The sequence below is a fragment of the Vibrio syngnathi genome (assembly GCF_002119525.1).
Classification (GTDB): domain Bacteria; phylum Pseudomonadota; class Gammaproteobacteria; order Enterobacterales; family Vibrionaceae; genus Vibrio; species Vibrio syngnathi.
In genome coordinates, this window is record NZ_CP017916.1 from 2,364,534 (window position 1) to 2,595,219 (window position 230,686).

A 230,686-nucleotide genomic window follows, 5' to 3' on the forward strand; every position below is an offset into this window, starting at 1 on the left:
CATTACATTCTATCTCTTGATGAACTGAGCGACCTCAATGACTTCGATGTTGTGGTTAACCTTGCAGGCGAGCCTATTGCCGACAAGCGCTGGAGCGCAGAGCAAAAGGAAAGGATATGTAATAGCCGTTGGCACATCACCGAAAAACTGGTCGAGTTAGTTCATGCCAGTAGCAACCCGCCAAAAGCTTTTATTAGCGGTTCAGCCGTGGGTTACTATGGCGATCAACAGCAACACCCGTTTGACGAATCACTACAAGTAGAAGATGAAAGCTTTCCTCACAAAGTTTGCGCTCATTGGGAAGAGATAGCCAAGAGAGCACAATCCAGCAATACACGAGTGATACTACTACGAACAGGGATTGTACTCGGCGAAAATGGCGGTGCGCTAAAGAAGATGCTAATGCCCTACAAGCTAGGAGTAGGCGGACCACTAGGCTCAGGCGAGCAATACATGCCTTGGATTCACATGCTGGATATGGTGAGAGCCATCAACCACTTATTGTCGATGCCTCACGCTCAAGGGGAATTCAACATGTGTGCTCCGCATCCTGTCACCAACAAACTATTCAGCAGCACGTTAGCTAAACAATTAGGCCGACCGCATTTCTTATTCACGCCGAAATGGGCAATGTCTCTTCTGATGGGTGAATCATCTTGTTTGCTATTTGACAGCATTCGCTCCAAGCCGAAGAAACTCACTGAGATGGGCTTCAACTTTAGTTATTCAAGAATCGAGCCGGCACTAAAAAATTTGTTACAACATCAAGACTAATTCTTTACCCTAGAGCGATAGAAACTCTATTAAAGGATTAAGCGTGAACAAGTCGATTCTAATTACTGGTTGCTCAACGGGTATTGGCTATACATGTGCTCATGCACTTCAAAAGCGCGGCTTTCATGTCATTGCATCTTGCCGTGATCCACAAGATGTTCAACGCCTTCAAGATGAAGGGCTCACCAGTATTCAATTAGATCTTTCCAACCAAGAAAGCATCGAGAATGCTGCCAAGCTTGCGATTGAACTCTCACCTAACGGGTTATATGGACTGTTTAACAACGGTGCTTACGGTCAAGCAGGTGCGCTGGAAGACTTACCGACTCAAGGGCTCAGAGAGCAATTCGAAACCAACTTCTTTGGTTGGCACCACCTTGTTTGTCAGATCCTTCCGCACATGCGTGAACGCGGTGAAGGCCGAATAGTACAAAACAGTTCCGTATTAGGTTTTGCCGCAATGAAATATCGTGGCGCTTATAATGCGTCAAAGTTCGCGATTGAAGGCTGGACGGATACCTTGCGTTTAGAGCTGCATGGCAGCGGTATACACATCTCGTTACTGCAACCTGGGCCAATTGAGACTCAATTTAGAACCAATGCCCTGAAAGCATTCAATAAATGGATTGTCATCTCTGGTAGCGCTCATAAAACAGCTTATCAACAACAAAAAGACCGACTTGAAAAGGAGTCATCGAACAACGCTTTTGTTCTTCCGCCTGAAAGTTGTGTTGAGCCGGTATTCCATGCTCTCACAGCCGACAAACCCAAACTAAGATACCGTGTGACTACCCCAACTAAAGTGTTCGCGGTATTGAAAAGGATTCTACCAAGTCGCTTGCTAGACCCTATTTTGAGAAAAGCGGCATAAATTACTAACTTTGAATGCAGAGTCGCAAACTTTAATGTAACGATGTAATTTTTCCGTAACAATAAGATGTCATGATTATCCTATCTCATCAATTATTTCCAATTGATGAATTTAATCTGGATATTTCATGACTTTAAACCGCCTTAATTGGGTAGGTGTGAGTTTGGCTATTACGTTGTTTATTCTGTTTTGAATATCTTAAGTAATACCTCACAGACCACCTCAATGAGAACGCTGTGTCTTCCGTGTTGAGATAACAACTCTATCAACATCGAAGCATGGCGTTTTTCTATTTTTGGCGCTTTTTATCTGAGATAACCGAGTTAGATCTTGAAGTTACCGACTTCTCACCCCATATTTGCAACGTATCCACAAAACAAACCTCAAGGAACGTAAATGCAATCTCCGCATATTGTTGAACTTAATGAGCAGAACTTTCGTCAAGTATTAGAAGGTTCGATGCAGACCCCTGTACTCATCCATTTTTGGGCACCAATGAGCCAAGAGAGCGCCCAAGTCATTCCAGAACTCCAAACATTAACTCAGCAATACAACGGCGCCTTCACGTTAGCTCTGTTAAATTGCGAGCAAGAACAAGCTATTGCTAGTCAGTTTGGTGTTCAAGCATTACCGACTATTGCATTGTTTGTTAACGGTCAACCTGTCGACGGCCTAGGCGGCCCTCAAAGCTTAGAAGCGATTATAGAGATGCTAAGCAAACACCTTCCAAGTCAAGATGAGCTCGCATTGCGTCAAGCGCTTGAACAAATGCAGGCTGGCGATCACACCCAAGCCTTAGCTGCAATGCAGCAACTTCCAGTAGAGCTCACGAGCAAAGGTGAAGTAAAACTGGCGATCGCAGAGTGTTTGTTAGAAACGCAACAATTTGATCTTGCAGAAGAACAGTTAAAAACGATCCCTCTTGAATACCAAGACAACTACTACAAAGGCTTAGTCGCGAAACTTGAACTTCACAAACAAGCAGCGGATAGCCCTGAAATACAGGCATTAGAAACCGCTCTGCAGCAAGACCCGAATGATGCTAAGACTGCCTCTGAGTTAGCATTACAATATCACCAAGTGAACCGCAACGAAGAAGCGATGGAGCTGTTGTGGTCTTTCCTAGCAAAAGATCTAAATGCTTGCGATGGCGATATGAAAAAAGAGTTCATGGACATCTTAAGTGCGCTTGGGCAAGGAAACCCAGTTGCCAGTAAGTACCGTCGACAACTGTACTCTCTGCTTTACTAACAAAACCCTTAAATCGTTAGATTAAACATCGAAAACTGACAATTCAATCAATTAGTTTATCGAATGAAACAATATAAAATGGGCCATAAAATCAATATTTTATGGCCCATTTCTCGTTTATAAATTTGCTCAGAATTTAAATATGAGCCAGTATCAATAGTGAACTATCAAAAACTTAAACTTACAAAGGATTTTGTATGGCTATTGATACATTGATTACTATTGGCGTCTTTACTGTCGTCGCACTACTGTTCATTTTCGCTGGTGTCAAAACCGTTCCACAGGGCAATAACTGGACCGTAGAACGTTTTGGCCGCTATACACAGACACTCAAACCAGGCCTAAACCTGATCATTCCATTTATCGATAAAGTCGGACAACGCATCAGTATGATGGAACGAGTTCTCGATATCCCAGCTCAAGAAGTCATCTCCAAAGATAATGCTAATGTCATGATTGATGCTGTCTGCTTCGTACAAGTTATCGATGCACCGAAAGCGGCTTATGAAGTAAATGACCTTGAACATGCAATTCGTAATTTAACCCTCACCAATATTCGTACCGTACTTGGGTCTATGGAGTTGGATGAAATGCTTAGTCAGCGTGACATGATTAACACTAAATTATTGAATATCGTTGATGAGGCCACAAATCCTTGGGGTGTAAAAGTTACTCGTATCGAAGCATCATCAGTATGAGATAAGATTGACACCCCTCAATTGACAGCTAAAAACCAGCAAAATCAAAGACTCCAGCCTGATCTTCTCCCTTAAACCAAGCCAGACCGATTGACAAAGCAAAGTGTCTCTAAAATTGACAAAAATCGGGGGTAAATGTGTCAATAATTGCCCATTTACAAGCTGTAAATGTCCGTGGACAATAAAAGTTTGATCATATTTGAGGCATATTGCTATCAACAAAAAGGTAAAAATGACAATCAAGATTGATCACACAAAAAATTGATCAATTTCAAAAACATTTTGGGGCAAAATTTCTCAATGCCTTTGCTAATTTAGCAAGCTATGAATAATCACAGGTATTGCAAAGTGAGTTTGAAGATCTGATGCGATCAGTAAAATCGCACTAACAAAAAGGAATTATTTAGGTGCGTACTAAGTGCGGTTACGTTAAATTTAGCGCCAACAAACACTATTAACCAAAATACCAATTATCATAAAAAGCCCCATCTTTGTTCCCTTGTTGTAAAAAATGGATCCCTTTGAGAGCCTTTCTTGTGTCTAAGTCGGAGTTTACACTAGGTACAGCTACGTGAGTCTTGGTGTGCACCGCTGTGCAGCAGTACACGCCGCCCAGAAGAATTTAATAGAGATTTTATGCGCGGTAAAAATCAGACTATAGATCGGTCATGAAACTTACATCGATGTAAAAAGTGGAGTCAAAGCCAAACAAAACGAGTGATACTCATCCTCCTATAGATCGGCCATGGGGTTTACTGCGATATCAATTCACCGCGAACCCTTGCGTAACAAAGGCTCTAAGCATCAGCCCATAGATTGGCTTTGAATTTACATCGATGTAAAAAGCGGAGTCAAAGCCAAACAAAACGAGTGATACTCATCCTCCTATAGATCGGCCATGGGGTTTACTGCGATATCAATTCACCGCGAACCCTTGCGTAACAAAGGCTCTAAGCATCAGCCCATAGATTGGCTTTGAATTTACATCGATGTAAAAAGCGGAGTCAAAGCCAAACAAAACGAGTGATACTCATCCTCCTATAGATCGGCCATGGGGTTTACTGCGATATCAATTCACCGAGAACCCTTACGTGACAAGGGCTCTAATCATCAGCCCATAGATTGGCTTTGAATTTACATCGATGTAAAAAGTGGAGCCAAAGCCAAACAAAACGAGTGATACTCATCCTCCTATAGATCGGCCATGGGGTTTACTGCGATATCAACTCACCGAGAACCCTTACGTGACAAGGGCTATAAGCATCAGCCCATAGATCGGCCATGAAACTTACATCGCAGAAATAATGCTCGTTGAGTATTGGTGTGCATCGGTGTGCAGCAGTGCACACCACCTTCGAAGAACTGAACATCAGATTCAATGTTTACAAACGATAACGAGAATCCGACTAACGCACACATTATTAGGAAATTAAAATTTTTTTTGATGGATCAAAGCTCGAAACTTCTTCATAACCAACGTATCCACGCTGGTTTGTATGAAATTTAATATTGAAATCAGAGAATTCCATACAATCATGGTTGTGTCCGTAGAACCAGACTGCAATTTTGTCAGCAAGATTTGAAAATTCATCACATTGGGATGCAAATGCAGGACCAAGTGGGCTACCCAAGTATTCAAGTTGTATTCCTTCTCTAGATGGAAGGTGATGGGTAACGACAACATTGATATCCTCTTTGGCTTTACTTATTGATTCATAGAGGAAGCGTCTAGATATCTGGTGAATTTCTCTCGCATCCAATGGTGAAAATGGCTTTCCATGATATTGAATTTTTCGATAGTCATTCAAGCCTGAACGAGCTAATTTCATCGACTTTTTAGGGGTCTCATAAAGTTCGAAATCGCTCCACAAAGTACAGCCATGGAATCTCACACCATTGATTACAACGCTATCATTTTCAAGAAAATATACGTTGGAATAACGTTCAGCTCTGCTCCTACATTCTTCTATCAATAGCTCTAGCGATGGAGCACCATAGGCCTCATGATTACCTAGAACATACACAACAGGCACATTAAATTGTGCAGCCCAATCAATTCCTTTGGTACCGAGGTGGATGTCTCCACTAAGTACGACGACATCTGCGTCAGTTTGCGGGCACTCCATTGGACCAAATTCCAAATGAAGGTCAGAGAGATGGCAGATTTCCATAAATATCTACTTTGATAATACTTGATGACCCCAGTGTAGCTCAGTGCTACAAATTCCTACAACCCGCAAATTGATACTTTTCAGGAGATGCCATAGCCTCACTAACTTCTGCGATAAGCTAACCCAATTCGTCACACGCTTCTTGGGCAACACAACTATAAAGGGGTTGTAATTACGTAACTTTAGTATGACTTTATGGACAGTTAACTCCTGAATGCGATTGGTATTATCTATTTGTGAAGAAACCTGACAGATTTTCCTGATTGAAAAAATCAATCTCCGCCACTAAATCATAACTTTACCATTCTTGCTCCTGCTGGACCGTCACTATTGTTATTACTTTTCAGCTCTGGTTTTAATAGTGTTTCTACAATTTCAATAGCCCTCTTAAGCTGAATTCTGTCTAGTTTGCATCCCAATAAGTGCTAGCACTGTAGAGGCGTAACACGTCTTTGGACACTTCCATTTTAGCGCGATAGCTAATTTAGCAAAGCATAAATTACTCAAGGTATGGCAAAAGTCGTATATGCTTGTGTCTAATATGACTGGAGCAGATCAAATCGCCGAGCGTTACGAATCTGCTTGAGTTGTTTGTTAGCTTAAATTTTTGATTTGCCTCCACGTTTCACAACCAATTTCATTCATAGCGTTAAAAATTTTGTTTTTTATCTTACCGTACCTAGCATCATCAAAGCTCTGAGCTTCCAAAGTAGCTGTATTCACACACTCTAGAATAAAGTTTTGGACATCTTGTATGGAGTTAAAAACCTCACCTTGCACTGGGTCATTCTTGTTCAACATTAATATAATTTCGTTGGATTGCTTCATTATTTTGGTAGAGATTTCATCCAACTTACTCTGAAACTGATCTCTAGGAACGTCGATTTCTCGCTTAAGCAGATTGTATTGAAGATCAATATATACGTAATTAGTGCCTACTAAATCACGCAGCTCTTTCAACCATCTCACTCTTTCACGAGTGATTACGTCGGCTATTAATTTTTGATGTTCTAAATCATTGTTCTTTAATTGTATATAAACGGTTGAACCTACTGTAATAAGCGCTGTTAAAATAGCGGTGCCACCTGTTATTGCTGCAACCCATACTGGATCGATAGTAGAAGCAGTGTTCTCTGCTATTCTCTCTAGAACTTCCATTACTTTAGACATACTTTCCTCTTCAAGCTAATGTTCAATTAAGGTGTGAGGCACGCAAGACCGTTACTTCTGCATACCACCTTAAACACTAAAAACAACGCATAGTAAAAATGCCACGCGTTGTGAATTGCCCTAGTCGTTTGCTAGGCAATTTCGTGCGTGACATCAAAACCGATCTCACTAAGACTATAAAAGCGAAGTGACACATTCTGTTCACTAGCTGTGGCTTGAAGGCGATCTATTTGAACTTCACTTAAGCTCGTTTTCGTATTTGTAACAAGCAATAAATACACTTCTGGGTCTTTACCTGTTATTTCCTTGTGACGCTCACGTATTTCAGCGGCTCGACGGATACTGTGGTGCATAAAAGGAAAGGACATGTTATTTCGAGTCCACTTCACCTCGAATATTTGGTTTATTTCACCAGTAGTTTTGAGACCATCGTACTCTGCTGATTTGCCTTTGGTTCGTAATCTAACCCCTCTTTCAATGGAGCCAAATTCACTGGATGCATAAGATAGTGCTTTATCCTCAACATCGAAAGATAGCCTCATTGAGTCAGGTCTGGACAAGTCTTGAATTTGCGATAAATCGATTTTATATTTGTTATCTTCATTAGTGTCAGGGACAGAGTCTAATTCTTGCTCTATCTCTTCTTGGAGCTTCCTTTTAATTGCATCTTCTCGCGAAAGTGCTTCTTTGCGATAGTTGAAGTAATTCTCATCTTTACGAATTATCGCAGCTAAATTTTGCAAAAATTCTAACTCAGTAACCGCAGTTGCAACGATAAATATCGCCGCAAAGTAGGTGCCCCAGTGTGATGAGAACAGAGCTATAGCCGCTACCAACATGATGGCAAACAATTTAGTTACATGCGTTTTGTCACTCTTGAACAACGATAAGAGTAAACATAGTATCGAGATAGTTAACACGAGCGTCCCTATCTGACTCGAATATGTATCCGGACCTAAAAATTCCAACGTATTCTCCTTATTTGCCTGACGCTTGTTAGATAGCATTTTTCCGTGTTTGCATTCCATCTATGTTGCTGTGATTCAATATAAAACTCAAATATTATCAATCTGTTGTGTGAATCTAAAGAGGGTTTCGGGGGGAGAGTTACGGAAAATTTCCGTATAAGTGCCCAAAGTAAGGATTAGATTAATTTGGTCTATTGCTGTACTGGCTAGGTGGTGAGCTCGTTGGATCTGAGAAGCTTTGGGGTGCTTCACTTTCGATGTTGCTGCCATCAATCGCATCAGCAGGAAACAAATCAATCGCTTTCGTGAGATACAAATGGTCGTTTCGGATGTTACCTGCCGTTAACTCAATTACTCAATACTTCATTTTTACCTCGTTTACTACTAACATTTTATTAGCTGCGGACTCAATCAAGTGCTTCTAGGTTAGAGTAATGAGAGACTTTAACAACAGAACCCAAAAATGAACTCAGCGCTTTATTCTTTCTTGTCAATTGATTGAAATATTCACACACTCGTTTGTCAACGGTAAACACACCTGTAAACAAAGCAAAGACACACATATGTTTATCTTGCATATTACTGCCGTGGGCAAACTTTTCAAATTTCATTGCCGTTTCAAAATGGCCCCATATTTCCCACGTAATTTGGGAGCTATAGGGTAGTTGTTTTTCTAGATATTCTGGTAATCCAAGAGAGTTTAAAACAATTTTTAATTGCTGATTATATACCGCTATGCTCCCCAACTGACCAATAGTTGTATTACTAGAGACTTGTTCAAGCTTCACTCCTGATGAGCGCACATATGCCTCATATACCGAGATATCATTACTAAACATACCAGCAGAGCTTTGCAGTAAATCCCTAGTAAAGTTGGCTGCTACTTCGCTAGGATTTGATAACTTCTGATCGCCACTAGTCTGTAGGTGTTTACAAAGGTTATTTTCAAAAGCTTTAAGGCTTTCCATCAAATCAGTTGGATTCCGCAGCTGATAGTCAAACAAACTAGACAACTTAATTTTGTCAATTGCCTTATCCTGAACGTGACAAATCGATTCAATCTCCTTATCTCGTTGACTATAAGGAATGCCTAAGTCACGAATAGACATATACAAGCTTTGAAAAATCTCTACAAACTCAGTTCCTTTTGAATAGTTAACCAACGACTCTTCAACCGTCTGAATGAGTAAATCTGTATTTTTGCCAAGCCCATCTAGCGTCAACAAAGCTTCTATTTTATGAATATCAAGAATAGAACCTAGTCCTGCATTAGGGTCATGGCTGCTAAGCCATGCGACATAAGGAAATTGTTGAAACAAAGACCACCTATTTAAAACAGTACCTGTGTCCTCATGCTGAAGTATTTCTAAGATATGATGATAGGTCACGAATGGTATGTACCCATTCACAACTAAATGATCCACGGTCTTTTTTGCCTTACTACGAAGTACTTCATTGTCAGAAAAATAGTCTTTTGCTATGTCTCCAAAAATTGAAGTATCAATAGAAATCAACTTTGATTTACTCATAAGTCCCTTCTTACACTTGAGCAGCTAACGATTTTAATATCGTGCCAGCACGAATTTATGTATTCAGCATATCTCAAAAAAACCTGCCTAACCAACTGAAAATTAAGTATATAATTAGTTTAACCCTGATTTCTAGTTGAAAACCGTGCAAGCACATATTGCTTCCAATTCAAGGCATGTTATCAATCAAAAACTTCCTTTTAGTTCTCAATTATTCAATAGCTTAGAAATAGTTGAACAACATGTTCGTGAGTGTAATTGAAGGTGAGTCTGTTGTGGATTAGAACATTTAGCTACATTGCTGGAGCTCTAGGCATGAGGAAAAGTAAGGCAAGTTGCAGGGGTTCAAACTGAGTTCAATCCCTCTCTGGCTCACTTTGGGGTAGATATGAGCTAGCTGGCACTTTTTAGAAAAGTGCCATGAGTAAAACTTCAGGTCTATGAAGCCTCTGGACATTTTTGAGTTGCCGATTTTACCAATTACTGATTAGCCGAATTATGGGAATAACGCCTCAGACACCAGTTCAGCTTTGCTGCGTCCGAGTGCTTTGATTTGTTATTTTCTATTTTTCCACGATTTACCAAATGCCAACTTATCTGAACCAAGAGCTAAGAACTCATTGTTTTTTATCAACTTTTTGGTTTTATCTTTAAATCGATTGATCTTGTCTATCGAAATAAACACCTGTTTTTCAGTAGAAGAATATTCCTCAAAAATATCCTCAATTGCATGATCTTCTATATTTGAGAACACTATCAAATCGTGAATCAAAGCTGGTAGATACGTTTTCTCCAAAATACTCATATCCAAGGAAACCATATTTGCATACGCCTTACCTGTTCCTGAATCTTCGTTATGATCAAACTCATATCTGGTATCAAAAAATTTAATCTTAGGCGAAACCGGATCTCCCTTATAAAATTTCTTGATATATTTTGACATGGTATTATTCAAATCACTTTCAATAAAAGAAAGCGACTTGGTATAACTTTCAATAATCTGTCCGGCAATCTCACCAACTTTACCATCAATTGTTGATTTTATTTCACGAAACCTAAGCTGATCGCGAATATCTTTTTCTTCAGATGATAGTTCAAGCATTTTATCAACTAAACCAGAAGGCTTTCCTACAACCCTTGCAGACTCAAGTAATTTAGCTTCAACCGATTTTATTTCAAGCTCTAGAGATTTAATCTGTTCTTCCAACAAAGACTTTTCTTCTCTTAACTCAGCTTTTAGAATTTTGGTAATTCCTGAGTGGAATTGTTCAACTTTAGCTAACTTATCGATATCAACTTCAGGAAAGTATTCCTTAAGCTTTTCAAAATTCCTTTTATTAGCAGTGTTTCCGTAAGTTAGGTTGTCATCTGTTCTTTTAAGCCTATTTTTTAGAAAAAAAACACTGTTAACAAGCTCATCCTTCTCAGACTTAATTTTTAGATTCTCTTCATTAATAATCTGGCTTGCATTTATAGAATAATTTTCTAGGCTTTCTTTTATTTTCGTAATTTCAGATTCAAGTTCATTTAACCTTGATTCACTTTTTGCCTTTTGTGGTTTAGTGAGCGACTTTATATAACCTTCATTGAAAGCGCCTTTAAGAACGCTTTTCTTCTTTTCTGTTGCAGATTTTTCTTTCTCTAGCTCTCTTAAAGAACCATACAGGGAATACAGTTTAAGTAAGCTAGGCTTTATACTTGAATAAGGTTCGTTAGGGAAAGAATTCAACGGTTTGTTTGGGTTATAATTGTCTTTCCCCCAAATTCTAAAAAATGGATTAACAGCGCCCCTAAAACTCGAACCGTAATCTGGAAAACGAAAGATTTCTTTAAGGAAAGATCTGTATTCATCTATCGATTTTTCAGGCCTGTCTTTCTCACTTAAAAATATAACAACCTTTGGGTCATTAGTGCTTCTCGAAAAGCTATACTTGACATCATCAAAAGAAAAGTCCATCTCAACGGTTACAATGCCCACATTATCAATAACATCAGAGCATAGTTTTAAAAAATCGTCGCCTGCAAATGCAAAGTCCAAAAGCATTAAAACAGATGATTTACCTATAGAGTTTGCACCATCCTCAGGGCCTGTTAGTACATTCAATCCTGAGTTGAATTCCAGCTTTTCCTCAATTAACTGTGAGCATCGAATCTCTTTTAACATTTTCTTATTTTCCCTAACTCAAGATCTACGTCAATTTCCCCAAGAATATATAGTGCATCTATTGCAAAAATAAATTCATCCATTCCTAGAAATTTTCGCTTAGTGTTTTTATATAACTCCACAAGAAGTATCTCATCAAACTGCTCATCTAAAATGTACAACATCTTGAAAGTTATAGAGTTCTTAAATGATATTGTTTTGCTAGGGGTAATCATGAATAAACCTCACAATTTTGAACAAAGAAGGATACGATTATTTCTGATACCTCAGTACTCTCACAGTCAGTAACATTTTTAATCCAATCGGTTAAGGCTGAAAATATCTGAGTCTGATCTAGGTTTTTTTTCTTAAGTTTTAAATAATAGGTTTTAACTTGGCTATAGATAGTGTCTGATGTATATGGCTCTCCTTTGTCTAACTCAGAGAACTTTGATTTTATATCAGTGTAAAAATACCTAACATTACTCTTTATCTTTAGTTTCACTAACGCGTTTAATGTTTCATCAGACTTTGAATCGACAGTAATAGCATCTAATGATAATTCTTCTAATGCATCACCTGAAAATAAAACCAATGACGCAATAACCTTATTAATCTCATCATCAATAGAATTATCGAACCAACTTTTTCGTAAATTAGATAAACGTTGAAGTTCTTTCTTTATACGCACTATATCTCGGTAACCCTCGATAGTACGTGGGTTATCAAAGACCTTATGGCAGTCTCGACAAAGAGCAATCAAGTTTGATTCATCATCAACGTCTTCGCTTAGCCTTTCTTCGTCTTTTAGGAGATCAAGTTCATGAGGTCTCGGGCTGTTAGGATATATATGAGCAATTTCATAAAGCTTGGTCATTTGACCTTTGTTTTTTTTCATGAGTGGCTTGGTGCATTTAGGGCATATGCCGCCAACTTCATCAAAAAGAACAAGTCCCATGTTTTCTGTAGGCTTTTTTCTTTTAGAGTCTGATTTAGCCACTTAATTTCCTTATATCATTAAAATTGCACGCGTTTACGAATCAGCCTTGAAGGCTTTGTTAACTAGCTTGTCGTTGTAACCTGAAGATGGGAAAAACAAAATATCCTCTTCACGCGACTTAAGCCTATATTGTTCAGCTATGTATGGAATATCTGTGTCTTCTGGCAAATACTTTGATTCAATTGAAGAAGCGAATAAACCTACATCCTTTTCACTGAGGTTACCGCAAATATTCCTAACTGATGCCTTAATCTTATGCAATTCTTTATTCATTTCTTTGTCTGTAAGGTTCAACTTGGACTCTAGTCGCTCGATTGCTAATAATACTCGACGTATTTTGTCTGGATCACAGTGCTCTTTAGTTTTAGAAATAATGTCATGTTCTGATACGCCATTTTTTACCAATTGGCTTACTACTAACTCTTTAAATGTCTTCGCATCTTTTATCAGATAATCACAACCGGATCGAAATGAACCATATTGTCCAATTGCAAGGTAAATTGAACCAATTACGGCAAGATATACCTTAATGCTACCTTCATGTACTCTTACTATTATTTCGAGATCTTCTCCGTAGAGTAAGCTAGCGTATTTTTTACCAATATCTTTAACATATTGCTCTGCTTCACGCTCTTCGATCTCGTAAAATGGGATATCTAAGTGTAAATACAATCCTGCTAGTCGTGCCATAATTTTCCTTGCTAGTTAATGCTTTATAGACGGATTGTTTCGTATTTGCATTCCACCTATCTTGCAGTCATATGCTATGAGTCTCAAGGCGTATCAAACCATTGTGTGAAACGGGAGGGGATTTCGGGGTAAAATGCGGAAGAATCCCGCATAAGTCTCTGCCACTTCATCGATTAAGTTTATTTGGTCTAATACAGTGCACTTTAGGCGACTAGTTCGTAGGGGCTAAGACGGTTTGGGGCAGATCTGAGCTAGCTGGCACTTTTTAGAAAAGTGCCATAAGTAAAACTTCAGGTCTATGAAGCCTTTGGACAAAACCTTGTTACTATTTTCCTTGCCTGTGAATATTCGGATAAGTTCAGGTAGGGGAAGAGCCTCGAATGCCTTGAGCAAATCGTCCAGACGACAGCCTGTTGGGTATCATCGCACAATCTCCATAAATAAGTGGCTTCGGGTTTGTTCAATACTTGGTTAATACGCAGGCCGCGCAGCGTTTTAACCTTATTTGTTATACATTTATTAGCGACGGATTTGACTTATAAAGAATGGCATTAATTTTTCTTGTAAAAGACCAAGAAACTTATTGTGCTGTTCATCGGTTAACTCGTCACCATATTCAGCGCCACAATTTTGAAAAGCGTATTGAACAGCTACATTTATGGCTCGATCTTTTTCTTTTTCGAAGTTGTTTCGTATTGCTGTAGGCATTATTTCATTCAATGCATTCTCAATACTTCCATTAGGTATAAGCTTGTAGTCATAGCAATCTCTAACATCTTGCCTAGAAACTTGAAGGTCAATAGTTAGTTCAATCTCTTTACCGTCTATAGGATTTAATGCGTAGATGTTTTCAAAAGAACTACCAGTGTAGCTATCCGATAAACATACCAGCATTCGTTTATGTCCATAAAACTCAACGTAACCTAAGAGCATGTTGGTCTCAGGAACACCTTTAACATATATGCAGTGGAGTGGGATTCCCTTAGGCCTATTAACAATGGGATCAGATGAATAAAAGTAACCAAAACAGGGTTCAGCATCATCGTTTAGCAGGTAATCGCGAGCAGCGGCACAATCGTTAAAATCAACACCAGCTTCCACAGCAAGAGCTAAGGTACTTTTGACTAAAGCTCTCCCTGCTTCCAGTCCCCCAAAAGACAAAGAAAAATTTATTGGCTCGGCTAAATACTCGGTGCTTTCTTGTATTTCAGGTTCAACTGTTAGATGGGAGTATTTCCTTTTGACTCCATTAAACATCCCCTCAGCTTCTTTCATGTTACGAGCACGAATTTGAATCCTAACCCCAGAATCAGTCACATCTTCTTTAAACTCAGGCTTTGGTAGAGATTTAGTGCCATCATGATTTAGGATAATTTTGCTGCCGGATGTCGTTTCAAACGCTTCACTTGGAACCACTCCTCTTTCTCTACTGATACCAAACAATAAACCCAACGGGTTTAACTGGTTCGCAAGTTCTACATCCCAGTTTGAGCCAGACTCACGATTGCACTGGTTACATATAAAATTAGTAATTTTCTTTCTGCCACCAAGAGCATTAGGAATTACGTGCTCTTTAGTATTGTTAGCCTCTGTAATGTCACAAGTACATAGAGCACATTTTATAGTCAATTCATCTCTCCTGAGCGTTGGAAACGTATAACATTTTATTACTGTGAGCACCGTTTAATGCAGACATACCTGTCGAGCCTGAACATTCAGCGTCACTTGTCCTATTAACTCGCCACCATGCAGTGTAACCACCTGTTATAAAAAGAGTTATCATATGAAAAACCCAAAAGGCAGGTGCTAGTCACAAGTAATTTCAGTCACTGATACGGGAGTCAGATCTTTCTTTTTGCATACACATTATTTTTATCATGCACCTATGACGTGAGGAGAATTTGGTCACTACCCGCACTAGCTAGCTTTGGGGCACTTCTAAGTTATGAAGTGCCATTTATGACGGTTCTGGACATGAACGCGTTAGCGGCGCACAAAACGTGTCAAAAAAAGTAGATAGACATCTTTAGAAGATTCGAACTCTCGAGCACAAGCTGCCAAATTTAAATTTATTTAATATCAATAACTTAATTCCATTATAATAATTAGCTTTGTACCAACTTTTTGAACAAGAAGAGCATCACTAGCCATCACAAACCGTTAGTGCATTCCACAGTTCTTCATTAATAATTTCAATCTTGCGTCCTTCTTCGCGATAGGTTAAGACTGATTCAATTTTTCGACCATAACTCGTGAACCGCCAATCTCGACTCGCAACTGCACCAAGTACAAGTATATCAAGTCCCTTCACAACGTTGCCTTTTACTTGGGCGCCTAAAGACAAAGCTTTTTGCTCTTGAATCTTTCTTGAACCACTTAAAAACTTACCCGTAAAACAAACTTGTTTCCCCTTGAGACAAATTCGTCCTTCTTGAGTTGTCGAAAAATCAGCTGACATACCATAAGCAAGGCCTGTTTCCAGCAGAGATTGACCAGAAATAGCCTTGATAAGACTTAATAAGTCACATCTTTCACTATCATCAACAATCCCATCTTCCAGTATCATATCAAGACGCTTTTTTATTGCGTTTGCAGGCCACTTACTAACAAGGTGTTTATCTTTACTAAGTAGCTTTGCTAGTTTTTCTATCTCTGCATCACATAAAGTGTCGTCAGCGCTTATACCACTTAGAAAACCAAGAAGATGATTGACTGTGCCTTCATAGCCACCATCTTCAAGGTCACCATAATTAAGTATGTCTTGCAGCATTTGCTGCATATCAATAAGTTCAGATGTTGTTATCACACCGTCTTCTAAGATATCTTCTACTTGTTCATGAATATCAATGAAATCTCCATCTGTTAAGTTGAATACATCGTTATCCTTCCATGCACGAAGATAAACTTCCTCGAGTTCACTCAAATGCTTATCAGCATGAATACCATCCAGAATTCCTTTGAGTGTTAATATTGCTTTAGCTTTGTTTCGTTTGTAATTAAACGTCAAAGTCTGAGGTTGTCCGTGGTGATCCAATACTGCTGTTGATTTAGCTGTCATATTATGCAACCTAATTAATTTAAACTAATAGCATACGGATAAATATCTCAACGTGATGAAATCATCAAGAGCAGATGTAACAATTGCCACGAAAAGTACTCGCAAAATATCGATTATGTTTACTACGTCAACTCTCAGCACCTTAACGAGATTTAACTAATTTCAAACGAGTACAGATGTATGGTTGTTTAACGCATATCTATAGTCATTTGGTATAACCAATCGACTGCACTCAAACTCAGGCCAAACAGTACCCGAAAAAGTTAGGTTCGCATTTCAGGTACACCACAATGAGTAGCACGTAAGAATTAAATTATTGTAATTCAGTTCCATATACATTTTGGGGCAGATCTGAGCTAGCTGGCACTTTTTGAGAAAAGTACCACGAGTAAAACTTCACTAGTCAGCCGAGATCCATTGACTCGTTGCTGGACAAAAATCGTTTAGCGGTATTGCTTTAAACCTTAATCTCTTGTTAGCAAGCCGCTATTTCATTTTTATTAATTGATGATAAATATGACAATTGAGTTGAACCAGTAGCATTACGATGCTCTATCGTTTTTTCTGCCGTTAACTTAATGCTAGATACTAGACCGCCTACGACGTAGGCTCCTAACTGCGCAATCGGCTGCTCAAACATCAAAGCTGGACCAATACCGCCAAAAAATGAAGATTGACTAATCTCCAACGAGACTTTTCTATTTGCCAAGTCACAAATACCGAATTTTTCTTTACTAACTTTATTCAAGTCTGATATCGCAGAAGACAACTGATTTACATAATAATCTTGAGCGGTAATTACATCTTGTGAATTGGTAATTTTCAGATACAGCCCTGTCAAAGTCGTATGTAATGCTGTCAATTCATCTGCGCGATTCATCTTAAAATCCAGAACCTTATCTAAAGGAATATCAGCTTTGGGGATTGGTAAACAATTTTTAAGCTCCATACGAGCAGTCATTTGCTCAACTTTGTGGTTGTCTGGTAAAAGTAATTTGTTACCATTTTGATGAATTGTCCACTGATTTGGTTCTTCTTTTAGCAAGGCCCCCATTTCTTGACTTGCAAGCTGAAAATGACGATTCATTACATATCGGGTTAATTCTTTAGATACTTCTTCTTGTGGTAAATTTCTTGCAACCCAATCTGGGTTATGAGCTGTTCGCACTGACAAAATACCAGCATCACTCAATATCTGCTTCTCGTGATTAAAAACACAGCATATTGGTGGTGCATCAATTAGCATAATGCGATCCCAATATAAACAGAAATAACGTAAATATTCAGGAGCGATATCAGCAGAAACATTTATTCTAGATTCTGTAATTTTGACGTCATAAGCAGACATCACAATACCATTATTATTCAAATTATTTCCTCCATGGTTCCATAAGCTTGCTACCACCTAACCTAAATTATTGCGCCATAAACACGAAACCCAACGATGAAATGGAAAATGCCATGCGTTGGAGCTCACTCTTAAATACTTGTAAAATGGAGTATTACATCTCCCAAAATACTGGCATTGCGTTAGATGTCTCAATAACTGTCCCACTTTTTTTGCTGTTGCACGATTGGCAAAGAATTTGGAGGTTTGTCGGATCATTTACACCATTTTGAGCAATCGGAACGATATGATCGATAGCTACCTTACCATGTGTATGATAAACCGAAGATAAGTCCGTTTTGCAAAGAGCACAAAGCCCCTTTTCTCGACAAAACAGCGCCCTCTCAAGCCACTTGGGCCAGTAAGTATTTCTCTTACTTCGCTCGCCCATAGACTCTGCGACATTTATATTAAAGACCTTCATAGCTTCACGATCAGCGAAGAGTAACGAAAAGACTTCAGTAACCAAGACGGGTACAAACTTATCTTGTACCAAAGGCTCAATATAGTCCCATGCATATTGGTACTTATATTCATCAATATGCTCTTCAGTTACTTCGACCGCCTCCTCGCTTTCTTCGTCTCGTAGTAACTCTTCAATGTAGCGATCTAATTCTTGATATTCTATTTGGTGAGACTCAAGCATTGAAAGTATTGGTAACACATCCTCAAACTCCCAACCGCCACCTTTAAAGTAGAAATTAAGATGGTCAACCACAACATACTCTATGTAATCATGGAGTAGAGTTCTTTTTTGTGGCTTAGTCACCTGTAACTCAACATCTTCTGCTACTTCTAACGGATCAATTGCATAATCGCGTTCAAAAATAGCTTTTCTAACTTTATCTGCAAAACCGTATGACTCGCTAAATTTGAACGTATGACACTTTTCCAGAATACTGCTCATTAGCTCCTCCATTTTACACTTTCTATACGGCGCTAAGCCGCTCTTTACATAGATATAATGCGGTCTTTCGTTTAAGGCTTCAACATAAAATCAATAGGTTAGTGAGCGAGTTAAAAAGTTAGAAGACACTGTGAGGCATAATTTCTGAATGTGCTGAGTTTGGATAACTTTTTGTAGGGCAAACGCTCATTAACAGAATGTTTATGAGCTTCTGCTCTAAACCATAAAGGGGCAGCAGCGTGTTAGCTAATCCGCCAGACCTGACATTACTCAAAACAGATCAATCTTTTTTGTAAATGAACGAGCTTCATTGCCCGCCGATAGTAGGCCTGCACATGCAAAATTGCAGCAGGTATGATGCCGGATACTCATCATCGCAGAGTTAAATACCAGTCGGGCTTGAGGGGACGTAAACAAGGAGTCTATAGGGTGCGAGAAGGCTTGGCTTATACGTCACTATGGGTTTACGTGGATTAACTCGGGGTGTGAAATAGAGGGCGTGATTGGGTCTAAATAGGGCATTGTCCCCCTTTATTGGCTGGCCGCCGTTGAAGAGGTGGCTTTGACATATCAAATTTCGCTTTTTATGGCTTTGCCTGTCAGCTCCGCCAGTTGAGCCTCTAACTTACGGGCATAATCGATAAGTCTTACTTCGCGCTCCAGCGCTGCGTCAAGCTTGGCTTTGCAGTCAGCATACGAGCCTTCGGATTCGATAGCCTTTTTCTTCATGCTGTCGAACTTGCGTTTGGCGACGGTGTTATGCCCGGCATCTTGTTCGCGTCGTGCCTGCTGGATCTTCTCAACCAACTCAGGGTGACGCTTCGGTTTGATATAGCCAGAATCAAATCCAGCTTCCTGCGACACAATCGAATTGGTGATCGGGACACCGAGAAACTTCTGGTTATTTGGCTGCCCTTTAGTCAGGCGCTCTAACGCTTCTTCACAACGATCTAAGCCTTTACCCGCCATTGAAGGTCTCCTTACGGTTAATTTTGTACTCACGATAATCCTCCAGCGCTCTCAGCTCCGCTGCCAGACTCTTGTATTCGCCACTGTTTTTTTCAAACTTTTTCATATCTTGTTTGATTTCCACAATCAGCGCTTCCACCTTTGACATTTTCGTGCTGGAGTCAGGGCAGGTTAAGCAGTGCCCAGCACTAACGTCTCCCAATACATAATCGTCACAGGGGGTCAGCCCGACGCAGCCACCCACTAAGTTCTCCCGGTACGTCATTTCACCCGCCGCTACTTTTCTCTCGGTTTCGGCTCTGACTTCGATGATAAATACCTCGTCATCCGGCGTGTCAGCACGCAAGCGCTCAATATAACCTCCGCGCTTACCAAATAAACTTTCATCGCCAAGGATTAATTCGTTCATTAATTGACCCGCCTTAGCCACATGAATACCGGTTTGCACTTCGTGAATAATGTGGTGCTCCGGAAGCACATACTCTCCAGTATCTTCATCATATACCCCGAACACCTGAGTTATTTTGTCAAAGCCGTTCGTGTAGTAGCGCGACATCCCTGCACACACATGATGATACTGTCGCCGCAGGGTGGGTAATTTAACCAACCCAGAGTTTGAGCCGTACATTGCAAGTGAACGTCGGCCTTGGTGGGAAGTCAATGGCCATATCTCTCCCACGCCAAACACAGGATTATCCATCCAGTCGCGAGAACCATCAATAGCCGAGAGAAGAGACAGGTCCTTGTCGGTAATAGTGATGTCGGATATCCAGTGACTTATATGACGCTTTCTAAGGTTAGGGTATGCCACCTGCCCACGCTGTGCCGAGTGGGTAATTACTGTCGGGCTGATGAAGATTTTCTGCTCTGAATAATTCACGCCACAAACAGCAGATAACCCACGGGCTATTCCCTTAACTATTGTAACTGCCCTTAGCGCCTCTTCAGGCAATAGCCAGCGAGAAACCTTTCGATAGCCAGTGAATTTGGTCGTGGTACTGATCACGTCAATCATTCGCGCCTCAACGACTACGCCGTCATCACCCTTTCTTTCGGACGTGATCTCCTCTTGCTCAACACAATTATACTCGATGCGCAGAGCCTCCTTGTCGCGCATACCAGTGTAGATGTGAATAGTCATTTTTAACAGCGCCTGAACCTTGTGTAACCACATAGTTAAATCCCTGACACTATTGATGTCGAATGTTTTGGCGAAACCAACTAAGCGGTATTTACTGAGAGCCTCTGGGAATGTCGGGCGGTAATGAAAATCTAATATGTCTCGCGAATGCCTTTCCTGAGTTTCCTCTGTACGCCCATAAAACGGATCAGAAAAGCGAGCTATAAACTTTTCAAGCTTCTTTATATGAGGCTCAATCAAGTCCATAGAGTCATCGAAGCGATTCAATAGAGCGACATATATATCCGGCGGTATCGGGGGGTGCTGGTTTACGGTTTTTTCTTCACTGTCAACCTCAATATCTTCACGAACGCCCTTGGGGATCCCAATGCCGGTCTTATTTTCACCGATTGTTTCAAGGTGGGACAACAAGCCTCGAAGTAATCTGATACGCCATTCAGGTATATCTGGTTGCATGAGATATTTGGCGATCCACATCTTTGAGCTGAACACATCTCTTAGTGAAAGTGACGTCACGAATGGATTGTCGGAGATCATTTTCAGACAGAAGCAGCTCATGTGAGACAACAAGCGATAATACAAGTAGAGGGTGCCTATGGTCATGCGCCCTGTGTGCCCAGTTTGACGATAGTACATCAACAGGAATAATATATACTTCGTCTCAGCAATCCAGACCTCTAGCGCTTGTTTCTGCTCCTCATCAAGAGCTTTGCGCCCCACCAACATGTCGAAGTTAATCACAGGCTTATTTACCGGATCATACGGAATAAAGCTCCACTTTACCTGATGGTAAACGGCATGAGGCTCGCCCTCAGCGTCCCGACACAATACCAAGTCATTTAGGTTGTCTATACCGTCGCTACTCGAATACTCGTCAGGCATTAAAGCCGATGGTATGCCTTCCAAGGATAGTTTGAATTTCAGTATTTCATCCGTGCTCATTGCAACCCCATTACCCTTTCTAGTCGGCGAACCTTTAACTCCCAATACGTTGACAGTTCCCCGTATTCGAAGATCTCTTCCTCTATCCTGTCAATCATATCGTTGATTTCGCAGGATAATCTTCGTAACCTTACAATCACCCCCTTGATGCGCAGTTCTAGCGCCTGATACACCTCATCCGCCCGCTTATAATCGGGTAGGTACTCGCGCATCATCTGTGCAACAAACAGCAGGCTTAATAGCTTGCGCACGTCTGTTTCGTCGGCATGGCAGGCATAATTAGCACAAAACAGGCACCCCTGACCCCGATTGCAATCTGGCTGAATCGGAGGGGTTTCGTCGCCTGCAACAGGGTGGTTATATTCTACACAGTGACCGGCTGCAATCTCGACGTCCTTATATGCTGATTGCAGATCTTTTACTTTAATACGCACACTTTTTACCGACGCCCAGTATTTACCTAACTCACTCTCTTGGTCTTCCGCTGTACCCTTGCTATAGATTTTATTTGACGTTCCCTCTCCGTGCTGCAAGCTATCTGCCACTACAACATCATCTTCGTCCGCCTTTTTCATATCATTAGTTTTCCACAGGCGCATTTCGCCCGTAGTCAGGGTCTTGAAGTCCCCCGGCAATATGGAGCCTCGAAATTTTTCCCAGTGCACTGAGTAGAACCTTTCGGTTAATTGCTTTGGTTGACTGTGAGGATAACGCTTGCTGAAAAACAGCCACTCGCACTCCTGACCGTCCAATATATGATCCCGTAGTTTCAGAAACTTTTTGAACAGGGTAATGCCCCTTCGACCTAATGGGTAGATTACCAGCTTACCTTTTGCGCGAAGCTTCACGCTTCCAAAGTTATTATTAAATTTCTCCTTGCGCAGCTGATAATGGGAATCCCAAGGAATAGTCAGGAGAGTTGACGTATTTGCAGCGACTGAGAAGTTGAATAGCTGTATGTAGCAGCGCATTGCAAGCGTCGCCATCGACCAGCGCGCAGCATGGTACTTATCGCTGTTTGCTTGCGCAAGGTTATCCATGACTACCCTGTACTCTCTTGGTGGATAATACCTAGGCAGACTCTCCTTAATCGTCTTGTAATCGAATATCTTACCCGTCTCGTAATCAAAGGGATATGGTATTGAACCTCGATTACCATTATTTTCGTCGGATTGATAAGGCGTCAGAAACGGACGAACCTTAATCGGAAATGCATACGCCGTGAAAGCCTTATATGTGATTTCCCACGGGTACGGTTTGTGGTTAATGATGCAGTCGGCGATAGTCTCAAAGGTGGTCAGAAACACATCCCTAGCATCTTCAACCTTCTTGGTTCTTGGGGCCTCTGTGCCTGATGGTGGTTTCTTTACCCTAGAGATGGAAGCATTAATGAAGCGGTAATCCTCGGGGAAGGCGTATTTAAATAGTATTCGGGCAGCCTGCTGGTCTCGAAACGCAGCGTGTGCTGTTACCAACTTATTAAGTAACCCGTCCCTGAGATGTTCAGTATACGCCCAGTATGCCGCAGTCGCAGCTTTGACAGAGCTGAGCACTTCTTCATGGCCATTCTCGTCAAACCAGCGCAGAGCCCGGTTAAACTCATAATGCAACCCACGGATAGTGTTGTCGGTGTCCTTGGTCGAGTGGATATAATCGAGGAAGTTAAGAATAAAGGGACGACGAGACACTATCAGGCTGCCTTTATCAACCTTAAGTCCCTTAGACCATGTTTCTTTGTCGCGTGTCCCAAGCTCGCGCCTTGAATATGCGAGAGAGCCGATATCTCGTGGATTTTCAATGGTAGCCAGCTTCACCATTACATTCTCTGGATGAATGCGTTCCAAGCCGACAAGCTCTGGATCTTGTGGTTCGATGGAGACATTACGCAAAGCAAGGGGCATTACGCGACCTCCTCGTTAATGTGCACACTGTTAAATAAGCGCTCTTCGTAACGCTCCTGTGCTTCGAGGCGAAGGTTGGTCATCTTAAACAACTGAAGGTAGTGCTCGGTGGTCTCGCGCAGCTTATGTCCGAGGCGTCTCTGGATCAGAACTATAGCATCACTCACACCCAGTTGCCCACTGTCCACCAGAGGCGTAAGAAATTTGTAAAAGCGATAAGCGTATGTTGCCCGAGTCCAATGGAAGGTGTAATCCGAAGGAAAGTGTTTAGGCTCTGCCGCCTTTATTTTCCGGGTAACGGTCTGGAGGTAGTTACCCTCCGGCGGTGTCTTCAACTTCCGGTATAGCGGATCATCTTTTGCCATATATAACGGGTTGCCTTGATTCGACAGAAAAACGTAAATATCATCGTCCGGCATTTCATTGTTTTCTTCTTGAAGGTCTTCAGGCCTCGGCTTTCTCGCTGCCTTGAATTTTGCAACCTTTTTTATATAATCCGCGCTATTGACGTAAATGTGGAGCCGCTCGATAAGCTCACGAGGAAAATGAATAGCGAGGACTCGGCCACCCTTGGTGTCGATACCGATAGCAGATGAGCAATTCAATCGCACTGTGCCGTACTCATCCGGCTTCCCCTGCATTAACTTGTCTACATGCTTCTTGCGCAAGGTCAGCACAGTCTGTTTACGCGCTCCCGTATCCAGCGCTACTTGGTATATCATTCGCTCAGTCGCGGTAAACTGCGTTGTCCCCAGTATAGCGCACAGCAAGTCAAACTCATCATCATACAGGGGCCTTAGATCCTCCCCCTCATCCCTGACGAAGCCCTGACGGACACTTGATGCTTGTGGCGTAACAACCATCTGGGAGCGTACCTTGACCTCTTTCGACATTACCTTGCCCCAGTTGGTCTCGAATTTGATAAATGCCCTATGGGTTTTGTCTACACGAGTTAAATCAAGCTCAATATGCGGTTGCTCGTTCAGCCACTCATAAAATTGGTAAACGGTGGCAGTGTGCTGGTTCAGGTTGCCTGCGCTGATCCCTCTTTTCAGAAGGTGATAAAAGTAGGCATAGGAAACGCGGTGGGCTGGACGCAGTGATTTAAAGTCGAGCAGGTCATACCCATAATTAGCTTCAGTAAATAGCTTGTACTCCATCAGCTGCTTGGCTTTATGATTTAGCTGCTTAAAGGTGGCGTCGGTTTTGTTAAACAGTAACGACCATAGAAATTGATTACCATCATGCCAAGGAGTAATACCATCATCTTCCCACAGCACCGGGAAGTTATATACGGTATCATCGAAGCGAGTGACCTTAGGGCGCTTGGATTCGGAGTGAATGTAGTAAGACTCGCGTCTGTCAACGGGGCATTCGATGACGGTTTGGTTGCGACCAACGAAGTCTGGCTTTTCGGTTATAATTGAGCCGGAAGCAAAAGGAATTCGGTCTATGTATGTGATGCGGCCTGCGGCTGTCATGGCTAAGTATCCCTGTCAATCAAGGACTGTCAAACTACTATAACTCACAGTGATGCGTCAATCCTAATAACTCACCCCGAATCGAGATTAAAGACGTACAGCCACCAGCTGATCTAACCGCGGCAATGAATGCTCAGATGAAAGCCGAACGTAACAAGCGTGCAGATATTCTAGAAGCTGAAGGGGTCAGACAAGCTGAGATCCTGAAAGCTGAAGGTCATAAGCAATCAGAAATCTTAAAAGCAGAAGGCCAAAAGCAAGCTGCAATTCTGCAAGCCGAAGCCCGTGAGCGAGCAGCAGAAGCAGAAGCGAAAGCAACTGAGATGGTATCAACAGCCATCGCACAAGGTGACATGCAAGCGGTTAATTACTTTATTGCACAAGGTTACACCGACGCACTGAAGTCGATTGGCCAAGCTGAAAACGGCAAGATAATCATGCTACCACTCGAAGCAACTGGCCTAATGGGTTCTGTTGCAGGTATCGCAGAGATGTTTGCACATAAGAATGATAAGGATAGTAAGGACTAACTTATGGTCGAATTACTAGAACAAGTAAACCACTGGCATTGGTTAGCGTTTGGTCTAGCGCTGCTAGCACTTGAGCTGATTGGAACCGCTGGTTACTTTTTATGGATAGGCATATCTGCCATGCTCGTCGGTGCGCTATTAGGCGTACTACCGATCGGTTGGCAGATGCAATGGTTGTCCTTTGCTAGCTTCTCTCTTATCACCACTTGGTTATGGTGGAGAAGGCAGCTATCTAGTGACAAGCAGTCTGACTCTACCCGAGATCTTAATCAGCGAGAAAAACAACTGATTGGACGAAAGACTCGCCTCTTAGAGCCGGTACAAAAAGGTAACTGCAGGATAAAGCTAGGGGATAGCTCATGGTCTGCGATCAGTACACATGATATTGATGCGGGAGAGGAAGTTGAGATAACGGCTGTCGATGGCATTGTCCTAACGATAAGCCCGACTAAACAATAATCAAGCAAGCCTTCCTTCAAAGCCATAAGTAACCAACTTATGGCTTTTTGTCTACAAGTGAATCGATAATTGGGCAATGGCTATTTGAGTCACCAGGGCATTGTTCAACCCACTCTTTCAATGTCTTCTGAATAACCAATAAGTCTTCAATTTTTTTATTCACTTCTTCCAGTTTACTCTGCGCTTTTGCTTTAACATCGGCACTTTCGCGACATGGATTATCGGCTAATTCAACAAGCGCACGGCACTCATCAAGCGAAAAACCAGCGCTTCTCGCTTTCGCTACGATTCCGAGCTCCTTGATCTGCTTCTCACCATAAGACCGATAACCATTTTCAGAACGTAACGGTGCAGATATCACCCCTTTGTCTTCATACAAACGAATAGACTTAGGTGATAACTGCGTGAGGCTTGCAACTTCGCTTATGTTCATAATATTACTCAAGTAAATATCGCTTAAAAACTATTTAGAAACCTAAGACTATTATTCAAACATCTAGGAATGCTAGCTACCAAAACAAAACATTGAAGCAATATAATGTTCGAAAATAAAGTCTGCTGTTTATGGCTATTTTACATCAAATGATGCAAGTAGCTTAGATTTTCCAACAAACCCAAACACCAACTATCAACAAGTTACTGATTGAAATAGCAAAATAGGCATTGGTTATTTTTCATAGGAAATTTTTTGATCTTTTGATCTTTGATAAATACCTCACGTACTGATGAAAGTCTCTTGATTGAAGAGATTTTTAGTGAGGTGTGATTATGAAATGTTATCTAGCGTTAATTTTTAGCTTAGTTTTAAGCTTCTCTGTATCCGCCCAAAATGTAGGAAGCTCTGCATCTGGGCCGATCATAAAATGTGACTTGGGAAGTAGTGTTGTAGAATATATGCCTATCGTTATATGCAAGCATAGTAATGGTAAGGTTCTACACTAAAAAAAAGGAGCCTAGGCTCCTTTCCTTTTAAAACTCGATTAATTGTTTAATTATCGCTTTACGTTCTTCTTTGGAAGCTTTGTTAAACCAATATTCGAACATTTCAATCTCTTTTACATTATCACCTAAAGAATCAACAACACCATTTCGATTTGCTACAGACCAGTTAATCACAGAGTCTCTTTGTTCCGTTGGAATTTGTTCAAACCAATATTTTGACATCTCTTGAGCTTGGCTTTGAAGCGCGGGAGCTGCAGCTACAGGTGCCGCTACGGCTACAGGTGCTGCTACCATCACTGGTTTAGCTGTTACGTTTTTATCACCCGTATTTACGATTGCTTCGATGTAGCCAGCAGGAATAGAAAACGAAATGCTGTTCGCATTTGAAACTTGGACATCAAAAATTAGATCTTTAAAAGGTGCTTCGTTGAAGATTTCATTAGATACAGGAAATTTCACATACTGTGTTTGAGTACATATATCGCTGCATGTTTCAGCTGACGCAGCATAAGGTTTTAATGGCACTTTACCTTCAGAACCTTGAACTAAGACAGAGCGATACTCGTTGTAATTTTTAAAGTACTGAAGCTCCATCGTTATGTATGAATCAGGTACCGCTACAGTACTGTTCGGAGTAACGTAATTTAGCTCTAAAGACGAGTTAACTAGCTGACCTTGTCTAACTTCAAGCACATCAGGAGACAACGACTCGCCAACGACGATTTGGTAATTTTGCTTACTCTCTATTCTTTTAACGGAATCTGTAAAATCACTATCAGAATCTAATGTTGTACATCCAATTAAGAACAAAGGAATCGATGCTAAAACTATTTTTTTCATATTAACTACCTCGAGGGTTTCCCCATAATATTATTCGATGCCTTTTCTTTCTTAGGCTGGACCAGAAATGAATATGCGCCGACTAACAAGTCAGCGCATCTCTTTACTTAAAGCATGGTTTCAATTAGAAACCGTACTCTAGACCAATACGTGTAACGAACGTATCTGTGTTAGCGATAGAACCTTTATCGTCAGCTTTAATATCACGCTGTGCAATACGGATGTAAGGAACAAAGCCGTTATGAACGTACATTAGCTGACCTGAGATCACGCTATCTTCATCATTGTTTTTAACACCAGCAGTTTCAGACTCTAGGTTAGCCGCGTAACCTAGTTTGAAGCCCCAAGGGCCGTTCCAGTACTGACCAATTACAGAGTATGAAGCCTGTTCAGACTTAGCGCCGCCTTGAACATCTGACTCACCCGCTTTGTAAGCTGCAGAAATACCGAAGCCTGCAGGAAGTGATGCTTCAAAACCGATTAGGTAACCGAATGTATCAGCCATTTCAGCTGAAGTTGCAGCAACCGCTGCAGTCGCATCACCAAAGTTAATACCTGTACCACACCCAGAACTTACTAAACATGTACCAGCAGCTTTTGCATCCGTACCAGCTTTAAGTTGACGATCTGATTCAGATTCAACAGCAGCGTGGAAAGTAACTGTATCAGCTAAACGGTAGTGAGCAGCCGCGCCGTAGAAGTAGTTATCTTTAACGCTTGAGTCACCACGACCTGTTGCTAGGTTGAATGTGAAACCATTCAAGTCAGCAGAATCGTATCGAGCCATATCACCATGACGGTCACGGTTATATTTAACATCGCCGCCCCAGTCCCATACTGCGCCCAAACCTGGGTTAGCATAAGGCCAGTCAATTACTTCATACATTGGCGTCAACATACGACCAAAACGTACTTTACCCCAGTCACCTTGCAAGCCTAAGAACGTATCACGGTTACCTAGTGTCGCACCGTCACCGTTTTCACCAACGTAGCCAGATTCGATCTGCATGAATACGTTCACGTTCTCGAACATGTCTTTACTTGCACGGAAACCAATTCGAGATTCATTCTCGTAATCGTAACCCGTACCTGTATCAGTTTTTACGCCGTTTTTGGTTTTTTCTGAATCATAGTTAACAACGGAGATTGCTGCTACACCGTAAGCCTGAACGTTAAAATCTGAGATAACACCAACTTGAGAAGATTCAGATGCGAATGCTCCTGTTGAAATCATCGCAACTGCAGCACCAAGTAAAGTACGTTTGAAAATTTTGTTTTCCATGGAATAAAACTCCTAAAAATGGATATAGCTGTTTGAATATTTCCCGCCTAAAGTTGGCCGCCGTAGAGAGAAATACCTTTTCTTGTTTGAGAACCCTTAAAAACCGAATTCTCGATTTCCTTTCTGGTTATACACATCGTGTGCATCCATGGCATTAAGACTAACTTCGCCCTCAAAAAGATCAATGAGAACTTAATTTTCATCTAAAAAAATATGAGTTGGTGCAAATTTATCATGTACTTAGTGATCCAGATCTACTAATTGAAAAATCCGAGAGAACCGACAGCAAAACCCCTAAAAAACAACAACTTAATATAAACACAACCTCTAGAAAATTGATGTCACTCGCATTTAATAAACAACCAGAACAACATTTCATTAATGTTGAGCACCATCACTGTCCTGATTTCATAGTTCGTATAGGAACAAATTTATCAACAATTAAAAAGTCATAATTTTTATATCAGAAACAAAAAGGCACTCCTTTTAAAGAAGTGCCTTTGAGCTTTTTTTACCTGTATTTACTTACGAAATAAGGGCTATTAGATCTCCTTCTGTTCTTATTTCGATACCTAAATCTTGTGCTTTGGCCAGTTTAGAACCTGCCGCTTCACCAGCAGAATCAGGACATGAGTCGACGTGCTACGGCTGAAACACTAGATATTGACAGCCATCTTATTTTTTGGCTAAGTTTCATTATTCCTCTGTAAACTCTTTATAATCTAATTACTTATCAAAATATGGATGATGAAATGACAGTCTTTGATCTTTTAGGTATCAAACCAGGAGATGCGATTAAAGTTGATAACCCTTGGTCCGATAGTGGACCTCGAGACGTTGTCCCTTTGGCACTGTCACGAAATGGCATATCTATTCGAGCAATTGATACTCGTTATGGCGATATTCGCTATGTAGGTTCAGAGTGGACTATCTTCATGCACGATGAAAACGTACTGCAACTACAAGATTTTCCATACATAAAGCTAAAGTTAGACGAATGGAACTCTCGCAGATTGAAACAAGAAGAAGCTCGTGAGTGTGCAAAGGAAATTTGTCTAGAGGAAGTGGAGCGTGAATTCGCAACGTTAGATGAGGTTCTAAGTACCATTGATATAGAAAATATGAAGGTTGCTATTACAGGCACACTTCCTATTTCTCGCGCTAACGCAAAATCTTTGCTAGAGGGTAAAGGTGCCATTGTCATGGGAACTGTTGGTAAGCAAACATCATTTTTGTTTATGGGAAATACAGGACGATATGAAATTACTTCTAAAATGAAAAAGGCACATGATTTGGGCGTAAAAATAATCACGCTATAGATTGATAAGTATGACAATGGCTCTATAGATAGATCATACTTCAATAGATATAGAATCTGCTTTTTGTAGATTCTAGCCTTTTGTTATTTCTCATTTATAACTGCCGATCTCAAGTCTATAAAAACTTAGCGATTGGCAGCTAACTACATTTGCTACTATCCTTAACTTATCAAATCAAGATATTCTTGTTCCGAAATAACCTCGACACCTTTATCTCTAGCGCCATTTATCTTCGTTTCACCGACTTTTTCCCCAGCGACTAGATAAGTTGTTTTACTTGTAACTGATTTGCCAACTTTCGCCCCTAGTGATTTAGCATGTTTTTCCATGTCACCGCGCTTCCCTTGTAGCATTGTGCCAGTAAAAACAATAATCTTCCCTGCTATTGGTGAAGATGAACCCTCTTGTTCTGAATGCTTAGTCGTAATACTTAAGTTAAACCCAAGACCATAAACTTTTAGAAACTCTTCTTTAATGTTAGCTAAACCTTCAACAATCGCTTCTGCGCTAACTGTCGCAAACCCATCTAACTTAGCAATGCTTTCTGCGGTAGCGTCAAGCAACTCTAGCAATGAGTAATGTTGAAGAAGCTTCTCGCAATTGCCTCCCCCCAAACGACTTACTCCAAATGCTGAAAGAAAACGCCAGTCTTCAATTTCAATATCTTTACTTGCCTGTAGTTGATCAGATAGGTTTTTAGATGTCTTATCACCAAACCCATACATTGCAAAATGATGCGGTTTCAAGTCATATATTTTATGAATATGATTAACTCCGAGATTGACTAGTTTCTCGATGTTTTTAGGGCCAAATCCGTCATTATTGCCCAAGGTTTTGAAAAAATGCACCAACGTATTTTCTGTTTGTGCAGGACAGTCACTTTTATTTGGACATACCAAGTGATCGGATTCCCAAAGAAGATGAGACTGACAGCTAGGGCATGACTCTGGTATTTGAGGCGGTGCTGGTTTTATCACTTTTTCTATTTTCGGGATCACCAAGCCGCTTCTAACAATTTGAAGTATTGCGCCTGGGCCTACGCCATTGGTTTTAACCATGTTGTAATGGTGAACCGTTACCCTACTAATAGTCGCACCACTAATTCGAGTCGGAACTAACTCAGCTACAGGAGTAACTCGACCTGTTCTGGATGTTTGAGGTGTAACACTAATAACTTCTACTTCTTCTGATTCATCGTTAATTTTGAAGGCTATTTGCCACCGATGAAACTTTCTCGTTGCCCCCATGTGTTCCTTTATAAGGGGATCAGTAGCTTCCAAAATAACGCCATCGACATCATAACCGACCACATTCCAGATCTTATCAATGGTCTTTTCAAAATCAACGATCAAGTCCTCATGACTGCCAATCCAGTCATCAATTAGGCTAAATGGGTAAAATACGCAGGCGCCGTCCTTAATTGCCTCTAGAACTCTTTCATCAACGTTTTTTTCTGCAATTATAGCCGCTTGTATGTTTCGTGAATTTTCAAAATATTGACTTAACTTTTCTTCAAAATAAGCTTTGTCGATAACGATCTCACCAGCGCCTAAGCCTCTATCTCCATTTTTAGCCACTTTTAGGCCGCGTTCAAAAGCTCTCGATACGTCCTGACCTTTTACGCCGTCACCACGTGTGTAAAGCTTTTCTCCGTCATCAAAAGCAGCATAACCGTCAAGTTTTGGAGTCACTCTAATTTCTATAGCTTTAGTATCAAGGCCTATCTCTACAGCAGCTTTGACGATTCTATCTAACCATTTCTTAATTTCTTCTTTTGAATATGCCTTATCTGTAGACAACATCTTCTGCGGTAAAGTCACTGTTTTACCAAGGTTCATTACCTCGGACTCTACAGAAGTAATATATGGATGATTTGGATTATTTTGAGCAAATGCCTCTCTAAAGGCGTCGTAAAGAGCATCTTCAATTGCAGGAAAACCTGAACGATACAAAGCATTCGCAACCTTCAGTAAACCTAGAAGTTCATCTTCACTCAGCTTATCAATACTTCCATTGCTAATTGCAACTTCTAACGTATTTAAATCAACATCTACTTCCAGATCTCGAATTGTGGAGAGTTGATTATTGTTAAACTTAAATTCTGTCATTATCTACTACCAATCGGTTCTTTGTTCTGTTGTAGAAATTAGCCCAACATCACATGCTAATTTCTAGGGATGGATCAACTTAGTAAGTAAAGCATTCTCTGTCGTGATTGAAATATCAAAAAGGGCTCCCTTAGGAGCCCTTTTCTATAAATATAGATTATTTACAAGGCTAAACAATACGGCTAGGCGTTAGCTGACGTCATAAAGTCTCGGATTTGCTTACGGTAGTCAGACAAACGGTTTGGCGTCATTAAATTACGTGACTCATCCAATACGTTTCCGCCCATATCATCGGCAATTTTCTGTGCAGCACTCAACATCACATTGAAGTTTTGATCAGCTTGACCATAACAAGGCAACGTCATGAAGAACGAAATACCTTTGGTGGTAAAGTCAGCAGGATCGTCATGTTCTAGTGTTCCTGGCTGCATCATATTTGCCACGCTGAAAATAACTTTTGGCTCATCGCTCGCTTGTGCAAAGCAGTGGTAAATAGACATTTCACCATAAGCTAAGCCGTTGTTCTCCATGCTACGGAAAAGTTCAGTACCCACAAATGGGATCTCACCAGCACAGTGAACATTAAGAACAATGACATCAAGGCCAAGATCTTCATCTGAGCTGTTTTTGTCATCTAGCTTCGCAGCTTCATCCAACTTAGTTCCGCCAGCTAAATTTGCTTCTTCTGCCAAATTAGCAGCTTTATCTAACTTAGTTTCTTCAACCGAAATGCCACTTTGTGCAGCAACCACTTCTTTCCCAATAAATGGCTCGCTTGGCGTTAAGCCTTCGCTAGAAAGCAGTGGGTCAGTGACCGCATCAGAGGCTTCTTCAAACGAACCGTACTGCTCTTTGAAGCCTGCGTGATTTTCTTTTTGCTCATCAGTCAACTCAAAGCTAGGAACTTCAGGTTCAACAACCTTCTCTTCTTTAAGCACCTCAAGTTCGTCTTCAACTTTGATCGGGTCTTCAACACTGAAAGAAGGAAGATCATTCAATTCTATTTCGTCTTCGTGAGCTTCTTTTACTTGTGGCGCTGTTAATGGATCTGAGTCAATCAGCGGATCAGTTGCAGACGGTGAGACAGCAAAATCCGGTTCTTTGCGCTCTTTTCGGATTATCTCAAAATCATCCTCTGGAGCGAATGAACGGTTTGGCAGCGTTTCAGCTTCATCTAAGCTGTCGTTATCAAGCTTACCAAGCGGTTTATCTCCAAACTTTGCTTTCCCTTCTTTCTTACTCGTCCATAGACCATGGAACAATAATGCGGCGATAGCTAATGCGCCAACAATAATGAGTACAAATCGCAATTCCTGCATTTTTCGCTCTCAGCTTTCTTAGTCAACTAGCTATAAACACGCTGTCACTAAGTTAGGTTAATTTGGCTAATCTCACTACTCTATCAAAAGTAGCCACTGTTTTAGAACCACTTAATACAATTAGTTGATTACTTGGTGTGATTTTCACCACGCTTTTTTTCTTAATTTCGGTCGAGTACACTAGAGATGTTTGCTATTTAACCAAATTCACATGTGACCCAATTTAAATATGACTATTGAATCTGTTCCTCGCTCTGGCTTTGGCTATTTTATTTTCGGAATAAAAATTGCCTTATCGCCGAGTATCCGTAAGTTTGTACTGCTTCCTCTTATCGCAAATGTGTTACTCGTTGGTGGTGCTTTGTTTTATATCTTCTCCAACTTAAATACTTGGATTGAAGGCTGGATTGGTGCATTACCAAGTTTCTTGTCGTGGTTGTCATACATTTTATGGCCACTACTTGTGTTAACCGTTTTGGCCACGTTTTCGTATTTCTTCAGTACACTCGCTAACTTTATTGCCGCACCTTTCAACGGATTACTCGCGGAAAAAGTCGAAGAACTGCTGAGTGGTAAAAAAGTCAATGATGATGGTTTACTGGATGTACTTAAAGACACCCCTCGTATTTTAGCAAGAGAATGGCGCAAGCTTGTCTATATCCTGCCAAAAGCGATCGGTTTGTTCCTACTTTTGTTAATTCCAGCGCTAGGCCAAACTGTTGCACCGTTTTTATGGTTCATTTTCACTGCATGGATGTTAGCGATTCAGTACGCTGACTACCCATTCGATAACCATAAAATCAAATTTGATGACGTGAGAAATAATTTGAAACAAAAACAAAGCAAGAGCTACAGCTTTGGCGCACTTGTCTCTGTATTCACCACAATTCCGATTTTAAACCTAATCGTAATGCCAATTGCCGTCTGCGGCGCTACTGCGATGTGGGTTGCAGAGTTTAAAGACCAAGCCCTACGTTCTCGTCTATAGCTATAGACGATAGCTCTACAGCTTGCTCTAACAACGCCTATCTTTTTGAAGTTCTGATTTCAATAAAGATAGGCGTGAATCCTGCGACATCTCTATATGATATAACTTTTTAATCCTTTTACCTTTTTTTCAACTTGTTTAATCTAAATTCAAGCTAAACAAACATCGAAAGACACTAGACGGTAAATTGGTAGATATACTACGTTTAGTTCTGTCATTAAATGAAGGAATATCGCATGAGCAAGATCTACGAAGACAACACCCTAACGATTGGTAATACACCTCTAGTCCGCCTAAACAAAGTAAGCAAAGGTAACGTCCTAGCTAAGATCGAAGCTCGTAACCCAAGCTTCAGCGTTAAGTGTCGTATCGGTTCAAACATGATCTGGGAAGCAGAAAAAGCAGGTACGCTTAAGCCAGGTATCGAGCTTGTTGAGCCTACCAGTGGTAATACCGGTGTTGCTCTTGCATTCGTAGCTGCAGCGCGCGGTTACAAGCTAACACTAACAATGCCTGAATCAATGAGCTTGGAGCGTCGTAAGCTACTTAAAGCACTAGGCGCAAACCTAGTACTCACTGAAGCACCAAAAGGCATGAACGGCGCAATTGCTAAAGCCGAAGAGATTGTGGCTTCAGACCCAGAAAAATACCTACTACTACAGCAGTTCAACAACCCAGCAAACCCACAGATTCACGAACAGACAACTGGTCCTGAAATTTGGGAAGCAACAGATGGCGAGATCGATGTGTTTGTAGCTGGTGTAGGTACGGGTGGCACCATCACTGGAACAAGTCGTTACATTAAAGGTGAAAAAGGCAAAGCCATCACTTCTGTAGCCGTTGAACCAGCAGAATCTCCAGTGATTGCGCAGGCACTTGCCGGTGAAGAAATCAAACCAGCACCACACAAAATCCAAGGTATTGGCGCAGGTTTCATTCCTGGCAACCTAGATTTAGACATTATTGACCGCGTAGAGTCAGTAACTTCTGAAGAAGCAATTGAGATGGCTCAACGCCTAATGAAAGAAGAAGGTATCCTAGCGGGCATCTCATCTGGCGCAGCAGTAGTAGCAGCAAACAGAATTTCGGAACTGCCTGAATTTGCAGGAAAAACTATCGTTACTGTACTGCCAAGCTCGGGCGAACGTTACCTTAGTACTGCCCTATTTGCTGGTATCTTTACGGAAAAAGAGAACCAACAATAATATGTGGTCAAATCAATTTTTCGTCCAAAAAAGCCCCATTTAGGGGCTTTTTTGTTGATCCCTGCCTCACCTTTGGTAATATCGGGTCTGTTTTATTTTTCGCTTCAAAATAAAAGAAGCAATAAACAAATTCTGAAAGTCATGAGTACTCAACAAAAGACGACCATGGCTGGATAAAAATTTATAACCAGTCTAAGTTCTAACACGAACATGGCGTACTAGCCTCTAGCGCATTTGAGCTAAAGCAGTTAAGCTAAATCTGGTTACAAACTTACAAAAAATAAATTAATTGGGGTATATAAAATGTACGAGAAGCAAGTAGAAATCACAGCAGAAAACGGTCTTCACACTCGTCCAGCTGCACAGTTTGTTAAAGAAGCAAAATCTTTCGACGCTGACATCACAGTGACTTCTAACGGCAAAAGCGCTAGCGCGAAAAGCCTGTTCAAACTACAAACTTTAGGCCTAGTAAAAGGTACTAAGGTTACTATTTCAGCTGAAGGCCCTCAAGCTCAGCAAGCTGTAGACCACTTAGTTGCTCTTATGGATCAACTACACTAATACGGTCTCCTTCTTTCAAAGCCATTTTGCATAGCAAAGTGGCTTTGTTCGAAATAGATAGCAATTCGAAATAGATAGCAATAAGCGCGACATTAGTCGACGACTTAAAGTCACACATTCTCCCGTTTACAGTTGAACAACTAAGGTAAGGCTATGATTTCAGGCATCCTAGCATCTCCTGGTATTGCTTTCGGTAAAGCACTACTACTTCAAGAAGATGAAATTGTCCTAAACACTCAATCTATCTCAGACGATCAAGTTGAAGCAGAAGTTCAGCGTTTTTTTGACGCTCGTAACAAATCTTCTCAACAACTTGAAGTTGTAAAGCAAAAAGCACTTGAAACTTTTGGCGAAGAAAAAGAAGCAATCTTTGAAGGCCACATCATGCTGCTTGAAGATGAAGAGCTAGAAGAAGAGATTTTAGCACTCATCAAGAAAGACAAAATGCACGCAGACAACGCGATCTACACAGTGATCGAAGAGCAAGCTGTTGCACTTGAGTCACTTGATGATGAGTACCTAAAAGAACGTGCGACTGATATCCGTGATATCGGTACTCGCTTCGTTAAAAACGCACTAGGCATCAACATTGTATCTCTAGCAGATATCAATGAAGAAGTTATCCTAGTTGCTTACGATTTAACGCCATCTGAAACGGCACAAATCAACCTAGACTACGTTCTTGGTTTTGCTTGTGACATCGGCGGTCGTACATCTCATACTTCAATCATGGCACGTTCACTTGAGCTTCCAGCTATCGTTGGTACTAACGATATCACTAAGCAAGTTAAGAACGGCGACATGCTTGTGCTAGACGCGATGAACAACAAGATCATCATCAACCCTTCTGACGCTGAATTAGCAGAAGCTAAGAAAATCAAATCTGATTTCGAAGCAGAAGCGGCTGAACTAGCAAAACTTAAAGACCTACCAGCTATCACACTTGATAACCATCAAGTAGAAGTTTGCGGCAACATCGGTACAGTTAAAGACTGTGACGGTATCCTGCGTAACGGCGGTGAAGGCGTTGGTCTGTACCGTACTGAATTCCTATTCATGGACCGTACTGCACTTCCTACTGAAGAAGAGCAATACGTTGCTTACAAAGAAGTAGCCGAAGCAATGCACGGTGAGTCAGTGATTATCCGTACAATGGATATCGGTGGCGATAAAGATCTTCCATACATGGACCTTCCACAAGAGATGAACCCGTTCCTAGGCTGGCGTGCAGTACGTATCAGCTTGGATCGTCGTGAAATCCTACGTGACCAACTACGCGGCATTCTTCGTGCATCTGCACACGGTAAGCTACGTATCATGTTCCCAATGATCATTTCTGTTGAAGAGATCCGTGAACTGAAAAAAGCAATCGAAGAGTACAAAGTTGAACTTCGCGCTGAAGGCCTAGCTTTCGATGAAGAAATCGAAATCGGCGTAATGGTTGAGACTCCAGCAGCTGCTGCAATCGCACACCACCTAGCGAAAGAAGTATCTTTCTTCTCTATCGGTACTAACGACCTAACGCAATATACTCTTGCGGTAGACCGTGGTAACGAAATGATTTCTCACCTATACAACCCACTATCTCCAGCGGTTCTTCTTGTTATCAAGCAAGTAATCGATGCTTCTCACAAAGAAGGTAAATGGACAGGTATGTGTGGCGAACTAGCAGGTGATGAGCGTGCAACTCTACTTCTTCTTGGTATGGGTCTAGATGAGTTCTCTATGAGCGGTATCTCTATCCCTAAAGTTAAGAAAGTAATCCGTAACTCTAACTTCGCTGAAGTTAAAGCTATGGCTGACGAAGCACTATCTCTACCTACAGCTGCAGAAATTGAAGCTTGTGTAGAAAAGTTCATCGCTGAGAAAACTCAGTAATCACCAAGAGCTTAATGAAGTTAGACGGCTAAAAATAGTCGTCTAATTTGTTAGATTGGTATAGTATATTCTACAGAATAAAACTAAACGTTAGGAGCATGACACAATGGGTCTGTTTGACAAACTGAAAAAGCTTGTATCTGATGACAGCGCTAATGCTGGTGCAATCGAAATCATCGCACCTCTTTCTGGTGAAATCGTAAATATCGAAGACGTGCCAGATGTAGTTTTCGCTGAAAAAATCGTTGGTGATGGCATCGCTATCAAACCAGCTGGCGATAAAATGGTAGCTCCAGTTAACGGTACTATCGGTAAGATCTTCGAAACTAACCACGCATTCTCTATTGAGTCTGACGACGGTATTGAGCTTTTCGTTCACTTCGGTATCGATACTGTTGAACTTAAAGGCGAAGGCTTCACTCGTGTAGCTGAAGAAGGTCAATCTGTTAAAGCTGGTGACACTATCATCACTTTTGATCTAGCGCTTCTAGAAGAGAAAGCGAAGTCTACGCTTACTCCAGTTGTTATCTCTAACATGGACGAAATCAAGGAGCTGAACAAGCTTTCTGGTTCTGTAACTGTTGGCGAAACTCCAGTTCTTAAAGTAACTAAGTAATCCCGATTACTTATCTGCTTTAATTAAAACGCTACCTAAGGGTGGCGTTTTTTGTGCCTACTATATTTATCGAGTTCCTTGAACAACGGTTCTTGTTACCGCTCCTCACCTTGTTGTAAATAATCCCTCAACGAACCACAGCATTACCAATCCTTGATTGCCAACCAACCACTCTGCTTTGTTATTAAACCGTGTTAAACGCTATTCTAGGCGCTGTTCCCACATGTTAAATCACGAGAGATGACTTTCGACCACAACAAAAGCCCTGACATCTAATTCGAATCAAGTAGCCACCAAAAGAGATCCCTGATATCTCGTTCTACTCGATTCTGGGATGACGGCATGTGGACTTGTCGACTTATAGTTAACCCGTCATTCCCTACAGTGAGGGACGAGCATGATAGGGAATCGCGCTTTTGCTACTTTCAGCATTACGGCACTTTTCCAAATTCACCTTCGCTAAATAACAGGCAATAAAAAACCCAGCCGAAGCTGGGTCTGTTTAGCGCTCATCTCTCACCACGAGCTAATTTGTGGAAGCCTAACGTTGACGCTTGTGATCAACAACGCTTAAAGTCAACGTGGCCTTTCAACCGATTAACCTAGTAGGCTAAGTGCTGAGTTTGGAGCTTGCTTCGCTTGCGCAAGAATTGAACTTGAAGCCTGTGAAAGAATCTGAGACTTAGTCATATTAGTCGTTTCTTTCGCGAAATCGGTATCTTTGATACGGCTCTTAGATGCATTAACGTTTTCGTTGATGTTATCTAAGTTGTTAATTGCGTGGTCGAAACGGTTTTGGAAAGCACCAAGCTCAGAACGGTGGCTATCTACATATTTAAGTGCCGCATCGATAACAGCTACAGATTCTTGAGCACCACCAACAGAGGTTACGTCGATAGTATCAACCGTAACTTGCTTAGCCTCTAGCGTTTTTGGGTCTTCAGGTTTAGCACCTGCTGTCATGCCTAGTTCATCTGATAAAGCACCAGAAAATGCAATTTCCCCATCAACTTTATTGTTACCAGCGAAGATTTGCAGTTTACCTTCTTCATCAATTGACGCTTTCACAAGGTCTTGTTGACCGTTAATGTAAGTCGCTAGCTCTTCAATATCATCGCCTGCTTTAGCAGAGATGTTGATTTCTCGTTGGTCACCGAAGCTATCTTTTAATGACATGGTTAAGTCATTAGCACCAGCTGTTACACCCCAATCTTTACCTTTAGCTTCTGTAAATTGGTAGCTGTTGCCGCCCATTTGGTCGTTATCAGAACGCATGTCTTTCAGCTGAAGCATTACTGCCTCACCATTATCCGCACCAATTTGGAATGATTTAGTACCGTGAGTACCGTTAAGCAGCTTGTTACCACCAAAAGATGTAGTTTCAGCGATACGATTTAGTTCATCGTTAAGCGCCGTTACTTCTTCTTGAATTGCTACACGATCAGATTTGGTATTTGAACCGTTTGTTGATTGCAGAGACAAGTCACGCATACGTTGTAGAATGTTTGATGTTTCATTCATCGCACCTTCTGCCGTTTGAGCGATAGAGATACCATCGTTCGCGTTACGTACAGCAACATCAAGACCGCGACTCTGAACATTCAAACGGTTCGAGATTTGTAGACCAGCAGCGTCATCTTTTGCACTGTTGATTTTAGAGCCTGAAGATAGGCGTTCCATTGATGTTTGTTGAGCGCTGTTTGCACTGTTTAGGTAACGTTGTGCTGTCATTGCTGAAACGTTGGTATTTACATTCACTGCCATGGTGATTTCTCCAATTGATTTTCCGGTATAGCGGCTTCCGACGTCTCGGAAAACCAAGTAGTTATCTCTAAGTTACTTTTAATAACGGCGTGAATGCTGAAACCTTTAGAAAAAAAACAACAAAATTAAAGAAATAGCGAGAAAGCATAAGAAAGCGTGACTGGCAGTGAAGTTATCAAAAAAAGATGAGAAAAACGCTAAAGTTGTCGAAAAGTCAGCCGGGGTAAATGTTGTGTTTTAATTAACCAAAGGGCTTTAGTTAACCGAGAATACCTTTATAAGATTAGGCCTGATTTATTAGCCTAACAGCGTTAAGGCTAGGTTTGGTGCTTGCTTAGCTTGAGCTAAAATAGTGGTACTGACTTGCTGTAGTATTTGTTGCTTGAGCATTTGAGTGGTTTCTTTGGCGTAGTCTGTATCTTTGATTCGACTGTTTGATGCCCCTAGGTTCTCATGAACATTTTCCAGATTATTAATGGCATGGTCAAAGCGATTTTGCATTGCCCCTAATTCAGAACGGTGACTATCCACATATTTCATCGCCGTATCCAAAATAGAGACGGCTCGCTGTGCTCCCCCAACATCAGTGACATTAATATCATCGACTGACTCGTAATAACCCGCCGACATCGAAAGCTCACTGGCTAATGAGCCTGAGAAAGAGATCGTGCCTGCCGTGTCTTCGCCTGACATGTAGATCTGAAGCTGCCCCTCATCATTCACTGAAGCGGACACGAGATCCGTTTGACCATTAATGTAAGTCGCCAACTCTTCGATATCATCGCCCGTTTTCGCGTTAATCGTGATCTCTTGTGGCTGACCAAAACGATCGGTAAACGCCATCGTCATATCTGCCTGGTTGGATTTAACTTCCCACGTGTCATTTGCCATGCCATTGGCGACATAGCTAAAGCCGCCCATGTTGATATCATCGGTGCGCATGTTTTTCAAACCTACCTGCACCGCTTCGCCAGAACTGCCACCAATTTGAAATGACGAACTACCAAAACTACCGTTAAGGAGTTTTTTACCGCCAAACGAAGTCGTTTCAGCAATTCGATTCAACTCATCATTTAAGGCGGTGACTTCTTCTTGAATAGCTGCCCTTTCCGATTGGCTATTCGAACCATTAGTCGCTTGCAGTGACAGATCTCGCATACGTTGCATGATATTGGTGGTTTCGTTCATCGCCCCTTCTGCAGTCTGCATAATGGAAATACCGTCGTTAGCATTTCGAACGGCAACATCAATACCACTCATCTGAGTTTCTAATCGATTCGAAATTTGTAAACCAGCCGCGTCATCTTTAGCACTATTAATACGACTCCCTGAAGCTAAGCGCTCCAAAGATTGGTTCAGCATGTTATTAGCATTAGAGATATTCCTCTGAGCCACTAACGCCGAGACATTCGTATTAACTGTTATAGCCATAGACCTTCACTTGCAAAAAAATGAATAAAACTCACGATTACTCTTGTATCGACCAATTCATATAGAGCTTTAATAGAAAAAGGAGCCTCTAGGCTCCCTTTCTTTATTGCTGATGAGGCGATTTACTTAATCGTTAATGCACTCAACATATCAGCCGAAGGCGCAAAGTAGTAAGCGCCTGTCACTGCTCTAGTAAAGCGAAGCAGTTGGTCTGTTTTACCATCGGTTGCGCCGTACATGCTCTCTAACATCGCATCGAAGTTATGGCGAACATTACAGTAAGCGATGAACAGTAAGCCGTGATCGCCTGTTGCTGTGCCGTAAGGTAAGCTGTGACGAACAATTTTAAGGCCCTTGCCTTCTTCTTTGATATCGACACGGCCAACGTGAGACGCTGCTGGCACATCATCTAGCTCGATAGAATCAGGTTTAGTACGACCAACCACTTTCTCTTGTGCTGACACATTCAATCGATTCCAAGCTGGTAGGTTGTGCACAAAACGCTGCACCATAACATAACTACCACCAGCAAATTCACCTTCAGGAACAATCGCGACTTCAGCGCGCTGTGCGTCTTTCGGGTTTTCAGTGCCATCAACGAAATCGGTCATGTCACGAGAATCTAAGAAGCGGTAACCGTAAGTTTCATCAACCACTTCAACGTCTGCTGCGACTTCAGCTAGCAATTTGCGTAGGATGAAGAAGTGCAGGTCATGTCGGTTTGAATGACAGTGAATCAGAACATCAGACAGTGTGCTCGGTGCCGTGATATCACCTTCACCAAGCGCAGGAAAATCAATTAAGTCAGAGGGAGCAGCTTGCTCGAACTTATCCCAAAAAGCCTTTGAGAACGCAACCGACGCCGTTAAGTTCGCATCTGGTTGAGTTTGGTTAAGCTCGTCGATTAGAGTCGGAAGCTTTTGAATTTCCGCTAATACGTTAGCAGCGTTAGCGTTCACTTTAAGTTGAACGTAAAGAGCGAAAGGCCCAGCTTCAGGCAAAATAGCACTTTGAACGTTAGGCTGCTCATTTGAAACATTAAGCATAGATTATTCCTTCCAGTTTTAGCTTCTAAGTATAATTGTGAATGGTACAAATGTTTTGATGAGAATCAGTCTTCGAGCTCAACCACTTTAAAGCAATCCCTAGCGGCATGACTATTGGTTAAATAAAGCGCTAACCAGAGGAGCAATAATAGAGTGATAGCATTTGACCAACGGAACCATCCGTTATCCAAATAGATTAAATAAATTGTGTGGGAGCCCTGTGCCAAGATAGCCATCATGGTAACCCAACGTCCCCATGAAACCACTTTATTAAGGCGCTTTCTATCTGGTGATCTGAGTCCAAACAACCACATGAGTAACAAGCTCGGAATACTCAATGCAATCCCAACATAAAACATTTGATGATCTGGATAGATGATTTCGAGGATATCAGTGCCCGACTCTCGGCTTGCACCTGCAACAATGAAAACGACCAAAGCTTTCGCCAAAAATAGCCAACCTAACCATAATAGGATTGGGGCTTTTAAAAAGCCGTGCTTGTCGTATTGTTCTATGGAGTACCGCACAACTCTCACTTTCACTTATTTTCAAACCAACACTTTAACGCAAATCATTCATACTTAACTAGGTTTGCGTTATCTTATTGGTTAATCCGTTTTAATTATCGAACTCAGTATGAAAAAGAAAACTAATACACCATCTGTTGAATCTCAACAAGAAGCACTGAAGATAGCCAAAGCGACGCAAAAGCCAGCTCAAACCAAAGAACAAACCAAGTTGATAGCTCAAGGTATCGAGAAAGGCATCGCACTCTATAAAAAGCAGCAGAAAGAACGTGGCCGCCAAGCCGATAAAGCTAAAAAGCGCGTACAAAAAGAGAAGCAGACTCTACAAGCGAACCAAGACCAAGAACAGAATGTCGACTCGAATAATGAAACAACATCAAATCACGCCAGTAAATTGCCGTGGTTATTATTGTTCGCAAGCTGGATAGGTTTCGCGATTTATTTGATGAAATAACAGGATAAGCGTATGAAAAAGGAATTAATCGCTTTAGCTATGAGTAGCGTGTTACTCGGTTGCACGACACCGACATCAACGCCTCATAGCGAAGCTGCCAACGTGCAAATGGATTACCATGGCGTGATTAATATCGATAAATGTAAGTATAAAGGGGAAGTCACTGGCAGCGAGGGCCATTGGTATAGTTACCTGTTTTACCCAAATGACACCTTGATTCAGGGCGCGATGAATGAGCTCAAGTCAAATACGATTGAGTTAGGTGCAGATACCGTGATATTTACACTTCCCCAAGACTTTTCCACTTCCGTGACTATGTTGGGCACTGCCTATCTGTGTAAGTAGGTAGAAACATAGTTAGATAGCTCAGCGCTCAAATGAGCGAGAGGCTACCTCTTCTATTTCGATTTCTACTTCTACTTCTACTTCTACTTCTACTGCAAAAAAGAAAGCCAGCTTTCGCTGGCTTATGCACTAAATCCAAGGCTTGTTGCTATATCGCCTTTACGCTGGATAACCCATTGACTGTCAAATGGACCCCAGTCGGATAACTGGTAATAGCCATCATTATGACGTCGCCCATCTTGGACCGCTAACCCCAACAAAAAACCACAGATGCACAACATTACCAAAACCTTGACTAAATCAATTTAACATCTTGAATCAATATTATACATTGAGTTATCGTAACTTCTTATTAAAAGGATTTTGATATGAATTCAAGTAATTTACTAACAAAGGTTTGCTCTAAACCATCTAGACGAGTCTTGAGAAAGGCGGTTTGTTTTGCACAAGCATCCAGTCATTCCTTAAACATCTACGCGGAAGATTATCGCCGTAGTGAAGAGCATACTTTCTTAGATTTTCTAATTAAACCTAAAGAAAGCAGTGCTCGATACGATGATTTTTTCGTACAATGGTGTAATTCGATATTAGAAATAATAGAGGATATTCACTCAGAGCTAGAACTACCTATGATGGAAGTCAACTTTAATCTACTAACGGGGAATAGTTGGGAGCATAAATTTATTAAAGAACAGAAAAATAGTACTAATATTTTCCTTATTGATTATTCCAAAGGAATAATCGCATTCCAGTTACTTAGAGAACTGTTTAGCCAAGGACATGATATATTGCTGCTCACCGATATAAAGTGGCAACAACCTTTGAAAGTTGCTTCTGCTATAGATCCACTTCACCGCAGCGATAAAAATGCAGAAATAGATAAAGAGATTATTTCCCGAAGCTTAGAGTTACAAAAACGATTGAACGCAAAGATTTCTCTCGTGTATTGTCAGTATGTTGCTCCCTACTTATATCGATACTCTAAAGAGATATTGGCACATCAAAAACAGTCGATTACCAACTTTCTTGAATTAAACAAACATGCTCTTTTACCACTTCGGTTTATAAAGTCGAACCCCGAAGAGGGGCTGCCTGATATTGTCAAATCCATGGGAGCTTCTATTTTAGTCTTGGGTGCTTGCAAACGTACTGCACTGTCTCGCTATTGGTCAGGAAGTACTGTTGATACATTAATGGCAAATCCACCATGCGACTTACTGCTTGTCAATAAATAAGCATACTGACACTTTTAATACAGTTGATCAATTAGCATTAACTGTATTAATTATAGTTTTTTATTTTGATTCACGTATGATTTTTATAGCACCATCAAGATGGATATCACGTTGCGGGTAAGCTATGGTTACCCCATTTTCTTTAAAGGCGGAATCTATCTCAAAACGAATGTCGCTCGTTACTAGTCTAACGCCCCCTTCCACTTGTGAATTAACCCAAAAAAAAACTTCAAACATGAGTGCATTGTCACCAAAATCTTGGAAGAAAACACCTATTTCAAATGTTGGGAGTACCTGAGGGTGACTTTCTGTAATATTACGCATCAATTTCTCTACTAACCTAACATCACTGCCATAAGCAACCCCCACAGAAACCGTACCTCTTATTAGCTTGTCCCGTAAAGTCCAATTAATTACCGTATTTTCCAGTAATATACTGTTAGGAATCAACATATGAACACCATCTACACGTCTAATACGAGTAGAGCGAGTATTAATTTGCTCTACCGTTCCTTTTGCTCCTTCTACCTCAAGAAAGTCACCTATACGTATTGGTTTTTCGCCAATAAGTATCCAACCACTAATAAAGTTATTGATAATATTTTGCGCTCCAAACCCAAATCCTATGGCAATGGCTCCTGAAAGAAATGCAAATGCAGCAATGGGAATATTAAGCATCGATAACGTGGTGATAAATATAATAAAAATTGCCAAAACAAATAACACACGTTCAATCAAATGAACAATATTGGGATCTTTCCCTGATGCTGTTAACTTAGACTTAATTGCCTTTATAACTAACTTTGAAATCCAAAAACTTGTTATTACCCAAATTGGAACGGCAAGTAATGCCCATAATGTTACTGGTTGCTCGTTGAAAGTAAAAAGGGTCATCTCTAACCAAGAGATCGATTTTTCAAACATATTAGTAACTTCCTATAAACTTAAACCATCGAATGCTAATGATGAATTGATTTAGTACCTTTTCTCGTGAATTACTAAGAACATTAATTTTTTGTCAACGAACATCACAAATCATCTTTAATTTCTCTTGAAGCAACATCCTCAGATAGCTTATCTATTTGCTGCGCAATTACTTCTTCATCTTCATCAAAATAAGCAATGTGGTACATAGCTTCTCCCTCTTGAATCAAGGGGATATTTTGTTTCCCAATAATAACCCCCGTGCGAGGCGCAATAATTACAGCTAATTCTTCTCCATAAGCACTACTGATCGTAGCTAATTGATCTCCTCTCTTGACGTAATCACCCAACTGATATTTGTGTTTAACAATTCCACTGGCGCTTCCTCGTACCCATTGGCTACCTCGGGCAATCACAGGTTCAGGTACATCCCGCTGTGGACGCCTGCCTTTACTAATCATATTTAAGTGCCGTAAAACACGTATGACCCCTCTTGTTCCCATTCGAATAGATGCTTCATCAAAACGCAGTGCCTCGCCTCCCTCGAAAACCAAGACCTTCGTGTTTGAGTGAGTTGCACAATCACGTAATGAACCATCAATCTCTTTCGAATGCAGCACTAGAGGAGCACCAAAAGCGTTCGCTAATTCCGCAGTTATCTCGTCTTCTACATTTGCTCGAATCTGAGGTAAATTAGTTCGATGAATCGCACCAGTATGCAAATCTATTCCATACTGACATTTTTCAATAATCTCAGTCCTAAAGATATTCGCAACTCTCGCAGCCAGTGAACCTTTAGGAGAGCCTGGGAAGCTGCGGTTTAGATCTCGGCGATCAGGTAAATATCGGCTTTGATGTATAACTCCATGAACATTCACCATTGGAACAAAAATAATCGACCCACGAAGCACTTTAAAACGTTTCATATTGATAATTCTGTGAACGATTTCGATGCCATTTAACTCATCGCCATGAACCGCAGCACTAACAAAGATAGTTGGCCCATCTAGCTTCGCTCTCATGATATAGACGGGTAAAGAAACTTCTCCATCGGTGTATAATTTTGCTACAGGAAGCGCTATTTTCATTCGTTCGCCAGGCAACACACAATGGGTACCAATACATAAATCAGACATAATAATTATCCCTGCCCTCGTGTCTTATTAGCATTTAATTTTGCCTTTTTATCAATAAAATCATAAAGCTTACCTGCTACATCTAAGTTGGTAGCTCTTTCTATACCTTCTAAACCAGGAGATGAGTTAACTTCCATTACCATTGGACCACTATTGGATCGCAGCAGATCCACTCCACAGAAATTTAATCCCATAATTTTTGCAGCGTTTACTGCCGTCTCTCGCTCCTCTTTAGTTAAACGAATAATTTCCGCTGAACCTCCGCGATGCAGGTTAGAGCGGAATTCCCCCTCAACCGCCTGTCGCTTCATAGCCGCGACAACTCGACCTCCAATGACAAGACAACGAATATCAGCTCCTCCAGACTCTTTTATGTATTCTTGAACGAGTATGTTAGCTTTGAGCCCCATAAAAGCTTCAATAATACTTTCTGCAGCTTTTGCAGTATCAGCTAAAACTACACCAATACCCTGCGTGCCTTCTAACAATTTAATGACGAGAGGTGCCCCGCCTACATTCTTGATTAAATCTTTAATATTGTCCGGTTTACTCGCAAAACCCGTTCTTGGTAAGCCTATTCCTTTACGGGACAAAAGCTGCAAAGATCGTAATTTGTCACGGGAACGACTGATCGCTACAGATTCATTCACATTAAAAGTACCCATCATCTCAAACTGTCTCGCTACTGCTGTACCGTAAAAAGTAATAGAAGATCCAATACGAGGAATCACAGCATCATAAAGAGGAAGCTCATTACCTTTGTAACGAACCGTAGGTCGACTACTCGTAATATCCATATAACAATGCAGCGTATCAATCACATCAACAATATGCCCTCGTTCAACGCCAGCCTCTACTAAGCGACTTGTGGAGTACAACTTTGGATTTCTAGATAAAATTGCGATTTTCATTTTTATTTACCTTATAAGAAAAATACAGTACTTGTTATATAATAGTTAGTATTCACCGACTTATTTCACTTTGTTCGAAATAACTTATTATCTGAGATCGGGCTTATACTGTGGTCAACTGATATTGGCTACGCTCTAGAGTTTAACCAGAACATTCGTTCTGATTCATTGGGTGTCAAACTGTAGTTCTAAAGATATGACAGAGTTCAAGTTGCAGGGATAACTCAATCATGACACTGAAATATCTTAGGTCGTGCTCTGAGTAAGCTAGCTTAGTTCTTGTGATTTATTTTATGAAATTACAAGATAAGCGGATGAACAAGGAATGGATTGCTTTAAAGATGAGTGGTGTACTTTGGGGATACGCAATATCAACTACAGTTTCTCGCAACGAAGCTGACCAAGAACAAATGAATTAACCCCACACTCTGATTGATATCAATCAGTCCGGGTACCAAGAGGAAGTCACAAGCAGCGAAGATCACTGGTACTGCTACTTATATAAGCAAATAAATTAGCGCATCGACATCTCGATATACTTTGATTTTACGACGCCCAAAAGAAAGCCAGCTTTCGCTGGCTTATGCACTAAATCCAAGGCTTGTTGCTATATCGCCTTTACGTTCGATAACCCATTGACTATCAAATGGCCCCCAGTCGGATAATTGGTAATAGCCATCATTGTGACGTCGCCCATCTTGAACAAACATAAGTTCAATACCGATCCCCGGTAACGCCTTGAGTACATCTTGAATAGTACGACGAGGCCACCCCGTTTTTTCGATGAGTTTAGGCACATTTGGCCTATCAAGGCTTTCCACTAACAATGCTAAATATAGCCGCCTTGCAAAAACAGGACTCAACTCCATTGACACCTCCTATATATGTGCAACTCAATTATTTCTTTTTTTGCTGACAACATGTTGAGGCTGATCAATAAGTCTCCAATAGTGACATTTTCTTACTGTTTTTTTTCACTCTATGAAATATTCCTCACTCTATTTTGTCTGAATTGCAGCTTCCTGATAGGATTCAACTCATAACAACGAAATAAAATCACCCAAAGGAAGAACAATGACTATCACTATGTTTGGCATTCCGAACTGCGACACCATTAAAAAAGCAAAGAAATGGCTTGAAGCTGAAGGTATTGAGTTCGAATTTCACGATTATCGCAAACAAGGCATCACTGAAGAGTTGGTTACGACCTTCTGTTCAGAGCTTGGCTGGGAACTTGTATTGAACAAACGTGGTACGACTTATCGCCAACTTTCACAAGAACAGAAAGATACATTAACGGAAGACAAAGCCGTCACTCTGCTTGTTGAGCAACCAGCAATGATCAAGCGCCCAATATTAAAAGTAGAGGGTAAGCTTCACATCGGATTTAAAGCGGATCAATATGCCGCTATTTTTGCTTAATCAGCCGCATAAAATTCAGTAAAAAAGCGTTGAACCTCCCCGATTCAGCGCTCACAATTAATGATTAGACGTTTTATTTAAACAAGGAATTCAAGGATGACAGATAGCCCAACTTTGGCTCTGGCAAAAGACCTCATTAGCCGCCAATCAGTAACACCAGAAGACGCAGGCTGCCAAGACCTAATGATTGAACGCTTAAAAGCGCTAGGTTTTGAAATTGAGGTCATGGTATTTGAAGATACAACGAACTTCTGGGCTCGCCGTGGTACAGAGGCGCCTCTGTTTGCTTTTGCAGGCCACACTGATGTTGTACCTGCTGGCCCAATCGAGCAATGGAACACTAAGCCATTTGAACCGACTATTGTAGATGGTTTCCTACACGGTCGCGGCGCGGCAGACATGAAAGGCTCTTTAGCTTCAATGATTGTGGCTGTGGAACAATTCATTGCCAAGCACCCAGACCACACAGGATCAATCGGTTTCCTTATCACTTCAGATGAAGAAGGCCCGTTCATCAACGGGACAGTACGTGTTGTGGAAGCGCTTATGGCGCGCGGTGAGAACATCGACATGTGTATTGTTGGCGAACCATCAAGCACTGAGTTCGTTGGTGATGTCGTGAAGAACGGCCGTCGTGGTTCTATCACTGGCGACCTAGCGATTAAAGGTACACAAGGTCATGTAGCCTACCCTCACCTTGCGAACAACCCGGTACACAGCTCTCTACTTGCTATCAATGAATTGGCTACAACCGAGTGGGATAAAGGTAATGACTACTTCCCACCGACCAGCTTCCAGATCCCAAATGTGAGTGCGGGCACGGGCGCATCAAACGTCATTCCTGGTGAATTTAATGTTCAGTTTAATCTTCGCTTTAGCACAGAGTTAAACAACGACATCATCGTTGAACGAATCACAAACACACTCGACAAGTACGATTTCGAATACGATTTGAAATGGACATTCAATGGCGACCCGTTCTTAACAGACGCTGGCTCGTTGCTTGATGCTATTGTTGATGCCGTTGGTCACGTTAACGACGTAAAACCAGCCTTACTGACCACAGGTGGTACATCTGACGGACGCTTTATTGCGCGCATGAAAGGGCAAGTCGTAGAACTAGGTCCGGTTAATGCAACCATTCACAAGGTTAACGAATGCGTGAAAGTGGCTGACTTAGAGAAACTAACTGACATGTACGAAAGAACATTAGTGAACCTGTTCGCTAAGTAGTTTATCATCAGCGATTCATAGCATCTAATTATTGAGAGACGCGTTATGACACCAGAGCAGCTAACCGGACAATCAGATTCTCATCTAGAACCTAGCCTCATTGGCAGCAAAACCTTCTTGGTTCACAGTGAAGTCAAAGATGACCTAAACGATTTGATTGAAGCTGCTCAACTCGCTGGCTTTAAAATGGAGATTGCCAGTGGCTTTCGCGACTATGAAAGGCAATCTCTGATTTGGAACCGCAAGTTTTCTGGTGAAGCACCGATATTAGATTCAGAAAGCCAACCACTGGATGCTTCAACACTCAGTGAACAGCAAAAGTTGTCGGCGATCCTGAGGTGGTCTGCGCTTCCCGGAGCGAGTCGTCACCATTGGGGTTGTGACTTTGATGTCTTTGCTCGTAACCACTTACCTGAAGGTACTCAGCTACAACTGGAACCATGGGAATACCTCACTGGTCACCAGCAAGCATTTTACCAATGGCTGTCTGCCAATGCATCTCAGTTTGGATTCTTCTTTCCTTACAGCCAAGACCTTGGTGGTGTGGCGATAGAACCTTGGCATATAAGCCACCGTAAAGTTTCGCAGTTGTGTTTATCACAGTTATCTCCCACTTTACTTGGCAAGCAACTCCAATCTAAGCCAATATTAGGGTATGAGATTATTATGGAGCAGCTAGACGCAATCTATGCGCGCTTCGTGGCGAATATCAGTCATTAGGAGCGCTTATGTTAGAGTGGCTTACAAACCCTTGGGTTATCATCATAATCGTAGTTAGCGTTGTGGTGGGTAATATTGCTGCGCTCAAACAGACCGCTAATATGGATCTGACGGGTCGTAACAAAACAGAGAAAGACTTAGACAAACTCAATCAATTGGATAAACAGAACCAAGAGAAAGCTCAAAAAGATGAGCCTACGGACAGCAAAGACATTTAACCTAATGCTCTTGATACGCTAGCGCCAACCAGTCAGGTACGCTGTTATCCCTAGTTAGAAAATAGATAAGACAACTGGCACATAAACGCTAACTAATAAACATAAAAAAAGAGGACAATGTATGTCCTCTTTTTAATTATCAAAATTAGCTCAGTGCTTATTCAGCTTTTGCTTCTTTCTTATCTTTGGTTTGGTCAGCAACGTGTGCCAATACCGGTACCATCGACTTAAGTAGCTCTTCTTCTACAGGCTTACCTGTTGCATCCGTTACGTTAATCGATGTACGGTTACCAAGATCACCAAACAAGAAGGTGTAAGTACCTGGCGCTAAGTCAATAGGCTGTAGGCCAATCTCTTCCCAGAATTCATCATCTGGCGCTGCATACTTAGCTTTCACTGTACCTTGAGACTGATTACGCTCTTCAAGTTCGAAGCCCATCGTAGGTAGCAAAGTAGGTAGTCGTTGCCACAATACGTTGTATGGTGTACGAGCAATGATCACAGGGAAACCACTGCGGTCAGTTCCCATTGAGATAGGAATACGTTTCACCAACTCTTGTGCTTTCACTGCAGCTTCAGCACGAAGATCTGCATCGTATCTCGCCATCACTAGGTTCGTTAAGAACGCGTTGTAACGCTCTTTATTGGTTGCCGATACAGGCTTCTCTTCAGAGCCTTCACGCCAATCTATCAAGTTAATCTTGAAACCATAGCGGTTGTTCGCTTGGAAACGAGAGATAGAATAACGACTGCCAATCTCGACTTCTTCATCTTCAGAAACCCACGTAACCCAATCAGTCTCAATGTCATTTTCTGACTGTTCACGAATGCCGATATTACGCTGGGTCAGCATATCTGCAGCCGTTTGCCATACTCGGTCAGCCTCTTCAGCACGAAGGAGCCATAACGTCACTTCACCATTTTGACGCTCAGTACGAGCGCCAGGGATCAGTTCAAGAACCTGTTGAGGAGGACGAATATCCACTTGACGACCGGTACCACCACCGAATTCACCGCTTGGGATATCAAAGTTTGGGTAGAACTGAGGCTGAGCATCTTCAGGCAATTGCCATTGTGAAAACTCAGGTGTTTCTAAGTATTCAAAATCATCTTTGGCTTGGCGACGTTGAGTCGGGCTGCCAGAACATGCTGTAAGAACGAAAACAGCCAGTGAACCGATCACTAGCTGGTGAGAATACTTCATTTATACTCCTAAATGCCGAAGGTTCGCTTCGGCATTGCTTTATACGTTTTTAGTAAATGCACGCTTCAGTCATTGCTTGAGCAACAACAGGTTGAGCTGGTTTTGACAGTTCAGTCAGTGGTAGACGTAAGCCACCTTCAGCAATCAGACCCATTTTGTGAACCGCCCATTTTACGGGAATAGGGTTAGACTCAACGAACAAATTCTTATGTAGTGGCATCAAACGCTCATTGATCGCTTCAGCTTCTTCAAACTTGCCTTCTTTTGCTAGCTTGAACATAGTCGCCATATCAGCAGCTGCAACATTGTTCGTTACAGAGATCACGCCATCGCCACCACGCTTAACAAATTCAAGACCAGTTAAGTCATCACCACTTAGTAAGATAAAGTCTTCGCCACAAAGTTCACGGTGAATTGCAATTCTTTCGAGATCACCAGTCGCATCTTTCAGTGCAACGATGTTTTCGATCTCGGCAAGGCGAGCAACCGTTTCTGGCAACAAGTCTACCGCAGTGCGACCAGGTACATTGTAAAGGATCTGTGGAACGTCACTGACTTTAGCAATTGCTTTGTAATGTTGGTACAAACCTTCTTGAGTCGGTTTGTTGTAGTACGGCGTTACGCTCAGGCAACCAGCAATACCAGAACCATTGAGCAAACGGCTGAAAAGTACAGATTCGTGAGTTGCGTTTGCACCCGTACCAGCGATAACAGGAATACGGCCATCAGCAAATTCAACGACCTTATTGACGACTTTGACATGCTCTTCAATAGTGAGTGTTGAAGACTCACCAGTTGTGCCAACCGCAACCAGACCATCACTACCTGCTGCAACATGGTGATCAACTAACTTTTTAAGGCTGTCGAAATCCACTTCACCATCTGCATTAAATGGTGTAACTAGCGCAACGATACTTCCTGAAAACATGTCTATCTCCCTTAATTTATTCTTTTTGCATGTTACTGTAAGCCAATCAATAAACACAAGACATTAAAGTGGCTTACCAGCAACATCTGCAGTAAATATTGTCGTATGTTTGAGGTAAAACGACTTATAACCGCGTTCGACCTAGAATTTGGGTAACTTACACTCAATCTAGCGAATAGCTCAGCACTCGATGTCAGTAACAAGTAAGCAATGCTCTCACACCACTCTTTGAATTTTAAACACTCTAAATATTCCTATTACTTGTTACATATTTGAAGCAAAGTGCCTCATAAAAGCCCCAACCACACACTTATTCCTCTAGCTAACTGTGCTAACATGCATGAATCAATGGAATATAAGAGACGTGATTTTATGACTCAACATCTAGTAATCACAGCTGTGGGCACTGATCGCCCAGGTGTATGCAACCAAGTGGTTCACTTAGTCACCCAATCAGGCTGTAACATTATTGATAGCCGTATCGCTCTATTTGGCGAAGAATTTACGCTTATCATGCTACTGTCTGGAAAGGCAAACAACATCACCCGCGTTGAAACCACCCTGCCCTTACTTGGACAAGAGCACGACTTGATTACGATTATGAAGCGAACCTCAACTCATGATGTGATTGAGAACTCTTACACAGTAGAGGTGTTCGTTGAGTCAGACGATAAAATCGGCCTTACCGAGCAGTTTACCCAGTTCTTCGCAGACCGAAACATCGGGCTTGATTCGTTAAGTGCGCGAACCATCAATAAATCTAAAGTTCAGCTCGACAACGACCAATTCCATATCTCTATTACCGCTTCTGTGCAATCAGAATGTAATTTGATGCAGCTACAAGAAGAATTCGACGCGCTGTGTCAGAGCCTATCCGTACAAGGCTCGCTCAACTTTATCAAAAACAGTTTTTAAAAAGGAAATATCATGAATACGCTAACGGCTGGTGTTCCAGCACCTGCTTTTTCTCTTCCAGATCAAGATGGCAATATCGTATCTCTTGGTGACTTCAAAGGTAAAAAAGTCCTTTTCTATTTTTACCCAAAAGCAATGACTCCAGGTTGTATTGTGCAAGCTGAAGGCCTCCGTGATATCAAAGCACAGCTTGATGACCTGAATGTGGTTGTTCTAGGTGTGAGTGTTGACCCAGTCAAACGCCTACCAAATTTCGTCGAGAAGAAATCTCTAAACTTCACACTACTATCTGATGAAGACCACAGCGTTGCTGAACAGTTTGGCGTTTGGGGCGAGAAGAAATTTATGGGTAAAGTGTACGATGGTCTTCACCGTATTAGCTTCCTAATTGATGAAGAAGGTCAGATTGAACACGTCTTCAACAAGTTCAAAACCAAGACTCACCACGAAGTGGTTTTAGATTACTTCAACCCAGAAGCTTAATGTCGATTTTAGTGAGTTGATTCTCTAAATTCGCACCTAGCGAATCTAAATACACTACTCACTACTAAGCCAAATGCAAAAAGGCCGAATATCATGGATATTCGGCCTTTTTCACTTATTCAAATTAATAGCGCGTTCAATTACGATTGATGTTCAGGGTCATCGTCAAGAGCATGACTCGGTAAGGCATTCCAAACCGCTTTCACCAACGTGGCTAGAGGGATTGCAAAGAACACGCCCCAGAATCCCCACAGTCCGCCAAATACTAACACTGCAACAATAATCGCTACTGGGTGCAGGTTTACCGCTTCAGAGAACAGAACCGGTACCAACACGTTACCATCTAGCGCTTGGATAATGCCGTACGCCAGCAGCAGCCAGTAAAACTGAGGTTCTAACCCCCACTGGAACAAACCGACAATCGCGACAGGAACCGTCACAGCCGCCGCGCCGATATATGGAATCAATACCGAGAAACCAACCGCGACAGCCAACAGTGCTGAATAACGTAAATCCAGAATCGCAAAAGTTACGTAGCTGACACCACCGACGATCAAAATCTCGAGCACCTTACCGCGAATGTAGTTTGAGATTTGCTGGTTCATCTCAACCCAAACCTTGGCTGCTAGACGACGGTTCTTAGGCAGAACGCCACTGGCCATACTGATCATCTCTTCTTTATCCTTTAGTAAGAAGAAAATCAGCAGCGGTACAAGAATCAGGTAAACAGCAAGCGTAGCCAAACTAACAAGAGAAGCTAAAGAACCCTTCACAACGCTTTCACCAAAACCTAATGCTTTGTTCTTCGCATTCGACATGACGGATTCAACAATCTGTAAGTTAGCTAATTCTGGGTAACGGTCGGGAATGGTCGCAATAAACTTTTGCAGGCTTCCGTACATGCTCGGGATATCATTAATGAGGTTCCCCACTTGCTCCCAAATCGTTGGTACTAGGCCAAACAACGCCAATAGCATCACGCTGAAGAACATCATGATCACCAACATCACCGAGGGCGTTCTTGGCACACCCAGTCGTTGAAGCTGGGTAACCGGCCACTCAAGTAAATAAGCCAAAACGATTGCAACCAAAAGTGGGGCAATAAGGTGACCAAAGAAGTAGATCGTAATAAAGCCAAAGAGAATGATGGCAACCAAGCTGACAGCATGGGGATCAGAGAAACGTCGTTTATACCAACGATTGACCATTTCAAGCATCTGACTGCAATTCCTTTTTAGTGACGAGGAGATGATAGTAATTAGAGCAAACCTCAGTGATGACGTCATAGGCTTGCAGAGACAAAAAAGTAACAATATCTTTCATCGAGCTATTATCAGAGACATAAATTGACAATGATTGCCCTACTTCTAACTTTACACTGTGACGCTTGGCTAATAATAGTGCCACTGGACAGCGCTCTTGGCGTAAATCTAGAATATTAGGTGTCATTCTTGAGCTCGATGCTTATTATAAGGGTCGTATTGTAATCTGTTTTTGAAAACGCGCCATCATTCATTCACCTTCCTTCATGATAGCGCACGTACTCGGCAAAGGTTACATCAGATAGAGAACCAATTTGCATTGCACTTGTCTTACTGTCAGAAGAAACGGAGTATTACTGACTATATGTTTAAACGCGCTCGCTCAATTGCTTGCTTATGCATCGCAGCTACATTAAGCACCCCAACGTTGGCAAATACCAATGGTTTGGAGCTACCCGATATCGGCACCGCTGCTGGCGGCACACTCACTATCGATCAAGAGCTTATCTATGGTGATGCCTACATGCGCATCATCAGAAGCAGCCAGCCTATCGTAAACGACCCTGTTCTAAACCAGTATATTGATACACTTGGTCATCGCCTTGTCGCTAACGCAAATGATGTAAAGACACCTTTCCAGTTCTTTATGATCCGCGACCGCAACATCAACGCCTTTGCTTTCTTTGGTGGCTATGTTGCTTTGCACTCAGGTTTGTTCCTGCATGCACAGTCTGAAAGTGAATTGGCTTCTGTATTAGCGCACGAAATCGCGCACGTTACCCAACGTCACTTAGCCCGTAGCATGGAAGATCAAGCTCGCCGCTCTCCTGCAACCATCGCAGCACTAGCCGCTTCTGTATTATTAGCGATTGCAGCACCAGAAGCCGGTATCGCAGCTATCACTGCAACATCTGCTGGTAACATGCAAAGCCAAATAAACTACACCCGAAGTAATGAAAAAGAAGCCGACCGCTTTGGTATCAACACGCTTGCAAAAGCAGGATTCGATGTAAACGCTATGCCACGTTTCTTTGGCCGCTTAGCTGATGAATACCGCTATGCGAGCACACCGCCACCAATGCTATTAACTCACCCGTTGCCTGAAGACCGAATCACAGACTCACGCGCTCGTGCTCGTAGCTATACACCACTAAAGCTGGCTCCATCACTGGATTACCATTTAGCTAGAGCCCGGATTGTTGCACGCTATGCGGGTATTAATAATGATGCAGCTCTTGATTGGTTTGAGCGCAAGCTGAAGAAAGCCCCCAAAGCCTTGGTTCCATCATTAGAATATGGACAAGCACTGGTTTACCTAGATTCAAAAAAACTGGATAAAGCAGAACCGATTCTGACCAAACTGATGAATAGCGATCCAACCAACTTGTTTTATCTGGATGCTATTTCAGACCTGCACATTGAACAGAAAAAGCCTGAGATTGCGATTAAAGAATTGAAGTCAGCACTTGAGCGTCAACCAAACAACTCAGTTCTAACCATTAACTACGCCAATGCACTGATTGAAAATGAAGACCTACAGGAAGCCGTTCGCGTATTGCAACGTTACACGCACGATAACCCGAACGACACCAATGGGTGGTACCTGCTTTCAAAGGCAAATACAAATCTTGGCAACAGCGATGAAGAACTGTCTGCTAGGGCAGAGATTTTGGCACTGCAAGCCAACTGGAACAAAGCGATTCAGTACTACACGCAGGCGAGCCAAATAGCGGAACTAGGCAGCCTAAAACAAGCACGTTATGACGCTCGAATCGACCAACTAATGATACAGCGCGAACGCTTCTTATCGTTGCAATAAGTATATTGACTGGCAGCGAAGCTCGTTGCCAAAATACAAAGAAAGCTCAACGTTACACAATAAGAAGCCACTCAGTTGGCTTCGACTGAACGATTAAATCAAAAATAATAATGAGGAAGAACCATGTCTGTCGTGATTTATCATAACCCGCGCTGCTCAAAGAGCCGTCAAACTCTCGAACTGCTTGAAGCAAACGGCGTACAGCCAGAGGTGATCAAATACCTAGATGCGCCTTTGACTGTTGAACAGCTGAAAGTGCTTTTCACTCAGCTTGGTTTTGAGAGTGTTCGCGACATGATGCGTACCAAAGAAGCGGATTACAAAGAAGCGAACCTTGGTGACGCATCAGTGACTGATGAAGATCTTTTCGCTGCGATGGCAACGAATCCAAAACTGTTTGAACGCCCAGTGGTTGTCGCGAACAACAAGGCAAAAATTGGTCGTCCACCAGAACAAGTACTAGAGATTCTGTAATCCAATATGAGCATCAACATTCTTGTTCTCTACTATAGTCGACACGGCAACACCCAAGCGCTAGCAAGGCAAATCGCTCGAGGGGTGGAATCCATCCCGAACTGCGAAGCCATGCTAAGAACGGTGAACAACGTGTATACGGTAGAAGAGCAGCCGGATTCGCGCTATCAACCAACAGATCCTATTGCGACCTTACAAGAGCTCCGTTCTTGCGATGGTTTAGCACTAGGTAGCCCAGTATGGTTTGGTAACATGGCTGGGCCTATGAAGCATTTTTGGGACAGCACAACATCACTGTGGATTAATGGCGATCTGATCGATAAGCCAGCTTGTGTCTTTACCTCTTCTTCATCGTTGCATGGCGGACAAGAGACCACACAGCAAAGCATGATGTTGCCCCTGCTTCATCACGGCATGTTAGTCGTGGGCATCCCCTACTCAGAGCCTGCACTGCACACGACTCAAACCGGTGGCACACCTTACGGTGCAAGCAGTACCGGAGAAAGCGCTTCGCTTAGCAAAGAAGAGATGGAGTTAGCGCAAAATCTAGGTAAACGCCTAGCGCGCATTGCGTTAAACCAGAAGGGAATTTCTCAATGATGTATATGCCAGATAAGGCTATGTCTCCTAAAACCAAGCTATTTCGCTACCTTGCTTTAGCGGGCAACTTGTCGCTTTTATTCTGGGTCGTTGCTTGGCAGATGACACTTTCACCGCACCCGCATCTAAGCAATGTAACCCTGGCGATTGCTTGGGCTATACCGCTGTTACTTCCATTACCGGGAATTTTAGCAGGTAAGCCTTATACTCATGCTTGGGCGAACTTTGTTTTAATGCTCTACTTCCTACACGCGTTAACTATTATGTATGTAGACGGTGGGGAGCGCTTATTAGCGGCTGTAGAACTGCTTCTGACGACTCTAGGCTTTGCGGGCAATATTTTATTTACTCGTTTTAGAGCCAAAGAATTAGGCATCAAACTTAAACGCCTTTCGGAAGTAGAAAAGAAAGAGAAAGCCAAGTTCGAGCAATAATATTGATTCCATGTTTTTAAACTGAAAGGCTTTTAAACTGACTACTAGATAAACAAAAAGCCCTGCGAGACTTATCTTGCAGGGCTTTTTTTATGATTTCATTTCAATCAGTCATGTCGTTAGACGATCACTAACGAACCCACTCATATACCAAACTTGGTTTAGCGTGCACTGGTGCCGTGATGGTGAGTTCTTCTTCACCAGATTCGTCTAGCATCACGTCAGTCGTACTTGTTAGCTCAGCACCTGTAGATAGCTCACTGCCTTTAATCACTTGAACGCTTGAGTCAGTTTCACTTCCCTCGCCTTCAGCATCAACAGCGCTTACTGAATCATCACCTACAGACATAGTGTTGTCTTGCGCTTCAAATTCCGGGCTCACTTCAGGTTCAATGTAAGATTCTTCAACCTTCGCGACTTGGCGAATGCTTTCCACTTCTTGTTCAAACTCTTGTTGAGTTGATAACAAATGAATTCGGAACGTCACTTCATTATTTTGAATTTGTAGGATATCTAAGCTTGCTACTGAGTTTAGACGCTTAAGTGCATTCTCCAATTGGAAGAAGTCTTGAGCATTATTCAAACTGATAAACTGCGTTAAAATCGACTCTGATGATTCACTTGCTACAACAACAGCACTCTTTCCCGCGTAGTAATTGCTGATTTGATCAACCAGTTTCTTAGAAGTCGTTGCACTGTTACCCGATAGCGAACCCGTTACCGGTGATGTTGGTGCGCTCGTCAGTTGGTTTGGTTTTTGGTCATACAAAGTCCAGCGTAATCCAGAAGACTGCGCCTTAATCACCAAAACTGCATCAACAGGGTAACGTTGACTCGCATTGCTAATCGGTGTGACAAAGCTACCCCACAAATCCGAGGTAGCCACTCCCGTTACATCGTCAAAATCACCAACAGGAAACATCAAAGGCAAACCGCGCTCTTTTGCATTGGTTTGTAAACCTGCCGCTAATTGTGAGTTGGAGTGTTCCCATACAATATTCTTGTCGTAGTTCTGTTCTTCCACCAGCCAAACAAGGATATTTGAGCGAGTATCAGGCCAGTACGGTAATTGTGCTTGAGTCAGTAGTGAACGGATTTGGGCACCGTTAAAACGCATGCGCAATGTTGATTGGTCATTGCTTTCGCCAAAACTCATTTGAGACATGTACTGCGCACTCTTACGCATCGCCTTTTGAATCGTCTCATTCGAAGCGACATCCGTTTGGCCAGTCGCACGTATCAATACCTGCTCCATGCCAGTATTTCTTGCCACTTGTTCTGGTTGTTTGTCTTCAGCGTTAATCGCAACTTCAGCACTAAAGATATCTACTTGAGTTAGGGCATAACTCGGAGAGGCTAATAGTCCCATCAACAACAATGCTATGTAGCGCATATTGATCCTAATATTCAAAGCTTGTGCCTTGATGATAAGCAACTATGGATTGAGGGGCAAGGTCGATAGCGCCCACTGCGTTTAATAACCACAAAATATCACCTAACCATGATAAATCGTTCACTTGTAAACTAAATTTTTCTTATTTTGTTAGAGATAAACATCACTAATATAAATAAATTTGATCTACCCGACATAGCAACCGATTGCCAAGTGATAGAATCCCGCGAATTTTTATTTTCACTTTTCATATAAAGACCATTTAAGGACATAACATGAAAAATGCTTTGCAAGGTGCGCAAATGCTATTTGTCGCTTTTGGTGCACTTGTATTGGTGCCCCTGCTGACAGGCCTAGATCCAAACGTAGCGCTCTTTGGTGCAGGTATCGGTACCCTTTTATTCCAACTTATTACACGCCGTTCAGTGCCAATCTTCTTAGCGTCTTCTTTTGCATTCATCGCACCTATCATGTTCGGCATTCAAACTTGGGGTGTTGGTGCAACCATGGGCGGCCTTATGGCTGCTGGTGTTGTGTATGTATTAATGGGTGCATTGATTAAAGTACGTGGTGTCGCCTTCATCCATAAACTGCTTCCCCCAGTCGTGGTTGGCCCTGTAATCATGGTTATCGGCTTAGGTCTTGCACCTGTTGCGGTAAACATGGCGCTAGGTAAAACGGGGGATGGCGCGGTTCAACTTATTGATGCAGACGCCGCGTTATGGATTTCTTCTATTTCATTACTGGTAACGATTGTCATCAGTGTGTTCTCGAAAGGCTTCCTTAAGCTACTGCCAATCTTCGGTGGTATTGTTGCGGGTTACGTAACGAGCTTGGTATACGGCGTCGTTGATTTTACCCCTGTCGCTCAAGCCGCTTGGTTAGCACTACCAAACTTCACAGCGCCAGAATTCAACATCAACGCTATCTTCTTTATGGTATTTGTAGCAATTGCACCTGCTGTTGAACACGTGGGCGACATGCTTGCTATTTCGAATGTAACCGGTAAAGACTACCTTAAGAAGCCAGGCTTACACCGCACAATTACTGGTGACGGTGTGGCAACAATTGCTGCTTCTATGTTGGGCGCGCCACCAAATACAACCTACAGTGAAGTAACGGGGGCTGTAATGCTGACTAAAGCATTCAACCCAGTGATCATGACTTGGGCAGCGGTAACAGCGATTGTTCTGGCTCTAGTAGGCAAGCTAGGCGCTCTATTACAAACGATTCCTGTTCCTGTGATGGGAGGCATCATGATCCTGCTGTTTGGTTCAATCGCAACAGTTGGCCTAAACACCCTAATTCAGAACAAAGTCGACCTACACAAATCACGTAACCTCGTGATTGTTGGTATTACTTTAGTCTTCGGTATTGGCGGCATGGCATTTGGCATCGGTGACTTTAGTCTACAAGGTGTAAGCTTATGCGGCATCGTGGCAATTCTGCTAAACCTAGTTCTTCCAGAAGAGTTAGGCGATAACACTGTAGTAGATAAAGCTCAAATCGATTAATAAATCGGTAAGGGGAGATTCAAAAGAATCACAACCTAACAAGATCAAAAAAGGAGAGCATCGAATGCTCTCCTTTTTTATTAATACGGTTAATTCAGCGAGTTAAGAGACTGTTTAAATTCACTTAAGCTGAAACCGAACTACTTAGTACCGAAGATCTTATCACCAGCATCGCCAAGACCAGGAACAATGTAGCCCTTGTCGTTTAGCTTCTCATCGATTGCAGCAGTGTAAAGCTCAACATCTGGGTGCGCTTTTTCTAGTGCAGCGATACCCTCTGGGGCAGCAACAAGTACCAGTACTTTAAATACTTTACAGCCTTGCTCTTTAAGAAGGTCAAGAGTTGCAATCATAGAGCCGCCAGTTGCTAACATTGGATCAACCACTAGAGCAATACGCTCATCAATGTTAGATGCTAGCTTGTTGAAGTATGGTACAGGCTCTAATGTTTCTTCGTCACGGTAGATACCCACGACACTGATTCGAGCACTTGGCATATGCTCTAAAACACCATCCATCATGCCTAGACCTGCACGTAGGATTGGCACTACTGTTACCTTTTTACCTTTAATTTGGTCAACTTCTACTGGGCCGTTCCAACCATCAATAGTTACACGTTCAGTTTCAAAGTCTGATGTCGCTTCGTATGTTAGAAGGCTACCCACTTCTGTCGCTAGCTCACGAAAACGCTTAGTACTAATGTCACCTTCACGCATCAGGCCAATTTTATGTTTTACTAGCGGGTGTTTCACTTCAACAACTTTCATTTCCAACTCCGGCAATATTTAAACAAACCTGTAGATTATACACGAACTGTGGGGTTATTTCAGAATCTTTATTCTAATAAAAAAAACCGCGCAAACGTTTGCTCTTGGTAATCAAGCCCTGTTAGAATAGCGCCGTTTTCACATCCAACTTAAGTTCGAGGACTATCCCGTGAGTGGTAATACTTCTTCTCTAAGCTACAAAGACGCTGGTGTTGATATCGACGCAGGTAATGCACTAGTAGACCGTATTAAAGGTGCTGTTAAACGCACTCGTCGCCCTGAAGTAATGGGCGGTATTGGTGGCTTTGGCGCCCTATGTGAACTTCCAACGAAATACAAAGAGCCAGTACTTGTTTCAGGTACTGATGGTGTTGGTACTAAACTTCGCCTTGCTTTGGATCTGAAAAAACACGACACCATTGGTATCGACCTAGTGGCAATGTGTGTGAACGACTTAATCGTTCAAGGTGGTGAGCCGCTATTCTTCCTAGACTACTACGCAACAGGTAAGCTAGATGTAGATACAGCAGCAGGTGTTGTTTCTGGTATTGCTGAAGGCTGTGTTCAAGCTGGTTGTGCACTGATCGGCGGTGAAACGGCTGAAATGCCAGGTATGTACGAAGGTGATGACTACGATGTAGCTGGCTTCTGTGTTGGTGTTGTAGAAAAAGCTGACATCATCGACGGTACTAAAGTAGCTGCAGGCGACGCACTTATCGCTGTAGGCTCAAGTGGTCCACACTCAAATGGTTACTCTTTGATTCGTAAAGTTCTAGAAGTTTCTGGTGCTGATAAGAGTGAAGAGCTAGAAGGTCGCACTATCGGTGAACACCTACTAGAACCAACTAAGATTTACATCAAATCGGCACTTAAGATGATTGCAGAGCATGACATTCATGCTATCTCGCACATCACAGGTGGTGGTTTCTGGGAAAACATCCCACGCGTACTTCCTGAAGGTACTAAAGCAGTGATTGATGGCAAGAGCTGGGAATGGCCTGCTATCTTCAACTGGCTACAAGAGAAAGGTAACGTGGAGACATTTGAAATGTACCGCACTTTCAACTGTGGTGTAGGCCTAGTTGTTGCTCTACCTAAAGATCAAGCAGACGCTGCTGTTGAACTGCTGAAAGCCGAAGGCGAAAACGCTTGGGTTATCGGTGAGATCGCAAACGCTGAAGCTGGCGAAGAGCAAGTTGAAATCAAATAAGTGATACGCTCACTTACTTAGTTAATCAATGAGGACCTTATGGTCCTCATTTTGCTATTTGGCCCACAGAAAACCTTAGTTTATGTAGGTACATTGTAAACAGTTCAGTTAATCAATCGCATGACCCACTCTATGAAAAACAGCCATTCTATGAATAACAGTCACACTAAGAAAAACATCGTCGTTTTAGTCTCAGGAAGCGGAAGTAACTTGCAAGCAATTTTGGACGCCTGCGAGAGCAATATGATTGATGCTTCAGTTAAAGCTGTCTTCTCAAATAAAGCAGAAGCTTTTGGTTTAGAGCGAGCGAAAACCGCGGGTGTTGACGCACATTCTGTGAACCCAAAAAACTATGGTTCACGTGAAGAGTTCGATCATGAATTGATGATTCAGATCGATGCTTACCAACCCGATTTAATCGTACTTGCGGGATACATGCGTATCTTGAGTTCAGAATTTGTTCGTCACTATGCCGGTAAAATGATCAACATCCACCCTTCCCTGTTACCTAAATACCCAGGCCTACACACCCACCAGCGTGCCATTGATGCACAAGACAAAGAGCACGGTACAAGCGTCCACTTTGTTACCGAAGAACTTGATGGTGGCCCTGTAATCTTGCAAGCCAAGGTGCCGGTATTTGAAGATGATGATGCTGACATGTTAGCAAGCCGAGTACTGACTCAAGAGCACTGTATTTACCCTATGGTTTGTAAATGGTTTGCTGAAGATCGTTTATCGATGGTAAACGGGAAGGCTGTCTTAGACGGTGAAACATTAGGTACACACGGTTACGCAGAAGAGTAATTCGTCAGAAACTAAATCAAATCAAATCAAATCAAAAAAGGCCGCTTACTGATTAATTAGTTCAGTAAGCGGCCTTTCTTTTATACGGTTGAAACTAATACTATTCGAGACGTTTAGATCAATGGCTCAGTTGGCGCTTGGCTTGCCACCTTCTTCGGAGCATAAGCGACATCTTCCAACGCTTGGTGGTTGTTGCCGATCAGCTCACCAAAATGAAACAGTGCGTACTCACCCGGTTTCATTCTAAACCACTCTTCATTGTCTGTTAGAGGCTGAGTTGCGACGACGGTTACCACATCGTTGGGCGTAGTTTCTTCTTGGAAGTTAATCTCAACATCTTCATCAATCAGGCTCGCGTTACCAAAAGGAGCGCGTCTTGTTATCCAGTATAAATGGTTCGTACAGTAGTTCATCACGTACTCACCGTCACTGAGCAGCATATTGAAAACACCTTTCTCTCGTAGCTGGTCACAGCACTCAGCGACAAAGCGAAACATACCTTCCATATCTTGAGGAGGTTCAGGAAAACGGTCTTCAAGTTGTTTCAACAACCAGCAGAAAGAGAGTTCGCTGTCCGTCTCACCGACAGGTCTGAATCGACCACTAATCAGATCATCATAATCCGTTAGTTGACCATTGTGAGCAAAGGTCCAGTATCGTCCCCAAAGCTCACGAGTGAAAGGGTGAGTATTTTCTAGATTAACGCCACCACGGTTGGCTTGACGGATATGACTGACAACAGCTTGGCTCTTAATTGGGTAGTTTTGAACCAATTCAGCGATCTTAGATTCACAGCTAGGATTAGGATCTTTAAATGTACGAAAGCCCTTTCCCTCATAGAAAGTAATACCCCAACCATCACGATGTGGACCAGTGTTGCCTCCACGCTGCATAAGGCCAGTAAAGCTAAAACAAATATCAGTTGGCACATTCGCGCTCATACCGAGCAATTCACACATGGTTTAATCTACTCCCTATTAAAACCAATGGAGCCACAAACCTAGGCTCCAAATATCTGTAAAACTATTATTCCATTTCTTTTTCAACAAGCTGAATCACAATGTGGATGATCTTAATGTGAATCTCTTGGATGCGGTCAGCGTAGCCAAAGTGTGGTACTCGGATTTCGATATCAGCACAACCTGCCATTTTACCGCCATCTTTACCTGTTAGGGCGATGGTTTTCATGCCTTTCGCTTGAGCAGCTTCAATCGCTTTTAGAATGTTGCCAGAGTTACCTGAAGTCGACAAACCAAACAACACATCGCCTTTACGACCTACGGCTTCTACATAACGAGAAAATACGTGATCGTAGCCGAAGTCGTTACTCACACAAGACAGATGACTCGGATCTGAAATCGCAATACCAGCAAAGCCTGGACGATTTTCACGGTATCGGCCTGTTAGCTCTTCCGCGAAATGCATTGCATCACAGTGTGAACCACCGTTACCACAAGAAAGCACTTTGCCCTCTTGCTTGAATGAATCTGCAATCATTTTTGCAGCAGCTTCAATTTGAGCAATGTTATGGTCATCACTCAAGAACTTGTTCAGAACGTCAGCAGCTTCGTTCAATTCACTTTTGATTAGGTCTTGGTACATTTGGCTTATCTCTTATGTTTTTTGACGCAACTTAAAGTGCGTGAAATGAGAATTGAGGGTTTTCCCCTCTTTATAACTGAGTTTACCCACAAACATGAAATAGTGTCGACACTTAAGCCCAAAGATTGCCACCTTTATTAACCTCTCATTGCCGATCCGTCCAAATATTCGCCACCAACCTCTCACAATTAGAACTTTAACTCTATTGAGATCACTTTTTATTCACTTTGTAGTTTTACAAATATTTAATATTTTGTTTACACTTGACTGGTTAGACCTCTTACCTAAACTTAATAACAATAAGTGATCTCTGAAAAGGAAATCGATCATGAACATATTGCTCTCCCTACTCGGCATGACAGCCATCTTAGGCGTCTGTCTTTACCATAGAGTTAGTCTGGTCCGTGCGTTAATCGTGTTAACTGGCGCAATGGTAGCATTAACCCTGTTTGGCAGCGTGGCAGTCACTGGTTGGCTTTGTTATCTATTGGCCATTGCGATCTTTGCTATACCAACAATTCGTCAAACCCTCATTAGCCAAAAAGCACTCTCTTTGTTTAAGAAGGTTTTACCTGCAATGTCTCAGACGGAAAAAGAGGCATTAGAAGCAGGCACAGTATGGTGGGAAGCAGAGCTGTTCAAAGGCAAGCCTGAGTGGAAGAAGCTTCAGAACATTGCCGATCCGAAACTTTCTGAAGCTGAGCAAGCGTTTTTAGATGGCCCAGTGAATACCGTGTGTGAAATGGTTAATGATTACCAAGTGACACATGAACTTGCCGATTTACCACCAGAAGTATGGCAATACCTGAAAGACCATAAATTCTTCGCTATGATCATCAAGAAAAAGTATGGCGGTTTAGAGTTCTCAGCTTACGCTCAGTCGTTAGTTCTACAGAAGCTAACGGGTGTTTCTAGCGTATTATCCTCAACCGTTGGCGTCCCTAATTCGTTAGGTCCCGGTGAGCTATTGCAACACTATGGCACAGAAGAACAAAGAAACCACTACCTACCTCGCCTAGCCGAAGGTAAAGAGATCCCTTGTTTCGCACTGACCAGTCCAGAAGCAGGCTCAGACGCAGGCTCAATTCCAGATTACGGTGTGGTGTGTAAAGGTCAATGGCAAGGCGAAGAAGTATTGGGCATGCGCCTAACTTGGAACAAACGTTACATCACTCTAGCGCCTGTCGCGACCGTTTTAGGCTTGGCCTTTAAACTGAGAGACCCAGAAGGTCTGCTTGGTGACAAACAAGATCTTGGCATCACCTGTGCCCTTATCCCTACCGATTTAAAAGGCGTAGAGATTGGCAACCGCCACTTCCCACTTAACGTGCCTTTCCAAAATGGTCCGACTCAAGGTGATGACATCTTCGTGCCTATCGATTTCATCATTGGTGGTCAAAAAATGGCAGGACAAGGCTGGCGTATGCTGGTTGAGTGTCTATCGGTTGGTCGTGGTATCACACTGCCTTCAAACTCAACGGGCGGCATTAAATCGGCTGCACTGGCAACCGGTGCTTACGCTCGTATTCGTCGCCAGTTCAAACAACCTATTGGTCGAATGGAAGGAGTTGAAGAGCCGCTTGCACGCCTAGCAGGTAATGCCTACGTAATGGATGCGGCAAGTAACCTAACGGTTGCAGGTATCGATCTTGGCGAAAAGCCTTCGGTTATCTCAGCAATTGTGAAGTACCACTGTACTCACCGTGGCCAACGCAGCATCATCGATGCGATGGATATCGTCGGCGGTAAGGGCATCTGCTTAGGTCCATCAAACTTCCTCGCTCGTGCTTATCAAGGCTCACCAATTGCGATTACGGTTGAAGGCGCAAACATCCTGACTCGTTCAATGATCATCTATGGTCAAGGTGCGATTCGCTGCCATCCTTATGTTCTAAGCGAAATGGAAGCGGCTTATTCTGAAAGTAGCGATGCACTTGATAAATTTGATTCAGCATTAGCTGGGCACGTTAGCTTTACTATGAGTAATCTAGTCCGCAGCTTGTGGTTTGGTTTAACCGACGGTCGTGGTTCAGATGCACCAACACCATCCAATAAAACGGATAAGCAGACACAGCGTTACTACCAACAGCTGAACCGCTACAGTGCTAACTTAGCGCTGCTGTCTGATATTTCAATGGCAGTTCTAGGCGGTTCACTGAAACGCAAAGAGCGCCTATCTGCAAGGCTGGGTGATATCCTGAGTCAACTCTACTTAGGGTCAGCAACACTTAAGCGCTTTGAAAGCGAAGGTAGCCATGCTGAAGATCTCCCATTAGTCCATTGGGGTATGCAAGATAGCTTACGTCAAACTGAAGTCGCGATTGATGAGTTCTTAGCGAACTTCCCTAACCCTGTGATTGGTCGTCTACTTCGTGTTGTGTTAATGCCATTTGGCCGTATCCGTCGTGCACCAAACGACAAGCTGGATAGCCAAGTCGCGCACATTCTACAAACACCAAGTGAAACACGCTCTCGTATCGGCCGTGGCCAATACTTAGAAGCAACGGAATACAATCCAGTAGGCAAGATTGAAAAAGCGTTAGAAGTGATTCTTCAAGCTGAACCTCTGTTCGATAAAGTCTGCAAAGAAACGCATCAAAAACGTGCTTTCTTACGACTCGATCTTGTTGCTCAGTTGGGGCTCGAGAAAGGTATCTTAACGGAGAAAGAAGCCGCGTTATTGGAAAGTGCAGAGGAACATAGACTGTACACAATTAACGTTGATGACTTCTCACCAGAGGAACTTGCAGCAAAGACTCAGTACCCAGACCAATCGATTGATAACGTCGCTTAAGGTCAGAGAAAGAAACAAAAACGGGACTCCTATGAGTCCCGTTTTTTTATTCATCTCTTCATTGTCACAAATTTTAATACTTACTCTGTCGAGGCTTGCTCTATCTAAGTTTAGTCTCTCGAGGTTTGTTGTCCCGACGTTTACTCACTCAAGACAACAATCTCAAGACAACTCTAGAGATACAGACGAGTTACTTAGGCGCCTTGAGCTGCATCTCAGGTAGCGCTCTCTTCTTCGCTGTGATTTTACGTATTACAAACCAAATCAGTAAGCCCAATAAAATCGCAGCCACATTCCCTACCGCTATAATCATTATGCTGCGCTGCCTGTCATCTTCTCTTTTTTGAAGAATCATTAATTTCTCAGCAATACGCTTCTGTTTAGCAAGAGCCTCTTCTTGAAGACGTCGAGATTCAGCTAAATCTATCTCTTGAACAACACTGTACGATTGCTCGGTGATCGGGAAAATCAGTGGACGCTGACTTGACGCATCGGTGGCGTATATCATCCCCGACCAAGTATAAATGCCTAAATCATCATTATAAGGCAGTGATAAAGACACTTTCATCGCATCAGCTTCTGCTTGGCCTTGCTTATACATCACATACCCATCAGGAGCTTTATACTCAATATGAGCTGCTAAAGAACTTGGTGCTATCATACCTAGCTCACCAGACGCCACGACGGTATGAGATAAGCCTTCTTTACGAGACTGAATGAAGGTGGTCGTGATTGGCGTTGGGTAGACCAAGACCTCTTGCTCTTGCGCGCGCAGGAACACACCATTACCAGAAGTAATTCGAGCTCGATATTTACCAGGCTCAATATCCATTGGTAACGACACGGTGAACACACCATCTCCAGATTTTTCGTCAAGATCAACACCATCATCGGCAAATTCACCCATAACAACCGGAATTGGCCGCGCCTCTCTCACTAAGGACTCTTCGTTTTCGACGAACTTAGTGAATGTTACTTTAAGTTTCACTCGGTCAAGAAAGTCACGCAGCACAAGCGGCTTACCGTCTGAAGTCAAACGTGCAGTAAATTTGATATGTTCGGTTTGATACAACTTATCTGGAAATTCATTGGCGTCTAAAACCAGATGAGATAAGAGTTTGATATTATTTTTAGGTGAGACCTTACCTACCGCTTGCCAAGGACCCGGCATCGGATTGTCGATAGAGATAATATCCATTGACGATTCTTGGTACCAACGGACATTATCTGCATGACGCAAAGCGTGGTACTTCTTGCCATCAGGACGAACCAAGACGACAGGTTTAGAATTATCGGCTCGATAGATCACAAAAGTAACTTGCTCGATACTGGGATCAACTCGAAAGCGATTATCCAATAAACTCATTACGGATTCTGTTGCTGCGTGTAAGCCAAAGCTCAACAGCAATAAACAACCGGTAGCCAATACCCTTAACATACTTTCTCCCTACTGACGCCAGAGGCAGCTTCCGCTTTTCTCGACGAGGTCTAAACGACTTTGATGCGCTTCTACTTCATCGGCCGTAGCTCGCAAAACCTTTAGGGATTTTCGACCACTTTCTGCTCTTCGTATGCTTTCGCCTTCGCCTTCTTGTTGGCCAGCGTTAAATTGCAACGAAGTTTGCCCACCCGTCATCAATAAATAGACGTCAGCTAGAATCTCCGCATCGAGCAATGCGCCGTGAAGAGTACGATGCGAGTTATCAATACCATAACGATCACATAAGATATCTAGGTTGTTTCTTTTCCCTGGGAATATCTTCTTCGCCATCGCCAAGGTATCGGTAACTTTACAGTAGTCATCCGTTTTACCTATCGCTGGATTAAGCTTCTCAAACTCATAATCCATAAAGCCCGTATCGAAGGGGGCGTTATGAGCCACCAGCTCCGCACCTTTAATAAAATCGAGAAACTCTTTATGTATGTCTTGGTATTCTGGTTTATCAATCAAGAATTCATCGGTAATACCGTGAACGCCAATTGCCTCTTCTTGAATGGCACGATCGGGCTTGATGTAGACGTGAAAGTGACGCCCAGTCAGTCTACGGTTGATGATCTCTACTGCACCAATTTCAACGATGCGATGCCCCATATAGTGGGGGCCACCTTCTGTATTCATACCGGTGGTTTCGGTATCGAGTACAACGATGCGTTTGTTTTCATTCGAACTGTTTTTTTCGTTCGTGTTTTGTTCTGGAGTGCTACTGGTATTCATAAGGATAACTGTGTCAGACTATGCCGATAATGTGCTTGAGGTAATAGTATCAAATCATGACGAAACAAGTTGAAATTTTCACTGATGGTTCTTGTTTAGGCAACCCAGGTCCCGGCGGCTACGGCATCGTACTTCGCTACAAAAAAGTCGAGAAGACGTTAGCCGAAGGTTTCACCCTGACCACCAATAACCGCATGGAAATGCTCGCCGCTGTTGTGGCTCTCCAAGCCCTCAAAGAGCCTTGCTCTGTCATTCTAACCACAGATAGCCAATACGTGCGTCAAGGTATCACCCAATGGATTCACAACTGGAAAAAACGTGACTGGAAAACAGCTGATAAGAAACCAGTTAAAAACGCAGACTTGTGGCAAAGGCTCGACAAAGAGACGGCGCGCCATAGCGTTGATTGGCGCTGGGTTAAGGGGCACGCGGGGCACCGAGAAAATGAAATGTGTGATGATTTAGCTCGAAGTGCAGCTGAAAACCCGACTCAAGAAGATACGGGCTATCAACCAAGCTAATCACCTTTTGAAATGAGATGTAGATTTCAGAAACAGATTTATAGTTTCTTAAACAGACAGATAGATGAAAAGCCGACTACGAGTCGGCTTTTTCTGTTTTTAACGGATACGAAGTTTTAGCGGAGTCCAAGGTGCGACGCGTATTCGTTCTAAAACTGGCTCCAACCGGAGAAAAACGGCGTTTCAGGTGCCAATGAGGCTTAATCGGTTTAAGCGGATAAGTACGCTTACGAGCAACAATAAAGTATTGGCTACCAGCGAACGATGCGCAGCTGCCTAAGCTGTTCTCCAACCACGTCCACATCGCTTGGTATTTACTCATAGGGAACAGTGCGTAGGTGTCACAATGAATCACTTCATAATTAAGTACGCCTAGCCAATCTTTAATTCGGTTTGGCGTATACATACGCCCACTCCATGGCAAGCTGTTCTTTCGCCAAGGCATCAAACTGGCAAGCCCAGTGACACTGATTGGGTTAAAGCCGGTGATAATGATATAGCCATCGTCCATCATCACTCGATCGACTTCTCTCAATAGTCGGTGTGGGTCGTTGCTATAATCTAACCGATGACTCAGCACCACAACATCAAAGCTTTTCTCCAAAAAGGGCAAATTATAGCCATCCGCTATCACATTATGTAATGGGTTCTGGATATCTAGGTTTACTTGATGTTGAATGTTGCATGTGCAGCTAGAAATCTCACTACTGAGGCCGCCGAGCTTGAGCATGTGGTAACCAAAAAGCTTTGGACACCACTCATCGAGTCGAGTTTGAATTGATTCTCTCAACCAGTCCCCATTGTGCAACTGTGCCCAAGTGTAAGGACGCTCAAACTTCTTTCTGCTACGCGCTGGCTTCATCAATAATCTATCTCACTTATTCTGTCTCACTAAAAGTGACTGGAGAACCAATAATGTTACATATCAAAAGCATACCTGCATTTAACGACAATTACATCTGGCTGATTCAAAATAGCGATCGCCGTTGTGCTGTCGTCGACCCTGGTGATGCAGCTCCAGTATTAGAGTACTTAGCACACCATGAGCTAACTTTAGATGCGATCTTGATTACGCACCACCACCACGATCACATTGGTGGCGTGCCAGAGCTGGTAAGACAATTCCCTGGCGTGGATGTCGTTGGCCCCAAAAATGAACCTATCCCAACCTTAACGCATCCCGTTGATGACGGTGACCAATTAGAGCTGTTTGGCGAAGTATTCCTCGTGCTAGGACTTAGTGGGCACACCGCTGGGCACATTGGTTATGTTGGTGATGCCAAACTGTTTTGTGGCGATGTACTGTTTTCAGCTGGTTGTGGGCGAATCATGGAAGGCACACCACAGCAGATGTTTGATGCATTGAACAAGATCACAGCGCTCCCACAAGAAACCGAGGTTTACTGTGCTCATGAATACACGGCAGCCAATATCGCTTTTGCACTGGCTGTTGAGCCTGACAACCAACATTTGCAACAATACCGCGACCAAGTGAATCGGCTTCGAGCTCAAAATAAGTCGACCATCCCTACAAATTTAAGACAAGAAAAGTTTGTTAACCCCTTCTTACGCTACACAGAACCAAGTGTAGTGAAATCAGTATCTAATCGTACCGAGCAGACCGATCCTTTATCGGTTTTTACCGCTTTACGTGCGTGGAAGAACGAATTTTAACAAATACAGGCTTGTCACTCATAGGGAGTGGCAAGTATTATCATCGGCCGTTTATTAAAAAGGCTGTAACATGCGAGTTAAGTACAGCTGGGCTTTGGTACTACTACTTTCTGGTTGCCAATTAACTCAGTCAGAGAATCCAGACCAAGCTTCCGAGCAAACCAACACCTCCCCTACTAAAGAAGTTTCTCAAGCGAACGTTTCACCGGGAACGACCCGAGAAGAACCAAAAGTTGAAACACCCGTCGTTACTCCACAAACACAACAAGATGTTTGGAAACGTATTGCGATGCAACTTGAAATGGAAGTGCCTGACCAAAAGAAAGTCGACTACTACCGCACTTGGTACCTCAAGCACCCTGGTCATCTAAAAACCGTATCAAAACGCGCTGAACCTTTCCTTTATCTGATCACAACTAAGATTGAAGAAAAAGGCTTACCACTAGAATTGGCATTGTTGCCAGTTGTAGAAAGTTCTTTCGATGCGTTTGCCTACTCTCATGGCAGCGCTGCAGGTCTATGGCAATTTATTTCTGGCACAGGCAAAGCTTACGGACTAGAACAAAACTTCTGGTACGATGGCCGCCGTGACGTAGCCGCTTCAACCGACGCTGCATTGGATTTCTTGACCGACCTAAACAAACGTTTTGATGGGAACTGGCAACACGCAATCGCTGCCTACAACAGTGGCGGTGGTCGTGTGAACAGCGCAATCCGTAAGAACAAGAAGCTGGGTAAGCCAATCGACTTCTTCTCTCTAGACTTGCCAAAAGAGACCAGCAGCTATGTACCTAAGCTACTTGCACTGGCTGACGTGATTGCTAACCAAGAAAAGTATGGCATCGATATCCCTGCGATCCCGAACAAGCCAGTACTGACTCTGGTTAACCCAAGTGAACAACTTGATTTAGCCATTGCCGCAAGCTACGCCGGCATTCCTGTCAAAGAACTGCAAGGCTACAACCCAGCTTATAACCAGTGGGCAACGGCACCAGAGAAACACCAACAATTATTGCTTCCTTTAGGCTCTGTTGAGAAGTTCAACAAAGAAGTGGCAGCCAATAAAGGCAAAGGCATGAAGTTGGTGCGTTACAAGGTTCAGTCTGGTGACAGCATTAGCGTACTCGCAAGCAAATATAACACCACCAGTAAAGTGATCCGCTCAGCAAACGGTTTGAGCAACAATAATATTCGTGTTGGTCAGCACCTATTTATTCCAACATCAACAAAAGACGACAAGACATACGCACTAAGCGCTTCAAATCGCCTAGCAAGCACACAGTCAAAGAGTCGAGGTCAATATAAGCTTAGCCATACCGTAAAAAGTGGTGACAGCCTATGGACGATTGCGCGTGCAAATAAGGTGTCTCACCAATCACTGGCTAAGTGGAATGGCATGGGACCACGCGACACGCTTAGAATTGGTCAAGAACTGGTCATTTGGAAGAATAGTTCAGACGGTGCCATCATCCGAACTGTCTTTTATAACGTAAGATCAGGTGACACAGTCAGCGGTATTGCATCAAAGTTCAAAGTAAAAAGCACAGATGTTGTAAAATGGAACGCTTTGCAGAACAAGAAATACCTACAGCCAGGACAAAAACTGAAGCTGTATGTTGATGTAACTAAGGTAAGTGTATGAACCCGTCAAGTAACCCACTCGTCATGCTGTTGGATATATTCCGTTCACCAACAGCTTGTTTCTTAGCGCTTTATCAAAGAAGTGCTTGGGGATGGCAACCCTACGTCGTATTAATGCTCAGCCCATTCTTATTTTGGGGAGCCTATTTTTCGAATGTAGATTTTGCATGGTTAAGCGCTGAGTTGTCACTGCAACTGGCTCAAACAAACCCTGACCAATTGGCGTTACTTGACAGTAATACTCTACTCGCGAGTGAAATCATCAGTGATGTATTCGGCCGTACGTTAACCATCATTCTGTTGGCATTTTGGTTTAACTTGGCAACAAAGCCAAGCCAACACCAACATAGCTTTTGGCGATGGTTTGCAGCCGCATCGGTTGTGATATTCCCTGCCGTTTTAGGTGATGTAGCAAGCTACGCAAGCTTAATTCTTAAGCATGGACATGTGATGAACTACGCTGCTGATTTGAACAGCATAAATGGCTTAATCAAGTTACCACTTACCAATGAGTGGTCGCAGTTTGCGAGCTCATTACCACTGTTGTTACCTTGGTACATCGTACTAGGTTATGCCGCGGTATTAACGTGGACTGAGTTTGAGCGTGGGCAAGCACTGGTCATCTCTGGCTTGCCATGGGTTGGTTACTACCTAATCTGGGCTCTCTATATTTTAATATTCTAAGCTTGAGTCGATAAAATAAAGGCTAGAGAATACTCACTAGCCTATTTGTTTCATTAGCTAATTATTAAAAGTAACCACTGTGCGAATAGTTAATTGCCATTGGCTTGTTACTATCTAGCCTTAAAGGTCACTCGCATAGGGTTATGATCAGAAGCGTCCGTAATGGGCGCTTTTGCTTTTTCTACATCTAGCCCTCGATAGAACACATGATCGAGCACCAGCCCTGTAATGAACTGAGTTCTGTTATCTGGCTCAAAAGCAACTTCCGTCAAACCTACCTGTTCCAACGCATCTTTCAATACAGTAAAGCGAGCTTCACTCCAGCTATTAAAATCCCCAGCAAAAATAACAGGCCCACGATACTTTTGGAGATTGTCGGTTAAGCTCTTGAGCTGAGCCTCGTAATCTTCCGTACCAAAGGTAAAGTTCACCGCATGGATATTAATCACAGCCAGTTCTTCGCCATTACTTAGCAAGTAGCGAGACCAAAGTGCGGATTTAGGCAATTGAAGCCAAGGTTCTTCATGAGTAAAAGCACAAGCTTCAATCGGTAAATGGGTGGCTAAGTTGAGTACACCCGCACTTTGTTCAAAGGCTTCAAATGCATTCACACGAGTACTTCCCCATTGACCACTCGTTACCCATTGGCGAAGCCCTTCTGTCATACTCGCTTCTTGCAGCAAAACTAAATCGCTATCGGCTGACAGCTTATTTAACTCACTTTGCCAATTATTTCGGTTTTGCTTATAGATATTCCACACGGTAATGTCTAGGCCATCAGACACATCAATCGCTTTCGGGGCAGAGTTTTGGTAGCAGCTGTAAATATCGTTGCTCGTATTTCCAGAAGAAGTGATCAAGTTGGGTTTATTCGGGATCACGAAGATAAAATGAAAACTAACGACAGCAAGCGTTATCAATAGCGAGATAACAATGATGGTTTTCTTAAACATACAGCACCCTACCAGAAATGAAAAAGGAGCGATAAACGCTCCTTTTAGGGTAATAGTTTTTTATACGGCGTCTTCGTCTTCTTCGCCGGTACGAATACGTACCACACGTTCAACTTCAGTAATGAAGATCTTACCGTCACCAATTTTACCAGTTTGAGCCGTTTCGATAATGGTATCAACACATTGGTCAGCCACTTCGTCGGTCACAACAATTTCCAATTTCACTTTAGGTAAAAAATCGACCATGTACTCTGCGCCGCGGTATAGCTCAGTATGACCTTTCTGACGTCCAAAGCCTTTAACTTCAGATACTGTCATACCCGTAATACCCACTTCTGCAAGTGCTTCACGTACATCATCAAGTTTGAATGGCTTGATAATGGCTTCAATCTTTTTCATGTTCATCCCTTAAACTGTGCGAATGGCTCATTATCGGTTAGCTATAGTAAACATTCAATGAAAAAAGCCAGAGCATTAAAGCTCTGGCTCGAAATTTATCATCTTGTTTAATCAGCGCTTTGAGAAGGTATTACTTAAGGCTTGCGTAGTAAGCGGCTAGATTTGCGATGTCTTCATCACTCAGCATAGAAGCTTGAGCCTGCATTACAGCGGCCAAACCGCCGGTGCGCTGGCCGCTCTTATAGGCCTTAATTGATGAAGCGATGTATTGCTCGTTTTGGCCTTTAAGGTTTGGATATCCTGGGATCATTGCGATACCGTCTGCGCCATGACAAGCCGCACAGATTGCCGCTTTTGCTTGACCTGCAGCAACATCACCCGCCAGAGCGTTACCACTCAATACCCCAAGTCCAAGAACTAACCCTAGTGTAATTTTCTTCATTGCATATTCCATTAATTATTTTTATTTAAGTGACGTAGAATTGTGACACAAACTTTTTCTACTTGCTCCAAAGCGCTTCACAATCTTGACCTTCGTAGTTTTTATCTACGAATAAGCCTAGAACAGCGATCACTCGATCGCCATCCATTAATATCGGCGTTCTACGTCTTAACCAACTGGGTACTTGGTATTCCTGAAAAAGCTTTTTGAGTTTTCGACTATGACCACGACCAACCGGGTGAGCCGACAATCCCTCAGGGTTAAAGGTCACTCGCAGTGTTCCGCTCATTTTGTTGAGACTAAAACGTTGCGCCTCACTGTGGTTAGATACACCATCACTCACCGCTGAAGTTAAGTGTAGTTCCCCTAAACCATCAGGCAGAACTAAGCTATCTTCCATTGAGATATCACTTTGCCAGTTCGACAAGTCTTTGGTGTCTTGTACCAAATAGAGCTGATTATTAAAGCGCCTAATCTCAACCTCATTCAACACCAACTTAGGATTGGCATCTGCCTGAGCGCAGGCTACCTCAACCCATATAAGTTTTAGCTGCTTTTGGCTCGGCATCGGTTGATTGCAATGGCTCAACCACATTCTTAGCAAGCGTGCGCGCAGTAAATCAGAATGCTGAGATAAGGCTTCTATTTTTAGGCTCTTACTGTTACTGCCCCCCAAAGCTTGCTGTAAGTGAGACCCAAGTAGTTCGTCGAGTAGCGACTCTTGTTCTGCGCATAATTGAGCGCTTCGGCTAACTGACTCTCGAAAGCTAGGCCAACGCTCTGTCAACGTCGGAGTGACTTGATGACGAATGAAATTTCGGTCAAAGCGCAGATCCTGATTACTCTCATCTTCCACCCAAGCTAAGCCCATATCACGCGCAGACTCTTCAATACCAGTTCTAGTCACAGACAGCAGAGGGCGAACAATGATAGCTTCTCCAAACGGCATCACTTGAGCCATTGAAGAAAGTCCTTTCGGGCCACTGCCACGTTTTAACGCCAACAAAAAAGTTTCAAGTTGGTCATCAATGTGTTGGCCTGTAATTAGAACATCACCAAAACTAAGGTGCTTCTTAAGCGAATCATAACGAGCATCTCGAGCCAGCTTTTCAACGCTTTCTCCGCTGTTAATATCTAGAGATACTCGCTCGATGGCTAAAGGAACCGACGACACATCACACCATGTTTGGCATTGCTCAGCCCAAAGATCAGCATTCTTACTTAGACCGTGATGAACGTGTACCGCACAGCACTCAATGTGATGGGATTTAGCGTATTGCGCAGCCAATTCCAACAACACTCGTGAATCGACACCACCACTGAAAGCAACGACTAACCGACGAGGTTCGAGCTCGCTTTGTTGAAATGCAGAGGTAAAAGTTTCGATTAAGTGAGTCATGGGGTTAAGTGAGCCGTGTGTACTAATGAGAAAGGAGAATGTTTTAATAATAAAAAAGGGTTGGCACTGAGTCCAACCCTTTCATCAACTTGTTACGGAAAGCAAGTCTTATACCTTGCTAAGGTCGCTTATCAGCAGTAACCGTAGCTCATTAGACGCTGGTAACGACGCTCTAGAAGTGCTTCGTTATCAAATTGCTCTAACTCTTCTAACTGCTTAACTAACATGTCTTTCATGTTCTGAGCTGTCTGTATTGGATCGCGGTGCGCGCCACCTAGAGGCTCAGGGATGATTTCATCGATAAGCTCAAGCTCTTTAAGGCGAGGAGCAACTAGGCCCATCGCTTCAGCAGCTTGTGGTGCTTTATCTGAATCGCGCCATAAGATTGAAGCACAACCTTCTGGAGAGATTACTGAGTACGTAGAGTACTGAAGCATGTTCACGTAATCACCAACACCAATCGCTAGTGCACCACCAGAACCGCCTTCACCTACAACGTTACAGATAACCGGAACTGAAAGGCCAGCCATCACTTTTAGGTTCTTAGCGATAGCTTCAGATTGACCGCGCTCTTCAGCACCAACACCTGGGTAAGCACCCGCTGTGTCGATAAAGGTAATGATAGGCATGTTGAAGCGCTCAGCCGTTTCCATTAGGCGAAGTGCCTTACGGTAACCTTCTGGCTTTGGCATACCAAAGTTACGGATCACTTTCTCTTTAGTCTCACGACCTTTCTGGTGACCAATAACCATAACAGGACGGCCATTTAGACGAGCCATACCACCCACAATAGCTTTGTCGTCAGCGTATGCGCGATCGCCCGCCATCTCTTCAAACTCTGTGAATGCATGCTCCAGGTAATCTTTGGTGTAAGGACGTTGAGGGTGACGAGCAAGTTGAGCTACCTGCCATGCACCTAAGTCACTAAAGATTTTCTGTTTAAGCTCTAAGCTTTTTTTCTCTAGTTGTTCGATTTCTTTGTCTAGATCTACCGCTGTGTCACCACCGTGACGTGAAACGTCACGTAGCGCTTCGATTTTTGCTTCAAGTTCAGCGATAGGCTTTTCAAATTCTAGAAAGTTCAGGCTCATCTATGAATCCTTGTTGATTCAGCTCCACAATCATGGAGCTAAATTTTAGTTAAATTCGAGTTCTACTTGGCTATTTCCAAGCAGCTGTTTTAATTCGTCTAGTAATGTATCACTTGGCGTCACACGCCATTCTGTGCCCAATGTTAACCGCGCTCTAGCGTCGACACGCTGGTAGTATACATTGACTGGGACCGTTCCTGCTCTATAAGGTTCTAAGATTTGACTAAAGCGTTCAAAAAATTGACCATTAATTTGGGATTGCTCGATAGATATCGACACTCCACGAGCATATTTCTCACGGGCGCTTCCTAAGTCCATGACCTCGCGCGCGGACATTTTAAGCCCACCATTGAAATCATCAAAGCTGACCTGTCCAGAAACGACCACTATTTTATCTTTTTCGAGCAATTCAGCGTAGCGATCGAGCGCATCCGAGAACAACATCACTTCCATTCGCCCCGATCGGTCGTCGAGGGTCATCAAACCAATTCGAGTTCCGCGCTTCGTGGTCATTACCCTAGCCGCAATGACCAAACCTGCAATCGTTAAGGATTGGTCACGACGAGTCGGCGTCGCATCTTTCAAGCGACAGCTGGTGTATTTCGCAAGTTCTTTAATGTAAGCATTCACCGGGTGACCCGTTAAATACAAACCAAGCGTTTCGCGTTCACCTTCAAGCCAAACCTTCTCAGGCCATTTAGGCACTTGAGTATACTTGTGTTCAACCTCTTCCGGAGCATCGGTCAAAACACCAAACATATCAGATTGACCAAACGACTCTGCATGGTGATGTTGGCTCGCCGCCTTCACCGCATCTTTCAATGATGCCATCATCGCCGCTCGGTGAGGACCTAATCTATCTAAGGCTCCGGATAGAATCAACTTTTCAATAACACGCTTGTTGACCTTCTTCAGATCAAGACGTGCACAGAAGTCGAATAAATCTTTAAAGTAACCGCCTTTGTTACGCGCTTCGATGATGGCTTCAATTGGGCCTTCACCAACCCCTTTAATCGCACCGATGCCATAAACAATCGCGCCATCTTCATCGACATTAAAGCGGTATAAGCCGGAATTAATATCGGGTGGAAGAAGCTTGAGCTTCATACGGAAACACTCATCAACAAGGCCAATAACCTTTTCGGTGTTATCCATATCTGCGGTCATTACTGCCGCCATAAATTCCGCTGGGTAGTGGGTTTTAAGCCACAGCGTTTGATAAGAAACCAGTGCGTATGCAGCCGAGTGAGATTTGTTAAAGCCGTAGCCCGCAAACTTCTCTACCAAGTCAAAGATCTTCATGGACAGTTCGCCATCAACACCATTGGCTTCAGCACCTTCTTTGAAGGTACCACGCTGTTTTGCCATCTCTTCAGGCTTTTTCTTACCCATCGCACGACGCAGCATATCGGCTCCACCAAGCGTATAGCCCGCAAGGATCTGAGCGATTTGCATTACCTGTTCTTGATACAGGATGATGCCATACGTAGGTTCAAGTGTCTCTTTAAGCGATTCGTGTTGCCACTTTTCATCAGGGTAAGATACAGCTTCTCGGCCATGTTTACGGTCGATAAAGTTATCTACCATGCCTGATTGTAGGGGGCCCGGACGGAATAAGGCCACCAATGCGATGATATCTTCAAAACAGTCGGGTTGCAGACGCTTGATCAGATCTTTCATACCGCGGGATTCCAGTTGGAATACCGCCGTCGTTTCAGAATTTTGTAATAAGTTAAATGACGCTTGATCATCCAGAGGAATCGACTCGATACGAACCGGATCTTTCCCCTCTTTCGCTAAGCGAGGGTTTACTAGGCCTAGTGCCCAGTCAATGATCGTCAGTGTACGCAGTCCCAAGAAATCAAACTTAACCAAGCCAGCAGTTTCTACGTCATTCTTATCGAATTGCGTTACTGGGAAGTTACCTTCAGCATCGGCATAGATAGGTGCAAAATCAGTAATCGTGGTCGGTGAGATTACAACACCACCCGCGTGCTTACCTGCGTTTCGCGTACAACCTTCTAGAATTCGACATTTATCAATCAGCTCACGAACTTCTTCATCGCCGTCGTAGAGTTCAGGCAATGCAGGCTCAGCGAGGAATGCTTTCTCTAGCGTCATACCCGGATCAGGCGGAACTAGCTTAGAAATACGGTCAACGAAGCCAAATGGGTGGCCTAATACACGGCCAACGTCACGGATTACCGCTTTTGCCGCCATAGTACCGAAGGTGATGATCTGAGAAACGGCATCACGACCGTACATTTCAGCTACGTGGTCAATAACTTGGTCACGTTTATCCATACAGAAATCGATATCGAAATCGGGCATGGATACACGTTCTGGGTTCAAGAAACGTTCGAACAGCAAGTCATATTCAAGTGGATCAAGATCGGTGATATCAAGTGCGTAAGCCACCAAAGAACCAGCACCAGAACCACGACCTGGGCCTACTGGTACATCGTTATCTTTTGACCACTGGATGAACTCCATTACGATCAAGAAGTAACCTGGGAAACCCATGTTATTAACTACTTCTAGCTCGATTTTAAGTCGCTCATCGTATTCAGGCCTGCGTTCAGCTCTGACTTTTTCATCAGGAAACAGGAATGCTAAACGTCGCTCAAGACCTTCTTCTGATTTTTTGATCAGGAAGTCTTCAATCGCTAAACCTTCCGTTGGGAAGTTAGGTAAGAAGTACTCCCCTAAACGTACAGTCACGTTACAACGCTTAGCGATCTCAACACTGTTCTCCAATGCTTCAGGGATATCTGAGAACAACTCACACATCTCTTCTTCGCTACGGAGGTACTGTTGTGGACTGTAGTTTTTCGGTCGACGTGGATCAACCATGGTAAAGCCGTCGTGAATCGCCACACGGATTTCATGAGCGTCAAACAAGTCTTCGGAAATGAAGACCACTTCATTAGTCGCGACAACAGGTAAGTCTTCTTGCTCGGCTAATTCCAGCGCAAAGTGCAGATAAGACTCTTCGTCCGAACGTCCAGTTCGAATGAGCTCCAGATAAAAACGGTCTGCGAAATGTGTTTTGTAAAACTCAACGCTGCTTGCAACCAACTCTCTATTGCCTTTCAGCAACGCTTTACCAATCTCACCTTCTTTTGCACCCGATAAAAGAATCAGGCCTTCCGCATGTTCAATCAGCCACTCTTTATCAATAACAGGTTGATGCTGTACATGACCACGAAGATAGGCCTTCGAGATCAATAAAGTAAGGTTGTTGTAACCCTTGTTATCCGTGGCCAGTATTGTCAACTTTGTTAACTCGTCACCAAATTCTGGAGACTGCATAACGAAGTCCGCACCAATAATAGGTTTAACCCCACACCCATGGGCAGTACCGTAAAACTTAACCAAGCCACAAAGGTTGGTAAAGTCGGTAAGTGCTAGAGCAGGCATACCCATTTCAGCGACTTTTTTTACTAATGGTGGCACCTTAGATAGGCCATCCACCATCGAAAAGTCACTGTGTACGCGTAGGTGAACAAATTTTGGATCTGACATTATTTTTCCTGAGTTCTAGGCTCAAGCCTAGGATTACAACTGTGTGTATTCTATTTTTTTCTGCCGCAAATAGGCAACTTTATTCGCTGCTACATTTAAATCAATACGAAGCCCTAATCAATATAAAGCTCGAACCAATTTAAAGCGTTGGCCAAAGCACGTTAATCGATACCTAAAATACGTTTTACTGGTTTGAAGCTCTTACGGTAATGTTCGGTTACGCCGTGTTTTTCAATTGCTTCGAAATGCGCTTTAGTTGGGTAACCTTTATGTTTAGCGAAACCAAATTCGGGATGGATCTTATCAAGTTCTTCCATCTCTTGATCACGGACCACTTTAGCAATAATAGACGCCGCACTGATTTCAGCGACTCGTAAGTCACCCTTTACAATAGCCAGACCGGCCATCGGTAGCTCAGGGACTCGGTTTCCATCTATTAGCGCCATATCAGGTTGAACACTCAGCCCGGCAATAGCACGCTGCATAGCTACCATAGTCGCTTGTAAGATATTCAACTCATCAATTTCTTGTGGGGAACAACGACCCACAGACCATGCCAAGGCTTTCTCTTTAATTTCAGGAAGCAGAGCAAGGCGCTTTTTCTCAGACAGTTTTTTTGAATCGTTCAAGCCTTCGATTGGGTTATTCGGATCGAGGATAACCGCGGCGGTAACTACATCACCAACTAACGGCCCACGCCCCACTTCATCAACACCAGCAAATAACTGGTAGCCTTGAGGATACTCAAAAGGAGGAAATTCTTTTTTCTCTTTTACTGCCATGACAATTCTCTTTGTAACTTTTAAGCAAGTGCTTTTGAAAGAAGCACTTTATGATTCAACACATTCTCGACCGATCAATTTCAGAACTGCGTTAGCTGCCTGTTTGTCAGCATCTTTACGAATCCAGTGATGCATTTCAGTAAAGCGTTCAATAAGTGGCGCGTTGTCAGTTGAAAGCATCTTATCGACCGATGGGAAAAGGTAATCTGGGTGACACTCTTCAAGAATGTGTTCTTTTACGATTTCTTCACCCGCTAGGATATTCGGTAACGAGACAAATTCTGTGATCGACAATTTCTTAACGATATAGCCAGTGAGCTTGTTGACCTTGTAGCCAACGACCATCGGGCGTTTCAGCAACATACACTCAAGAGCAACAGTACCAGAAGCTAACAAAACAGAATCAGCAGCAGTAATCACATTGGTAGCCGTATCTTCTACCAAGGTAAATTCAAGTTCAGGTGCCGTCGATTGCCAGATCTCTGTAAACTGTTTCTTGCGCTGTTCATTAACCAATGCAACAACAAAATTGATATCAGGGTACTTTTGCTTAATGCGCTGACAAGTTTCGATAAATGGTTGAGCAATCAAACTCATTTCACCACCACGGCTACCCGGCAATACCGCTAACCACGGCTTATCTTGATCTAAACCTAAAAGATCGCGAGCCTCTTTCTTATTCGGCTCCAGTGGAATAGTATCAGCCAACGTGTGGCCAACGAATTCACAAGCAACGTTATATTTATCATAAAACGCTTTTTCGAATGGTAAGAAAGCCAGTACCAAATCGGTTGCTTTGTCGATTTTAAAGATACGCTTTGGACGCCATGCCCAGACTGAAGGGCTGACATAATGAACAGTCTTAATGCCCGCGTTCTTAAGATCTAATTCAAGTCTTAGATTAAAGTCTGGCGCATCAATACCGACGAAGACATCTGGCGGGTTTTGAGTAAAATACTTAACGAGCTCTGCTTTCACTTTTAGCAAGCGAGGTAAACGACCAAGCACTTCTACAAGCCCCATCACGGCAAGCTCTTCCATTTCGAAAAGAGACTCACAACCAAGAGCCTTCATTTTTGGTCCGCCAATACCCACGAATTCAGCATTCGGATATTGTGATTTGATCGCTTTAATAAAGCCTTCGCCAAGCGTGTCACCAGAGAGTTCTCCGACAACGATACCTACACGCAGAGATTCATTCGAAACAAAGTCCAAGCTATTGGTTGCTGCTTCTTGCTGTGCCATAGTTTTCTAATTCCCTTCTTGCCTAAAACAAAAAAGATCGCCTAACGAGTAGCGATCTTTTTGTTATACCAATCTAACGAGGTAACTATTGTCATACTCATATTGATTGGTACATAACCACATCAAGTATTAACGAATAATACCGCGCTCAGAGCTCTCTAGCATTTCTAACATAGGAGTCACCGAAGCAAACTCTTTCGCCATTTCAACTAAAGCGGCTTTCGCTTCTTCAAGTGTTTTGCCTGAACGGTATAACTCTTTGTACGCTTTCTGTAATGCTCGAATTTCTGGTTTCTCAAATCCGTTACGCTTCAAGCCCACTAGGTTGAGGCCGAATGGAGCGGCATGATTACCCTGTGCAAGCACGTACGGCAGTACATCTTGAACAACCGCAGAACAGCCGCCAATGTAAGCGTAAGCACCAATAGAACAAAATGGGTGAATAGCAGAAAGCGCCATAACACCAGCATAATCGCCAACGGTTACGTGGCCACCAAGAATAGCATTGTTACCAATGTGAGTATGGTTACCAACAATAACATCGTGTGCTACGTGAGCATTTACACAAAGTAAGTTGTCATCGCCAATCACAGTGGTCGCTTTGTCTTGAGTTGTACCACGATGGATCTGAACTGCTTCACGAATCACATTACGGTCACCGATCACAACAGTCGTGTCTTCACCACCGTATTTCTTATCTTGGTTTTCTTCTCCAATCACTGCGTGTGGGAAGATTCGGTTTTGCTTACCAATTGTCGTGTGACCTTTGATCACAACATGCGACATCACTTCAGTGTCGTCACCAATTGTCACGTTACCAGCAATGTAAGTGAAAGGCCCAACCGTCACGTTAGCACCGATAGTTACATCACCTTCGATTACTGCTGCCGGGTGAATTTTCGCTGTTTCATGAATCATATTAAAACTCTCTACGAGCACATTTAAGTTCAGCTGAACATACAACTACGCCGTCAACTTTCGCTACACCGTTGAACGATGCAATGCCACGACGCTCTTTTAAGAACTCAACTTCGATAACCAATTGGTCACCTGGCACTACTGGTTTGCGGAACTTGGCTTTATCGACACTTGCAAAGTAGTAAAGCTCATTACCTGAAGGAGCACCAAAAGATTTAAATGCTAGAAGACCTGTTGCTTGTGCCATTGCTTCTAAGATCAACACGCCTGGGAATACAGGAAGTTGTGGGAAGTGGCCTGTGAACTGAGGTTCGTTAACAGAAACATTCTTAATCGCTGTCAGTGTTTTCTCTTTTTCAAAGCTAGTCACACGATCAACCATTAAGAATGGGTAGCGATGAGGTAATAGTTCCTGAATTTCAGTAATGTTCATCGTTGTCTGTTCAGTAGTCAAAGTCGTATTCCTATGTATATTCTTTATTTAATGAGAAGGATTATAAACGAAAAAGACTCGCTGTACGCGAGCCTTTTATTAGAAATGCTGGAATTATGATTCCGCACTGTTCTCGATAAGTTTTTCAACGGTTTTCAAACGCTTGTTCATTTCATCAATACGATGAACTCGCGTTGCTGTTTTACGCCAATCTTTATTTGGCTGTAAAGGAATACCTGAAGAGTACATGCCTTTTTCGGTGATACTGCGCATTACCATCCCCATACCAGTGATTGTAACGCCGTCAACGATTTCTATATGACCATTAATCACACAACCGCCACCAATAATACAGTACTTACCTATCGTTGTGCTGCCGGCAATGATAGTACCACCTGCAATAGCAGAACCATATCCGATGTGAACATTATGAGCTATCTGAAGTTGGTTATCTAAGATAACGTTATCTTCAATAATAGTGTCATCTAATGCGCCACGGTCAACGGTAGTACACGCGCCTATTTCTACGCGGTTACCAACACGAACTGAACCGACTTGCGGGATCTTAACCCACTCGCCTTTCTCATTCGCATAACCAAAACCATCGGATCCAATCACTGTACTAGATTGAATCAAACATGCTTCGCCGATCACCACTTCATGGTAAACACTTACGTTAGCCCAAAGCTTAGTACCTGCGCCAATTTTTGCATTTTGACCAATAAAGCAACCAGCACCGATAACGACGTCATCACCAAGCACTACGCCAGTTTCAATCACAGCATTGGCACCAATAGACACATTTTGTCCAATGGTCGCGTCGCCTGAAATTGAAGCAGAATCAGCAATACCCGCAGCTGGCGCTGGCGTGGTATCAAGCGCTTGAGCAACCTTAGCAAAAGCAACATAAGGGTCGCTGACCACAATAACGTTGGTCTTACACAGTTCACGCTCGCTCTCTTTAACCATAATAGCGGATGCTTTACAGTCACCAAGGTGCTTGCTGTACTTCACGTTAGAAAGGAACGTAATATTTCCTTCTTGCGCTTTATCCATAGGAGCGACTGCTGAAACGGTAACTGTACCGTCTCCGTGTAGCTCTCCACCGGTAATCGTTGCCAATTCGGCTAAGGTCAGATTCTTCATAAAACTTATTTCAGTGATTTAATTACTTTTTCAGAGATGTTGTATTCTGGCTTGCCGTACTGCAGAGCTTGAATATCAACGATCATGTCGTAGCCTTCTTTCTCTGCAACTTTAGTTACAGCATCTTGAATTACTTTGAATAGCTTCTGCTTCTCTTGTGCTTCACGACGTTGGCTTGCTTTTTCTAGTGCTTGAGCTTTGATTTTGTATTTGCTGTCTAGTTGGCCGACTTCAATACGAAGTTTCTCTACTTCATCAGGCCCTAATAGCTCACCATCACGCTTAAGCTTTTCAATCTTAGTCTTAGCTTCAGCTTGGATACTTTGAAGCTCAGCAGCTTTATCTTTGAACTCTTCCTGCATTTTTTGAAGAACAACTTCACGCTGAGGTAGAGCCTGGAATACTTGTGCAGTATTTACATAGCCCACTTTTTGCGCAGCTTCAGCCGCTGTTGCAAAGAAAGAAGAGCTAAGAACTACAAGGCCTAAACCTGCTGCTTTAATCATATTTTTCAAAATATTGTCCTTTAAAGATTAGAAAGTTCTACCAATGGTGAATGTGAAGAATTCTTCGTCATCGCCTTCGTAGATTTTGATTGGTTTCGCTAGAGAGAAAACCAATGGGCCCATCGGTGACATCCACTGAAGAGCGGCACCATAAGATGAACGGTAATTTGTTGGGTCAGAGTAATCGTAGTAGTACTGTTGACCGCTATTCGGTGCGCCACGATCTACGAATTCGGTATCCCATACACTTGCCATATCGAAGAACACGCTAGTTCGAATCTGACTGCGCGCTTCATCAGAAGCAAACGGTGTGGGTACGATTAACTCTACGCTAGCCAAAGCAACCGCATTACCACCAACCGAATCATCGGTTGCAGAATTGTACGTCGGGTTGTTGCCCGTGCTATTTCCGTAAACAGCTTTTGGACCAGCGGAGTTAGAACCAAAACCACGTAGTGTTGTAAAACCACCCGCGTAGTAGTTTTCGTAGAATGGGAACAAGTTATCATTACCATCCGTTTGACCATAACCGTTACCATAGCCTAATCGACCACGCATCAATAGTGTGAACTCATGCTTTTTAGTCAACGGAATGTAATGTTTTACATCGTATTGCGCTTTGAAGTATTTAGCATCCGAACCAGGTACTGTCATTTTCGCGAAAGCACGTTGGTGGTTACCTTCAGTAGGGAAGAAGCCACGGTTAAGGTTGTTGCGCGTCCAAGAGATATTGATATCGAAGTCATCGGTTAAGATATGCTCATCACCGTATTGGTCGATACTTCTCGCAAACTGTTCAACTTGAATATAGGTAGGAACGTTACCGATCTTGTTGTGCGTATAACCAAAACCAAACTCGAGACGGTTCAGCTCATCCATAGGGAAACCCCATGTTAAGCTCGTACCATAACTTTGGTTGGTATAATCGACAATGCCCGCTTCAGAGGCTTCAAATTCGTTGTAGAAGATTTTTCCGCCCATACTCACGCCATCAAGGTTCCAGTATGGGTCGCGGTAGTCTAAGCTCACATTCTTTTGGTAATCGTTCATCATGGCGCTTACGCCAACACGGTTACCAGAACCTGCAAAGTTATCTTGCTGTAAACCAACCTGGAAGCTGACACCCGATTCAGTACCGTAGCCAACACCGAAGTTGACGCTACCCGAGTTCGCTTCCTTAACGTTGTAAACCAGATCCACTTGGTCTTCACTGCCAGGAACACGTACCGTTTGCACATCAACCGTTTCAAAAAAGCCTAAACGGTTAAGACGGCTCTTACCTGTATCAATCGACTTGGAGTTCAGCCAGCTGCCTTCCATTTGACGCATTTCACGACGCAGTACTTCATCTTTCGTTGAGTTGTTACCCGTGAATCGAATATCACGAACGTAGATACGGCTGCCCGCTTCTACATTAATAACCAACGACACTTCTTTGGTCTCATCGTCAAATTCAGGAATCGTACGAACTTGTGGGTACGCATAGCCAGATTCGCCTAGAATTCGTTTCACGCTCTCTTCTAAAGAAGTTACAGAAGAACCGTTATATGTATCGCCATCTTCGAATGGCACTAACGCTTCGAAGTCAGCCTCTCGGCCGATAAGCTCACCACGGAAAGAGACATCTTTAACGGTATAAGCTTCGCCTTCGTCTAGGCCTAGCGTGATGTAAACACCTTTCTTATCAGGAGAGATCGCAACCTGAGTCGAATCTACCTTAAACTTAAGGTAACCACGGTCAAGGTAGTAAGATTTCAACGCTTCGATGTCACCGGCTAATACTTGCTTCTGGTATTTTTCATCCGCAAGGAAATTCCACCATGCAACATCAACGTTCAAGTTGAAACGACTCAGTAGATCAGCGTCAGAGAAAACGTCGTTACCGATAAAGTTAATTTGCTGAATCTTAGCGGACACGCCCTCAGTAAACACAAACTTAAGGTCAGAACGGTTACGAGGCAGAGGCGTCACTACGGCTTTCACTGTCGCGTTGTATTTACCAACACTGTAGTAAAAATCTTCAAGGCCCTTCTCAATGTTACTCAGTGTAGTACGGTCAAGGGCTTCACCTTCACGAACACCAGATGCATCTAGGTTCTGCTGAAGTTGTTCTTCTTTGATCGCCTTGTTACCTGAGAATGAGATACTTGCGATGGTCGGTCGTTCTTTGACTTGAACAACTAAAACACCTTCATCGCGAAGGACTTTAACGTCCTCAAAGTTGCCTGAAGCATACAGTGCACGAATGATCTCAGATACATCGCCGTCATCCACTTCATCGCCAATACGTACTGGCATTTTCAGTAGAGCTGCACCAAGTGCAACACGCTGTAAACCTTCGATCTTGATATCTTGAACTACAAAGTTTTGTGCTCCGTTCGCAGCCACACTAGTGGCCAATAGACTTGCGAACAGAATTTGCTTAATCGCCATACTTATTCTAATTATTCCTTGCTACTACCAATGCCTGTGAGAAACCATTCACAGACGAGTAAAATCATTAAATATTGCCAGAGCCATCAAAGAGAAGAGGATTGCGCCTCCCACTCTGTATCCCATTTCTTGAACTTTTTCAGGTACAGGTTTACGAGTAACGGCCTCAATAGCAAAAAAGAGCAAATGTCCGCCATCAAGCATAGGCAGCGGAACTAAATTAATAATACCCAAGTTAACACTAATCAGAGCTAAAAAACCTAAGAAGTAAACTAAACCGTAATCGGCGGTTGCCCCTGCGCCTTTAGCAATTGAAATTGGGCCACTCAAGTTATTTAAGCCAACATCACCAACGATGAGCTTCTTAAGCATTGTCAGCGTCAAACCTATGATTTGACCTGTTTTATCAAATGCTTTTCCTACAGACTCAATTACACCAAATTGTAACTCAAAGCGATAATCTTCTGGCCATTCTGCGACTTCGGGAGCAATACCCGCATAGCCGATTGTAGAACCATCAGAAAACTCGCGACTATTGGGCGTCATAACCAATGACCGCTCAACACCATTTCGTAATACGACAAGGTCCAAGGGCATCATTGGGTGTGAACGGATTAATTCAACAACCGACTTCCACTGCTCAATAGGCTGACCATTAATTTCGACAATTTTATCGCCAGATTCTAGCCCTGCAGAATAGGCAGCACCGTCATCAATAACTTGAGCGAGCACTGTCGATATCTCTGGAGAATACGGTCTAAAACCAAGCGTTGTCATTGCTGACTCAGTTTCTGGGTTGAACGACCAGTCAGAAATATCCAATATTATCTGTTGTTCAAAGCCGATATCGTCTTGAGAAGAAACCGTTACCGTCATGGACTCATCACCAATATGTGATATCAAACCCAAGTTTACCGATTCCCAATCTGCGGTTTTGATTCCTGAAATAGATTTAAGTTCCATTCCACTTTCAATTCCGGCTTGTGCCACGATAGATTGAGGTGTTACCTCTCCAATCACAGGCTTAACCGCTGGAACACCAATCAAAAAAACCAGCCAATATGCGAACACGGCAAAGATAAAGTTGAATGCTGGACCTGCCCCCACAATCGCCGTTCGTTTCCACAACGGTTTCTTATCAAAAGCGTATTGCTGTTCGTCTTCAGAAAGGTCATCAACACGACCATCAAGCATCTTAACGTAGCCACCCAATGGAATGACAGACAAGCTGTACTCTGTGCCATCGCGGCCAACTTTACTCCAGATCGATTTACCAAAACCAATCGAGAATTTTTCTACTTTCACACCGCAGCGACGAGCAACCCAGAAGTGTCCAAATTCATGAACAGCGACCAGAATACCAAGCGCTACAATAAAGGATGCGAAGTTCCACAGAATTCCACTCATGCTAGCTGCTCTTTTATAAATTGAATGGCTATTTGACGAGACATATTATCGAGCTCGAGAAGGCTTTCCAAGCTATCTAAGCCCTCAGAGTTATATTGTTCACATACTTTGTTCATAACATGCTCGTTAATGATAGCAATATCGGTAAACTTAACTTGATTGTTCAAGAAAGCATCGACTGCAATTTCGTTTGCCGCATTAATCGCTGTTGTTGCATGCTGACCCAAATAGCACGCCTCAATGGCTAATCTCAAACATGGGTAACGAGTTAAATCGGGCTCTAAGAAGGTAAGCTCGCCCACTTTGGTGAAATCCAGAGGCTTAACACCCGCTTCAGTACGATCAGGATAAGACATGGTCAAAGCGATTGGCGTTGCCATATCGGGTTCGCCCATTTGAGCGAGCACCGAGCCATCCTTGTACTGAACCATAGAATGAATCACAGACTGAGGGTGGATAATGACTTTGAGTTGCTCTTGAGAGGCATTAAATAGCCATTTCGCCTCAATGTACTCTAAGCCTTTATTCATCATCGTAGCTGAATCAACAGAGATCTTAGGGCCCATTGACCAGTTAGGGTGTGCAATAGCTCTCTCAGGTGTGACCGACTCTAGCTCTGCAACGTCCGTATAACGGAAAGGACCACCCGAACCAGTCAAAAGAATATGGTTGATACCGTTCTCTTCTAAATCACAACGGCCTAGGTTAGTTTGTACGTTCTGAGGCAAGCATTGAAAGATAGCATTGTGCTCGCTGTCGACAGGAAGCAGTTCAGCGCCGTACTTCTCTACGGCGTCGATAAACAACTGCCCTGACATCACTAAGGCTTCTTTATTAGCCAATAAGATACGCTTGCCCGCTTTAACTGCTGACATAGTAGGAAGCAAACCTGCCGCACCCACAATAGCAGCCATTACCGTGTCCACTTCATCTAGAGAAGCGACCTGACACATGCCTTCAGAGCCAGAAAGAACTTTGATGTTTGGGTGATTCGCAGACAACACTTCAGTCAGCTTAGACGCTGCATCAGGGCAAGCCATAGCAACATAGCTTGGTTGCCACTTTTCAACTAACGCCAGCATCTTTTCAACATTCGAGCCTGCAGCCATTGCTACGACCGAATAGAGTTCTGGGTTTTGTTCAACGACTTTTAGTGTACTTGCACCAATTGAGCCGGTAGCGCCAAGGATAGTTAGATTTCGCATCACATATGACCGTAGGAATGTAATAAAGGGCAGAATCACTGCCCTTTTTTATTAGAATGCTAAATAAAGCAGAGCAAAGACAGGGAATGCAGCCGTTAAGCTATCTATTCTATCAAGTATACCACCATGACCAGGAATCAGATTACTGCTGTCTTTCACCCCAGAAACACGTTTAAACATGCTTTCAACAAGATCACCAAGAACAGAAATAACGACGGTCACAAGAGTAATAACAATCATGTGGAGAGGACTTGTGAATTGGATATCAAACAAGTCAGCAAAGATCCAGGCCACGATCACTGCTGTAATGATGCCACCAATAAGACCTTCAATCGTTTTATTAGGACTCACCGCAGGGGCCATTTTTCGCTTGCCAAAGCTCTTTCCTGAAAAATAAGCACCACTGTCTGCAGCCCAAACAAGCAAGCAAACGAACATCACCAATTTTGCACCGTGGTAAGGATCAACATCGATACCGTTAGCGCGCAGGATAACCACACTCCAGAAGAATGGTAGCAAAGTCAGCACGCCAAATGCGTGACGAAGAATGGATGAGTCTTTCCATGCTGGCATAGACTTAGGATAAGTCACTGCCATACCACTTGCGATTACCCACCAAATTGAACCAATCGTCAGAATGGCATAGTGAGCACTCGATAAGTTATTAAGGCTAAATGCATCAAAAGGTATAAAAGCAAAACTTGCAGCACTTACCACAACTGTTGGAATCAACGCTAAATAACGCGATTTGCTTTCAACAAACTGAGTCCACTCCCAAAAACCCAGTAGCGAGATTACCGCTAGTGAAAGAATAAACGTGGGAAGTGATAACTCGAAAATACCTAGAATAACTAGGGGAGCTAAAATCAACGCCGTAATAATTCGTTGTTTCAAACCAAAAAAATCCTTATTAACTGTCCATCAGAGCTTTAATTTGCTCACCGGTGCATCCAAAACGACGCTCGCGGTTTACAAACCAAGTCACAGCTTCTACTAAGCTGTCTTCATTAAAGTCTGGCCAGAATTGTTCAGTGAAATACATTTCGGCGTAAGCTAATTGCCAAAGCATAAAGTTACTAATGCGGCACTCGCCACTGGTGCGGATAAGTAGATCGACTTCTGGAATATCTGCCATCGTCAGGTGCCGTGTAATCATAGCTTCATCAATGTCTTCTACATTAATATCGCCAGACTTAACCTGTTGAGCAATCGAAATCATCGCTTGCTGGATATCCCACTTACCGCCGTAGTTAGCCGCAATATTAATAACCATACCCGTATTGTTGCTAGTCAAAGCTTCCGCTTCTTCTATTTTCTTTTGTAGTCGCTCATTAAAACGACTTTTATCACCAATAACACGAAGTTGTAGATTATTTTTATGAAGCTTTTTTACTTCACTCGATAGCACTGAAATAAACAGTTCCATCAAGAGACCCACTTCTTCTTCAGGACGACGCCAATTTTCACTACTAAAAGCAAAAAGAGTTACGGCTTTAATGCCAAGTCTGGCTGCTGAAGATATGGTTTTTCGAACAGCTTGAACGCCATTTTTATGACCAAAGACACGAGGCTTACCCTGAGCTTTTGCCCAGCGACCATTACCATCCATAATGATAGCAATGTGTTTAGGAAGAGAGTCTGTGAACGCTTGAGAATTATGCATAAAAGAGTGAATCAAATTCTAATAGTCGAACAGAATAGCATAAAAAAACGCTGCACCGTGAGTACAGCGTTTTTCCTGAAAGAAAAGAATATGGAAAATTAAACTTCCATCAACTCTTTTTCTTTAACTGCTAGAACTTCGTCTACGTTCTTAACCGCAGCGTCAGTTAGCTTTTGAATTTCGTCTTGTGCTTTACGATCTTCGTCTTCTGAAATTTCTTTGTCTTTAAGAAGCGCTTTTAGATCGCCATTCGCGTCACGACGGATGTTACGGATAGCAACACGGCCACCTTCAGCTTCGCCACGAACGATTTTAACTAGGTCTTTACGACGCTCTTCCGTTAGCGGTGGAAGTGGAACGCGAATAACCGTACCTGCAGACATAGGGTTTAAGCCTAGGTCAGAAGTCATGATTGCTTTTTCAACAAGAGGAGTCAGTGTTTTATCAAACACTGTAATTGCTAGTGTACGTGCGTCTTCAGCAATAACGTTAGCTACTTGAGTCAAAGGCGTTGGTGCACCGTAGTACTCAACGGTAAGACCAGAAAGTAGGCTCGGGTGAGCACGGCCTGTACGGATTTTTTGTAGGCTGTTTTTTAGTGCATCAACACTTTTTACCATGCGCTCTTGAGCGTCTTTTTTGATTTCGTTAATCACAATTTCACCTTGATTATGTTCTTTCTTCAAGAAAGCTTTTTATTTGGAGTGATAAGGATAAGCTTACCGAAGCATTATACTTCAGTAAGCCCGAAAAATTAGTCAGCGTCGCTGATTAATGTACCTTCAGTTTCACCCATAACCACGCGACGTAGTGCGCCTGGCTTATTCATGTTAAATACACGGATTGGCATTTTGTGGTCACGTGCTAGCGTAAATGCGGCCAAGTCCATTACTTTCAATTCTTTCTCAAGAATTGTGTTGTAAGACAACGTATCATACAACTCTGCGTCTGGGTTTGCTACTGGGTCAGCAGTAAATACACCATCTACTTTTGTTGCTTTTAGAACTACGTCAGCTTCGATTTCGATACCGCGTAAACATGCAGCAGAGTCTGTAGTAAAGAATGGGTTACCCGTACCAGCAGAGAAGATCACAACACGACCTTGACGTAGTTGGCTGATTGCATCTGCCCAGTTGTAGTCGTCACATACACCTTTAAGAGGAATTGCTGACATTACACGTGCGTTTACGTAAGCACGGTGTAGTGCGTCACGCATAGCAAGGCCGTTCATTACCGTTGCAAGCATACCCATATGGTCACCAACAACACGGTTCATACCCGCTTCTGCTAGGCCTGCGCCACGGAAAAGGTTACCACCACCGATAACAACACCAACTTGAACGCCTAGTTCAACTAATTCTTTTACTTCTTGAGCCATACGATCAAGGATCGTTGGGTCAATACCAAAACCTTCTTCGCCTTGTAGCGCTTCACCGCTAAGTTTTAACAGAATACGTTGATACGCTGGTTTAGGGTTCGTAGTCATGGAGCTTACCTTCCAAAGAGTTGATGATTAACAGTCATGGATAAAAACTGAAGAGCTCAGTTTGCATTCATAACAGCTAAAAGCCGGAAATAATTCATTATTCATAAAAAGACCGCAGCATTTGCCACGGTCTCTTTTCAAACAATACGCTAAGGATTAACCTTTTTGTACCGCTGCAACTTCGTCTGCGAAGCTCATTTCAGCTGCTTTCTCGATACCTTCACCAACTTCTAAACGAACGAAGGTAGTAACTGATGCGCCTTTCTCTTTAAGAATGTCAGCAACAGTTTTCTTAGGTTCCATGATGAAAGCTTGACCAGTAAGAGATACTTCGCCCGTGAATTTCTTCATACGGCCGATAACCATTTTCTCAGCGATCTCTTGTGGTTTGCCTTCGTTCATAGCGATTTCAACTTGAACAGCTTTTTCTTTTTCTACTACGTCAGCAGGTACGTCAGATGGGTTAACGTACTCAGGCTTAGAAGCAGCAACGTGCATAGCGATGTGCTTAAGCGTTTCAGCTTCGCCTTCACCAGCAACAACAACACCGATTTTCTCGCCGTGACGGTAAGAAGCTAGTGCAACACCCTCAACAAGCTCAACGCGACGGATGCTGATGTTCTCACCGATCTTAGTTACTAGAGCGATACGAGCGTCTTCAAACTTAGCTTGAAGTGCAACGATGTCTAGACGTTCAGCTAGAGCAACTTCAGCAACTTCGTTAGCGAATGCAAGGAAACCTGCATCTTTAGCTACGAAATCAGTTTGGCAGTTCACTTCAAGAAGAGCAGCAACGCCAGCTTCTTCTTTAATGATGATTGCGCCTTCAGCAGCAACGTTACCAGCTTTTTTAGCTGCTTTCGCTGCGCCAGATTTACGCATGTTTTCAATTGCTAGCTCGATGTCGCCTTCAGCAGCAACAAGCGCTTTTTTACATTCCATCATGCCCGCAGCTGTGCGTTCACGAAGTTCTTTAACTAGAGCTGCAGTTACAGTTGCCATTCTCTATTCCTCAGTAAATTCTAAAAAAGATAAAAAACAGGGGCCTAATTAATTGGCCCCTGATATTGACTGTATTCAGTTCTTAAGCCATCGATTATGACCGCTTAATATGAACTAAATATGGCTCAGAGCCGCTATTATTCAGCTTCTACAAAACCGTCTTTTTCAGCAGCTACAGCAGCAACATCTTTGTTACGACCTTCTTTAACCGCGTCTGCAGCAGCGTTTAGGTAAAGCTGTACTGCACGGATTGCATCATCGTTACCAGGGATAACGAAGTCAACACCGTCTGGGTTAGAGTTAGTATCAACTACAGCGTAAACTGGGATACCTAGGTTGTTTGCTTCTTTAACTGCGATGTGTTCGTGATCAGCATCGATAACGAATAGAGCGTCTGGAAGGCCGCCCATGTTCTTGATACCACCAAGAGACTTCTCTAGCTTCTCCATTTCACGAGTGCGCATTAGAGCTTCTTTCTTAGTAAGCTTGTCGAAAGTACCGTCTTGAGCTTGCGCTTCAAGTTCTTTCAGACGCTTGATAGACTGACGAACAGTTTTGTAGTTCGTTAGCATACCGCCTAACCAGCGGTTGTTAACGTAGAACTGGTTGCTGTTGATAGCAGCTTCTTTAACAGCTTCAGATGCAGCGCGCTTAGTACCAACAAAAAGAACTTTACCTTTCTTCTCACCAACTTTAGCGATTTCAGCTAGAGCGTCGTTGAACATTGGTACAGTTTTTTCTAGGTTGATGATATGTACTTTGTTACGAGCACCAAAGATGAATGGCTTCATTTTTGGGTTCCAGTAACGAGTTTGGTGACCGAAGTGAACACCAGCTTTAAGCATATCGCGCATTGATACAGTTGCCATTTTAAAATCCTCTATGGGGTTAGGCCTCCACATCCCCCATGAATCCGACCCCTAACAACTAACCACTTTTCAGCCGTTATCTGTGTTGTTGAGGCACCCCGGAACATGTGTCGGAATGTGTGTGATTTAAAGAAATAAGTTAGTGGACACAAAGCTTGTTTCGCCAATTGGAGAAAACAGTCCTGATGTCCGGCGCGCTTTATACCATATTTTGTCTATCTATGGCTAGAAAAAAATCTAAAAATGGCGACTGCTATACTGAATCCTATTAGCGAATTTCACCGATAAATCGCGGCCTAATCAAATCGATTCAGCATCGGCTTACAGAACAATATCGGCTTAGATTAAGTAGTATCCATCAGCATTGTATGGATATGGGAATGTTGCGCTAAAATGCTGCACTGATAGAATAGCCCCAATATGCACACTTAGGTGCTACCAAATTAAGAGATATGCAATGGCTGTAAAAATTAAAACTGCTGAAGAAATTGAAAAAATGCGCGTCGCCGGCAAGCTGGCTTCTGAAATTTTAGAGATGATTGAACCTCACATCCAAGTGGGTACAACGACAGAAGAGCTTAACCAAATCTGTCACGAGTACGCTCTAGAGAGAGGCGCATATTCAGCACCACTTGATTACCACGGTTTCCCTAAGTCTATCTGTACGTCTATCAACCACATTGTGTGCCACGGTATTCCAGCATCACAAGATGAGACTGGTAGCACAGGTCAATTCAAACCTGCAGTATTGAAAGATGGCGATATTCTAAACGTTGATATCACGGTGATTGTTCCTGATGACGAAAATGCAGATCTAAGCACTCGTCCTCAAGGTTACCACGGTGACACCTCTAAGATGTTCCTTGTGGGTGAAGTTTCACCAGCAAACAAACGTCTATGCATGGTTGCTCAAGAAGCACTTTACGAAGGCATGCGCCAAGTTAAACCTGGTGTTCAACTTGGCCAAGTTGGTACTGCTATCGAGAAGTACATCAAGACAAACAACAAAAATAACCCACGCGCTAAGTTCTCTATTGTGAAAGATTACTGTGGTCACGGCATTGGTTCTGAGTTCCACGAAGATCCACAAGTCGTTCACTACAAAAACAGCGATCGCACAGTACTAAAAGCAGGCATGTGTTTCACAATCGAGCCAATGATCAATGCAGGTAAGTTTGGCTGCCGTCTTGATGACGAAGATAGCTGGACTGTGTACACAGCAGACAGCAAAAACTCTGCACAGTGGGAACACACACTGGTTGTAACTGAGACAGGTTGTGAAGTTCTAACACTACGCAGCGATGATACGATTCCACGTATCATGAAGAACGCTTAGTTCAACAAACTGAGCACCTCAGACTTTTAAAAATATCCTCGCATTGTCGAGGATATTTTTTTTATCCACTCAATTTCGATTTTGCATCAGCTTCTGTTAAATTGTTTACTATTCTCACTTGCTTGCACGGATAGCAGACTATGCCTTATCAATGCCCTATTACGTTCAATGACGAACAACTTGAAATCTGCGAATTAAAAAATCAACTCGAAATCTTCACGCAGTATCAAAAGAGTGAATTTCTAAATCATCATCCAGTTACCGATTTGGTTCTGCTGCGTTCCGAATACATGGATTTGCTTCTCAATCGTTTATGGGATCATTTTGGATTTAGCAAACTGCCGCATATCGCACTGGTCGCTGTAGGCGGCTATGGCCGTGGTGAACTACACCCTTTATCCGATATTGATATTCTCATCGTCTCGCAAAAAACTCTGCCACCAGCACTAGGTGAGAAAGTCAGTCAATTCATCACGCTACTGTGGGATTTGAAGTTAGAGGTCGGCCACGCAGTTCGTACCATTGCCGAGTGTCTTGAGATCGGCATCGATGATTTAACCGTTGCGACCAACTTGCAAGAGTCACGTTTACTATGCGGAAGTGAAGATACCTTTCAAGAGTTAAAACTAAAGATTCATTCCGATTCATTTTGGCCAAGTGAGACCTTCTATAAGGCGAAGATTCAAGAACAGAGAGAGCGTCATGCTCGTTATCACGACACGACATATAATCTAGAGCCAGATATCAAATCGACTCCAGGTGGGCTCAGAGACATCCACACCCTAAGTTGGGTAGCACGTCGTCACTTCGGTGCGACTTCTTTGTTAGAAATGAGCAAGTATGGCTTTCTTACCGATGCTGAATATCGTGAACTCGTGGAGTGCCAAGATTTCTTATGGCGAGTTCGCTTTGCACTGCACATAGAGCTGCGCCGTTATGACAACCGACTTACCTTTGCACACCAAGCTCAAGTGGCAGAACATCTTGGTTATACCGGTGAAGGCAATCGTGGTGTCGAGATGATGATGAAAGAGTTCTACCGAACACTTCGTCGTGTAGCTGAGCTCAATAAGATGCTGCTTAAGTTGTTTGACCAAGCAATCATTAACGGTGGTCAAACACAAGAAGCTGAGATTCTCGACAGTGACTTCCAACGTCGTGGTTCATTGATCGAAGCGCGTAAGCCAGCCCTATTCCAAGCGCGACCAGAAACGATTCTCGATATGTTTATCCATATCGCTAATGACTCGTCTATCGAAGGGGTGAGTCCGCCAACCTTACGACAACTGCGTACGGCACGTCGCCGATTGAACCGCTTCCTGCATACCATTCCTGAAGCTCGTGACAAGTTCATGGATTTGGTTCGCCATCCTAACGCACTGCACAAAGCCTTTAGCTTGATGCATAAATTGGGCGTGCTCTCGGCCTATTTGCCACAGTGGAGTCAAATTGTCGGCCAAATGCAGTTTGATCTGTTCCACGTTTACACCGTTGATGAACACAGTATTCGTCTGCTCAAGCACATCAACCGCTTTAGTCAGATCGAAAACCACGATAAGCACCCGATTTGTTGTGAAGTCTATCCACGCGTACAGAAGAAAGAACTCCTGATCCTGGCGGCTATCTTCCACGATATCGGCAAAGGCCGTGGCGGAGACCACTCAGAGATTGGTGCTGTTGAAGCTTACTCTTTCTGTATTGAACACGGGTTATCAAAGCCTGAAGCCAAACAAGTCGCGTGGCTAGTACAAAACCACCTGTTGATGTCCGTGACCGCTCAGCGCCGTGATATCTACGATCCGGATGTGATTACCGAATTCGCCAAGAAAGTGCGCGATGAAGAGTCGTTAGAGCTTCTGGTGTGCCTAACGGTAGCCGATATCTGTGCAACCAACCCGGAACTATGGAACAGCTGGAAACGTACCCTACTCGCAGAGTTATTCCATTCTACGCAGCGAGCACTGCGCCGCGGCTTGGAAAACCCAGTCGATGTTCGAGACCGTATTCGTCACAATCAACAAATGGCATCAGCACTACTGCGTAAAGAAGGTTTCACCGCTCGTGAAATTGAGGTGTTGTGGCAGCGTTTCAAAGCTGACTATTTCTTGCGTCATACACACTCTCAAATCGCATGGCACTGTGAACACTTACTTCGCTTAGAAGATCCGAGTCAACCTTTAGTGCTTATCAGCCAAAAAGCGACACGTGGCGGCACAGAGGTATTCGTTTACTGTAAAGACCAAGCGGCACTTTTTGCGACCGTGGTTGCCGAGCTCGATAGACGCAACTTTAACGTTCACGACGCACAAGTCATGGTCAGTAAAGATGGTCACGTTTTGGATACCTTTATCGTACTGGATCAGCACGGTGAAGCAATTGATGAAGCAAGACACAAAGCCGTTACGAAACATCTGACTCATGTTCTGGCTGATGGTCGTCCAACTAAAATTAGAACACGCAGAACGCCACGTAACTTACAGCACTTCAAGGTAAAAACTCTGGTTGAATTTCTACCAACCAAGAGCAAAAAACATACTTTGATGGAGTTAAGAGCTCTTGATACACCGGGTTTATTGGCTCAAGTCGGTGCAACTTTTGCTGAGTTAGACATCAACTTACACGGTGCGAAAATTACCACCATAGGTGAGCGAGCTGAGGATTTGTTTATTCTGACCAGTGATGCGGGAGGAAGGTTGTCTGAAGAACAAGAACAAGCGCTAAGAGAAAGGTTAACTGAGCATGTTTCAGAACTCGCACCTTAGAAAGCTAATTGAGTGCTAGAAGTAAGTTATGACAAGGAAACAAGTTTGGCTCTAGTAACAGCTTGAACAACCAAATAAGTGTGGGTAAAGATAGAGAGCGATCTTGCCCACAACTTACAATCAATTCACAGATATCAACTATCTAGCTCGTCATTAGGCTGCTACATTGATCAAGTCAATTACATAAAAGTATTACATTCATAACCTAGAGGTCGCTTATGTATCCAAACCTCACTGGCTTAGGTATCCACGAACCTAAACAGATTGAACGTTACTCCCTTCGCCAAGAAGCGCACAAAGATATCCTGAAGATTTACTTTCGTAAGCAGAAAGGTGAACTGTTCGCGAAAAGCGTTAAGTTTAAGTACCCACGACAAGTAAAAAGTGTGCTTGTTAGCGGTGGCAATAATCAATACAAAGAAGTGACCGAGATTAACCGCAACCTCACTCTTGTAATTGATGAACTCAACAAGATCACCAAGCCGATTCCAACCGCAGAAGTCGATGTAAAACAGAAAATTCTTACTGACTTACGTCACCTAGAGAAAGTGGTATCGAGCAAGATCGCTGAGATCGAGGCCGATCTAGAAAAGCTAAAATGATCCCGCGGTTCGCAATGTACGGTTAACAACTAAATGCTAGTTACCCGTCCAAATTGAACAGACATCAAAAAGGGCTGATATCACTATCAGCCCTTTGTTTTTTATTCTATTTTCTATGTTTACTTAGACCAATGATTGCTTAAACGCGGGTGACTTACTTAGACAAACATGCTTCAGCATTCACCAAGCTGGTATCCCACTCAAAAGTCTCAAACAACCTTAACCAAGTTTCATCTAGGTTGGCCTTCATCACCAACTCTTCTTTAGTGAAAGGATGAATGAAGCGCAGTTCAGAAGCATGCAGCAACAGACGGTGTGAGTCTAAATCATCACGAAACAGTCGGTTATGCTTACCATCACCATGCGAAGTATCGCCCACGATTGGGTGCCTTAGGTGAGCCATGTGACGACGCAGCTGATGTTTGCGGCCTGTCTTTGGCATCATCTCAACTAAGCAGTAACGACTGGTAGGAAAACGCCCCGTTGAATATGGCACTTCGACTTTCGCTAACGGCTCGTAAACGGTGACGGCCTCTTGTGGTTCTTTATCTTCTTTTGCAAACTTGTCCGCGATCTTATCCAGCTCAACCTTTAGTGCATAATCGAGAGTATCGCCCTCTTCTATCCAGCCACGCACAATCGCATGATAAGTCTTTTGCATCTCATGGTTGGCGAACATCGGCATCACCTCAGAGGCAACCTCACTCGACAGAGCAAACACCAATACGCCAGATGTTGGTCTGTCTAAACGATGCAGAGGAAATACATGCTGACCAATTTGATCACGCAGTGTCTGCATAACAAATTGAGTCTCGTGTTTATCCAACCATGAGCGATGCACTAACATACCCGCAGGCTTATTCACCGCGACAAAGTACTCATCTTGATAAATGATTTCTAACATTACGCGCATACCTCATCAATGCTCAGAATCGTCACTAGCAGTTCCGCTTTGTCTGCCTCATTTTTCCACACTTCACCAAAATAAGGATGAATCGCAAAGCCCTTTGGTAGGCTCATTTGGGCATCCATCATTGCGTTGATCTTAACGATAAAGATCCACTGCAACCACTCTTCAGGTTGCAGTGAATCAATAGCAAAAGGTTCAACACTCGCCAAAGCTTCATCCGAAGGCGAAACATCGCTCCATAGCGAACATTGGCGCATTTGTTGTTCTAATTGTTGAAGTAAAAGAGGTAACTTTGTGGCTGCTGTCATTTTTCACCAAGTTATTTATCTAGTGACCTTGAAATTGGGGCATAGAGTACCATCTATTTAGGAAAGAAAGTTAGGAGCTTTATTACTATGGAAACGATTCACACGCTCACTCAGTTACTAAAGAATAGCGGTTGCCAATACGATATCTACGACCTAGGTCGTCGTATTCAAAAGATCGACAACACCTTATTCTCTGATGTTGAGCAAGGGAAACAGCCGTACCCATTTCCACTTCAGAAACAAGCTCATTTAGCGATTAGCTACTGGAATGAACACAAGCAACCGTGGATCTGGTTCCTTAAATTCAAACTGGATGAAAGAGGCCTCTTGCATCAAGGCGATGTGGGTAATTTCCTTAAGTTTGTTATCGAAGCGATGGGCACACGTTTGAACGGTGACATCAGCGAAGAGCAACAACAAAAGCTATCTAACAACCCATATACCTTCAAGCCTTCAGAAGACAAGATGGCCGTGTTCCATAGCCAAGTAAGAGCAGGTTTAGACCTGGCAACGAGCCAATACTACGAACACGCTCAACATTACTTCACGGGTGAACTCGGTTGGGACAACTGGAAAACGGTTGGCCTTCAAGGCATCACCGATATGTGTGCGCGTTTAGGCAACCAACAAAACGGTGTCACTATTCGTAAAGCTCTTCATAAACTGCCATCAGAACCGCTATACGCAACACTAGGAGCGCTTGAGCACACGCAAATCAATGACAAGCTCGCTCAACGCTTACAAGAAATGGCAGACAACGAGATTAACAGCCAAGAGCCGGATCTGTTCTTACTGTCAGCACTGGTACGAGCCCTTTCTGGCGCAGAGCAAAGCACAACCAACGCCGTGATTCATCAAGTATTGGCTAGCCCACGCTTGAGCCACCAAGAAGTGTTGATTGGTTTAGCGGGTCGCAGCTGGCATGCGCTACAAGATCCAGCGATTGCCGAGCAATTCTTGTTGCGCCTCGCACAAACAGGCAACCAAAACCTGTTCAATCAGTTATTTGCAGATTTAGTGATGATTCCGACACTAAGAATGGTATTTTTGCCGTTGTTGAATTCGAACCCATCACCAGAACTCGCCAACGCATTGATTGAGTTACAACAAGCGGCTAAGTCTCAATAATTGACTGACGACTAACTCAAAAGCGAGCTAGATCTGTAGCTCGTTAACACAAGCTCAAAATTACGATTGGAATAGAGTGATTAAAAGGAAGTATGGATTAAATGATAGATAACTTAGTGGCTATTTTGATGCTGTGCTTCTTTTGTTTTCTGTTTTGGCAGCAGCGCAGGCAATCCGAGCTTGCGAAAGCTGCCATTGCGAGAAAGTGTAAAGAGCTCGACTTGCAGCTATTAAGCGTTGCCTTCAACGGTCATAAACTTAAGATGCGCCATGAGCTAACGACCATTTGGCGCTGGCATACTGTGTACCATTTTGAGTTTTCGGCATTAGGTGATGACCTGTACCAAGGAAAACTGACCATGGTCGGCTTCCGCTCTATGCGGTTTGAGCTACAGCCTCATAGAATGTAACGTCGCAGTGCGCGTTATAGCTATATTCATGATAAGGGCCAAACGAATCTTGTTTGGTTTCCTTAAATTCAAACCCTAGTTTTTCTAATAACTTAATCGATGGGTTGTGGCCGACATTCACAGTCGCAACAACATTCGTTAGGCGCTCTTCAAAACACACCAAACTTAAAAATGGTTTTAGCACCTCACTAGCAAAGCCGCGATTCCAATACTCTTTATCCAAAATAAAGCCAAGCTCATGCCTACCCTCTTCTGATGAAATAAAGACATGTCCAAGATATTCACGGGTTTGGTTGTGGATGATAGCGCGGCAGAAGCCGACGTTGTCTTGCAGTATCTCTTGAAATAAGAACTTCGCAGAGGCAATAGAGTGCGGCCCATTCATTTCAGAACGATTAACGGGGCAGCAATTCAACTTGATAAAGTCGTGTTGTAGCTGTTCGGTATAAGGTACCAACAGCGTTCTTGAGGTTGCTATCGTCATAAAACACTCCTTGTGTTGACCATTAGCAGAAAAGCAGATGTCGCGATCTTAGAAAAAAGATCCTGAATTAAAAAGAGCCCTAGATAGAGAAAAGCCTCAGATAAAGAAAAGCCCCGACACCGAAGTGTCAGGGCTAGGGTCTTACTCGCAGCAGTCCGGCTACTAATAAATGCTCCATGCATCATCCATAATAGTGGCTGTAATCCTTCAGCTCTTTCCTTTACTTCGCCGTCCTAGCGGTGTCCAATCATCCTGAAAGCTAACAATCCTAGTTAGCGCACATCACTTGTTCCGTGAGCGGTGTCCTTTACATCGTCCTGATGCTAATCCAACCCTTTAAATCCTAAAGGTGTCCATTGTCATTCCGTTGCAGCTAACTTCCTGTTAACTGGCTGTATCCCTACAATGTCCTTACGCTCCATGCTTGACTACTCAATCCTAAGTAACCAAATCTTCATCCTGAAGATAACCAAATCCTTGGTGCTTTCCTGTTCCGTGTCAGAATCCTTCCGACAAGGTTTAATTTACGCGATTTAGGATTTTGGACAATAGATTTGCATCACACTTTCAATTCAATAAAGTTGTTAATTATATAAAACAATTAAAATTCAGCAACTTAACCATATGCACTTAAATCTCTCTAGTGATGTATTCGTGTTATCTCACAGCCTTTGTAAGAGATCTCTCACAAGCTATGGGCGGTTTTATGATTCGCTATCATTCACCGGAGCGAGTAAAATGACCAAAGACTAAAAATGGAGGTCAACATGCTGACAAAAGATGTGTCTGAAGAGTTGAAATCAGTGCTTGAAGGACTGCAAGCACAAGGGAAAGAGCCAACCGTTGCTTTAGTTAAAGCTCGTATGAGCACATCCGTTCCGATGCCAGCTTTAATCATGACTATCAAAAGCTGGAAAAGCGCCAATCGCGTCCCTAAAGTGGAAGTCGCGACACAAGAAGAGCCGACACTTGATCGTGTTAGCCTACTAGAAAAGCAAATCCTCGAACTTACCACTCGCGTTGCCACGCTTGAAGCCAAGTTAACTGATCAATAAATTAACGAAACAATAAGTTAACTGAACAATAAGGCAACTGAGCAATAAGTTGACCGATAAATAAGCTAACAGAGAAATAGAACACTATGAAGATATGGGTTGATGCGGACGCTTGTCCTAAGGTTATCCGAGAAACAATCGTACGCGCAGCTGAACGCACAGGGGTCGAATGTACCTTTGTCGCGAACCACTTGGTTCCCGTTCCCAAGCGTAACAACATTCACTCAATTCAAGTCCCAAGCGGATTTGATATTGCAGATGATGAAATCGTAAAACGCACTGAACCCGGCGATCTGGTGATTACCTCTGACATTCCTCTGGCTGATGAAGTGATCACCAAAGGTGCGCTTGCTTTAAGCTCTCGCGGCGAGCTTTACACCAAAGAGACCATTAAAGCGCGTCTCAACATTCGTGACTTTATGGATACTATGCGTTCAAGCGGTATCCAAACTGGCGGACCAAGCACCCTTTCACAAACCGACCGTCGTGAGTTCGCAAACCACCTAGATCGCCTGCTAGCAAAACGTTAATCATCAAGAAACATTGATATTCGTTCATAGCCATAAGCGTGAACCTATAGATATGTTTGTCGACATACTCCGTTCTTGTTACTTAACACTTGAGCCTAAGTGTTACTTTAACGGAGTATTGATGATCCACCTTGTCACCACCTCTTCTTTTAAAATCATCCCATTTTTCTACACTCTTTCAGAACACTTTCCGTGATTGGTACACCATAATTTCGACCAAAAAAAACCTGCACGAGGCAGGCTTTAAAATCTAACAATATGACTTGTACTTGTTACTACGGCGTGTAGAACGTTGCTGCACCTGGGCCTACTGGAAGACCAAATACGAAGACCCATAGGTAGAACAAGATGCTCCAACCGAACATAAAGCAGATTGAGTATGGAAGCATTGTCGCGATCAGAGTACCAATACCTAAATTCTTCATATAACGCGTCGCTACAGCAAGGATAAGACCAAAGTAGCTCATCATTGGTGTAATGATGTTCGTCGTTGAATCGCCGATACGGTAAGCTGCTTGAATCGTTTCTGGTGCGTAACCAACAAGCATTAGCATAGGTACAAAGATAGGTGCTGTTACTGCCCACTGAGCAGAAGCCGAACCGATCATTAGGTTAATGAAGCCACACATTAGGATAAATGCAAAGAACAACATTGGGCCAGTAAGACCGATATCTTGTAAGAAGCTAGCGCCACCAACAGCGATTACTTGGCCAAAGTTAGTCCACTTAAAGAAAGCAACAAACTGTGCAGCAAAGAATACAAGAACAATGTACATGCCCATTGAAGACATAGACGTTGCCATCGCATTGATCACGTCACGGTCGTTCTTCATTGAACCAGTAACTTTACCGTAAACAAAACCAGGAATAGCGAAGAATACAAAGATAAACGCAACAATACTCTTCAGGAATGGAGAACCCGAAATTGTACCAGACGCTGAACGTAGAACACCGTCAGCTGGAACGATAGTCCACGCTAGAAGTGCAGAAACAGCCAATACAGCAATACCTGCTAGTTTTAGACCTTTCTTCTCAACATCCGTCAGTCTGCCCATCGAATCATTTGATAGATCTTCAGAAGCTTCTTCGTCGTTGTATTTGCCCAACTTAGGTTCAACAATCTTCTCAGTTACAAATGCACCAGTAATCGCGATGAAGAAAGTAGAAACAAACATGAAGTACCAGTTTGACTCAGGACCAACCGTGTAAGACGGGTCTATCATCTGTGCCGCTGTCTCTGTAATACCAGAAAGCAGTGGGTCAACAGTACCGATAAGTAAGTTTGCAGAGTAACCACCTGACACACCAGCGAATGCCGCAGCAAGACCAGCAAGAGGGTGACGACCTAAAGAATGGAAAAGCATTGCTGCTAGTGGAATAAGTACCACATAGCCAAGCTCTGATGCTGTGTTAGAGATAATACCTGCAAACACAACCGTTACTGTAACCATGCGCTTAGAAGCACCCATTACCATGCCACGCATTGCAGCAGATAGTAGACCTGAGTGTTCAGCAATCGCCACACCAAGCATAGCAACAAGTACAGTACCTAGTGGAGCAAAACCAACAAAGTTCTTAACTAAGTTAGTCACAATAAGTTGTAGACCTTCTGCATTAAGCAGACTTACAACGTGGATCATGCCGTCAGCAGCACGACCTTTAGCACCTTCTGGTCGAGGGTCCATAACAGACACTTCGAAGTAACCAGCAATACCTGAAGTAACGAGAATTGCTAAGCAGAAGATTGCGAAAAGAGTGATTGGGTGGGGTAATAGGTTCCCCAAATATTCAACGCCATCTAAAAAGCGAGTAAAAATAGGTTTTTTAGGCGAATTGTTTTTTATTGAAGCTGATGAACTCATCAGTTCCCTCCTTGTAGTGATTCCTGTGCAATTGTGACAAAAATGTTTAAATTGCCCGCGCAGATTACTCGACAAAAGGGTCAATTAGAAATCGTAAATGTTACAAAATGTGTAACAAACCATTCTTTTTAACTTAATAAAAACAAAAAATTAGCAAATAACTCCAGCTATGAGATAAAAGTTAGGTTTATAATTGGTATGGATACATTCATTAGGTTTATGCCTGAACCTGTAAGTCATTGATAAAGTTATAAATAAGAAACACCGTACGCTAAGTTAGCACCTACTCTCCTGCAAAGTTCCTCTCGAAGGAAAAGAAAAACAGACAAATGAATGAAGTTTGACTTTCCCCTCGTTTTTACACTCGTGTCACATCAAATTGACTGACTATTTTTGAACCGCTTTGAATCTCGGGTTGGATTTACAGATGACATAGAGACGGCCTCTGCGCTTTACTATTTGGCAATCTGGGTGGCGGCTTTTCGCACTTTTCAGTGATTTCACAACTTTCATTCTATTTCGCTCCCTTACCTAATTGACCAAAACGACGAGTGAAGTTCGCAACGCGTCCCTCTTTATGTAGCACTCGCTGTTTACCTGTATAGAAAGGATGCGACTTTTCAGACACTTCAATTGTGAAGTAAGGGTAAGTATTTCCGTCTTCCCATTCGATAGTACGATCTGTTTTCAACGTTGATCCGATCAAGAAGTACTCATCAACACTGGTGTCGTGGAACACCACTTTACGGTAGTCAGGGTGGATATTCGGTTTCATTGTATTTCCCTAAATAATTAAATTGATATGTTATAACATCCCAAATGATAATTATTATCAAAAGAAAAACAAGCGATTTTATGATATTTTTCCGTCTTAACTGAAACCAGAGAACACCTTGCTATGTACACCATTGAACCTGTTGGCTTTATTGAGTCTCCTTATAAAGAGAAGTTCGCTGTGCCAAGACAGCCTAGGTTGGTTCCCACATCTACCTCAAGAGTCAGATTAGTTGACTCAGCTAACTGCCTTGAATCTGTTCGTGACATTGAACAATTTAGCCATGTGTGGTTATTGTTTCTGTTCGATAAGAACCTTGAAGCCAGATGGAAACCAACCGTGAGGCCGCCTCGACTTGGCGGTAATGAACGGATTGGTGTCTTTGCGTCTCGTGCCACGTTCAGACCCAATGGAATTGGCATGTCTGCGGTTGAGCTCAAAGGTGTATCTCAAGAAAAGGGACAAACTTGGTTGGACTTAGGCAGTGTTGATCTCGTTGACGGCACTCCGATCATCGACATCAAGCCTTATATCCCCTACTCAGATTCGATTCCGGATGCATTGGGAGGGTTTGCCGCCGATGAACCTGAAGTGTTAGATGTAAACTTTTCGCAGCAAGCCCAAAGTAAGCTGTCCGGTCACCCACAGGCGCGCCATATCATTCAGGTGATCAAAGAAGTGCTAGGCCAAGATCCGCGCCCCGCCTATAAGAAAGGTAAGCCAGACAGTAAAGAATATGCGGTAAATTTGTTCGATCTTAACGTGAAATTCGTTGTTGAAACGCTTTTCATCAATGTTACCGACATTGAACGCTTTTGAGATCCCAAATAGGCTGATATTATATGCGGCTATATCAGATTTGCTGTCGTCACTAACTGCAGCAAATTTTCTTTTATCAATGATGAAACGGATACCATAGAATGCGTACCAGTAACTACCTTCTTTCTACTCTGAAAGAGACTCCAAACGACGCAGAAGTTATCAGCCACCAGCTGATGCTACGTGCAGGTATGATCCGTAAGCTAGCTTCAGGTTTATATACTTGGCTACCTACTGGTCTACGTGTACTGCGTAAAGTCGAAAATATCGTTCGCCAAGAGATCGATAATGCAGGTGCCGTTGAAATCTTGATGCCCGTAGTTCAACCGTTTGAGCTTTGGGAAGAGACTGGCCGTTCTGAAAAGATGGGCCCTGAGCTACTTCGTTTCACAGACCGTCACTCTCGTCCGTTCGTTCTTAGCCCAACAGCTGAAGAAGTAGTGACGAGCCTAGTACGTAACGAGATCAGCTCTTACAAACAGCTACCTCTAAACCTGTACCAAATCCAAACTAAATTCCGTGATGAACGCCGCCCTCGTTTTGGCGTAATGCGTGCACGTGAATTCTCTATGATGGATGCGTACAGCTTTGATATCGACAAAGAAGGCTTAGAAAAGTCTTACCAAGCGATGCACGATGCTTACTGTAAAGCATTCGACCGCATGGGTCTTGAATACCGTCCAGTATTAGCAGACTCTGGCGCAATCGGCGGCAGCGGCTCTCAAGAGTTCCACGTTCTTGCTGAAAGCGGCGAAGACCTAATCGCATTCTCTTCTGAGTCTGATTACGCAGCGAACATCGAGAAAGCAGAAGCACTAGCTCCTACTGAAGAAGTTGCAGCGCCAACTCAAGAGATGGAACTGGTTGATACGCCAAACGCAAAAACAATCGCAGAGCTTGTAGAGCAGCACGGTCTAGCCATCGAGAAGACAGTTAAGACTCTATTCGTTAAAGCATCTGATGAAGTAGACGCTGATATCATCGCGCTAATCATCCGTGGCGACCACGAGCTTAACGAAGTGAAAGCAGAGAACCTTCCACAGGTTGCTGCTCCGCTAGAGATGGCTTCTGAAGAAGAAATCCGCGCACTTGTTGGTGCAGGTCCAGGTTCACTTGGCCCTGTTGGCCTAGAGCTACCATTCATCGTTGACCGCTCTGTTGCTGTAATGAGCGACTTTGGCGCTGGCGCAAACGTAGACGGTAAGCACTACTTCGGTATTAACTGGGGTCGTGATGTTGAACTTGCTCAAATTGAAGACCTACGTAACGTAGTTGAAGGCGACCTAAGCCCATGTGGTCAAGGTACAATCCAACTTAAGCGCGGTATCGAAGTTGGTCACATCTTCCAGCTAGGTAACACTTACTCGAAAGCAATGAACTGTAACGTGCTTGGTCCTGATGGTAAGAGCGTAATCCTAGAAATGGGTTGTTACGGTATCGGTGTTTCACGTGTTGTTGCATCGGCTATCGAGCAAAACCACGATAAATTCGGTATCACTTGGCCAGACGCACTAGCACCGTTCCAAGTTGCTATCGTACCAATGAACATGCACAAATCTGAGCGCGTTAAAGAAGCCGCTGAAAAGCTATACGCTGAATTAACGGCTATGGGAATCGAAGTACTATTTGATGACCGTAAAGAGCGCCCTGGTGTAATGTTTAAAGATATCGAGCTAGTGGGTATCCCTCACACTATCGTTATCGGCGATCGCAGCATGGATGAAGGCAACTTCGAATACAAAAACCGTCGTACTGGTGATAAAGAAGTTATCGCTATGGATACGGTTATCGAGCACCTTAAGGCTCAACTAGCTTAGTAATCCGGTTACTCGCTAGATAAACATTGAAAGGCTGCCATCAGGTGGCCTTTTTTGTACCTACAGTCTCCCTTCAAACTCCCTTCTATTTTATCAGTAGAGTAAATAACGTAAGTTAATCCCCTGTTCATCTTTAAATCCGTATATTGGTTTTAACTACTCTTTGACACATTTACATGGAGCTATCGATGGATATCAAAAGCTTACTGAACCAAGCACTTAAATCAGATCTCGTTAAACAAGGCACTCAGAAACTTTCACAAGGGTCTTCAAGTTTAAGTGGCCTAACTCAAGGCGGCAATGGTAAGAATATCAACAAAAGCACGCTCGGAGCCTTCGGTGCAGGCGCCGTTGGCGGCGGGCTCTTAGGTGCATTAATGGGCTCTAAGAAAACCAAAAAAATGGGAAAAAAAGCAGCAGGCATTGGTGGCGCAGCGGCACTTGGTGCACTCGCTTATAAGGTCTACAACGATTACCAATCGAAACAAGGCCAAACACCGAATGCCGAACAAGCTCAATTTGATGAGAACGACTCAAACCATAGCTTGCTGATCTTAAGATCGATGATTGCAGCATCCAAAGCCGATGGTCATGTCGATGAAGAGGAGATGGCAAAGATCGAGCAAGCGGTCGAAAATATGGGCGCTGATTATCAACTGACCAAATTAGTGTCTGAAGAACTGCACAAACCGCTCGATCCAAGTGAAATTGCTCAGCTCGCGACCTCACCTCAACAAGCGAGTGAGATCTATCTAGCGTCTTTGATTGTAGCGGATGAGCAAAACTTCATGGAGAAGGCTTACCTCAAAGAGTTAGCTAAGCAACTCAACCTTGCTGATGAAGTTACTTATCAACTTGAACAGCAAATCTCTGGTTAAGCGGTAATTATCAGGCTAATCCGTAAATATCTCGCTAAGCAGTAATATCAAACTAAGTAACAAGCTAGCAAAGTGATACATTGAGCATCAACAGAATGAGATATTGAGCAAGAACAAACTAACTCTGAACTTAGTCAGATCCACTTTGTTTTTGCTTATCTCTATGTGTATATTGAGAGCAGTTATCATTTGGTTAGGTATAAAAATGAAAGTATACGATTGTTGTGATTTGGTGCGTGAACTGTATTCTCAAATTGGCAGTGGCGACCAAGGCTATATCCCTAAAGCGATTACCTGCGCGGTAAAAACCTTGAACGACCTTGCTGCAGATGAGTCTTTTCCTAAAGAAGCAAGAGAGCGCGCTGCATTTGCCGCAGCGAACCTACTGATCTCAGATTTCGAGGACTAACATGAACCTCGCGAACTTTGAAAAGATGGATCCTGTGATGTTGATGAGCATCGTCAACATGAAGCTGCGTGACGACTTCGGCGGTGATTTAGATCGAGTCGTCAATTTCTATGAAATCGACAAAGCTGTATTGACCGCAAAACTTGCGTCTGCTGGTTTTGAATTCCTTCCGGAAGCCAAACAGTTTCGATAGTCATTTAGAACACACTTAATTTTAAAGACCAACCTCTGTGTTGGTCTTTTTTGTTTGAGGTACGTAATAGGCCAAGACCAATAAACTTATTAGAAATTATCTGTTTGCACCTATACTTTTATATCCTAGAGTCAGTCAACGCGCCTTGAATCAAAGCGTGTTGTTGTATAGGCTACTCCAAACAACATATAAAACTCATCACCAAATTCGATGATATCGAAGGACTAACAATGAAAAGACTCGGACTTTTAGCCGTTATCGCAGCCGTATTTACCGCAGGTTGCGCTTCAAATACTCAGCAAGACAACTTCCGTGAAGCCTCTTTTGAGCTGTGTAATACTGAAGTCGATATCTACTCTGTAAGCCATGATGAAAGAGTACGTATCGTCTGCTCTGACGGCTCTAAATTTGCCTTAAACAGTGAAGATACGCTAGAAATTATGCGCGATATCAACATCGACTATTGTGATGGCGAAGGTTTAGGTAAATTCAACGAAAGCCGTCACTACTACTCTTTCAAATGTAAGTCAGGCACCCTACTTAGCATCAAAAAGTAGAAGCGACACAAGAAAGCGATAAAGTACAAAAGGGTTGATGTGAAAGCATCAACCCTTTTTAGTACCTGCCTTTCTGTATCTGTAGATAATACCAATTAAAGTAAAAATGTGATCTAATTAAGGCCGTCGAACTCTTACAGAAAATCGTCATGGATAGCCTTAATAATACTGATTTTAAAAAGCTAGCAAGCCAACAAAAAACCATTCAAATGAAGGTTCGCTTGCTAGCACTAGCCCACTTCAAAGAAGGTCACTCGCGCACTCAAATTGCCAAATACCTTAAAGTCAGTCGAACTAGTGTAAACAAATGGGTTCAAGTATTTCTTGAAGAAGGATTGGAAGGGCTTCAAGAAAAACCTCGCACAGGCAGACCTGCATACCTCAATGCAGAACAACGAAAACAACTCAGTGCATTCATTAAGAAAGAAGCAGAGTCCCCTTCAGGCGGGCGCCTTGTCGGGAGCGATATACATGATTACATCGTGAAAAACTTTGATAAATACTACCACCCTAATTCTATCTATTATCTCCTCGACCACATGGGCTTCTCTTGGATAACTTCTCGCTCCAAACACCCTAAACAATCACAGCAAATCCAAGACGATTTTAAAAAAATTCAAAATAGAAACGATCCTTAAGATCCCCGGCCATATCGGGCTAGAGAGTGTTGATGTCTGGTTTCAAGATGAAGCTAGGTTTGGTCAGCAGAACACAACGACACGTCTTTGGGCGACTCGTGGAACGAGGCCTCGCGTGGTAAAACAACAGCAATTTGAATACGCTTATTTGTTTGGTTCGGTATGCCCTGAAAGAGGAATTGGCGAAGCCATAGTGGTTCCTTGGGTTAACAAGGACATAATGACAAATCACTTAGAGCAGATATCTAAGGCTACAGAAAAAGGACGTCATGCTGTCGTTATAATGGATGGTGCAGGCTGGCATACCGATGATATTGCGAGAGAATTTAATAACGTCAGTACTATTAAGCTTCCTCCCTACTCGCCAGAGCTTAACCCTATAGAGCAAGTTTGGAGTTGGTTGCGACAACATTATCTAGCGAATCAAAGTTTCACGGATTATAACGACATTGTTTCCAAGGTTTGTCGCGCTTGGAATGAATTTCTTGAGTGCAAAGATCGTGTCACAAAAATGAGCAGAAGGGATTGGATAAACCTGATCAGTTAATTTTCCGGATTGGTATAACCTAACTCTCATGCCTACAGATACAAAAAAGGTCCCAAAAGGGACCTTTTAAATCAATTTTCAAAGTAGTCGTTTGAAATTCTAGGAGAGCACGCGGAGCTTACGGATGTAAGTGAGCATGCTCGACAACGAAGTTCAAATTACTACGCAGAAAAATTAAGCGTAAACAGGTAGACGCTTACAGATTTCTAACACTTTCGCTTTAGTTGCTTCGATAACAGACTCATCACCCATGTTATCTAGGATGTCACACATCCAACCTGCTAGCTCTTTCGCGTCTGCTTCTGAGAAACCGCGACGAGTGATAGAAGGAGAACCGATACGGATACCAGAAGTAACGAACGGGCTACGTGGATCGTTTGGTACTGAGTTCTTGTTAACTGTGATGTTAGCTGAACCTAGTGCTGCATCTGCTTCTTTACCTGTGATGTCTTTGTCGATTAGATCAACTAGGAACAGGTGGTTCTCTGTAGAACCTGAAACGATGTTGTAACCGCGTGCTAAGAATTCAGCAACCATTGCTTTTGCGTTAGCCACTACGCGAGCTTGGTATTCTTTGAACTCTGGTTCTAGAGCTTCTTTGAACGCTACTGCTTTACCAGCGATAACGTGCATTAGAGGGCCACCTTGACCGCCTGGGAATACTGCTGAGTTCAGCTTCTTGTAAAGATCTTCGCCTTCGTTAGAAAGGATAAGACCACCACGAGGACCAGCAAGCGTTTTGTGCGTTGTTGTTGTAACAACGTGAGCGTGTGGAACTGGGTTAGGGTAAACACCTGCAGCGATTAGACCCGCAACGTGCGCCATATCTACGAAGAAGTAAGCACCTACTTTGTCAGCGATTTCACGCATGCGCGCCCAATCACAAACTTGAGAGTAAGCTGAGAAACCACCGATGATCATCTTAGGTTTGTGCTCGATAGCTAGCGCTTCCATCTCTTCGTAATCGATTTGACCTGCTTCATCGATACCGTAAGGGATAATGTTGTAAAGCTTACCAGAGAAGTTTACCGGAGAACCGTGAGTTAGGTGACCACCGTGCGCTAGGCTCATACCTAGAACAGTATCGCCAGCATTCAGTAGTGCCATGTATACAGCGTTGTTTGCTTGAGAACCTGAGTGAGGTTGTACGTTCGCGTATTGAGCGCCAAACAGTTCACATGCACGTTCGATTGCTAGAGTTTCAACTTTATCTACGAACTCACAACCACCGTAGTAACGCTTACCAGGGTAGCCTTCAGCGTATTTGTTTGTAAGTTGAGAACCTTGAGCTTCCATTACACGTGGGCTTGTGTAGTTTTCTGAAGCGATAAGTTCGATGTGCTCTTCCTGACGAAGAGTTTCTTCTTGGATAGCTGCGAATAGGTCCGCATCGTAATCAGCAATGTTCATGTCACGCTTAAGCATCTGTATCTCCTGACTCAGATTGTACTGAAAGTTTCAAAAAAACCACACAATGACCGAAAGCAAACGTTTCCGTCACCGTTTTGATGTGACGCATTCTACATAATTTGATCTAGGTCATAAAGAGCTAATTGCAATTTTATCATGCAGTTTTTTCATAATCACAAATAAGATTCATCATGGTTATTGAGCTTATCCAACCAAAGATGACGCTTACTGTCAATTTTACGCTTTACACCCTGTAAAACGCAGATTACATAGGTTTACCTTAATTTTGCACCTCAAGCTACCGAAAGCTAAGGTTTTTCTCTACTATGCACGCCTTTATTGGTTAGGTAATTATAAAAACGATGGAAAAACACTCACGTAAAGAAGATTGGGTAGCCATTCTTACTGGCACGTTTTTAGTGGCGTTAGGCGTCTTCTTTTTACAGTCAGCAAATCTGCTTACCGGTGGTACTACTGGCTTGGCTCTGCTTTTGAGTCAATTCTTACCTGTAACCTTTGGTATTTTGTACTTTGTTGCCAACTGTCCATTCTATTTATTAGCTTGGAAACGATTTGGTCGTAGCTTTGCCATTAGCAGTGCAATTGCTGGCGCTTTAGTCTCGGTATTTGCTGATCATTTATACTTAGTGATCTCGCTAGAAGTTCATAACGAGATCTACTGTGCTGTTGCTGGTGGCCTGTTAATGGGCTTAGGTATGCTTATCCTATTCCGTCATCGCTCGAGCTTGGGTGGCTTCAACGTACTGTGTTTGTTTATCCAAGACCGCTACGGTATCTCAGTAGGAAAAACTCAGATGTGCATTGATGCTTGTATTCTGTTTGCGTCTTGCTTCTTCGTATCACCTTGGGTAATTGCCGTTTCTGTATTGGGTACTGCGGTACTAAATATAGTGCTTGCAATGAATCACAAGCCAACTCGTTACTCGGTGAATTACGCGTCTTAGCGCTTATTACCTGTTCTGTGTTGCTAATATCTGCTGCTTTAGCTTCTCAACTATGCCAGCAAAAACACGATGACCAAGACATCACTAAAACAAAAAGGCTTTGGGGGCACTCCAAAGCCTTTGTTGAAACCTAAATCTTTAGGGGGAACTGTGAATAAGGTTTATTGAAATAGCAACAAGGCTAATCTTCAATCAAGAGAATACGCGTCTCATAAGGTCGCAGCACTTGGTGATGAGACGCCACTAAACTCTCGCTTACTTGATAATTAGACAACAAGCTCTTAGCCTTCGCCATCTCAAAACGTTCAGGTAAAACGCATTCAGCCTCTTTACCATAATAGTTGTTAATACAAACCAAAGTCTGGCTTTCACTCTCGCGAGAATACGCAAATACCGACGGGTGCTCAGGCAGCAAATCTTGATAACGACCATGGGTAATCACTGGCACTTCTTTACGCAACTCAATCAAACTCTTGTAGAAATAGAAAACAGAGTCTCTATCTTCCAGAGCTTGCTCTGCGTTGATCTCAGTGTAGTTATTCGCAACATCAAGCCATGGCTGAGCTCGTGAAAATCCTGCGTAAGTTTCACCGTCCCATTGCATTGGCGTACGAGAGTTATCACGAGATTTCTGCGCTAAGATCGCCATCATATCTTGATGAGCCACACCATCACGGTTAACCATGATGTCGTACATATTAGTACTCTCGACATCACGATACTGGCTAATTTCAGTATAACCAGGGTTGGTCATGCCAATCTCTTCACCTTGATAGATATACGGTGTGCCTTGCATCATGTGCACAGAAGCAGCCAACATTTTAGCCGACTCAACACGATATTTTTGATCGTTACCTAAGCGGCTCACGACTCTTGGTTGGTCATGGTTACACCAAAACAGTGCGCCCCACCCTTTGCCGTTCAAACCGGTTTGCCAATGATTGAAGATCGACTTGAGCTGTAAGAAATCAAATGGTGCATTGGTCCACTTCTCACCATTGGTGTAATCAACCTTAAGGTGGTGGAAGTTAAACACCATCGATAGCTCGCTGTTATCAACGTTTGAATACTGCTGACAATGCTCTAGTGTCGTTGAAGACATCTCGCCGACGGTCACGCTACCGTATTTCTGGAATACCGCTTCGCTGATCTCTTTTAAATATTCGTGCACACGTGGGCCATCGGTATAGAAACGCCGACCATCACCAATATCATCATTCGGGAAATCTTGCTGCTTTGAAATCAGGTTGATTACATCTAAACGGAAACCATCGACACCCTTCTCAGCCCAGAAGCTAATAACATCTTTCACTTCTTCACGTACAACCGGATTCTCCCAGTTGAGGTCAGCTTGTTCTTTGGCGAATAAGTGTAGGAAGTATTGTCCAGTCGCCTCATCTAATTCCCATGCATTACCACCGAACTTAGACTGCCAGTTCGTTGGTGCTTGGCCACCTACTGGATCTTTCCAGATGTAATAATCGCGGTACGGGCTGTTTTTGTCGCCCAAAGCAGATTGAAACCATGCATGCTCTGTCGAAGTGTGGTTTACCACGATATCCATCACGATGCGAATGCCACGTTGGTGCGCTTCAGACAGCAATAAGTCGAAGTCTTCCATAGTGCCGAATTGAGGATTAATCGCGTAGTAGTCTGAAATATCGTAGCCATTATCGATCATAGGAGATGCGTAAACCGGGGTTAGCCAAATCGCATCCACGCTCAAGTTTTTGAGGTAATCCAGTTTCGAAATGATCCCTTTGATATCGCCAGTACCTTTACTGCCACTGTCACAAAAGCTCTTTGGGTAGATTTGATAGATGGTTGCGGTTTTCCACCAGCTTTCATCATGTTCAGTCATCGCCATCTCTAACACTCACTTACCAGAAAATATAAAATAAAAATCACCATGTGAATCATGGTCGAATAGCCGTTATAACTAAAAGAAAAAGCTATAAATAAGAGAAAGAGCGATGACTTACTTGAAGTCATCGCTTATTAAATGCATTACGCGTTGGCGGTTTCTAGCTCGCCTTTCATCTGTGCTCGTTTATAGAAGAACAATGTCAGCGTTATCGGCAGTGCAACCGCCACCAGCATCGCGACTAAGTAAATCGACCAATATTGAGGTTGAATCGATAAGATACCCGGCAAGCCACCAACACCGATACCATTCGCCATCACACCTGCGCTACCACAGATTGCAGCCGCTGCGGCACTGCCGATCATTGCGCTCAGCATTGGGAATTTGTATTTAAGGTTGATGCCGTACATCGCTGGTTCCGTCACACCTAGGTAGGCTGAGATTGCAGCTGGTACTGAGATGTCTCGCTCGCCTTCACGCTTACTCAAAATAATAATGCCAACTACAGCAGATGCTTGTGCAATGTTTGATAGCGCAATCAAAGGCCAGATTGGTGTGCCACCTAAGTCTTGCATCAGTTGTAAGTCCACAGCGTTGGTTGTGTGGTGAATACCTGTGATAACCAAAGGTGCGTATAAGAAGCCAAATACTACTGACCCAAGAATGGCGAAGTCACCAGTCATTGCCACTTTAGCCGCGAATGCCACACCATCGCCTAACATACGACCGAATGGGCCAATGAAAGCGTGCGCTAGAATCACAGACAAGATGATCGAAACAAATGGCACTACCACTAGGTACAAGTAAGCTGGGACAATGCGCTTAAGGTTAGTTTCAATGAACGCCAAAGCCACACCCGCTAACATCGCAGGGATCACCTGGGCTTGATAACCGACTTTCTCAATCACGAACAAGCCAAAATCCCACACCTCAGGTACCGATTTACCTATCATGTAAGCGTTCATCAACTGTGGAGAAACTAAGGTCACACCAAGCGTAATACCCAAAATAGGCGTTCCGCCGAGCTTCTTAACCGTTGCCCAACACACACCAACCGGTAGGAAGAAGAAAATAGCTTCGCCGATCAACCATAAGAATGAGTGAACGGTTGCCCAGAATTGACTGATTTCAACTAAGGTTTTGCCGTCGAACATGCGAATGTCGCCAATCACATTGCGAAAACCAAGAATCAAACCACCAGTAATGATGGCTGGCAGCAGTGGTACGAAAATTTCGGCTAAATGGGAGATACCACGCTCAAGGAAGTTCATATTTTGGCGAGCCGCCAGTTTCGCCTCATCTTTTGATGATGCATCTTTACCGGTTTGCTCAATCAGAAGTGCGTACACCTCATCAACCTCGGTGCCAATAACCACTTGGAATTGACCTGCGTTAGTAAAGCAGCCTTTTACCAGCTTAAGCTTCTCTAATTCTGCTTTGTTCGCTTGTTCCGTATCGTTCAATACAAAACGCAGTCGAGTTAGACAATGGCTGACACTCGCAATATTTTCTTTGCCACCGACTAACTCGATAAGACGCGCAACGTCTTGCTTCGCTATCTTACTCATACTACCCCACCCTGGTTTCATTCAATTACTCATCTAAACCATGCAGCGATAACTACTCGGATTTAGATTAATGGGAACATTCCCAATCACAGTTATTATAATGCCCACGTGAATGATAAATTAAAATGGGAACAGTCCCATTAATTGAAAGAGATCACACTCTAATTTTAATCTAAGCGGTTCAATTTCGCTTAACTGAGTGGATTATAGAATAGGAGATTGAGTGTGATGAGAGATCTCTGCATTGCCTAAAAGCTGAGAGATCAATAGATTAGCGGCCAATTTACCCGCAGATTGATATCCAGGATCAATGCTAAATACTCGCGGGAACAAGAAAGAGAGAAGATCATTACCACCAACGCCCGTGACGACCACATCTTCACGTTGTAGCTCTTGTAGACGTTTGATGACACCAAGAGCCAATGTGTCGCTGGCACAAACAAGTGCTTGAGTGGTCGGAGTCAGTACCTCATCCACCAGCTGATAAGCGCTTTCATGATGAAGCTGACCAGTGCGATAGTTCGCAATCACTCCAGTGCTTTCGCACCAATCGATATAAGCCTTAAGACGCAGCTCACCGGTTGATTTATCGCTAGGATCAACGCCGATAAAGCCAATATCAGAGATCCCCTGATCCGACAGATGCGCCAATGCACTGTTGATCACCTGCTGGTTATCATAGTTAATCGACGTCACGTTCTCGGTATCCAGAGCAATCACAACCGCTTTGTGTTCCCACGCTTCGATCGCAGGGATATCACAGTCAGTAAAGCCAAACACAATGATGCCATCAACATTGCGACGTTTAAGAACCTGAAGGTGCTCATTGGCTTTATCTCTATCAAGTTGGCTTTCCATGATCACCACATCGTAATCCGCTCGATACAACTCAGTCAGCATAGTGCTAACGGCTTTGTTTTCAGAGGGAGAGTCCAGACGAGAGATGATCACACCGATGACTTTTTGGCTGCCACCGCGCATAGATTGTGCAGACTTTGAAGGTGTATACCCTGATTCTTGAATTACTCTTTCCACCCTTTCACGGGTTTCAGGTTTCACTTTTGGATCATTGGTCAAAACGCGAGATACGGTAGACTTACCAACACCGGACAGCTTAGCAATATCGAGAATAGTAAGTTTTTTGCTCATAAGAAGTCTGACGTTAAAGGGAAGAAAAAGAAAAAGTGAGGGTGACCCCCCTCACTTAACTGTTTGTAAAACCTAGTCGTTAACTATGACCTACTTTCGGCAGTTTTTATAGATAACACGACCAAGTTCTAGACGAGCGTTGTCGCCTTTCGTATGTAAAGTGACGCTGTTAACCAATTCAGAAGTACCATCATCTAGGATGTATTTCGTACCTGAACCGGCTGCGATTTGCGTTAGGCGATATTCATTTTCAGGTAAACGCAATACCGCTTTTTCATTACCAAGATAAGCGACCTTAAATGAAACATCGGACTCACATTGATAAGTCACGAATTGATCGTCCGATACTGCGCTCTTAGTCTCAGGAGCTGCTGATTTAGAGCATCCGAATAACGCTACAGTACATAGAGATGCTATCAACAATGCTTTCATACTGCGTTCCTCATCTTTATATTGTGAATAACACTTATATCTAAGTGAAAGAGACTTAGTCTCTTAACCTTTTAAGAATGCTGGTACATCTTTAATACTGTCAAGCACGACACTTGCAAGCGCTTCACCTTTTTCAGTGATTGGCTTACCAGTTCTTACCAGTACTTTAGTGCCAACACCCGCCGCCTCTGCAGCCATCATGTCTTCAGCTTTATCGCCGATCATGACCGAGTTAGCCATATCAATCTTCAGAAAGTCACGCGCAGAAATGAACATGCCTGGCTTTGGTTTACGACATTCACAATCTTGTTTGTAGTCACCAACACCGTGCTCAGCGTGGTGCGGGCAGTAATAAATACCATCTAGCTCAACGCCGTTATCAACAAAGTTCCAATCCATCCACTGCGTTAGAGAAAGAAAACGGTCTTCACTAAACATGCCGCGAGCAATACCAGATTGGTTGGTCACTAACACCAATAAATAACCCATATCTTTAAACGCTTTCGCCGCTTCAAACACACCATCGATGTATTCAAAGTCATGTTCATCATGTACGTAGCCGTGATCAACGTTAATCACACCATCACGATCTAAAAAAACAGCAGGTTTAGACAAAATTCAGTTCTCTATCAACTCTCTATTAATCATTAATTATTACACGCTTTATTTGCTTCATCACTATCTATTTAGTTTTGCGTTCGTTAACGATTTGTTTCTAGTTTAACTTCGCAACTCGCGTTTAGCCGTCTAGACGTAAAAATATCTATTGACTTAGATCATAGAACACCATAGCATCATCTGTAAATCGAGTGAGTCATCAATATATTATTCTGTTCTACCTGCACGGGTTTCTCTATGATTAAAGTGAATCAAGTCAACAAGGTTTTCTATCAAGGCACTAAAGAAATCAATGCCTTAATTGATATCAACCTCCACATTCCTCAAGGTCAAATCTTTGGAGTCATCGGCTCTTCAGGTGCAGGCAAAAGTACCCTTATTCGTTGTGTAAACATGTTGGAAGCTCCAACGTCAGGTGAGGTGATTGTTGACGGTATCGACCTAACAAAACTCAGCAAATCAGAACTTAGCGAAGCACGCCGTAACATCGGCATGATATTCCAACACTTCAATCTGCTGTCTTCTCGTACTGTATTTAACAACGTAGCACTGCCTTTAGAGCTTGCTGGTAGAGATAAAGCTGCGATTGAAGCGAAAGTGAGTGAGCTACTTGAGCTTGTCGGCCTATCGGATAAGCGTGATACCTACCCTGCGAACTTAAGTGGCGGTCAAAAGCAGCGTGTCGCTATTGCTCGTGCGCTAGCTTCAGACCCGAAAGTACTACTGTGTGATGAAGCGACCAGTGCTCTGGATCCAGCAACGACTCAATCTATTCTTGAGCTGCTACGTGAAATCAACCGCAAGCTACACATCACGATCCTACTTATTACGCACGAGATGGACGTAGTGAAAAGCATTTGTCACGAAGTCGCGATCATTGGCGGTGGCGAGCTAGTAGAGAAAGGCACAGTTGGCGACATCTTCGCACACCCTAAGACAGAGCTAGCACATCAGTTTATTCGCTCAACGCTAGACCTATCTATCCCTGAAGATTATCAAGCGCGTTTGCAAGAGACTCGTGTTAACAGTAGCTACCCATTAGTGCGTCTTGAGTTTACTGGTGCAACCGTTGATGCTCCACTGATGACGCAAATTGCTCGTAAATTCAATATCGATGTCAGCATCTTAAGCTCTGACCTCGATTACGCCGGCGGCGTGAAGTTCGGCATGATGGTCGCTGAGCTGTTCGGTAATGAAGCAGATGATAATGCTGCTATCCAATTCCTACGCGACAACAATGTAAAAGTAGAGGTGCTTGGTTATGTCCTTTAGTTTCAACGAGATTGCTGACTGGATCAGCCTTAACGGCAACCTTCTACTCGAAGCAACTGGCGAAACGCTTTACATGGTTGCTGTTGCTGGCATCGTTGGTTTCGCTGTCGGTATTCCATTAGGCGTGATTCTACACACCACTAAAAAAGGTGGTCTGTTAGAGAACACCAAACTAAACAAGATTCTTGGTGCCGTTGTGAACGTGGGCCGTTCAGTGCCTTTCTTAGTACTGATGGTAGCGATCATCCCTCTCACTAAAATGCTGATCGGCACCTTCATCGGTACAACCGCAGCGATTGTTCCACTCACCATTGGAGCAATCCCATTCGTGGCTCGACTTATCGAGAGTGCACTACTTGAAGTACCAACAGGTCTAGTGGAAGCAGCTCAGTCAATGGGCGCAACACCAACACAAATCATCAATAAGGTTCTGCTTCCTGAAGCACTGCCGACTATCATCAACTCAGTGACAATTACGCTAGTGACTCTTGTGAGTTACTCGGCAATGGCCGGAACTGTGGGTGGTGGTGGCCTAGGTGATGTCGCGATTCGTTACGGATTTCACCGCTACGATGTGATTATTATGGCTGTGACCGTCGTCATGTTGATTGTGCTGGTACAAATTATTCAATCAATCGGTGATTCATTAGTTCGCCGCGTTGACCACAGATAACGACTTACAGACCAAAATCAAAGTCGTCTGAACCAAATTAAATAGATTTATTAAAAGGAGATTATTATGAAATTTAACCTTAAAGGTTTACTTACTATTGCAGCAGCAGCTTCAGCGCTAGTACTAGCAGGTTGTGGTGATAAAGAAGTCGATACTTCTAAGATCAAAGTTGGCGTAATGGCAGGTGCAGAAGCACAAGTTGCTGAAGTCGCAGCTAAAGTCGCGAAAGAGCAATACGGCCTAGATGTTGAACTGGTCACTTTTACGGATTATGTAACACCTAACGCAGCGCTAGATGATGGTTCTATCGACATCAATGCATTCCAACACACGCCGTACCTAGATCAGCAAGTTGCTGACCGTGGCTACAAACTAACGATCGCTGGTAACACTTTTGTTTACCCTATTGCTGGTTACTCTAAAGAAGTTAAATCGGTAGACGAAATCCAAGATGGTGCTCGTATTGCTGTACCAAACGATCCAACAAACCTAGGTCGTTCTCTACTGCTTCTTGAGCAGCAAGGTCTACTTGAACTTCGTGAAGGTGCAGGTCTTCTAGCTACCGTTCGTGACATCGTTGGTAACCCTAAGAACCTAACGATTGTTGAACTAGACGCAGCTCAACTGCCACGTTCTCTTGATGATGTAACTTTATCTATCATCAACACTACTTACGCGAGCTCTATCAACCTGACTCCACAAAAAGACGGCGTATTCGTTGAAGACAAAGATTCTCCATACGTGAACCTAATCGTTTCTCGAGAAGACAATCTAAATGCAGAAAACGTACAAAACTTCGTTAAAGCATACCAAACTGAAGAAGTATACAACGCAGCTTCTGACATATTCCAAGGTGGCGTAGTTAAAGGTTGGTAATCAGCTAAAATAGTACCTTATAGATACCGAAAGGGGCTGACTCAATGTCAGCCCCTTTTTTAATGATGAAGGTTTGCTAGAAAATAAAGCTTCTCAGGGTTAATCGAAATGAAGTCGATTACTTGAGGTGATCCCAAGAGATATTTGACACCAATCGGCAATCATCACACTTGAAATAGAAAATATCGTGGATTGGTGCATCAAGCAGCCATTCACCACCACATTGCGGGCATTTACGCTCTTTTTCAGCTTTCAGGCTGATCCCACCGACACGATATAAGTAGTAGTAAGTTGGAATCTTAGTCAGAAATTCAATGCGCCCTCTTAAACCCCAACCGCGTTTGAACAGTACGCTTTTGGTATCACTGATCTCGGTCAACGTTGCATGTTCAGCACGGCAACCACCGCCCATTTGTACTTCATCACAGGCTTGCCATTCGGTCTGCCATTTCAGTACGGCTTTATGATCGCCATTGAATGTCGGCGGGTTACGATATAGTGGGATCGGTAACAAGCTATCGCCACTACGCAGTGGTGAACAGGTATGAACAAATGTCGTGTATAACACCTGCCAACTTGGCGTTTCATCTTCGGCTACTTCTTCGGAATTAAGATCTCGGCCAAGCAGACGCATCTTAGGCGCTAATAAACTCGCCGCAGATAAGCGCTCGAAACAGACTTTGACGAAGTCTGAGTGATTACGTGGGTGTAAACTATCTTGCTCAGGGCACACTACGCGAACATAGAATTCACCGTCGCCCATCACGATTGGAAACTCACGACCTAACACTTGTCCATTATAACGAAGTGCATCCATCAAGCCATTAACCGCCTTGTCGACAGCGCTTACCGTTGTGTTATCAAAACACTCAAATTGAAGTTCTAGTACGTACATCTATTTATACCGCTGGTTGTAGCTTTTCTAAAAATTCTGCCAATGTCTCGGCTAGTACATCACGATTTTTGGTACCTAAGCGCTCTAGGATCACGTTACCCGTTAGGTTACAGATAGAGATAACATCCAGTTCAGCATCAGTCGCGGCAATGAAAACCGTTGGTTTTAGCTTTAAACGACGCTGAGTGACTAAGTGACCTAAAATGTTTTCTTGTAGGCATTCGAAGTCTTCATCACTCCAAATCTGTAACAGAGTCAGTTCGTTACCATCGAAGGTCGCGTTCATATCTGCGCTGAATTGTGCGCCGTAGAAAGTTTTGATGTCTTCGTGCAGAGTCAATTCAATTCCGGTTTCAACGTTCGTGAAATCCGCGAATTGCTCACGTGGATAGTGCTTCCACAACACGGCGTCGCCACTCTTTTCTTCTACGCATGGTGATACGATGTCCACCAGCTCCTCATTACGAGGTAAGCTTTGGTGTTGCTGCTGCCACGCGTCAACGTATCGCTGACTGAAAGAAAGTAGTGCGTCTTGAGCGCGTTGAGTCATGAAAATCTCCTAAACACAAAATAATAAATAGAATCCGAGCTCTTTCCGTGCCGATTAAGCGATGACTTAATGACAGGGTAATGGGGATTCAGTAAAATCGACCCCATTCTAATCGAATTTGAAACGAAAGTATGAGCAAATATTCTGACGCAAAAGAGCTAGCGGGTTTAACCCTTGGCCAAAAAACTGAGTACTCTAACCAATACGATGCAAGTTTATTGCAGCCAGTACCTCGTAGCCTTAATCGCGATGATCTTGCGCTAAACGGAGAGCTGCCTTTTGTTGGTCATGATATTTGGACGATGTACGAGCTTTCGTGGCTAAACGCCAATGGCTTACCACAAGTGGCAGTTGGTGAAGTGTTCATTCCGGCAACCAGCCAAAATTTGATTGAGTCAAAATCTTTCAAGCTGTACCTGAACAGCTACAACCAAACTCAGTTCGAAAACTGGGAGCAAGTCACTGAGCGCCTGACCCAAGATTTGTCTGCATGTGCAGGCGAACCTGTGGTTGTGAATGTAAACTCAGTAACCGACTACACGAACCAACCTATCGTGACGATGGAAGGTGACTGTATCGACAACCAAGATATCCAAATCACCAGCTATGATTTTGAAGCGTCACTACTTGAAGATGCGGCTGGAGATCAAGAAGTAGAAGAAACTCTGCATAGTCACTTATTAAAGTCGAACTGCTTGATCACCAATCAACCAGATTGGGGCAGCGTAGAGATCGCATATTGCGGTAAGCAAATTGACCGTGAAGCTCTGCTACGCTATTTGGTTTCTTTCCGTGAGCATAATGAATTCCACGAACAGTGTGTTGAGCGTATCTTCACTGACATCATGAAATACTGCGCGCCATCGAAACTCACCGTGTTTGCACGTTACACGCGCCGTGGTGGTCTGGATATCAATCCATACCGTTCAACAGAACAAGATAGACCAAGCCACAACAGGCGTATGGCTCGCCAATAATAGGCTCGATACACACACCTATTGGAACCTACCTCATCTTTAAAAGGACATTGAAATGCGTTGGTTATACGTTGTTAGTCTATTCATTTTAAGCTTAAGCACATCGGTTAATGCGTCGATCTATTCGTCGGCACTCCTCAATGAAGCCAATAACTTGGTTGAGATAGAACCGAGCCAAGCAAAACGAATGGCCAACAGCTACCTAACGCTACGTATCCTTTCAGATCAACGCGAAAAGAGCCCGTCAGCTATTTCTCGTGAAGAGGCCGACTCTTCGATTAGAACCCCGAACAGCAGTATCGATGCGTATAAGATCTTAGCGAAAGCAGAGTTTAATCTAGGCAACATTCGTATTGCGATTCAGCACATCGACAAAGCCTCTGAGCTAGCAAAAACCTATAAGCTTGAGTATCTAAAGTTAGATCTGGAAATACTTAAAGTTAGGTTACTTTGGCTTACGGACAGAAAATCTGCCCAAGCAGAATCTGAATTAGAGAAAATCGAAGTAAACCTTGAGTCGGTCAACAAAACCCTACGCCTGACGGAAGGGATTACCTATCGTTTGATCATGTTAAAAGCAGAGGTTGCCTCTTATAACAACAACGTAGGAGATGCTGAAAAGCTCTATAAAGAAGCAAAAACCTACCTAGAACAGCGTTACTCGGAAAAAGTCGTCATCGACTATCACATCGCGGTTGGCGAGTTTTATCTGACTCATAAAGAGTACAACCATGCACTGTCTGAGTTATTGTACGGCTACTGGAAATCCGTTGAAGGTAACCTGAGTGCACGCTTGGCTAAAGTAAATAGCCTGCTTGCGCAACTTTTCTTTGAACGCCAAGTATTAGATAAAGCACTAGAACACCTATCTCAAGCCGCTGATTTTTATGATAACTTTGAAAGCTCCCCCGTCTTAGCACAAGTGCTCAAGAAAATGGGTGATGTGTACTTCTTTCAAGGAAAATACAACCTTGCCCTCGTGCACTTTTTCAATGTCCTTGACCATGAGAGTACCGACCGAGACATCCACCAAGTCATTGATATTCGTTTAAGTTTATCCGCAACTTACTTACGACTTTATAACTACCCTTTAGCTGAACAATACCTAGCACGAGCCCTTGAACTTCTAGAGTATTCCGACATACCTAAGTTGGAAGGTCGCGCGGCACTCTTATCCGCAGGTTTGGCATACCACCTACAAGAAAGCGAAGATGTAATTAAGCATGCGACACGTGCGCTCGAGATTTCACGTCAGGTAGAAAACACACGCCTGTCGCAACACGCCTACCAATTGCTCTCTTTAGGTTATGAGCAAGCAGGGCGTCCACAACAAGCGTTAGCAAACCTCAAGCAATACAATATCCTTGTCTCTTTAGAACAACAAAAACTCAACCGTGTTGGTGAAGACGCATTCCGCCAACAAAAAGAGTTTGCCGAGCAAACGCTCCACTATGTAGGTCAAGAACAAGAATTAGAGAAATACAAACTTGAGCACCATAAGTTCCAGAAAATATCGTTCGCCTTATTTTTGTTCAGCATTGTCTTATTCTTCTTTGTGCTACGCCGAGGCTACATCATTCAGACATTAGTCACGGAAATGGATTCACTGCGTACCGACCTATTTACGCACTCACGTTCAAAGCTTCCAAATCTAAGGATGCTAAACGCGAAGCTATCAAATTCATTAGAACAAACCAGCCAAAATTTTGAACAATGGCAACTTGGTGAGCTGATTCATGAACCGCTCAACGACCGCTTACGTTTTGTGATGATTGATTTGCCGTTCCTACGTAATATGTACACTCAGAACGGTTATAAAGCAGGTTTAGAACTCGAAGATGCTTTCGGCGAGTTCCTTAAATCTAAGCTTGAAGGTCCGGCACGCGTCTATCACTTCTCCGATGCGAACTTACTTTATATCGAACCAAATGCTGACCGTGATCTATCGCCTGAGGCTATGTTCAAAAAGATTCAATCTTGGGTTAATCACTTCGAACCAGAGCGAAACATTAACCGAACCGTCCGCATGGGCATCGCTGACTACCCGTTCTTGCCACGCGCTTACACCGCAATTAACGATCAAGAGCTGCTCGATGTACTATTGATGTCAACCAATCTGGCACGAGAAATCAGTCTCAAAGAGCGCAGTAGCCAATGGGTTTACCTTAAAGCCATAGATAATGCACCAGCGGCGAGTCTTGCAACAGGTAACATAAGAGAAGCTTGTAAACATGCGATTAATCAAGGGTTAATAAAGATACAATCATCTCATCAGAATGAGGACAATATCAAAAAAATGCTAAAAGATGACTGATTTACGAGCTGTTAAACGTCGTAGCTCGTGACCTTATTTTTAGTTTTGTTATTATCAAGGTCACGAAATTTCATCTAAACGATCGAGTACGATCTACGCGGCGCTATTTAATATATCTATGGGCATTCTTGAAAAAGACATTCAGGCACAACTCCACCAGCTAAAATATCAGTTGGATCAAGTCCGCTTGACGCAAAGAGATACCTCGTTCAAATTTATTCGAGAACAAAAAGTTCTCAAGCGTATCGTTACATCTTTAAGTGATGCATGTGTTGGCAGCAACACTCGTTTAGATGAAAATCTCATTGCCCTTAGGGAAGAGCTAGAAAAACAAAAAGATATTAGCTCAATGATCCCAAAGCTGGCTGTATTAGAAAGGATGCTTAAGCAGAAAACGTTGGCTATGGATAAACAGAATGGATATCTAGACGATAGCATTAAGCACAGTGGGGAAACGCTGCAGCGCATAACTGGCCTTCCAGCGCAGCTTAAACGCGACCTACGAAACTTACTTAGCTTCTCCGAATGCAATGGCAGTCAGAAAATCGACCATGCTATGAAACTTCTCGGTATTTATGAGCGTGCCATTAAGATTATGGCGAATAATTCACGCACTCATTTTGCCGACGCTACGCATTCTCCGGAACAAGAACTCCTTTCCGACCTATCAAACGAATTACAGCATCTGATCACTGAGCTCGATTTCGAGGGTGAATCTGGTGATTTGCTTACCGATATTCGAGCGAAGCTACTACTTGGTGTTTCAACACAAAACCTACTTGAGCTCGCACTTCAGATCCTCAAACTGGTGCTTGATGGCACGAGCCTAGAGCGTAAGCAGTCTGAACAATTTATCGAACAACTCAATTCCTCGCTCGCTTCTAGTATCAAAACAGCAGACCAAAATGCCGACCAGAGCCAAAGCTACTTTGAGCACCGCCAAGGCCTTAACTCTGAGTTGAATGAACTTGTTACTAAGAGCCAAAACTCTGTTGATAAAGCAACGGACATTGATAACTTAAAGCTTTCGATAAACCCGCTGCTCAGTGAAATTGCCTCTCTTTCAGAAAGACTGAATCACGCAGAGCAGAAAGAACAAGCTCTAATAGAAAGAATGAACTACGGAAAAAACCAGTTAGATTCTCTCTATGAAGTCACCCAAGATTACCGTAAGCGCCTAGAAGATCAGGCTCAGCGTATGCTGCTTGACCCTCTGACTAAGATCTACAACCGTACCGCCTTCACCGATCGTTTAGAGTTAGAATATCGTCGCTGGATTCGCGCACAACACTCACTAAGAGTCGTGCTGCTAGATATCGATAACTTCAAAGCAATTAATGATAGCTTTGGTTATACCGCTGGTGACAAGGCACTCAAGATCATAGCAAGAGCCATCACCAAAGAAATTGGTACTACCGATACTGTCGCTCGCTTTTCTGGTGAAGAGTTCATCTTGCTACTCCCCGAGCAAAGCGATGAATATTGCCATCAGGCGACTCAAAGCATCCAGAATCAAGTAAGCCGCTTACCTTTTAAATTCCGTGACCAACAAATCACAATTACCTTGTGCGCGGCAAGTACTCAGTTTAAAGAATCAGACACACCTGAAGAAGTATTAGAACGACTCAATAAAACACTAAACAAAGCCAAACAGCGTGGTAACAACCAACTTGTTTGGGACTAAGACCGCCCTAAATTCAATTTATTTCATTTTTTCAAATACTTATCACATACCATATCCCTCAATGTTTGCTAAACTAATGATTAACATTCGCTTAACAAGCATTGTTGGCAAGCAATGCTGTATTTAAATATCAGAGCAATGCTATAAAAGCCATTAAGCAATACTGTCGTAACCGTTTCGTCTGGTTAACTATCTCGCCTTTAACCAAACACTTTCAACGTTTGCTTCTCACTCTCGAGCCAGAGGGTCACTTCAACGTCCCCTGCTCTTTTCAACAAGGAGGCATTATGATCACTCATATCAGCCCTGCCGGTAGCATGGATTTACTCTCTCAACTTGAAGTTGAGCGTCTTAAGAAAACCGCGTCTAGTGATCTGTACCAACTGTATCGTAACTGTACGCTGGCGGTACTAAACTCAGGTAGCCACACCGACAACTCCAAAGAGCTGCTCGATAAATATCAATCGTTTGATGTTGAGGTTGTGCGTCGTGAGCGTGGTATCAAGCTCGAATTGAGCAATCCACCAGAGCATGCCTTTGTCGACGGTGAAATCATCAAGGGTATTCAAGAGCACCTATTTTCAGTGCTGCGTGACATTGTCTACGTCAACATGCACCTTGCAGACAACCAGAGACTCAACCTAACTAATGCCACTCATATTACTAACCTTGTGTTCGGCATTTTGAGAAACGCAGGCGCGCTTACGCCCGGCATCGAACCTAACCTGATAGTGTGCTGGGGTGGGCACTCAATTAATGCCACTGAATACCAATACACTCGTGAAGTGGGTAACGAATTGGGTCTGCGAGAGCTGAACATCTGTACCGGTTGTGGACCGGGCGCAATGGAAGGCCCGATGAAAGGCGCGGCAATTGGTCACGCTAAGCAGCGTTATACAGATCATCGTTACTTGGGGCTTACTGAACCTTCGATCATTGCGGCTGAGCCACCAAACCCGATCGTCAACGAACTGGTGATCATGCCTGATATCGAGAAGCGTCTTGAGGCGTTTGTTCGTATGGCGCATGGCATCATTATTTTCCCTGGCGGTCCTGGTACGGCCGAAGAGCTGCTGTATATCTTAGGGATCATGATGCACCCAAATAACGTCGACCAACCAATGCCGATTGTGTTGACAGGTTCAAAAGAGAGTGAAGCTTACTTCCGTTCTATCGATAAATTCATCGGCGAAACCTTGGGTGAAGAAGCACAGAAACACTATGAGATCGTGATTGATGACCCAGCACGCGCTGCGAAAATCATGAAGCAAGCAATGCCAGATGTACGCTCTCACCGTAAAGAGACTGGCGATGCCTACAGCTACAACTGGTCACTGCATATTGAACCTGAGTTCCAACTGCCCTTCGACCCGACACATGAGTCTATGGCGGCGCTCGATCTGCATATGGATCAGAAAACAGAAAGCCTTGCGGCTAATCTGCGTAAAGCTTTCTCAGGAATTGTGGCAGGTAACGTCAAAGCCGAAGGTATTCTAGAGATAGAGAAACACGGCCCGTTCCTGATTGATGGCGACAAAGAGCTGATGAACAAAATGGACCAACTGCTTAATGACTTTGTTGAACAACATCGAATGAAGCTGCCGGGCGGCACTGACTACGTTCCTTGCTATAAAATTATGCCTAGTAGCTAACAACGGCAAGTGATTGATAACCGGTGATAAGCGTAAAGCTAAACAAGTCATGACGTTTACGTCACCAACGTTTCAACTCACCAAGTGATACGTTACTATAAGGGGCTAGCAGCCCCTTTTTTATTGCCTATTTAGTGGAAACTTATGTCTATCCATCTTGTTATTATCGATGCCTTGAACCTCATCCGACGCGTGCACTCCGTTCAGCCGGATCCAACCGATATTGCAAGAACCATTACCACAACGGCTCGCACACTTAACCGCATCTTAAACGAATCCAAACCCACTCATATCATCGCGGTATTTGATCATCATTTACAAGATCGAGGCTGGCGCGCGGAAGTTCTTCCTGCCTATAAGCAGAACCGAAAACCTATGCCTGAGCCACTCATGAAAGGGCTTGATGCTATCCAACAGGCTTGGTGGGAACTAGGGATTGATTCACTGCTCTCTGATGGCGATGAAGCGGATGATCTGGTCGCAACACTCGCTAAAAAAGTAGCTGACCATGGTGAAACAGTGACTATCATTTCTACAGATAAAGGCTACTGCCAACTGTTGTCACCAACGCTACAAATCCGTGATTATTTCCAGCACCGTTGGTTAGATAAACCCTTTATCGAAGCAGAGTTCGGCGTAAAACCTGAACAGCTAGCGGATTACTGGGGATTAACAGGCGTCAGCTCTAGCCAAGTCCCCGGAATTCCTGGTGTCGGGCCAAAAGCAGCCAAAGAGATATTAACGACCTACCCGGATATCGAAACTGCATATCAAGCAGAAGACCTACCGAAAAAATACCGTAAGAAGTTTGATGAACACATTGAATCGGCACGTGTCTGTAAGCTCGTTTCTGCACTCAAAACCGACATTGATCTTGGATTTAATCTGCAAGATATCCGCTATGAAGCCACTTCTTAAGCGAGATTGGATTGATCTTAATCGAGCAGAATTTATCTAGAGTAAGAAACTGAAGAGCTCAATTGTTCATAAGTAAAACGTAAAAAAAACCACTCATTGAGAGTGGTCTTGAACTGAAATCTAATGTTCTAAACGCTAATTATTCTAAACGCTAAATGATCTAGACGCTAATTGATCTAGTATCCAAATGAAGCCCAGATAACCGTTGCAACTAGGATTGGGCACACGAACTTCACATACATTGGCCAAACCTTACCAAACCAACCAAGTTGAAAATCAGGACAACCTTGTTCAAGCTCTCTAATTTTTGAAGCTCGGCTCCATACCCAACCACCAAACACACAGAACATCAGTGCAGCGACGGGTTGAAGGTACTGAGTTGCTATCATCGCAACCATGCCAAACATAGCGGCAAAGTTGTAAACAATCACCACACTGAACAACGCGATAACACCACCAATCACCCAACTTGTTGGCGTTCGTCTGGTCTTGAAACGCTCACTAACAAGAGCGACAGGGGCTTCCAACATTGAAATCGACGAAGTAAGTGCAGCAATAGTTAGCAATAAGAAGAACACAATTGCGAAAATCTGACCAAGCATACCTAAGCTATCAAACATCAACGGCAGAACCGTAAATACAAGAGTGTCAGAGCTCAATAGTGAGCCATCTTCTGCGTAGATTTGAACGCCTTTTTGCATCGCAACAAACATGGCAGGCATCACGACTAAACCCGCAATAAAAGCAACCGCGGTATCAACTAAGGTAACGTTCATTGCCATTTTTGGCAGGTTCTCTTTCTTACTTAAGTAAGAGCCATAAACCAACATCGAGCAACCACCAATGGTGAGCGAGAAGAAGCCTTGCCCCATAGCTGCCAAAATCAGTTTTCTATCCCACACTTTCTCAAAGTCTGGAACTAGGTAGTGCTTTAGGCCTTCCATCGCGCCAGATTGCGTCATGATGTAAACAAACAATAAGCCAAATAACACAAATAGCGCAGGCATCAAACGGGTCGACCATTTCTCGATCCCCTGCTTAACACCGCCCTGAACAATCAAGATAGTCAGCACATAAAATGCGACGGTACCAAAAACATTGCGCTCAACACTGAAGCCTTTAAACCAATCAGCAGCAGCCTCTAGACCAATCAGGTCAGTGACAGCACCAATGAGAAAGCAGATCAACCAACCACCGACAATGCTATAAAACGCTAGCACTGCACTTGGAACGCTCAACCCAATCCAACCGACAAATTCACCGACTTTCTTGCCTAGCGGGTTTGTAGTCAAAGAACGCATGCTATCGACAGGGTTTGCTTGGCCATGTCGACCAATAGCCATCTCAACCACCAGCATTGGGAAAGCGACTACGAAGATCATAATCAAATAGACTAAGAGAAAAGCACCACCGCCATTACTGGCAACTTGGGTTGGGAAGCCCCAAATATTACCCAAGCCAACCGCAGCACCCGCCGCTGCTAAAATAAAACCCAAACGAGAGCTAAAGTGCTCTCTTGAAGAGGAAGATTGTTGATCCATATCGCCCGCACAAAAATCAGTGAACTAGTTGAGAAGTACAGTAATAAAAAGCAATGATAGGTACAACTAATAAATAAGCAATTCTCTAATTTTTACAACAAATACGCTATTTATAACCATTAAATTAACAAATCATTGGTCTTATCGTTTAATTATAAGCAGCAAAGCAAGATGTGGGACTAGAGAAGGCACTGAATTAAATTGAGATAAATACTCGTCGTATGGTTCAATTTATACAAACAAAAAGAGCACCAACTGGTGCTCTTGCTATTTAATAAGTCGATCCAGGTTAGATCGTGAAGACTTGATAGTCTTTTAGATTCGGAATGATTTCATGCAGCTGTTGCTCTTGTTCTGCCATCTCATCAAGAGAATCACAGAACTCATTCGCTTCCTCTTGTACTTGTTGAGAGTGTTCTTTCATGCGCTCTTCAACTTTAAGCTTTAATGCAGCCATGCTGTCAGCCAATTCGGTAAGGTTTAAACCACCATCTTGTTTCATTTTTTCTGACATCGCGTTAAAAGCGCTAGAGATAAATTCTTGGTTAAAGATCTCTTTAGCCTTTTCGAAATCTTCAGACCAGCCATTCGCCATCGAATCAAAACTGTCTGCAGGCAGCACTAATTCACCATCTTTGTAGTAACGACCTTCTAGTTCAGCAAAGTAGGTTTTCATTGACTCTTTTACATTATCAAATGATTCTGGTGAATCTAGGCTAGCGGCAATGTCATCAATAACGTCATTCGCTAACGCTAAGCCATCGTTAGCCATTTGTTTCGCTCGTGGTAAGTACTCACTCATGTTTTCGCGGTATTTCTCTATCGCCGCTTGTTGGTCAGCATCAAGCTCAACCTTCTCACCATGGATATATAAGTCGTTATTACCATCAAAAACGGCAGTATCACCATTCACTTGATGGATTTCGACTTTCTGGTCATCGATTCGTAATTCATTCTTCAAATCAACTCGACACTGAGCCGCAGACGCTGGCAGACTAATAATGGCGACAGCCGCTGTTAACGATGCGATTAATACACTATTTTTCGTAAACACACTGTTTTTCATAAATACAGCGTGTTTCATAAATACATTGTTCTTCATAACATCCTCTCATTAATCTGACCAATTACTATACCTTGAGTTTATGCATCTTTGTAAGAGAAACGTTTTATATATATCCGTTACTCAGTTAGTCGACAGACATGACTTCATAGCAGAACTGTTTATCTGCGACCTTAAACTCAATCTCATCGCCAACTTCTTTCCCCATTAAAGCCATACCAAAAGGGGCATTTGCTGTCACGATAGCAACTTCATTGTTATTCCACGTGACCGACAGTCCCCCGACTCTCGGCCCCATAAAGAAGTGTTTATATTGATCATGCTCGTCAATGACCACAACATAGCTGCTCACCGTAATCTTCTCACTATCACGCAGCACTAAGTTACGATAACACTGAATGTCATCTTCACACTCTTGCACTCTCACGGCTTGTCCATGTGCTAGATACGAGGCTTCTAGCGCCAATGTATCGTACTTATGCTCAGGTACTGTCTCTTCATCGGTCGCAGCATCAATAGCGCGTTGAGTAGCAGATTGTGCGATACGTAATCGGGATTCGAGTTGCTCTATGATTATTTGGCGAAGCTCAGACTTATTCATACTATTGGGGTGCTTTTCTATAGGAGCTACAGAATAGAATTAGGTACAATCAGGTGCAAGACATTTGATTCATCAAGCGACGCTATCATGAATAGGCGCCCGCTTTAGCATCAATACGACACTTAATAACTCAGGTAGAACATAAATGATTGAGCAGAAGCTAAAACAAGTATTCGGATTCGACTCACTGCGTCATGGACAAAAGCAAGTCATTGATAATGTTCTATCTGGTCATTCGACTGCCGCCATATTCCCAACAGGCTCAGGCAAGTCGCTTTGCTATCAATTGCCAGCATTAGAGTTGCCGCACTTAACCTTGGTGATATCACCATTGTTAGCCTTAATGAAAGACCAACTCAACTTCTTACACAGTAAGGGAATAAGCGCGGCTGCAATCGAATCAAGCCAAGACAGACAAACCACACAACAGGTGATGCAGTCGGTACGTAACGGCGATACTAAAATCCTAATGATCTCAGTTGAACGCTTGAAGAACGAACGCTTTCGCCAGTTTATATCTCAAGTGCCGATCTCGTTACTGGTAGTCGATGAAGCGCACTGTATTTCAGAATGGGGACACAACTTCAGACCAGATTACCTGAAGCTTCCCCAGTACCAAAAACAGCTCAATATTCCTCAGGTACTGCTACTGACAGCAACCGCGACCACATCAGTTATCCAAGATATGAAGTCGAAGTTTGCTATCGATGAGGAACGTGTGGTGGTTACGGGCTTCTATCGTCAAAATCTCGACCTGTCGATTCAACCTTGCGAACAAACTAGCAAGCTAGAAACCTTGTGCAATGTCGTTAACCAAGCGTCTCTCGCTCCAACTATTGTTTATGTCACCCTTCAACAAACAGCAGAGATGGTGGCTCAGCAACTTCGTAACGCTGGCGTTAATGCCGTGGCTTACCATGCTGGTCTTAAGCCTGAAAATAGAGATGCTATTCAACATCAATTCATGAACGATGACGTGAGCTGCATCGTGGCAACCATTGCTTTTGGTATGGGTGTCGACAAGTCCAACATTCGCCGAGTGATTCACTTCGACTTACCGAAATCAATCGAAAACTACTCGCAAGAGATAGGCAGAGCAGGACGAGATGGGCAACCTTCTGAGTGTATATTACTTGCTAACAAGTACGGCCTAAGCACACTAGAGAACTTCGTCTTTGGCGACACGCCAGACAACATATCAATTCAAACTGTCTTAAAAGAAATATACGAGAACCAAAACATTGCTGCGTCTGGCGCAAACCAATGGGAAATCATGCTCAACCAACTATCGCGTGAGTCCAACATTCGTCAGTTACCACTAAAAACGCTACTGGTATATCTCGAAATTGAAGGCGTGATTGAGCCTAAATACAGCTACTTTGCTGACTACAAATTTAAGTTCATTCGCCCGAAACAACAGATCACCGAACAGTTCCAAGGCGAACGTCGTCATTTTGTAGAAGCGATTTTCCAATGCTCTCCTCAAGCAAGAGTCTGGTGCCAAGTCGACTTCGATGCGCTGTGGACACACTTCCAGACTGATCGTCAGCGTGTTATTGCGGCAATCGATTATTTCAATGAACAAGGTTGGATTGAGTTGGAAAGTAAGCAGATCACAGATGTGTATGCGATCCACAACACCTCTGAAGAGATGATGCAGTTATCGGAACGTCTAACTGAATTGTTTAAGGCAAAAGAGAACAGTGAGATAAATCGCCTTAATCAAATGCTGAGCTTCTTTGAGGCAGACACTTGCCTAAGCTCACGCCTAGCGAGTTACTTTGCCGATGATAAGGCACCAACAAACTGTGGTCATTGCTCTGTATGCCGTGGTGAAGTGGCAATATTACCAACCGTCGATGTTGAACCCGTTGACGACGAGACCGTAATGACATGGATTCATGAATTTGTATCTAAGAGTCAACAATTGATCACCGATGAAGCCATTACGCGTTTTCTATGCGGAATCGCCACCCCGCTTTCAACCAAGCTTAAAGCCAGCAAAATGGTTGGGTACGGAAAGCTAGAGCAACAACCATTCAGTGATACCTTAGCGCGAGTTAAACAACTCCCTAGGTAGGGCATCTCATGTATTGATATAGAAGCTGACTAGGCTGTGGAGTCTAGTCGGTATTCAAACTCTAGCACTTCCAGCAACACCTCTAAACCTAAACTCTCAGCGCCTTTCCCTAAAAGAAACTCAACTGACGCATTTGGTCTTTGGGTTGTAGCATGACGCTTAAACCAAGCAGGCGTATCTCTCGCCCTTGCTGCCTTTTGAGTATTTCGCTTAACAGCTCTTTGAAGTGTTCGCGATCTAAAGAGGCGTGTATGTGCTCAATAGTGGTTTGCTGGAAATCGGCAAACTTGAGCTTAATGCCCTGCTTGATGATCGCTTTACTTGGGCTAGCTTTCTCTAGACGTGTTTCAAGCTCAGGAAAAAGCTTGTCTTCTATTACCTGCCAACACTCTGCGTAAGTAGAAATATTCTGAGTAAAAGTTCGCTCCACGCCTACCGATTTTCGTTCACGCTCAATAATAACTTCTCGGTCATCAATACCATGGCTGCGCTTCCAGAGTGATGCGCCTTGACGGCCAAACCTGAGCAATAGATCTCGATAGTCAGATTCCTTAATGTCCTTACAAGTAAAGAAGCCAGCTTGATGGAGCTTTTCAATACTGACCTTACCGACACCGGGAATCTTTTCAAGTGGCAATTCATCTATCACTGATTGTACGTCTTGTGGAGGTATTACAAATTGACCATTGGGCTTATTCAGATCCGAGGCCACTTTCGCCAAGAACTTTATCGGGGCGATACCAGCAGAAGCCGTTAAGTTAAGTTCATTCCAAATATCGCGACGAATTGATTCGGCAATCAGTGTTGCCGAGCCACGACACAGCGTCGAATCCGTAACATCAAGAAAAGCTTCATCTAAAGAAAGAGGTTCAATGATGGATGTATATCGAGAAAAAATTTCGCGGATCTTTTTCGATATCTCGACGTAAACCGACATTCTCCCAGGAACAACCAACAGATTGGGACAAAGCTGCAGCGCCTTTCCCGTTGGCATTGCAGAGCGAATACCAAACTTGCGAGCTTCGTAATTACAAGTACTCAAAACCCCACGCTGCTTTTCATGCCCCCCTACTGCGAGTGGTCGATTTCGGTAGGCAGGGTTATCTCTCATTTCCACAGCAGCGTAAAAACAGTCCATATCAACATGGATTATTTTTCTTGCTTTCTCTTCACCTGCACTACACATCTAGGAATAATTCAACCTCGCAACTGTATCTATAAACAGTATAATCAATTATTCTCAGATTTAAAATGATCTGGAGCCCAGCTAAATAGCTTTAACTTCATTAGCCACTTACTATTCTGATAGTATTGTAAGAGAGTATTTAACCTGTAAGTAGGGATAACTTTTGAGTGATAAAATACTAGTAGTCGAAGATAGTCGAGCATTCAGAAACTACCTGTACCAGCAATTGACAAACGATGGCTATGAGGTTGCACTGGCTGAATCAGTGGCTGAAGCTAAAGCTATCTTAGAGCAAGAGACGGATTTCTTGTGTGCGGTGCTCGATTACTGCTTACCCGATGGCCAAGATGGCGAGATCATTGATTTGGTACTCGACTATCAGCAAAAAATCATAGTCCTAACCGGCATGTTCAACAACACACTTCGAGAACAAGTACTCGCGAAAGGTGTAATTGATTACATCCTTAAAGACAGCATGTCGTCAGTCAGTTACTTACTTCCTCTGGTTAATCGAATCTCGAATAACCGATACCATAAAGCCTTAGTTGTTGATGATTCTGCTGTAGTTCGTCGATATGTAGTGCAACTTCTTGAGCACCAATACATTCAAACGATTCAAGCGGAGGATGGAGAGCAAGCACTAGATCTTCTCCAAAACGACCCCGACATCACTTTCGTCGTTACCGACCATGACATGCCAAACAAAGATGGCATTTCAATGACCCGTGATATCCGAGTGCACCACGATCGCAATCAACTCGCTATTCTAGGACTATCTGGCAGTGACGACAGAACCATGACGGCTCGTTTCCTTAAAGCTGGCGCCAACGACTTCCTTTATAAGCCATTTAACCAAGAAGAGTTCTTCTGTCGTATTCATCAACTACTCGATATGAAAGAAGCCACCAATGAGCTGTTTCGTCATGCCAATGAGGATGCTCTGACCGGGCTTTGGAACCGCCGCTACCTATTCAATCAAACATGTAAAGGCTGCGAACATCGTAGTATCGCCATGATGGATATCGACTTCTTTAAAAAAGTGAACGATACCTACGGTCATGATGGTGGTGATGCGGTACTCATTGAAGTCGGAAAGATCATCAAAAATCATTTTAAAGATGATATAGCCGTTCGTTTCGGCGGTGAAGAGTTCTGCATTCAATCATGCAGACCATTTGAAGAATTTGTCGACACGTTAGAATCGATGAGAGTTGCGATACAGAACCAAGAGGTTATCCATGACTCGCAACGGATTAAAGTCAGCATGAGTATCGGAGCAACCGACTTAGTTGGCAGTTTAGATGAGCAAATAAAAGCCGCAGATGAACTGCTTTATACTGCAAAAGAACAAGGTAGGAACCAACTGATCTTTGCACGCAACAACATGCAAATCGACCAGTAGAAATTCGTTTTTTTCCCATTTTTAATACCAAGATAAACGGCGAAACCTTAAAACTAAAAAAGCTCAAGACGATAATCTTGAGCTTCTTATTTTAAGGGCATAGATAACTCTATTCCTCTATGACTGTCACCAATTAAGCGATACGGTCTTTACTCCAAGCCGCTTCTTTTTGTTGACGCTCAGCCAGTTTCTCTTCACGGTATGCTTCACGTGCTTCACGCTTCTTACGCGCGTCACAAGGTTCAGGGCAGTTACATACTTTATCAATACCAACAGCACCTAAGCCACCACAGCTACCTTTCACAACTTTCTTTTGGATAATATAGCCAATTGACATCGCTGCGATTACTGCAAGAAAAACACCAAATGTAATCAGAAATGTATTCATAATTATCTCGCTTACCTTATTTACCTAAGTATGGCTTAAATGCTTCAGAAGCAACTTCTTTAAAGCCATCTGCTGTTTTTACCACCATGAACACAGGGATGTTATGTTGGTTTGCGACTTCCAGTCCTTTTTCTTCACCTAAGACCATAAGGCCAGTAGATAAACCGTCTGCAGTCATTGAAGACGGATTTAAAACGGTTACAGAAACCACTTTATGATGAAGCGGCTTGCCTGTTTCTGGGTTGATGATGTGTGAGTAACGAACACCATCTCGCTCAAAATAGTTGCGGTAGTCACCAGACGTTGCGATCGCCATATCACCAGGCTCGATGATCTCTTGAATGTTGCGTTCGTCAACGCTTGGCTTCTCGATCGCGATACGCCAACCCACACTTTCACGGTTTAAGCCTTTCAAGCGGATTTCACCGCCCACTTCAACCATGTAGTTGTGGATACCAATTGAATCTAGGTAATCAGCAACCACATCCACACCCCAACCTTTTGCGATAGTCGAAAGGTCAACATACAAGTTAGGCAGATCCTTAGTCAGTTTGTTGCCTTCAATGCTTAGGTGATGAATACCTACCTTAGCTTTGCGAGCCGCAAGCTCTTCGTCCGATGGAACCACTTCAGGACGCGCTTCTGGGCCAAAACCCCACAAGTTCACTAATGGACCAACCGTCACATCCAATGCACCTTCAGTAAGACCGTTCAAACGAATCGCTTCTTTCACAACGATAGCGGTTTGTTCAGATACTTCGAATGCATCCGCACCTTTGTGTTGGTTGAAACGGCTCAGCTCTGAGTCTTCACGGTAGGTCGACATTTGATCATTCACTTCTTCAAGTAGACGATCGATCTCGGTATGAACTTCTTTAGACTCAGGAAATTCATCGCCATTGATATACTTAATGTTATAACTGGTCCCCATTGTCGGGCCACTTAAATGTACTTGCTCTCTTGCCTGCTCACAGCCCGCAAGAAAAATCAAAGAAGTTAATGCAACAAGCCAAATTCTCACTTGCTTACTCCTGTCTAATGTTGAGGATTTATATAAGGAAAAATAAGAGTGAAAAATAGGTATTTTAAATGCCTTACTCTTTCTTATATAAGCCAGTTTGTTGTCACGAGTAGTCTTAGAAAAACAAATGGCTGACTCGTAAGAGTCAGCCATAATATCAATCACTTAAATGGATTAACCACCGAAGTCATCTAGTAGAATGTTTTCATCTTCTACACCAAGATCTTTCAGCATGCCGATAACAGCAGCGTTCATCATTGGTGGACCACACATGTAGTACTCACAGTCTTCAGGAGCTTCGTGATCCTTCAGGTAGTTTTCGTACAATACGTTGTGGATGAAACCTGTGTAACCGTCCCAGTTGTCCTCTGGTTGAGGATCAGACAGTGCACAGTGCCACACGAAGTTCTCGTTTGCAGCCGCTAGGCCGTCGAAGTCTTCAATGTAGAACATCTCACGCTTAGAACGCGCACCGTACCAGTAAGACATCTTACGAGTAGAGTTAAGACGCTTAAGTTGGTCGAAGATATGTGAACGCATTGGCGCCATACCTGCACCACCACCGATGAATACCATTTCATTGTCTGTATCTTTAGCAAAGAACTCACCAAATGGACCAGAAATAGTACATTTGTCGCCTTCTTTAAGAGACCAGATGTATGAAGACATCACACCAGGAGCAACATCAGGGTTGTTTGGCGGCGGAGTTGCGATACGCACGTTAAGCTTGATGATGCCTTTCTCTTCTGGGTATGAAGCCATAGAGTAAGCACGGATCGAATGCTCTTTAACGATAGACTCGTAACGGAACAAGTTGAACTTATCCCAGTCACCACGGTATTCCTCAGGAATATCGTAATCTGCGTATTTCACGTGATGTGGTTCAGCTTCAATCTGAATGTAACCACCCGCGCGGAACGGAACCTCTTCACCTTCAGGGATAGCTAGAGCCAATTCTTTGATGAAAGTAGCTTCGTTGTTATTCGAGATAACAGTACATTCCCACTTTTTAACACCAAAGATATCTTCGTCTAGTTCAATCTCCATGTCAGTTTTCATAGCAACTTGACATGCAAGACGTTCGCCTTCGCGAGCTTCACCTTTTGTGATGTGATCAAGTTCAGTAGGTAAGATGTCGCCACCACCAGACTTAACTTTTACACGACACTGACCACAAGAGCCACCGCCACCACAAGCAGAAGATACGAAGATACCAGCGCCAGCTAGGGCACCAAGTAGCTTGCTACCAGGTTGAGTAACGATCGCCTTTTCAGGGTCGCCGTTTACTGAAATAGTGATGTCACCTGATGGTACTAACTTAGACTTAGCGAAAAGAATCACTAGAACTAGAGCCAATACAATAATGGTAAACATCGCTACGCCAAGAATAATGCTTTGCATTTGTTATTCCTTATTACTGGGTGCTTACCCTACAGTTGAACACCAGAGAAAGACATAAAGCCTAACGCCATCAAACCAACAGTAATGAACGTGATACCAAGGCCACGTAGACCTGGAGGTACGTCAGAGTACTTCATCTTCTCACGGATACCCGCAAGAGCAACGATAGCTAACATCCAACCCACACCAGAACCGAAGCCGTAAACAACAGACTCAGCAAAGTTGTAGTCACGAGTTACCATGAAAGATACACCACCAAAGATTGCACAGTTAACTGTGATCAATGGAAGGAAGATACCTAGTGCGTTGTACAAAGGTGGGAAGAAACGGTCTAGAACCATCTCTAGGATTTGTACAAGTGCAGCGATAACACCGATGAATGCGATGAAGTTAAGGAAACTTAAATCGACACCGGCAACAAGTGCATTTTCTTTTAGGATGTGTGTGTAAACAAGGTTGTTTACAGGAACAGCGATTGTAAGTACTACAACTACCGCAACACCAAGACCAAAAGAAGTTTTAACTTTCTTAGAAACCGCTAGGAATGTACACATACCTAGGAAGAAAGAAAGCGCCATGTTTTCGATGAAAATCGATTTAACTAGCAGACTAATATAATGTTCCATGACTACCTTACCCCTTCGCTTCTACTTGTTCTGGTTTGAACACACGAATTGCCCAAATCAAGAAACCAATTAGGAAGAATGCAGAAGGTGCTAGAAGCATCAAGCCGTTTGGCTGATACCAACCACCGTTGCTCACTAGAGGTAGTACTTCCATACCAAATAGTTTGCCAGAGCCTAGAAGCTCACGGAAGAAACCAACAGTGATAAGAACGAAACCGTAACCAAGACCGTTACCAAGACCATCGATGAAAGATGGGATTGGCGCAGACTTCATTGCGAATGCTTCAGCACGACCCATTACAATACAGTTAGTAATGATTAGGCCAACGAATACAGATAGCTGCTTAGAGATATCGTATAAGTATGCTTTAAGCACTTGGTCTACCACGATTACTAATGATGCGATAATTGCCATCTGAACGATGATACGCACACTGTTAGGAATGTGGTTACGGATCAAAGAAACGAAGAAGTTAGACAGAGCAGTAACGAACATTACCGCGATAGTCATAACAAATGCAGTTTCTAGCTTAGTGGTTACCGCAAGAGCAGAACACACACCAAGAACCTGTAGCGCGATTGGGTTGTTATCCAACACAGGCGCTAAGATGCTCTTTTTAATTTCTTTTGCACTAGACATTAGTTCAGACCTCCGTCACGAACTTTTGCTAGGAACGGACCAAAGCCCATATCACCTAACCAGAAGTCAAATGTATGTTGAACACCAACGCTGGTCAGTGTTGCACCAGAAAGGCCATCTACACCGTGCTCAGAACCTTGAGGAGCGCCACCTTTAACAACCTGAATAGCAGGTTTGTGGTTTTCGTCGAATAATTTCTTACCAACGAATTGAGCGCGCCAAGTTGGGTTCTCAACTTCACCACCAAGTCCAGGAGTTTCACCTTGCTCGTAGTAAGTGATACCAGAAACTGTGTTGCCATCAGTTTCTACCGCAACGAATGCGTACATCATTGACCATAGACCGTTACCGTGAACAGGGATGATAACTTTAGAAGTCTCAGCGCCATCTTTCACAAGGTATACCGTACCCGTGTTAGCACGACGAATGATCTTAGCGATGTCATCTTCAGCTGAAAGCTTAATTGACTGAGCTGGATCTTTTGCCGCTTTACGTTGGTCGTATGCAGCAGCGTCGCCGTCCACGAAATCGCCAGTAGCGAAATCAACTAGACGAGGTTCGATGTTCTCTGCGTACAATGCTGGGATATTACCCGCAAGTTCAATGCCTGCAACTTCAAGGATCTTAGTTTGCTGATCCAGAACTGCGTTAGCTTGTTGCTTAGGTTTAAGAACAACTGCAGCTGTTGAAACGATGATTGAGCACACTAGGCTCAATGCGATAACAACAAACAGCGTCTTTTTAATGCTATCGTTATTACTTGCCATAGCGCGCTAGTCTCCGCTTAATGTTCTTCTCGATTACAACGTGGTCAAACAGAGGAGCAAATAGGTTTGCGAATAGAATCGCAAGCATCATGCCTTCTGGGTATGCAGGGTTAACTACACGAATCATTACACACATTGCGCCGATTAGGATACCGTACCACCACTTACCTTTATTGGTAAATGAAGCTGATACTGGGTCAGTCGCCATGAAGAACATACCGAATGCGAAGCCACCTAGTACTAGGTGCCAATGCCAAGGCATGCTGAACATTGCATTAGTGTCAGAACCAATCACGTTAAATAGTGTTGATACCGCAACCATACCGATCATTACACCCGCAATGATGCGCCATGAAGCAATGCCCATGTAAACAATCATTGCTGCACCAATCATAAGTGCAAGCGTTGAAACTTCACCGATAGAACCTGGAATGTTACCAATGAATGCGTCCATCCAAGTGATTGCTTCACCCGATGTTACGTTCATTAGTGCACTACCGCCGCCTTGAGCCCATTGGCTAAGAGCAGTTGCACCAGAGAAGCCATCTGCAGCAGTCCAAACTACGTCACCTGAAATCTGTGCAGGGTATGCAAAGAATAGGAACGCACGGCCAGCAAGAGCAGGGTTCAAGAAGTTACGACCCGTACCACCAAAGATCTCTTTAGCTACAACAACACCGAAGGTAATACCTAGTGCTGCTTGCCATAGAGGAAGCGTTGGCGGAACGATAAGCGCAAATAAGATAGAAGTAACAAAGAAACCTTCGTTGACTTCATGCTTACGCACCATACAGAACAATACTTCCCAGAAACCACCAACGATAAATACCGTTGCGTAGATAGGTAAGAAGTAAGTCGCACCCAAGAGCATCTTACTGCCCCAACCTGCATCGGCCCCTAAGGAGGCTCCAAGCATTTCGGTTAGCCAGTAGTGCCAGTTACCATCAATGATAGAAACCAGTTCTGCACCTGAATACATGTGGTTTAGTGCTGCGATAGCTTGACCACCTGCGTTGTACATACCCCAGAACATTGCTGGGAATACCGCAAGCCAAACCATGATCATGATACGTTTTAAATCAACGCTATCACGGACATGCGAGCTTTTCTTTGTAACAGTACCTGGTGTGTAGAAAAGTGTTGCTGCTGCTTCGTAAAGCGCAAACCACGTTTCGTGTTTACCACCTGGTTCAAAATGATGCTCGATGTCTTCAATAAACTTTTTAAGGCCCATGAAATTACCCTTCCTTCACAATTGTATCTAGGCATTCACGAAGTAACTGACCGTACTCGTACTTACCAGGACATACAAAGGTACACAGTGCTAAATCTTCTTCATCTAGCTCTAGCGCACCAAGTGCTTGTGCACTATCAACGTCGCCAGCACATAGATCGCGAAGCAGCAAAGTAGGCTCCATATCTAATGGCATTACTTTCTCGTAGTTACCAATTGGAACCATAGAGCGATCACTACCGTTTGTTGTCGTTGTCATGTTGAACAACTGACCTTTAAACACGTGACCAAGGAATGAACGAGTAACAGAGAACTTGTTCTTACCAGGCATAGCCCAGCCGAATAGCTCTTTATCACGACCTTCACGAAGAACCGAAACTTGTTGATGGTAACGGCCAAGGTAAGCATGTGGACCTGAAGCGTGAACACCAGATAGCACTGAACCAGAGATCAGGCGAACTTCACCTGGCATCAACTCGCTGTCCGTCAACTCTTCAAGGCTAGCACCAATTTGAGTACGAACTAGACGAGGGTTGTTAACTACTGGACCAGCCAGAGAAACAACGCGCTCAGAGTAAATCTCACCAGTAAGGAAAAGCTTACCGAATGCGATCACGTCTTGGTAGTTAATGCTCCACGCTACGTTTTGTGCATTTACCGGGTATAGGTAATGCATATGCGTGCCTGCAAGACCTGCAGGGTGTGGGCCATCAAAAACATGTTCTTCAACGTTAGACTGAGCTGAACGAGGTAAGCTAGTACCTTTTTTACAAACGTACACTTTACCGTTAGTCAGAGTTGAAAGAAGATCTAAACCAGCAACGAAAGCATCAGACTGCTCGTTAATGATTAATTCTGGCTCAGCTGCTAACGGATTAGTATCCATAGCAGTAACGAAAATAGCCTGAGTTTCAGAATCAACTGCTGGAACCTTGCTGAACGGACGAGTTCGCAAAGCGGTCCATGCGCCAGACTCAACTAACTGAGTTTTAACCGTTTCACGGTCAAGACTTGCTAGTTGGTTAGCTTCATAGCTATTGAACGTGAGCTGCTCATTACCTGCTACTTCAATCACTACTGATTGAAGAACACGCTTAGCACCACGGTTCACTTCAATAACTTTACCGCTTGCTGGAGAAGTAAATACAACACCTGGGTTCTTTTTATCTGCAAAAAGAACTTGGCCTTTCTTCACTTCATCACCAACGCGAGCATGCATCGTAGGACGCATACCAACGTACTCTTCGCCAAGCAAGGCGACTTTAGTGATGGACTTACCATCATTAATCACCTGGGATGGAGTTCCTGCGATAGGAAGATCCAAACCCTTCTTTATTGTAATCATACGCACTTGCACTACTTTATCGGGAAAAAGATTCTTTTAATTGCGTAAATTCAGGACGTTTTAACATCGCCCTTAGACACGACATTACAGTGTCCGGTTTTGGTAAATTCGAGATACCAAAATCGCAACATTACGTTAATAAACTCATCACAAAGATTATGTGAGATTTATCAGGTGCCGTATTCTAGCATTTTTTGACAACTTGATGCCATGACCAATAACTTGAATACAGCCTTAATTTGGTGAGATTTGAAGCATATGGACTCTCAAATATGTATAAATTTGACGAGCCGCACAGATAAAATGGCTTTTGAATCGCGTTTTAAACAAGAGATTAATACTCTGTCACAAACTAATATTTTACGAGTTATGTTGAAACACTGTTAATAAAAACATTACTCATTGTGGGTATTTAAAGGCGCCTAATTTGACATCAATTTGAGTGATATAAACCCTAAAAACACATTAGCATGGCGATAAAAAAGGCGGCATCGCCACCTCTTCTATCAGTTCGTTTTATTACTTACCACCGCCCATACACATAGGGCTGTCTGGCACGTTATCGAGTTGCTTCATCCATTCATCTTTTGTATAAGTGTGAATAGATAGTGCGTGAATATTATTCGCTAGCTCTTCTGAAAGAGCTTTATTTACCGCACGATGACGACCAATAAGACGCAAACCTTCAAACGCATCGCTGACAACAATCACTTTAAAATGACTCTCAGAACCAGCCGGAACATTGTGCATATAGCTCTCATTGACCACGTTTAAATGACTTGGTGAAAACTCATTGTGCAATTTTGTTTCGATAACTTCTTGGATCATTATGATTCCTTAGTAACGTAATGGCATTATCTGTGGGGGAAGTATAAACCCTAACTGGTCGACTGTCTGAGTATTTCATAGCGAACGACTTAGGTTTGGTTGAGTTTTTTCTATCTTGTTCAGCCTGCATTTGAGACAATATCGTTGTTATTTCTTACATAAGTATCTCAAGCTATGAAAACCGAACTTACTCTTCTCGATAGAACTTTGACCTTACATCGTTTCCCCAACCGTTCAAATGAAACCCTTCAAGCTTGGGATGCGGGCGACGAATACATTATTAGTCACGTTGAAGAGATGAACCTTGAACCGGGCAAACACATCCTGATCATGAACGATAGCTTTGGTGCCTTGTCGGCATGGTTCTCGAAAGATCATGATGTCAGCATGATGAGCGACTCTTTTATCTCTCATCGCGGTGCGCTAAAAAACTTGCAGCGCAATCAAAGTAACCGTGTAAACTTCCTGAATACGATGGATGATATTCCACACGGTATCGATCTTGTGATCATGCAACTACCGAAAACAAACCGTCATCTAGTATGGCAATTGAGCCAACTACGCCAAGCGTTGCCAGAAGGCTGCCAAGTCATCGGTGTAAACAAAGTAAAAGATATCCACACATCTACACTTAATATTTTCGAAAAGTACCTAGGTGAAACCAAAACTTCTCTAGCGAAGAAGAAACATCGCTTGGTTTTCTCTTCACCAAATTGTCAGCCGATTCAAACGGTCGAACCTTTTGTTGAATGGGATGTAGACGGTGAAGATATTCGCCTGAAAAATTTACCGAACGTTTACTCAGGCGAGGCACTCGATCAAGGCGCTCGCTATATGCTAGAGCACATCCCTCAAGATCCTGAACTGCGTCATATTATCGACCTAGGTTGTGGCAACGGTGTATTGAGTGTAAAAGCTGGGCAATTAAACCCACAAGCACGTATCACCTGTGTTGATGAAAGCTTTATGGCAGTGGAATCAGCGCGCCAAAATATTAAGGATAACCTTGGCGAAGAAGGTAATTTCCAGTTCATCGCCAATAACTGTTTAGATGGTTTTAAGAAAAACAGCACTTACTTAGTTATGTGTAACCCTCCGTTCCACCAACAACAAGCGATTACAGATCACATTGCATGGCAAATGTTCTGTGATGCAAAGCATGTTCTTAGCAACGGAGGCAAATTAATTGTTATTGGTAACCGACACCTCGGATACGATGTCAAACTAGCAAGACTATTTGGTGAAGCAAACGTTGAAACGCTTGAACTAAACCAGAAATTTGAGATATTACAAGCAACAAGAGAACCTGCGAATTTTAATAAATAAGCAGAAACGACGTCACAAGAATTTAAGATACCGAGCTCCTGGTGTGAATTTAGAAAGGATAAAGGAATGAAAAAACTGATTTTGGCTGCTTCTATTTTGGCTTTGACAGCATGTTCAGCCCCTCAGAAAGAGCAGATCAACGTAATGCCAGAAGCTTCACTAAGCTCAAGCAACTTTGTACAAGGCAAAACATACACACTAACCAGTAAAGATGTTCGTGCCGCTCAATATGTTGCATTGGTTGATAGTGGCCGTTCAAACATTCAGCCAATTCACGCTAAGCAAAACATGCGTATTTCTCTAGAAAACGCTATTGCTCAACAATTGGAGTCTCAAGGTTTTCGTGCAAGCGTAAACAGTGAAAACTCAATTGTTTTAGAGATTCAAGAAGCGCTTGTTACCGTCAAGCACACCATCATGGAAAACCAAATGGATGGTAAAGTAACACTTGAAGTAACCGCTGAAACGCCTGAAGGCAAGCTAGTTAAGACATTCAATGGTACAGCAACTCGCACAGGTGCATTAAGTGCATCAAATGACGATATCGCAGTGGTACTAAACGATGTTATCGACTTAGTTCTTAAAGAGATTGCCAATGACCAAGAGCTGCAAACTTACATGAAGGAACGTTTCTAATGGGACGCATTCTATCTTCTATTGCATTGATGTTAGTGAGCGTGAGCGTTTGGGCTGGTCCTAAAGTGAATGTAGAAACAACATTAGGCGGCTTCACTATCGAGCTAAACCAAGAGCAAGCACCGGTTAGTGTTGATAACTTTCTGAAATATGTTGCTGACGGTAGCTACGAAGGCACTCAGTTTCACCGTGTGATCCCGGGCTTTATGGCTCAGGGTGGTGGCTTCGATCAAGACATGAAGCAATTAGTAACTTATGCGCCTATCAAAAATGAAGGCAGCAATGGCCTGAAGAATGATACTGCAACGATCGCAATGGCTCGCACCAATGCACCAGATTCTGCTACTCGCCAGTTCTTCATTAACTTTGCAGACAACGATTTCTTAAACGCGAAAGGCGGTAATCCAGGTTACGCTGTGTTTGGTAAAGTAACCGATGGTTTTGACGTTGTTCAGAAGATGGCAACAATTCCAACCAAGCGAATGGGCCGCATGTCAGACATTCCTGTCGACCCAATCGTCATCACTAAAGTGACCCTTCTTAAGTAATCCCATGTAACGCCCTTATTCTTAAGGGCGTTTTCTATACAAGGACGACCCATGTCATCAGGCACCCCCTCCCTTTCTTGGATGCAAACTTTCCGCAGCTACCTAGATAAACGTCTACTTTGGGTGTTTATGCTCGGTTGTTCGAGTGGCTTCCCATGGGTTCTGATTGGATCCAACATGTCTGGTTGGCTAAAAGATGCCGGTTTAACTCGTGCTGCGATCGGTTATTTCGGCAGTGTGTTTGCTGTCTATGCTATTAACTTTTTATGGGCACCGTTGGTAGACCGAGTCAAACTGCCAGTTTTACACGCGATATTAGGCCAACGACGCAGTTGGATATTCTTGTGCCAAAGCTTGGTATTGATCTGTACCCTGTTCATTGCTGGAGTAAACCCAGCCAATGACTTGATGTTCACCTCTATGCTTGCTCTCGGAATAGCTATCGCCTCAGCAACTCAAGATGTCGCAATAGATGCCTTCCGTATTGATTCATTTCCAAAATCGGAAGCATCAAAGTTGCCACAAGCATCCGCAATGGCCGTGATGGGATGGTGGACGGGCTATTCTCTTCCAGGTTATCTTGCTTTTATCAATGCTGACTCAATCGGTTGGAATGGTGTGTATTACGGTATGGCTGGTGTGGTTGTCGTGTTAATGCTGTTTACTCTTTTTGTCGGAGAACCCAATACACAACGTGAAGCATTACAAGAGCAAGCACAACAACGTCACAATAAAGTTGTGGGTTCAAAAGTCGTCGCGTGGTTCAGCGTTACAGTCCTAGAACCGTTCTACGATTTCTTCAAACGAAACGGGGTTCAAGTTGCCATCACCCTTCTACTGTTTGTGTTCCTATTTAAGATAGGTGAAGCCTTCTTAGGTAGAATGTCTATCACCTTCTATAAAGAGATAGGCTTTAGCAATGAACAGATTGGCCACTACTCTAAGTTAATCGGTTGGGGCGCGACGATATTCTTCACCTTGCTCGGCAGTATCTTCAATGTGAAATTCGGTATTGTACGCGGACTAATGATTGGTGGCATCGCAATGGCAGCCAGCAACCTAATGTTTGCGTGGATCGCTCAGGCAGGCCCTAGTGAAACTCTGTTCTTGGCAACTATCATTGTCGACAACTTCACAACCGCCTTTTCGACGGTAGCATTTGTCTCTTTCTTAACCTTACTGACTGGTCAAGCTTTCTCAGCGACGCAATATGCCTTATTAGCATCCTTAGGTAATTTCGGTAGAACAACACTGGCTTCATTCAGTGGCGAGTTCGTCGATTACCTAAATGATTGGTCAACCTTCTTTATACTGACGTCATTAATGGTGATTCCGAGTTTGATCATGCTTTATTCGCTACGCCACTTTTTCACTGATTTATTAGAAAAAGCCAAAAACAACCACGAATAAAAAGAAAGCAAAACAGAAGAGGGTAGCACTGAGCTACCCTCTTCTCTTTTCTATTACAGCCAAACTCGAACTTGTCGCCGTTCCTGTGGCTGGTCGTGTAACAACCAAAGCCCCAACAGAATTGCTGGAACCATCAGCATCACCGACAACCATCACTGTGTAATCTAAATCACCGCTTAAATTGAATTAGCTTAGCTAAATCACCCTCGTCACACAGAAGATAAGCTCAGAAGCTATCTTTAATCGTTGCCTCAAAATTAGTGCAATGAACTGTCTCAATATAATCAGTGATGAAAAAACAAACAGGTTTAAAGTCAGGCTAGTCATCACATGAATTGTTCATCAATTGATTCAAACTTCAGTACGGAGTTGCTTGAAAATGGATCAAAGGCAGGATCGACAAGCTCGCTGAGTGAGGTGTTTTTCACGAGAAAACGCTTAGAAAGAAATACTGTTGATTTTGATATGCATGTCACGATTTTTGGTAGAATCGTTTGCTTAGAGCGGTATTCCACCAATTTATACACAAAATAATCGAATTTCACAAAATCAATAGAAGTAGGGATTCATCAAGATGCATAGCAACTTTAAAGTTCCATCATTTAGATCGTTAGTGTGATCGCGCTCACCATAATAATCATGGTTTTCACTCTGTCTCACTTTTATTTGAGAACAAAATCGCTATTATGCTCGGCATTCGGACATATAAACACGCACGGATTAGCGGGTTACTTATTTCAAACATAGAGAGTTCCATTATGCGTAAATCACTTTTAACTCTTGGCCTACTTGCGGCAGCTTCTGCTCCAGTAATGGCGGCTGATTATTCTGACGGCGATACTCACAAAAATGATTACAACTGGATGCAGTTTAATATCATGCACACTATCGACGAGAAGCCTCAAGACAAAGATCATACTTATCTTGAAATGGAGTTTGGTGGACGCTCTGGTATCTTCGATCTTTACGGTTACATTGATGTATTCAATCTAACTAACGATAGCGGCAGTGATAAAGCAAAAGACGATCAGCTGTTTGTTAAATTTGCACCTCGTATGTCTATCGATGGCCTGACTGGTAAAGACCTTTCTTTTGGTCCGGTACAAGAACTATACGTAGCAAACTACACAACTATTGATGGTAAAGCTGACGGTGGTTACGCAACTAAAACAGGTATCGGTTCAGACGTAATGGTACCTTGGTTTGGTAAAATGCAATTCAACCTTTACGCTACGTACGATCTAAATGCGAAAGACTGGAACGGTTACCAATTTTCTACAAACTGGTTTAAGCCATTCGTAAACTTCGATAACGGTTCATTCATTGCTTACCAAGGTTACATCGATTACGAGTTTGGTCGTGATAGTTCATACAACCAGTCGAGCAACGGCGGAGCTATGTTCAATGGTATTTACTGGCACAATGACCAATTTGCTGTAGGTTACGGTCTTAAGTTATACCAAGATGTATACGGTCTAAGAGACGGTGCTCAAATTGATAGCGCTAACCCACAATACGGCCAGTTCTCTACGTCTGGCGTAGGTCACTACTTCGCAGTAACTTACAAGTTCTAATAGAACGAGTTAAGAAAACTTCCTAAATGGCACCCTCGGGTGTCATTTTTTATTGCTTTCATTTAATGCCTCGCTATCCTTGCTGCACCACTTTCTTATCTCGGTATTGCTGTGAACATCACTATTGTTGGACCAGGGGCTATTGGCTCTTTATGGGCGATAAAACTACTTCAAGCTGGTCATAATGTGGCTTTGTGGAGTCGTTCCACGGATCACTCAATTGACTTATCACTTGATGGACAAGCTTCACTTTCCTTCAGTAACAACAATATCGAAAAGCTATCAGCGAGTGATTTGATTATTTTCGCGGTCAAAGCCTGGCAAGTAGAAGAAGCCACCACTCCGTTACTTCAGTATCTAGACTCTGACACCATTCTCATGTTCATGCACAACGGGATGGGGGCGGTCGCTCAGATAGCAACTCAAATTGATGCTCACCCAGTAGTATTGGCGACCACCACACAAGCGGCATTCAAACCCGACAAGAATAATGTTTCTCATACAGGGTTCGGACAAACTCAATTGGGTGCTTTTAACCTCAAGGGTCAACAGTGCACTTTTTTAGTTGATGTGTTGGAACATGCCTTCCCTGCTGTGAGTTGGAATCCAGAAATAACAACGGCGCTGTGGTCTAAACTCGCCATAAATTGTGCAATCAACCCACTGACTGGGCTGGAGCAAATCAAGAACGGCGAACTTGCAGATAAAAGGTTTGAGGATATTTTGAGTTCTATCATTAAAGAGCTCACGCAGGTTATGCAAGCCCAAGGGATCGCTTGTTCATCCGATGAATTGGAAGCAAGCGTCAAACAGGTTATCCAAGCCACGGCGCAGAACAACTCATCAATGCAGCAAGATATGTTTTATGAGCGCAAAACAGAGATCGACTTCATTACCGGGCACCTGATAAAGACAGCACTTAAGCATCAAATCAAAGTTCCCGCTAACCAAAAGCTGTTTACTCAGGTTAAAGAGCGAGAAAATAGCTGGGATCATCAAGATTAGTCAGCAACGGTTAACAAGTCGCGATAAAATAACAATACCGCTCAGCATAACGCTAGCACCAATTTCCAAGATTTTAGGTAAGAATAGATGCTTGATATCAATCACATCCGAGAGCAGTTCCCTGCGCTATCACAAACCATCAATCAACAGTCGTTGATTTATTTAGACAGCGCGGCAACGACACAAAAGCCTCAGGTAGTTATTGATGCTATTAGCCAATATTACTCCAAGCAAAATGCCAATGTTCACCGTGGTAGTCATAGCTTAACAGCGAACGCGACCAGTCAATTTGAAGCAGCCAGAGACAAGGTCGCTCAGTTTATTGGCGCGACATCTTCAAAAGAGATTATTTGGACTCGAGGTGCAACCGAAGCACTTAACCTGATTGCACAAACTTACGCGAGAAGCACGCTTCAACCTGGCGATGAGATCTTAGTCAGTGAAATGGAGCATCACGCCAACATCGTGCCTTGGCAAATTGTGGCTGAACAAACTGGTGCTAAAGTCGTGAAAGTACCAATGACATCAGATTGTGACTTTGACGTTGTTGCGTTTGACGCCCTTTTGAATGAACGCACTAAGATTGTTGCTCTGGCTCAGATAACCAATGTTACGGGTTCTCGCCAGCCCATTGAACAAGTTATCGAGAAAGCACACAAGATGAATGCAATTGTTGTGGTCGATGGCGCGCAAGGTATTGTTCATGAACCCGTTGATGTTGCGGCTTTAGGTGCGGATTTCTACGTTTTCTCAGGACACAAGCTCTACGCCCCTGCAGGCATCGGTGTACTTTACGGCAAGCTAGAATTGCTCCAAGCGATGCCTCCTTGGCATGGTGGTGGCAAAATGGTCGAGCGCGTCTCTTTCTCTGGCACTACTTTTTCTGAACTGCCTGGTAAGTTCGAAGCCGGAACACCAAATGTAGCTGGCGCGATAGCATTAAGCATCGCAATAGAATGGTTGAGTGGTTTTGCACAGCAAGATGTCGAAAATCATATCCACCAGCTTCAGCACGAGACTTACCTTGCACTCAGTAAGCTGGATGATATTCAGGTATTGGGTTATCACCCCAACGCAAGTGTGATTACTTTTGTGATGGATGGCGTTCACCATCAAGATATTGCAACTTTGTTGGATCAACAAGGTATCGCAGTTCGTGCTGGACATCATTGTGCTCACCCATTAATGGATGCACTCAATGTCAAAGGGACAGTACGGATCTCATTTGGTATTTATAACAATCTGGATGATGTTGAAAAGCTCATTGCGGCGATAGAAAAAGCCGTTGATATGCTTTAGGAAGTGGCGAGACTGAGTTAGAAATTGTCATTCCAAAACTGAGGAACGAAGTATCTGGAATCTCAAATAGCAAAGCATCCAAACGAGATTCCCTATTACGCTCCTTCGTCGCTTTAGGGAATGACGAAACGCAGTAAGAAACCTTCACTCCAGAACTGACGAAACACAATGAGAAATCGTCATTCCAGAACTGAGGAACGAAGTATCTGGAATCTCTAACAGTAATGCTATCCAAAAACGAGATTCCCTACTACGCTCCTTCGTCGCTTTAGGGAATGACGAAATACAGTTAGAAATCGTCATTCCAGAACTGAGGAACGAAGTATCTGGAATCTCTCTAAAGCACTACGATAAAAATGTGTGGAGACAATTACGATTTAGCGAGGTTCTTGATTTGCTCAACAATCGCTTTTAATCCATTACCGCGAGATGGGCTTAGATGGGTAATTAAACCGATTTGTTCAAAGTATCCATCGATATCGAACGCTTGAATCTGCTCTGATGTTTTACCGTCGTACGCAGCCATCACTAAAGCAATAAGACCACGCACGATACGCGCATCAGAATCCGCACAAAAGTGCCAAATACCGTCGATATTTTGAGAAACTAACCACACTTGGCTTTCACAGCCAGAGACAATCACCTGCTCACTTTTCAGTTCATCAGGCATAGTTGGCAGTTTCTTACCCCATTGAATCACTTGGCGATAACGATCTTCCCAACCGTTAAATGTCTGCATTTTCGCGACAATATCATCACTGGTAATTTCAGTACCAAATGGAGAGCTTGGGAATGACATCATTTTAATATCCAATAGATTATGACTAAATGTACAGGTGACAAAGGTTTAGTGTTGTAAAGCAGATAATAGAGAACTACTTAGCGTGCTTTTGAATCAACTTTTCGACAATACGCGAAACAGCCACAAAACCAAATGTAGCCGTTACAACCGTTGCCGCACCAAAACCCGTCGCACAGTCCATGCGTTTTGGACCTTCCGCTGTTGCTTTCGCAGCACATACACTGCCGTCGGCTTGAGGGTATTTCAGTTGCTCAGTCGAGAACACACAATCGATACCAAACTTACGCGCTGGGTTCTTAGGGAAATTATGATGACGACGCAAAGTGTCTTTTAGTTTCTTCGCGAGCGGATCTTGAATCGTCTTGGTCAGATCAGCCACTTTGATTTGAGTCGGATCGATTTGGCCACCAGCACCACCGGTAGTGATCACCTTAATTTTGTTGCTACGGCAATACGCAAGCAATGAAGCCTTAGCTTTCATGCTATCAATCGCATCCAACACAAAATCGAACTCTTTCGATAGGTATTCAGCCTGATTATCTGGGCCAATAAAATCGTCAATCAGGTTCACTTTACACTCAGGGTTAATCAGTTTGACGCGCTCCGCCATCACTTCGATTTTGCTCTTACCAACCGTGCCAGACATAGCATGGATCTGACGGTTGATGTTAGTCACGCACACATCATCCATATCGATCAAAGTCAGCTCACCTAAACCGGTACGAGCAAGCGCTTCAACCGCCCATGAACCGACACCGCCAATACCGATCACACACACGTGTGCTGCTCTAAGTATGTCGACTTCACTATTGCCATATAAGCGACGAGTGCCACCAAATCGTTGGTCATAGTTTTCTGAAGCTGGAGTGGTCAATTCACGCATTGTTGCCGCCAATTTATTTCTGAGAAAAAGAAAAGAGTGCGTTTTATACGCACTCTTGAATTAAAAGTCTAGGGGATTAGCGATTCGCTTTCAATGCCCTATTTTATTGCCGCTTACTCGACCTTTTCAGGTGGTAAAGCCCAAGGCGCTTCGGTTGCGCTGCCATCTAGACCCAGCTTCCACACCCGACCAAAATGCTTGTAATGACCCGCTTCAGTACCTGCTCGTGGGCCCATGCCATGGTAGAGATCCAAATGGTTTTGCTTAACCGCACCACCGGTATCTAAAACCAATAGCAGTCTTAGTTGGTGCGCGCCGCTCCAAGTACCATCAGCATTCAGTAACGGAACCTCAGCCAGGATAGGTGTTCCCATTGGTAAGATAGAGCGATCGCCCGCTACCGCCGCCATCGGTAATAAAGGAATGCCAGCACTTCCCATTACGGATAGATCATCTCTCGCGCTAAAGAAGACGAAAGATGGGTTTTGCTCAAGCAGTTCTTTTACCACTTCAGGATCGTTTGCCAAGACCCACTCTTTAATAGCTTTCAATGACATTTTTTCGCGTGGCACTAAACCTCGCTCGATCAAAACACGGCCGATACTCACGTAAGCTTTGTTGTTCTTACCCGCGTATGCAAAATATTGCAGCGTGTCATCATCTCCGAAATGCACAAAGCCGCTGCCCTGTACTTCCATCATAAATGGGTCGATACGGTTTGCAGAGTAACCTAACTCAAGACCTTGGCCTTCTAATGCTCCGTTGTAGATCTCTTCGCGTGTAGGACACTCTTTATCACACTCTGGAAGCCCATAAACAGGGAATCGATATTCTTCGTTTGCTTCATGTCGCAATTCCATTACAGGAGAAAAGTAGCCCGTAAACAAAACATTGCCTTGCTTATCGCCACCACCTAATTGAGCTGTTTGAACGCCAAAATTAGCGAGTTCACTCGGCTCTCCACTCAGCACCGCCCATTCATTGAGTTGCTGATAAAGCGGCTCATAGATTTTAGCCATCGAAGGGGATTTAGAAACCACCATCTCAGCTTGCTCTGCAAATGCGGTGTAGTCTCTTGGTTTATTAGATTCAACCAAATCGACCTTATTTAAGGTTCGGGGAAATTCACCATCAAGGTGTTGTTGGGCAAGATCAGTGGGTTGAGCACAGCCAAATAAGAAAGAGGCAGCAACAAAGGGAAGCCATTTTTTAATCACAAGAGTCATCCTAAATATTCTATGCATCGAGGATGACAAAAACGATCAGATAACACAATCTTAGATTGTAAATGTTTACAATAATACCAATCACAGTAAGTAAGTGATTCAAAATAGCGTAGGAAAAAATCTTGAGAACAAGGCAGATCTTTTTGATAAGTAGTTATTCTACAATCAAAAATTCTAACGAAGTTATCGAGTTTTTTAACAAGCTAGGGTGACCAATTATTTACTACGATTGGTATAAGATAACCTATCGAACTGAGTTATCGATACGACCTTTAAGGCGAAAGACTGGATTATAGTGATTATCCGATACAAGCATCATTTCTGTCTTATCAGAATTCGTTAGGCGAAAGTGATACGCTTTATTACCAGTCTTATATTCGAAGTACTTGCCATCAAAATCAAAATGAGTCGACACAATAGAGCCTCGCACTGACACACCATTTTCACTCAACATAAACTCATCTGCAGCATAACGAGCAACATCTTGCTCTACCCAAGTACCATATATCTCACTATTGGGCGTTATCGCATCTTGCACTCTATAAAACACATCGGCAAACAAGGAAGCGACGGCAAACGAACCCACCAAAGCTAAAACCATTAAACTGCGTTCAATGACCTTACGTCTCAATTTAGGTTTGTTGCGCTGCTCTGTTCCACTGTAGAGACCTCTAGCGATCTCATCAATCTTACTCTTTCTTGCTGGATTTTTTTGCATTCGTTTACGACTCATAAGGATGCTGTACGCATTGTACACTGAGACAGTTTATAAAACGAAGCCTAGATGAGAATAGTTTGCGCTTCATTCCAAAAAGGTGTTGTTCACATTTGAATTTAAATGCTAAATTAACGAATAAATAAACAAACAAGGCTTATTCTGTGAAATTAAGAAGTACGGCGCTAGTCAAAGGCTTTAGGCAATCGACCCCTTATGTAAATGCTCACCGTGGGAAAACCATGGTCATTATGCTGGGAGGTGAAGCCGTTGCCGATAGAAACTTTGGTAATATTATTAATGATATAGCCCTACTTCATAGCCTTGGGGTTAAGATTGTTCTCGTTCATGGGGCAAGACCACAGATCAATCAACTGTTAGAAAAACAAGATTGTCATACGCCTTACCATAAAAATATTAGAGTCACAGATGAATATTCTTTAGGTGTAGCGATGCAAGCGGCTGGGCAACTGCAACTTGCGATCACCGCTCGCCTTTCAATGAGTTTGAACAACACCCCAATGGCAGGAACTCAACTCAATGTGATGAGTGGTAACTTCATTACCGCTCAACCCTTAGGCGTCGATGATGGCACGGATTACTGCCACAGCGGACGCATTCGTCGAATAGACATCGAAGGGATCAATCGCACCCTTGACCAAGGTTCCATCGTCCTTCTTGGGCCTATTGCCAGTTCAGTCACCGGCGAAAGCTTCAACCTGCTTTCGGAAGAGGTTGCGACACAAGTAGCTATCCGTTTAAAAGCCGACAAACTGATTGGCTTTTGTTCGGAGCAAGGGGTAACCGACGAAAATGGTAATGTACTCGCCGAACTCTTCCCTAAAGACGCTAAGCAAATTCTTGAACGCTTAACGGAATCTCAGAACCCTGCCGAAGACATGAGTACCGGAACACTGCGTTTCTTAAAAGGAGCGATCTCAGCTTGCCGAGCAGGCGTGCCTCGTTGTCACTTAATCAGCTACAAAGTCGATGGCGCATTGATCCAAGAACTGTTCTCTTTTGATGGTATTGGCACCCAAGTGGTCATGGCAAGTGCCGAGCAAGTAAGACAAGCTCAGATTGATGATATCGGTGGCATCTTTGACCTCATTCGTCCACTGGAAGAACAAGGCATCTTAGTTCGCCGTTCAAGAGAGCAGTTAGAGCAAGAGATCTATCGCTTTACCATTATCGAAAAAGACGGCTTAATTATTGGTTGCGCTGCGCTATACGCGTATCCAGAAGACCACATGGCAGAGATGGCCTGTGTTGCTATCCACCCAGACTATCGCGATGGAAACCGTGGCCAGTTACTGCTGGATTACATGCGCCATCAATCAAAATCTCGTGATATCGACCAGATCTTTGTTCTTACCACACACAGCCTGCATTGGTTCCGAGAACAGGGTTTTTACGAGATAGGTGTTGACGAATTACCGATGGAAAAACAGGGTCTATACAACTATCAGAGAAACTCAAAGATCTTAGCGTTAAATGTGTAAATAAAGTTTTGGACTAAAATCTCACTTCAAAAGGAAAATAATTGCAAATGCAATCGTTTTCTATATGAAATTTATTAAGTATGCACTTTCACTCACACTGATTATTGTATAGAATTTAAGCGCTTTAATAATGTTAACAAATGTTTTTATAGGAATTGCCATCTCGATAGTCATATCGAACCATTGAGATGGTAACTGCACGGATTGCTATACCCGTTAACGGTCAGCACGCTAGCAGTAGCTCTGCTCGTTAGTATAAACAGCAAAAAGAGCAACATTGATATGAGAACCATTGTTTGTAACTCGCTGCAAAGTTTTTGGGATATGGCTGATAACCAATTCTTAGAAGGGTTAGACGTACACTGCGTGTTCCCTGTGAGCGAGAACCTCAAAGAGTTTATTTTGAATTGCCAAGCAAAGTACAAGATAAACCATATATCGTTTACTCGAGCGTTTTTAGGCACGGATTCCTAATAACGTTCAAAGCAACCAGGGATGGTTGCTTTGTGTATACGATTTACCCTGCAATTTCGTCGTTTTACTTCCAGCAACACCTTCGCTAAAACCACTGTCTGTTAGCTGGTTAAGCGACTTCCTAAACCACTCACTCGATCTGTTTTCACCTTAATACCACGCTTCAATACATTGGTATCACAGAACATCATCAGTCGTTTCTTGGCACGCGTAATACCCGTATAGATAAGCTCTCGCGTTAGAATTGGGCTGAAATCTGGCGGTAAGATCATCAAAGTCAGATCAAATTCACTACCTTGAGATTTGTGTATCGTCATCGCATAGGCGGTTTCATGATCAGGCACTCGACTTGGTAGTACGGCTTTTACGCTGCCATCGGGCAATTCAAAATATACCTTTAATCGAGGGGCTGAGTTATCGTCAGTTGAAGAAGAGCTACTTGCATCAGCCTCAAGCATACAGATACCAATATCACCATTGTATAAGCCCAAGCCATGATCATTGCGCGTTACCATTACTGGTCGCCCGTGATACCACAATTCATCGTTGTGCGGGTTCACCAAACGTCTTGCGGCAAGTGCCCTTTCGATTCTGTGGTTGAGGCCTTTAACACCAAAATCTCCTTCACGAATAGAACACAGCAATCGACATTGGCTGAACAAGTCGAGCACCGATTTGGCTCTCGCTTCTTGAGTTTCTAACTCTTCCAACGGCACATTCATTCGGTTGAGATACCCACCATACTCATTGACTAAAGTACGCAGCATCAAGTTATAGCTGTCACTCGATAGGGGATGATTTTCGATATCCGTAAACCCTTTAGCAAACACTTGATCGACCTGATTCGCAGACCCGTTATTGATCGCTTTTGCCAACTGTCCGATACCTGAACGCGCATCGAAACGGTAACTCTTCTGCAGCATACACAAACTATCTGCAATTGCCGGAGGATTAATCGAGCCTGTTTTGACTTGTCTTGGTTTAGAAATCGCATCAAAGCCTGTCATTTCCGCAATCAAGTTACCTTGCGCGCTGCTGTAACCGGCAGAATTAAACGAGCAGATATCGCCTAACACTGCACCCGCCTCAACAGAAGCGAGCTGATCTTTATCACCAAGTAGAATCAGCCTTGCGTGTTCAGGAAGTGCATCCACCAGCTTATACATCATCGACAGATCGACCATCGAAGCTTCATCCACCACCAAGATATCAAGGTGAAGTGGATTGCGTCGGTTGTGCCTAAATTCCGCTCGATTAGGAATCGCGCCAAGCAATCTGTGTAAAGTGCTCGATTCCGTTGGTATGTTGGCTTTTACTTCAGGCGCTAAAGGCAGTTGCTCAATCGCTTTACCAATCGATTCAGTTAAACGCGCGGCCGCTTTACCTGTCGGTGCCACCAGCTTGATCGTCGGTGTTTTACCTTGGCTGAGCGATTGCTCGACCATCGCCGAAAGCAACTTAGTTACCGTGGTGGTTTTACCGGTACCCGGTCCACCAGAAATCACCGCGAAGCGACGACTTAACGCCACCGCAGCCGCGACCTTTTGCCAATTCAAACAGACAGATAACGGCACTAGACTATCCAGCACATCTAAATCGGTCACTTGTTTTGCTTGAACAATCGCTTGATCGATAGAACCCCAATCCAAAGCCTGTTCATCGACAATATCTAGATGGTCACACACTAACTGCTGACGTAATACCTGAGAGGTTTGTTGGTTTGCTTCAGCCTTGGCTAATGCGTTAAACAGGAAGTGATAACTACGTGCAAAAAGCTGATTGAGCGTTTCAGTCAATGCCTTCTTCTGCTCAATATTGAACTCTACTGGCTTACTTAAACGGTTTAACGTTTCAGCCAACACAACTTCATAGTTCCAATAACGCTGTAAGTAGACACGCTGTCCATCAAACATTAGCGGCTTAACGCAGTCATTCGTTGTTCCAACTAGGTTAGATGATTGCAGAACAGTCACCCAATCAATACCCAACAGTTTTTGGTTCAATTGCAGTGCCGTTTCACCGTACAACCCAAGTAACTGAGCTAGATCTGCCGTTTGCTCAAGGTCTGCCGTATGTAGCTGTATAAGCTGAGTACAAATATGCCCCTTGCCTAGTTCATGGCTCACCACCCCAGCGAGAAAACCGACCTCTTGAGAATGACTCGTCGCTTGCTGAGAAATAAAACGGGCAAACTGATAATCCAGCTGACGAATTGAGCCCTTATCAGCGAGGAACTTTAATACATCCATGAGTTGCTCAGGGATAAGTGAAACTGGCTTAACTGAGTTCACTGTCTCTGTGCTGATATTAGTGGTCGTTGTCATTATAGAAGCCCCATCTGTCCAGTTTCATTGTCATTCAATTGTGCTGAACGTCTGTCTATCACTTTACCGTCAATCAATTGATCCATTTCATCGAGCAGAGCCAATGTAGGTTTAGCCGAGAAAACACCTTGTTGAGATTGGCCGTCCATTCCTCTTAAGAACAAGTAATAAACCCCACCAAAATGTTGTTCATAACTGTAATCCGCAACGCGGCTGCGTAAGAAGCGATGTAAGGCCAACGCATAGATTTGATATTGCAGATCGTATCGGTGGTCTGCCATCGCCGATTTCAATGCTTCACCATGGTAGACGGCAACGTCATCACCTAGATGGTTCGATTTCCAGTCGAGCACATAGTATTTACCTTGATGCTCAAACACTAAATCGATAAAGCCTTTCAACATGCCTTGCACGGTTTGAAAGCCAAGGTCACCGGCTTTTGCTGATAGCGGATCGTGATATTGAATGGTTTGATTCAATTCAGATGCGGCGAGCACTTCGATCGGCAACAAGAATTCCATCTCAACCAATCGTTGCGTTGAGTCTTTCTCGCTCAGCTTTAAGTTCTTTCCATCTAAAGCCGTGTTCAGCACCGTATCAACCAGTTGTTGAAGCACTGGTAACCACTCTAGTTCGTATTGCTCCGACTCTAATAAGTGAGTGATTACTTGCGTGTTATGTTCGCTGGTTGCTGGCTCGGTAAATTCAACATCCTCAAACAAGGTGTGTAAGAAAGTACCAGGGCGAGCACCGCGAGGGAACGTGAATATAGAACGTTCAGGCTCAATCAGTTCTGACTCATCGTGCTCATCGGCAGAGTCAATATCGAAGCCAGACACCTCAATGGTCGCATCATGGCTCGCACCGTGACTGCCTTGCTTTACAAGCCCCGAGTAACTGGTAATACGCCAAGCTCGGTCAATTGAAGCTTTAAGTTCATTGGCCTGCAAGTCGTCACTCACTTGTTCTGTTTGCACAAAGACTTGTTCGTGAGCAGTCGGCGTTTCAGACAGCAGCACGCTTGGATTCTTACCCTCAATTGCTGACAGAGCTTGATGTAACTCGGCGATGCCTTGCTCTTGTCCGTTTTGAATCAAGTAGCCCATAGCACTCAAGTGAACGCCAGTTGGTTCTTTGGTTGAACGCCCTTTACGCAGCGGTGCCATGCCAATGAAACATCCATAAACAGCACGAGTCAGCGCCACGTAAATCAAACGTAGGTCTTCTGCTAATCGCTCTTTGTCGGCTTGTGCTAAGGCACTGTCGCTACCAGTAATATCAAGTACTGTGGTATCTGAATCGTGATCGTAGAACTTACCTTCACTCGCTTCACGGTAACTCGCGACAAACGGCAAGAATACTAAATCATATTCCAGACCTTTCGACTTATGAATCGTAACGATTTGAACCAAGTTTCTTTCTGATTCAAGGCGTTGGATGTCATCATCGCTTCCACCTAAACCATTTTGCGCATCTGATATCGCTTCTGCTAGCCAACGTAACAAGCCATAGTCGCTGTCGAGCTCCTGCCTAGCTTGTTGCAACAGTTCGCCAATGTGCATCAAATCAGTGAGTGAGCGCTCACCATTTTCTTCTTCTAGTAAGCGTTCCGCGAGGTGCCTTTTACTGATCACGCTGCGAAGCATTGGTAATACGCCACGTTGCAGCCACAACTTACGATATTCTCGGAATTCGTTAACGACATTTTCCCAAACCACTTCATCGTTGTTGAGTTCATCCAATGATGCGGCATCCAAAGCAAACAACTCTGACGCTAAACTCGCACGCAATGCACGGTCATTTTCAGGCGTCAGCACCGCTTGCAGTAGGCGTTGAATGTCTTGTGCGACCAAGCTGGTGAACACGCTATCTCGGTTAGACAAATACACGCTCGCAATGCCTTGTTCCGACAACGCATTTTTAATTAGGCGACCTTCACTACCGGTTCGAACCAAGACAGCAATATCACCGGCATTCACGGCATGTTGTTTTTTACCGTTATCAAAATAGGCTTGCTGGTTTTGAGAAGCGGTCAGAATGGTTTGAATTTGACTCGCCGTCGCCTCAGCCATTGCCTTGTGATATTCGCCTTTCGGTAAGGGCTTATCTTCAGCATCTTGCAGCCAAAAGGTGAGTGCGTGCTGAGTTTCTCCGTTCATCACCCATTGGCGTTTATCGGCCGATGGACTGGCAGCAACGGGTAAGAATGGAATGTCTTGGTCGTAGATAAACGGGCTGTCCGAATTCATAAACACTTGGTTTACCGCGCTGACCATATCCGCACTCGAACGCCAGTTAGTGCCTAACGTATAGTGAGCACTAACTTGGTTTCTTGCCTTAATGTAGGTAAAGATATCCGCGCCACGGAAGCCATAGATAGCCTGCTTCGGGTCACCGATCATAAACAAGCCGCACTGCGGATTATCGAGATAGATTCGGCTAAAAATACTGTATTGCAGCGGATCGGTATCTTGGAATTCATCGATCATCGCCACCGGGTAAAGCGTGCGAATCCTTTCCACCAGCAATGATTGCTCATCCACATCAATCGACGCTGATAACTGAGTCAACAAATCATCAAACGATAACCACTGTTTCTGCTGTTTTGCCTTAGCTAACATGGTTCGACAATGAGTAATCGCATGTGCCAACAAAGGGGCTTTCAGGTCTGCAGGAGAACTTAAGAAGTCCTCAATCGCTTCGAAAACGGCGTGCTGAGGTGCCGTGCCTTTCGGTGTTTTTTCAATTAACGTGGCTTGTGAGAACTTCTCCAATTTATCTGGGAACTGGTAATCATTGGTGTCGCTCTGCGCCCATGCTGTTACCGCTTCTAACCAAGTAGGCAAAGACTTCTTAGTGTAGCTGCGCTTGTTCACATCTGAACCTGAAATCAAAGCCAAAAAGTCCGCTTCAGATTCACACCACAACGCCTTAAGTTGCTTCACTTTATCTAGGTTTTGATTGTGCAGAGTTTGCAAGTCACCCGACATTGCTTCCACAGTTAGCTTTAGTGGAGAGCCCGTCAGGTAGCGATTTACGTCAGCCAATAACGAAGCGGGAGAGCCCCAAATATTTCGCACTTCACCCGCCAGTTGAATTGGCAGCGGGTAAAACTGCTTACGCCAATAGTCAGCTACCACTTGCGCTTTAAGGTGACTTTCATCGGTCACAAATTCATTATCAAAACGGCTTCCAGACTCAAAGGCATTTTGAGTCAGCATACGCTGACAGAAGCCGTGAATGGTGTATACCGCCGCCTCATCCATTTGTCTTTCAGCATTGAGCAGAGTTTTCGCCGCACCAGCATGATCATCGATAGCTTGTAACAAAGGGGAAATCACTGGATCGTCACTTTGCCCGCGAGCAAACGCGATACGTGCATCATGGATTCGCGCACGGATACGATCGCGTAGCTCTGCCGTTGCGGCTTCAGTAAAGGTCACCACCAATATTTGGTCTACGGTTAGCTCCTCATGGTGTCGAGTAGCTTCCGTCAGATCGCCTTGCGGCGCAGCAGTTCCGTGCCCGAGCAGTAAGCGTAAATACAAGCCAGCAATAGTAAATGTTTTACCCGTACCCGCTGATGCTTCAATTAAACGCGCGCCATGAAGTGGAAACGTCATGGTATCAAGTGTTTGTGGAACGATTACCTGAGCACTGCTTGTGGTCGTCATGCCTTACTGCCTTCTTATAAATTAGTCTGTTACAAATGTGACCTAGCGTAGAAAACGTCATTCAATTTACGTCCTACGCCAATTTGTTAATAGTTAGTGCGATCTCTCTCACGGATCAATTCAGATCGCCTCGCTACTATGCGCCCACGAGTTCAGGAGCGCGTACGAGTTTTGTACTTTACGGCGTTACTTTGAACCACAGAATAATGGTCCCTCTGACCTGTGGCCGTACAGCGAACGCCCTACACTAATAATGATTTACTGGCGGCCACTTTATTTCCTGTACCTTGCTTTTCTTCACCTTGATTCCCTTCATCTTGAAAGCAGGCATCCCAAATGTTTACCAGCCACTCTCTTTCGTTTTTCATTAATTCAGCGATCCCGCTATTGATCTTGTCGATCACAGCCACCTACTCCTGATCTTCCAGATCGGCAGCAGCCAACCTTGCCGCCTGTAACACAAGCGTTGAATACATCCGTGACTCAGCAGCCAGTTCATCATCCCACTTAGACCAAATTCGAGAGATGTAAGTATCTCTGCCCTCGCCCGTAAAGGCGAAGCTGTCATTAAAGGTATCAGCCATTTTCTTAAGTGACTTTTCTTCGTCATCGACCCATTTACCACGACTAAAGCCCGCTTCAACACCAGCTAACGCCGTTTTCGGGAAGTAAGGTAATGGCGCTGTCATACCTTGATAAAACAGTCGCACTAACTCAGCCAGTAAACTCTTCGCCTGCTGTGCATCACCAATAGGCTGTAGCGTTTGGTGAACCACGCCCTCTTTTCTGTCGTAGCCAATAATATGGGTCGTCTTTCCGCGTCCCATCACTGCACAACATAGGTGATCAATCCACGCTGCCAAATAATCTTGAGAGCGTATTTTACCGCTACGGAAACGCACTAGACCCGATTGATAGTTTTGAGTTAACCAACCCATCAAACGAACAGGTTTGCCTTCGCCTAACACATCAAATTCGATATTCACTTCGAGATCTTGTTGCGGTGATCCGCTCACAAATCGAATCTCTTTGGCTAAGTCTTCCGCTTGAACACGGTTGGTTTCAAATTCGATATCACCAAAGGCGCCAACCGGTAATCTGCCCTGTGCTTTTTGCTCAGAGACAAACAATCGAACGGCTTCGTCTGCGCCTTCAGGGTGGTCCAGTAACACTTGCAACAAAGCATCCTTAAGTTGGAAACTCTCTAAACCATTAAGTACAAATGGCTCATCGTCTTCCATCACAGGAAGTGGCGGCTCAAACACCACTTTTAGACGGCGATTAAAGAAGTACTGCACTGGCAAACGCCAAAAACGCTGTAACTCAACCAAATCGAGTTCTAACGGGTACGACGCACCCAACAAATAGTCATCTAAGGCGCGATTAAATTCACCACTGCGTTCACCGGAACGGTTAGCCGCTGGAAGCCACTCTTTGGCGTAACTCAGCACATGGCTCGCATCACCTTGAGAAAACGCAGCAGGGCTGAACGGTGTCATGGTGTGTTCAAAGCTGATCGCTTGAGTCAGGTTGATGCCTGAATCATCACTTGGTAAGGCTTGGTCGTCACTCAAACAGTAATTCTGCTGGCAGTACTCTATCAACTCTGAAACGAGCACTGATGGCACTCGCTCGGTATTATCTTGAATTGAACGGCCGACATAGCTGATGTATAAACACTCTTGCGCCGACAACATCGCCTCTAAAAATAGATAGCGGTCATCATCACGACGAGAACGGTCACCCGGACGAGTGCGCCCTTTCATCAAATCAAAACCTTCTGGCGGCATTGAGCGAGGGTAAACACCATCATTCATGCCTAACAAACAGACGGTTTTGAACGGAATAGAACGCATCGGCATCAAGGTACAAAAGTTAACTTGGCCAGCTAAGAAACGCTGGCTAATACGCGCGCCAGATAACTTATTATTGAGATACTGGTAGATAATGCTTGGCGACAGTTCTTGTTCGTACAAGGCATCATCAAGCTGTTCGTTCAGTTGCGAAAGTGCATCGCGAATCGATTTGAGCACCACCTCGCCTTCTAGCTCCACTGCAAAGAAATCATCAATCATTTGCAGCAAGGTTTCACGCCACATATCGATAGATTGGGTTTCAGTTAAGCGTTGACGGTAATGGGCGATACGATCGATAAAGTGCGCTAACTTGCCAGCAAGTTCGGCGTTAATACCCTGAACTTCGTTATAAGCGGCAATCGGAGAGTGTTCAGTTTCAAATAAACCCGCAGAATCCGACATCGCATATCCTAAGAGCATGCGCTGAATACCGAATAACCAAGTATTTTGCTCGGTCGCAGGTAGATCAAATTCTGTTGCCGTTGAAGCATCGACACCCCAACGGATACCCGCTTCTTCAACCCATTGCTTGGCTTGCTCGAATTGAAACTCGTCAATACCAAAGCGCGCCATCATCGCTGGGATTTCTAATAGCTCTAGCAATTCAGAGGCTAAACAGCGCGTGTTCGGTAGCGCGACCAACTGCATGAAGGCGGTCAGAATTGGGCTTTCTTGGTCAGCCGTTCTATCAGAGATAGAGTAAGGGATATAACGCTCACCCGGAGCATTACCAAATACCGCCTGAATCGCTGGGCTATAGGCATTGATGTCAGACACCATCACAATGATATCGCGTGGTTTCAGGGTCGGGTCAGCATCAAACATAGCCAACAACTGATCATGAAGGACTTCAACCTCGCGCATTGGGCTGTGACACGCATGTACGGTCAGAGAGCGATCGCCAAGCTCAACCACCTGTTTATGGTTGCTGGAATCTAATATGTGGTCGTCTTGATGTTCTTCTAACTGGAGAATATCGGCTTGCAGTTGATGAAGCAGGTTATCCCTCTCAACATCAATAAAGAACTCATGCTCTTCGCTGTCTGATTGGGATAGTAAAAACAGGTTATCTCTGCCCAGCTTACCCATAGACGCAAGTAAACTATTACCCACGGCTTGGCTGGTATGCAATTCGTCTTCAACGTTGGCTTCAATGCCATCTTTCAATGGTGATACTTCGCCTTCTAGTTGAGGTAAACCATCAACCAACGCAAACTGCTTGCGACGCTGCGCTTCAACTCTTGCCAAATATTTACGGTCGCGAATATCGCCCCAGTAATGCTGGCAAGGGTTGGTAAACATCAAGTGCACATCAATCTGCTCGCCAAGTGCTTTCAACGCATCCATGTAACGAGGAGGCAGCGAAGAGATACCAAACACAAACAGACGCTTAGGTAAGTGTTGTAGCTGACCTTGTTGATTGGCTAACGCTTCAATAAAGTCGTGATACAAGTTACCACGGTGATACTTCGATTGGCCTTGAGACAGGGTTTGCTCATAGAGTGTCTTCCACAAAATTGGCTGCCAAGGATGTTCTTGTTGCCCCTCATCATCAATTAACTCGGCAACGGGCTCTCCCGCTTCCCACATCGCCATCCACTCCGGTCGATACACCAAGTATCCATCGAAGATATCGGCAATTTTCTCTGCCAATTGGTACAACTTCGAATCATCTTCGTCGTTTTCAAGGTAGCGTTGTAGAGGTAAAAAATCAGGGTGGTCAAGCTTAGCGGGTAGCAAACTCATCAGCTTCCACGTCATCGCTTCTTTGTTAAAAGCACTGCGTTTAGGTACATCAGGAAGCACTTGGGTAAACATATCCCAAATGAAGGTTGCTGGAAGAGGAAAGTCTATATTTGCTGCTACACCAAACTCTTTGGCGAGTTCCATCTTAAGCCATTGAGACATACCTGGGCTCTGAACCAAGATCTGCTCTTTTTCGAAAGGATTGGCTAAAGGGTCACTTTTGATTAAGTGAACGAGAAGGATTTTTAAAGTATCGACTTTATTGGAATGGTAAACAGTAAACAAAGTGCACTCACGCTAATCTTGCCACAATATAAAGCCAGATTAGCATAAGTGCCGAGTTTGGATTAGGAATATAAGCTTATGAAATACTGAAAACTTAAGGTCCGTTTATCTTTTGAACTATTGCTTCTTACAATCTACTGCCTACCGCGCTTAGAACACGGTGAGGTTTGTAATTCATGTAATAACGAATCGCCACATAACCCACTACAAACGTTGCCACAATCAATTCTAGATACGCTAGGTTGAAGACTTGATCCACATAGTGAGTTTCCACACCAACGGTTTGCATCCAAGCCGCCAATTTGAATAACGCCGTTGCACCAATCACGATTGGGAAGGTAAACGCCGCATAGCCAGGGCTGAATGGCAGACGAAGTAGTTTGAAAAACGCGATGTAGATAATAAACGTCATCAACACTGCAATGCCAAAGAGTAACCCAATGATCACTGGCGAAGGATTTGCCGTCACCGTGAGGTAGCCAGCTAAAGATAGACTTGCTGGTGCCGCCATAATAGCAATGGTTGGTTTTGCTGCGTCAGGCACTTCATGAGAGAAGATCAAACGGTAAATCATGAGCGGTAGCATTATGGCATAAACCAATAAGCCAAAGACTAAAGTCGCGTGAGCAACGGGTTCTAAGATCGGATTACCGGAAAAAGAAACGTCTGCCACGATAATACCGATTGGTGGCACAAACCAACTTGGCACCATGTGGTGAATCTCAAAGTTTTTAGCTCTGTGGTATAAGAAGCTCACCAAGAACACGACATGTAACGCTACCGAAGCGAGCCACACAGCTTCTTGTAAGAATTGAGATATTGGAGCCAATGAAGCAGACACCACCATACACCCCATCGCGAATGTGGGTACAACACTACCCACAACAGGATGTGCAAGGTCTTCACGTAATAAGTGGCCGTGAATCAAAAATTTTACGGCTAAAACAAGAAGTAATACCGCCGCAATGCCAGCACTGATCCACTGCACCAAACCCGGTGTGTGCAAAATACCTTGTGCGACTAAAACACCATCCCAACACCAGCCTAAACTTGCAATTGCGAGTGCTAACCCTGCCATGGGAGTTGGAGCTCCTGTTAATCTATATTTAATACGTTGAATCATGTCAGCCTCTCTTAAACCTAATTCACTAAACTTGTGAACTCATCAGCTTGTTGAAGCCATAATACGCTTGCGCTTCGTTAAACAATATCCAATTATATATAACAAGCGTTCATCAACACTGAACGAGACCTTTTCCACCAGCAGCGTAAAACTAGGAACCTGATGGCTAATATTTCAATCAAACAACTCAAAGTGTTTGTCACCATCACCCAACATTCGACGCTTACCGCCGCATCGGAAGCACTGTTTTTATCTAAGGCTGCTGTCAGCATGGCACTAGGCGAAATGGAAAAACAACTGGGTCACTCTCTATTTGACCGGGTTAATAACCGATTAATTCTCAATCAAGAGGGACAAAAGCTTCTTCCTTTGGCGGATGAGATATTACATCGTGCTGCTGGTATTGGTGTTTTGTTCCGAGACGACCAGCCTTTAAGTGGCAATTTAAAGGTTGGCGCGAGTGACACGATTGGTAATCAGGTCGCACCGTTTATTCTATCTGGCTTTCGCGAACTAACTCAGCATCAAGATCAGAGCTTATTCATTTCAAACAGTGCGCTGATCTGCCAAAAGTTGGTGGATTATGAACTGGATATCGCGCTAATTGAAGGAAAAACACTCCATCCGGAGTTGATCTCTAGCCAGTTCAGTAGCGATGAAATGTGTATTATTGTTAGTAATCAACACCCTCTCAATTCAAAAGAAAAAGTGATTTTAAGCGATTTAGAAGATAGTCATTGGATTTTACGTGAGTCTGGTTCAGGCACTCGCGAGTTTTTCCTGCGTGCCGTCGCACCACGCATCGAACATTGGTATGAATCCTTTGAGCTCAACACGACTGAGGCGATCATCAATTCTGTTTCTGCCAATCTTGGATTCGCGTGTTTATCACGGCTGGCTGCGCAACGAGCAATTGACTCAGGCCGAGTGAAAGCACTCGATGTCCCACTCGACATGAAACGACGTTTCTGGATGCTGGTCCATAAAGACAAATATCAAAGCCCGCTGCTGAAATCCTTCATGAGTTATTGTGAAGACTGGGCTACACATCAAGATTGAGGCCGCATTGTTAGGGCTCCAACTGGACTTTTAACATCAGAAACTGTATAAAAAGCCAGTAAAATTTATCAAACTTAGAGGATTAACCATGGCTGTTATCGTCAAGTACGTGGTCGAACGCAACGGAGAAGAGAAAATGACTTTTACCTCTAAAGCCGAAGCTGACGCATACGACAAAATGCTGGATATGGCTGATGAGCTTTTTGAACTATTAAGCAAAAGCGATTTAGTTGAAGATGAAGGCAAGCAAGAAGAGCTTGCAATGTACCTAGCGAAGAACAAAGAAGAAGTTCTTTACGCATTAGGTGCTAAGCGTAAACCAGCTCCGAAAAAAGAAAAGAAGCTTGAAGCTGTTGAAGACGCAGAAGAAGATGCCGCTTAATTAGCTGAAGTTTTCTAAAAAACGTCAATAATGTCTCTAATCAGAGTTCGTTATTGGCGTTTTTTTATACTTATCGAAATATAATGAACTCTGTTGATAGTCGAAATCGCTCTAAACATTCGCTTGCACAAAAGTGTGATAAAGTTCTAATCTATAGTCATCAGGTGATGGGGTTCCACCTAAGCTTTTGCTTCAACCGCCCGTTCTTTTGAACAGTGCTAATGACTCCTACAGAATCGAAAACAGGTAATACTGTTGGATGTATCGCTATTCCTCCATTTTGAAATGGACTTAGTCTATTAAGACCGAGCTCCATGACACCTTTGGATTATCGATACACAAGATCTGTAGTGAATTAGCCACACCTCTTCCAACACGTCCTGTTTTCTCAACGCCCTAGGTCTTCAATGACCCTAACAGTGAGAAAACATTATGCACTACTCTTCAGAAATTCAATCAATGTGCCCTATTCAAAGGGGTGATCTTCACACTTCAGCACCAATTCCAGTTGAAGGCGCTATGGTTAGTCCAAAAGACGTTATCGCTATTTCTGGCTTAAGCCATGGCGTCGGCACTTGTGCACCACAACAAGGTGCCGCAAAACTAACACTGAACGTAAAAAACGGCATCATCGAAGAGGCGCTAATCGAAACGATTGGTTGTTCAGGCATGACTCAATCAGCCGCGATGGCAGCCGAAATCCTCACCGGAAGAACCATTCTTGAAGCCCTAAATACTGACTTAGTGTGTGACGCTATTAACGTAGCAATGCGCGAGATCTTTCTGCAATTTGTTTATGGTCGAACTCAGTCTGCTTTCTCTGAAGGCGGTCTAGAAATTGGCGCCGCATTAGAAGACTTAGGTCAAACACAGCGCAGCCAAGTGGGTACCAGTTACTCAACTGCTGCGAAAGGCGTTCGTTACCTAGAGCTTGCCGAAGGTTACGTGACCAAGCTTGCACTTGATGACCACAGCGAAGTGATTGGCTACGAGTATCTCAACCTCGGCAAAATGATGAAGGCGATCAATCAAGGCGTGTCAGCCAATGAAGCTGCTGACCTTGCGACGGGTACTTATGGGCGCTTCGATGAAGCCGTTACCACTATTAACCCACGCCAACAGTAATTTTTGCCAATTTAGAGGAAAGATATGATGAACACTCAATTTAATGAATCAATAACTCGCGTATTGGCAGAAATGAACTTCGACTCTTTGGAGCAAGCGAACCAATACTGTCTATCACACAAAGTCGACCCAAAAGCGTTAGTGATGGATACCCAACCTATTGCTTTTGAAAGCGCTGCCGATGCTTATATCCTTGGCTCAGCACTGGCGTTATTTCGCAAAGCCACCAGCGCAGAACAAGCCGCTAATATTATTGGTGAAGGCCTCCAAGCATTTACCAAACCCGGCAGTGTCGCAGAGCAACGCCAAGTAGGTATTGGCCACGGTGCACTAGCTGCGCGTCTTCTAAATGAAGAAAGCCACTGCTTTGCCTTCCTTGCAGGCCATGAATCTTTTGCTGCTGCAGAAGGTGCAATTAAAATTGCACTCAACGTCAACAAATCTCGTCACACCCCATTGAAGGTAATACTAAACGGTCTAGGTAAAGATGCGGCTTATCTTATCTCTCGCATCAACGGTTTCACTTACGTGCGCACTCAATACGATTACCAAACAGGTGAACTTGTTGAAACAGAACGTCGCCGCTTCTCACAAGGCCCTCGCGGAGAGATCTTGTGTTACGGCGCTGATGATGTGCGTGAAGGCGTGGCAATCATGCACAGAGAAGAAGTGGATGTAAGTATTACGGGTAACTCAACTAACCCAACGCGCTTCCAACACCCTGTTGCAGGTATCTACAAAGCTGAACGTACTCGCCAAGGTTTGCCTTACTTCTCAGTTGCTTCAGGCGGCGGTACAGGTCGAACATTGCACCCAGATAACGTGGCAGCAGGCCCTGCGTCTTACGGCATGACAGATACTATGGGTAGAATGCACGCTGATGCTCAGTTCGCAGGTAGCTCTTCTGTTCCTGCTCACGTGGCAATGATGGGCTTCATCGGTATGGGTAACAATCCAATGGTCGGTGCGACGGTTGCATTGGCTGTAGCAGTAAGCGAATCTCAAAACGCATAACGACAACGTTGAGCGCCACGATCTATCCATAGAATAGAGTCAGTTAACTGAGAAACAAGCAATAACAGACGACCAAAACTCTACACCTATCACTAAAACCAAACAGCCAGCCTTATGCTGGCTGTTTTTTATTCACACTTGCTCTACTATCTATTTCTAATAATTATTTGTATTTAACTGCATCTTTTCAAAGGAATAATATGAAAGAGCTCATCATTCATACCATTACTGTGTTCATGGGCTTTTTTGCCATCATGAACCCAATCGCTAATACGCCAATTTTTCTTGGATTAACCGGTGACAATGACAGGGAAACAGTTAAATCTATCGCTTTCCGTTCAGTGTTTATCGCATTCATCATCGTCAGTACTTTTGCACTCTCTGGCAAACTTATCTTTGACCTATTTGGTATCACACTTTACGCACTTCGAATCACAGGCGGCATTTTGGTCTTTTTGATTGGCTTTCACATGCTGCAAGGCGATTCAACACATGCCAAAGCAAAAGAGAAAGTGAACTCAGATGCCCAGCGAGACGCCGCACTAAGTATCGCCGTATCACCTTTGGCAATGCCGATACTGGCCGGCCCCGGCACCATAGCCACTGCAATGAACTTTGCCAGTACCGAAGGTATCTACGAAACCATCATCACCATTGTAGCTTTCGGCCTACTGTGTACCTTAACCTATATCTTATTTGTATTCGGCGAGCGCTTTGTTAAAGCTGTCGGACCAAGCGCATTGAACGTGATAACCCGAATGATGGGATTGATACTCGCCGTTATCGGTATGCAGATGTTGATTGAAGGGATTGAACAGGCTTATAAGGCGCTGTTTGTTTAGAGAAGACTATTAAAACGAGAGTATTGATTAAATTACGAGCCAATTTTTGTTGTTCTACAACATTTTCTCATTGCAGAAAACTATCTCCAGAAAGACAAGCAATATCATTTTACAGACTTTATCCCGATGCGCCCTTTCATAACGAGGGCGCTCTCTTTATGATGAACGCAATTAAATTAACTTTGCTAACGGCAGCGCTTGTTATTCGAGCCGTTGTTATGAAGTAGCAAAATCAAGACTCAACACATGGAGATTCAACATGGCTTACTTTTCACTAGCCTTCGGTACGGCAACCAAAAACCGCGACAATAAAATCATTGAAGCGTTCTTCCCTAACCCACTTCTAAACCCAAGCGACGCTCTTGTTGCGGCTGTTGGTGAAGTTGCAGGTTACACTGAAGGCAACCAAGCTATCGAAATCTCTGCTGCACAAAGCGCAGAACTAGCGAAAGCATTCGCAGCAAACGACGATGCAGCAAACGCATCTTTCGCAGAAAAAGCAGCAGCATCTGAGCAACCTCTTGTTCTTGTTGTTCTTGCGACTGACGAGAAACCAGCATCAGTTGCTGAAGGCTTCCTTAAGCTGCAACTGATCTCTAACCGCCTAGTTCAACCACACGGTACGGTACTAGACGGTATCTTCGGTCTACTGCACAACATCGCATGGACTAACGAAGGCCCTATCGATCTTCCTGAGCTGGCTGAGCGTCAAATCGAAGCTCGCCTAGCGGGTCGCGCTCTGTCTGTAGATTGCGTAGACAAGTTCCCTAAAATGGTAGATTACGTGGTACCAACAGGTATTCGTATTGCTGACACTTCTCGTGTTCGTCTTGGCGCACACGTAGGCGAAGGCACAACAGTAATGCACGAAGGTTTCATCAACTTCAATGCGGGTACTACTGGCGTAAGCATGGTTGAAGGTCGTATCTCTGCGGGTGTGGTTGTAGGTAACGGTTCTGATATCGGCGGCGGTGCTTCTATCATGGGTACGCTTTCTGGTGGCGGCACTATGGTTATCTCTATCGGCGAAAACTGTCTACTAGGCGCAAACGCGGGTCTTGGCTTCCCAATGGGCGATCGTTGTACGGTTGAGTCTGGTCTTTACGTGACTGCGGGTACTAAGGTTCGTATGCTAGATAAAGAAGGCAACGAAGTAGAAATCATTAAAGCTCGCGACCTAGCTGGCGTTTCTGATCTTCTGTTCCGTCGCAACTCGATCACTGGCCAAATTGAATGTCTAGCGAACAAGTCAGCGGTTGAACTGAACAGCGAGCTACACAGCAACAACTAATCTAAGCGCTAGATGCTAAATGCTAAATGCTAAATGCTAAATGCTAAATGCTAGAAAATACGAAGCCGTTGGGATTGAATCCAACGGCTTTTTTGATCCTAGCTCTTGAAACATCAAATCTAATAAAAAAGCGCAGACCGAAAGGTCTGCGCTTTTATTAGTTTTTAAAACTATTCGGTTTTGTGTACCAGATTAACCCACATTCTTACGTGCATTTTGGAACATACGCATCCAAGCACCATTCTCGCCCCAACCTTCTGGAGACCAAGAGTTAGCAACCGTACGGAATACACGCTCTGGGTGAGGCATCATGATAGTCACACGGCCATCCGTCGTTGTTAAACCAGTGATAGCGTTTGGCGAACCGTTCGGGTTATTCGGGTATTGCTGCGTTTGGTTACCGTTGTTATCAACGTAACGTAGAGCAACCGTACCTGAATTTTCAATCGCGTTTAGGTGGTCGTTGTCACGCACTTCTACGCGGCCTTCACCGTGAGAAACTGCGATTGGCATACGAGAGCCTTCCATGCCGTTGAAGAATACAGAGTCTGACTTCTGAACTTCTACTAAGCTGAAACGAGCTTCAAAACGCTCAGATTCGTTACGTACGAAACGTGGCCAGTACTCAGCGCCCGGAATCAGTTCACGTAGGTTAGACAGCATCTGACAACCGTTACACACACCGAGAGAGAAGGTATCTTCACGCTTGAAGAAGTTTTCAAACTGGTCACGAGTAGAGTCGTTAAACAGAACCGACTTAGCCCAACCTTCACCAGCGCCTAGTACGTCACCGTAAGAGAAGCCACCACAAGCCACAAGGCCGTTGTACTCTTCTAGTACCGCTTGACCCGTTAGGATGTCGCTCATGTGAATATCAGTTGCTTCGAAGCCTGCACGGTCAAATGCGGCTGCCATTTCAACGTGAGAGTTAACACCTTGCTCACGTAGAATTGCCATCTTAGGCTTAGCGCCCGTGTTGATGTAAGGAGCAGCAATGTCTTCATTTACGTCGAAGCTTAGTTTCACGTTCAGACCTGGGTCTGAGTTATCTTTCTTCGCTTCGTGCTCTTGGTCTGCACAGATAGGGTTATCACGTAGACCTTGCATCTTGTGCGTCGTCTCAGCCCAGATAGTACGTAGTTCAGTACGGTTACGTTCAATCACTACAGACTCACCAGACTTAATCACTAGCTCATCAGATGCTTCAACAGAACCAATTACGTGTGAACACGCTTCTAGACCATTTGCTGCAAGAGTAGAAAGAACTGCGTCTAGGTCGTCGTTACGAACTTGGATTACCGCACCTAGCTCTTCGTTAAATAGTGCAGCTAGTGTGTCTTCACCTAAAGCTTCAATGTTTGCATTAACACCACAGTGACCTGCGAACGCCATTTCAGCTAGCGTTACGAACAGACCGCCATCGCCTTTATCGTGGTAAGCGACAACTTGGTCGTTTGCTACAAGTGCTTGAACGCCTTCGTAGAAACCTTTTAGTTGCGCTGCATTGTCTACGTCTGCTGGCTTGTCACCAAGCTGCTTGTAAACCTGTGCAAGTGCTGTTGCACCCATGCGGTTTTTGCCATTACCTAGGTCGATAAGCACTAGTGAAGTGTCGCCTAGTCCTTCAAGGTTATCAGGGGTGCGAAGCTGAGGCGTAATTGTCTTACGAACATCTTCAACACGTGCAAATGCAGTGATAACAAGAGATAGCGGAGACGTTACTTCTTTCTGCTCGCCGTTCTCTTCCCACTTAGTCTTCATCGACATTGAGTCTTTACCCACAGGGATAGTTAGACCCAGTGCCGGACATAGCTCTTCACCCACGGCTTTAACCGCTTCGTAAAGACCTGCATCTTCACCTGGGTGACCTGCTGGAGACATCCAGTTAGCCGACAGTTTAATGTGTTTGATATCGCCGATGTTGGTCGCTGCAATGTTAGTGATCGCTTCACCAACCGCTAAACGAGCTGATGCGCCGAAGTCTAGTAGAGCAACTGGCGTACGCTCACCAAGAGACATCGCCTCACCATGGTAAGAGTCGTAGCTTGCTGCTGTTACTGCGCAGTTAGCAACTGGAACCTGCCATGGGCCAACCATTTGGTCACGAGCTACAAGGCCTGTTACCGAGCGGTCACCGATAGTGATAAGGAATGTTTTCTCCGCCACTGTTGGTAGGCGAAGAATACGGTCAACCGCTTCGTTTAGTTCGATACCAGAACGGTCAATCGCTGGGTTGTTTGCTTTTAGCGTTTTCGCGTCACGGTGCATCTTAGGTGTTTTACCTAATAGGATGTCCATTGGCATATCGATTGGCGTGTTGTCGAAGTGAGAATCTTCTAGTTTAAGATCTCGTTCTTCAGTTGCTTTACCAACCACTGCGTAAGGTGCGCGTTCACGCTTACAAATCGCGTCGAATGTTGCCATGTCTTTATCAGCAACCGCCATAACGTAACGCTCTTGAGATTCGTTACACCAGATCTCAAGTGGGCTCATGCCCGGCTCATCGTTTGGCACGTCACGTAGGTTAAAGATACCGCCACGCTCGCCGTCGTCTACTAGTTCAGGAAGTGCATTCGAGATGCCGCCCGCGCCCACATCGTGGATAAATGCGATTGGGTTCGCATCACCAAGCTGCCAACAACGGTCGATAACTTCCTGACAACGACGTTCCATCTCTGGGTTTTCACGTTGTACAGAAGCAAAATCTAAGTCTTCAGAAGAAGAACCAGAATCCATTGAAGATGCAGCACCGCCACCAAGGCCGATGTTCATTGCTGGACCGCCAAGAACGATCAGGCTTGCACCTACTGGGATCTCTTTCTTCTGAACGTGATCATCACGAATGTTACCAAGACCACCAGCTAGCATGATTGGTTTGTGGTAACCACGTACTTCTTCACCTGCGTGAGAGTTTACTTTCTCTTCGTAAGTACGGAAGTAACCTAGTAGGTTTGGACGACCAAATTCGTTGTTGAATGCTGCGCCACCAAGAGGGCCTTCAAGCATGATATCCAAAGCAGTAACGATACGGCTCGGCTTACCAAAGTCAGTTTCCCAAGGTTGAACGAAGTTCGGAATTTTCAGGTTAGATACAGAGAATGCAACAAGGCCTGCTTTTGGCTTACCGCCAATACCCGTTGCGCCTTCATCGCGGATTTCGCCGCCTGAACCTGTTGATGCACCCGGCCATGGAGAGATTGCCGTTGGGTGGTTGTGCGTTTCAACTTTCATCAAGATGTGTGTTTTTTCTTGGTGGTAGTTGTACTGGCGAGTTTCTGGATCTGGGAAGAAACGACCCACTTCAGAACCTGTCATTACCGCTGCGTTATCTTTATAAGCAGACAGAACGTGCTCTGGTGTCGTTTCAAAGGTGTTCTTAATCATCTTGAACAATGATTTTTCTTGCTTAACGCCATCGATAGTCCAATCAGCGTTGAAGATCTTGTGACGACAGTGCTCTGAGTTCGCTTGTGCAAACATCATTAGTTCGATGTCAGTCGGGTTACGACCTAGCTTTTCAGTGAAGCTTTCAAGAAGGTAATCAATCTCATCTTCTGCAAGTGCAAGACCTAGGGTAACGTTTGCTTTTTCAAGCGCTTTACGTCCGCCAGTTAATAGGTCAACTTCCGCATAAGGAGCAGGCTCAGCAACGGTAAATAGTGCTGCTGCCGATTCGAAGTCAGTGAAAACCACTTCCATCATACGGTCGTGCAGAATTGCTTTCAGCTCAACAAGTTGAAGCTCAGAAAGTTCAGCAGAGGTTTCAATGTAGAAAGCAGTACCGCGCTCTAGACGTGACACTTTAGCCAGTCCGCAGTTGTGTGCGATATCTGTTGATTTTGATGACCAAGGCGAGATAGTGCCCGGGCGTGGCGTTGCAAGCAGCAGTAAACCTTCAGGTTCATGCTCTTCAATCGTTGGACCGTAAGTCAGTAGCTTTTCTAGCTTCTCAACTTCAGACTCATCTAGGTCTGCCGTTAGATCAGCAAAGTGGGCAAACTCAGCGTAAATACCTGTTACAGGTAAGCTTAATTCACGACAAAGCTCTAAAAGCTTGTTAACACGAAACTCAGATAGAGCTGGGGAGCCACGCAAAATTCTCATGTGCTTACGTCTCTTATGCAGTTGATTAAGGTAGTATTGGAATAAATTCAGTGGGTTATAGGAACAACCTAACTGTTTTCTTCGAAGCTATTCCCGAAGGTTGCCAAACCTATGCCGATTCCACCTCTTCAATGCGAGCGCATTATAAAGCATTTCTTTTTGTGACGTAACACCAAAAGCAACCGTTTGCGTGATTTTTTTTATCTTTCTCTGTAAATGGTACTTTTGCTGCATTTATCAGCACTTTTACAACTGTTTAAATAAACCTGCTTTGCCAGCCTTGCGGGGTTTGGTATAAAGGGGCTTCCACTTTTCGAGATTTCATTTTGATGCCTAAATTTACGCTCATCTTTTCGTCTAAGTTCCTTCTGCTTGCCATTGCCCTAATTGGGTTGGCTGGATGCCAGATTGAGTCAGAACCTAAAAGTGTCCTTGAGCAGATACGAGAGCGAGGCGTTCTTCGCGTCGGCACCCTAAATAACCAACTCTCTTATTACATTGGTCCCGATGGCCCTGCTGGTTTGGATTACGAGTTAGCTCGTGAATTTGCGCAGGAGCTTGGTGTACAGCTTGAGATTAAACCCGCTTACCGTTTATCCGGCCTCTTTCCAGCCTTAAAGAAAGGCGAGATCGATCTTATCGCGACAGGGTTAACGCAAAACAATAACCTGACACGCGCTTATCGCGCCGCGCCCGCCTATTACTATGTAAGCCAGCAAGTGGTGTATAAAAAAGGCCAGTGGCGCCCAAGAAACCTTCAACAACTGATCAAGTTCGAGAATAAGCGTCAAGCTGATTTCGTAAAAGCACAAACTGAATCAGAAGAGCCGGCATCTACCGAAACATTGACGCCATCTTTGGTGGTAGTGAAGGACTCACATTTTGAGCCAACGCTAAAACAGATCCAGAACAAGCACGATGACTTTATCTACGATGCAATAGGTAATGCTGACATCAATGACCTGCTAAAAGAAGTGTCGACTGGTGAACGCTTGTTTACGGTAGCAGACTCGATTGAGTTGTCACTCGCACAGCGTTTGTACCCAGACGTCGCTTTGGCATTTGAGCTGACAGAAGACCAACCTATCTCTTGGTATTTACAGAAGTCTGAAGATGAAAGCCTTTATGCATTACTGATTGAGTTCTTTGGTAACCTAAAACAGTCTGGTGAACTGGCTTCACTGGAAGAAAAATACATCGGCCATATCGGCACTTTTGATTACGTTGATACTCGTGCATTTATCCGCGCATTGGATAGCAAGCTGCCAAAATGGTCGCCGCTATTTCAGAAATATTCTCAAGAATTTGACTGGCGCTTGATTGCCGCTTTAGCATACCAAGAGTCACACTGGAATCCTGTCGCACGCTCTCCAACCGGTGTTCGAGGCATGATGATGTTGACGCTACCAACCGCGAAGAGCGTTGGTGTAACCAATCGTCTCGATCCGAAACAGTCGGTACAAGGCGGTGTTGAATATTTACGTCGTATCGTGAATCGAGTTCCAGACTCTATTACCCAACATGAAAAGATCTGGTTTGCTCTCGCCTCATATAACGTAGGTTATGGTCACATGATGGATGCACGTCGCTTAACCAAAGCACAAGGCGGTGATCCTGATGCTTGGGGTGATGTGAAAGACAGGCTTCCTCTGCTAAGACAGAAGAAGTACTACAGCAAAACTCGTTACGGGTATGCGCGTGGTGATGAAGCAAGGGATTACGTTGAGAACATTCGCCGTTATTATCAGAGCATTATTGGCCATGTAAATAAGCGTAATAAAGAGGAAGAAGCGAGCCTTGAAGATTTGGTAGTTATCCCACCTCTAGAGGTTTCAGATGCTGAATCAACAATCAGTGAGGCTGAATCCGCAGTGAACGACGCTGAGTCTTCCAAATAAAAGAAAAAGAGCAATGCCATTTAGCATTGCTCTTTTTTATTACATCACGATAAATGACCAAAACAAACAAAACGCCTGCGATATCCAGTGTGTCATATTGCAGTAACAATCGAACTTTATAACGTCACACCATAAGCGACATAATGCTCAGTTGCATTTAGCTCTTAGCCATCACGATAGTGGTTCAGAAAGCCAACGCTAAGTTCGTGGCAAAGCTTATAAACAAATAACCACTATAATTAAAACTGAAGTCATAATTACAAAGCCAGACGACAAATAGGAAATCGTTGAAATGATGAAGAACAAACTGAAATCGAAACGCCTTGATAAGACCGTTGCTGCCAACCGTCGTAAGCGTATGCTTTCAAATAATAAGAAGAAAATCATTTGGCGCAACCGTGCTTTCATGCAGATACTTTCTGAGTAAATATACCGAGTAAGCTTTCTGCAGCACTCTTGCGATAGAGAGTGCCGAAAGCTTGCTGCTATTTTTTGTTACAGACCTTGTTCTTGTTGCTGACCTTATTCTTGTTACTTGCCTTATCGGATTCTAAACGCTGCTCTTCCAACAGACGGTCTTGCTTTCGCTTTTCTTTTATCTCTTTTCTACGACGCTTGAAAAAAGCTTGCAGTTGCTCACGGCACTCTTGTTCTAACAAACCATTTTCCACGTCTGCATAGTGGTATGAGGCTTGGCTTTCAAAGAGATTTAACACCGTACCTGCTGCACCCGCTTTTAAGTCAGGAGCCCCAAACACAATGCGCTTTACTCGGCTATGTAACAAAGCCCCTGCACACATTGGGCAAGGCTCGAGCGTTACGTATAAAGTGGTATCGAGTAGACGGTAGTTTTCCAGAGCTTGACCTGCTTTACGCAAGGTTTCGATTTCTGCATGTGCGGTTGCATCGTGGCAGCCAATCGAACGGTTCCAACCTTCAGAAATAATCTCCCCCTCTTTTACCAACACAGCACCAACGGGAACCTCTCCCTCTTTCTCTGCTTGCTTAGCAACCTCGATGGCACGTCGCATGAAGATTTCATCTTGAGGGGTGAATTGATGGTCTGACAAAGGGAACTCCAGAAAACAAAGGATAAGAACAAAAAAAGGTATGCGGGGAAGCATACCTAATCTTCGTGATAATGAACAATAAAGAGATAAGAGACAATGAACAATAGCCGCTTACTGATTAGGCGGTTCGCTAGTTATTGGGGCCTTCTATGTCATCGACTATTTGCGTCGCTTTGATACTCACAATGCGATTGTTCTCAACAGAGATAACTTCAAACTGCCACTGCTGGTATTGAACAATTTCACCTGCATCAGGTAAGCGCCCTATTAACCAAGTCACTAGGCCATTCAATGTTTGGAAGCTCTCACTTTCCCCCTCAAAATCCGACAGCTCTAAGCGGTTTTTCAGTTCACTGATAGGAATCAATCCATCCACCAGCAATCCATCTTCCACTTGCTCTGTCCAAAGGTCTTTCGGGTTATTTGATAGTTCGCCCGCAATCGCCTCTAGGATATCGTAATGAGTAACAAGGCCTTGAACATCGCCATATTCATCAACAATGAATGCCATCTCTGTACCCGACTCTTTAAAATAACCAAGCAAACGTAAAGCCTTCATCGATTCAGGAACATAGATCGGAGAGCGAGATAGCCCCATGAACACTTGAATATTTAAATTGCCCGCCTGATTCAATAAGGCTTTGGCTGACACCGTACCGACCACTTTATTGAGGTGATCTTGGCACAATGGAAACACACTATGCTTTGAACTACGCAGCTTTTTTAATATCTGCTCAACCGGTTGGCTAATATCCAGAAAGTCGACGTCTCGACGTGGCGTCATCAACGAGCTCACCAGACGGTCATCAAGCTGTAAGATATTGCGAATCATCTCTTGCTCGCCACGTTCAATCACACCAGATTCCGAGCCTTCTTTCACGAGTGCATGAATATCATCTTCAGTCACACTGTCTTCTTCGCCACCACGTCCCATTAACTTGAGAATACCTTCCGTAGAAGCCGACAACGCAAACACAAACGGCGTCGCAATTTTAGATAACCAGAAGATAGGCAGCGCGACTAGCACAGCAATGTTTTCAGCTTGAGATTGAGCAAAACGTTTTGGCACTAGCTCACCTACAACAATCGCGAAGTAAGTAATACCCACAACGACTACCGTGGTAGACAATACATTCGCTTGTGTTGGATCGAATCCCCACAGCTCAAGTTGAACCGCGAGTGGAGCTGATAACGTAGCTTCACCGACAATACCGCTGAGTAGGCCGATTACCGTAATACCGATTTGAATAGTTGAAAGGAAGCGAGTTGGATTTTCTTTGAGTTCAAGTGCAATCTGAGCGGAGCGATGTTTTTCGGCTAAGCGTTTCAGCCGACTATTTTTTGCTGCTACCAGTGCAATCTCTGACATGGCAAACAGACCATTTAAAACAATTAACCCTACTAAAAGCAGAATCTTCATGTGGATTGGATTTCCTAATTTTACCGGCCAACAATTAGCCGTGATCCGGAGTATAAGCTGAGTGCGTTTATTGTGAATATAAAAAACTTTGAATATAAAAAGCTTTGGATATAGAAAGTTTTGGATATAGAAATCTTGGATATAAAAAAACGGAAAAAGATGGCGAAAAAAAAGCCCGCACATTTCGGTGCGGGCTTCGATGATTTTATCTTACTAACTTTTGCTTCTATTACTTATCTTACATTGTGTAAGTGTAAGGAGCTTGAATACCTAGCGGGATACCAAGAGCCCAGTAACCTAGCAAGAAGATAGACCAACCGATTAGCATAGCAATCGAGAATGGCATCATTAGAGAAGCTAGAGTACCAATACCTGTCGACTTAACGTAGCGTTGACAGTAAACAACAACCAGTGGGAAGAACACCATCAGTGGAGAGATGATGTTAGACACTGAATCGCCTACACGGTAAGCCGCTTGAGATAGCTCAGGAGAGATACCCACAACCATTAACATAGGAACTAAGATAGGACCAATCAGTGCCCACTTAGCTGAAGCAGAACCTACAAGAAGGTTAACTGCAGCCGTTAATAGAATCATACCAACAACCGTTGCTTCACCTGGAAGGTCCATCGCTTTCAAGCCTTCAGCACCGTAAAGTGCCAGCATCGTACCAATGTTTGATTGAGCGAATGCAGATAGGAACTGAGCACAAAAGAACGACATTACAATGTATGCGCCCATCGTTGCCATTGTCTCAGACATCGCTTTGATAACATCGTTACTATTCTTGAATGTACCCGCTACACGGCCGTAGACGATACCCGGAATAATAAACAGGATGAAGATCAGAGGAACGATAGACTTCATTACTGGTGCTGAGAACGCCGTTAGTTCGCCTTCTGGTGAACGAAGTGCTGAGTTTTCAGGCATTAGAGCCGCGATAAGCAGACCAATACCTGCAACCATTGCCCAACCAGCGAATTTGAATGCTTTAGATTCAATCGCTGTGAACGTACCTAGATCAGGTGCTTGTTCAGCATCTTCATCTACTGGAGTTTTGGCAAGACGAGGTTCAATGATCTTCTCTGTCACGTACCAACCGATACCAACGATTAGAACTGAAGATAGACCAGTAAAGAAGATGTTCGCTAGAGGGTTAACCACGTATGCAGGGTCAAGAACGTTTGCCGCTGTTTGAGTGAAACCTGCTAATAGCGGATCAATACCTGAAGGAATGAAGTTCGCTGAGAAACCACCTGATACACCAGCAAACGCTGCTGCAATACCCGCTAGAGGGTGACGACCCGCAGCGTGGAAGATGATACCGCCAAGAGGGATTACTAGAACGTAACCTGCATCAGCTGCTGTGTGAGACACGATAGCAACCAAGATTAACATTGGCGTTAGTAGCTTAGCTGGCGTGAAGTTAAGCATCTTCTTAAGGCCAGTCGTAATGAAGCCTGAAGAGTCAGCAACGCCAACACCTAGCATAGCAACAAGTACGATGCCTAGAGGGGCGAAGCCTGTGAACGTGGTAACCATATTCGCGAGGAAGCTAGCAAGCGCTTCACCAGTGAGTAGGTTGTTAACTTCTAGAGCAGCACCCGTTTGAGGGTTGATTAGGTCGAATGAAAGGTTCGACAAAAGTGCAGATGCTACCCATACAATAACTAGAGCCCAGAAGAACAGGATCGCTGGATCTGGAATTTTGTTGCCGGCGCGTTCAATGAAGTTTAGAAAGCGGTCCATACCACTGATCTTCTCAGTCGATGGTGCTTTTTTTACGGCTTGGTTACTCATTGTAACTCCATATGTGATGTTGTTTGTTTAGGCCTAATATAAGTTTTGACCATGGCCTATTGGTGCAGCACATATTCTATTAAAGTCGCTGTTAAAAAGCACAAGGTTCCACATCATTTTCCATAAATGGAGACATATTTTGCAAAAATACTGTACAACAGCAACAATATAAAAACACAAAAAACACCATTCCATATACAGAGTTTTAACTGGCACGTAAACAATGTCCGAGGAGTGACAAACTATCAGAAGGGAGAAGCGTAGGGCTTGGCATGCAGTAAACGTTTGCTTAATAGATCAATCAAACTCACTGTATTTGGAGAGCATAGTTTCGAGGTAAATGCTTTGTGCACGGTTCATGCGATCTTGCCATGCAACAGTCACCGTAATGTTTTTCAAAGCATGAGACAAGGCACCACTGGCATTTGTCACTTCACAGGTCATCGTATACCCAGAGCCTGACAAACCAGATAAAGGATCCGAACTTGTCGCATTGCGACAGTGGTCCGCCTGATTGAGATCCGTAAAAAGGATTAATCCTACAGATCCCCCCACATCCGACACACGAGTTCGATAATACTCCATCTGCCTTTCAGCAAAGTGAAGCGCTTCTACACTGTGCAGCGCGTAATCCGACTTTTGCTCTGCATAGACCTGCAGTTTAACCAGCCCTAGCGAAGCAATACCGATCAATAGGAAAGAGATCAGGACCTCTATCAAGCTAAAACCTGAATTTTTATAAGTCATTCCATGATCCCTTTTTCCATTTGGCTTTCAAAGGAACACCATGGGGGTTGTATTCCCCTGTGTAATCTAAGTTTATCGAACCTTGAATTGTCGATAGCCCGCCAACTGAATCAAAGAACATTCCTCCCTTGGGGAAAAAAGAAGCAAATCCAATATAAACCGAATTGCTCTGCACTAAGCCGGCGATAGGTATCGTATTTGGAACTTTGGTCCATAAGCCGCTCAACAGATCCGTATCAACATCAGGAGAGGCTGGCTCATCGTATATGCTCATATCATTTAGGTGATAAAAGGATCCATCAAACACACTTGCATTACCGTTCGCAACGATGCCATCTTGAATCACCAGTGAACGTGGCGTAATAACTCCGGGGATAGGTTCTACCACATTAATTGGTGGGTGATAAACCACGCAATCACCTATCACCCATACCTTATCTTTACCACTAGCAAAGGCATTATTAATCGCTTGGCTACACTTATTTCCTTGATACTTTCCATTGACCAAATCAGTATGTTTGGGGGGAGATACCGTCCTGTCAATAAGGTCTATCACATGATAATCACCCTTAATCTGGTCAATATTCTCTGGCGTTTTAGGTACCCCAAAGTAATTAGAGAAAGTATCGATGGCTGGGTCAAACTTGAAATCTGATTGAAAAGCATTTGAAGGCAATGACCCAACGGAATCAATAGTTGCATTGCGGTTAATATCGGTTGTCGGTTGGCAAGACTCAAAGGTAGGGAAAGGAGGGAGACCGCCCGTAGGTGTGATTGTCTTTAAACGCCCGCCGCCTTGGTTTTTATAGATCACACTATCTAAGAACCGAACAGACACACATTCGTTAATACCACCGACCGCTGTAAGACTAATATCAGGGGTGATATCGATATTGTGATCAGAAATAAACTCCAAACTCGAATTGGTTTGCATCGCCCCTAGCCCCGACGAATTGTTAAAGCTTATCTCTTTGCTCAAAGATAAAGAGTGTGCACCCGACACCAGTATATTCGGCGTTAGGTTATCTGAGTTCAATGTAAGGACTTTCGACTGCTGACAGTGATTCATTAAATCATTGGGAATAGCCGTGAGATCATTTTCAGCTATATAGGTAAAACCACACTCCAATCCAGCCTCGGCGTTCCAATGAGCTTTACGGGCTTGAACTTCATTTTGCGCGACCTTAATTTGATGAAAAACACTGCGATAGGTACCCAAAGTAACAATTAAAGCACTCAACACTAAAACAGATGTGATTAACAACGTAGCCACTCCAGATTGCTGCTTTACCGAGGTCATTGCCAATTCCTTTGCTTAATGGTTATAGCGACGCCTTTAGAGATCCCTGCACTCGGAATTGAAGCAACAATATTCAGATCAGTGAGCGTAGTGCTCACCCCATTTTTGCTCAACACTTGCGAGGATATTGATAAATCGTCGACGGAGATAATGCTATCGTCAAAAAGTGAGTAGCATGAGGTAACTTGATCATGAGCTAAAATGTTCCTTGGAGTAAGAACGCCCTTTTCACAAATTTTCAATCGAGTCCCCTCCTTTTTATACACGATATTCCTGTAGTTTTTTCCGTCAGTTGATCCCTCTTTGAAATAGACGAACCCCACCTCAACACCACCGCTAACATTAATAGTGTTAGCGGCACCTAACAGCTTCAGGGATTCACCATTTGAACCATCGTAGCCTGCTCGTTGAATATCTTCTTTCATTACCTGCATGGTGCTCGTAAGGTTTTGCAACAGCAATAATTCAATACCTTTATCTTTGGCTATTCTGTGTCCCGTAATAAATACGCTGCCGATAATAGCAATCGCGAATACACCAATAACGGAGGCGACCATCAGTTCAATGAGTGATGCGCCCTTTTGCTTTCGCAAGCTTCTGCTGCCAGGCTTAGCAAGCATAGTAGCCATACTGAGCGCCTGATTCGCCGCACACTTTAATTCGCCCCGGAGGGCTGGATAGTTTAATCAAAAGCCGGTCGGTTGAAGCTCTTTTTGGAGCCAGGTAAATCGTACCTCTCGCCGGCCTTCCTCTTACACTTTCAAAGCTGATTTTTGAGCCTGTATAGTTATGAGAAAACGATAAATCTCGAAACGGTTCTCCCGACAACATCAGCAATGTATCACCAGACAGATCTTCCGTAGGCTTCAACCATACTGTCCACTCCCCCGTAGATTGCTCTTCATTTTTAGCCGTCGAGAAATGTACCCAGAGTTTTTGATTTCTTTTCACAGACTCAGACTTTGCCTGTACTAAGAAACCATTCAACTCCCCAGCAACGCGCTGTATCTTGACTGTTTGGGTGACTGAACTAAAACTCGGAGCAGCCGTCGCTACCAATATCGACAGTATCGACACCGTTATTAACAGCTCTAATAAAGTAAACCCGCGAGTCATTTCCCAAATTCCTATGTAATCAGGTGCGTAAGCATATTTAATCTTGCACCGATGCTACCACCCGAGAAAAATGGACAGGGTTATGAAAGGAAACTACTCGTGAAGATTCGAATAAAAAGATGTAACAACAACAATTTAAGTATGAAAGGAATGACACTGATCGAATTATTGATCGCTGTTGCCATTGTAGGAGTACTCAGTGCAATAGCTTATCCAAGCTACACAAGCCATGTTTTAAAATCGCATCGGATGACAGCGATAGGAGATATGGCAAAAATTCAACTTGAACTTGAGAGTGCTTACGCCGGAAATTATGCCACGGCTGCTGGAAACATAGTTTCTGGAGGGACGTGCTCGTTTTGCGATACCGATACAAGCAGGTACACACTAACAATTTCGGCTAGCAGTACCTCATACTCCATTCAAGCAGAGCCACACGCACCACAGACAAATGATGACTGCTTAGGCTCACCGACTGATATTCTGGAGTTACATCACTCAGGTGTTTCAGAGCCTCAAGCGTGTTGGAAGTAATGTAGAAATCAGGAGCCCCGTAAAATCTGAAGCCAAAGGTTTAACATCACTTTGAAAACACTATCTTCAGACACAAAAAAACCTGCTACATGAGCAGGTTTTATTTTTATTAGTAACTTAAGCTACCAAATCACTGAACTGATTACTTAGTTAGGTCATCAAAGAAGTTTTTCACGCCGCTGAAGAAACCTTCAGATTTTGGCTTATGCTTGCTTGCAGCTTCACCACAACATGTTTCTTCAAATTCACGTAGTAGTTCTTTTTGACGAGAGCTTAGCTTAACCGGAGTTTCAACCACTAGTTTAACGATTAGGTCACCCACACCGCCGCCACGAACGCCTTTCACGCCTTTGCCACGCATACGGAACATACGGCCCGTTTGTGTTTCTTCTGGCACTTTAAGGTTTACACGGCCATCGAGTGTTGGAACTTCAACTTCACCACCTAAAGCAGCCATAGAGAAGCTTACTGGCACTTCGCAGTAAAGGTTGTTGCCGTCACGCTCAAAGATATTGTGCTCTTTTACGTGAACTTGTACGTACAAGTCGCCAGCTGGAGCGCCGTGCTCTCCTGCTTCGCCTTCGCCAGATAGACGAATGCGATCACCAGTATCAACACCTGCAGGGATCTTAACGTTAAGCGTTTTCGTCTTCTGTTTGCGACCTTGACCATGACATGAGTTACATGGGTCTTTGATGATCTTGCCTTTACCATTACAAGTAGGACAAGTCTGTTGAACCGCAAAGAAACCTTGGCGCATTTGTACTTGGCCGTGGCCATGACAAGTGCCACACGTTTGTGCAGAAGAACCCGCTTTCGCGCCGCTACCATCACAAATATCACACTCAACAAGTGTTGGTACTTCGATTTCTTTAGAAACACCACGAACCGCTTCTTCTAGAGAAAGCTCCATGTTGTAACGTAAATCTGAACCACGTTGTGCACGCGCTTGACCACCACCACGACGACCGCCGCCGAAGATATCGCCAAATACGTCACCGAAAATATCGCCGAAATCACCTTGACCACCGCCGCCGAAACCGCCGCCGCCGCCCATACCGCCTTGTTCAAAAGCGGCATGACCGTATTGGTCATAAGCTGCTTTCTTTTGTGGATCGGTCAGGATCTCGTACGCTACTTTTACTTCTTTAAACTTCTCTGGCGCAGTATCGTCACCTTGGTTACGATCCGGGTGAAACTTCATCGCTAAGCGTTTGTACGCTTTTTTAATATCGCGCTCTGATGCATCGCGGCTTACGCCTAATACTTCGTAAAAATCACGTTTTGACATGTTCTAGGTCACCAAAATAATTGCTACTACCGAATGATCACTTCAGTAGTCTGTGTATCAATCTAGATAAAAGTTCTGTCGGCTGAAATACCGAATAAAGCTATTATCTAGATAGACAAGTCTAAATACAAATTTACGGGCGTGAGAGTTACCTCTGACGCCCGTATTAATAAGTCTTTGAGACAATGAATTTCTAAGCAGATAGCTTGAGTTCTAGGAGGAAGCGCGGAGCCTACGCTAGTAGGTGAGCACTTCCGACAACGAAATCAGGCTACTCTGCGACGAAATTATTTTTTATCGTCTTTAACTTCTTCAAACTCTGCGTCTACCACATCGTCGTCTTGCTTAGGTTGTTCACCAGCGTCAGCACCAGCTTGTTCAGCTTGAGCTTTCTGTTGAGCAATTTCCATTAGCTTTTGAGCTGCTTGCATAAGTTCTTGAACTTTAGCGTCGATAGCTTCTTTGTCGTCACCAGACTTAACTGATTCTAGAGCTTCGATAGCTGCTTCGATTTTAGCTTTCTCGTCTGCAGGTAGAGCTTCACCAGCTTCTTCTACTTGCTTCTTAGTGCCGTGAATCATTTGGTCAGCTTGGTTACGTGCAGTTACTAGCTCTTCGAACTTCTTGTCAGCTTCTTTGTTAGCTTCAGCTTCTTGAACCATTGCTTCGATCTCTTCCTCAGACAAACCGCCTGATGCTTGGATAGTGATCTTCTGCTCTTTACCTGTCGCTTTATCTTTAGCAGATACGTTCAGGATACCATCAGCATCTAGGTCGAATGTTACTTCAACTTGTGGCATGCCACGTGGTGCTGGTTGGATACCTTCTAGGTTGAACTGACCAAGAGACTTGTTGTAAGTCGCTTGCTTACGCTCACCTTGAAGAACGTGGATAGTTACTGCGCTTTGGTTGTCTTCAGCTGTAGAGAACACTTGATCCGCTTTAGTAGGGATAGTTGTGTTTTTCTCGATAAGCTTAGTCATTACGCCGCCCATCGTTTCGATACCGAAAGATAGAGGAGTAACGTCTAGAAGAAGAACGTCTTTAACTTCACCAGCTAGTACACCACCTTGAACAGCAGCACCCATTGCAACAGCTTCGTCAGGGTTCACGTCTTTACGTGGCTCTTTACCGAAGAATTCAGTTACTTTAGCTTGAACCATAGGCATACGAGTCTGACCACCAACTAGGATAACGTCAGTGATTTCGCCTACAGATAGGTCAGCATCTGCTAGAGCTACTTTTAGTGGCTCTAGAGAACGTTGAACTAAGTCTTCAACTAGAGACTCAAGCTTCGCACGAGTCACTTTGATGTTCATGTGCTTAGGACCAGTTGCATCAGCAGTAACGTAAGGTAGGTTTACGTCAGTTTGAGTAGTAGAAGAAAGCTCGATTTTTGCTTTTTCTGCTGCTTCTTTAACACGCTGCATTGCTAGTGGATCAGATTTAAGGTTGATACCTTGCTCTTTCTTGAACTCATCTACTAGGTAGTTGATCATGCGGTTATCGAAATCTTCACCACCAAGGTGAGTATCACCGTTAGTTGAAAGAACTTCGAAAGTCTTCTCGCCTTCTACTTCATCGATTTCGATGATAGAGATATCGAATGTACCACCACCAAGGTCGTATACAGCGATAGTGCGATCACCACCTTGCTTGTCTAGGCCGTAAGCCAGAGCAGCAGCAGTAGGTTCGTTGATAATACGTTTAACATCTAGACCAGCGATACGACCAGCATCTTTCGTTGCTTGACGTTGAGCATCGTTGAAGTAAGCAGGAACAGTTACAACTGCACCAGTTACTTCTTCACCTAGGAAGTCTTCAGCTGTTTTCTTCATTTTCTTAAGAACTTCAGCAGATACTTGAGGAGCAGCCATTTTTTGGCCTTGCGCTTCAACCCATGCATCACCGTTGTCAGCCTTAACAATGTTGAAAGGCATGATTTCGATATCGCGTTGAACTTCTTCATCTTCAAAACGACGACCGATTAGACGCTTAATAGCGAACAGTGTGTTTTGAGGGTTAGTAACAGCTTGACGTTTTGCAGGTTGACCAACTAGCGTCTCGCCTTCAGTGTATGCGATTACCGATGCTGTTGTGCGTTCGCCTTCAGCATTCTCTAGTACGCGTGGTTTGTCGCCGTCAAGAACAGCAACACAAGAGTTAGTAGTACCTAAATCAATACCAATGATTTTACCCATCAGGCCATCTCCGAATATATATTATTTAGTTTTTTGCTATACCCACATATGTGGGGGTGGTAATCAGGGAATCAACCCTAATACACAAAATTAAAGTGCAAATGTAATTTGCTTTCGTATGCACCATAGATAAGGGCTGCAAACTGGTTTTCAAGGGAAAAAGTAAAAAAAAATCTGATTTTTTCCCTATCTTTCTGCTTAAGAAGAAAAAGTAGCTCATCCCTTACGGTTTAAGGCGCCAAAGTTGACACATTCATGCGTTCACCTTCAGCAATAAAATAGTCGCCCTATTCTATTTCACATAAAAAAAGACCTTCACTAGGAATAATGCCGATCGTTTAAGAAGACTTGAACGATCTTGCAGTTAGCAGATAATCCCCATCAACAACGTTGATGGGGATTTTTTATGCTTGAACAAGAATTAGCAATGGCACACGAGACCATTGAAGATGCCGACAATTATGAATCTGTCGTCGACGCCATTCAGATTGAGTGGATAGAACAAGCTCTTCTTGAAACCAATAAAGCGAGCATAAGACGACGCCGACTTCCCGCTCAGCAAGCTGTCTGGTTAGTTATTTGGATGGGGCTGCAACGCAACATGTCTATCAAAGAGGTATGCAGTTCATTAGACATTGCACTTCAGCCTAAACCTGAAGATAGCTGGTCTCGTGTTGCACCCAGTGTCCTAACTGATTCACGCCGACGTCTAGATGAGAGTCCGTTAGCGGCTCTGTTTCACACAACGGTAAAGGCTTGGAACGGAGATATCCTTCAACAAGACAAAGACTTAGAACTTAATGTTCTTGCTGTCGATGGAACAACATTTCGGTGCCAAGATTCCCCAGAGAACGCTGAAGAATTTGGGTTCATCTCCAAAAAATTGAAACCTTACCCTCAACTTCGTTTAGTCGCTTTGATGTCAACAGAAACTCGAATGATTATGGGGGCGGCTTTTGATGGTTGTCATGTCGGTGAAACGACCTTAGCTAAGCGCCTATTCAATGACATCCCCGCACACTCATTGACCTTATTTGATCGTTGTTATTTCTCGGCAGACCTTTTACTGTCCTGGCAAGAGAGTGCTGAAAATGCCCACTGGTTAATGCCTGCAAAACGTAAACTACGCTATGAAGTGTTGGAGAAATATGCGGAGAACGACATGCTTATCTCAATGCCTATCTCTCCTCAAGCTCAACGGCAGAATCCGAATCTACCCGCACGTTGGGAAGCCAGATTAGTCCTATATCAAGAGCCAAAAGGTGAGATAAAAGGTTTTATTACTTCACTTACAGACCCTAGCAAATACTCGCTAGAAAGCCTGCTGCGTATTTATTGGCAACGCTGGGAGATTGAAGAGGGTTATGGTGAAATTAAACAGACTCAACTTCAAAGTCACGTCACTTTACGAAGTCGTTTTTCTGCCGGTGTGAAGCAAGAGCTTTGGGGCGTATTACTTGCCTATAACTTAGTGCGATTAGAGATGGTTAAGATAGCTTCAGAAGCCGGGGTTCGAGCGACTAGGGTCAGTTTTACCGCCGCAATTAACCTTATTGATGCGCAATTACGTTGGTTAGCTTTAAGTCCAGACGGAACTTTACCTGTAAAACTGAAAAGGATGAGAGAAAGTTTGAGTCACTTCATTCTTCCAGATAAAAGAAAGGACCGAACGTTTCCACGTTCAGTCCTCTTTGTCCCAGCCAAATATCCGTTCAGATTCAAGCAGTAATGCTTATCCGAACGGCATTATTCACTAGGAAGGTCTTTTTCAAATAACGCTTGTTCAGTTAGTTATGAATTCGCAATATTATTGATTGAGAATTAACTGGTAGAAGCTCGCTTGTGTGTAGTCACCCGCTTCCATACCACGCCACTCACATGCCGAACTCGACTTCTTAGTGTTACATTGATTGTATGCACCCGCTTTGAAGTACATCCAATCTTGACCATAGCCAAGATCAACGTCGTGTCCTTGATATTTACCTTTCGCCAGATCAACATCATATGTCTTCACAATTGGATCCGACGAGTTTGGATTCTTAGTAAACGTCAAGTGCATGATGTTATCTTTAATATTTACATCATATGAAAAAACCTCACCTAACTTAATGCCATCGCTAGGGTCAGAACTGCCCTTTTTCAAATTGTATTGACCAAATACATCATGGCGAATGTCTTTACGAAGTTTCTTTCCATTTTCATCTTTCGCGTTTTTCAATTCTTTCGGCGGGTTGAGCTCGTAGTTCCATGTTAATGAACCATGCTCATGCTCTGGTAGTTTACGGTAAACAATTTTAAGAGGTTCATTGTCCGAGCCGTGAATTTGCCCGATGACGACTGAAAATGCGCCTGTTTTATTGTAGTTACCACTGGTACTCACCTGGTCGACAGAAAGCGTCGCCGTCATTTGGCCGCCAATAGAGCCAAACTCTTCTGCATTCTTATGGCTCGAAATAGCAAAGTTGTTACTCGGAGCTGAGTAACTATCCGCTAGCATTGCTCTTAGCTCACTACGAGTGTTCTTACTGTTTGGTGTCGTTGGTGCCGTATTCGGAGCCACAAATACCATCGCCCCAGATTCGGCATCAGTGTAGAACCATTTAGGGTGAACGTAAGGCGTGTCTACATTCGATAGTTCCTTCTTGCCTATCTCTAGCGTTTTGCCTTTTCTAGATCCTTCGGTCGTTAACTCAGGTAAGTTAATTTTCCATTTAGATAAATCAAAGTTTTGTGCAGGCGCTTTTGCAGGGTCAAGATTGAACTGTTGACCAATATCGTGATTAGAAGCAAGAACGGGAGCGGCTAAAAGGCTGGCAGTCAGTAGGCTAAGGTAAGACAGCTTCATTATTGGGTTTCCTTTATGTCGTCATAATGTAGGTTGCCAGAACAATAAAATAATATTGTATTATTATATGTGATCTATATTAAAGATTGAAAACTGATGGCTAATTCGGCACGAGTAAAAAGAAAAAATGAGACTTAGTACCAACCAACGATTTTTAGACCAAGTAATCAGATAACTCAAAGCACTTCTCAGCAGAAACAAAAAAGCCCCGCTCTCATTGAGCGGGGCTTCTAATTATCGAATCTTAATTAGGTATTAAGCTTCTGCTTTCTGTAGTTCAGTTTCTTCGTTCTTTTCAACGCCGATTGCGCCTTCAGACTTAGCAACGATAGTGTTAACCGCAGTATCACCAACAACGTTAGAAGAAGTACAGAACATGTCACAGATACGGTCAACAGCAGCAACAATCGCTAGACCTTCTGGTGGCAAACCTAGTTGGTGTAATAGAACACCGACCATAACAACACCGCCACCAGGAACACCACCAGCACCGATAGACAGTAGCAAGATAGTTAGACCTAGAGTAAAGATGTCAGCAGTATTGATTGGCTGACCGAATGCGTTTGCTACGAACATTGTCGCTAGTGCGATGTAGATAGAGACACCTGACATGTTCATTGTAGCGCCTAGCGGTACACCGAAGCCTGCCACAGATCTTGATACACCAAGCTTTTCAGTTAGAGTGCGCATTGTTACTGGGATAGTCGCGTTCGAACTTGCCGTCGATAGTGAGAAAAGGATTTGCTCACGAGTTGCACGTAGGAATTGCTTAGGCGTAATACCTGTCGCGATACCAACCATCATTGGGTAGAAGAAGAAAATCCAGAACACTAGCATCGCAACAACAAGCGCTACGTAGCCCGCTACAGACATAAGTGTCTCAGCGTTCAGTGTCGCACCTAGTTGAATCATCAGAGCGAATACACCAAATGGCGCCAAGCTCATTACTAGGCCGATAAGCTTCATCATAATTTCGTTAGCCATCTTGAACGTTTTGATCGCTGGACCGCCACGTGAATCAAGCGCTTGAATAGCAAGACCAGTCAAAATCGCCATGAAGATGATCTGTAACATGTCACCGCTTGCAAACGCCTGAACTGGGTTGCTAGGAACGATGTTCACAACAAGAGAGAAGATATCTGGAGTTTCAGTTGTTGTTAGTTGAACTGTCTCAGAGATAGTTCCAGCTAAATCTGCGCCAGCACCCGGTTGGAAAATAAGGCCAACAGTTAGGGCTGCAGAAATCGCGATGATGGTGTTGATAATGTAAAGAGCAAAAGTTTTACCACCTAGGCGACCGAAAGAACGGATGTCTTTCAATTCAACAATTCCGCAAACGATAGATACGTATACCAGTGGAACAACCAATAGTTTGATCAAAGAGACAAACATACCACCGACACCTTCTGCTAGACCTAGCAGGTAAGTATCAAATACTGCAATACCGTTGAATAGGTACTGAATAGCAGTACCAATAAGTAGGCCGGCAAACAAGCCTACAAAAATCTTACTTGAGAGCGATTTGTCCATCGTTCTTCTCCAGTTTGTTGTGTTTGAAATTTGTACTTTTATAGTTATATATGCGAGTCAAATCGCTATATCGCAGTGGATTTTACATACAAAGATAACAATTAAAAGCATTTATTTACAAAAACATTACAAGTGTGACATCAAAACATTTCTTCATTAACAACCAGTTTCATAATATAAAACTCTAAATCATTGTTCTGGGTAATATAAAAAGAACAACATTCTTAATGCGGTTTTGATGACTATTTACGTGGGTTCTCAAGTTATAGGCACAAAAAAAGAGAGGCATATGCCTCTCTTTTCATTTTACGTAAACCAGTGATTTATTTTGTCGCCGCGACTTACTCAGTCAATGCGCGACTCAATCACTTGGCAGCGCAACACGTCATTACTTAGCAACCATAACCATCGCAGGGCGAACCACACGACCGTTTAACTCGTAACCTTTTTGCATTACGAACATAACCGTGTTTGATTCGTGATCTGGACTTTCTTGGATAGACATCGCTTGGTGGAATTCAGGATTGAACACTTCACCTTCAGGGTTGATCTCTTTAAGACCAAACTTAGCAACTGTGTCTACGAACGTTTTGTGCGTTAGCTCAACACCTTCAAACAGTGGCTTAACCACTTCGTTTTCAGCATCTGCCGCTTGCATTGCACGCTCTAGGTTGTCGATGACAGGAAGTAGACCTTCAGCAAACTTGTTCAAAGCGAATTTACGCGCCTTATCAATTTCTTGCTCGCTACGGCGACGCATGTTTTCAACTTCAGCTTTTGCGCGAAGAACAGAATCTTGCTGCTCTTTCACTTTAGATTCGCTAGAAAGTAGTGCAGCTTCTAGTTGAGCGATTTTTGCTTCTTGCTCATCAACAGACTCTTCATTTAGCTCAGCTTCTTCAACTTTCTCAGCTTCAGCAATGATTTGATCTAGCTCTTCTTCCGTTACTTTGTTTTCTTCGTTGCTCATGATCTCTCCAGAATTCGTTTTCAATGCAAGTGACAGGTGTGTTTGCACCCCAAATTGATATAAAACACTCGCATAGACGTTCAACTTGCCTTTATTATGGGGATGAAGAATTTTGATTCAAGCCTAATTCGTTTGGAAACGTTATGAAAAAGCCATTTGAAGTCATCGCCATTATTGGTAAACCTCGAGATCAGCAAGCAATTCAGACTCATAGAGAGCTCTATCAGTGGTTAAGTACTGAGGGTTATCAAGTGTTTGTGGATGACAGACTCGCTACAATTTTAGACGATATCCCACAAGAACATTTTTCTAGCCTAATTGAATTAGGTAAACGCGCCGATCTCGCCATTGTGGTGGGTGGTGACGGAAATATGCTCGGTGCCGCTAGAATCTTGTCACGTTTCGATATTTCAGTGATTGGCGTAAACCGAGGTAACCTAGGTTTCCTTACCGATCTTAATCCTGAAAACTTCCAGAGTGCGCTTACTGATGTACTCAAGGGTGAATTCATGGAAGAAGAGCGCTTCTTACTTGAAACTGAAATTCATCGTCATGGCCAAATAAAAAGCCACAACGCCGCACTCAACGAAGCAGTACTTCACCCCGGTCAAGTCGCACATATGATCGAGTTCGAAGTGTATATCGATGACAGCTTCGCCTTCTCACAGCGTTCTGATGGCTTGATCGTCTCAACACCGACAGGTTCAACCGCCTATTCGCTTTCTGGTGGTGGCCCTATCCTGTCATCAAGCTTAAATGCAATTTCATTAGTACCGATGTTCCCGCACACCCTTTCAAGCCGCCCACTGGTAGTGGATGGAAAACGTCGTATCAAGCTGATCGTATCGCCTGATAACCGCGGAACTCAGGAAGTCAGTTGCGATGGTCAAATCTCACTACCGGTTTCCCCTGGCGATGAGATCCACATTTACCAAAGCCCGAATGTGCTCAAGCTGATCCACCCTAAAGACTACAATTACTACCATGTTCTACGTAACAAACTAGGCTGGTCGAGTAAGCTGTTCTAAAAGAAAAGCGACTTTAGTAATAACCAAAATTTGAAAGGCTGACGACATTCGTCAGCCTTTTTTATTGCCAGTAAAAAGCCCGTCAGCTCTAGCTTCTCTTCAATTCCTTATACCGTCATTCCCAAGAGGGAGGAACGACTGAGTTGGGAATCTATAGCGGTTTCAGTGATCTACGGACGCGCTCAATTCTGAGATCGGTCACAAAAAATTTTCACCTGTCGACTTTACTGTATAAAGAAACAGTATATACTGAGCTTATATACAGTATTGTTCAGTTATACAGGTAAATAAAAATGCTGGCTCATCTAAGTGTTAATAATTTCGCTATTGTTAAGTCTTTACAGCTAGAACTCTCTAAAGGCATGACAACAATCACCGGAGAAACGGGTGCGGGTAAATCTATCGCTATCGACGCTTTAAGCTTGTGTCTTGGTGGAAGATCTGATGCAGGAATGGTTCGACAAGGTGAAGAAAAAACCGAAGTCAGTGCCGCTTTTTTACTTGAGAACAATCTGCATGCTACCCGCTGGTTAGAAGACAATGAACTGCTTGATGGCGGTGAATGCATCCTACGCAGAACTATCTCTAAAGAAGGTCGTTCTCGCGCATTCATCAACGGCAGCCCTGTCCCTCTTTCACAATTAAAGTCTCTAGGCCAACTGCTGATCAACATTCATGGTCAACACGCGCACCATCAATTGATGAAAAGCGACTACCAAATGGCCATGCTTGATCAATACGCAGGTCACTTGAACCTATTGAAATCGACACGTAATGCTTACCAAGCCTGGCGACAAGCCGATAACCACTTAAAAGAGTTACGTGAAAATAGCCAGCAAAACCAAGCTCAGAAACAACTTCTTGAATACCAAATCAAAGAGTTAAATGAGCTGTCTATTGGGGAGGAAGAATATGAAGACCTCGAACAAGAGCATAAGCGCCTCTCCAATAGCGGAGAACTGGCCACAACCTGCCAACAAGCTATCGAGCTTATTTATGAAGGCGAAGAAGTTAATGCGCTTGGTATTCTGCAATCGGCCAATAACTCCTTAATTCAGTTAGCTGAGCTAGACGAAAGATTGGCTGAGTTACCGAGCTTACTGTCTGAAGCCATTATTCAGATTGAAGAGACCAATAACGAGTTAAGAACATACCTAGATGGTATTGATGTCGATCCCGGTCGTATGGCTTACGTTGAAGAGCGTTTTTCAAAAGTGATGTCGATGTCTCGTAAACACCACGTGTTGCCAGAAGAGCTTTATAAGCACCATCAAGACTTGCTACAACAAGTTGAAGCGCTGGATTGCTCAGATGAAAAGTTGGAAGAATTAGCAAACGAGGTAGAAAACCAATACCAGTCGTTCGTGGCTAAATCAGAGAAGCTTCATAAATCTCGAACTCGTTACGCAAAAGAGCTTAACAAGCTGATCACGCAAAGCATGCACGAACTGAGTATGGAAAAAGCACAGTTTGCCATTGAAGTGAACAACACCAACACACACCCTTCTCCACTGGGTATGGATAACGTGACCTTCATTGTTTCGACCAACCCTGGCCAACCAATGCAGCCCATTGCTAAAGTGGCCTCTGGTGGTGAGTTATCACGAATATCACTAGCGATTCAGGTGATCACAGCGCAAAAAGTGGATACACCAAGCCTGATTTTCGATGAAGTCGATGTGGGTATCAGTGGACCAACCGCTGCAGTTGTCGGAAAAATGCTTCGAAAACTGGGCGAATCTACGCAAGTGATGTGTGTGACGCATTTGCCTCAAGTTGCCGGTTGCGGTCACCAACAGCTGTTTGTTGCGAAGAACACGAAATCAGGTAAAACCGAGACTCAAATGCACACGCTTGATGAACAACAACGCGTTTCAGAGCTTGCTCGACTGCTTGGTGGCAGCCAAATAACCGAGTCGACACTGGCCAACGCAAAAGAGTTATTAATCGCAGCTTAGGTTACATATTCGGCAACTTTCTGATAATTTACCGAAAATTCTTGGCAATTTTGCAACTTAATTCAAAATTGCCAGTCATAACAAGCTCAAAGCGCAAGGAGCTTTTTACTTCTTGCTGGAGCTTGTTTATTATCAGGCAGTATTTTAGCGAAGAAAGATCTCAGACTATGCGAATTAAAAAGTGGTTAGTTGCAGTCCCACTAGCACTAACAATGTTGACCGGTTGCTCTCTACTAGAGAAGTTGGTTTATCGAATTGACATCAATCAGGGTAACTATGTTGAGCAAGAAGCTGTTGACCAGCTCAAGTTTGGCATGACAAAAACACAAGTTCGTTACGTTATGGGTTCACCTATGCTTATCGAAAACGGCTATCCAGATACTTGGTACTACATTTACCACCATCAAAAAGGCCATGAAGACCCTATTCAGAAAAACCTTGTCGTGAACTTTGATGCCACTGGCACTCTAGTCACGATCAATGGTGATTTTGAAGCCAGTGATGAGTTCTTCGAAAGCCTTCGCTAGTTTTCAATCAACAAAGCTTTCCAGTCAACAAAGATCTCAGCCAATAAAGCTATCTGTCGACAAAACTATCAGTCGACAAAGTATGAATCGCAAAAGCCTGCTCACGAGCAGGCTTTTTAATATCCGCTAACAAATTAAGTGCGTTGTCTAACCAACAGGCACAAAAAAGCTCGCCAACATAGCGAGCTATCTTCTTAGTCGAACTTGTTTAGCATTACGATTTAGCTGCTGCTTTTGCTTGTTCAGCACGCTTACGGCGAATCTCTTTTGGATCGGCCAATAGTGCTCGGTAGATTTCGATACGATCTTTATCGCGAACCGTCGCATCTAGCTTAACGTTGCGGCTGAATACGCCGACCTTGTTTTTCGCTAAGTCGATTTCTGGATACAGTTCCAAAACACCAGACTGCGCAATGATCTCTTCAACGGTCGCGTGCTTGTTTACTACTAAAGTAAACACACGCTGTTCATGCGGAAGTGCAAACACAACCTCTACGTGGATCATATCCGATTCAATAGTCATGGCTTAGTAGACCTGTTTCGCGCGTTGAGTAAAAGCACTGACCATATTACTCGTCAGCTCATTGAAAACCTTACCAAATGCCATTTCAATCATTCGGCTAGAGAATTCAAACTCTAACTTAAGCTCAACCTTACACGCTTGCTCATCGAGCGGAGTAAAATACCAACCGCCCTGTAGCTTTTTAAACGGGCCGTCCACCAGCTCCATCAAGATCTCAGCGCCATCCGCTAAGCGGTTCGATGTGGTAAATGTTTTGCTGATACCTGCTTTAGAGACATCAACCGAAGCTACCATAGTTGAATCTGAAGATTCGATCACACGTGAACCAGAACACCCTGGCAAAAACTCGTGATAACGAGCAACATCATTGACCAAGCTGAACATCTGGTCGGCACTAAACGACACTAATGCTGAACGAGTAACCTTTGGCATATAGACTCCTGTTAAAGACAGCGTTACATTAACACAAACTGCAATTTTAATTGTATTGGGCCAGAGCGCAAATAAAAAGGATTCCCCAACTAGGGTGCAATCCGTATAATGAGGCCATTATGGCAAAGAATAAATCAAAATCAAAAGCTGGTAGCAATACCATTGCGCTTAATAAGAAAGCTCGCCACGAATATTTCATCGATGATGAGATAGAAGCGGGGCTTGAGCTACAAGGCTGGGAAGTAAAATCCCTACGTGAAGGCAAAACCAATATCGCAGAAAGCTACGTCTACATCCGAGACGGCGAAGCATTCATCAGTGGTATGACGATCACTCCGCTAACTCAAGCGAGTACTCATATCGTGGCGAACCCAACACGCATCCGTAAACTACTAATGTCGAGAAAAGAACTCGATAACCTTATCGGTCGTATTAACCGTGAAGGCATGACACTTGTCGCAACCGCACTTTACTGGTCTCGCTCTTGGGCGAAGATTAAAGTTGGTGTAGCGAAAGGTAAAAAGCTGCACGATAAACGTACTGATATGAAAGAAAAAGACTGGGCGAGAGATAAAGCACGAATTATGAAGAGTAATTTGCGTTAATTTTAAGCACTTAAACGCACAGTGCTAGACAGGCAATGCTTTTCTGGTACTATGCAAATAACACTTGGGGCTGATTTAGGATTCGACAGGAATTTTGAAGTCTGAGGTGCATGCCGTGGGGCGGTTGGCCACGTTAAAAGCCGCAAAAAAATAGTCGCAAACGACGAAAACTACGCACTAGCAGCTTAATAACCTGCTCAGAGCTCTCTTACCCTAGCTTCCGCTCGTAAGACGGGGACCAATAAGAGATCAAACCCAAACTAGCTAGCGCGGATTCTCCCACCTGAGAGGAAAAGCGCGAATAACAATTCAGGTTAGCCTTTAACTAGCGTGTCGGTTCGCAGGTTGCTGGTGAAATTAAAGATCGACTAAGCATGTAGTACCAATGATGAATGATTTTTGGACGCGGGTTCAACTCCCGCCAGCTCCACCAAACGTTTGGAAAGGGCCAACTCGAAAGAGTTGGCCCTTTTTTTATCTTTATTTTACTTGCCACAATATGACAAATCACATTGCTAACAATGAGTTACCATTAGCACACCAACAATAAAACCAGACACTCAATAAAAAACCACACATCCCAATACTGAAATGTGTGGCTGTTTAGAACTGTTCTGATACGAACTTAGATAAGTTTAGGTGTTACTCCATATCACCCAGTACATAATCTTCATCGCTACTCACTACCGCGCCGTGCTTTAAGAAGTTCTTACCTAGAATCATGCTGTATTCAAAGCGTGAGCGATCTTGAAGGTTTACTCTCACCTCTTTCTCTAAGTCTCCGAGCTTAACCTTCATTTCGACCACTGGGCGAATGTTCACCTTCTCGCCTTTCTTAGCTTTAATGCGCATTACATCAATCACTGGCTTAGTGAAATCTTGCTTATCGCCTTGGTTGTTTTGATAGGTGAAACTCACCATGTCTTGGCCATCTTTCTTAAATCGTTTGATGTTGACTGCGTTCATTGAGCTCACATCCGCGCCAGTATCCAACTTGGCTGGGAACTTCATGCCGTTGACTTCAACCACTTCGATGTGTCCTACTTTAAACAGTGGTTCAGCTTTCAACAGATAGTCAGAGCGAGTGTTTATGTACACACCGTCTTTTGCCATCTTCTTACCTAAAATAAAGTACGCTTCTTTCTCATTCGTATTGAGCACATCGATAGCAAACTCTTGTTGGCGAACTTTACCAGAGACCGCAAAATCACCACTCACTACCGGACGAGTATCATCACCGACTTTAAGCTTCTTAATAATTGGCTTGGTCACCTTCTGCTTCTCACCATTTACATCCGTAAGATAAAATACAACGAATGCATCTTTGCCTTTACCTGTCATTTCAAAACTGTCGACCTTCAACAAAGGCGTGTTGACCGTGAAAGAGGCAACGGCCTTGAGTGGGAAGTCATCAAGGGTGATGTCCTCTTCTGGAGAAATAACCAAAGGTTCACTCTTTTTAGCGACATCACTAAAACTTTCTGAGCCTTTAGAAAGAATATTTTCTGCATTGGTATCAATCATGAAGAGTTCACTGGCGGTACTGGTACCAAATCTCAACTGCGACTCACTACTCGAGCGCTCACGTAGGTACACCAGAACATCTTTAGTCGTGTTCTCATCGAGTTGAACTGGCACATACACTAAAGGTCTCTTCTTACCGCCCACACTCAACATACGAACTAATGGCAGCGTCATTTCTTTTTGCTTGCCGTCGTTGTCGACCATATCAAACGTGACTTCGCTGTTTTTCTTGTCTACATCAATATTTTTTGAATGCAAAATGCTGTAACGATTCTTTAAAGAGAAGGTCGCATTCATCGCCATTCCCGAGATAGACACTACCTCTTTTCGACCTACTACTGTCGCATTTTCCTGCTCTTGCAAGTAGTCATAGCCCGCAAACACTAAAGCGTTATCAGCAAGAAAAGTTTTGCCAATCAGCACTGGTGCTGAAAAATGGCTTCTGTCGGTAAGGTTAACGTCTGTTTTTAATTCTTGATCCGCAATGGTGAGTGACATTTTTACGGTAGGACGAAGTAAAGGCGTGCTGCTGGTACGGCTGCGTATTATGCTGACTCGCTCTAAAGGTGCTTCGATTAATACCATACCTCCCGTGCGTGGGTTTTGAACCTTAAAAGAGACCACAGCTTCATATTTCGCAAAGGTGCTGCCATCCCAATCATCGTAATCAACATCAGAATTGTTCAGCAGATCTTCGGTTAACGCCGCCATCAACTCTTTGTCTTTAAGATTTTTGTAGTCGGCATTTGAGCTTTTCACGTGAATGTCTTCTGCATGCATAGAGGTGGTTTCTGCACCAGTATCGATTTTACCAATGAAAGGAATATCTTTTAGCCCTTGAACATTAGATAGGTACACGTTCTCAGTGCGACCTAATACCGACTTACCATCGAGTTCGTAAGTGGGATTTTGAGTGGTGGGTGAAGTGTCAGTAGCCAAAGTGTATTGTGAAAAAAGTAACGTACTTAGAAGAGTTAGAGCCAAAGGTATCTTTTTCATTAGTTGGTCCGTTGTGATCAGTTCACTAATAATACTGGCGTTTTGGTGAAAAGTTCCCTTACCAGCACTGGTTCTCACATAACGTTAACGCTATGTGTATTTCAATGACAAACCGATGACTTTGCAGAGTAAAACCTTATCGATTATTGACTAATGGATACCCAATAACCTTTTCAATGCTCAGTGTTCTATTGAAGAAATGAATACAAAAAAGCCAACGACGAGCGCTGACCTTAGCTATTCAAAACACACCTGAAGCGAGTTTAACTTGCTAAAACACAAACGGTTCTAGATAAACATAGCACTAAAAAGTCCCGACTGTTTTCTTTGCACAGATAGCTCGAGCTTTTTCTGCATCCTCACCTTTATTTTTTGAATAACTATTATTCTTATTAAAACATTGGCGATAAGATTCGATGTAACGCTCAAATAGCACTTTAGCTTCAGATTGCGGTTTAGAAAGCAGTTGGTTAACGAATTTTTTTGAGCCGACCTCAAAATGCTGAGTATCGATTGGGCTGTTCCAATCCCCTCCCCAGATCATAAATCCGTGATGGGCAAACAGCTCAACCACATCTTCTGCCATGCCACTGCGTTCAATTTCATCACGCGCGCGAAAACGAGTACGATTCACATAGCGAGTCGCAGATTGTGAAGGCTTTACCGTGATTCGTCCGTTGCTATCGAACTCTAAGAAAGGGTTTTGAACTGGGTTGATGTCGATTGCCACACCATAGGCATGTTTCGACCAACCTCCCCCGCCTGTAATAGGACGAGCATTAAACGCGCTGCTGTTGTTCGCATCCATAGAGGCGTTATCGTCACCTCTGAATTCACGCATTAGGCGAGCGGAATGAAGAGGGAAATTGCGCTGTTTAAGCTCTGAAAAGATTTGTTCAACAGCAGGCGCAATAACATCAAGCACAATCATATTGCCCTGTTGCATTTCCCCTTTGAAATTAATGAAATCGAAATCCACCTTAGATAGTCGCTCACAACCAACAGGCGCACCACTACTCAAAACATTGTTCTTTTTCATCATGTCGCATTGCCATTGAGATATAGGGGCAACTTGGGCATAACTCGCAACACTGAGCACAGTGGCCAGCCAGCCGACAATAAAACGTTTCATATCAAAGACTCAAAAATAGTAAGAGTGAAAAGTAGCAGAAGTTGGAAAATAGCATATTAAGCCAAGTTGAGCGCTCGATTTGTTAGCGTGTTTTATTCCAATAGACAATCTCTCGAACTCGTCCGTTCTGGTCGACATCCGCTTCTCCATCAACATTAGAAGGCTCAGGTAAGGTCGATAATTGCGGAGCGCAATAGGCAATCAACATCAGCACGAAAGCATCGTAAATATCATCTATCGCGACGTCTTTTCGCTTGGTATTTGAAATGGCCAACGACAAGCCGTCACACCATTGAGGGGCAAGTTGCTGAATAATAGAAAGTCGTTCCTCTTTGCCTTCTTGTGTTCGTTTGGAAAACGTCAGCGGTTCGTCTTTCAATGCTGCAAACACCACCTCAGGATGTGATTCCCTGATAGAAAGATTGGGATGAGTTTCAATGAGCTCATCAAGCTCGCGGATCTTGGGCACAATTCCCCAGGTCTGCTTAGCAAACTTCTTATCAAGCTTCCCCACATTGGCATTACACGCCGTAATGTAATCGGTTTGGTAAACCGCCTCACGACACGGAACAGGAAAAACGGAAGAGCCACGCTTACTGGTAAGAAAACGTCTTGCCGCTTTATCGCATAATCTATCCGGAGTCTGTGAATCGCTAAAACCAATCGGCATATCTATTAACGTCGTCGAACCTGCAAATTCATCAACCAACTCATCGAGGGTGTTTACCACTTTAAACGTAGGTATCTTATTGCCAGAGACAATCCAAGCGATCCAACCGGCCTTACAGCCATCAATTCCGATGTATTTCATTGTGTTCTCAAATTACGTGCCCATGTAATTTACGTACTGTCGCTAACTATCGGCTTTGAATCAACTTAACTCCGGTATATATACCCACAATGATACTCAACACAGAAAAAACACCCGCCAACGACAGCACTGGCATCGCCACTAACAGCTGAGTATCGTTCCCGCCACCAGCCATTACGGCTCCAAAGCCCATAAGTACACCAGCAACTAAGTGTTTGCCCAATCGACGTATAGAGCTCAACCTCAAAGAAAACGACCCAGTAAATAACGCGGCGCTAACCATTCCAACTAACAGTGAGATCATCAATATAAAACGCTCGCTGCTTGGCCAATCTTCAGATCTTCCGTGCCAAAGTGAAGTCCCCATAGATTTCAACAACCCACTTGGCGTCCAGTGTGGCTCATACAAGAAAACAAAGCCTGCCATTAACCCAATCCCCAACATTGAGAACCATAACTTGCGATTTACCGCATTCATGAAGTAGCAACTCACCACAATTGTGAGCGAGATACTTCCAAGAAATATGTATCTGGAAAAGTCAGACAGTACTAACCTAGATCCTTTCAACTCCGAAGGCAAAACTGGAGCAAACACCAACCAAGCAACGAACCACCCTAATATGGTCGCCAGCATAACCAGTTCACCACGAGCTAAGCGGCTTACGGTAGATACCCCGCAACCACTATTAATTGCCGCTCCAATACCAAACAGAAAACCACCAAACAGGGAAAACAGGCTCGGCCAAAACGCAGAAGATAACGCTCGTCCTTCCACTGCCGATCCTAATGCCATAAACACCCAAGCCAATGAGCCACTAAACACAATCGCGACAATCAGCATTGGTGACCCGCTTGTCGCCTCTTTAACGCCCCGAACCATACAAAGGCCGGTAGTTTGGGCGAGATATCCGACCAGAAAGATGCAGAGCAAAACGAGAATAAACAACATACACAGCCTCCGAATTGCGTTGATTTTATTATTGTCGTTGGTTAAATATAGTCAGAGCATCCAATAACAACGTGCAAGGACAAGTCTGAACAGGGATAATTGTTTTGATAATTAAACCAAGCTCAAGCACCCAGCCGATAAAAGACTAATGACCACATACTCACACATAGATACCCCGTTCAACCTGCGCCACACCTGTTGGTTTTGTGGTGAACCTTCCAATGATGTTGTTGAATTCCCTAAGACTGCACAAGCTATTGCCAAGATAGACTATTCACCGATTGCACTGCCAGCTTGTAAGGAGTGCGCGAGTGTTAGGTATGCAAAAGATCTAACTTCGATTTGGGCTGTGCGCGATCAGATAAAACACGCACTCATCGATAAATACGCAAAGCACTTAGGTATTGGTGAGAACTGGACGGAGCAAGAGCTTATTGATTCTGATTTCTCGGGCTCGACGCTCGGCGGGTTTGGGCGTAGTGCTTGGAAGATGTATCAAATAGCCAAACAACGAGTCGATTATAAAGGCTGGCCTTTGTCGGTTGATGACATCCCACTTGAGGTATACGACGAAACCAGTGGCTTTGAGTTTGACGGTACTCGTTACGCATCAATCAATTCATGTATCGACTATTTCACCAAGGCTGCGGGCGTAGACAAAGAACTGCTATCGCAACTTGTCGATATCGTTTCAACAGACCGTTTTAGCTACGCGCTTCGAATCGCGAAGCTGAACAAGAATGTCTCTAATACCAAACGCTCAGAGATCATCGAAGAGGTGTTACAGCAAGAGTCTGAGCAAGAAGAGATACAGCTTGAGCAAGCCAATTCACTGTTCAACCCAAATGTCGAAGAGGTCAGCATTTCAGGTTCGACGGCTCCAGTGTTCGCAATTCAATGGGCAATGATGAATAACGTTAAAGATTTAGCTCACCTTTGCGCGCTCGAAGATGATTATTTTGACTATTTCGAGCATCTTGGTGGCCCAGCAGCTTTCATGTCTTATAACGGCCTACAGCTCTACTTAGAGTCACGACAAGACCTGGAATGGGTAGAAAAATTGGACCCAAATAAACAATATTGGTGATCATTAACCATTACTGGTGAACACGTGTAAGCTCGATAACCGTATCAAACACCCATTGTTAGTCCTTGTTTTATATAAAGATCTAAAAATCACACCCTACAACAGTTAATTGTTGCAATTCGGTTAAATAGAGTGAAAACTTCAAGCATCTAAAACTATTTAATCACTGCAATCTTGCGGTGAGTAAGGAGTGAATTGTGCTTGCTGTTCTTCGTATTATTTTGGCTACGGTGTTTATTATTTTCACCACTCTATGTGCTTTTGTTTACTGCTTGTTTAGCCCCAAGAACCCTAAGCATGTGTACGTTTTCTGCCGTTGGTTCAATCAACTACAAAAGATCGTCGGTGTAAAACTGGTGCAGCGCGGCCTAGAGAATGCGCCGACGTCAGAAAAAAGCGTCTATATCTCTAACCACCAAAGCATATTAGACTTTGTGACTGACCCTGGGATGCTAAGGCCTCGTACAGTTTCTTTAGGCAAGCGCGATTTGTTGTATGTGCCTTTCTTTGGGCTGCTGTATTGGATCACCGGTAACATCATGATTAACCGCGAAGATAAGTCCAAAGCACGAGATACCATCAAGCAAGTGGCGGAAGCAATTAATCAGAGAGATCTGTCTGTTTGGGTTTATCCTGAAGGAACGCGCAGTAAAGGGCGTGGACTACTACCATTCAAAACGGGCGCTTTCCGAATTGCGATTGAAGCCGGCGTGCCTATCACCCCGATGTGTACCAGCACCACACACAATAAGATTGACCTCAACCGAGTTAATAATGGCATTGTGATCACCGAAATGCTTGAGCCTATCGATGTGTCTGGATACAAGCTCAACAATGCGAGAGAGCTGGCCAATCACTGTCACGCAATCATGGCAGAAAAAATAGCAGAGCTTGATGCCGAAGTAGCTCGTTTAGAGGCGCAACAAAATCCAGAACTGGATTCAGACGGTTCTTCCGCGCGCTAACAAGGTAGTTACAGAAGGAACAAGAACTAACTCGCAACGAACCCACAGAGTCATTGCTCAGTTACTTAAAAAGGCACTCAACGATCGCAACTCTCATTGTTCTTGTTTTACTTGCTGGTGCTTATCCGCAAAATAAAAACAGGCGTTAATGGCTTTATAGAGCAATGGGAGTAAACGATGGAAGTGATTCACCATGGCGGCAAACATACCGTTACAGGATCTTGTCACGAATTAAGAGATTCAGGCCAAGCGGTGCTCATCGATTGTGGCCTTTTTCAAGGTAAAGAGTCCCAAGGTTTAGATCTTCAAGGTAAAAAGCTTCAAGGTGAAGATGCACGCCCTCTTGATATTGAATTTGAAACGTCCCACCTTAACGCTCTGCTGCTGACCCACACTCACATTGATCATATCGGACGATTACCTTGGTTACTCGCCTGTGGCTTTAACCAACCAATTTATTGTACTCAGGCGACAGCTGAACTCGCCCCTTTAATGATTGAAGACGGCTTAAAACTGCAAGGGCTCAGTCATAAACAATCCAAACTCATCCTTAAAAAAATTCATTCGTTGATTGCTCCTAAGCCTTATGGGGAATGGTTTCCAATTGTCTCTAAACAGCAAAACGACGGAAAGGATCATCATAGGCCAAATACTCTGTATGCTCGCTTTCAACCTGCAGGGCATATCTTAGGTTCGGCCTATATAGAGATTAAGTTACCCAACCAAGAGGTAGTGGTCTTTTCAGGCGACTTGGGCCCTAGTAACACGCCACTGCTGCCGGATCCTAAACCACCACAACAAGCCGACTATCTGTTTATTGAGTCGACTTACGGCACTAGCACGCACGACGATATTGCTTCACGCTCTGAACGCCTCAAAGCAATCATTGATCGTTCGTTACTTGATGGCGGCGTTATTCTAATTCCGGCTTTTAGCATCGGTCGAACACAGGAACTGCTATTTGATATCGAACAGCTGATCTTTGAGCATCAACTCAGCAGCGATATTCCTATCATCCTCGATTCGCCTATGGCAGAAAAGGTGACGCGATCCTACCGACGCTTTAAAGAGTTATGGGGGCAAGAAGCAAAGCAACGTCTTGAACTGAAACGTCACCCACTCGCTTTCGAACAATGCATTACGGTTGATGGGCATAGAATGCACAAGAAAATCGTTAATCGCCTTAAGTCGACAGGTGAACCCGCAATTGTGGTCGCAGCTTCTGGAATGTGTCAGGGCGGCAGGATAATGAACTACTTATCCGCTTTGCTTCCCGATAAACGGACGGATGTGATTTTAGCGGGCTATCAAGCACACGGAACGCTCGGGCGCGAGTTGCAACAAGGTAAAACACAGGTTTTCATTGATAACAAAGACGTTGAGGTTAATGCTCAAATTCATGGTATGTCTGGCTACTCGGCTCATGCCGATAAAGAGGATCTCAACCGATTTATAGCAGGAATTTCAGTTCCACCAAGAGAAGTGCATTTGATTCACGGCGAGCCAAATACTCAGTCGGAGTTCGCTCAAGAATTACAGGCGCGAGGGTTCGTGGTTGTTTGAAACAGGCATCAAATTAGCAGCTTTCACTAGGTAAATATTAAAGCCTTGATTATCGAACCTTCAAAAAAAAACCGCCTCTTAGACCTATTTGTTCACACAATGCAGGTTATATGTTCCAACTCCCTCTATCCCACCACGCCTCTATCAGCCGTTTATGCTAAGCGGCTTTGGTCACTGCTTTTTTTCAATTTCGCTTCCTATGCGCACCTCAAATCTTCCGTTTTGTATTAATCACTATTTATTCATTTTGCAAAACACTACAAATAAAAACCAGTTGCATAACGAGTTAAATGGAACGATTATCGAATTAGCACTAAGCATTAACAAACACCCTCTATAACTTGCTTTATGTCACAGTAATCCTAATGCGCAGTTAAATAATTTAACACTCGGGTTACAAGTGAAGTATTGTGTTGTTCGAAAAACAATCATAAGCAAAACTAACAGGGAAAATACTCATGCAGTCATTCGTTGATTTTTTGAATGGAATAATCTGGAGCCCAGTACTTATCTACCTATGTTTAGGTGCAGGTTTGTTCTACTCCATCATGACTCGATTTGTTCAAATCCGTCACTTCTTTGAAATGTGGCGCTTGCTACTTTCGGGTAAAAGCTCATCAAAAGGCATCTCGTCTTTCCAAGCTCTTGCCGTTTCGCTATCTGGCCGTGTAGGTACAGGTAACATTGCTGGTGTTGCTGCCGCTATCGGTTTCGGTGGTCCGGGTGCAGTATTCTGGATGTGGGTTGTGGCCTTCTTTGGCGCCGCGACTGCTTACGCAGAATCTACGCTAGCGCAAATCTATAAAGAAGAAGATGAAGGCCAGTTCCGTGGTGGTCCGGCTTACTACATTGAAAAAGCGATGGGCCAGAAGTGGTACGCATGGATCTTCGCTATCTCAACTATTTTTGCATGTGGTATTTTGCTTCCAGGTGTTCAGTCAAACAGTATAGGTAATGCTGTAGAAGCTGCGTTTGGCTCAGGTGATATGATTGAAACAGCTATCGGTACATTCAGTTTCGCTAAAATTTTCACTGGTACTGTTGTTGCTATCATCCTTGCTTTCATCATCTTTGGTGGTGTTAAACGTATCGCGAACTTCACACAAATTGTCGTTCCATTCATGGCGTTGGCTTACATCATCATCGCATTCGTTATCATCCTACTAAACATCAGCCAAGTTCCTGTTGTTTTCGGAATGATTCTGGGGGATGCATTCACTCCTATGGCAGGCTTTGGTGCTGCAATCGGTTGGGGTGTTAAACGTGGTGTTTACTCAAACGAAGCAGGTCAAGGTACTGGTCCTCACGCGGCAGCTGCGGCAAGTGTTGATCACCCAGCTCAGCAAGGTTTGGTTCAAGCGTTCTCTATCTACATTGATACTCTTCTAGTATGTTCTGCTACAGCGTTCATGATCATCATCACTGGTGCTTACAACGTTCACGGCGGCGCTGAAGGTGTATTCCTTGTTCAGAACCTAGCAGCAAACATCGGTGCGAATGGTCCTGTATTTACACAGCTTGCTATTGAAAGTGCACTGCCAGGCATTGGTAAGCCGTTCATCGCATTTGCTCTGTTCTTCTTCGCATTTACAACTATTCTTGCTTACTACTACATCGCAGAAACGAATATTGCTTACCTACGTCGTACCATCAAGATCCCTGGCATGATGTTCGTACTTAAGCTTGTTCTTATTAGTGCCGTTTTCTATGGCACAGTTAAAACAGCAAACCTTGCATGGGCAATGGGTGATGTGGGTGTTGGCTTGATGGCATGGTTAAACATCGTTGGTATTCTGATCATCTTCTTCATGTCTAAGCCTGCGCTTAAAGCTCTTGCAGACTACGAAGAACAGCAGAAACAAGGTGTGACTGAGTACACATTCAACCCTGTAAAACTAGGCATTAAAGGTGCAACTTACTGGGAAGAGAAGTACAAGCGTAAAACAGGCAAGTCTCCTGAAGCAGAAGCTGCAGACACTAAACCTGTAGAGCAACCTTCAGCTTAAGCTTGCCTTAGCAAATAGATCGCTTTAACTCGCGCTATTAATAACGCATAAAAAAGGGGTTAGCCATTTCGGCTAACCCCTTTTGTTTTGTTCATAAAAATCGCAGTTTATAACGAGCTCATTACTTATAACGAACTCACGGCTTATAACAAACTAACTGTTCCCAAGCTAGAGCGTTAAGCAGCAATCTCTTGAGCCGTCATTTGAGGCGCTTTTTTCTCACCGATTGGCAGTACTGTGCGGCCATATTCGTTGTTGATTACTTGTGCCATTGCAAAGTAGATAGCTGACGCACCACAGAAGATACCTTCAAAACCAGCGATAGTACCGATCAGTTCGCTGCCAGTGAAATCACGAGCGGCTAGTAGGAAGAACAAAATAGTAAGTGAACCGAATACTACTTGTTTCGCTACTGGGTAGCATAGAGAACCGATGAACATGAAGCCTGTAAAGATGCCCCATAGTAGTAGGTACCAACCCATGAATGCAGCAGGGCTTGCAGGTAGGCCCATGTAAGGCATCACGATTAAACCAACCAAAGACAACCAGAATAGGCCGTAAGAAGTAAACGCAGTTGTGCCGAACGTGTCACCACGTTTGAAACACATTGTGCCCACGATAACTTGGCTCAAACCACCGTAAAAAATACCCATCGCAAGAATCATAGAATCGATTGGGAAGAAACCTGCGTTGTGGATATTAAGAAGAATAGTGGTCATACCGAAACCCATTAAGCCTAGTGGCGCTGGGTTAGCTAGTTTGGTCGACATTGCGAATTTACCTTATTAAAGTGGTTGATTAAAAAAAAACGATAAAAATTATCAGAAAATTTTAATCTATAAACCGTACAACTAGGTAATCCAGTTATCGAAAACTAAGATTGTACAAATGATCTTATGGAAAATCAGTTTCATAACGAACCTATTCAATTCACCGAAACTATCAATAAACAGATTCCCTATCGCGTTCGTTCCTCACTGTAGGGAATGACGAAGTTTACGTAGATACGAGATGCGGAACACGAAGAGCGTGTTGAGATTGAAGTAAGTGAGATGTGAGGTATCAAATGAAGAACAATAAATAGATAGATAACGAGCGAGCTTTTCGTTACTCGTTTACTCGCATCCCGTATTTGTTCATTGAATCGTCATTCCAAAACTGAAGGGCGAGATATCTGGAACCTATTCCGACATTATTCAGCACCATCTGACCTCAGGTGGCCCCAACTACGCTCGCACTTCGCTGTAGCAAACCGCAGATGAGGGGAAAGAATACCAAGAATAACAAAGAAGCCGAGGCTGTTGCGCTCGGCTTGTTAAGCAAAGAGTCAATCTAGTTACTTACAGCTAATTTCATCCCAAAACCAATTCGATTGAACTGGGCTTTCCCATATACCGGGGCCATTTTTTGCAATGAAACACTTGCCATTATGTGTCACCTTGTCGCCATTGCTCACTTGGCTAACACCCGCTTGCCATGTGATAAATACTGCTGGATCAGGCTCAGTCACAGGTGGTTCAACCGGTATTGGGTCTACCGGAGCAGGATCAACTGGCGTAGGTTCGACTGGTGCTGGATTAGTCACTACAGGTGGTGTTGGCTCACCCGCCACTAATTTCCAAGGACCACCATTGGCAGGATCATCGCCTTGAGTCCACCATTTGGCTTGGTAAGTCGTGCCGTTGTGAGTGACTTGGTCGCCAGCGTTGTAAACTTTACTCGCATTCCAACCATTACCACCGGGGTTAGTACCTGGGTCGACCGGTTCAAGCTTATCGACCACTTTCACTTCAGGCCAGCTCGCATGTGATCCATAAAAATTGGTCACACACTTCTCGTAATCTCCGGCCACCAATGCGGAATAAGCAGTTTGGAAACCAACCAACTCACATTCAAATGAGTAGCCTTCTGGGCGGTCTGCGTAGTATTTCCAGTTTCCATCCCAGTTGGTGTACAACACATCCGTTGCACCATTGAGGTTCAGGCTTCCATAAGGGGTTTGCTGCCAACATGTATTGGCTTCATCCGCTTCTACAGGAATTTGATAGTGCGCCGCTAGCCCTTCCCAGTAACGAATACGGTTAACGGGTTGGCCTTTATCTTTGTTCTGCTCACCACATTCAATACCACCATTTATCACATTGATCGTGGTACCAAACCCATAACCAATGCCCGCATCCAATTCGCGTTGAGATGGCGTCCAAGTGCGGTCGATAACGTGCAGCATGGCAGGTTTAGGAGCTTGAGGCGTAAGGAAGAACCAGATAGCAGAAGCCAAGTTCAACCAAGAATCAGCAACCAAGCCCGGATTATTCAATAGAACCGTCGCATCACCATCAAACATCACTTCCGAGAACGCGCCGTAGTTAAAATGGTAAGAAAGCTGTTTAGCACCACGTCCGAAGTAACCCTGCCCAGCCGCACAAGGCCAGCGTGCATTTTGCCAGTCGTTCTGGCCGCATCCCGTGGTGTAACCTTCTTGACCTTCTGACCAGCCCATTTCACGAACATGTACTAAAGCTTGTTGCCACTCTTCTAATGCTAATGGATTATCCCAAGTATTATCTTTTGCTATATGTCCGCCAGTTTCTTGAGCGAAATGAGCAAAGGCAGTGATGATGGATTTTTTACAGATGGCGTCGGAATCACGACCATCGGTGTACTCTCCACAAAAGGCTGGGAATTTACCAATCGCACGTAAGAAACGGGTGTATGTGTATTCTGGCGCCGCCATCTGAGTGAGGAAGTCCCATTCAGATTGAGGGAATACACGCTCCACTCGTTTCACGTTTTCAGGGTTCGAGGCTAAACCCGGCTCAATCGCTTCAACAATACTATTGGGACGAGTTTGTAATGCTTGTGACCAGATCGCATACATAGGATCGGATGTTTTCGCTTGTTCAGCAGCTTGTAATGCCGACTTTTCAACAAGGTAGCCATTCGGGTTTTGCGGATCAGGTTGAATGTTCAAAGACGCGTAACTGTGTGCTGCTAACGTGCAGCCAACTAATGTCGCCAAATATTTGATTTTTAACATGATGGATTCTCTTATCTGTCCTTAATAAGTCCATCAAAGAGTATGTGGCGCATGGGAAATGAGCCAGTCGTTACCATGTGAATTTATAAAAAGTGCGAGTGACACTTTTATGTATCGCTCAACACAACAAAGTGTCTCATTGTTTCTTGAGGCAATATCTAGTTTCTAACCGGTTTAGTTTATCGCTATCAGTTATTCTTCCTCTGGTTCAAAAAAAAGCCTCGAACAAAGTTCGAGGCTTAAGGGCTTAATCAAATAGTAGCTTAATCAACGCAGGTTAAATCTCTAAGAGATTATTCCCACTCGATAGTTGCTGGTGGCTTACCAGAAATATCGTAAACAACACGTGAAATGCCGTTAACTTCGTTGATAATACGGTTAGATACCTTACCTAGGAAGTCGTATGGTAGGTGTGCCCAGTGAGCAGTCATGAAGTCGATAGTTTCTACAGCACGTAGAGATACAACCCAATCGTACTTACGGCCATCGCCCATTACGCCAACTGAACGTACAGGTAGGAATACCGTGAATGCTTGAGATACTTTGTGGTAAAGGTCAGCAGCGTGAAGCTCTTCAATGAAGATAGCATCAGCACGACGCAGTAAGTCACAGTACTCTTTCTTCACTTCACCAAGTACACGAACACCTAGACCTGGACCCGGGAATGGGTGGCGGTAAAGCATGTTGTATGGAAGACCAAGCTCTAGACCGATCTTACGTACTTCATCTTTGAATAACTCACGTAGAGGCTCAACAAGGCCCATTTCCATATCATCAGGAAGGCCACCAACGTTGTGGTGAGATTTGATTACGTGTGCTTTACCTGTCTTAGATGCAGCAGACTCGATTACGTCTGGGTAGATAGTACCCTGAGCAAGCCATTTAGCATTCTTCAGTTTCTTAGACTCTTCATCGAAGATATCTACGAATACGTGACCGATGATCTTACGTTTAGCTTCTGGTTCAGCTTCGCCTTCCAGAGCGTCAAGGAAACGATCTTCAGCATCAACTTTAATGATGTTTAGGCCGAATTGATCACCAAACATCTCCATAACCTGCTCGCCTTCGTTTAAACGAAGAAGACCGTTATCAACAAATACACATGTTAGTTTGTCGCCGATAGCACGGTGAGCAAGCATTGCTACTACTGATGAATCAACACCACCAGAAAGACCAAGGATAACTTCATCGTCACCTACTTGCTCTTTAATTCGTGCAACTGCATCTTCAATGATAGATGCTGAAGTCCACAGACCTTCACAACCACACGCGTTAAGAACGAAGTTCTCAAGCATTTTCAGGCCGTTTTTAGTGTGCGTTACTTCTGGGTGGAATTGAACACCGTAGTATTTCTTATCTTCGTTTGCCATTGCTGCGTATGGGCAAGTGTCTGTCTCTGCGATTTTTGTGAAATCAGCAGGGATTTCAACCACTTTATCACCGTGGCTCATCCAAACATCTTGAGTCGTTTCAAGGTCAGCGAAAAGTGCAGATTCACCCGTTACTTGTACCGCTGCGTAGCCGAACTCACGCTCAGTAGACGTAGCTACTTTACCGCCAAGTTGCTCAGCCATAGTTTGCATGCCGTAGCAGATACCGAAGACAGGAACACCTGAATCAAATACGTACTGAGGTGCACGTGGAGAATTCTCTTCCGTTACACTTTCAGGGCCACCAGATAGGATAATGCCGTCTGGATTGAATTCACGAATATCCGCTTCTTCTACGTCCCAGCTCCAAAGTTCACAGTAAACACCGATCTCACGAATACGACGAGCTACTAGCTGTGTGTATTGAGAACCGAAGTCCAGAATTAGAATACGTTGGTCATGAATATTTTTAGTCATTGTAAGCAGTCTTATTGGCTATGTGATAAAACGGAGGCGAGTTTACTCACCTCTGATTAACTCTTCAAGAAATAAAGCAAACGTTTTCGTTGATTATCTGTAAGGCGATGTTTTGTGAGAATCACTCTCTAAACAAAACAGGCGGTAGATATAATACCAATCACAGTAAGTGTTCAGTAGTAGCGCTGGAAAAAAGCTTGAGAACAAGGCAGCTCTATCCGACAAAGAGTTCTGATAAGTAGTTATTCTACAATCAAAAATTCTAACGAAGTTATCGAGGTTTTTAACAAGCTAGGATGACCAGTTATTTACTACGATTGGTATAACAATGTGCCGATTAAATCAGCACATTATTCAAACGTTTGGACGTATTATTAACCTAAACGGTAGTTAGGTGCTTCTTTCGTGATTTGAACATCGTGTACGTGAGATTCTTTCATGCCCGCACCAGAGATACGAACAAACTCAGCTTTAGTACGCATGTCTTCAACAGTTGCAGAACCTGTTAGGCCCATGCTTGAGCGTAGACCGCCCATCTGTTGGTGAACGATCTCTTTTAGACGACCTTTGTATGCGATACGACCTTCAATACCTTCTGGAACAAGCTTGTCTGCAGCGTTGTCAGATTGGAAGTAACGGTCAGAAGAACCTTGAGACATAGCCCCAAGAGAACCCATACCACGGTAAGACTTGTAAGAACGACCGTTGTAAAGGATAACTTCACCCGGTGCTTCTTCAGTACCCGCGAACATTGAACCAACCATCACACAAGATGCGCCAGCAACGATAGCTTTACAGATATCGCCAGAGAAGCGGATGCCGCCATCTGCGATGACTGGAATACCGTATTCGTTTGCTACTTCAGCTGCGTCTGCAATTGCTGTTACTTGAGGAACACCAACACCAGTAACTATACGAGTTGTACAGATTGAACCCGGGCCGATACCTACTTTAACCGCACTAACACCCGCTTCAATAAGAGCACGAGCGCCAGAGCCAGTTGCTACGTTACCACCGATGATTTGTAGATCAGGGTATGCTGCGCGTGTGTCGCGGATACGGTTAAGTACGCCTTCAGAGTGACCGTGTGAAGAGTCGATAAGTAGAACGTCTACGCCAGCTTCAACTAGAGCAGCAACGCGCTCTTCGTTACCTGCACCAGCACCAACAGCAGCACCTACGCGTAGGCTGCCGCGCTCATCTTTACAAGCGTTTGGTTTACGTTCTGCTTTATGGAAATCTTTCGCAGTGATCATTCCAGTTAGTTGGAAGTCATCATTTACAACAAGAACTTTTTCAACACGCGCTTCATGCATTTTCTCTTGAACTTCTTCACGAGTTGCACCTTCTTTAACAGAAGCAAGGCGAGCTTTAGGCGTCATTACTACGTCAACTTTCTTAGAAAGGTCAGTAACAAAGCGAACGTCACGGCCAGTAATAATACCAACAAGTTCGTTTGTTTCAGTAACAACAGGGAAACCGGCGAAGCCGTGTTTTTGAGTAAGAGCTACAACATCAGCGATTGTCGCGTCAGGGTTTACAGTAACAGGGTGAGAAACCACACCTGCTTCGTAAATTTTAACCTGGCGAACCATTTCAGCTTGCTGTTCAATAGACATGTTCTTATGAATGAAGCCTATTCCGCCTTCTTGTGCCAGTGCAATCGCTAGGCGAGCTTCTGTCACAGTATCCATCGATGCAGAGATCATTGGGATGTTTAGGGAAATATTCTTCGTCAGCTGAGTGCGAAGATCAGCTGTATTAGGGAGAACGGTGGAGTGTGCTGGCACTAGCAGTACGTCGTCGAATGTCAGCGCTTCTTTGGCAATTCTTAGCATTTGCAATATCTCACAATAATAGGAGTAAAAAGAAACAATCCAATCTCATCGTTTCGCCTAATGAGGGCAGCCAATTAAGGAAAATCAAACTGCATTTGGATTAGATATTGCGGACGGATTATACGGCCAACGAAATCGCTTGGCTACACATTTTTATACTTTTAATTTGCATTTACCCCCTTGCTATGTATTATATTGCCGCTATCTTCCATACTCACGCCCAGTGAGATTCCAAGAGAAAGACCTTCCTTCAAGGATAGATAGCGCTTCTATGACCAATCCAAACATCTTTACTGTTTCTCGCCTCAATTCAGAGGTTCGTCTCCTATTAGAAAACGAAATGGGAATAGTCTGGCTCGTTGGTGAAATCTCAAATTTCTCTGCACCTGTCTCTGGTCACTGGTACCTCACGCTTAAAGACTCTCGCGCTCAAGTTAAGTGCGCTATGTTTCGTGGCAATAACCGCCGTGTAACGTTTAAGCCTCAGAACGGTAATCAAGTTCTAGTCAAAGCTCGTCTTTCTCTTTATGAGCCACGTGGTGACTATCAACTGATCATCGAAAGCATGCAGCCAGAAGGTGACGGTAAGCTTCAGCAAGAGTTTGAAAAACTGAAGATGAATTTGGCAGCGGAAGGCT

The 230,686-nt window shown here is 43.6% G+C and carries 205 protein-coding genes, 1 other RNA gene, 4 pseudogenes and 1 riboswitch (2 of these 211 only partly in view); of the genes and pseudogenes, 88 read left to right on the forward strand and 122 right to left on the reverse strand.

Translation table 11 applies throughout. The features are described from left to right. From K08M4_RS10740 to K08M4_RS10755, 4 genes and pseudogenes are all read left to right on the forward strand, one after another. Positions 1-774 carry the 3' portion of a TIGR01777 family oxidoreductase gene (locus K08M4_RS10740; protein ID WP_086049850.1) on the forward strand. The gene continues 141 nt to the left of window position 1, outside the view, so only the last 774 of its 915 coding nucleotides appear in the window; its start codon lies off the left edge, out of view; it ends in the stop codon at positions 772-774. A gap of 43 nt (positions 775-817) precedes the next feature. Further along, positions 818-1,645 carry an SDR family oxidoreductase gene (locus K08M4_RS10745; protein WP_086049851.1) on the forward strand — a complete coding sequence of 276 codons (828 nt, stop codon included), beginning with the start codon at positions 818-820 and terminating at the stop codon, positions 1,643-1,645. Positions 1,646-2,041: 396 nt separating this feature from the next. Beyond that, positions 2,042-2,896, forward strand: coding sequence for a co-chaperone YbbN (locus K08M4_RS10750; RefSeq protein ID WP_086049852.1), 855 nt, complete (start codon positions 2,042-2,044; stop codon positions 2,894-2,896). Between the two features lie 197 nt (positions 2,897-3,093). After that, a pseudogene (locus tag K08M4_RS10755) lies at positions 3,094-3,591 on the forward strand (SPFH domain-containing protein); the annotation flags it as partial. Between the two features lie 1,424 nt (positions 3,592-5,015). Here the strand turns inward: K08M4_RS10755 and K08M4_RS10760 are convergent. The 16 genes from K08M4_RS10760 to K08M4_RS10845 form a co-directional block, all read right to left on the reverse strand. Continuing rightward, positions 5,016-5,765 (reverse strand): metallophosphoesterase, encoded by a 750-nt coding sequence (locus K08M4_RS10760; protein ID WP_016767471.1) that lies wholly within the window; start codon positions 5,763-5,765, stop codon positions 5,016-5,018. Between the two features lie 594 nt (positions 5,766-6,359). Then, a complete protein-coding gene (locus K08M4_RS10770; protein ID WP_016768846.1) occupies positions 6,360-6,935 on the reverse strand; it encodes a hypothetical protein in 576 nt (191 codons plus the stop codon). 131 nt (positions 6,936-7,066) lie between these two features. Beyond that, a complete protein-coding gene (locus K08M4_RS10780) occupies positions 7,067-7,903 on the reverse strand; it encodes a hypothetical protein (RefSeq protein ID WP_139151635.1) in 837 nt (278 codons plus the stop codon). Positions 7,904-8,310: 407 nt separating this feature from the next. Beyond that, positions 8,311-9,432 (reverse strand): hypothetical protein, encoded by a 1,122-nt coding sequence (locus K08M4_RS10785; protein ID WP_086049854.1) that lies wholly within the window; start codon positions 9,430-9,432, stop codon positions 8,311-8,313. A 556-nt stretch (positions 9,433-9,988) separates the two neighbouring features. Continuing rightward, on the reverse strand, positions 9,989-11,596 hold the full coding sequence (locus tag K08M4_RS10790; protein ID WP_086049855.1) for a DUF2326 domain-containing protein: 1,608 nt from the start codon (positions 11,594-11,596) through the stop codon (positions 9,989-9,991). Further along, a complete protein-coding gene (locus tag K08M4_RS10795; RefSeq protein ID WP_086049856.1) occupies positions 11,590-11,811 on the reverse strand; it encodes an ABC-three component system middle component 7 in 222 nt (73 codons plus the stop codon). The genes K08M4_RS10790 and K08M4_RS10795 overlap by 7 nt, the downstream gene beginning before the upstream one ends. Then, positions 11,808-12,575: an ABC-three component system protein gene (locus K08M4_RS10800; RefSeq protein ID WP_198299287.1), complete on the reverse strand. Its 768-nt coding sequence runs from the start codon at positions 12,573-12,575 to the stop codon at positions 11,808-11,810. Before K08M4_RS10800 ends, K08M4_RS10795 begins: the two co-directional genes overlap by 4 nt. Positions 12,576-12,608: 33 nt before the next feature. Continuing rightward, entirely contained in the window at positions 12,609-13,265 is a 657-nt protein-coding gene (locus tag K08M4_RS10805; RefSeq protein ID WP_086049857.1) for a hypothetical protein, read from the reverse strand. Positions 13,266-13,784: 519 nt separating this feature from the next. Then, entirely contained in the window at positions 13,785-14,894 is a 1,110-nt protein-coding gene (locus K08M4_RS10810) for an HNH endonuclease (RefSeq protein ID WP_157665745.1), read from the reverse strand. Positions 14,895-15,408: 514 nt separating this feature from the next. After that, entirely contained in the window at positions 15,409-16,323 is a 915-nt protein-coding gene (locus K08M4_RS10815) for a BRCT domain-containing protein (protein WP_086049859.1), read from the reverse strand. Positions 16,324-16,798: 475 nt separating this feature from the next. Further along, positions 16,799-17,692, reverse strand: a complete 894-nt coding sequence (locus K08M4_RS10820) for a DUF6236 family protein (RefSeq protein ID WP_086049860.1) — start codon at positions 17,690-17,692, stop codon at positions 16,799-16,801. Between the two features lie 133 nt (positions 17,693-17,825). Further along, on the reverse strand, positions 17,826-18,617 hold the full coding sequence (locus K08M4_RS10825; RefSeq protein ID WP_157665746.1) for an HNH endonuclease: 792 nt from the start codon (positions 18,615-18,617) through the stop codon (positions 17,826-17,828). Between the two features lie 570 nt (positions 18,618-19,187). Beyond that, positions 19,188-19,586, reverse strand: a complete 399-nt coding sequence (locus tag K08M4_RS10830; RefSeq protein ID WP_016767463.1) for a hypothetical protein — start codon at positions 19,584-19,586, stop codon at positions 19,188-19,190. Next, positions 19,576-21,669: a hypothetical protein gene (locus K08M4_RS10835; RefSeq protein ID WP_086049862.1), complete on the reverse strand. Its 2,094-nt coding sequence runs from the start codon at positions 21,667-21,669 to the stop codon at positions 19,576-19,578. The genes K08M4_RS10830 and K08M4_RS10835 overlap by 11 nt, the downstream gene beginning before the upstream one ends. Further along, a complete protein-coding gene (locus K08M4_RS10840; RefSeq protein ID WP_086049863.1) occupies positions 21,666-23,570 on the reverse strand; it encodes a hypothetical protein in 1,905 nt (634 codons plus the stop codon). Before K08M4_RS10840 ends, K08M4_RS10835 begins: the two co-directional genes overlap by 4 nt. Beyond that, on the reverse strand, positions 23,570-25,051 hold the full coding sequence (locus K08M4_RS10845; protein WP_065612607.1) for a site-specific integrase: 1,482 nt from the start codon (positions 25,049-25,051) through the stop codon (positions 23,570-23,572). The genes K08M4_RS10840 and K08M4_RS10845 overlap by 1 nt, the downstream gene beginning before the upstream one ends. Before the next feature lie 77 nt (positions 25,052-25,128). On the opposite strand from K08M4_RS10845, the pseudogene K08M4_RS10850 reads away from it, so the two are divergent. Together K08M4_RS10850 and K08M4_RS10855 are read left to right on the forward strand one after the other, a co-directional pair. After that, a pseudogene (locus tag K08M4_RS10850) lies at positions 25,129-25,581 on the forward strand (SPFH domain-containing protein); the annotation flags it as partial. Positions 25,582-25,584: 3 nt separating this feature from the next. Next, positions 25,585-26,040 carry an NfeD family protein gene (locus tag K08M4_RS10855; RefSeq protein WP_086049864.1) on the forward strand — a complete coding sequence of 152 codons (456 nt, stop codon included), beginning with the start codon at positions 25,585-25,587 and terminating at the stop codon, positions 26,038-26,040. A 37-nt stretch (positions 26,041-26,077) separates the two neighbouring features. On the opposite strand, the gene cueR is transcribed toward K08M4_RS10855, so the two are convergent. From cueR to K08M4_RS22540, 4 genes and pseudogenes are all read right to left on the reverse strand, one after another. After that, positions 26,078-26,473 (reverse strand): Cu(I)-responsive transcriptional regulator, encoded by a 396-nt coding sequence (cueR, locus tag K08M4_RS10860; RefSeq protein ID WP_086049865.1) that lies wholly within the window; start codon positions 26,471-26,473, stop codon positions 26,078-26,080. A gap of 536 nt (positions 26,474-27,009) precedes the next feature. After that, the gene (locus K08M4_RS10865; RefSeq protein ID WP_086049866.1) at positions 27,010-27,822 is read right to left on the reverse strand and encodes a DUF2057 domain-containing protein; all 813 of its coding nucleotides are present in this window, start codon (positions 27,820-27,822) and stop codon (positions 27,010-27,012) included. A gap of 124 nt (positions 27,823-27,946) precedes the next feature. Continuing rightward, positions 27,947-29,104, reverse strand: coding sequence for a porin (locus tag K08M4_RS10870; RefSeq protein ID WP_086049867.1), 1,158 nt, complete (start codon positions 29,102-29,104; stop codon positions 27,947-27,949). 525 nt (positions 29,105-29,629) lie between these two features. Then, a pseudogene (locus tag K08M4_RS22540) lies at positions 29,630-29,722 on the reverse strand (DNA ligase); the annotation flags it as partial. Between the two features lie 134 nt (positions 29,723-29,856). On the opposite strand from K08M4_RS22540, the gene gapS2 reads away from it, so the two are divergent. Continuing rightward, positions 29,857-30,423, forward strand: coding sequence for an anti-phage protein GapS2 (gapS2, locus tag K08M4_RS10880; RefSeq protein WP_086049868.1), 567 nt, complete (start codon positions 29,857-29,859; stop codon positions 30,421-30,423). 161 nt (positions 30,424-30,584) lie between these two features. On the opposite strand, the gene K08M4_RS10885 is transcribed toward gapS2, so the two are convergent. Continuing rightward, complete coding sequence (locus K08M4_RS10885) at positions 30,585-32,531, reverse strand: BRCT domain-containing protein (protein ID WP_086049869.1); 1,947 nt, start codon at positions 32,529-32,531, stop codon at positions 30,585-30,587. A gap of 182 nt (positions 32,532-32,713) precedes the next feature. Further along, positions 32,714-33,850 (reverse strand): cell division protein ZipA, encoded by a 1,137-nt coding sequence (gene zipA, locus K08M4_RS10890; RefSeq protein WP_086049870.1) that lies wholly within the window; start codon positions 33,848-33,850, stop codon positions 32,714-32,716. 229 nt (positions 33,851-34,079) lie between these two features. On the opposite strand from zipA, the gene cysZ reads away from it, so the two are divergent. The 5 genes from cysZ (at position 34,080) to crr (ending at position 39,098) form a co-directional block, all read left to right on the forward strand. Further along, positions 34,080-34,838, forward strand: coding sequence for a sulfate transporter CysZ (cysZ, locus tag K08M4_RS10895; protein WP_086049871.1), 759 nt, complete (start codon positions 34,080-34,082; stop codon positions 34,836-34,838). 236 nt (positions 34,839-35,074) lie between these two features. Beyond that, a complete protein-coding gene (gene cysK, locus K08M4_RS10900) occupies positions 35,075-36,043 on the forward strand; it encodes a cysteine synthase A (protein ID WP_086049872.1) in 969 nt (322 codons plus the stop codon). A gap of 303 nt (positions 36,044-36,346) precedes the next feature. After that, a complete protein-coding gene (locus K08M4_RS10905) occupies positions 36,347-36,604 on the forward strand; it encodes an HPr family phosphocarrier protein (protein ID WP_017034687.1) in 258 nt (85 codons plus the stop codon). Positions 36,605-36,757: 153 nt separating this feature from the next. Next, complete coding sequence (ptsI, locus tag K08M4_RS10910) at positions 36,758-38,482, forward strand: phosphoenolpyruvate-protein phosphotransferase PtsI (protein ID WP_086049873.1); 1,725 nt, start codon at positions 36,758-36,760, stop codon at positions 38,480-38,482. Between the two features lie 106 nt (positions 38,483-38,588). Continuing rightward, complete coding sequence (gene crr / locus K08M4_RS10915) at positions 38,589-39,098, forward strand: PTS glucose transporter subunit IIA (RefSeq protein ID WP_086049874.1); 510 nt, start codon at positions 38,589-38,591, stop codon at positions 39,096-39,098. 597 nt (positions 39,099-39,695) lie between these two features. Here crr and K08M4_RS10920 read toward each other — a convergent pair. From K08M4_RS10920 to K08M4_RS10935, 4 genes are all read right to left on the reverse strand, one after another. Further along, the gene (locus K08M4_RS10920; protein WP_086049875.1) at positions 39,696-40,862 is read right to left on the reverse strand and encodes a flagellin; all 1,167 of its coding nucleotides are present in this window, start codon (positions 40,860-40,862) and stop codon (positions 39,696-39,698) included. Between the two features lie 297 nt (positions 40,863-41,159). Next, complete coding sequence (locus K08M4_RS10925) at positions 41,160-42,293, reverse strand: flagellin (RefSeq protein ID WP_086049876.1); 1,134 nt, start codon at positions 42,291-42,293, stop codon at positions 41,160-41,162. Between the two features lie 122 nt (positions 42,294-42,415). Further along, the gene (locus tag K08M4_RS10930) at positions 42,416-43,339 is read right to left on the reverse strand and encodes a Dyp-type peroxidase (RefSeq protein WP_086049877.1); all 924 of its coding nucleotides are present in this window, start codon (positions 43,337-43,339) and stop codon (positions 42,416-42,418) included. Between the two features lie 65 nt (positions 43,340-43,404). Further along, positions 43,405-43,866, reverse strand: a complete 462-nt coding sequence (locus K08M4_RS10935) for a DUF2919 domain-containing protein (protein ID WP_086049878.1) — start codon at positions 43,864-43,866, stop codon at positions 43,405-43,407. 109 nt (positions 43,867-43,975) lie between these two features. Here K08M4_RS10935 and K08M4_RS10940 point away from each other — a divergent pair, with 109 nt between their 5' ends. Together K08M4_RS10940 and K08M4_RS10945 are read left to right on the forward strand one after the other, a co-directional pair. Continuing rightward, positions 43,976-44,320, forward strand: a complete 345-nt coding sequence (locus K08M4_RS10940) for a DUF2956 domain-containing protein (protein ID WP_054541672.1) — start codon at positions 43,976-43,978, stop codon at positions 44,318-44,320. Between the two features lie 12 nt (positions 44,321-44,332). Beyond that, on the forward strand, positions 44,333-44,665 hold the full coding sequence (locus K08M4_RS10945) for a DUF4156 domain-containing protein (protein WP_017093259.1): 333 nt from the start codon (positions 44,333-44,335) through the stop codon (positions 44,663-44,665). A 122-nt stretch (positions 44,666-44,787) separates the two neighbouring features. Here K08M4_RS10945 and K08M4_RS10950 read toward each other — a convergent pair. Further along, a pseudogene (locus tag K08M4_RS10950) lies at positions 44,788-44,910 on the reverse strand (helix-turn-helix domain-containing protein); the annotation flags it as partial. Positions 44,911-45,033: 123 nt separating this feature from the next. Between K08M4_RS10950 and K08M4_RS10955 the strand changes: the two are divergent. Continuing rightward, a complete protein-coding gene (locus tag K08M4_RS10955; RefSeq protein WP_086049880.1) occupies positions 45,034-45,900 on the forward strand; it encodes a universal stress protein in 867 nt (288 codons plus the stop codon). A 60-nt stretch (positions 45,901-45,960) separates the two neighbouring features. Here K08M4_RS10955 and K08M4_RS10960 read toward each other — a convergent pair whose 3' ends face one another. The 3 genes from K08M4_RS10960 to rimK form a co-directional block, all read right to left on the reverse strand. Then, entirely contained in the window at positions 45,961-46,824 is an 864-nt protein-coding gene (locus K08M4_RS10960; RefSeq protein WP_086049881.1) for a mechanosensitive ion channel family protein, read from the reverse strand. Positions 46,825-46,928: 104 nt separating this feature from the next. Further along, positions 46,929-47,960, reverse strand: a complete 1,032-nt coding sequence (locus tag K08M4_RS10965; protein WP_086049882.1) for a succinylglutamate desuccinylase/aspartoacylase family protein — start codon at positions 47,958-47,960, stop codon at positions 46,929-46,931. A 5-nt stretch (positions 47,961-47,965) separates the two neighbouring features. Then, positions 47,966-48,871, reverse strand: a complete 906-nt coding sequence (gene rimK / locus K08M4_RS10970; protein WP_086049883.1) for a 30S ribosomal protein S6--L-glutamate ligase — start codon at positions 48,869-48,871, stop codon at positions 47,966-47,968. A 293-nt stretch (positions 48,872-49,164) separates the two neighbouring features. Between rimK and K08M4_RS22415 the strand changes: the two genes are divergently transcribed. Continuing rightward, entirely contained in the window at positions 49,165-49,290 is a 126-nt protein-coding gene (locus K08M4_RS22415) for a hypothetical protein (protein WP_257789241.1), read from the forward strand. A 162-nt stretch (positions 49,291-49,452) separates the two neighbouring features. On the opposite strand, the gene K08M4_RS10975 is transcribed toward K08M4_RS22415, so the two are convergent. Next, complete coding sequence (locus tag K08M4_RS10975) at positions 49,453-49,740, reverse strand: winged helix-turn-helix domain-containing protein (protein WP_029223467.1); 288 nt, start codon at positions 49,738-49,740, stop codon at positions 49,453-49,455. 205 nt (positions 49,741-49,945) lie between these two features. On the opposite strand from K08M4_RS10975, the gene K08M4_RS10980 reads away from it, so the two are divergent. The 4 genes from K08M4_RS10980 (at position 49,946) to K08M4_RS10995 (ending at position 52,464) form a co-directional block, all read left to right on the forward strand. Continuing rightward, positions 49,946-50,293, forward strand: coding sequence for an ArsC family reductase (locus K08M4_RS10980; protein WP_086049884.1), 348 nt, complete (start codon positions 49,946-49,948; stop codon positions 50,291-50,293). Between the two features lie 96 nt (positions 50,294-50,389). After that, positions 50,390-51,526 (forward strand): succinyl-diaminopimelate desuccinylase, encoded by a 1,137-nt coding sequence (dapE, locus tag K08M4_RS10985; RefSeq protein WP_086049885.1) that lies wholly within the window; start codon positions 50,390-50,392, stop codon positions 51,524-51,526. Positions 51,527-51,571: 45 nt separating this feature from the next. Continuing rightward, on the forward strand, positions 51,572-52,246 hold the full coding sequence (locus tag K08M4_RS10990) for a M15 family metallopeptidase (RefSeq protein ID WP_086049886.1): 675 nt from the start codon (positions 51,572-51,574) through the stop codon (positions 52,244-52,246). A gap of 8 nt (positions 52,247-52,254) precedes the next feature. Continuing rightward, positions 52,255-52,464 (forward strand): DUF2897 family protein, encoded by a 210-nt coding sequence (locus K08M4_RS10995; protein ID WP_086049887.1) that lies wholly within the window; start codon positions 52,255-52,257, stop codon positions 52,462-52,464. Positions 52,465-52,621: 157 nt separating this feature from the next. Here K08M4_RS10995 and bamC read toward each other — a convergent pair whose 3' ends face one another. Together bamC and dapA are read right to left on the reverse strand one after the other, a co-directional pair. After that, positions 52,622-53,668 carry an outer membrane protein assembly factor BamC gene (bamC, locus tag K08M4_RS11000; RefSeq protein ID WP_086049888.1) on the reverse strand — a complete coding sequence of 349 codons (1,047 nt, stop codon included), beginning with the start codon at positions 53,666-53,668 and terminating at the stop codon, positions 52,622-52,624. Between the two features lie 49 nt (positions 53,669-53,717). Then, a complete protein-coding gene (dapA, locus tag K08M4_RS11005) occupies positions 53,718-54,596 on the reverse strand; it encodes a 4-hydroxy-tetrahydrodipicolinate synthase (protein ID WP_086049889.1) in 879 nt (292 codons plus the stop codon). Positions 54,597-54,968: 372 nt separating this feature from the next. Between dapA and K08M4_RS11010 the strand changes: the two genes are divergently transcribed. Beyond that, positions 54,969-55,511 (forward strand): glycine cleavage system transcriptional repressor, encoded by a 543-nt coding sequence (locus tag K08M4_RS11010; protein WP_017079431.1) that lies wholly within the window; start codon positions 54,969-54,971, stop codon positions 55,509-55,511. Positions 55,512-55,523: 12 nt separating this feature from the next. Further along, positions 55,524-55,994 (forward strand): thioredoxin-dependent thiol peroxidase, encoded by a 471-nt coding sequence (gene bcp / locus K08M4_RS11015; protein ID WP_017079430.1) that lies wholly within the window; start codon positions 55,524-55,526, stop codon positions 55,992-55,994. Between the two features lie 140 nt (positions 55,995-56,134). On the opposite strand, the gene K08M4_RS11020 is transcribed toward bcp, so the two are convergent. Both K08M4_RS11020 and K08M4_RS11025 read right to left on the reverse strand, forming a co-directional pair. Continuing rightward, complete coding sequence (locus tag K08M4_RS11020; RefSeq protein WP_086049890.1) at positions 56,135-57,211, reverse strand: AI-2E family transporter; 1,077 nt, start codon at positions 57,209-57,211, stop codon at positions 56,135-56,137. Beyond that, positions 57,204-57,443 carry a sulfurtransferase TusA family protein gene (locus K08M4_RS11025; protein WP_086049891.1) on the reverse strand — a complete coding sequence of 80 codons (240 nt, stop codon included), beginning with the start codon at positions 57,441-57,443 and terminating at the stop codon, positions 57,204-57,206. Before K08M4_RS11025 ends, K08M4_RS11020 begins: the two co-directional genes overlap by 8 nt. A 177-nt stretch (positions 57,444-57,620) precedes the next feature. Here K08M4_RS11025 and bepA point away from each other — a divergent pair, with 177 nt between their 5' ends. The 4 genes from bepA (at position 57,621) to K08M4_RS11045 (ending at position 60,583) form a co-directional block, all read left to right on the forward strand. Beyond that, complete coding sequence (gene bepA / locus K08M4_RS11030) at positions 57,621-59,075, forward strand: beta-barrel assembly-enhancing protease (protein ID WP_086049892.1); 1,455 nt, start codon at positions 57,621-57,623, stop codon at positions 59,073-59,075. 123 nt (positions 59,076-59,198) lie between these two features. Continuing rightward, the gene (gene arsC, locus K08M4_RS11035) at positions 59,199-59,549 is read left to right on the forward strand and encodes an arsenate reductase (glutaredoxin) (protein ID WP_009847383.1); all 351 of its coding nucleotides are present in this window, start codon (positions 59,199-59,201) and stop codon (positions 59,547-59,549) included. Between the two features lie 6 nt (positions 59,550-59,555). Beyond that, a complete protein-coding gene (gene wrbA, locus K08M4_RS11040; RefSeq protein WP_086049893.1) occupies positions 59,556-60,149 on the forward strand; it encodes an NAD(P)H:quinone oxidoreductase in 594 nt (197 codons plus the stop codon). Further along, a complete protein-coding gene (locus K08M4_RS11045) occupies positions 60,146-60,583 on the forward strand; it encodes a DUF2069 domain-containing protein (protein WP_086049894.1) in 438 nt (145 codons plus the stop codon). The genes wrbA and K08M4_RS11045 overlap by 4 nt, the downstream gene beginning before the upstream one ends. Before the next feature lie 130 nt (positions 60,584-60,713). On the opposite strand, the gene K08M4_RS11050 is transcribed toward K08M4_RS11045, so the two are convergent. Beyond that, positions 60,714-61,976: a DUF2066 domain-containing protein gene (locus K08M4_RS11050; protein ID WP_086049895.1), complete on the reverse strand. Its 1,263-nt coding sequence runs from the start codon at positions 61,974-61,976 to the stop codon at positions 60,714-60,716. Between the two features lie 275 nt (positions 61,977-62,251). Here K08M4_RS11050 and K08M4_RS11055 point away from each other — a divergent pair, with 275 nt between their 5' ends. Then, a complete protein-coding gene (locus K08M4_RS11055; protein WP_004734317.1) occupies positions 62,252-63,490 on the forward strand; it encodes a uracil-xanthine permease family protein in 1,239 nt (412 codons plus the stop codon). Positions 63,491-63,630: 140 nt separating this feature from the next. On the opposite strand, the gene upp is transcribed toward K08M4_RS11055, so the two are convergent. After that, positions 63,631-64,257 carry a uracil phosphoribosyltransferase gene (gene upp, locus K08M4_RS11060; protein WP_009847387.1) on the reverse strand — a complete coding sequence of 209 codons (627 nt, stop codon included), beginning with the start codon at positions 64,255-64,257 and terminating at the stop codon, positions 63,631-63,633. 169 nt (positions 64,258-64,426) lie between these two features. On the opposite strand from upp, the gene purM reads away from it, so the two are divergent. Both purM and purN read left to right on the forward strand, forming a co-directional pair. Further along, positions 64,427-65,467, forward strand: coding sequence for a phosphoribosylformylglycinamidine cyclo-ligase (gene purM / locus K08M4_RS11065; protein ID WP_086049896.1), 1,041 nt, complete (start codon positions 64,427-64,429; stop codon positions 65,465-65,467). 120 nt (positions 65,468-65,587) lie between these two features. Next, complete coding sequence (gene purN / locus K08M4_RS11070) at positions 65,588-66,274, forward strand: phosphoribosylglycinamide formyltransferase (RefSeq protein ID WP_198299289.1); 687 nt, start codon at positions 65,588-65,590, stop codon at positions 66,272-66,274. 113 nt (positions 66,275-66,387) lie between these two features. Here purN and K08M4_RS11075 read toward each other — a convergent pair whose 3' ends face one another. Together K08M4_RS11075 and lpcA are read right to left on the reverse strand one after the other, a co-directional pair. Next, positions 66,388-67,233: a class II glutamine amidotransferase gene (locus K08M4_RS11075; protein WP_086049897.1), complete on the reverse strand. Its 846-nt coding sequence runs from the start codon at positions 67,231-67,233 to the stop codon at positions 66,388-66,390. A gap of 67 nt (positions 67,234-67,300) precedes the next feature. Beyond that, positions 67,301-67,876: a D-sedoheptulose 7-phosphate isomerase gene (lpcA, locus tag K08M4_RS11080; RefSeq protein ID WP_009847390.1), complete on the reverse strand. Its 576-nt coding sequence runs from the start codon at positions 67,874-67,876 to the stop codon at positions 67,301-67,303. Positions 67,877-68,204: 328 nt separating this feature from the next. Between lpcA and fadE the strand changes: the two genes are divergently transcribed. After that, entirely contained in the window at positions 68,205-70,670 is a 2,466-nt protein-coding gene (gene fadE, locus K08M4_RS11085; RefSeq protein WP_086049898.1) for an acyl-CoA dehydrogenase FadE, read from the forward strand. 190 nt (positions 70,671-70,860) lie between these two features. Here fadE and K08M4_RS11090 read toward each other — a convergent pair whose 3' ends face one another. After that, positions 70,861-72,108 (reverse strand): TIGR03503 family protein, encoded by a 1,248-nt coding sequence (locus K08M4_RS11090; protein WP_086049899.1) that lies wholly within the window; start codon positions 72,106-72,108, stop codon positions 70,861-70,863. A gap of 9 nt (positions 72,109-72,117) precedes the next feature. Continuing rightward, positions 72,118-72,885 carry a DNA polymerase III subunit epsilon gene (gene dnaQ / locus K08M4_RS11095; protein WP_198299290.1) on the reverse strand — a complete coding sequence of 256 codons (768 nt, stop codon included), beginning with the start codon at positions 72,883-72,885 and terminating at the stop codon, positions 72,118-72,120. A gap of 56 nt (positions 72,886-72,941) precedes the next feature. Here dnaQ and rnhA point away from each other — a divergent pair, with 56 nt between their 5' ends. Beyond that, a complete protein-coding gene (rnhA, locus tag K08M4_RS11100; protein ID WP_009847394.1) occupies positions 72,942-73,406 on the forward strand; it encodes a ribonuclease HI in 465 nt (154 codons plus the stop codon). 76 nt (positions 73,407-73,482) lie between these two features. Here rnhA and K08M4_RS11105 read toward each other — a convergent pair whose 3' ends face one another. Further along, a complete protein-coding gene (locus K08M4_RS11105; protein ID WP_086049900.1) occupies positions 73,483-74,268 on the reverse strand; it encodes a class I SAM-dependent methyltransferase in 786 nt (261 codons plus the stop codon). Positions 74,269-74,321: 53 nt separating this feature from the next. On the opposite strand from K08M4_RS11105, the gene gloB reads away from it, so the two are divergent. The 3 genes from gloB to K08M4_RS11120 all read left to right on the forward strand — a co-directional run bounded on the left by gloB (position 74,322) and on the right by K08M4_RS11120 (position 77,405). Further along, positions 74,322-75,080, forward strand: a complete 759-nt coding sequence (gloB, locus tag K08M4_RS11110) for a hydroxyacylglutathione hydrolase (protein WP_009847396.1) — start codon at positions 74,322-74,324, stop codon at positions 75,078-75,080. Positions 75,081-75,150: 70 nt separating this feature from the next. Continuing rightward, positions 75,151-76,722, forward strand: coding sequence for a LysM peptidoglycan-binding domain-containing protein (locus K08M4_RS11115; RefSeq protein WP_086049901.1), 1,572 nt, complete (start codon positions 75,151-75,153; stop codon positions 76,720-76,722). After that, complete coding sequence (locus tag K08M4_RS11120) at positions 76,719-77,405, forward strand: YIP1 family protein (protein ID WP_086049902.1); 687 nt, start codon at positions 76,719-76,721, stop codon at positions 77,403-77,405. The genes K08M4_RS11115 and K08M4_RS11120 overlap by 4 nt, the downstream gene beginning before the upstream one ends. A 110-nt stretch (positions 77,406-77,515) precedes the next feature. Here K08M4_RS11120 and K08M4_RS11125 read toward each other — a convergent pair whose 3' ends face one another. The 21 genes from K08M4_RS11125 to rpsB form a co-directional block, all read right to left on the reverse strand. Next, positions 77,516-78,358, reverse strand: coding sequence for an endonuclease/exonuclease/phosphatase family protein (locus tag K08M4_RS11125; RefSeq protein ID WP_086049903.1), 843 nt, complete (start codon positions 78,356-78,358; stop codon positions 77,516-77,518). 60 nt (positions 78,359-78,418) lie between these two features. Next, complete coding sequence (gene glnB, locus K08M4_RS11130; protein ID WP_017063373.1) at positions 78,419-78,757, reverse strand: nitrogen regulatory protein P-II; 339 nt, start codon at positions 78,755-78,757, stop codon at positions 78,419-78,421. A gap of 130 nt (positions 78,758-78,887) precedes the next feature. Continuing rightward, positions 78,888-79,211 carry a c-type cytochrome gene (locus K08M4_RS11135; protein WP_435532554.1) on the reverse strand — a complete coding sequence of 108 codons (324 nt, stop codon included), beginning with the start codon at positions 79,209-79,211 and terminating at the stop codon, positions 78,888-78,890. 46 nt (positions 79,212-79,257) lie between these two features. After that, positions 79,258-80,598, reverse strand: coding sequence for a tRNA lysidine(34) synthetase TilS (gene tilS, locus K08M4_RS11140; RefSeq protein ID WP_086049905.1), 1,341 nt, complete (start codon positions 80,596-80,598; stop codon positions 79,258-79,260). A gap of 131 nt (positions 80,599-80,729) precedes the next feature. Then, positions 80,730-81,689: an acetyl-CoA carboxylase carboxyl transferase subunit alpha gene (accA, locus tag K08M4_RS11145; protein ID WP_009847403.1), complete on the reverse strand. Its 960-nt coding sequence runs from the start codon at positions 81,687-81,689 to the stop codon at positions 80,730-80,732. A gap of 45 nt (positions 81,690-81,734) precedes the next feature. After that, the gene (gene dnaE, locus K08M4_RS11150) at positions 81,735-85,214 is read right to left on the reverse strand and encodes a DNA polymerase III subunit alpha (protein WP_086049906.1); all 3,480 of its coding nucleotides are present in this window, start codon (positions 85,212-85,214) and stop codon (positions 81,735-81,737) included. A 161-nt stretch (positions 85,215-85,375) separates the two neighbouring features. After that, a complete protein-coding gene (gene rnhB, locus K08M4_RS11155; RefSeq protein WP_086049907.1) occupies positions 85,376-85,996 on the reverse strand; it encodes a ribonuclease HII in 621 nt (206 codons plus the stop codon). Between the two features lie 48 nt (positions 85,997-86,044). Beyond that, on the reverse strand, positions 86,045-87,241 hold the full coding sequence (gene lpxB / locus K08M4_RS11160; protein WP_086049908.1) for a lipid-A-disaccharide synthase: 1,197 nt from the start codon (positions 87,239-87,241) through the stop codon (positions 86,045-86,047). A gap of 129 nt (positions 87,242-87,370) precedes the next feature. Next, positions 87,371-88,159, reverse strand: coding sequence for an acyl-ACP--UDP-N-acetylglucosamine O-acyltransferase (gene lpxA / locus K08M4_RS11165; RefSeq protein ID WP_009847407.1), 789 nt, complete (start codon positions 88,157-88,159; stop codon positions 87,371-87,373). Position 88,160: 1 nt separating this feature from the next. Beyond that, positions 88,161-88,613, reverse strand: a complete 453-nt coding sequence (gene fabZ / locus K08M4_RS11170; protein WP_009847408.1) for a 3-hydroxyacyl-ACP dehydratase FabZ — start codon at positions 88,611-88,613, stop codon at positions 88,161-88,163. Between the two features lie 93 nt (positions 88,614-88,706). Further along, the gene (lpxD, locus tag K08M4_RS11175) at positions 88,707-89,738 is read right to left on the reverse strand and encodes a UDP-3-O-(3-hydroxymyristoyl)glucosamine N-acyltransferase (RefSeq protein WP_065679073.1); all 1,032 of its coding nucleotides are present in this window, start codon (positions 89,736-89,738) and stop codon (positions 88,707-88,709) included. Positions 89,739-89,743: 5 nt separating this feature from the next. Then, complete coding sequence (locus K08M4_RS11180) at positions 89,744-90,244, reverse strand: OmpH family outer membrane protein (RefSeq protein WP_009847410.1); 501 nt, start codon at positions 90,242-90,244, stop codon at positions 89,744-89,746. 27 nt (positions 90,245-90,271) lie between these two features. Beyond that, entirely contained in the window at positions 90,272-92,677 is a 2,406-nt protein-coding gene (bamA, locus tag K08M4_RS11185; protein ID WP_086049909.1) for an outer membrane protein assembly factor BamA, read from the reverse strand. A gap of 48 nt (positions 92,678-92,725) precedes the next feature. Continuing rightward, positions 92,726-94,084, reverse strand: a complete 1,359-nt coding sequence (gene rseP / locus K08M4_RS11190; RefSeq protein WP_086049910.1) for a sigma E protease regulator RseP — start codon at positions 94,082-94,084, stop codon at positions 92,726-92,728. Beyond that, positions 94,081-95,289, reverse strand: a complete 1,209-nt coding sequence (gene ispC / locus K08M4_RS11195) for a 1-deoxy-D-xylulose-5-phosphate reductoisomerase (protein WP_086049911.1) — start codon at positions 95,287-95,289, stop codon at positions 94,081-94,083. Before ispC ends, rseP begins: the two co-directional genes overlap by 4 nt. 51 nt (positions 95,290-95,340) lie before the next feature. Beyond that, a complete protein-coding gene (locus K08M4_RS11200; RefSeq protein ID WP_086049912.1) occupies positions 95,341-96,183 on the reverse strand; it encodes a phosphatidate cytidylyltransferase in 843 nt (280 codons plus the stop codon). Between the two features lie 16 nt (positions 96,184-96,199). After that, positions 96,200-96,952 (reverse strand): undecaprenyl pyrophosphate synthase, encoded by a 753-nt coding sequence (gene uppS / locus K08M4_RS11205; RefSeq protein WP_086049913.1) that lies wholly within the window; start codon positions 96,950-96,952, stop codon positions 96,200-96,202. Between the two features lie 98 nt (positions 96,953-97,050). Continuing rightward, positions 97,051-97,608, reverse strand: coding sequence for a ribosome recycling factor (frr, locus tag K08M4_RS11215; protein ID WP_009847417.1), 558 nt, complete (start codon positions 97,606-97,608; stop codon positions 97,051-97,053). A 98-nt stretch (positions 97,609-97,706) separates the two neighbouring features. Next, positions 97,707-98,438, reverse strand: a complete 732-nt coding sequence (gene pyrH, locus K08M4_RS11220; protein ID WP_009847418.1) for a UMP kinase — start codon at positions 98,436-98,438, stop codon at positions 97,707-97,709. A 156-nt stretch (positions 98,439-98,594) separates the two neighbouring features. Then, positions 98,595-99,440: a translation elongation factor Ts gene (tsf, locus tag K08M4_RS11225; RefSeq protein WP_009847419.1), complete on the reverse strand. Its 846-nt coding sequence runs from the start codon at positions 99,438-99,440 to the stop codon at positions 98,595-98,597. Between the two features lie 137 nt (positions 99,441-99,577). After that, the gene (gene rpsB / locus K08M4_RS11230; protein ID WP_009847420.1) at positions 99,578-100,309 is read right to left on the reverse strand and encodes a 30S ribosomal protein S2; all 732 of its coding nucleotides are present in this window, start codon (positions 100,307-100,309) and stop codon (positions 99,578-99,580) included. A gap of 457 nt (positions 100,310-100,766) precedes the next feature. On the opposite strand from rpsB, the gene map reads away from it, so the two are divergent. The 3 genes from map to K08M4_RS11245 all read left to right on the forward strand — a co-directional run bounded on the left by map (position 100,767) and on the right by K08M4_RS11245 (position 105,009). Then, complete coding sequence (gene map / locus K08M4_RS11235; protein WP_086049914.1) at positions 100,767-101,645, forward strand: type I methionyl aminopeptidase; 879 nt, start codon at positions 100,767-100,769, stop codon at positions 101,643-101,645. A 140-nt stretch (positions 101,646-101,785) separates the two neighbouring features. Continuing rightward, positions 101,786-104,407: a bifunctional uridylyltransferase/uridylyl-removing protein GlnD gene (gene glnD, locus K08M4_RS11240; RefSeq protein WP_086049915.1), complete on the forward strand. Its 2,622-nt coding sequence runs from the start codon at positions 101,786-101,788 to the stop codon at positions 104,405-104,407. 218 nt (positions 104,408-104,625) lie between these two features. After that, the gene (locus tag K08M4_RS11245; RefSeq protein ID WP_017107178.1) at positions 104,626-105,009 is read left to right on the forward strand and encodes a DUF3461 family protein; all 384 of its coding nucleotides are present in this window, start codon (positions 104,626-104,628) and stop codon (positions 105,007-105,009) included. Positions 105,010-105,163: 154 nt separating this feature from the next. Here the strand turns inward: K08M4_RS11245 and truC are convergent, their stop codons facing one another. Further along, positions 105,164-105,913, reverse strand: a complete 750-nt coding sequence (gene truC, locus K08M4_RS11250; RefSeq protein WP_086049916.1) for a tRNA pseudouridine(65) synthase TruC — start codon at positions 105,911-105,913, stop codon at positions 105,164-105,166. Next, complete coding sequence (locus K08M4_RS11255; RefSeq protein ID WP_086049917.1) at positions 105,913-106,227, reverse strand: YqcC family protein; 315 nt, start codon at positions 106,225-106,227, stop codon at positions 105,913-105,915. The genes truC and K08M4_RS11255 overlap by 1 nt, the downstream gene beginning before the upstream one ends. A gap of 87 nt (positions 106,228-106,314) precedes the next feature. Between K08M4_RS11255 and K08M4_RS11260 the strand changes: the two genes are divergently transcribed. Together K08M4_RS11260 and K08M4_RS11265 are read left to right on the forward strand one after the other, a co-directional pair. Continuing rightward, complete coding sequence (locus K08M4_RS11260) at positions 106,315-107,355, forward strand: DUF3549 family protein (RefSeq protein WP_086049918.1); 1,041 nt, start codon at positions 106,315-106,317, stop codon at positions 107,353-107,355. A 101-nt stretch (positions 107,356-107,456) separates the two neighbouring features. After that, complete coding sequence (locus K08M4_RS11265) at positions 107,457-107,765, forward strand: DUF3301 domain-containing protein (RefSeq protein WP_009847426.1); 309 nt, start codon at positions 107,457-107,459, stop codon at positions 107,763-107,765. Here K08M4_RS11265 and K08M4_RS11270 read toward each other — a convergent pair. Further along, positions 107,731-108,249 carry a GNAT family N-acetyltransferase gene (locus tag K08M4_RS11270; RefSeq protein ID WP_009847427.1) on the reverse strand — a complete coding sequence of 173 codons (519 nt, stop codon included), beginning with the start codon at positions 108,247-108,249 and terminating at the stop codon, positions 107,731-107,733. The two genes, K08M4_RS11265 and K08M4_RS11270, sit on opposite strands and share 35 nt — an antisense overlap. Positions 108,250-109,016: 767 nt before the next feature. Between K08M4_RS11270 and K08M4_RS11280 the strand changes: the two genes are divergently transcribed. Both K08M4_RS11280 and K08M4_RS11285 read left to right on the forward strand, forming a co-directional pair. Beyond that, entirely contained in the window at positions 109,017-109,304 is a 288-nt protein-coding gene (locus K08M4_RS11280) for a hypothetical protein (protein WP_086049920.1), read from the forward strand. 86 nt (positions 109,305-109,390) lie between these two features. Continuing rightward, positions 109,391-109,834, forward strand: a complete 444-nt coding sequence (locus tag K08M4_RS11285) for a YaiI/YqxD family protein (protein WP_004734361.1) — start codon at positions 109,391-109,393, stop codon at positions 109,832-109,834. Positions 109,835-110,109: 275 nt separating this feature from the next. On the opposite strand, the gene K08M4_RS11290 is transcribed toward K08M4_RS11285, so the two are convergent. The 3 genes from K08M4_RS11290 to K08M4_RS11300 all read right to left on the reverse strand — a co-directional run bounded on the left by K08M4_RS11290 (position 110,110) and on the right by K08M4_RS11300 (position 112,471). Continuing rightward, the gene (locus tag K08M4_RS11290; protein WP_086049921.1) at positions 110,110-111,696 is read right to left on the reverse strand and encodes an AbgT family transporter; all 1,587 of its coding nucleotides are present in this window, start codon (positions 111,694-111,696) and stop codon (positions 110,110-110,112) included. A 387-nt stretch (positions 111,697-112,083) separates the two neighbouring features. Further along, positions 112,084-112,209, reverse strand: a complete 126-nt coding sequence (gene ykgO, locus K08M4_RS11295) for a type B 50S ribosomal protein L36 (protein ID WP_009847431.1) — start codon at positions 112,207-112,209, stop codon at positions 112,084-112,086. Position 112,210: 1 nt separating this feature from the next. Continuing rightward, positions 112,211-112,471, reverse strand: a complete 261-nt coding sequence (locus K08M4_RS11300; protein ID WP_086049922.1) for a type B 50S ribosomal protein L31 — start codon at positions 112,469-112,471, stop codon at positions 112,211-112,213. 123 nt (positions 112,472-112,594) lie between these two features. Between K08M4_RS11300 and tsaA the strand changes: the two genes are divergently transcribed. The 7 genes from tsaA (at position 112,595) to K08M4_RS21985 (ending at position 118,329) form a co-directional block, all read left to right on the forward strand. Further along, positions 112,595-113,290 carry a tRNA (N6-threonylcarbamoyladenosine(37)-N6)-methyltransferase TrmO gene (tsaA, locus tag K08M4_RS11305; protein WP_086049923.1) on the forward strand — a complete coding sequence of 232 codons (696 nt, stop codon included), beginning with the start codon at positions 112,595-112,597 and terminating at the stop codon, positions 113,288-113,290. Positions 113,291-113,391: 101 nt separating this feature from the next. Continuing rightward, the gene (locus K08M4_RS11310) at positions 113,392-115,107 is read left to right on the forward strand and encodes a proline--tRNA ligase (protein WP_086049924.1); all 1,716 of its coding nucleotides are present in this window, start codon (positions 113,392-113,394) and stop codon (positions 115,105-115,107) included. A gap of 188 nt (positions 115,108-115,295) precedes the next feature. Beyond that, on the forward strand, positions 115,296-115,985 hold the full coding sequence (locus tag K08M4_RS11315) for a tellurite resistance TerB family protein (protein ID WP_086049925.1): 690 nt from the start codon (positions 115,296-115,298) through the stop codon (positions 115,983-115,985). Positions 115,986-116,190: 205 nt separating this feature from the next. Next, on the forward strand, positions 116,191-116,394 hold the full coding sequence (locus tag K08M4_RS11320; RefSeq protein ID WP_086049926.1) for a YaeP family protein: 204 nt from the start codon (positions 116,191-116,193) through the stop codon (positions 116,392-116,394). A gap of 1 nt (position 116,395) precedes the next feature. Continuing rightward, the gene (locus K08M4_RS11325; RefSeq protein ID WP_086049927.1) at positions 116,396-116,587 is read left to right on the forward strand and encodes a DUF4250 domain-containing protein; all 192 of its coding nucleotides are present in this window, start codon (positions 116,396-116,398) and stop codon (positions 116,585-116,587) included. Between the two features lie 230 nt (positions 116,588-116,817). Beyond that, on the forward strand, positions 116,818-117,144 hold the full coding sequence (locus tag K08M4_RS11330) for a hypothetical protein (protein WP_009847438.1): 327 nt from the start codon (positions 116,818-116,820) through the stop codon (positions 117,142-117,144). Between the two features lie 149 nt (positions 117,145-117,293). Next, a protein-coding gene (locus K08M4_RS21985) for an IS630 family transposase (protein WP_157665725.1) occupies positions 117,294-118,329 on the forward strand; the annotation gives its coding sequence in 2 pieces (ribosomal slippage) (positions 117,294-117,752 and positions 117,754-118,329; 1,035 coding nt in all). A 174-nt stretch (positions 118,330-118,503) separates the two neighbouring features. Here K08M4_RS21985 and glyA read toward each other — a convergent pair. Then, a complete protein-coding gene (glyA, locus tag K08M4_RS11345; protein ID WP_017084166.1) occupies positions 118,504-119,754 on the reverse strand; it encodes a serine hydroxymethyltransferase in 1,251 nt (416 codons plus the stop codon). Positions 119,755-120,101: 347 nt separating this feature from the next. Between glyA and K08M4_RS11350 the strand changes: the two genes are divergently transcribed. After that, the gene (locus tag K08M4_RS11350; protein ID WP_086049928.1) at positions 120,102-120,704 is read left to right on the forward strand and encodes a YitT family protein; all 603 of its coding nucleotides are present in this window, start codon (positions 120,102-120,104) and stop codon (positions 120,702-120,704) included. A 181-nt stretch (positions 120,705-120,885) separates the two neighbouring features. Here K08M4_RS11350 and treC read toward each other — a convergent pair whose 3' ends face one another. From treC to gmhB, 5 genes are all read right to left on the reverse strand, one after another. Next, on the reverse strand, positions 120,886-122,571 hold the full coding sequence (treC, locus tag K08M4_RS11355) for an alpha,alpha-phosphotrehalase (RefSeq protein WP_086049929.1): 1,686 nt from the start codon (positions 122,569-122,571) through the stop codon (positions 120,886-120,888). Between the two features lie 140 nt (positions 122,572-122,711). Further along, a complete protein-coding gene (gene treB, locus K08M4_RS11360) occupies positions 122,712-124,136 on the reverse strand; it encodes a PTS trehalose transporter subunit IIBC (RefSeq protein ID WP_086049930.1) in 1,425 nt (474 codons plus the stop codon). A gap of 204 nt (positions 124,137-124,340) precedes the next feature. Next, a complete protein-coding gene (treR, locus tag K08M4_RS11365) occupies positions 124,341-125,285 on the reverse strand; it encodes a trehalose operon repressor TreR (RefSeq protein WP_086049931.1) in 945 nt (314 codons plus the stop codon). Between the two features lie 90 nt (positions 125,286-125,375). After that, complete coding sequence (locus tag K08M4_RS11370) at positions 125,376-125,717, reverse strand: MliC family protein (RefSeq protein ID WP_086049932.1); 342 nt, start codon at positions 125,715-125,717, stop codon at positions 125,376-125,378. Between the two features lie 63 nt (positions 125,718-125,780). Then, positions 125,781-126,332, reverse strand: a complete 552-nt coding sequence (gene gmhB, locus K08M4_RS11375) for a D-glycero-beta-D-manno-heptose 1,7-bisphosphate 7-phosphatase (protein ID WP_012604624.1) — start codon at positions 126,330-126,332, stop codon at positions 125,781-125,783. 240 nt (positions 126,333-126,572) lie between these two features. Between gmhB and metN the strand changes: the two genes are divergently transcribed. The 3 genes from metN to K08M4_RS11390 all read left to right on the forward strand — a co-directional run bounded on the left by metN (position 126,573) and on the right by K08M4_RS11390 (position 129,156). Beyond that, positions 126,573-127,607 carry a methionine ABC transporter ATP-binding protein MetN gene (metN, locus tag K08M4_RS11380; protein ID WP_017096798.1) on the forward strand — a complete coding sequence of 345 codons (1,035 nt, stop codon included), beginning with the start codon at positions 126,573-126,575 and terminating at the stop codon, positions 127,605-127,607. Beyond that, positions 127,597-128,280 carry a methionine ABC transporter permease gene (locus K08M4_RS11385; protein ID WP_086049933.1) on the forward strand — a complete coding sequence of 228 codons (684 nt, stop codon included), beginning with the start codon at positions 127,597-127,599 and terminating at the stop codon, positions 128,278-128,280. The genes metN and K08M4_RS11385 overlap by 11 nt, the downstream gene beginning before the upstream one ends. 66 nt (positions 128,281-128,346) lie before the next feature. Further along, positions 128,347-129,156: a MetQ/NlpA family lipoprotein gene (locus tag K08M4_RS11390; protein ID WP_086049934.1), complete on the forward strand. Its 810-nt coding sequence runs from the start codon at positions 128,347-128,349 to the stop codon at positions 129,154-129,156. Positions 129,157-129,274: 118 nt separating this feature from the next. Here K08M4_RS11390 and K08M4_RS11395 read toward each other — a convergent pair whose 3' ends face one another. Together K08M4_RS11395 and syd are read right to left on the reverse strand one after the other, a co-directional pair. Continuing rightward, the gene (locus K08M4_RS11395) at positions 129,275-130,051 is read right to left on the reverse strand and encodes a Zn-ribbon-containing protein (protein ID WP_017089735.1); all 777 of its coding nucleotides are present in this window, start codon (positions 130,049-130,051) and stop codon (positions 129,275-129,277) included. 4 nt (positions 130,052-130,055) lie between these two features. Beyond that, a complete protein-coding gene (gene syd / locus K08M4_RS11400; protein ID WP_017089736.1) occupies positions 130,056-130,601 on the reverse strand; it encodes a SecY-interacting protein in 546 nt (181 codons plus the stop codon). A gap of 131 nt (positions 130,602-130,732) precedes the next feature. On the opposite strand from syd, the gene queF reads away from it, so the two are divergent. From queF to xni, 5 genes are all read left to right on the forward strand, one after another. Beyond that, positions 130,733-131,578, forward strand: a complete 846-nt coding sequence (queF, locus tag K08M4_RS11405; protein ID WP_086049935.1) for an NADPH-dependent 7-cyano-7-deazaguanine reductase QueF — start codon at positions 130,733-130,735, stop codon at positions 131,576-131,578. 55 nt (positions 131,579-131,633) lie between these two features. Beyond that, the gene (locus K08M4_RS11410; RefSeq protein WP_086049936.1) at positions 131,634-133,892 is read left to right on the forward strand and encodes a tetratricopeptide repeat protein; all 2,259 of its coding nucleotides are present in this window, start codon (positions 131,634-131,636) and stop codon (positions 133,890-133,892) included. A gap of 118 nt (positions 133,893-134,010) precedes the next feature. Then, entirely contained in the window at positions 134,011-135,576 is a 1,566-nt protein-coding gene (locus K08M4_RS11415; protein WP_086049937.1) for a sensor domain-containing diguanylate cyclase, read from the forward strand. A 287-nt stretch (positions 135,577-135,863) separates the two neighbouring features. Then, positions 135,864-137,228: a nucleotide 5'-monophosphate nucleosidase PpnN gene (ppnN, locus tag K08M4_RS11420; RefSeq protein WP_086049938.1), complete on the forward strand. Its 1,365-nt coding sequence runs from the start codon at positions 135,864-135,866 to the stop codon at positions 137,226-137,228. A 144-nt stretch (positions 137,229-137,372) separates the two neighbouring features. Beyond that, positions 137,373-138,146 (forward strand): flap endonuclease Xni, encoded by a 774-nt coding sequence (gene xni, locus K08M4_RS11425; protein ID WP_086049939.1) that lies wholly within the window; start codon positions 137,373-137,375, stop codon positions 138,144-138,146. 176 nt (positions 138,147-138,322) lie between these two features. On the opposite strand, the gene K08M4_RS11430 is transcribed toward xni, so the two are convergent. The 3 genes from K08M4_RS11430 to K08M4_RS11440 form a co-directional block, all read right to left on the reverse strand. Beyond that, the gene (locus tag K08M4_RS11430) at positions 138,323-139,687 is read right to left on the reverse strand and encodes a sodium-dependent transporter (RefSeq protein ID WP_086049940.1); all 1,365 of its coding nucleotides are present in this window, start codon (positions 139,685-139,687) and stop codon (positions 138,323-138,325) included. Positions 139,688-139,976: 289 nt separating this feature from the next. Next, positions 139,977-140,771: a YggN family protein gene (locus K08M4_RS11435; RefSeq protein WP_086050432.1), complete on the reverse strand. Its 795-nt coding sequence runs from the start codon at positions 140,769-140,771 to the stop codon at positions 139,977-139,979. Between the two features lie 106 nt (positions 140,772-140,877). Then, positions 140,878-141,351, reverse strand: coding sequence for a GreA/GreB family elongation factor (locus tag K08M4_RS11440; protein ID WP_086049941.1), 474 nt, complete (start codon positions 141,349-141,351; stop codon positions 140,878-140,880). 145 nt (positions 141,352-141,496) lie between these two features. Here K08M4_RS11440 and K08M4_RS11445 point away from each other — a divergent pair, with 145 nt between their 5' ends. Then, positions 141,497-143,431: a RecQ family ATP-dependent DNA helicase gene (locus K08M4_RS11445; RefSeq protein WP_086049942.1), complete on the forward strand. Its 1,935-nt coding sequence runs from the start codon at positions 141,497-141,499 to the stop codon at positions 143,429-143,431. 109 nt (positions 143,432-143,540) lie between these two features. On the opposite strand, the gene dinB is transcribed toward K08M4_RS11445, so the two are convergent. After that, on the reverse strand, positions 143,541-144,617 hold the full coding sequence (gene dinB / locus K08M4_RS11450; protein WP_086049943.1) for a DNA polymerase IV: 1,077 nt from the start codon (positions 144,615-144,617) through the stop codon (positions 143,541-143,543). Positions 144,618-144,780: 163 nt separating this feature from the next. Between dinB and K08M4_RS11455 the strand changes: the two genes are divergently transcribed. After that, positions 144,781-146,019, forward strand: a complete 1,239-nt coding sequence (locus tag K08M4_RS11455) for a response regulator (protein ID WP_086049944.1) — start codon at positions 144,781-144,783, stop codon at positions 146,017-146,019. A gap of 133 nt (positions 146,020-146,152) precedes the next feature. On the opposite strand, the gene nqrM is transcribed toward K08M4_RS11455, so the two are convergent. The 9 genes from nqrM to bolA all read right to left on the reverse strand — a co-directional run bounded on the left by nqrM (position 146,153) and on the right by bolA (position 154,269). Continuing rightward, positions 146,153-146,407 carry a (Na+)-NQR maturation NqrM gene (gene nqrM / locus K08M4_RS11460; RefSeq protein WP_009848378.1) on the reverse strand — a complete coding sequence of 85 codons (255 nt, stop codon included), beginning with the start codon at positions 146,405-146,407 and terminating at the stop codon, positions 146,153-146,155. Between the two features lie 16 nt (positions 146,408-146,423). Beyond that, positions 146,424-147,428, reverse strand: a complete 1,005-nt coding sequence (locus K08M4_RS11465) for an FAD:protein FMN transferase (protein WP_086049945.1) — start codon at positions 147,426-147,428, stop codon at positions 146,424-146,426. 174 nt (positions 147,429-147,602) lie between these two features. Continuing rightward, a complete protein-coding gene (gene nqrF / locus K08M4_RS11470; RefSeq protein WP_010439056.1) occupies positions 147,603-148,829 on the reverse strand; it encodes an NADH:ubiquinone reductase (Na(+)-transporting) subunit F in 1,227 nt (408 codons plus the stop codon). Positions 148,830-148,858: 29 nt separating this feature from the next. Further along, a complete protein-coding gene (gene nqrE, locus K08M4_RS11475) occupies positions 148,859-149,455 on the reverse strand; it encodes an NADH:ubiquinone reductase (Na(+)-transporting) subunit E (RefSeq protein WP_004735211.1) in 597 nt (198 codons plus the stop codon). A 7-nt stretch (positions 149,456-149,462) separates the two neighbouring features. Beyond that, positions 149,463-150,095 (reverse strand): NADH:ubiquinone reductase (Na(+)-transporting) subunit D, encoded by a 633-nt coding sequence (locus tag K08M4_RS11480; RefSeq protein WP_004735210.1) that lies wholly within the window; start codon positions 150,093-150,095, stop codon positions 149,463-149,465. Further along, positions 150,095-150,862, reverse strand: a complete 768-nt coding sequence (locus tag K08M4_RS11485) for a Na(+)-translocating NADH-quinone reductase subunit C (protein WP_004735209.1) — start codon at positions 150,860-150,862, stop codon at positions 150,095-150,097. The genes K08M4_RS11480 and K08M4_RS11485 overlap by 1 nt, the downstream gene beginning before the upstream one ends. Continuing rightward, positions 150,852-152,096: an NADH:ubiquinone reductase (Na(+)-transporting) subunit B gene (locus K08M4_RS11490; protein WP_004735208.1), complete on the reverse strand. Its 1,245-nt coding sequence runs from the start codon at positions 152,094-152,096 to the stop codon at positions 150,852-150,854. The genes K08M4_RS11485 and K08M4_RS11490 overlap by 11 nt, the downstream gene beginning before the upstream one ends. Before the next feature lie 4 nt (positions 152,097-152,100). After that, positions 152,101-153,441: a Na(+)-translocating NADH-quinone reductase subunit A gene (locus K08M4_RS11495; RefSeq protein WP_086049946.1), complete on the reverse strand. Its 1,341-nt coding sequence runs from the start codon at positions 153,439-153,441 to the stop codon at positions 152,101-152,103. Between the two features lie 519 nt (positions 153,442-153,960). Continuing rightward, positions 153,961-154,269 (reverse strand): transcriptional regulator BolA, encoded by a 309-nt coding sequence (bolA, locus tag K08M4_RS11500; protein ID WP_009848370.1) that lies wholly within the window; start codon positions 154,267-154,269, stop codon positions 153,961-153,963. A gap of 174 nt (positions 154,270-154,443) precedes the next feature. Here bolA and K08M4_RS11505 point away from each other — a divergent pair, with 174 nt between their 5' ends. The 7 genes from K08M4_RS11505 (at position 154,444) to csdA (ending at position 162,067) form a co-directional block, all read left to right on the forward strand. After that, complete coding sequence (locus tag K08M4_RS11505; RefSeq protein WP_086049947.1) at positions 154,444-155,595, forward strand: methyltransferase; 1,152 nt, start codon at positions 154,444-154,446, stop codon at positions 155,593-155,595. A gap of 66 nt (positions 155,596-155,661) precedes the next feature. Continuing rightward, positions 155,662-156,231 carry a YajG family lipoprotein gene (locus tag K08M4_RS11510; RefSeq protein ID WP_086049948.1) on the forward strand — a complete coding sequence of 190 codons (570 nt, stop codon included), beginning with the start codon at positions 155,662-155,664 and terminating at the stop codon, positions 156,229-156,231. Then, positions 156,231-156,779: a peptidylprolyl isomerase gene (locus K08M4_RS11515; protein ID WP_086049949.1), complete on the forward strand. Its 549-nt coding sequence runs from the start codon at positions 156,231-156,233 to the stop codon at positions 156,777-156,779. The genes K08M4_RS11510 and K08M4_RS11515 overlap by 1 nt, the downstream gene beginning before the upstream one ends. Positions 156,780-156,830: 51 nt before the next feature. Beyond that, positions 156,831-158,189 carry an AmpG family muropeptide MFS transporter gene (locus K08M4_RS11520; protein ID WP_086049950.1) on the forward strand — a complete coding sequence of 453 codons (1,359 nt, stop codon included), beginning with the start codon at positions 156,831-156,833 and terminating at the stop codon, positions 158,187-158,189. 686 nt (positions 158,190-158,875) lie between these two features. Beyond that, positions 158,876-159,763, forward strand: a complete 888-nt coding sequence (locus tag K08M4_RS11530; protein WP_086049951.1) for a nucleoside-specific channel-forming Tsx family protein — start codon at positions 158,876-158,878, stop codon at positions 159,761-159,763. A 111-nt stretch (positions 159,764-159,874) separates the two neighbouring features. Beyond that, the gene (panE, locus tag K08M4_RS11535) at positions 159,875-160,768 is read left to right on the forward strand and encodes a 2-dehydropantoate 2-reductase (RefSeq protein WP_086049952.1); all 894 of its coding nucleotides are present in this window, start codon (positions 159,875-159,877) and stop codon (positions 160,766-160,768) included. An 87-nt stretch (positions 160,769-160,855) separates the two neighbouring features. Next, entirely contained in the window at positions 160,856-162,067 is a 1,212-nt protein-coding gene (csdA, locus tag K08M4_RS11540) for a cysteine desulfurase CsdA (RefSeq protein ID WP_086049953.1), read from the forward strand. 370 nt (positions 162,068-162,437) lie between these two features. Here the strand turns inward: csdA and csdE are convergent, their stop codons facing one another. The 4 genes from csdE to K08M4_RS11560 form a co-directional block, all read right to left on the reverse strand. Next, positions 162,438-162,869, reverse strand: a complete 432-nt coding sequence (csdE, locus tag K08M4_RS11545; RefSeq protein ID WP_086049954.1) for a cysteine desulfurase sulfur acceptor subunit CsdE — start codon at positions 162,867-162,869, stop codon at positions 162,438-162,440. Between the two features lie 73 nt (positions 162,870-162,942). Beyond that, positions 162,943-163,752, reverse strand: coding sequence for a tRNA cyclic N6-threonylcarbamoyladenosine(37) synthase TcdA (tcdA, locus tag K08M4_RS11550; RefSeq protein ID WP_017059899.1), 810 nt, complete (start codon positions 163,750-163,752; stop codon positions 162,943-162,945). Positions 163,753-163,865: 113 nt separating this feature from the next. Next, entirely contained in the window at positions 163,866-164,978 is a 1,113-nt protein-coding gene (gene mltA / locus K08M4_RS11555) for a murein transglycosylase A (protein ID WP_086049955.1), read from the reverse strand. Positions 164,979-165,222: 244 nt separating this feature from the next. Further along, positions 165,223-165,696: a DUF2850 domain-containing protein gene (locus K08M4_RS11560; protein ID WP_086049956.1), complete on the reverse strand. Its 474-nt coding sequence runs from the start codon at positions 165,694-165,696 to the stop codon at positions 165,223-165,225. A 161-nt stretch (positions 165,697-165,857) separates the two neighbouring features. Between K08M4_RS11560 and argA the strand changes: the two genes are divergently transcribed. Both argA and K08M4_RS11575 read left to right on the forward strand, forming a co-directional pair. Next, positions 165,858-167,195, forward strand: coding sequence for an amino-acid N-acetyltransferase (argA, locus tag K08M4_RS11565; RefSeq protein ID WP_086049957.1), 1,338 nt, complete (start codon positions 165,858-165,860; stop codon positions 167,193-167,195). 282 nt (positions 167,196-167,477) lie between these two features. Continuing rightward, a complete protein-coding gene (locus K08M4_RS11575; RefSeq protein ID WP_008223046.1) occupies positions 167,478-167,669 on the forward strand; it encodes a hypothetical protein in 192 nt (63 codons plus the stop codon). A gap of 101 nt (positions 167,670-167,770) precedes the next feature. Here K08M4_RS11575 and recD read toward each other — a convergent pair whose 3' ends face one another. The 5 genes from recD to K08M4_RS11595 form a co-directional block, all read right to left on the reverse strand. Continuing rightward, complete coding sequence (gene recD, locus K08M4_RS11580) at positions 167,771-169,996, reverse strand: exodeoxyribonuclease V subunit alpha (RefSeq protein WP_086049958.1); 2,226 nt, start codon at positions 169,994-169,996, stop codon at positions 167,771-167,773. Continuing rightward, positions 169,993-173,667 carry an exodeoxyribonuclease V subunit beta gene (gene recB / locus K08M4_RS11585; RefSeq protein ID WP_086049959.1) on the reverse strand — a complete coding sequence of 1,225 codons (3,675 nt, stop codon included), beginning with the start codon at positions 173,665-173,667 and terminating at the stop codon, positions 169,993-169,995. Before recB ends, recD begins: the two co-directional genes overlap by 4 nt. 242 nt (positions 173,668-173,909) lie before the next feature. Further along, positions 173,910-174,071: a hypothetical protein gene (locus K08M4_RS22135; RefSeq protein ID WP_198299332.1), complete on the reverse strand. Its 162-nt coding sequence runs from the start codon at positions 174,069-174,071 to the stop codon at positions 173,910-173,912. Between the two features lie 6 nt (positions 174,072-174,077). Further along, on the reverse strand, positions 174,078-177,554 hold the full coding sequence (gene recC / locus K08M4_RS11590) for an exodeoxyribonuclease V subunit gamma (RefSeq protein ID WP_086049960.1): 3,477 nt from the start codon (positions 177,552-177,554) through the stop codon (positions 174,078-174,080). Between the two features lie 127 nt (positions 177,555-177,681). Continuing rightward, on the reverse strand, positions 177,682-178,677 hold the full coding sequence (locus K08M4_RS11595) for a TDT family transporter (protein WP_198299291.1): 996 nt from the start codon (positions 178,675-178,677) through the stop codon (positions 177,682-177,684). A 162-nt stretch (positions 178,678-178,839) separates the two neighbouring features. Between K08M4_RS11595 and K08M4_RS11600 the strand changes: the two genes are divergently transcribed. The 6 genes from K08M4_RS11600 to dapD all read left to right on the forward strand — a co-directional run bounded on the left by K08M4_RS11600 (position 178,840) and on the right by dapD (position 184,390). Next, positions 178,840-179,736, forward strand: coding sequence for a LysR family transcriptional regulator (locus tag K08M4_RS11600; protein ID WP_086049962.1), 897 nt, complete (start codon positions 178,840-178,842; stop codon positions 179,734-179,736). An 88-nt stretch (positions 179,737-179,824) separates the two neighbouring features. Next, positions 179,825-180,118: a YebG family protein gene (locus K08M4_RS11605; RefSeq protein WP_004735185.1), complete on the forward strand. Its 294-nt coding sequence runs from the start codon at positions 179,825-179,827 to the stop codon at positions 180,116-180,118. Between the two features lie 154 nt (positions 180,119-180,272). Beyond that, positions 180,273-180,356: riboswitch (Fluoride riboswitch) on the forward strand. Between the two features lie 194 nt (positions 180,357-180,550). Next, a complete protein-coding gene (locus tag K08M4_RS11610) occupies positions 180,551-181,243 on the forward strand; it encodes an iron-sulfur cluster assembly scaffold protein (RefSeq protein WP_017079913.1) in 693 nt (230 codons plus the stop codon). 24 nt (positions 181,244-181,267) lie between these two features. Further along, on the forward strand, positions 181,268-182,257 hold the full coding sequence (locus K08M4_RS11615; RefSeq protein WP_086049963.1) for a GGGtGRT protein: 990 nt from the start codon (positions 181,268-181,270) through the stop codon (positions 182,255-182,257). Positions 182,258-182,457: 200 nt separating this feature from the next. Next, positions 182,458-183,099 carry a MarC family protein gene (locus K08M4_RS11620; RefSeq protein ID WP_086049964.1) on the forward strand — a complete coding sequence of 214 codons (642 nt, stop codon included), beginning with the start codon at positions 182,458-182,460 and terminating at the stop codon, positions 183,097-183,099. A gap of 259 nt (positions 183,100-183,358) precedes the next feature. Continuing rightward, positions 183,359-184,390, forward strand: coding sequence for a 2,3,4,5-tetrahydropyridine-2,6-dicarboxylate N-succinyltransferase (dapD, locus tag K08M4_RS11625; RefSeq protein ID WP_009848346.1), 1,032 nt, complete (start codon positions 183,359-183,361; stop codon positions 184,388-184,390). A 192-nt stretch (positions 184,391-184,582) separates the two neighbouring features. On the opposite strand, the gene purL is transcribed toward dapD, so the two are convergent. Then, a complete protein-coding gene (purL, locus tag K08M4_RS11630) occupies positions 184,583-188,494 on the reverse strand; it encodes a phosphoribosylformylglycinamidine synthase (RefSeq protein WP_086049965.1) in 3,912 nt (1,303 codons plus the stop codon). A 329-nt stretch (positions 188,495-188,823) separates the two neighbouring features. Here purL and mltF point away from each other — a divergent pair, with 329 nt between their 5' ends. Continuing rightward, complete coding sequence (mltF, locus tag K08M4_RS11635; RefSeq protein WP_086049966.1) at positions 188,824-190,392, forward strand: membrane-bound lytic murein transglycosylase MltF; 1,569 nt, start codon at positions 188,824-188,826, stop codon at positions 190,390-190,392. Between the two features lie 292 nt (positions 190,393-190,684). After that, positions 190,685-190,819 carry a hypothetical protein gene (locus tag K08M4_RS22420; protein ID WP_017106613.1) on the forward strand — a complete coding sequence of 45 codons (135 nt, stop codon included), beginning with the start codon at positions 190,685-190,687 and terminating at the stop codon, positions 190,817-190,819. A gap of 58 nt (positions 190,820-190,877) precedes the next feature. Here the strand turns inward: K08M4_RS22420 and tadA are convergent, their stop codons facing one another. From tadA to K08M4_RS11670, 7 genes are all read right to left on the reverse strand, one after another. Next, a complete protein-coding gene (tadA, locus tag K08M4_RS11640) occupies positions 190,878-191,516 on the reverse strand; it encodes a tRNA adenosine(34) deaminase TadA (RefSeq protein WP_086049967.1) in 639 nt (212 codons plus the stop codon). 76 nt (positions 191,517-191,592) lie between these two features. After that, positions 191,593-192,882 (reverse strand): hemolysin family protein, encoded by a 1,290-nt coding sequence (locus tag K08M4_RS11645; RefSeq protein ID WP_086049968.1) that lies wholly within the window; start codon positions 192,880-192,882, stop codon positions 191,593-191,595. A 238-nt stretch (positions 192,883-193,120) separates the two neighbouring features. After that, positions 193,121-194,683, reverse strand: a complete 1,563-nt coding sequence (locus tag K08M4_RS11650) for an AbgT family transporter (protein WP_086049969.1) — start codon at positions 194,681-194,683, stop codon at positions 193,121-193,123. A gap of 297 nt (positions 194,684-194,980) precedes the next feature. Then, positions 194,981-195,430 carry a type IV pilus modification PilV family protein gene (locus K08M4_RS11655; RefSeq protein WP_086049970.1) on the reverse strand — a complete coding sequence of 150 codons (450 nt, stop codon included), beginning with the start codon at positions 195,428-195,430 and terminating at the stop codon, positions 194,981-194,983. Beyond that, complete coding sequence (locus tag K08M4_RS11660) at positions 195,420-196,730, reverse strand: hypothetical protein (RefSeq protein ID WP_086049971.1); 1,311 nt, start codon at positions 196,728-196,730, stop codon at positions 195,420-195,422. Before K08M4_RS11660 ends, K08M4_RS11655 begins: the two co-directional genes overlap by 11 nt. Beyond that, positions 196,727-197,359 carry a PilW family protein gene (locus tag K08M4_RS11665; RefSeq protein ID WP_086049972.1) on the reverse strand — a complete coding sequence of 211 codons (633 nt, stop codon included), beginning with the start codon at positions 197,357-197,359 and terminating at the stop codon, positions 196,727-196,729. Before K08M4_RS11665 ends, K08M4_RS11660 begins: the two co-directional genes overlap by 4 nt. Beyond that, complete coding sequence (locus tag K08M4_RS11670; RefSeq protein WP_009848334.1) at positions 197,340-197,846, reverse strand: GspH/FimT family pseudopilin; 507 nt, start codon at positions 197,844-197,846, stop codon at positions 197,340-197,342. The genes K08M4_RS11665 and K08M4_RS11670 overlap by 20 nt, the downstream gene beginning before the upstream one ends. A gap of 51 nt (positions 197,847-197,897) precedes the next feature. Between K08M4_RS11670 and K08M4_RS11675 the strand changes: the two genes are divergently transcribed. Beyond that, the gene (locus K08M4_RS11675; RefSeq protein WP_086049973.1) at positions 197,898-198,380 is read left to right on the forward strand and encodes a type IV pilin protein; all 483 of its coding nucleotides are present in this window, start codon (positions 197,898-197,900) and stop codon (positions 198,378-198,380) included. 142 nt (positions 198,381-198,522) lie between these two features. Here the strand turns inward: K08M4_RS11675 and dnaJ are convergent, their stop codons facing one another. Together dnaJ and dnaK are read right to left on the reverse strand one after the other, a co-directional pair. Beyond that, a complete protein-coding gene (gene dnaJ, locus K08M4_RS11680) occupies positions 198,523-199,671 on the reverse strand; it encodes a molecular chaperone DnaJ (RefSeq protein ID WP_086049974.1) in 1,149 nt (382 codons plus the stop codon). Positions 199,672-199,958: 287 nt separating this feature from the next. Continuing rightward, positions 199,959-201,872 carry a molecular chaperone DnaK gene (dnaK, locus tag K08M4_RS11685; RefSeq protein ID WP_086049975.1) on the reverse strand — a complete coding sequence of 638 codons (1,914 nt, stop codon included), beginning with the start codon at positions 201,870-201,872 and terminating at the stop codon, positions 199,959-199,961. A gap of 406 nt (positions 201,873-202,278) precedes the next feature. Here dnaK and K08M4_RS11690 point away from each other — a divergent pair, with 406 nt between their 5' ends. After that, on the forward strand, positions 202,279-203,601 hold the full coding sequence (locus K08M4_RS11690) for an IS4-like element ISVbsp1 family transposase (protein ID WP_086049053.1): 1,323 nt from the start codon (positions 202,279-202,281) through the stop codon (positions 203,599-203,601). Positions 203,602-203,679: 78 nt separating this feature from the next. On the opposite strand, the gene K08M4_RS11695 is transcribed toward K08M4_RS11690, so the two are convergent. From K08M4_RS11695 to grpE, 3 genes are all read right to left on the reverse strand, one after another. Beyond that, a complete protein-coding gene (locus K08M4_RS11695) occupies positions 203,680-204,717 on the reverse strand; it encodes a polysaccharide lyase family 7 protein (protein WP_086049976.1) in 1,038 nt (345 codons plus the stop codon). Positions 204,718-204,972: 255 nt separating this feature from the next. Beyond that, complete coding sequence (locus tag K08M4_RS11700) at positions 204,973-206,247, reverse strand: dicarboxylate/amino acid:cation symporter (RefSeq protein ID WP_086049977.1); 1,275 nt, start codon at positions 206,245-206,247, stop codon at positions 204,973-204,975. A gap of 388 nt (positions 206,248-206,635) precedes the next feature. Then, the gene (grpE, locus tag K08M4_RS11705; RefSeq protein WP_009848329.1) at positions 206,636-207,217 is read right to left on the reverse strand and encodes a nucleotide exchange factor GrpE; all 582 of its coding nucleotides are present in this window, start codon (positions 207,215-207,217) and stop codon (positions 206,636-206,638) included. Positions 207,218-207,360: 143 nt separating this feature from the next. Between grpE and nadK the strand changes: the two genes are divergently transcribed. The 3 genes from nadK (at position 207,361) to bamE (ending at position 210,730) form a co-directional block, all read left to right on the forward strand. Then, positions 207,361-208,245: an NAD(+) kinase gene (gene nadK, locus K08M4_RS11710; RefSeq protein ID WP_009848328.1), complete on the forward strand. Its 885-nt coding sequence runs from the start codon at positions 207,361-207,363 to the stop codon at positions 208,243-208,245. A 293-nt stretch (positions 208,246-208,538) separates the two neighbouring features. Then, positions 208,539-210,203 carry a DNA repair protein RecN gene (gene recN / locus K08M4_RS11715; RefSeq protein WP_086049978.1) on the forward strand — a complete coding sequence of 555 codons (1,665 nt, stop codon included), beginning with the start codon at positions 208,539-208,541 and terminating at the stop codon, positions 210,201-210,203. A 167-nt stretch (positions 210,204-210,370) separates the two neighbouring features. Continuing rightward, positions 210,371-210,730: an outer membrane protein assembly factor BamE gene (bamE, locus tag K08M4_RS11720; protein ID WP_004735159.1), complete on the forward strand. Its 360-nt coding sequence runs from the start codon at positions 210,371-210,373 to the stop codon at positions 210,728-210,730. A gap of 214 nt (positions 210,731-210,944) precedes the next feature. Here the strand turns inward: bamE and K08M4_RS11725 are convergent, their stop codons facing one another. Together K08M4_RS11725 and K08M4_RS11730 are read right to left on the reverse strand one after the other, a co-directional pair. Further along, positions 210,945-211,253, reverse strand: coding sequence for an RnfH family protein (locus tag K08M4_RS11725; protein ID WP_086049979.1), 309 nt, complete (start codon positions 211,251-211,253; stop codon positions 210,945-210,947). 3 nt (positions 211,254-211,256) lie between these two features. Further along, the gene (locus K08M4_RS11730) at positions 211,257-211,685 is read right to left on the reverse strand and encodes an SRPBCC family protein (RefSeq protein ID WP_004735157.1); all 429 of its coding nucleotides are present in this window, start codon (positions 211,683-211,685) and stop codon (positions 211,257-211,259) included. Positions 211,686-211,804: 119 nt separating this feature from the next. Here K08M4_RS11730 and smpB point away from each other — a divergent pair, with 119 nt between their 5' ends. Further along, the gene (gene smpB / locus K08M4_RS11735) at positions 211,805-212,290 is read left to right on the forward strand and encodes an SsrA-binding protein SmpB (RefSeq protein ID WP_004735156.1); all 486 of its coding nucleotides are present in this window, start codon (positions 211,805-211,807) and stop codon (positions 212,288-212,290) included. 66 nt (positions 212,291-212,356) lie between these two features. After that, positions 212,357-212,723: a transfer-messenger RNA gene (ssrA, locus tag K08M4_RS11740) on the forward strand. Positions 212,724-212,932: 209 nt separating this feature from the next. On the opposite strand, the gene K08M4_RS11745 is transcribed toward ssrA, so the two are convergent. The 4 genes from K08M4_RS11745 to K08M4_RS11760 all read right to left on the reverse strand — a co-directional run bounded on the left by K08M4_RS11745 (position 212,933) and on the right by K08M4_RS11760 (position 217,636). Beyond that, the gene (locus K08M4_RS11745) at positions 212,933-214,813 is read right to left on the reverse strand and encodes an ATP-dependent zinc protease family protein (protein WP_086049980.1); all 1,881 of its coding nucleotides are present in this window, start codon (positions 214,811-214,813) and stop codon (positions 212,933-212,935) included. A 304-nt stretch (positions 214,814-215,117) separates the two neighbouring features. Next, the gene (locus K08M4_RS11750; protein WP_086049981.1) at positions 215,118-215,945 is read right to left on the reverse strand and encodes a M15 family metallopeptidase; all 828 of its coding nucleotides are present in this window, start codon (positions 215,943-215,945) and stop codon (positions 215,118-215,120) included. 82 nt (positions 215,946-216,027) lie between these two features. Continuing rightward, complete coding sequence (locus K08M4_RS11755; RefSeq protein ID WP_086049982.1) at positions 216,028-216,756, reverse strand: DUF429 domain-containing protein; 729 nt, start codon at positions 216,754-216,756, stop codon at positions 216,028-216,030. Positions 216,757-216,802: 46 nt separating this feature from the next. After that, the gene (locus K08M4_RS11760) at positions 216,803-217,636 is read right to left on the reverse strand and encodes a YeeE/YedE thiosulfate transporter family protein (RefSeq protein ID WP_435532564.1); all 834 of its coding nucleotides are present in this window, start codon (positions 217,634-217,636) and stop codon (positions 216,803-216,805) included. Between the two features lie 217 nt (positions 217,637-217,853). Between K08M4_RS11760 and K08M4_RS11765 the strand changes: the two genes are divergently transcribed. From K08M4_RS11765 to K08M4_RS11780, 4 genes are all read left to right on the forward strand, one after another. After that, positions 217,854-218,792, forward strand: coding sequence for a hypothetical protein (locus K08M4_RS11765; protein WP_086049984.1), 939 nt, complete (start codon positions 217,854-217,856; stop codon positions 218,790-218,792). 197 nt (positions 218,793-218,989) lie between these two features. Further along, complete coding sequence (locus K08M4_RS11770) at positions 218,990-219,757, forward strand: 1-acylglycerol-3-phosphate O-acyltransferase (protein WP_086049985.1); 768 nt, start codon at positions 218,990-218,992, stop codon at positions 219,755-219,757. 177 nt (positions 219,758-219,934) lie between these two features. Then, the gene (locus K08M4_RS11775; protein ID WP_086049986.1) at positions 219,935-221,320 is read left to right on the forward strand and encodes an MBL fold metallo-hydrolase; all 1,386 of its coding nucleotides are present in this window, start codon (positions 219,935-219,937) and stop codon (positions 221,318-221,320) included. 458 nt (positions 221,321-221,778) lie between these two features. Further along, the gene (locus tag K08M4_RS11780; protein WP_086049987.1) at positions 221,779-223,326 is read left to right on the forward strand and encodes an alanine/glycine:cation symporter family protein; all 1,548 of its coding nucleotides are present in this window, start codon (positions 221,779-221,781) and stop codon (positions 223,324-223,326) included. Positions 223,327-223,502: 176 nt separating this feature from the next. Here the strand turns inward: K08M4_RS11780 and K08M4_RS11785 are convergent, their stop codons facing one another. The 4 genes from K08M4_RS11785 to guaB form a co-directional block, all read right to left on the reverse strand. Next, complete coding sequence (locus K08M4_RS11785; protein ID WP_009848306.1) at positions 223,503-224,096, reverse strand: acetate uptake transporter; 594 nt, start codon at positions 224,094-224,096, stop codon at positions 223,503-223,505. A 566-nt stretch (positions 224,097-224,662) separates the two neighbouring features. After that, a complete protein-coding gene (locus K08M4_RS11790) occupies positions 224,663-226,363 on the reverse strand; it encodes a chitinase (RefSeq protein ID WP_086049988.1) in 1,701 nt (566 codons plus the stop codon). Positions 226,364-226,656: 293 nt separating this feature from the next. Beyond that, complete coding sequence (gene guaA / locus K08M4_RS11795) at positions 226,657-228,210, reverse strand: glutamine-hydrolyzing GMP synthase (protein ID WP_086049989.1); 1,554 nt, start codon at positions 228,208-228,210, stop codon at positions 226,657-226,659. 374 nt (positions 228,211-228,584) lie between these two features. Further along, positions 228,585-230,048, reverse strand: a complete 1,464-nt coding sequence (gene guaB / locus K08M4_RS11800) for an IMP dehydrogenase (protein WP_086049990.1) — start codon at positions 230,046-230,048, stop codon at positions 228,585-228,587. A gap of 271 nt (positions 230,049-230,319) precedes the next feature. Between guaB and xseA the strand changes: the two genes are divergently transcribed. Then, on the forward strand, positions 230,320-230,686 hold the 5' portion of the coding sequence (gene xseA, locus K08M4_RS11805; protein ID WP_086049991.1) for an exodeoxyribonuclease VII large subunit. Its footprint extends 980 nt past the window's final position; the window shows 367 of its 1,347 coding nt (coding positions 1-367); the start codon lies at positions 230,320-230,322; its stop codon lies off the right edge, out of view.

Bases quoted from the DNA above. Each gene is read 5' to 3' on its own strand.
- accA (WP_009847403.1), bottom strand. From the start codon at position 81,689: ATGAGCCTGAACTTTCTAGAATTTGAAAAGCCTATCGCTGAACTTGAA.
- K08M4_RS11650 (WP_086049969.1), bottom strand. From the start codon at position 194,683: ATGAGTAACCAAGCCGTAAAAAAAGCACCATCGACTGAGAAGATCAGT.
- bepA (WP_086049892.1), top strand. From the start codon at position 57,621: ATGTTTAAACGCGCTCGCTCAATTGCTTGCTTATGCATCGCAGCTACA.
- K08M4_RS11480 (WP_004735210.1), bottom strand. From the start codon at position 150,095: ATGTCTAGTGCAAAAGAAATTAAAAAGAGCATCTTAGCGCCTGTGTTG.
- K08M4_RS11530 (WP_086049951.1), top strand. From the start codon at position 158,876: ATGCTCGGCATTCGGACATATAAACACGCACGGATTAGCGGGTTACTT.
- bolA (WP_009848370.1), bottom strand. From the start codon at position 154,269: ATGATCCAAGAAGTTATCGAAACAAAATTGCACAATGAGTTTTCACCA.
- K08M4_RS11315 (WP_086049925.1), top strand. From the start codon at position 115,296: ATGGATATCAAAAGCTTACTGAACCAAGCACTTAAATCAGATCTCGTT.
- mltF (WP_086049966.1), top strand. From the start codon at position 188,824: ATGCCTAAATTTACGCTCATCTTTTCGTCTAAGTTCCTTCTGCTTGCC.
- K08M4_RS11595 (WP_198299291.1), bottom strand. From the start codon at position 178,677: ATGATTCAACGTATTAAATATAGATTAACAGGAGCTCCAACTCCCATG.
- ptsI (WP_086049873.1), top strand. From the start codon at position 36,758: ATGATTTCAGGCATCCTAGCATCTCCTGGTATTGCTTTCGGTAAAGCA.
- K08M4_RS11135 (WP_435532554.1), bottom strand. From the start codon at position 79,211: ATGGAATATGCAATGAAGAAAATTACACTAGGGTTAGTTCTTGGACTT.
- K08M4_RS11260 (WP_086049918.1), top strand. From the start codon at position 106,315: ATGGAAACGATTCACACGCTCACTCAGTTACTAAAGAATAGCGGTTGC.
- K08M4_RS11075 (WP_086049897.1), bottom strand. From the start codon at position 67,233: ATGTGTGAATTGCTCGGTATGAGCGCGAATGTGCCAACTGATATTTGT.
- K08M4_RS11120 (WP_086049902.1), top strand. From the start codon at position 76,719: ATGAACCCGTCAAGTAACCCACTCGTCATGCTGTTGGATATATTCCGT.
- K08M4_RS11505 (WP_086049947.1), top strand. From the start codon at position 154,444: ATGAAAACCGAACTTACTCTTCTCGATAGAACTTTGACCTTACATCGT.
- upp (WP_009847387.1), bottom strand. From the start codon at position 64,257: ATGAAAGTTGTTGAAGTGAAACACCCGCTAGTAAAACATAAAATTGGC.
- K08M4_RS11560 (WP_086049956.1), bottom strand. From the start codon at position 165,696: ATGCAAAAAAATCCAGCAAGAAAGAGTAAGATTGATGAGATCGCTAGA.
- guaA (WP_086049989.1), bottom strand. From the start codon at position 228,210: ATGACTAAAAATATTCATGACCAACGTATTCTAATTCTGGACTTCGGT.
- K08M4_RS10815 (WP_086049859.1), bottom strand. From the start codon at position 16,323: ATGACAGCTAAATCAACAGCAGTATTGGATCACCACGGACAACCTCAG.
- K08M4_RS11010 (WP_017079431.1), top strand. From the start codon at position 54,969: ATGACTCAACATCTAGTAATCACAGCTGTGGGCACTGATCGCCCAGGT.
- K08M4_RS10975 (WP_029223467.1), bottom strand. From the start codon at position 49,740: ATGGAGTTGAGTCCTGTTTTTGCAAGGCGGCTATATTTAGCATTGTTA.
- K08M4_RS10845 (WP_065612607.1), bottom strand. From the start codon at position 25,051: ATGACAGCCGCAGGCCGCATCACATACATAGACCGAATTCCTTTTGCT.
- K08M4_RS11265 (WP_009847426.1), top strand. From the start codon at position 107,457: ATGATAGATAACTTAGTGGCTATTTTGATGCTGTGCTTCTTTTGTTTT.
- K08M4_RS11655 (WP_086049970.1), bottom strand. From the start codon at position 195,430: ATGACTTATAAAAATTCAGGTTTTAGCTTGATAGAGGTCCTGATCTCT.
- nqrE (WP_004735211.1), bottom strand. From the start codon at position 149,455: ATGGAACATTATATTAGTCTGCTAGTTAAATCGATTTTCATCGAAAAC.
- K08M4_RS11675 (WP_086049973.1), top strand. From the start codon at position 197,898: ATGCTACCACCCGAGAAAAATGGACAGGGTTATGAAAGGAAACTACTC.
- K08M4_RS11415 (WP_086049937.1), top strand. From the start codon at position 134,011: ATGGGCATTCTTGAAAAAGACATTCAGGCACAACTCCACCAGCTAAAA.
- K08M4_RS11090 (WP_086049899.1), bottom strand. From the start codon at position 72,108: ATGTTAAGGGTATTGGCTACCGGTTGTTTATTGCTGTTGAGCTTTGGC.
- K08M4_RS11025 (WP_086049891.1), bottom strand. From the start codon at position 57,443: ATGACACCTAATATTCTAGATTTACGCCAAGAGCGCTGTCCAGTGGCA.
- purN (WP_198299289.1), top strand. From the start codon at position 65,588: ATGACCCACTCTATGAAAAACAGCCATTCTATGAATAACAGTCACACT.
- K08M4_RS11105 (WP_086049900.1), bottom strand. From the start codon at position 74,268: ATGAAGCCAGCGCGTAGCAGAAAGAAGTTTGAGCGTCCTTACACTTGG.
- rseP (WP_086049910.1), bottom strand. From the start codon at position 94,084: ATGAGTGGAATTCTGTGGAACTTCGCATCCTTTATTGTAGCGCTTGGT.
- K08M4_RS11055 (WP_004734317.1), top strand. From the start codon at position 62,252: ATGAAAAATGCTTTGCAAGGTGCGCAAATGCTATTTGTCGCTTTTGGT.
- K08M4_RS11290 (WP_086049921.1), bottom strand. From the start codon at position 111,696: ATGAGTTCATCAGCTTCAATAAAAAACAATTCGCCTAAAAAACCTATT.
- dapA (WP_086049889.1), bottom strand. From the start codon at position 54,596: ATGTTTTCAGGAAGTATCGTTGCGCTAGTTACACCATTTAATGCAGAT.
- csdE (WP_086049954.1), bottom strand. From the start codon at position 162,869: ATGATGTCATTCCCAAGCTCTCCATTTGGTACTGAAATTACCAGTGAT.
- K08M4_RS11180 (WP_009847410.1), bottom strand. From the start codon at position 90,244: ATGATTAAAGCAGCAGGTTTAGGCCTTGTAGTTCTTAGCTCTTCTTTC.
- arsC (WP_009847383.1), top strand. From the start codon at position 59,199: ATGTCTGTCGTGATTTATCATAACCCGCGCTGCTCAAAGAGCCGTCAA.
- K08M4_RS11665 (WP_086049972.1), bottom strand. From the start codon at position 197,359: ATGGCTACTATGCTTGCTAAGCCTGGCAGCAGAAGCTTGCGAAAGCAA.
- crr (WP_086049874.1), top strand. From the start codon at position 38,589: ATGGGTCTGTTTGACAAACTGAAAAAGCTTGTATCTGATGACAGCGCT.
- K08M4_RS11330 (WP_009847438.1), top strand. From the start codon at position 116,818: ATGAAAAGACTCGGACTTTTAGCCGTTATCGCAGCCGTATTTACCGCA.
- K08M4_RS10995 (WP_086049887.1), top strand. From the start codon at position 52,255: ATGTTAGAGTGGCTTACAAACCCTTGGGTTATCATCATAATCGTAGTT.
- K08M4_RS10855 (WP_086049864.1), top strand. From the start codon at position 25,585: ATGGTCGAATTACTAGAACAAGTAAACCACTGGCATTGGTTAGCGTTT.
- K08M4_RS11490 (WP_004735208.1), bottom strand. From the start codon at position 152,096: ATGGGCCTTAAAAAGTTTATTGAAGACATCGAGCATCATTTTGAACCA.
- cysZ (WP_086049871.1), top strand. From the start codon at position 34,080: ATGACTATTGAATCTGTTCCTCGCTCTGGCTTTGGCTATTTTATTTTC.
- K08M4_RS11125 (WP_086049903.1), bottom strand. From the start codon at position 78,358: ATGTTTAAGAAAACCATCATTGTTATCTCGCTATTGATAACGCTTGCT.
- K08M4_RS11020 (WP_086049890.1), bottom strand. From the start codon at position 57,211: ATGCTTGAAATGGTCAATCGTTGGTATAAACGACGTTTCTCTGATCCC.
- treR (WP_086049931.1), bottom strand. From the start codon at position 125,285: ATGAGCAAAAAACTTACTATTCTCGATATTGCTAAGCTGTCCGGTGTT.
- K08M4_RS11780 (WP_086049987.1), top strand. From the start codon at position 221,779: ATGCAGTCATTCGTTGATTTTTTGAATGGAATAATCTGGAGCCCAGTA.
- K08M4_RS11790 (WP_086049988.1), bottom strand. From the start codon at position 226,363: ATGTTAAAAATCAAATATTTGGCGACATTAGTTGGCTGCACGTTAGCA.
- K08M4_RS11730 (WP_004735157.1), bottom strand. From the start codon at position 211,685: ATGCCAAAGGTTACTCGTTCAGCATTAGTGTCGTTTAGTGCCGACCAG.
- K08M4_RS10990 (WP_086049886.1), top strand. From the start codon at position 51,572: ATGACACCAGAGCAGCTAACCGGACAATCAGATTCTCATCTAGAACCT.
- K08M4_RS11485 (WP_004735209.1), bottom strand. From the start codon at position 150,862: ATGGCAAGTAATAACGATAGCATTAAAAAGACGCTGTTTGTTGTTATC.
- K08M4_RS11575 (WP_008223046.1), top strand. From the start codon at position 167,478: ATGAGAACCATTGTTTGTAACTCGCTGCAAAGTTTTTGGGATATGGCT.
- K08M4_RS10835 (WP_086049862.1), bottom strand. From the start codon at position 21,669: ATGAGCACGGATGAAATACTGAAATTCAAACTATCCTTGGAAGGCATA.
- rnhB (WP_086049907.1), bottom strand. From the start codon at position 85,996: ATGGCAGTAAAAGAGAAAAAAGAATTTCCTCCTTTTGAGTATCCTCAA.
- K08M4_RS10825 (WP_157665746.1), bottom strand. From the start codon at position 18,617: ATGAGCAGTATTCTGGAAAAGTGTCATACGTTCAAATTTAGCGAGTCA.
- K08M4_RS10790 (WP_086049855.1), bottom strand. From the start codon at position 11,596: ATGTTAAAAGAGATTCGATGCTCACAGTTAATTGAGGAAAAGCTGGAA.
- K08M4_RS10760 (WP_016767471.1), bottom strand. From the start codon at position 5,765: ATGGAAATCTGCCATCTCTCTGACCTTCATTTGGAATTTGGTCCAATG.
- K08M4_RS11325 (WP_086049927.1), top strand. From the start codon at position 116,396: ATGAACCTCGCGAACTTTGAAAAGATGGATCCTGTGATGTTGATGAGC.
- K08M4_RS11245 (WP_017107178.1), top strand. From the start codon at position 104,626: ATGTATCCAAACCTCACTGGCTTAGGTATCCACGAACCTAAACAGATT.
- K08M4_RS10920 (WP_086049875.1), bottom strand. From the start codon at position 40,862: ATGGCAGTGAATGTAAATACCAACGTTTCAGCAATGACAGCACAACGT.
- K08M4_RS11285 (WP_004734361.1), top strand. From the start codon at position 109,391: ATGAAGATATGGGTTGATGCGGACGCTTGTCCTAAGGTTATCCGAGAA.
- dapE (WP_086049885.1), top strand. From the start codon at position 50,390: ATGACAGATAGCCCAACTTTGGCTCTGGCAAAAGACCTCATTAGCCGC.
- K08M4_RS11045 (WP_086049894.1), top strand. From the start codon at position 60,146: ATGATGTATATGCCAGATAAGGCTATGTCTCCTAAAACCAAGCTATTT.
- lpxB (WP_086049908.1), bottom strand. From the start codon at position 87,241: ATGGCACAGCAAGAAGCAGCAACCAATAGCTTGGACTTTGTTTCGAAT.
- K08M4_RS11615 (WP_086049963.1), top strand. From the start codon at position 181,268: ATGATGAACACTCAATTTAATGAATCAATAACTCGCGTATTGGCAGAA.
- metN (WP_017096798.1), top strand. From the start codon at position 126,573: ATGATTAAAGTGAATCAAGTCAACAAGGTTTTCTATCAAGGCACTAAA.
- bamE (WP_004735159.1), top strand. From the start codon at position 210,371: ATGCGAATTAAAAAGTGGTTAGTTGCAGTCCCACTAGCACTAACAATG.
- nqrF (WP_010439056.1), bottom strand. From the start codon at position 148,829: ATGCAAAGCATTATTCTTGGCGTAGCGATGTTTACCATTATTGTATTG.
- ykgO (WP_009847431.1), bottom strand. From the start codon at position 112,209: ATGAAAGTTGTGAAATCACTGAAAAGTGCGAAAAGCCGCCACCCAGAT.
- K08M4_RS11760 (WP_435532564.1), bottom strand. From the start codon at position 217,636: ATGGTTCGGGGCGTTAAAGAGGCGACAAGCGGGTCACCAATGCTGATT.
- K08M4_RS11515 (WP_086049949.1), top strand. From the start codon at position 156,231: ATGGGACGCATTCTATCTTCTATTGCATTGATGTTAGTGAGCGTGAGC.
- truC (WP_086049916.1), bottom strand. From the start codon at position 105,913: ATGTTAGAAATCATTTATCAAGATGAGTACTTTGTCGCGGTGAATAAG.
- K08M4_RS10905 (WP_017034687.1), top strand. From the start codon at position 36,347: ATGTACGAGAAGCAAGTAGAAATCACAGCAGAAAACGGTCTTCACACT.
- K08M4_RS11445 (WP_086049942.1), top strand. From the start codon at position 141,497: ATGATTGAGCAGAAGCTAAAACAAGTATTCGGATTCGACTCACTGCGT.
- bamA (WP_086049909.1), bottom strand. From the start codon at position 92,677: ATGGCGATTAAGCAAATTCTGTTCGCAAGTCTATTGGCCACTAGTGTG.
- syd (WP_017089736.1), bottom strand. From the start codon at position 130,601: ATGACTCAACGCGCTCAAGACGCACTACTTTCTTTCAGTCAGCGATAC.
- K08M4_RS10930 (WP_086049877.1), bottom strand. From the start codon at position 43,339: ATGCTTAATGTTTCAAATGAGCAGCCTAACGTTCAAAGTGCTATTTTG.
- xni (WP_086049939.1), top strand. From the start codon at position 137,373: ATGTCTATCCATCTTGTTATTATCGATGCCTTGAACCTCATCCGACGC.
- K08M4_RS10870 (WP_086049867.1), bottom strand. From the start codon at position 29,104: ATGGAAAACAAAATTTTCAAACGTACTTTACTTGGTGCTGCAGTTGCG.
- recN (WP_086049978.1), top strand. From the start codon at position 208,539: ATGCTGGCTCATCTAAGTGTTAATAATTTCGCTATTGTTAAGTCTTTA.
- bamC (WP_086049888.1), bottom strand. From the start codon at position 53,668: ATGAAGTATTCTCACCAGCTAGTGATCGGTTCACTGGCTGTTTTCGTT.
- queF (WP_086049935.1), top strand. From the start codon at position 130,733: ATGAGCAAATATTCTGACGCAAAAGAGCTAGCGGGTTTAACCCTTGGC.
- K08M4_RS10795 (WP_086049856.1), bottom strand. From the start codon at position 11,811: ATGATTACCCCTAGCAAAACAATATCATTTAAGAACTCTATAACTTTC.
- K08M4_RS11700 (WP_086049977.1), bottom strand. From the start codon at position 206,247: ATGGACAAATCGCTCTCAAGTAAGATTTTTGTAGGCTTGTTTGCCGGC.
- K08M4_RS11440 (WP_086049941.1), bottom strand. From the start codon at position 141,351: ATGAATAAGTCTGAGCTTCGCCAAATAATCATAGAGCAACTCGAATCC.
- map (WP_086049914.1), top strand. From the start codon at position 100,767: ATGGCTGTAAAAATTAAAACTGCTGAAGAAATTGAAAAAATGCGCGTC.
- K08M4_RS10805 (WP_086049857.1), bottom strand. From the start codon at position 13,265: ATGGCACGACTAGCAGGATTGTATTTACACTTAGATATCCCATTTTAC.
- K08M4_RS11620 (WP_086049964.1), top strand. From the start codon at position 182,458: ATGAAAGAGCTCATCATTCATACCATTACTGTGTTCATGGGCTTTTTT.
- K08M4_RS10785 (WP_086049854.1), bottom strand. From the start codon at position 9,432: ATGAGTAAATCAAAGTTGATTTCTATTGATACTTCAATTTTTGGAGAC.
- K08M4_RS10960 (WP_086049881.1), bottom strand. From the start codon at position 46,824: ATGTTTGAAAAATCGATCTCTTGGTTAGAGATGACCCTTTTTACTTTC.
- treB (WP_086049930.1), bottom strand. From the start codon at position 124,136: ATGAGTAAGATAGCGAAGCAAGACGTTGCGCGTCTTATCGAGTTAGTC.
- K08M4_RS11690 (WP_086049053.1), top strand. From the start codon at position 202,279: ATGCTTGAACAAGAATTAGCAATGGCACACGAGACCATTGAAGATGCC.
- gloB (WP_009847396.1), top strand. From the start codon at position 74,322: ATGTTACATATCAAAAGCATACCTGCATTTAACGACAATTACATCTGG.
- cueR (WP_086049865.1), bottom strand. From the start codon at position 26,473: ATGAACATAAGCGAAGTTGCAAGCCTCACGCAGTTATCACCTAAGTCT.
- K08M4_RS11785 (WP_009848306.1), bottom strand. From the start codon at position 224,096: ATGTCGACCAAACTAGCTAACCCAGCGCCACTAGGCTTAATGGGTTTC.
- K08M4_RS10965 (WP_086049882.1), bottom strand. From the start codon at position 47,960: ATGTCTGATTTATGTATTGGTACCCATTGTGTGTTGCCTGGCGAACGA.
- K08M4_RS11745 (WP_086049980.1), bottom strand. From the start codon at position 214,813: ATGAAAAAGATACCTTTGGCTCTAACTCTTCTAAGTACGTTACTTTTT.
- K08M4_RS11310 (WP_086049924.1), top strand. From the start codon at position 113,392: ATGCGTACCAGTAACTACCTTCTTTCTACTCTGAAAGAGACTCCAAAC.
- K08M4_RS11610 (WP_017079913.1), top strand. From the start codon at position 180,551: ATGCACTACTCTTCAGAAATTCAATCAATGTGCCCTATTCAAAGGGGT.
- mltA (WP_086049955.1), bottom strand. From the start codon at position 164,978: ATGACTCTTGTGATTAAAAAATGGCTTCCCTTTGTTGCTGCCTCTTTC.
- K08M4_RS11410 (WP_086049936.1), top strand. From the start codon at position 131,634: ATGCGTTGGTTATACGTTGTTAGTCTATTCATTTTAAGCTTAAGCACA.
- K08M4_RS11385 (WP_086049933.1), top strand. From the start codon at position 127,597: ATGTCCTTTAGTTTCAACGAGATTGCTGACTGGATCAGCCTTAACGGC.
- purL (WP_086049965.1), bottom strand. From the start codon at position 188,494: ATGAGAATTTTGCGTGGCTCCCCAGCTCTATCTGAGTTTCGTGTTAAC.
- K08M4_RS11750 (WP_086049981.1), bottom strand. From the start codon at position 215,945: ATGAAACGTTTTATTGTCGGCTGGCTGGCCACTGTGCTCAGTGTTGCG.
- smpB (WP_004735156.1), top strand. From the start codon at position 211,805: ATGGCAAAGAATAAATCAAAATCAAAAGCTGGTAGCAATACCATTGCG.
- fadE (WP_086049898.1), top strand. From the start codon at position 68,205: ATGAACATATTGCTCTCCCTACTCGGCATGACAGCCATCTTAGGCGTC.
- K08M4_RS22420 (WP_017106613.1), top strand. From the start codon at position 190,685: ATGATGAAGAACAAACTGAAATCGAAACGCCTTGATAAGACCGTTGCT.
- K08M4_RS11670 (WP_009848334.1), bottom strand. From the start codon at position 197,846: ATGACTCGCGGGTTTACTTTATTAGAGCTGTTAATAACGGTGTCGATA.
- K08M4_RS10830 (WP_016767463.1), bottom strand. From the start codon at position 19,586: ATGGCGGGTAAAGGCTTAGATCGTTGTGAAGAAGCGTTAGAGCGCCTG.
- K08M4_RS11115 (WP_086049901.1), top strand. From the start codon at position 75,151: ATGCGAGTTAAGTACAGCTGGGCTTTGGTACTACTACTTTCTGGTTGC.
- glyA (WP_017084166.1), bottom strand. From the start codon at position 119,754: ATGCTTAAGCGTGACATGAACATTGCTGATTACGATGCGGACCTATTC.
- K08M4_RS11390 (WP_086049934.1), top strand. From the start codon at position 128,347: ATGAAATTTAACCTTAAAGGTTTACTTACTATTGCAGCAGCAGCTTCA.
- uppS (WP_086049913.1), bottom strand. From the start codon at position 96,952: ATGCATAATTCTCAAGCGTTCACAGACTCTCTTCCTAAACACATTGCT.
- rimK (WP_086049883.1), bottom strand. From the start codon at position 48,871: ATGAAAATCGCAATTTTATCTAGAAATCCAAAGTTGTACTCCACAAGT.
- nqrM (WP_009848378.1), bottom strand. From the start codon at position 146,407: ATGAATACATTTCTGATTACATTTGGTGTTTTTCTTGCAGTAATCGCA.
- K08M4_RS11435 (WP_086050432.1), bottom strand. From the start codon at position 140,771: ATGAAACACGCTGTATTTATGAAAAACAGTGTGTTTACGAAAAATAGT.
- dinB (WP_086049943.1), bottom strand. From the start codon at position 144,617: ATGTGTAGTGCAGGTGAAGAGAAAGCAAGAAAAATAATCCATGTTGAT.
- K08M4_RS10770 (WP_016768846.1), bottom strand. From the start codon at position 6,935: ATGTCTAAAGTAATGGAAGTTCTAGAGAGAATAGCAGAGAACACTGCT.
- K08M4_RS10940 (WP_054541672.1), top strand. From the start codon at position 43,976: ATGAAAAAGAAAACTAATACACCATCTGTTGAATCTCAACAAGAAGCA.
- K08M4_RS11725 (WP_086049979.1), bottom strand. From the start codon at position 211,253: ATGACTATTGAATCGGATATGATCCACGTAGAGGTTGTGTTTGCACTT.
- ppnN (WP_086049938.1), top strand. From the start codon at position 135,864: ATGATCACTCATATCAGCCCTGCCGGTAGCATGGATTTACTCTCTCAA.
- K08M4_RS11430 (WP_086049940.1), bottom strand. From the start codon at position 139,687: ATGGATCAACAATCTTCCTCTTCAAGAGAGCACTTTAGCTCTCGTTTG.
- K08M4_RS10865 (WP_086049866.1), bottom strand. From the start codon at position 27,822: ATGAAAAAAATAGTTTTAGCATCGATTCCTTTGTTCTTAATTGGATGT.
- K08M4_RS11270 (WP_009847427.1), bottom strand. From the start codon at position 108,249: ATGACGATAGCAACCTCAAGAACGCTGTTGGTACCTTATACCGAACAG.
- K08M4_RS10925 (WP_086049876.1), bottom strand. From the start codon at position 42,293: ATGGCTATAACAGTTAATACGAATGTCTCGGCGTTAGTGGCTCAGAGG.
- dnaQ (WP_198299290.1), bottom strand. From the start codon at position 72,885: ATGAATACCAGTAGCACTCCAGAACAAAACACGAACGAAAAAAACAGT.
- K08M4_RS10980 (WP_086049884.1), top strand. From the start codon at position 49,946: ATGACTATCACTATGTTTGGCATTCCGAACTGCGACACCATTAAAAAA.
- K08M4_RS11350 (WP_086049928.1), top strand. From the start codon at position 120,102: ATGGAAAAACACTCACGTAAAGAAGATTGGGTAGCCATTCTTACTGGC.
- treC (WP_086049929.1), bottom strand. From the start codon at position 122,571: ATGGCGATGACTGAACATGATGAAAGCTGGTGGAAAACCGCAACCATC.
- K08M4_RS10840 (WP_086049863.1), bottom strand. From the start codon at position 23,570: ATGCCCCTTGCTTTGCGTAATGTCTCCATCGAACCACAAGATCCAGAG.
- K08M4_RS10955 (WP_086049880.1), top strand. From the start codon at position 45,034: ATGAATTCAAGTAATTTACTAACAAAGGTTTGCTCTAAACCATCTAGA.
- rnhA (WP_009847394.1), top strand. From the start codon at position 72,942: ATGACGAAACAAGTTGAAATTTTCACTGATGGTTCTTGTTTAGGCAAC.
- tsaA (WP_086049923.1), top strand. From the start codon at position 112,595: ATGTACACCATTGAACCTGTTGGCTTTATTGAGTCTCCTTATAAAGAG.
- K08M4_RS10945 (WP_017093259.1), top strand. From the start codon at position 44,333: ATGAAAAAGGAATTAATCGCTTTAGCTATGAGTAGCGTGTTACTCGGT.
- bcp (WP_017079430.1), top strand. From the start codon at position 55,524: ATGAATACGCTAACGGCTGGTGTTCCAGCACCTGCTTTTTCTCTTCCA.
- tcdA (WP_017059899.1), bottom strand. From the start codon at position 163,752: ATGCGTGAATTGACCACTCCAGCTTCAGAAAACTATGACCAACGATTT.
- K08M4_RS11050 (WP_086049895.1), bottom strand. From the start codon at position 61,976: ATGCGCTACATAGCATTGTTGTTGATGGGACTATTAGCCTCTCCGAGT.
- dnaE (WP_086049906.1), bottom strand. From the start codon at position 85,214: ATGTCAGATCCAAAATTTGTTCACCTACGCGTACACAGTGACTTTTCG.
- dnaK (WP_086049975.1), bottom strand. From the start codon at position 201,872: ATGGGTAAAATCATTGGTATTGATTTAGGTACTACTAACTCTTGTGTT.
- lpcA (WP_009847390.1), bottom strand. From the start codon at position 67,876: ATGTACCAAGACCTAATCAAAAGTGAATTGAACGAAGCTGCTGACGTT.
- K08M4_RS11510 (WP_086049948.1), top strand. From the start codon at position 155,662: ATGAAAAAACTGATTTTGGCTGCTTCTATTTTGGCTTTGACAGCATGT.
- dapD (WP_009848346.1), top strand. From the start codon at position 183,359: ATGGCTTACTTTTCACTAGCCTTCGGTACGGCAACCAAAAACCGCGAC.
- lpxA (WP_009847407.1), bottom strand. From the start codon at position 88,159: ATGATTCATGAAACAGCGAAAATTCACCCGGCAGCAGTAATCGAAGGT.
- wrbA (WP_086049893.1), top strand. From the start codon at position 59,556: ATGAGCATCAACATTCTTGTTCTCTACTATAGTCGACACGGCAACACC.
- gapS2 (WP_086049868.1), top strand. From the start codon at position 29,857: ATGACAGTCTTTGATCTTTTAGGTATCAAACCAGGAGATGCGATTAAA.
- zipA (WP_086049870.1), bottom strand. From the start codon at position 33,850: ATGCAGGAATTGCGATTTGTACTCATTATTGTTGGCGCATTAGCTATC.
- cysK (WP_086049872.1), top strand. From the start codon at position 35,075: ATGAGCAAGATCTACGAAGACAACACCCTAACGATTGGTAATACACCT.
- tsf (WP_009847419.1), bottom strand. From the start codon at position 99,440: ATGGCAACTGTAACTGCAGCTCTAGTTAAAGAACTTCGTGAACGCACA.
- pyrH (WP_009847418.1), bottom strand. From the start codon at position 98,438: ATGACTACGAACCCTAAACCAGCGTATCAACGTATTCTGTTAAAACTT.
- ispC (WP_086049911.1), bottom strand. From the start codon at position 95,289: ATGCGAAATCTAACTATCCTTGGCGCTACCGGCTCAATTGGTGCAAGT.
- K08M4_RS11695 (WP_086049976.1), bottom strand. From the start codon at position 204,717: ATGAAGCTGTCTTACCTTAGCCTACTGACTGCCAGCCTTTTAGCCGCT.
- K08M4_RS11395 (WP_017089735.1), bottom strand. From the start codon at position 130,051: ATGTACGTACTAGAACTTCAATTTGAGTGTTTTGATAACACAACGGTA.
- K08M4_RS11600 (WP_086049962.1), top strand. From the start codon at position 178,840: ATGGCTAATATTTCAATCAAACAACTCAAAGTGTTTGTCACCATCACC.
- rpsB (WP_009847420.1), bottom strand. From the start codon at position 100,309: ATGGCAACTGTATCAATGCGCGATATGCTTAAAGCTGGTGTTCACTTC.
- K08M4_RS10885 (WP_086049869.1), bottom strand. From the start codon at position 32,531: ATGACAGAATTTAAGTTTAACAATAATCAACTCTCCACAATTCGAGAT.
- K08M4_RS11255 (WP_086049917.1), bottom strand. From the start codon at position 106,227: ATGACAGCAGCCACAAAGTTACCTCTTTTACTTCAACAATTAGAACAA.
- K08M4_RS11320 (WP_086049926.1), top strand. From the start codon at position 116,191: ATGAAAGTATACGATTGTTGTGATTTGGTGCGTGAACTGTATTCTCAA.
- lpxD (WP_065679073.1), bottom strand. From the start codon at position 89,738: ATGAAGAATCTGACCTTAGCCGAATTGGCAACGATTACCGGTGGAGAG.
- dnaJ (WP_086049974.1), bottom strand. From the start codon at position 199,671: ATGTCAAAACGTGATTTTTACGAAGTATTAGGCGTAAGCCGCGATGCA.
- csdA (WP_086049953.1), top strand. From the start codon at position 160,856: ATGCTTGATATCAATCACATCCGAGAGCAGTTCCCTGCGCTATCACAA.
- K08M4_RS11300 (WP_086049922.1), bottom strand. From the start codon at position 112,471: ATGAAACCGAATATCCACCCTGACTACCGTAAAGTGGTGTTCCACGAC.
- K08M4_RS11660 (WP_086049971.1), bottom strand. From the start codon at position 196,730: ATGACCTCGGTAAAGCAGCAATCTGGAGTGGCTACGTTGTTAATCACA.
- K08M4_RS11520 (WP_086049950.1), top strand. From the start codon at position 156,831: ATGTCATCAGGCACCCCCTCCCTTTCTTGGATGCAAACTTTCCGCAGC.
- K08M4_RS10750 (WP_086049852.1), top strand. From the start codon at position 2,042: ATGCAATCTCCGCATATTGTTGAACTTAATGAGCAGAACTTTCGTCAA.
- grpE (WP_009848329.1), bottom strand. From the start codon at position 207,217: ATGAGCAACGAAGAAAACAAAGTAACGGAAGAAGAGCTAGATCAAATC.
- tilS (WP_086049905.1), bottom strand. From the start codon at position 80,598: ATGACTCACTTAATCGAAACTTTTACCTCTGCATTTCAACAAAGCGAG.
- K08M4_RS11765 (WP_086049984.1), top strand. From the start codon at position 217,854: ATGACCACATACTCACACATAGATACCCCGTTCAACCTGCGCCACACC.
- K08M4_RS11280 (WP_086049920.1), top strand. From the start codon at position 109,017: ATGCTGACAAAAGATGTGTCTGAAGAGTTGAAATCAGTGCTTGAAGGA.
- K08M4_RS11370 (WP_086049932.1), bottom strand. From the start codon at position 125,717: ATGAAAGCATTGTTGATAGCATCTCTATGTACTGTAGCGTTATTCGGA.
- recB (WP_086049959.1), bottom strand. From the start codon at position 173,667: ATGACGACCACAAGCAGTGCTCAGGTAATCGTTCCACAAACACTTGAT.
- K08M4_RS11775 (WP_086049986.1), top strand. From the start codon at position 219,935: ATGGAAGTGATTCACCATGGCGGCAAACATACCGTTACAGGATCTTGT.
- K08M4_RS11755 (WP_086049982.1), bottom strand. From the start codon at position 216,756: ATGAAATACATCGGAATTGATGGCTGTAAGGCCGGTTGGATCGCTTGG.
- K08M4_RS11495 (WP_086049946.1), bottom strand. From the start codon at position 153,441: ATGATTACAATAAAGAAGGGTTTGGATCTTCCTATCGCAGGAACTCCA.
- K08M4_RS22415 (WP_257789241.1), top strand. From the start codon at position 49,165: ATGAAATTACAAGATAAGCGGATGAACAAGGAATGGATTGCTTTAAAG.
- tadA (WP_086049967.1), bottom strand. From the start codon at position 191,516: ATGCTTCCCCGCATACCTTTTTTTGTTCTTATCCTTTGTTTTCTGGAG.
- K08M4_RS11645 (WP_086049968.1), bottom strand. From the start codon at position 192,882: ATGAAGATTCTGCTTTTAGTAGGGTTAATTGTTTTAAATGGTCTGTTT.
- glnD (WP_086049915.1), top strand. From the start codon at position 101,786: ATGCCTTATCAATGCCCTATTACGTTCAATGACGAACAACTTGAAATC.
- K08M4_RS11605 (WP_004735185.1), top strand. From the start codon at position 179,825: ATGGCTGTTATCGTCAAGTACGTGGTCGAACGCAACGGAGAAGAGAAA.
- nadK (WP_009848328.1), top strand. From the start codon at position 207,361: ATGAAAAAGCCATTTGAAGTCATCGCCATTATTGGTAAACCTCGAGAT.
- glnB (WP_017063373.1), bottom strand. From the start codon at position 78,757: ATGAAAAAGATTGAAGCCATTATCAAGCCATTCAAACTTGATGATGTA.
- guaB (WP_086049990.1), bottom strand. From the start codon at position 230,048: ATGCTAAGAATTGCCAAAGAAGCGCTGACATTCGACGACGTACTGCTA.